This window comes from Halomonas sp. GFAJ-1 (assembly GCF_000236625.2).
In the GTDB taxonomy this organism is placed as follows: domain Bacteria; phylum Pseudomonadota; class Gammaproteobacteria; order Pseudomonadales; family Halomonadaceae; genus Vreelandella.
The window spans coordinates 1-190,955 of the sequence record NZ_AHBC01000002.1; the positions used below are offsets into that span (position 1 = coordinate 1).

Sequence of the window (190,955 nt, forward strand, 5' to 3'; positions counted from 1 at the left end):
GAGTTAGTTAGTCCAGCTAAAAACAATTTACTTGTGTTATGTGGCTCTATAAAAGAGATCTCTAAAAATCTTGAAGAAAAAGAGGAGAAAATAAATAATGTGGCTCAAGAGATAAATATAAGACTATTGCATAAGGTTGCATTTATCATAACTGGCGAGCACTTTAAAATTCCCAGAGTGAAAAAAATAGTCAGAGTCCCTGGCTATGCGTGCTATTTCATCGTTGATGGTTATTTTAGGGACTCATCGCTTTTGCGGTCATTGGGCTTGACAATGAGAGAAAATGTACGAGTAGTATATGATAAAGATATAAAAAGTAAGATTTTACACTTATACCGCGGTCTTGTTGAAGAAGTTAGTGTTTTCGATGAGAAATCTGTTGAAATCCGTGTAAAGAAAGATAACGTGGGCAAGGTTATTGGAAAAGACCATAGAAGAATAAAAATGGTTGCTGCCCTTTGTTCATGCCAAATTAATATTATTAGCGATTAACCTGGAGTAAGAAAATGACGGATATTTTTTATAGCATATTCACAAATAAAGTTGATGAACTTGGCGGTCGTGTAGTCAAATTGTTAGGAAGTGTCGATGGTAACGGGGATCTATCGACCTTAGATAAGGGTTCCTCGCGTCTTAGCATAGTATTTGCGGGGCAGTATAGCGCAGGAAAGTCTTCTTTAATAAAGATGCTAACGAGCAATGACAGTGTAAAAATTGGCGCAGGTGTAACAACCGACTCTGTTGCAGAGTACAGATACAACTCTCTATCAATCTGGGATACACCAGGTATTTTAGCAGGGCAATGTGAAGACCACGATGTAAAAGCACTTGATGCAATTGATAGAGCAGATCTCATTGCTTATGTAATCACCAATGAGCTTTTTGATGATGTCGTGGGCGCTTCTTTCCGGAACCTTTGTTTCGAAAAAGGTCGAGCTAATGAGTTGATGATAATCATTAACAAATTTGAAAGCGATGCGGCCAACAAAGCAACAAAGATTTCTGGAATAACGAAGGTTTTAGAACCAAAAATACCAGAAGATTTTCCTATTGTTTTTACGGATGCAGAGTCCTACTTTGATGCTTTAGATGAAGAGGATGAAGAAGAACGCAAAGAGCTAATAGCGATCTCAAATCGTGATGGATTTATTAAAGAAATTGATAGCTTTGTTGCTAGAAAAGGAATTTATTCAAGACTTACCACGCCACTTCAAACATATCAAAATAAATTGCAAGATAGAGTTGACAGCTTGACTATTGACAACCCTTTGAGTAGAGGTGTTGTTAGTGTTTTGAGTCAATATAAGCGAATTTTCAACAACAATAAGCGTGATTATCAAAAGAAAGTACGGGCAATCCTTGACGATTTTGATGTTCGCGTTATAGAAAATGGCAATCAACTTGCTGACTCCATTGGTAATGACTCTGACGAATTTCAAAAAACTCAAGATCAAGCAATATATGAGTGTGAAAAACTTACAGATTCTGCAATGGAAAGCATTAAAGAAGTTTCTATTGAAATCGTTGAAGACTTGGAAAAAGAGCTAGCAGATCTTACTACAACACCAGCTGCCATCAAAGTTATGGAGGCTCTAAGAGAAGCTAAAGAGTTTGACCTAAGGTCAGGCGAAAGTGATTTAAGTGGTTTTTCAAGTAATGACCCATTAGTGCTAAGCAATGCGCTTACAAAAGGCCTTTTAACTTCAGCAGAAAAAGGGTTCTCTGTTGTTTCTAAGAGTGCAATAAGTGCATCTGGTAAGTCTGGTTTAGGGGGAGTCTCGGGTAGCCAACTTCACGACATAGTAAAAGGCGTTGGGAAGCTGTTCAACTATAAGTTTGGTCCATGGGAAGCCGTGAAAATTGCCGATAAGATCGGCAAAGGAGCAAAGTTTCTTGGCCCAGCAATGGCAGTCGTAGGTGTTGGTATGCAAATCCTTGATGATTATCAGAAAGCTGAGCATGAGAAAAAAATCTTGCAAATTAGGCGTGATATTCGGAAAGGGTTTCGTGAGTATGCAAAAAGTACAAAAGATGTGTTTGATGAACAGGTTTTAACCTTTATTGCCTCTGCTTTTTTAGAACCGATCAGTGAAATCGATAAATCTTTAGGCGAAATTAGAAGTCAGGCCGAAAATAGTACGGAGCTATCTGAAGAAATCACATCACTGTTAAATGAGGTCAAAGCCCTCAGGTATGAAATCCAGGACGCCTATGAATCATGAAGAGCTGCCTCATGGAGTTTTTCATACCTGCTTCCGTGATGTCGGCGGTAAGTAACTTTACTGTGTTCAATCGGCAAGGAGACTAGATGCAGCGCGACCAACTCCAGTAGGGGCTTCAGTACGCCTTCTTCACTGACATGCATCGGATTGTATTCTGGTACGACGCCCCGGGCCATTTGCCGATGCACTGCCCGAACTGTCACTCAACAGTGTGCAGATACTCAATATGGCGCGGTAGTCGACCCTGGGCGTAAAAACGCGCCTGGAGCTGGATGAGCTAGAGGCGCCGATGCTGCTCTACTTCCCTCGCGCTGAACTCGCGTTCGAGGAGGACTGGCTGTTGGATACCTTTCGCCGCTACAACGAAAGCACCCTGGCGGAGATGCGCACCGACTACTTCATTCCGCTCACTACCAAGCTCGCCAGCTACGTGGAAAAGCTAGAGCAAGACAAAGAGGCCAGCACTTCCGCCGCCGAAGCGAAAGCGATTGAGAAAGAGCTAAGCAAGCTTTATAAACAACAAGCTGAAATCAACACCTTCGACGATAAGCTCCACCACTACGCCGACCAACGCATCTCGCTGGATCTGGATGACGGCGTGAAGGTGAATTACGGGAAGTTTGGGGGTTTGTTGGCGGAAGTGAAGACCGTGACGGGCGAAAAGGCAGGCTAATAATACCTTTGCCGAAAATTAAGGAATTGCAAGGATGGCATTGAAGGCATATCGCGGGAGACAATTTGATCACACACATGAAAACAAGGCATTCGACCGACTGTACGATGCTCTTAGCATGCATTGTCTGTCCACCAATCAAGATTGGCGCTTGTTAGCCAATTTTTACGTTGGTGGCCGGGAACTAGATGCGCTGGTCATAAAGCCCAACGCGCTGATCATTATTGATTTCAAGGCGTTCAGTGGAACCCTGGCGTTTTCTGAAAGCGGGCCATGGGTGATGACTAATGAGTCCGGCCATAGCGTGGAAGTTAAAGGCGGTGCCAGCGTTAACCCACTACGCCAGCTTACGATCAATAAACATGCCCTGATCGACTTTCTTAGTCGCAACATGGCTGATCTCAATACCGCTTGTAACTGGCGGCATACTGCAGCATTGGTCGTTTTTGAGGGAGCGGTAGAGTTTGATGCAGGCCACCTACCCGGTGGCATCAAACCTTGGTTTCATATCACTGATGAACGTCAGCTTGTGAGAGATCTGGACGCCATCGTTAGCAAGGAAATTTCGCTTCCTCCGACAGGTATCGAGCGAATGATCAAGCAGCTGGGTATTGAGCACTATGAACCAGCTGGCGTACCCGACGTGAGACTATTGGGTGAAAGGCTGGAAAATACGAGCACAAACGCTGCTTTCACACATAAACAAAGCGTGCTCCTACAGCAGTTACGTCACTGGTTACAGAATGCGACCGGTTTATTCCGTTTAGCTGGCATGGCTTCAACGGGGAAGCGCTTTCTATTTCCCCACGTAGTAGAGGAAATTGGCGCTGCTGGATACGAAGTGCTGCTTCTTACTCCCAGTGCGCGGTTATCCGGTACTTATCATCATCCGCAGGCACAACCCACATCCATATATACTTGGCTATATAGCCGTGAACCAGATAATTTTGAGATCATAAATGACCGCAAAATCGGTGTTCACAAAATAAAACAAGGCTTATTGTCGCCACGCCAGATTCCTGTTCTTGTTGATGCACACCTGCTGAGTGACGAAGAATTCAGCACAACCGACAGGCGTTATGGTTCTGGTCATTTGATTCAGGATTTTCTGTCAGTAATAGAGTCGTATAAAGCCCCATTTGTGGTCATCGGCGACCCATACCAGACTCCGCGTGGCTCGCAGCAACGTAGCCTGATGAGTGATAGCTTGTTGGAATATCGGCAGTTGTCTGTAGTGGGGGAGCTATTGTCTGAACAGGTTGTGCCTGATCCGCAAGATGCGTTGAGTCAGTTTCAATCCCACTTAGTCAGCCGCGTGATCAACACCCGGTTCAACTCTCTGCCCCGTGTTGTCGGAAAGCGATTGCAGATCCAGCATGAGGGCAACAAGGCTAACTGGGAGCCAGATGTCAGTAATGTGTGCGCGGAATCCATACTGCTTTGTGCTACTCATGAACAAAGCCGTAAAATCAACGCTGCTGTTAAAACCAGAATTTTGGGCCACACAAGTCCATTACGACTGGGTATCAGGGATCGGGTCGATTTCTACAACCGTACACCGATCATTGCTGCTGATTCTGAAACTTGGGCGAGCTCTGAACTGCGCTGGATAAGTGCTGGTGAAATAGCGCTTATTGATGGTGTCGATGAGGGTATTGAAACACATAGTGTGCAGTTACGCGGAAGAAGCAAGCCTACCGACCTGCGCTTCCAGCTTGCTCACTGTCGTTTACCCGGTGTCGGTGAGGTAACGTTCCGTTATCTGATAGATTTCTACGAAGCAGAGCGTCCTGAGCTGACCACAGACCAAGTGCTTGCATTACAGGTACTGGCCCGTCAGCTTGCCAAACCATTGCTAGCTGAACAGAAGGCAAGGCTGCCAGATAAGAAAGATCCGGCCTACGCGGAAGCCCGTGCAAGCTATGACCGTTACGAATACAAGGTTCTCCAAGCCCAGGGTTACGCGACTGCTGCTCTGATTCGCCCTGCGCATGTCATGACGCTGCATAGAGCTCAGGGGCGACATTGGCCCTGTGTGTGGGTGAACGCATCCCGCAGCTCTTCGGGTGGGAAACCTAACAATGCTGACTATTTTCGTTGGCTATACACTGCCTCTACCATCGCTGAAGAACAGCTGGTCGTTCGACAGATGCCTGCGCTCACACCCTTGATTTACGCCACTGTTAGCCGAGCCCATGATCTCCGAGTAGGGCCGTTTGCCGTCAATGCAGGACTGTTCTACGACTCTGCTCGGCAGCCGAAAGAGCAAGAAGCATTTATTGTTCCACCCCCAGGATTTAGCGATATCGAGTTATTGCCACTGCTGCTGGCTTTGCGCGAGCGCCTGGAGAAATCAGCATGGCGCATTGGAGAGTGGAACGAGTATCCATTTCAGGTGGTAGTTAAATTCATTGAGCGCGATCAGCAAGCTAATGTCGCCGTACGCCTTCACTACGACAAGAAGAAAACTATCACCACAAAGGTCTTCATCTGTGGTAATCCAGAAGATCAAACAATCATTGATAAGCTGATTGTTGAGCCATTTAAAGCCCAAAGTCCTGCTCTGCAAGACGCCTTTGATGCAGTTTTAGAAAAACTGACGCTTCATGGTTTCAGCCTTGCTCATGCCAGCGAAAGTGCTTATCTCCTTCAACTGGTATTTGTAGGAGGCGAAGACGCTGTAGATGTACATATCAATGCAGATAAACGAGGTATGGTTAGCTCCATACGAATTAGCCGAGCAACTTCAGAAAAAGCGATCACTCGCTTTACCAATGCTATGGAGGCCCTAGCATGAGTATCTTTGACGATATCAGGGAGCTCAAATCAAACAATAATTTAGAGGGAGCCTGGCAGGCTGGCTATCAGGTGTTACAGCAAGATAAGAACAATGAATTTTTGAAAACATCGCTATTCTGGGTGATCTATGCGGCACTAAAATTGAAAGCAGAGCCTATCAAATCACGTGAAAACAATACTCCACGACCATCTGAACAACAGGCGATCGATCTGTGGGCGTCACGCATATCTGACTTGGAGCTTACCCTGCCGAGCGATAACATTGATTTCAGGTTATGGAATCTTTTCAACAAGATCGGAAAGTTTTGTGAACCTATTTGCTCCTTTATATTGATGTCTGGGAGTAAGCTATTTAATGCTGACGACCATAAGCCCTTTGTTACCGACAAAGGCGAATCACCCAGCACCGTTCAGAAGCTGGCTAGAATGGTTGCTGCATGCTACCTGCTTAACAGTGAAGGAAGCACATTGTCAGCGCCTCGGATCGTAGCGTTTCTCAAATATGCTGAAGAGGTCGCGGACGATTCGCCTGCAGGAAAGGTCTGGCTAGCGTACGACAAGGCCAAAGTCTATTTGCAGGCCGATGAACTGCAAAGGGCGAGAGACGCATATCTGACAGTTCTTCAACGTAAGCGCAATGAGTCATGGGCCTGGTTTGGCCTAGCGAAGACTTATGAAGATGAGCCTTATGTTGCAATCAAACTTCTGGCAAATGGATTATCTTCTGCCCATGACCCGAAATTCAGTATCCAGGGCCTGGTTCAGATCGCCGAGCGATTCCATGAGATCGGAGAGAACGAGAACGCATCTAAGGCACTGAGTAAGCTGTTGGAGATATACAGCCAGAATGGATGGACGCCCCGGGATAATATCTTGGAGTTGACCTCATCCCCCTGGTTCGATGCCTCAGTTGATTACAGTGACTTTGATGCAATTACTCGTAGCTTATCGACAGGCGCTGAGCAATACACTATTGCCAAGCCACAGCGTTATGCCGGCATTCTGCGAAATGTCCATGCCTCTTTAAAAGGCGCGAATATTTACGTATCCCGTGATATGACACTTTCTGCGAGAAAAGGCGTTTTTCCCAAGCGTAATTTTCCCGAGCCAGGCACGCCCCTTGAGGTGCTCTGCGATTTATCCTCAGATAAACCCGAGGTAGTGTCAGTGAACATTGGCGACCATTTTGAATCCCCTGATATTCGTTTATTTGACGGCACACTAAGCGTTACCGATAGAGGGTTTGGCTTTGTGAATGGCGATATATTTGTTCATGCATCTCTGGCATCTACACAAACAGATAACTGCCAAGCGAAGGGCGTTGCAGTAGCCGCTTTTGATAAAGCGAAAAATAAGTATGGCTGGAGAGCTATCAGTCTCCACTCTAAAGATGGCTAGCGTCAAGATCCGGAAAAAAATCACACGCATCTAAGATCAAGTCGTTTTGAAAGCTTTATGCGCGCTAGGTGACATGGATAAAGCTATCCGGCAACAATACAAGCGCAACAAGGATCAGGCATGGCCAAATACGAAGTAAAACAGACCGCAGTAAGCCAAGTTTTGGCGGATGTGCGCAGCGACAAGATTGCCATCCCGGAGCTGCAACGGCCATTCGTGTGGAAAACATCCCAGGTACGCGACCTGATGGATTCTTTATATAACGGCTATCCGGTGGGCTACCTGATCACTTGGCAGTCAGTAGGCGCCAAGCTGAAAGGCGGCGACGTGGCGGCTCATCAACAGATTTTGATTGACGGCCAGCAGCGGGTAACAGCACTGCGTGCAGCGGTGGCGGGGCAGCCGGTGGTGGGCAAGCGCTACCAGAAAAAGCGCATTGCCATCGCGTTCAACCCGTTGAACGAGGAGTTTGCTACACGCACCCCGGCAATCAGTAATAGCAGCCAGTGGATTCACGATATTAGCGAGTTTTTCTCGGGCACTAGCCAGCTGACCTTTCTACGTCACTATTTTGACAAGAACCCCGGTGTCGATGAGGGGCAGGTCGAGGCTGCGGTAGCGAAGCTCGCAGGTATTGAACACGCCCAGGTCGGTGTGATCTCTCTTAACGATGATTTGGATGTGGAAACGGTCGCTGAGATATTTGTGCGTATCAACGCCAAGGGCGTTCCACTTTCCAGCGCCGACTTCGTCATGAGCAAGATCGCCACCTATGGCGATGAAGGGCGCAACCTGCGTAAGCTGATTGATTATTTTTGCCATCTCACTGTGTCCGGTCACGCCTTCGACGACATCCGCGCTAACGATGAAGAATTTGCCGCCTCGCCACACTTGGACAAGATCCAGTGGCTCAAGCGCCAGTCAGATGAGTTGTTTCAACCAGAATACACCGATGTGATCCGCATTGCAGGGCTGGTGGGCTTCAGCCGTGGCAAGGCCGGAGCGATTGTCAGCGAGCTTTCCGGTCTCGATCCAGAAACTCGCAAGATTGACGAAAGCCGCATCCCCGCTGCTTATGCGCGGTTTTCCGACGCGCTGGATCAATTGGTGCGCAAGACTCACCTTGAACGCTTTGTGATGATGATTAAGTCGGCGGGCTTTATCGACGCTAGCATGATTGGCTCGAAGAACGCACTGAACTTCGCCTACGCGCTGTATTTGCGGCTGCGCAACGACGACCAGCTGAGCGAGGGCGAGCGGGCGCGTATCGTCAAACGTTGGTTCGTGATGACACTACTCACCGGCCGTGCGGTGGGTAGTTTCGAATCAACCTGGGAAACCGACCTGCGCCGGATTAGCGAACACGGCGCTGATGGCTACCTGCGCATTCTGGAAGAATCAGAGCTTGGCGATGGCTTCTGGAAAGTGGCCTTGTTGCAGGAACTGGTATCACCTAGCAAGCGTAGTCCAGCGTTCCAAATTTACTTAGCAGCGCTAGTTAGCAAGGGTGTCCGCGGGTTTTTGTCGAAGTCGATAAATGTTGCTCAGATGATCGAAGGGCATGGTGATATGCATCATATTGTTCCTAAGAATTATTTGATTAAGAATGGCTTCCCAAAACAGGGTGACTACAACCAAGTAGCCAACTTTGCGCTGACGGAAACACCCATCAATATCGCTATTAAAGACTATCCCCCGCAAACCTATATGGCCAAGGTGAAGGCACAATGTGACACCGGTGAGCTAACGTTAGGTGAAATCACTCATCAGGCAGACCTTCAAGCTAACCTGAGAGAGAACGCTATCCCGGACTTTCTGGACACCGTCACTGCTTACAACTACCGAGATTTTCTCGCGGCGCGTCGCAAGCTAATGGCGCAGATGATCCGTCATTACTATGAGGCGTTGTGAACTCCTAGCGCACAATATATTGCGCCGAGCTAATTATTCTCTTTAGTGCAATATTGGGTTACTTATGCGTCAACAATGATTCACTAATCTCCAGTAATAACATGACAACCGTTGAACCAACCATGCTCGAAAAACCCAACCTATTTTCGTTTGCCACAACAGAGCTATCGCAGGATGCCTTCATCGCATGGTTATTGGCATGGGCAGATACCCAGTATGCGTCAGCAGACCCCCAGCTCCATGCGTGTGCGAGAGAGCTGATCGCTGCTTTTTTCGCAAAGCATAGCAAACCGTTGCCGCAGTTTACCGAGGTTAGTGTAACGCGCCAGAGTAAGCATATTGATGTGTTGTGCGTGCTTGATGGTAACTACGCCATCGTCATTGAGGATAAAACGCATACGGAGGCGCACTCCAACCAGCTGGCTAAGTACCTTACCGATATTCAGGGCAGGGGTTACCAGCCTGAGAATATCTTGGCGTTATACTTCAAAACGGGTGATCAGAGCTGCTACAAAGCGATTTATCGCAATGGGTTTCAGCCGTTCTCGCGACGTGATGTGTTAGCTGTGCTTGAAGCAGGATCTGGGACAAGTAACGCTATTTTTCATGATTATTTAGCGTGGCTTCAGCATTGGGACACACGGGTAGAAGCTTATCGGGCACGGCCATTCGGGGAATGGGATGGGTACGCCTGGATAGGATTCTACAAAGCACTCAAGGAGCAGCTTGGCGAAGGTAACTGGGGCTATGTGCCCAACCAGTCAGGTGGTTTTTTAGGATTTTGGTGCGGCTTTGAGGATATTTTGCATATTCAGCTCGTTGATAACCAAGAGCTGCGCTTTCGTATTGACGTACCAGAGGCCCTAAAAAGAGCGGCGCTGCGGCGTCATTGGCATCATAAGATCGTGACGCACTCTGAAACATTTGGCCTTAGAACCAAGAAGCCCCCTCGATTTGGCCACGGGCACTCAATGGTTGTCGCCACTCTCGATAGCGAAGACTACCGTCAGGCAGATCACAACGGCCAGTTAGATATGCAAGCCACTGTGGATGTTGTTCGCCGTGCTATCGCACTGGTGAAAAGCGTAACGAGCGAGCCTTCGGAGTAAGGTTGTCTGTCTTGGCTTGCGGTTGTGCGGCACTGAGTTAAGTGTGAATGTTTATGGGAGTTAGCGTATGAATCACACGCTTACCGCATTGTTACATGAAGCGGGGCTTAGCCCCCTGGGTGCGCTTCAGCCGCTCAGCGGTGGTGATAGTGCCGCGACGTATCGGCTACAGACCCGTGAGGGGGATGTGGTGGTAAAGAACGACCACCCCGCTCGGCTAGCCGGTGAGGCCGACGGCTTAAAGGCGCTCGCTAATGCTAATAGCGGCTTGGTGTTGCCGACGGTGATTGCCCAGCAGGGTGAATGGCTGGTGATGGAGGCATTGGAAACAGTACCGCACCGCCATAGCGATGAGGCGGCACTGGGTGAGGGACTACGTAAGCTGCATGAGATGACAGGGGACGAGCACGGCTGGCCCCGCGATAACGCCTGTGGGAAAACACCCCAGCCTAATGCGCCCATGCAGGATGGCCGCGCTTTTCAGCGAGAGCGGCGTTTACTCCCCCTCATCAACGCGTGTTATTCCAACAGGCTGTTAGATAGCGGTTTACGACACCGCCTTGAATCGTTGGCCCATGGGTTAGAACGCTGGCTGCCGGATGTGTCGCCGAGTTTGGTACATGGTGATTTGTGGTCAGGCAATGTGCTGTTCACGCCCCAAGGCCCCGCGATCATTGACCCCGCCGTTTATCGACACTTCCCAGAGGTGGATCTGGCGATGTTGACGCTGTTCGGCTCGCCCAGTTCGGCTTTCTTTGAGGCGTACTGGAACGGCAGCGCCCCCGATGATTGGCCCAGGCGAGAGGCGCTTTTTCAGCTGTATCCGCTACTGAACCATCTGCTTTTGTTTGGAGAAAGCTACCGAACCCCGGTTGAACGTGCGGTATCCCGGCTGGAAGCGTACTGAGCAAGGTGTTGCCACTGGCTCGGCGCTTTTCCTACGACGCGTGATAGAATCCAGCCATTCTCTTATGTTTTATTAATGATTGATCACCCGCACAGGTGCGAAGCGCCCAATAGCTCGTCGATTTGTGCGGTACAGGCACGGAGGCTAGATGCAGCTCGACCAACTCCAGCAGGGCTTACAACACGCCTTCTTCACCGACCGCCATCGGATTGTGTTCTGGTACGACGCCCCTGGCCATTTTGCGGATTCGCTCAGCGAGCTTGCGTTAGAAGGCGTTCAAGTGATCAACATGGCGGGGGAGTCCACCCTAGGCGTGAAGCTACGCCTGGAGCTGGAAGAGCCTGAGACGCCGACGTTGCTCTACTTTCCCACTGCCGAGCCAGCCCCAGAAGAGGACTGGCTGCTGGATATCAAGCTGTACTCTGGCCGCTTCTACGCCGACCGTGTCTCGATGATTTTCAACGAGCTGGGCCTAACCCGCCATGTACTGCGCGAGCACTTGGCGCAGCGGCAGGCGTTCTTAGCCAGTCGTAAGCGAATCGAAGCGTTGAAGCGCTTGGTTACGCTCTCACTTAGTGAAGATGAGCTGGATCTAGCGATGCTGGCCGTAGTGGTGGGGGCCACGTCCCTCGACGTCGCCACGCTGCTGTTCCATCTGGCTGAAGAAGCGGTGGCTAACGAGTTGGGTTTAGAGGCTACCCCAGCGGCGTTGGTCGAAGCGGAAAAGTACGCCCTGGTGCCTGCGCTGGTGCGCGCCCTGCAGGCCGAGGTGGGTTACCCCGCCAGTCAAGCAGAGCTTAGCGGTGACGCGCCGCTGAACTTCGGCCAGCTGATGCTGCGTTTATTGATTACCGGCTACTGCGAAAGCATTTCTGATATTCCCGACTGGGCGCGTCAGGTCGCCATTCCCTCGGTCAATGCCCGCGCGACGTCACGGGCGCTACTCACCCGCTGGCGGGATAGCTCGCGGTTTTACCCTGCGTTCGATGTGATTTCCGGGTGGGTAGCGGATGCCCAGCGTATTGATGACAAGCTGCAGGATGTGCCGCTTGAGCAGCTCAGCCATGTAGCGACGTTTGAGGTGGTGGAGAAGCAGATCATTGTCGATCTCTGCCAGGCGATTCCCACGGCGGACGCCCCCGATCTGAAGCTATTCGACAGCATCATTGTGGTGCGCTTGGATGGCTACTGGGCATCGCGGCATAAAAACGATGCCCGCCGCGAGCGCTATCGGCAGTTGTACGCCGCGCTTACCGCCGCTATTGCGCTGTTTAGCCTGCGTCACCAGCATGCCAAAGGCTTTCATTACGAGAGCGTTGAGGCGCTTTATCACGCGTACCAAACCGATCTCTACCGTTTTGATACCGCCTATCGCCATTACGCGGTGGCGTCGGATGCCACCGGCGTGGAGCTGCTAAAAAACCTGGACGCCGCCGTAGAGCGCTGTTACGACGAGTGGTTCCTGGGCCAGCTCACCCGTAACTGGAGCGAGCGCGTAGAAGCCGAACAGCGGCTCACCCACTGGAAGCTGCCGAACATTCCCAGCCAGCAACACTTCTACCGCGACTGGGTGCAGCCCCAGCTAGGTGCTAGCCGCCAAAAGCGTGTGGTGGTGGTGATTAGCGATGCCTTCCGCTATGAAGCGGCGGAAGAGCTGCGTGAGCGCATTAATGCCAAGCGCTACAGCGAAGCGACGTTAAAAAGCCAGTTGGGTGTGGTGCCCAGCTACACCACCCTGGGGATGGCCTCGCTGTTACCGCACCGGGAACTCAGCTATCAGCCGGGCAGCGATACGGTGTTGGTGAACGGCCAATCTACCCAAGGCACGGCGAACCGCAGCAAGCTACTCAAAGCCGCGCTAGGCGGGGAGGCGTTAGCCGTCACCGCCGACGAGGTAAAAGGCTGGAGCCGTGAAGAGGGGCGCGAAAAGATCAAAGGCGTGCAGCTGATGTACGTGTACCACAACGTGGTAGATGCCCGTGGAGATGCCGCCAACACCGAAAGCGAGACGTTCGCATCGGTGGAAGATGCCATTGATGAACTGGATCAGCTGACCCGTAAAATTCTCATGCACCTGAACACCAGCACGGTGCTGGTCACCGCCGACCATGGTTTCCTGTTCCAGCGTAGCGCCTTGGATGCTACCGACCGCACGGCGCTGTCAGAAAAGCCAACATCGGCCTTCAAAAGCAAAAAGCGCTATGTGCTGGGTGAATCGCTGCCCGATAACCCCAGTGTGTGGCACGGCCATACCCGCGATACCGCAGGCACCACCTGTGACACCCAGTTCTGGATACCCAAAGGCGCGCACCGTTTTCATTTTGTGGGCGGGGCGCGTTTTGTACATGGGGGCATTATGCCCCAGGAAATTGTGGTGCCGGTGCTTACTGTTCAGCAGCTTCGGGGCGAGAAGGTGGAAAAGCGCACCAGTCGCAAGGTGGAAGTCATTTCACCCAAGGCATCGCTGAAGATGGTCAATAACATTCAGCGTTTTGAGCTGCTGCAAACCGAAGCGGTCAGCGAGCGCCTCCGCCCAGTCACGCTGTCGGTGGCGATTTACGCGGGCAGCGAGGTGGTTTCCAGTGAAGAGGTCGTGACCTTCGATAGCGCAAGCGACAATATGACCGAGCGCATGAAGTCGGTGCGCCTCTCGCTATCAGGCACGTCATTCGACCGCAAGAATGACTACTTCCTGGTGTTGCGGGATAAAGACCTAGGCACCGAACGGGAGCGCTACCGGGTAGTAATTGATCTCGCGTTTACAGACGATTTTTTCTAGGCCAGTCATCAGCGGGAACGCTTTTATGTTTGTGCATTGTGCTTTTAACGTCGTTCAGGAGTGACCGCCCACATGGATTTTGATTCAACTTCCGCCACGCAAGTGACTGACGCCCTCCAGGATGCCGATCTGGATACGCTGCTCAACACGCACTTTGCGGGCCGCGTGGTGCGTAAGGATCTCACTCAACGCGTGAAAGAGGGCGCAAACGTGCCTGTTTACGTGCTGGAGTACCTGTTGGGTATGTACTGCGCCTCAGACGATGCGGAGGTGATCGCTACGGGATTGGAAAACGTTAAAGCGATTCTGACGGATAACTACGTTCGCCCGGATGAAGCGGAGAAAGTGAAATCCATCGTGCGCGAGCGCGGCAGCTTCAAGGTGATTGATCGTGTCACGGTGCGCCTGAACGAGAAAAAAGACCGCTATGAAGCGGCGTTCAGTAACTTAGGCATCAAAGATGCCGAGATCTCCGCAGGCATTGTTAAAGAGCACGAGAAACTGCTGGTAGGCGGTATTTGGGTGATTGCCACGCTCAGCTATTTTCATGAAGAGGGTCAGTCATCGTCACCGTTTGGCGTCAGCCTGCTCAAGCCAATTCAGATGCCCCACATGAATATGGACGAGCTGTTTGAAGGGCGGCGTGGCTTTACCAATACCCAGTGGCGAGAGGTGCTGATTCGCTCGATTGGCATGGAGCCTGCCGAGCTAGATGAGAGCGTACAGTGGCACCTGCTGGCCCGGATGATTCCGTTTGTTGAGAACAACTACAACGTCTGCGAGCTAGGGCCACGGGGCACAGGCAAAAGTCATATCTATAAAGAGTGCTCACCCAACAGCATTTTGGTCTCTGGCGGGCAAACCACGGTGGCCAACCTGTTCTACAACATGAGCTCGCGTCGCATTGGCCTGGTAGGCATGTGGGATTTGGTGGCCTTCGATGAAGTGGCCGGTATCTCGTTCAAGGATAAGGATGGGGTGCAGATCATGAAGGATTACATGGCCTCTGGTTCTTTTGCCCGTGGGCGCGAACAGATGGAAGCCTCAGCCTCGATGGTGTTTGTGGGCAACATCAACCAAAGCGTGGAGTCGCTGGTAAAAACCAGCCACCTATTGACACCATTCCCCGATGCCATGATTGATGCCGCCTTCTTTGATCGCTTCCATGCCTATATTCCCGGCTGGGAAATCCCCAAGATGCGGCCCTCGTTTTTTACTCAGCGCTATGGGTTTATTGTTGATTACCTCGCTGAATTCTTCCGTGAGATGCGCAAACGCAACTTCGCCGATGCTATTGATCGCTACTTCTCGTTGGGTGACAACCTCAACCAACGTGACGTGATTGCGGTGCGTAAAACCGTGTCGGGCCTGCTGAAACTGATGTTCCCCCATGGGGAATACATGAAAGACGATGTACGCGATTGCCTGGAATACGCCATGCAGGTACGCCGCCGCGTGAAGGAGCAGCTGAAAAAGATTGGTGGCATGGAGTTTTACGATGTTCATTTCAGCTACATCGACAAAGAGACCTTGGAAGAGCACTTTGTGTCTGTGAAAGAGCAGGGCGGTGGCGGCCTGATTCCAGAAGGCCAGGGCAAGCCAGGCGTGGTGCATACCATTGGCCTCAGCGATAAAGGCATGCCGGGGGTTTACCGCATCGAAATGCAGGTCACGGCGGGCAGCGGCAAGCTGGCCATGTCAGGGCTCTGGAACTCCACCGCCGCCAAAGAGCAGGTCAAAATGGCCTTTGATTACTTCAAGGCCAACGCCAGCCGCATTAGCGGTGCCCGTAAGGTGCTAGAGCACGACTTTCACCTCCATGTGGTCGATCTGCAAAATAGCGGCGTTTTGCGTGACCTTTCGCTCGCCAGCTTGGTCGCGTTCTCTTCAGGCCTGGTAGGTAAACCTACTCAGAGCCAAATGGTCGTGCTGGGTGATATGAGCCTGGGAGGCAGCCTAAAGCCCGTCGCAAGCCTAGCGGAATGCCTGCAGGTTGCTTTTGATGCCGGTGGCAAGCGCGTCACCCTGCCCATGAGCAGCGCCATAGATATTCCCACCATCCCCGGAGAGCTGTTCACCAAGTTCCAAACTAGCTTCTATGCCGAACCGATTGATGCAGTGGTCAAAGCGCTTGGGGTGGGTTAAGGTTAATGAGTCTATTGCGATGATGCATTCATGCTCTCGCACGCATTACAGGAGGCACTTAGATGGAAAAATCTAATGAGCTCAGTGATGTAAAAGCAAACGGCGACCCTCTGCAGCGGCTTAAGGGCTCGGTTGGCAAATATGAGAAGCCATTTGAGCCTGTAGGCATTGAGGACTGGGAGGCTATGCAGATGGAAGAGCCTATTCCAGCCACCCGCACAGGTGATGAGCATCCGCCGAGATAGACACGCATTGCACATGCCATGTTAGTGAGCACATGGTCGGTAGGCGAGGAGCATAGCCATGAAAGTGACTGAAAAAGTAGAAGTCGAAGCCGTCACCGATGTGGTGTGCGATGTATGCCTAACCACGACACGGGTAGCAGACGACAACCTTGAGTACGCCACCCTCAAAGCCCATTGGGGCTATGGCGCTCAACATGACGGCGAGCGTTATGAAGTTCACCTGTGCGAAAGCTGTTTTTTCAGCACGTTGGCTTACTTCAAACAAGAACGCCGTGTGCAAAATTTGTTCAGCGAAGATAGCGACAGAGAGCAGGCCTTCAATACAGATGACCGCCTGGGGCTAGTGGCGACGGATGACTATTTTGGTGATCATAAATCTTGATAAGTGGTTTTGCTTCGCCTTTGGACTGAGTACAGAGGGCTGCTTAAGGCAGATTTCGACCCTGAGCGGACGTTCCCGAAACTATATATTTGCGGAGCCCTAAGCTCACAATGCGCGTTTTTCAGGTGCCGGCTGTAATATGAGTGCTCATATTTCTGGAGTATAATACTGTAAGTTTAGGTAAAAATGGTTTATGAAAAGGTGTTCTATGTTTATACGCAATTTTGAGAGAATGGTGATAATATTAACACGCATTCGCATGAATAAAATTGTTAGGCGCACATGAAATTTAGCGATCTTCTCGGCCAAGGGTACGACGAAAGAACCGAAATCATATATGCCAATCCAATTCGTGTTTATCTTCCGGAAACTCCGCTCAAGGTAATTGAGCAGGTCTACTGTCACCACGGCAGAAAAGACGAGTTTCAGAGACAGTACGGAGAGCTTAATCTATCTGCCATAGCTTGGACCTCTATCACGTTGCCTGCCTCAGAAATAATTAAGGCTACTATCTACGAAGGTTTTATGCGTTGGTTCCGAAATGTTGAGTCCCGTACCTTGGAGTTTGCAGAGCGTGGCTGGCAGTGCATCGATAAGCGGAAAGACGTAATTTCGCATTGGTCAAGGTATCAAACATGGTCGCGTCCACCTGTGTTCATCCAAGGGCTTACGCCGGGAGTTATCGGGGGACTGCACCTGATGGAAGGCCATACTAGAGTTGGCCTGCTAAGGGGCTTGGTAAAAGACGGAGTGCTTAGTCCGTTATCAAGGCATAAAGTCTTTGTTGGGCGTGTAGATGCGCCTAACAAAAAATTGCATCAGACAAGCCGCTGAATGCGGCGTTATACGTTTCTGGAGATACAATGAGAGTTCTGGCTATCATTTCAAATGTTTTCTTGCTTATAGTGGTAGTACTACTCATCGTGGATAGTGGATGGCCATATGAATTAATTTATCAGTTAATGTTGCTTGTATTCTTTGCGGCCCCAATAATCAGTATTTTTGCTCTTGTTCAGTCAAATCTTGCTAAATCAGAAAGTTGGCTGGGCCTATTTATGCAACGGAAAAAGTTAGAAGAAAAAGAAAAGTTACGAAATTTACAAAAATAGATAAATAAAACTGTATAACAATCGTAAGCAGTTCAGCCCTGCAGGCTCTGACGTCGCTTATCTCCGTTGCTGTTGTAAGCATTACCAGAGAGCAAAACATCAATCAACGTCCCTCAAAGACCGCTTCTGGCCGAGTAACGACGGCCCGAAATAGGCCGTCGTTCAGCCTCATCAAACTTCAGTCTGTTCTGCCATTTCTAACGCGTCATCTACCTCTATCCCTAGATACCTGACAGTGCTTTCCAGCTTCGTGTGACCCAGGAGCAGTTGCACTGCCCTTAGGTTTTTCGTGCGACGGTATATCAACGACGCTTTAGTGCGGCGCATCGTGTGCGTGCCATACACTGACGCATCTAAACCTATTTCGGTGACCCATGCTTTCACGATACGGGCATATTGGCGTGTTGAAAGATGCTTTGCGCTATTGATGCGGCTGGGAAACAAGAAGTCTTCGTTTCTAAGTTGAGCAAGCTGTATCCAGTCCATGATAGCAATACGCGTTTGCTCGGTTATTTCGAACTGGACAGGTCGATGCGTTTTTTGCTGCATCACGATGGCTCGTGGGGATATGCACGCACCATGGGCTATATCCCGGACTCGTAAATTGACAAGGTCGCAGCCCCGTAATTTGCTATCAATGGCTAAATTGAAGAGGGCAAGGTCTCTCGTCTTTTTGGCAAGCTGTAGGCGCACACGTATAGCCCAAATATCTCGAAGGCGCAGAGGCGACTTCTGACCAACTAACTTGCCTTTATTCCAAGGTGTAGGTGTACAGGAGATTTCAGTCACAACGTTCATGGCATGTTCCTCCATCAGGTGGAGGTCAAAGAATGGCTCAATTCATGCTCGTCATGTGCTAAGGATAATTTACAATCGGTGCTCGACCCAAAGCGGTTATTCCAGGAAACGCAGCAGACGCGCGATTTTTGGAGATACAACCTAATGGAAATTGATGATTTTGAATATTATAGACTTTTACAGGCTGCATTTGCCGGATAAACGTGCCGGAACGTTTTTTCAATCATAAGATGGGAAGTCTAATACACTGTTAGGCGTTTAAAATGGATAGATGCGAGAAACGAATAGAGGCGGCGTTCCTTGTCCAGTGCTCGTCACAGGCTGCGTACGATTGGTTATTTTCCCGCAGGTACACTGGTGATCAGGGGCCGCCTAGGCTTTTCGAAGCCCCTGAGATTCTGGAGTACTTGTTGGTTCGCCGTAAGGATCCATTCATTGACTTGGCTATTGCACGCTTCGGCCACTCCCTACCAATGATTCGAAGGGTGTTCAGGCGAGGTAACGTGGGAACACGGTGTGCTGCTCTAGCGAATCTACATGTTGGGCCACGTACTCGTATGAATCGAATTAATGAGGGTTGGCTCCAGGAAGACGAGCTTAGGAAGCTTATTCGGAGTGGCTCAGAAGCAGAACTTGAAGCGTTGATTAAAAACAGATTTCTAAACGATGATGCGCTCGAATGTCTGCTTGAACGAAAAGAGGAATTTGCGGATATATCCGAAGAGCAATATATTAAGATGCTCATTTGGTTAGGGAAAAATCCTCGTATGTCGGCTGAATACGACCACAGGATTCTTGACGGCTGGGCGGAGTCTAGTCATGCAAGAGTATTCTCGTTGGCTTGGGAGCTTGCGCGACATTTAGCTACAACAAAGACAAATGCCCGGGTGCTGTATGAACTTCTGAAGAACACCGCGTTACCCGTTGGCTATGACAATCCTGAAGAAGTCTTGGAGCGATGGAGAATTGAGCAGGAACCCAAGAACGGACGCAGGTCACTGGCATATTCATACTTCCTTAGAACGCGTCTTGCTGATGTTCTAAAGGCCGATGATAAACTTCTTTCCTCCAACGACCCATCGGAAAGAGAGTCGTTCTACCGAAGATTCTACCCTTGGCAGTACAAGGACTGGCCCACGTTTATAGAGCGAGATGGCGGGCTTGCTTTCGATGCGATGGCTGAAAATAACGAATTGTGGCGTAACGCGGAGAGTCGGGAAGTATTACGCGATTTAGCTTGGAAAGTTCCCGATCCTCATTCATCTATGAGGGCTCCGAATACCTACAATGCTGTCGAAGAGCGTAAACTTAGGGAACATCCAGAATGGTTTGCAGATGAGGATTCGGAGTACAGCAATGCTCCGGATGCGATAGTCCGGCGTGTTGAGAAAAAAATGGATAAGCTTGTAGATGCTGTCGAACCATTTTTGGGCAAGGATAATTATATCAATACCGTGGCGCAAGATATTGTAGAAAAAGTGGAGCGCTTGTCGAAACGCATAGAGGATGCAGACACTGATAGTCAAAATGAAATTAGGCATGAACTCCATAGCTTGCGAGATGAACTGCATGAAACTAGAGCAATAACTCAACCGGCACCATGTAGGTATACACGTGCGCCTGTTTGGCCATGGATCATTATCATTGGCCTTTTAATATTACTATTGCTGAAGTGAAATATGCCTAACACCTATGAGCCTTCTCTCTGTCAATAGGCCGTAGGAGTTTTATTAGCCGCGCAAGCAGCCAATATCAAGCCCCTGAGCCAGTGATCCTACTTCATCTGTCATCATTGGCTGTAAGTGGCTTACAGCAAACACCTATTGAGGCACACTTATTGCGGTGGTTCACCAAAGGCTTCTGGCATGTAGGTCAATTCCACAGTAGTGGCGATGAGTGCTAGTGTAAAAGTTCATTGAGTCTTCTCCTGTTAGGTTTGGCCACCTTTTCAGCTTAACCAAACGGGCTGAGCTGGGGGAGAAGGATAAATGAGTATCAATCCCATCAACAATGGCAGCAAAAAGCGCCGCTCCTTCGTTACCTGCTTTTTGCTTCTGGTTTTGGGCGGCGTTAAATCAGTGTTACCTAAAATACCGCTTTTGGCCGGACAACGACGGCTAAGGATAGGCCGTCGTTTATCCATATCAAACCTCTGTCTGTTCTGCCATTTCCAACGCATCATCTACCTCTATCCCTAGATATCTAACGGTGCTTTCCAGCTTCGTGTGACCCAAGAGCAGCTGCACTGCCCTTAAGTTTTTAGTGCGACGGTATATCAGCGACGCTTTGGTGCGGCGCATCGTATGCGTGCCATAGATTGAAGCATCTAAACCTATTTCGGTGACCCAGGCTTTCACGATACGGGCATATTGGCGCGTGGACAGATGCTTTGCGCTATTGATTCGGCTGGGAAACAAGAAGTCCTCGCTCCTGAGCTGAGCAAGCTGTATCCAGTCGATAATAGCGATCCGAGTTTGCTCGGTAATTTCGAACTGGACAGGTCGATGCGTTTTTTGCTGCATCACGATGGCTCGTGGGGATATGCACGCACCATGAGCAATATCTCGTACACGTAAATTGACGAGGTCGCAGCCTCGTAATTTGCTATCGATGGCTAGGTTGAAGAGGGCAAGGTCTCTCGTCTTTTTGGCCAGCTGCAGGCGCACACGTATAGCCCAGATATCACGAAGGCGCAGAGGCGCCTTCTGCCCAACCAACTTGCCTTTATTCCAAGGTGTAAATGAGATTTCAGTCGGAACGTTCATGGCATGATCCTCCATCAGGTGGAGGTCAAAGAATGGCTCAATTAACGCTCGTCATGTGCTAAGGTTAATTTACAGTCAGGGTTCGACCCAAAGCGGCCCTCTCGGCAACTGGTTCAGTTGTGTTATGCAGCCTATTCATATCCATTTGCATTTAATTTCAATGGAATAGAACATAAATGATAGGCGGCATAACCTAAATGAACGCTCCCCCGTGTTCATTTAGGTTATGTAGAGGGTGTATAAACACCGATACGTGGGTACCTGATAATCTCAGAGGGTAATTATGGCAAAGGTAGGAATAGTTCTCGTCACGGCCCTTTTTATCGCAGGCTGCGCTTCGCAGATCATGGAATCTTACGTTGGAAAAGACATTCGTGAAGCTGCCCTAGATTACGGCCCACCTTCAAATGCCATCGATATGGGTGATAACGAAAGAGCTTTTCAGTGGGTAATGAATTCAAGTTTCACAACCCCCGTTACTACCACCACTACAGGGAGCGTAACATCGTATGGTCCGGGCTCTTGGATTAATACAAACACCACAGTAACAGGCGGGGAGACAGTCAATTCATCCTGCATCTACACGCTAATGGCTCGCTGGAATGAGCGCTCAGAAAGCTGGATTGTAACTGGTTTCAGAAAGCCTCGGTTTACCTGCGAATGACCACTTAACAAGGCAATCAAATTCGTTCTGGCCTTTGGCTTCTACCGAGTGCCTTTATCAGAGCGCAGCTTATTGTTGCCGTATGTGCTACTAGAAACCGCAAAAGCAAAGATGAAAGAAAGCCACGCACAGTGGCTAGGCGCGCTAGGAGGCAAAGCAAGGTGTAAAGAAGAAACACAAAAAAATCTGCCAAATAACATGCAGTCTCAATGGTGTGTAGCGACTTGTGCGCATTGCACGCACGACCTAGCTTCACGATGCATGAATAAACAATTCGCCTAGATCTCACCCTTTCGTTGAAAGCAGTGACAAATTTCAATTTCTTAATATGCCGAATGAAAGCTACGTTGAGGTGAATAGGGAGCTGTAATCGACCCAAAGCGGCCCTTCCGGCGAAAGCTGCATGCTGATTCAGCCGTGTTATGCAGCCGGCACGATAATCTATGTTATGCTGCCTATTTATAATTAATTTATTTTAATTTCAATGGGGTAGATCGTGAATGATGGGCTGTATAACCTGAATGAACTCGGCGGTGCGTTCATTCAGGTTATGTAGAGGGATGTATAATAACTGTTGCGTGTCGGTAACGAGGTAATTTTATGGCCCTTTTGGCCGAAGAAATTGTTGAGGAATGGCTGAATAGGCAGGGTTACTTCACTATCCGTGGAATCCGTCTTGGCGTCAACGAGATTGATTTGGTCGCCGTAAAGTTCAGATCAGGGGAAAGCCCAGTTTGTCGCCATGTTGAGGTACAGGCGTCAATGAGACCGGTAAGCTACATCTCCAAGGTGCCCAAAGCTGCACGAAAAACAGGCCGAGCTGCGAATAGCGCAGCACGTTCACAGGAAGAACTTGTTGAAGGTGTTGCCGAATGGGTGGAGGGAAAGTTCCATGCCACCAAGAAGCGCTCACTTATGGCAACTCTGTGGAGCGGGGAGTGGTCGTCGGAGCTGGTTATAAATAACGTCAAATCTGAGCAGGAAGTAGCGCTTATCGCAGAGCATGGAGTAATTATACACCGGCTTCCTAAGATTGTTCGGGAGCTTCAAGTCAATGATTTCCCAATCAAAAGTGCTGCTGGAACAGATTTTATAGACCTCTTGCAAATGGGGGCCAACACAAAACAAGATGCTCTACCGTACGCTCCTTCGTCACGCCGGTAAGCTCTGCGTTATAAGTCATTGAGGTTCTGAGTGAGTAATGAAATTCGGGCGATAATTCAGAAGGCTGAAGAAACGCTCCAAACTGCTAGGTTTGGCTACGAGGATCTCACGTCGAGAAATCGCTACCGGAGGTATTCGGGCATCCGAAACTTGGTCGTTTTTGGCCGTTCAGTGACTTTCGTAATTCAGAACCTTAAAACGCCTGTTGGTTCTGATCGGTTTGATGCTTGGTATCAACCGATACAGGAAAAAATGAAGTCTGATGTTCTGATGAAGTATTTCGTCACGCTGAGAAACGAAATACTCAAACAGGGAAAACTGCCGGTCAGCACATCTGCCTCAGTCAACTTCTCATCTTCTGACATGGTAAAGTTGGGAACACCTCCCCCAGGAGCCAGTGGATTTTTCATTGGAGATCAAACTGGCGGTAGTGGGTGGGAAATCGAATTGCCGGATGGGACAAAGGAAAAGTATTACGATGAACTCCCCGAAAGCATGGCTAAGGTTCAGCAGCACTTCAGCGAATTGCCGGTTCCAGATGATGACGATTTGAAGAAAAAGTCTATCGAGGAGCTTTGCGAATACTATCTTAAAGAACTTGAAGGGGTCCTAGACGAGGCTCGGAAAGTCTTCTTGGGTGAGGATACTCAAAGGGCCGGAGGGAAGAGGCTTCCTCCTTATTTGAGAGTAGTGAAATGACTTATAACCAGTGCAGGCACGGCGACGCCCACTACATTGCGCCTTCGGCTCCATTCCGTGGGCGCGCATGCTGCAAGCGTTAGCCTTTATGGAGAGTTATGAGTAAGCCTTTAATTTACCTAGATCAAAATATCATCGGCTTGCAGTTGCAGGGCATTATCAACCTGAGTAAGCGAGATGATGTAACTTGGGTTTACTCAAAAGAGCACTTTGCAGAGATTCTACGCTCTAATAAATCTGAGAAATATTTAGGTGTTCTCGATGCTATAGATGCAAAATTATTAGACCTTGTTCTTGACGATAACTGGAAAATTACTGGTGAAGCTAGGTTAATTGAGAACGGAACCCCATATGAACATTATGATAGCTACATTGAAGCAACCGGTGATGTAGATTTCGATGACTCCATTTTCGACCCATTCCAGGTATGGGTTAACGGTGGTGGAGACGAAGGTCCATTAAAGGACCTCTCTGAAAAATTCGCACAGCAAATCTTAAGGCTCACTTCTGACTTGCCTTTTGATACTACAGAAATGACTGACCAAGTTAAGCAGATAAAGCCCGAATTTGATTCCATGATCGATGAGATGATATCAAATGGAAATGATATCCATAAGACTAGGGCGGCTTTCGGAGATCAGAAAGGCTCCATCGGTAGTATATCAGGCGAGAAACAGATTGAGAAAATTTGGGAAATAATATCCCCAACGATGCACGGGGCAGATATTAGTTGTGATCAATTTTTTGGCTTTGATCCCATCGATAAACAAGGTTGCGGCATTTGGCCAATTTATCTCGGAATAATTGGATGCAATTCGGTGCTTGATATATTAGGTTTTCAAGCAGAGAAAAAATGCAGAAAACTAAACAAAATTCATAACGTAAGAAGTGATGCTGGTCATATAGCGATGGGCGCATATTGCTCAGCAATCATGTCTGAGGATAAGCGTTTAGTTAAAAGAGCAAAAGCCATCTATGAATATAAGGAAATAGGAACTTCTCCTATTCTGGTCATACGAGAGGCTAACAAACCAATCCAGCCGACCGCTGACGCGTCGGCTGATTGAAGCGTTCGTCAGCTTTGAGAGCGTGGTGTCAACGATGAGTGAAATTCCTGGATTTAGGGACGTGGGGCCACATGAGCCATTGTCCGTCGAGGCCACTTGGGACGAGTTCGTATCGATCTCAGGCGGGAAACGAATCTCGGATGATCTCCCGAAATCTCCCGATTTTGATAACGCCGATTATCTGTTCGAGCAAGATGCTGTAGTACTTGAGTTGAAGGAAATCGAGACCGAGTTCCTACGTTCTAAATCTGCCAAGCGCGGGTTCGAGGATCTCTTAACGCGGCTTACTGCAGAAGATCCTTCATGGCGGCCGCTTTTGTTAGGAGGTGATGGACAATATCCAGCGTGGTTTCATCAAGGGTTCGTTCGCCTTGCAAGGCCCGCCATTCTACGGGTACTCAAAAAGGCCAATAGGCAAATTCGGGAAACGAAAGAGAAGTTTCGGATCAACAGTCCCAACGGAGTGCTCATATTCGTCAATGATGGGTTCACTGGTTTGGCGCCAGGCCTCGTTCACGCTCTCGCCTGTGACGCATTGGTGCACTCCTATTCCTCAATTGATTGTTTCCTTTATGTCACCGTCAATCGCTATGTTGAGGTCACGCAGTCGAATGAGCCAAAGATAATTTGGAATCCGTCCTACAGTGATCGGGCGCCTAATGAACTCGTAACCTTTATCGACACCCTTGGGCGGCGCTGGTTCGATTTCTTAGAGAACAAAATCGGGCCGTACACGTCCCGCTATGAAGGCGGCGATCGGTCGATACTTCATGGCTCCAAGGCTATCGTCATCCCGGGTGAGGAAGACAGGTGAGCGGTCCTGCGCCGCCGAACAACAAACTGTACCTGACGTCTCCGCCTCCGCTGTGCTATGGCGGAGCCGCAGGTGAGCTTGAGCGTTAAATTCTATAAACCCACAGATCAGAAAGAGTTGGATATCCGTATGAGCAAGGAGATACTGGAGGAGCAGCGAAGATTTTTCGAGTTTGTTAAGAGCTATGAACATATCAATGAAGAGGGCCGTCTTGACTTAGAAGCTTTCTGTGTAAACCTCTCAACGTGTTTCAATTGCGATGGGGTTCTCGATCAATCGCCTCAGCCCAGAGAAATCTTTGATTTGCTCATTGACATACTGGAAACCAAAGCTACCGGGAAGGAGATGTCCTTATGGTTGCAGAGGCAAAACCTGATCGATTGGTCCCCCGAAGTTGCTCAGGTATATCCGGATGGCTATAGAACCTATATTCATGTAGCTGGCTTAATTCACGCAGCATACACGTGGATATATCACATTGGGCACTCCTTGATGGGGATCTCTGAGCCCGAATCGCCAAAAAAATATTTTGAATGGATCCCACGTGAATGGGTTTTCGTTCATGCGTTTATAAATGGATTTCACATCAAGTTTTCTGAGTTTCAAAAAGAAATCGATAGGAGCTCAGTCGGTGAAAGAGGGTATTCATTATTCGAGTCACTACACAAGTCGATATCTAACGACCTTTCCTTTGAAGAAGCGTCTCAGGAGATAAAGGAAAGAGACGTAGCGCATCGCGAAACGATAAAAAGAATCGAGATAGCTATTGATTCAGGCTTTAATCTTGAGGCGATTACCTTGCAAGAGTGCTTGATTAGTAATTGCCTTTTCAATTACTTGGAAAGTCTTGGTATTAAGGCTAAAGGTTTTTCATTTCAAAAGCTCTTAAAAAAGAGTAAGGACTGCTTCAACGATAGTTCGGACCTGTTTAATGAGGTTGATTCTTGGAGAATTAAAAGGAATAACGCAATACATGGGTTCGTTGAGTCAACCTTAGGGTCATTTTCTGAATCTCAAGAAAAATTTGACCTCTTTGCCAGAGGGACCGCCTTGGAAGGTGATGCTCTCTCCAAAAGAGTTTGTGAGTGGTATCTTGAAGAGTCTGTAAACTTCATACCAGCCGAGTTTCCTAAAAGTGGAAGAAATCTCAATTAAGGTGATATTTAACAAGTTACGGAAGGCGGACGCGTAAGATGTGCCCCTTCGTTTTGGCGTTATATCAGGCAAAGCTGAAAGGCCGCTCCTGGCCGATAGTTGACGTTGAAAAGCTGTTTGTTGGTGCCAAAATCTAAAATTTGCTTGTTTTGAAAGAAGTAAGCACGTGTAGCGACCTATGAGCAGGTTAGAGAGAGTTTCGGCACACAGTTTGTATATTTCCTAGTAGTGTTCAAAAGCTGTAGGAACGAACAAGGAACGCTAGCGAGCTAAGCGGTAGATCAGAGAAATGTTTTCGCTGAGATGTGTAGTGAATTGTCCATGAGTAACGTCCATCAATGAGAGCGCCGTTATCGCTACCCCAGCTATGGGAAAGCACCAAATACGTATCTTGGCCACAAAGCCACAGTAACCCCATTGTGCGTGTGCCGCGCCCATCGGGGAAACCCGAAACCAAGTCGATTTCCCGCTTAGCCAATGAGTACGACACCTTTGAGCGGTGCATTGCTTATCGAGACCAGCGGGGCAGAGAGGTTTGGGGCGCACGTCGTTGGAAAGAGCTGTTGTTAGTAGATGCACGCTCCGTCGCGCGTCATCGTGAAGAGCCGGCAGGCCCGATCACGGGCGTTTACCACTACGAACGCCCCACTGGAACAACACTCTGGGTTGCCGCCTGGTATGAGCTGATGCCCGACGGCTCACGCAAAAAACGCAGTGCGCAGTTCAGTTACGGTACGTCACGCACTCGCTATGCGACCTCAGAAGAGGCGATGCAGGCGGCGATTAAACGGCGGCAAGAGGAAGAAGCACGCTGGTACTGTGTAGTGGGTCAACGTGATCAACGGCGCGTGAATCAATGATGTAAAATCCCATCTTCAAGGAGTTCCAATGGCTTTTCGCTTCCAGCGCCGCATTTCCCTTGCGCCCGGCGTGCGATTGAATATCAGCAAGCGTGGCGTGGGGCTCTCTGTCGGCCCACGCGGTGCGAGTGTGAGCATGGGGCCACGAGGTGCGCATGCACATGCCGGACTTCCTGGGACAGGGCTGGCCTATCGAACGAAGATTTCCCGTTCTTCCCAGGCCTCACGACAAAGGCAGTTGGGAACATCCTCGACCCATGCAACGCTGGAAGAGCGCATCAGGCAAGGCGAGTCGCTGGGGCTACGGCTATCGGTTAATCAAGACGGCAACGTCCGCTACCTATTTGAAGATGGCTCCCCCCTCAACGACAAGGACGTGCGCTGGCTACGTCGCCATGCAAACGACGATATCCGTGCACAGCTCAAAACACTCTGCGATGAATTAAACGCGGATATTATTCGCCTAGGCCGGCTGCACCTCGATACACTTTCCCCTCAATCCCGTGGCTACGCACCACGCCATTTTGCTGAGCGTCCACCTAAACCGCCTAAGTCTGTGTCTCTTCCATGGTGGAAAGCGCTGTGGCCATCGGTACGCCGTCAACATGAGGCCGATAACGCACGTCATCAGGCCCAGTTTAATGATGACTACCGTGCCTGGGAGCATCGCAAAGCCGATTTTGAGGCTGCTGAGTTTGCTCGGCAGCAGCGCGAAGAGCAGGGCGTGTTCAGACAACGTGATGATATGACACTCACGCTTCAGGAACGCCTGGAGGAGATCGACTGGCCCCGGGAGACGGTGATTGACTTTGATCTAGGCAGCGACGACACCACGATAGCACTGGATATTGACCTGCCATCTGACGATGAGATGCCGGATCGAGAATGGACGATGCCTGCTAAGGCACTCAAGCTTACCCCAAAATCGCTCAGTGCCACACGACAACGGACGCTATACCGCGACCATGTGGATGGCATTACCTTTCGTGTTCTGGGGGCCGTATTTGTGCGGTTGCCGCACGTTCAAGAAGCGCGAGTGTCTGGGTATCGACAGGTCGTTGATCCCGCCACCGGCGGTACGCGGGATCAGTACCTTTACAGCATCAAGGTCACCCGAGAACAGTGGAACCGTATTCACTTCGATCAGTTGGAACAGGTCGACCCGGTGGCGGCAGTAGAAGCGTTTACGCTGCGTCGTGACATGACCAAAACAGGCATTTTTCGAGATATTGAGCCGTTTAAGCTCATCTAATTTCTAGCTTAGGCATAAGCCCAAGGCTTTTGTGTTGTTTGACCAGGTGTGCTCATTCGATGGTAGTGACAACGGTTAGGCGTGAGCGGCGCTGACATTACAGCCTTTGATCATTGAGAAGGCGCGATGAGCTTTATAGGCCAATATTTTTTAGAAAAATTTATGCTTTATGGTGGATAGCTGCTATACGTTTGATAAGGATATCTTAGCAGGTGGTTGCCATGAAATTGCTTGTCCGCCCAAGACCGTTCATTAACGAGTCACTTGAGAGCTACATGCTCCGTCTATCGCAAGAAAATTTCTTCGAATACTATCAGCAGCTTAGTCGAGCGATAAAAGACTGGCTGCAACTGCATGATCATGAAGCGGCAGGGGCGTTCCCAGAAGAGTTGAGCCGTTTGAATGTTTATCACGCGGCTCAGAGTAGTAGTCGACGCATCAGGGCGCTCAAGCTAGTGGAGTCGCTAACAGATAATGAAAAACTTCCGCTACTGCACTTGGCAGTCATGCATTCCAGCGAGAAATTTTGTTCACGCTACAGTAGCGTGTTTTATGCAGGTAGCCATGTACCCCGAGCGTTAGTTCGCCAAAAGGGGATACCTGTCTGCCCTGATTGCCTCACTGAAGCCAACTACATTCGGCAAGAATGGCACTGGATGCCCTACGAAGCTTGTATTAATCATGGCAAACAGATGTTACATGAGTGTCCAAAATGCGAAGAGAAATTAAATTACACCCATTCTGAATGTTTGCATACTTGCCGCTGCGGATTTGATCTTCGAAATGCTGACACGGAGCCAGCAGACGAATGGCAGCTTATCGCTAGCCGCCTCGTAGTAGGTGAGCCTTCGCCTTCAAACCACCCTCTACTCGACATCCGTTCAGTCAGTTTGCGCCTAGCATGTCTGTTGTGGTACCAGCTGTATGCATATAAAACGTTAGATGCTAGTAATCAGGTTCCCACTCTTACGATTGAGCGGGCTATCGAGTATTTCACGCATTGGCCTGAAGTGTTTACACAGGAACTAGAGCAGCAAGCGGCGCTTTCAGGCGAGAAATTAGTATGTGATTATAATAAAACCTCATTTCGTGATGTTTTTGGCAACATTGTCGGCATTTCGCGTCTGCTGTTGAAGGCTTATCCAGAAAGCGATTTCGTCTTGACGCCATTGGAGAATTTTTTAGCACGATTGGTTGATCAGAATCCGCAATCACGTGTGCCAAACGTCGCAGATCTGCTCATCAGTATGCCGGAAGCCGCGATTTTGCTTGGCACGTCGTATGAGCAAGCATACCGTCTATATGAAGAAGGGTATCTCAAATGCGCGGTCAAATTTAAATCACATGAAAAGCTAGTGAACGGTATAGGAGTATTTTACTTAAGAGAAATCATGGAGTTGCGTCAGTCACGAATACCGGTTGAGGCAAGCAGCTATAATAATTATTTACCAGCGTGGTAACGTCATGTCGTTAAGTACGTTGTTGGAATTGGATGAGCCAAACCGCTCAGAAGCAATTCGTAAAGCTTTCGCTCCCTACACGCAGCCGCTAGAGGTTTCTGAAGATGTTAACGCTGCTATTCTGGTGTTGCTTAACTTATCGCATAAGCGTCAAGACGCTCCCGATTTGTTGAATAAAAAAAGAGCAATTGAAACACTCAAAGATTGGCAGTATATCGAAAGTTGTGCTCAAGAAGTACAGTGGCTGCACTCACATAATCTAAAGCATCCTGATACACGTGTCGCACATCAGAGATTGTTAGTAAAAGCTGAGAAGCCCTCGGACAGTATTGTTTCTTCATATAATAGCGTGAGTCGTTTGGGCTGGTCACACAACTCAGCAGCTGTGAATAAAGCAAAGCTTTTTGGAGCTAATTTTATATTTAAGGGTGTAGTTTACTGTTTGGCCGCTATTTTTTTAGATAATAACAAGCAATGGCGGAAAGAATTCATGAATCTTGGTATGTCTGATGGTCAATGGACTTACCTTCAGTCGCTTTTTGATAATTATTTCACTAAAAATTTATCACCCTCTTATGTGGAAAGGCATTCGGTGCAAGTTACCTTTCTTTATCAAGGAAAGGATGTCAGTATTACACCTGTCACATCACATTCATTACTGGCCGACATTCAAATTGCTCGGCGTAATAAATGTGGAGATTTTGCAACAATAAAACATTGGCACTCTTCAAGTGTTGGAGATTTAGCATCCTCGCTTGGAGGTAATATCTCTGCTCTTAGTTATCCCCCTCGACTATTAGCCTGTAGCCAAAATAAAGAAAATGAAAATTCTTCTGGAGTCTTTTTTGTAGACTTCCATCACAGTTCTTTAAGAAGCAAATCGTTTATCCTGGCATGTACTGAAATTGTTGAAAGTAAAAGCTTGTTGACCGGAAAGAAGAGGCGAGATCATAGGCGTTCTGCTATTAAGTTGCTGAGGCAGTCTTTATCTGAATGGCTATCCCCAGTTAGCTATTGGCGAAATGTAGGAGGAGAAGCGCTTTCAGAACGGCAGAACAATTCAGCATGCCTTTTGATTTCTGCTCCTGACGAGGATTTACTTGAAATCCTACCTGAGATTAATAAAGAATTACACAGTATTTTGGTGAGGTATCCCCAAACGCAAAGCTTTGCTTATCATCCAGAGCTATTAATTCCTTTCAAGGCTCAGCTTAAGTCCTTATTGATTGGGATGAAAATAAAAGAAGACGAAGCTATGGCTGAAGAGCCATATTATTACCTTCACTTAAAAAACCTACATGTATTCGATGCACAGGCGTTATCTTGTCCCTATCTAGTGGGTTTGCCTTCACTGCTGGCAGTATGGGGAACCGTCTATAACTACCAGCTACGTTTACGAAGCATCCTTAAACGGAACATTGCCTTTGAAGGAGTTGCTTGGTTTTTGCGGCAGTATGAGTCCTCCTCGGGTGCCAAGATACCTGCCCCGTATCTGGCACCAACGAAGCCAGGTGAGGCTCCCAAGCGGCCAGGTCTTATTGATATGCGCTTTTGCGATTTACGCATGGATTTAGTTATTCGCTATCGACTAGAGGATGGGCACGATACCCCGCTTGGAAATGACGAATTGCCTATGCTGCAGTCTGCACTCCCCGGGAGGTTCGCTGGGGGGACTATGCAGCCTCCGCCACTTTATGAAGCCTTACAGTGGTGCCAACTACATGGAGATGCGAACAGTTTATTGGCAGCCATATCGCTTCTGCCGGACGAGGGTCGTTGGGTTGTCGACTCAGAAAAACAGGTGCAAAGCATCGACAGCTTGGTGGCATGGTTGTCCAAGCATCCCCATCATTTACCTGCTATGAGTGGCTATCAGTTGTTTGAAGAACCTTGCTATCGGTCTGGTTCACACAGGGAGCTCCATGCTTATGCTGAGCCTTTGGTAGGTCTAACAGAGACGTTGTCACCGGCAAGCGTCAGGCTCAATGGTAAAGCTGACTTTCTTAAAAACGCTTTTTGGAGGTTGAAAAGCCAGAACCTTACTATGCTGATGAAAAAAGCATAGGCAGGTCGGCATGATGAACTCTTTCAGGCATCTTAGCTATGAGCGCTCTCTCAATCCGGGTAAGGCGGTTTTTTATTACCGGACAGATTCGAGCGAATTTGAGCCGTTGCAAGCGGAAGTGACGCGGTTTCGTGGCCCCAAGGCAACGTTTAGCGATGGCTATATGGCATCCGGGACTGCGCGTGCTAAAGAAACGAGCGATTTGGGCTTTTCTAATCCTATAATGCTCGAAACGTGTTATGTACCACCGCTAGTCGATACGTTGTATTGTCGTTTTTCTTTACGCATCATTGCAAACAGCTTAGAGCCAAATATCTGTGATAATGCAGAAGCGACAAAAGCATTAAAAGAATTCTCTGATACTTATAGAAACTTGGGCGGATACCAAGAGCTAGCAACTCGATATGCTAAAAATATTCTTTCAGCTGAATGGCTTTGGAAAAATAAAGTTGCAAGAGGGATAGCTGTGGAGGTTTCTACGTCTAATTTAAAAAACTATTGTATTAAAGATGCACAGTATAAAGAGTGGGGATCCTCTTGGGAAGGAGATGAGCTTAAATCATTAGAAGGGCTTGCAGTTGAGTTTGAAGAGGCACTTTCTTGCCCACAAAAATTTCTTTTTGCTGATGTAGCTGCCAAAATAAAAACAGAATTTTGCCAAGAAATTTTCCCCAGTCAATTATTTGTTGAGAAAGATGATAGAGGCAACGGAAGTGCGTCTAGGCAGTTTATGAAAAGCACGATGAACGATGGTCGTCAAGCAGTTAGCTTTGGTGCTTATAAAGTCGGAGCAGCAATTCAAAAAATTGATGACTGGTGGCTAGATGAAGGGGCTGAATACCCTTTGAGAGTGAGTGAATACGGTGCAGATCGTAGTCGGGTTTTAGCTATGCGTGAACCAGTTACGAAGAAAGATTTTTACTCGCTGTTAAACGAAATTACAAATATCACGGAGGAAATGATTAAAACCAGGCAGGCCAGCCCTAATGCACACTACGTGATGTCAGTGCTAGTGAAGGGGGGGATGTTCCAAAAAGGAATAAAGAAGGGTGAAAAATGAGATACTTTTTTTGCATAAAATATCTAATGCCTTCAGGCAATCACGCATTTTTAGCAGGGAGGTGTATTGCTTGCTTACATGGGTTTATAAGCGGCCCTAAAATAACGAATTCCGGCATTGGTGTTTCGTTTCCATCATGGGCTACGGGCACAGTTGGTGATTCAATCGCTTTCGTGAGTAAAGATATTAATGCTTTGTCTTATTTATCATCAGCGCGCTGTTTTAAGAATATGGCGGACGAAGGGTTTATTGACGTTAGTGATATTAAAATGGTTCCAGAGAAATTAGAAGAAGTTAGGTTTATTAGAAATCAGCATATTGCTAAATCTTTTCCGGGAGAAATTAAGAGACGGCTCATCCGCAGCAAAAACCGGGCTGAAAAACGTGGCGAGACGTTCATGCCTAGCAGTGCCGTATCAGATCGCTTCGTTGATCAATGCCACGTAATTCCAATTGATAGCCGATCGTCAGGCCAGCGCTTCCCACTGTATGTGCAGCTTGAAGCACTTGGCGAAGAAAGCAAGTATAATAACTACAATAGTTACGGGCTTGCTACACAGTATACATACTCGGGTTCGGTGCCAAACCTTAAGCAGATTACCTAAATATTTTCAGAATATATATTATTATACTTATCAATTACTTGCCTGAATTACGCTAAAAAGTGTGTTTTTATCATTTTGTACTTATCTCGTTGATGTCTATATTTAAACTGCTAGCTAGGTCTAGTGAACCGCCGAATAGGCAGCTGAAAAAAGCACGTAGAGGAAGCAAGGGCAGAGGTGCCCGTGAACCGCCGAATAGGCAGCTGAAAAATGATTGAACGGTGCGCATATGCATCTGAGTGCGTGAACCGCCGAATAGGCAGCTGATATTAGGACTGGAAGCCAGCAACGGTAATGATACACACCGCCGCAAGGCAGCAATGGTTCTAAACCCTCCAAGATTTCTTGGAGGGTTTTTTTTATAGGGTCGGATAGTACCCAGTGCACATGAGGACGAGCGTATTGCCTGACATGCCATTGATTTAATGAACTCTTATAAATCAAGCGCTGCATTTCGTTAGCAGTCAAATATTGGTCAGTCGTTGCGGGCGCACTTTCGTACACCTAAACTACAAATATATAGTTTAGGTGTATACTTATGAATCAGATGACAGCTCGGCAGCGACTGGATGATTGGGATAAAATCGGGAGAAATATATTTACACTGAGTGACTTAGCAAAGATCTTTCATGAAGATAAACCAAAAACCCTTCAGGAAGGAATCAACCGATTGCGTAAGCACGGGATACTCGAAGGCGTTACCCGAGGTATCTATTGCTATGCTCATTCGCGCACTCCCGACACCTATCGGCTGGAGAAAATCGCTCGTGCTATGCGCCGTGGCGAGTACAGCTACGTGTCACTGGAGTCCGCCCTTTCAGAGTATGGGGCCATCTCACAAATCCCGGTCGATCGTCTAACAATTATGACAACGGGACGCAAAGGAACGCACCGCACCCCTTATGGAACTATTGAGTTCACTCATACGAGTAGACGCATCATTGAGCTGCTGCCGCGCATGCTTGATATTGGGCGGCCGCTCAAGATGGCGACCCTTGATGCTGCCTGGGCAGATCTCAAACGTGTGGGGCGAAATACGTATTTAGTAGATGTAGAGGTGATTCATGGTCAGGGGTGAGCCTGAGGATTTTGCCAAGCTAGTTGATAATGAGCATGAACCTTACATTTGAATCGGTACGAGGCCAAACCGAGCCATTTGCAGCGTCGGTTGGCGAAAAAGCAGAAAGGCTTACCTTATCGGGAAAAGGGGGCCTATGTTTATTGCGTAAACATTGACCCCCAAAAACACATCCCTATGCCAAATTTGAAGAGAATATGAACATGGCGTGGGGCCTGATCAGCCATATAACCAGTGACCCTTTTGAGACATTCAAAGCCTGAATTCAACGAAAGGCATTGGGTATCCCATCTTAGCGGAATGCTCAGCAGTTTTGATCCTGTGCTGCGGCCAAGAGCTGTTTATCATGATGTTTTTTTATAACGTCATTTTGCTACCGAAGCAAACGATCGTTTTACTTTATGTCATTTAAAAGTGGAAAACTTATGTCATTTTGCGGTGGAATTCTTGGTGTAAGTGACTGTTTTTTCGTATTGGTTATGTCAAGTTGAAGTGGAAACGACAATTTCTTGTCGTTTTCAATACTAGTTGGCATAATTCTCAAATAACTGGCATGAGCTACCTTTTATATAATTAAACTACATAAAAGGGTGGAGCCATGTACCGCCGCAAGCTCCGTCACTCCCGCGTCAAAAATCTCTATGAGTTCGCTAGTGCCAAGAACGGCAATGTCCTAACCGTCGAATCGACTTTGGAATTCGATGCCTGCTTTCACTTTGAATATTCGAATGATATTCAGTCTTTTGAAGCCCAGCCTATAGGGTTTCACTACAACTACGAAGCCAAAACCCTCCCCTATACCCCAGATTTTCGTTTAATTAATGTGTCAGGCGTTGCTACTTTCGTCGAAATCAAGCCTGCTAGCTTTTTTTAAAACCTGAAATTATGCAACGTTTTGCCGCTAAAAGAGATGCTGCTAAAAGTCAAGGTTTCAACTTGATACTAGTGTCTGACCGCCAAATACATGTAAACCCACTTTTGTATAACCTAAAGTTACTGCATAGATATTCAGGCTTATCGCTAATCAATGATTTCCATCACTCTATTTTGAAGATAATAGAGAAATTTCGAAAAGTAAAAGTGGGTTATTTGTTAGAAAGAATATCAGCTGAAGAGGGCTCGATAATGCGTGCGATTATAAGCCTCCTTCAGTTACGCTTGGTTAAAGCAAATTTTACCATTGAAAAAATTGGCAGAAATACAACTATATGGTGCTGATGACTTCGTAAAGTGTCATGGTTGCAGTCACCTCGCCAAGATGAGCTCATTGTTCGCATAGAAACTAGCCGTCTATTGAGTGAAATAGATATTCGACTAATCGAGCTTTTTTGTTGAATATTGCGGTAGGCTTCGATAATGCTCAGTTGTTTGAGAAAACAGAGTTCCTTGCTTACCATGATCCTTTAACATGTTTACCTAATCGGCGATCTCTGCTTGAAACAATGGAGCGTTTGATTAAACGTGACACGGCTTTTTCAGTCTTAATAATAGATATTGATAATTTTCAGTCTATCAACGATGGCTTAGGTTATCGGATAGGTGATGCGTTACTTAAAAAGGTAGCCGCCTTGTTTCGACATCACTTTGACTCAGCGGTGCTACTGTCGAGAGCAGCAAAAATGGCTGAAGGCGACGGGCAATGCGTTGACCGTTGCTGTGAATGTGTCGGTTCGCCAGCTTTCTGGGTCGCACTTTCTTACCACGGTAGATAATGTGCTGCGAACAACAGGTATCAGTCCCCAGCATTTAGAGTTAGAAATCACAGAAAGCATGATGATAGAAGATGCCCAGCATATCCATCAGCTGATTGCACAGATCCGCACCCGAGGTATTAAAGTAGCGTTGGATGACTTTGGGACAGGCTACTCATCATTAAGCTCTTTGCAGCAGCTACCCATAGATAAATTGAAAATTGATCGCTCGTTTGTCTTCGGTGTGGATAGTAAAGAAGAAGATCGCTTGCTCGTCGAAATGATTATTAACCTAGGCAAACTGTTGGGCTATACCGTTATTGCGGAAGGTGTTGAAACAATTGAACAACAGCATGTTTTACAGTCTCTAGGGTGCGATATGGTGCAAGGCTATTACTACTCTCGGCCTTTAGGAGGCGATGCGTGGCAGGCGTATTTGCTTGCGCATTAGCACTATGGCCGTGTGAACCTGTTGTCGCAATGTGACAGTAGCTGCCACAGAGGCTTGCCACTTCGCGCTTGCGCGCTGCAACATCAGCAGAGGTGGCGCGGCGTTGGGCTAGCCGCTAGCGTTGCTTTTTTATGAGCGCTTGCATAATGGCAAGTGTTTCATCGCTGACATGGTGTTCCATGCCCTCTGCGTCAATGCGTGCCGTGCTGTCGGTGACGCCTAACGCGCGTAAAAAATGTAGCACAATATCATGCCGTGTCCGTGATGTTTTCGCCATCTGTTCGCCTGTTTCAGTAAGAAACAGAGAGCGATAGGGTTTGTTGGTCACTAGGCCCAGGTCATTCAAACGCCGAATCATCTTAGACACCGTGGCTTGGCTAACCGCCATGCGCGTAGCGATATCTGCTGCTCTTGCCTCTCCCCGATGCTTTATTAGGTCACCAATAAGTTCAACATAGTCCTCGATCAGTTCTGTCTCATGTGCATTGCGCACTGCTTCATATTGCCGGGCGTGCTGCTCCACTGGAGGGAGTGCATCGCCGCTAAGATCTGCGGAAGGGGGGTGTCGTTGTGTGTGATCACTCATTGAAAAATACTATTAAGGTTAATGGAAACGTTAATTGGTGATGGTAGCGTATTTTTGAGGATAATTGTTAGCCAAGGCTAAACTGTTTGCATAAAGCTTTTTTAATGCGCTACAGTAATTAACATCGAATACTATCACAATGGAGAAAGCCGATGAGCAAGTTACATGTAGGGGTGTTGCTTGGGGCATCATTAGCCTGGGGAACCGCGAATGCTGAGGTAGCTGATCTGTATGAGGCGCCCATCAATGTGGCTGTGACGTTCTCTGTACTAGGTGACCTCGTTAAGCAAGTGGCAGGGGATGACGCTCATGTCTCCGTGCTGACCCCGGTGAATGCTGAAGTTCATGAGTGGGAGTTAACGCCGGATAATTTTGCCGCGCTTGAAGAGGCGGACTTGGTTTTTTATAACGGTTATCAGCTTGAGCAGTGGATGCGACAAGTCGAAGCGACGGTTAGCGATAATGTGCCCATTATCGCCGTGGCAGAAGCTTCCGACTACCCAACGCAGTCAATCATCACTGGTGAAATGGAAGGTGACGTTGATCCCCATCTTTGGATGGATCCCCGTGCTGCTGCGGCTTATGTAAATGTTATCGCAAGCTCAATGGGAGAATTACTTCCCCACCAGGCTGAGGCCATTCTAGAGCGTGCACTCTCTTTAGAAGAGCAGCTACACGATTTGCATGTTGAGCTGCAAGAGACGCTTGAGGCTATTCCTGATGAGCATCGGCTGCTGCTGTCCAGCGAAGCGGCGTTTCTCTACTTTGCAGACGCCTACAACTTTGACCACGATGGCATTTGGGGCACTAACGCTGAAACCGAAGGGTCTCCCAGGCAGTTAATGCGCATAATTGATATTATAGAAGAGCGCCAGCCACCCGCTCTATTCTGGGAGAGCACCATTTCAGATCGTCACGTCACCAGCATTGCACGCGATACCGGGGTGCAAGTTGCTGGCCCCCTTTATGTCGACTCCCTGAGTGAGCCAACGGGTGAAGCTGCTGATTACTTCGCGATGCTACGCCATAATGCTGCGCTGCTACGCCACTATTTAGCTGCCGAGTAAATGTTTATGACGCCCCCGCTTGATCCTGCTGCAGCGGCGATTGATATTACGGCCCTGTATGCCGCCTACCATCGCCAGCCAGTGCTGGAAAACATTAACCTTTCGTTTCCAGCTGGGAAATGGACGGCGATTGTGGGGCCGAATGGGGCAGGAAAATCGACGCTGTTCCACGTGCTTACGGGCAGTATGAAACCGCTGCGTGGCCGCGTGGATGCATTTGGTGAGCCCATTGCCATTCAACGAAAGGCGGGGAATATCGCTTACATGGCCCAGCGAGAAGCGATTGAGTGGGATTTTCCTATTTCGGTATGGGAAACCGTGATGGGCGGCCGTTACGGGCATATGCGTCGCGATGCTCTTTGGCGGCGGCTGCTTCCTGCACGTTGGTATGCGCCTAGCCATCAGCAAGTAGTTCGCAAGGCATTAGAAGATGTTGATATGTTGGCATTGGCTGATCAGCCTATCGGAGCGCTTTCAGGTGGGCAAAAAAAGCGGGTGCTGTTAGCCCGCACCTTGGCTCAGCAGGCAAAAATCCTGCTACTAGATGAGCCGCTGGCAGGCGTAGATCCCCCTAGCGAGCAGCTTATTTTGAATGTTTTAAAGCGTGAGCGGGAAGCAGGCCGTACGGTTGTGATGGTGACCCATGATATGCCCGGTGCGCGCCGCTATGTCGATCATGTTGTGTTGATTAACCGGATTGTGCGCGGTGTGGGTTCACCCGAAGAGATGCTGAGTGATGCTAGATTAGCTGAGTTGGCGGTTAGTTCAATTGAGCAATCGAGTAACGATCAAGCGCTTCGTCCCACTGCTTGCTCAGCCGCGCAGGAATAAGGCATGATCGAGATATTACTAACCTTAGAGACCTTTAGCGATGCGTTGGTAAGTGGTCTAATTGCTGCACTGATGCTCTTGGTCAATCTACTTCCCGAGAGTATATCGAAAGCGTTTCAATACGCGTTCATGCAGCGGGCGCTGCTGACCTCTATTATGGTGGGTGCCATTTGCGGGATGCTCTCTTGCTATGTGGTGCTCAAACGCTGGTCGTTGCTAGGCGATGCAATTTCCCACGCCGTTTTACCTGGTGTTGCTATAGCGTACCTATTGGGGCTGCCTTTTTTTATTGGTGCCTTTGTCACAGGGGCTTTAACATCGCTAGGTATCGGTGCGATTGAGCGCCACACGCGAATAAAATCTGATGCGGCGATGGGCATTATGTTTACGGGTGCATTTGCCCTGGGCATTGTGCTGATTAGTAAGATCGCATCGAGCACCCACTTAATGCATATCCTGTTCGGGAATGTGCTCGGCGTGCAGCAGTCTGCGCTGTTATTAACACTAGCCGCCAGCGTAGTGGCGTTAATCGTTGTGTGGCTCGCCTTTAGGCCGTTAATGCTGTACGCATTTGACCCTACTCAAGCCCAGGCCCTTGGCTTTAATACCGGCATCATTCATTACGGTTTGATACTGTTGCTGACGTTGACCATTGTAGCGAGTCTGGAAACCGTTGGGATTATCCTTGTTGTTGCGATGCTGATTACGCCGGGTGCCACCGCCCATCTTCTAACAGACCGCTTTAAAACCATGCTGCTACTTTCGATGGGCGTAGGGGTGGGGTCGGCAGTGCTGGGCTTATACCTCTCGTTCGCGTTTGATGTAGCGTCTGGCGGCACTATCGTACTGGTGGCAACCAGCTGTTTCTTTATGGCGCTACTCTTTTCACCCAAGCACGGTGTGCTCATGCGGAAGTGGCGCCATCGCCAAGTGGATGTTTAGTACTTAGCCTGAGCTGCTTTACGCCTGGGCTTAAGGGTGAGTGGTTTGACTCGCTGATAACCAATCGAGTATCAGGTGGTGATAATCAACGATGCCAATGACGTGATGATTGGTATCTACCACTGGGGCTAGCGATAATCCAAACTGTTCAAATAAGCGCGCGCAGTAGCGTATGTTCATCTCTGGACGCACGCTAACCACAGGCTTTGTCATTATTTCATATAAATTGACACGCTCGGGTGGACGGCTTGGGGAAAGTACTTTTTTAGCGATGTCCGACGGTAAAACAATGCCGAGTTCGTCTTGTTCGTTGCGCCGATTGATAATAATCACCGAGGCTTGGCGCTGGCGTAGCAGTGCCAAACCCTCGGCAACGGTTACGAAGCCATCAACCGCAATAAATCGACTATGCATCGCATCGCGCGCAGTGCGCTCAGTTAGGGAGGGCATGGCTAGGGAAGACGTTTCAGTTGCCATTGTAAATTCCTTACGCGTTATAAAGGCTGAGTTAACGACTTTGACAGTGATTTGATTTGATGCTTAACGCCAACGGCATCTTCAACATCGATTTGAAACGCAATGCCGGTGCCCGGCGTTTCATCAAATTCGCCAACCCGTTGAATAGCTTCCAATATATGTCGACTGATATGCTCTTCGGCTAAAAAAAGCAGCACATCTCGCTGGGCAGTTATCTCCATACCAAAAATGCCCCGCGCTTTTTTCAGCCCTTCGCCTCGGGCATTGTTGATCACGGTAGCACCTGTAGCGCCAGCGTCACGGGCGGCCTGCAGAATATTGTCGCTTAATTCATCTTCAACCATCGCTACAATCAATTTAAAGCGCATTGCTGTCTCCTTTACTTTCTTGAGTGCTATTCCCTGGCGTATTTGCGGCAGGCCGTTTTCTGTTGTCTTGCCATTGGGCTATCTGGGCATAGCCCATTACCGTAATGATAGGGAATAAGCAGGCAAGAGCGATCATCCCAAAGCCGTCCATTAACGCGCTACGGCCCGGGATTGATGAGGCTAACCCCAGCCCAAGCGCCGCGATAATAGGCACAGTAATGGTCGATGTGGTAACACCGCCTGAGTCAAATGCAAGCGGTATAATAGAGCGTGGTGAGCGAAGTGTTTGCAGGATCACCAAGCAGTAAGCCACCAGCACGAACCATTGTAGCGGCCAGCCCATGACAATTCGCCAGGCACCCAAGGTAATACCAAACGCCATGCCTAGAGCCACAGCAATGCGTAACATTAATGGATTGATAGTTCCGCCTGATATTTCACCTGCTTTAATGGAAACAGCAATGAGCGATGGTTCTGCAATCGTTGTGCTGGCACCGATCGCAAACGCGAATAGATAGACCCAGTAGTAATCGCTCCAGTGGCGCTGGGCGCCCTCTGCAACAGCAGGTAGGAAGCTAGCCTCGGTTAACTGACTTGCCATTAACTCACCCATGGGGAAAAGCGCTTGTTCTAACCCCACCAAAAAAAGCGATAGCCCTACCCAGACCATTAGAAAGCCTGCTAGTACCTGGGGAAGGCGCTTAACGGGTTTACGAATAACAAGATACTGAAAGCCAAAGATAATGGCAGCTATCGGCAAAATATCGCGCAGTGTTTCCCAAAACGTAAGGAGTAAACTCATGAGGCGCCTTCCATAAAGCTCAAGCCAAAAATGCCAAATAGCAGTACAAAAATAATTGGCATCACCGAAGCAAAGGCGATAAGACCAAAGCCGTCAAGCATTGGGTTTCGCCCCTTAATTGAGGATGCCAAACCTACGCCTAGCGCGGTCACTAACGGTACGGTAATAGTAGACGTCGTAACGCCACCGGAGTCATAGGCGATACCTACTAGTTCGCTGGGTGCCACTAGCGTTAGCAGCATCACAATGACATAGCCCGCTATAATCATCAGGTGCAGTGGCCAGCCTTTAAAAATTCTTAACACCCCCACAACAACGGCTGTTCCCACGGAGGCCGCGACCACCATGCGAAGCGTAAAGGCAAAAGAGGTTTGCGCGCTGGGTGTATCAGCAATTAAGCCGCTTTGTGACACGACTTCCCCAGCCCGCGCGGCGACTGCAATAAGCGCAGGCTCTGCCACGGTTGAGCCAAAGCCCAAAGCAAAAGCAAACACCAATAGCCACGCTACGGAGCCTTTTTGCACAAATGCGCGTGCTAAATTTTCACCTAGTGGAAAGAGGCCAAGCTCAAGCCCTTTGATGAAAAGGGCTAGCCCTACGACAACAAAAACAAGCCCTAAAAAGAGATCAAGTAGCGCTAGCGTGTCGGGCAAGGGCTGCCGAATCACTATCAGCTGAAAAAAGCCCATGACTAATACGACAGGCGCCAGATCGCGTAGGCTATCTCTCAGTTGGTGTGAGAAAGAGAGTAAGAAATTCATCAGGGATCCATGAGGTTTTTGTCTTAAGTAGCGTTATTTAGGTAGTTTACTCAGAGCGTTATGTCGTTGTCTTGATCCTGCTCATGATTAAATCGTGTTGATTGGGTTATTGATAACTACAATCTAGTGGGGCAGCAATCGCACAGGGGGGTAACGCGCCGCTTGCCTGGCTCTTTTACGTGCGTCCTCGATACTACATTCCAATGCAGGGAGCCGGTTAATGTCCGCACATTCCAGCGATGTGATTGAAAATCGTACGTTTGACGAAATAAAAGTGGGTGACAGGGCGTTCTTGGAAAAGCGCTTGACCATGGATGATATCAAACTGTTTGCCATTATGTCGGGAGATATCAACCCGTCGCATGTGGACGATGACTACGCGAAAAGAAGCCGTTTTCAAGAAGTGGTCGCCCACGGGATGTGGGGCGGTGCGCTTATCTCCACCGTGCTGGGCACTGAGTTGCCTGGGCCAGGCACTATATATTTAGGCCAAACGCTGCGCTTTAGAGCGCCTGTTCGCTTGGGTGATGTGCTTCATGTGGCGGTTAGGGTAACAAACAAGCAGTCACGTAACCATCACGTAATATTTGCCTGTGAATGTCGAAATCAGCATGGCGACATTGTGATTGAGGGTGAAGCGGAGGTGCTTGCGCCTACTCAAAAAATCCGTCGCCCCCGGGCAGAGCTTCCGGCCATCCGACTTTCTGAACGTGGGCGGCTTCATGAAATACTTACCGCCGCCGATCACCCTGACCCATTGCGTATGGCCGTGGTTCATCCTGTGGATGAAAGCTCTATAAGAGGGGCGGTGGAGTCTGCCGCGCAGCGGTTAATCGTGCCTGTGCTGGTTGGCCCTAGAGCTAAAATTGAGGCAGCGGCAAACGCGGCCGAGGTTGATATTAGCGCGTTCGAGCTAATCGATACCCCTCATAGCCATGCCGCCGCAGCCAAAGCGGTGGCGTTGGCACAGGATGGCCAAGTAGATGCGCTAATGAAAGGGTCTCTGCCTACTAGCGAACTCCTTCACGAGGTAGTTAAGCGTGAAGGAGGACTGCGCACCGAGCGCTGCCTGAGCCATGTCATGGCATTTGATGTACCCACTTACCCGCGGCCCTTATTCATTACCGATGCTGCCATTACTATTTACCCTACCTTGGAACAAAAACGCGACATTATCCAAAATGCGGTAGAGCTCGCCCACACGCTGGGTAACGACAATCCCAAAGTGGCGATTCTTTCGGCGGTAGAAACCATTAACCCAAATATTATGTCGACACTCGATGCGGCGGCACTGTGCAAAATGGCGGATAGGGGCCAAATTACAGGCGCGACGCTGGATGGCCCCCTGGCGTTTGATAATGCCATATCGGAAGCGGCAGCCAAAACCAAAGGTATTCATTCTCCTGTGGCAGGGCGGGCAGATATTTTATTAGCGCCGGACTTAGAAGCCGCCAACATGCTAATGAAACAACTAAGCTATCTTGCTGATGCTACGGGGGCTGGGCTTGTGGTCGGCGCCAGGGTGCCGATTGTGTTGACGAGTCGTGCTGATGATGCGTTAACGCGTATGGCTTCCTGTGCATTAGCGCTACTGCTGGCCGACTATCAGCAACAGCAGAGTAACGTATCAAAGGGTGAGTAAGGTTTTATGCAAATAATGGTGATCAATAGTGGCTCCTCAAGCATCAAATTTGGGCTTTACCTAGCGCATAATGAAGCGCCGCTGACCCTTGATGCGCTAACGCTGAAGGTTGAAGGACATTTTTCTGGCATCGGTAGTCGTGGGCGTGAAGCCGTCCACTTAAACGATGCCCAGGGGAACGACCTATCGCTTAATGGTCTGGCGCCATCAACTAGCCACGGGGAAGCGCTGTCATCGTTAATGGCGTGGCTGGAAGCCGATAAAAACGGTTCAATAGCGGTGATTGGTCACCGGGTTGTGCACGGTGGGCGTGACTACCAAGCGCCTATTAAGGTGACAGCAGAGCACCTAGATGTGCTAGGTGGGCTAAATAGTTTGGCGCCGCTGCATCAGCCCCATGGGCTGGCGCCCATCATGCATTTAATGCAGCGCTATCCAGAGGTGGCCCAAATTGCTTGTTTCGACACGGCGTTTCATGCTGAGCAGCCTAACGTTGCGCGACATTTTGCCTTGCCGCGTGAGCTTACTCAAAAAGGGCTGATTCGGTACGGTTTCCACGGCCTCTCGTATGACTACATTAGCCGTGTGCTGGATAATTACCTACCTGAGGAGGCGAGTAAAAAGCGCGTAATTGTCGCTCATTTAGGCAATGGGGCTAGCCTATGTGCACTGCAGAATAAGCGCAGCGTGGCATCGACAATGGGATTTACTGCGCTAGAAGGGCTACCCATGGGCACACGCTCAGGCAGCGTCGACCCTGGCTTGGTGTTACATCTTATCCAGCAAGAGGGAATGACGCCTGAAGAAGTCGAAACAATGCTTTATAAGCGTTCAGGGCTGCTCGGTGTTTCGGGTATCAGTGGCGATGTCCGAGAGCTGCTGGAAAGCGATGCACCAGAGGCTGAAGAGGCACTATCGCTTTATGCTTACCGAATCGCCCGGGAAATAGGCAGTCTAGCCGCCGCCTTGGGTGGGCTGGATCAGCTTATTTTCACCGCTGGCGTTGGTGAAAACGCCGCCTATGTTCGCGAGCAGGTGGTGAGGCAGTGTGCTTGGCTGGGGATAGCATTGGATAGTGATGCAAATGACAGCAATGCACATTGCATTTCGCCAGCGGACAGCCCGGTAGGTGCTTGGGTAATTCCCACCGATGAGGCGCGGATGATGGCATGGTACTGCGCGCAGTTTATGCGTCAGTATTCAACACAGTCGACTGCCCAAGAGGAGTAGTGAGCCATCCAGCGTTTGCCAGCCCCACCAGGCAAGCGCAATCCCGCCCGCTGCAAACGAGGCCACTAAAAGCAGAGCAGCTAACGTTGCGGTGCTTTTCATGGGGTCACCTGTGTGTGAGTCGGACGGGCAAGGGGCTTTTCGCTAATAAACCAGTGTAAAGCAGCGGCGACCAGTGAGAGTATAATCGCAATTTGCCATACGGTATTGTAATGCCCCGTGAGGTCGTACATATAACCGCCCAACCAAACGCCCATAAATGAACCTAATTGGTGAAACAGGAACACAATACCACCCAGCATTGATAAATGGCGGACGCCAAACACTGAGGCCACAATCCCATTGGTGAGTGGAACGGTTGAGAGCCACAGTAGCCCCATCGCGATGCCGAATAGATAAGCACTGGTGGAACTTAAGGGCAGTACAATAAACGCCGCAATAATCGCGCCACGAACGAGATAAAGCCAGCTAAGAAGGCGCGGTTTAGACCATATACCGCCTAACCAGCCCGCCATGTATGTGCCGACTATATTAAACAGGCCTACCAGTGCGAGTACCGTCGTACCTATTTGTATCGAAAGGCCGTTATCAAAAAGATAGCCGGGAAGGTGAACCGCGATAAACACAACCTGAAAGCCACACACAAAAAAGCCTAGGCAGAGTAGCCAAAAGCCTTTCTGACCAGCGGCTTCGTTAAGCGCCCCGCGCAAGCTTAAATCACCTAAAGATTTAGGCGTGGGGCTATCCTTTAGCATTGCACCCAATGGAATCATAAAGGCTGCGATGGCGCCCATGGCTAATAGTGCCGCGGCCCAACCTAGCCACTCAATGAGCCCTAATGTTCCGGGCAGCATGGCAAATTGGCCAAATGACCCCGCCGCGCTCACGAGCCCCATGGCCATACTGCGTTTTTCGGGTGCTACCGCACGACCTACTGCCCCCAGAATAACTGAAAACGTTGTTCCCGAAAGGCCAAGGCCGATAAGCAAGCCCGCGCTTAACGTCATGCCCAGCGCACTGGTGGAAAGGCTCATAAAGCACAGGCCAAGCACGTAGAGAATACCGCCAACCACAATAATTCTTGCTGCACCAAAGCGATCAGCAAGCGCGCCCGTAAAAGGCTGGGAAAGCCCCCAGATGAGGTTCTGTACGGCTAGCGCAAAAGCAAACACTCCCCGACCCCAGCCAAAATCACTGCTCATGGGCTCAATAAAAAGCCCGAATCCATGGCGAAGCCCCATGGCGGTGGAGATAACGAAGCTTGCCAGCAGAATGAAAAGCAGTGTTTTTTGCTTTGAAGTCGCCATATTGGGTCTCGTTATTTTTGGCTTAGGTTCAATCGCCCATCGGTGAGCATATTTGAACGGCTGTTAGCTGACTTACCATCGCATGGGTTGCTAAGGTTTAGAAGCTACCAAATAGTGTGCCTAGGGTGATAACGCTCACCAGTGCCGCGATAGGTAGCACAATGGTTACCATGGCCAAGTTACCGTACGATTGGCGGTGCGTTAAGCCACAAATGGCCAGAAGGGTAATAACCGCGCCAGAGTGGGGGAGGGTGTCCATCCCCCCTGCAGAAAGCGTTGCTACTCGGTGCATTAGTTCTGGGCTGATACCCGCCTGTTCGGCCATGGCTAGGTACTCGCTGCCTAGGGTTTCTAGGGCAATAGAGAGCCCGCCCGAAGAGGAACCAGTGATGCCTGCCAGCACGCTCATAGCCAGGGCTTCGGAAACCAACGGGTTACCCGGAGAGACATTTAGCACTGCATCGCGAATGATCACAAAGCCTGCCAGGCTTGCAATGACCGCTCCGTAACCCACTTCAGAAGCGGTATTGAAGATAGGCAATAATGAGCCAAAACAGCCTTTATTAATTGTCTCTTTAAGATTTTCCCAGCGGCGCCAGTGACTAATAATCAGCCAGGCAGACGCGCTCAGCAAAGCGATCAAAATCGCCCAAAGTCCTGTTTGCCGGCTAGGCGTAACATCTTCGAACGTGTCGCTAATGTAGCTGAGATCCATCGCGGGAAAAACGCCGTAGGTGAACAGGGCGTTTAAGCCAATCACCATTACCAGCGGTATTAACGCCACCAACAACGGCATTGAAGCCATTTCGGCGGTGTCCTCGGCTGGGTTGGCCTCGCGCTCGGTATGCTTGCCGTAACCTTCGTTGTTTGCTGCTGCTTTTTTGACGCGCGACTGCAGGTAGTAAATCCCAAGGCTCAGCATAATAAGGCCAGCAATGATGCCTAAGCCGGGAGCCGCAAAGCTATTAGTCCCAAAATAGGGAATAGGAATCGCGTTTTGAATGGCTGGCGTACCTGGCAACGCCGTCATGGTGAACGTAAAGGAGCCAAGGGCGATAGAAGCAGGTATCAGCCGCTTAGGCACATTGGCTTGGCGAAACAGCTCGCGGCTAATGGGATAAATCGCAAATGCCACCACAAATAGTGATACGCCGCCATACGTAAGCACAGCGCAGGCAATGACCACGGTTAGTACTACATGATGAGTGCCTAAACGTTTAACGATGCCATTTGAGATTGATTGAGCGGCACCTGAGTCTGCCATCAATTGGCCAAAGAGTGCTCCGAGCAAAAATAGCGGAAAAAACTGAATAACGTAGTTGCCCAGTGCCTTCATGAACGTATCAGTGTAGATGGGCAGCAAAAAAGCGGCATCTCCCGATAGCAGTACCGCCAAGGAGGCCATAAGCGGTGCCAGGAGCAGAACTGATATGCCTCGGTAGGCGAGAAACATCAGTGATAATAGGGAAATAATAATTGCAAGCATGCCCATGCTGGCTCCTGATAGGTTTTCTAAAAAAATCTAAATTAGTGGCTATTGAATAATAGGCGGAAGGTGGAATATTAGGTGTCATGTTGCAAAGCAGCAATGGTGGTTAGACTAAAGTCCAATATTTTAGGCGAGGGCGTTATCTCTTTGCAGCGACTGTAAAGGACGTGTGTTTCCTTGTTCTCACTCTATGTTTAGCCTGCTTATCTAGCTGTGTTCTGGTAATATTTGCCACCTTTTGCGTTAACGACCTTCCAATAGCTCTGGGTATTTCCATGAATGCAGTAATTATTGCAGTGCTGGTGATGGTGACACTGTCGCTTTTACGCGTGTCTGTTGTATTTGCGCTGGTAGTTGGCGCGTTAGTTGGGGGAGTAATAGGTGGTTTGTCGCTTGATGAAACGCTTAGCGCCTTTAACGATGGCGTCGGTGGCGGTGCTCAAGTAGCGCTAGCCTATGCAACGCTGGGGGCATTTGCCGTGGCGATTTCTCGCTCGGGGTTACCCGACATGTTAGCTAACCAACTCATAACGATGTTGGGCAAAGAAGCTTCAGTGGTTCACCAGGCGCGGGTAAAAATGCTGCTGTTAGTAGCGGTGCTGCTGGTGGCTATTTCGTCGCAGAACGCGATTCCGGTGCATATTGCATTTATTCCGGTCCTCATTCCTCCGCTACTTACTGTAATGAACAGACTTCAGCTTGACCGTCGCGCTGTCGCCTGTGCGCTCACCTTTGGTTTAACGGCGCCCTATATGCTGCTACCCGTCGGTTTTGGCGCCATTTTTTTGAACGATATTTTGCTGGCTAATCTCAACAGCGCTGGTGAGCCGCTAGGTTTAGAAATCACCCGAGGCATGGTACCAATGGCGATGGCGATACCCGTGGGTGGTATGGCTCTGGGGCTGTTGGTGGCGCTGTTGTTTAGCTACCGTCACCAGCGCAACTACGCCAATAAAGCGCTGGTAGCCAGCACCCATCAGCAGGCACCGACACCGGCCAAACCCCATGCGCTGGGGCTGATTATGTCGGGTGTCGCTATTGTGGCGGCGCTGGGTTTACAGCTTTATACAGGCTCAATGATTGTTGGTGGGCTAGTGGGTATCGGCTTGCTCTCGTTAGGCGGTATTTTTAAGTGGCGTGAGGCGGATGACCTGTTCACTAGCGGTATGCGGATGATGGCGCTGATCGGTTTTATTATGATTTCAGCGGCTGGCTTTGCCGAAGTAATGAAAACCACCGGCGATATCGAGTCTCTGGTAGAGGGTGCTTTCGAGCTGTTTGGCGATAACCGTGGGCTAGCTGCCTTGGTGATGCTGCTGGTAGGCCTTTTTATCACGCTGGGTATTGGTTCTTCGTTTTCTACTATTCCGATTATTGCGGCTATTTTCGTGCCACTGGCTGTCCAGTTTGGTTTCTCGCCCATGGCGACCGTAGTGCTGGTGGGTACCGCTGCAGCATTGGGGGATGCCGGCTCGCCTGCCTCGGATTCCACCTTAGGGCCAACGTCGGGCTTAAACGTCGATGGCCAGCACGACCACATGTGGGACAGCGTGGTGCCGACTTTTTTGCACTATAATATTCCGCTGATCGCGTTTGGCTGGCTGGCCGCCATGTCGTTATAAATGAGAGTGATATTTACCGCGTTAGCTGCGGTGAATCGTGAAATACGTAGTGGAAAATAAATAGTGGAAAGGGCAGCGATGAGCTGCCTTTTTTTGTAGTGTGCCAGAAGCTATCGTTGCTACTGTTTGGGTAAGTGCGTTTCAAAAGCACTTAGCAGGCCGCGTAGCAGAGAAAGCTCTTTACGGCTGGGCTGGGCGCGAGCGAATAGCGCTTGCAGCTGCTCTTCTGTGCGGGCATGGGGCTGGGTAAGAAAGCCACTTTGTTGCATCAAGCGGCCAAGGTGCTCCTGAAAGTATATAAACTGCTCGCGACTTGGAGGGGTGGCCTCTAGTGGGCGTTGGTAGGCAAAGTCGCTACTGTCTCGCTTACGCCAAGCACGGTGTGCTTCATAGGCTAAAATTTGTACCGCTTGAGAAAGGTTTAAGATGCCGTACTCTGGGTTAGCCGGAATACTGACCTGGTGCGTGCAGCAACGGATCTCGTCGTTGGTAAGTCCTGAGCGTTCGCGTCCAAACACCAATGCAACCGGTGCATGCGCAGCGTTTTCAATCACGTGCTGGGCCATTTCATCAGGTTCATCGTAATGTGGTAGCGGTAAACTACGTAGCCTTGCGCTGGCGCCGACGATTTGAACGCAGTCGATCACCGCCTCCTCAAGCGAGCCGACACAACGGGCATTTTCCAGGACATCCGTGGCGCCTGCCGCAAGGCGCGTTGCTTCTTCATCGGGAAAAGCCCGTGGATTGACCAGAACTAGCTCGGTTAACCCCATGGTTTTCATCGCTCGGGCAGTGGCGCCAATATTTCCAGGATGAAAGGTTTGCACCAGCACGATGCGGATATTAGAAAGCACGGTAATAAAGACCTAGAAGCTGCCAAAGAAAGGCTCTGATGGTAGCACGCTTTGACGCTTGAGCAGAGGCGAGGAGGTGTTGGCCTTTCCGGCTTGTTAAAATAAAAGAACCCCGCACTTGGCGGGGTTCTTTACGACGTTGATCGTCAGAGCGATAGGCTCAGGGGTGCATGTCGGGTAGCAGCAGTGCATTACTGCACCGCCGCCCCCTAAGAACCGTACGTGCGAGTTTCCCCGCATACGGCTCAAGCCTTTATAAGCCTCTCAAGTGAAAGGCCGGCGACACTGTTCTCCTGTTGAGCGTGCCACTGACGATGACAGTTAGGATGCAGCAACACCAAGTTACTCAGCTCGTTACCCCCACCCTTATGCCGTTCCACCACATGGTGAATATTCCACCCGGTTTCCCAGGTGATAACACTACGGCACATCGGGCAGCGTTTGCCTTGCCGAGTCCAGAGCGTTTGCAGTTTCTTACGACCTTTCGTCGACGCTTTCCAAGAACGTTCCAACCTGTCCTCGAAATATTGCTCGTCTCTAGGGTCATAAGGGTTCGCTTCCGCCCTTATCTTAGTATGGCGCACAATCGGGATATCCTTACTGCTCAACAACCTTACAGGCTTGCCGGGTAATAAGGTACTTTGGAAAACCCAGTTCTCGCTTTTGACGGAATGAAAATACTTCTTTTTCACCCAGCGCTTTTGACGATTACCGTGACGCCGACAGCTCCAGCGCCACAAGAGTTTCCAAACACGGTAGTCCACATAGCCAAACGTTTCCTTAGCCACTACGTGACGATGATAATTCGCCCATCCCAGTAGTACGGGATTAAGCTGGCGAATCAAGATGTCCTGTCGCGACATGCAGTTGCGTCTGACGATGGCCTTGAGTTTTCTCAGGTGTCGCTGCAGGTTCTGACGGCTAGGCTTAATCAACAGCTTGCCGTTGTACTTCCGCAGATTCTGCCCAAGAAAATCAAATCCTTCTGTAATGTGCGTCACCACTGTCTTGCTGGCCGACAACGTTAACCCCCGCTCTGCCATAAAGGCAGAAACGATGGGCAACACATCATTTTCTAACAGCTCTTTTGAGATGCCCGTAATGATGAAATCATCGGCGTAACGCACATAATTAACTTTGGTCTTGTAGCTGGCTTTGGTGTTTTTCTTCCCAAAGTGGGATTCCAACACTTTTTCCAGCCCATCAAGCGCCAAGTTGGCTAATACCGGAGAGATGATCCCGCCCTGGGGCGTTCCTGCCTCTGTCGGATACAGTTGTTTGGACTCCATGAATCCCGATTTCAGCCACTTTTTGAGCACTTGCTTGTCCATCGGGACATTAGCCAGCAGCCAATCGTGACTGATATTGTCAAAGCACCCCTTGATATCTCCCTCCAGCACCCATTCAGCAGAGTGCTTACGACTCAAATTGACAAAGCATTGCTCTATCGCATCAGCCGTTGAGCGCCAGGGGCGAAATCCATAGCTATTACGATCAGCGACCGTTTCCGACACGGGTTCAAGCGCCAGCAAATACAGTGCTTGCATAGCTCGATCCCGCATCGTAGGTATCCCTAGGGGGCGGCGTGAGCCGTCCGTTTTGGGAATATAAACACGCCTTAATGGGGCAGGGCGATAACCCTTCCTTTTCAGCCTGCTTAACGCTAACCACTTCGCTTGTGGAGTGCTCCACAGTTCACCATCAACACCGGGCGTTTTCTTGCCCCGGTTTTCAGTAACACGTCTAACGGCCGATGCTCTGGCCGCAAACGAGTGGGTCAGTAGTCGTTGCAAGGCTTTCACCTTACGCCAACGTTTTTCCCGAGTCGCCTTCGCGATCCGCACCTGTAGCCCTCTCACCTGCCTATTGACGACAGACCAATCAATGGTATGCCAGCTTTCGGGCGGGTGGGAGAACGCAGGTACTTTCTTAAAGCTCGTACTCATCTTGCTGTCCTCCGAATGCCGATACGACGACCCTCGGAGAACAAATACATTAATCCCTTGCGGGAGTGTATTTGCTCCCGCAAGGGTAGGGTAGGAACGCTAATTTGCTGCGCCTACCTATATCGTAATATCAGCATGACAGAACGCTTTACAGCGCTATCACACGATTAAAGACCAGTTGGAAGTGGGCCCCGTTTCCGGTAGAGGAACCTTTAACCCCTTATCCACCCCGTTACAGGATGGTATTCGCTTTTTCCAACCTCCCAAGCCTGCACCTCCCACAGCGTTGATTGCTCTTCGCCTGCCCGAAGGGCGGAGATACAGGGTTTCCGAGTTCCGTGTCGATGACACGAGTCACTTAGGTTCTGCCAATACACCGAAGGCTGAGTGGCAACGTATCCCCAGATGTAAGAGGGATAGCCAGCCTTCTACCTTTTGGTCAGAGCGCATCAGTAGCTTGCGCTCCTTGCGGCTGACGGTGCTTGTAAGCAGTTCACATAAGTTAACCGTATGACCCAGTCTAGCCTCTCAACCGCTTGCTACTAGCGGCATCCTTGATCCACCTCACGGTGAGAACAAGCCCTAATTGGGGAGTACATTGTCAGGAAGCTTCGAACCCCGCCGTTACCAGCGACGCACTATCCCTAGACTACCGTTGGTTGCACAACGGGTTCCACTCGACCGCAATGAACAAGTTACTTTTGCTCAAGGCAGCGCGGAACAATCATCAGACACAGCTTCACACCGGCAGGCGCTTAGCTTTCTTTTAAACGTAGATATCCCCGTTGCATCGCAGCTTGAAATTTAAAGCTGCTTCAACGTGTATCCTTCATAGGAGGGGTACAGGCTTAAGCCAATACTCGCGACCGGATACTCCCTTAAGGAGCGCCGATACCCGAGCTGGTGTTCAGCCCGGATATCGGGTTTATAGAGGCTATTTTCTGCTGGAAAGTGAGGCACTTACTGTATTAAAGTAAGTGCTCTCACCGGGGACGTAACCCAGCCAGGCTAGCTACCTGCGCGACTCTCGTCGCATCACATCATGCCGCCCATACCACCCATTCCGCCCATGCCACCCATATCAGGCGCGGCATCTTTCTCTTCCGGGTCTTCAGCGATCATGCACTCGGTGGTGATCATAAGACCTGCAACAGAACCAGCGGACTGCAGCGCAGTACGGGTAACTTTTGCCGGATCTAGAACGCCCATTTCGAACAGGTCGCCAAACTCGCCAGTTTGTGCGTTGTAACCAAAGTTGCCGGTTTCGTCTTTCACACGGTTGATAACCACTGCGGGTTCTTCACCAGCGTTAGAAACGATTTGACGCAGCGGTGACTGCATAGCGCGTAGGGCCATGTTGATACCGTGGTTCTGGTCTTCGTTTTCGCCAGTCAGGCCTTGTACTTTGGCCATAACGCGAACCAGTGCAGTACCGCCGCCAGGTACAACACCTTCTTCAACGGCTGCACGCGTAGAGTGCAGCGCGTCTTCGACGCGGGCTTTCTTCTCTTTCATTTCTACTTCGGTGGCAGCTCCGACGCGGATAACAGCAACACCGCCTGCCAGTTTGGCAACGCGCTCTTGCAGCTTCTCTTTGTCGTAGTCAGAAGAGGTTTCTTCGATTTGCGCGCGGATCTGGTTAACGCGTGCTTCGATATCGCCTTCTGCACCAGCGCCATCAATGATGGTGGTGTTCTCTTTAGACATAGTCATACGCTTAGCGGTACCCAGATGATCCAGGTTCGCTTGCTCAAGCGTCAGGCCTACTTCTTCGGAGATAACCGTGCCGTTAGTCAGGATGGCGATATCCTGCAGCATGGATTTGCGACGGTCGCCAAAGCCCGGTGCTTTAGCAGCGGCCACTTTAACGATACCGCGCATGTTGTTCACAACCAGCGTTGCCAGGGCTTCGCCTTCAATATCTTCAGCGATGATAGCCAGCGGCTTGCCTTGTTTAGCAACCGCTTCTAGTACAGGCAGTAGCTCGCGGATGTTGGAGATCTTTTTATCCACTATCAGGATGTAAGGATCTTCCAGTTCAACCGTCATGGTATCCTGGTTGGTAACGAAGTAGGGCGAGAGGTAGCCGCGATCAAACTGCATGCCTTCAACGACTTCCAGCTCGTCTTCAAAGCCACGGCCTTCATCAACAGTGATGACGCCTTCTTTACCGACTTTTTCCATCGCTTCAGCGATGATTTCACCGATGCGCTTGTCACCGTTAGCAGAGATAGTGCCTACCTGGGCAATCGACTTGGTGTCGGTGCAAGGTACAGACATCGCCTTGATTTCTTTAACGGCAGCGGCAACGGCTTGATCAATACCGCGCTTAAGATCCATCGGGTTCATGCCCGCGGTTACGCCTTTCAGGCCTTCCGCAATAATGGCCTGAGCCAGAACGGTAGCGGTGGTGGTGCCGTCACCCGCAGCGTCAGAAGTCTGTGAAGCAACTTCTTTTACCATCTGTGCGCCCATGTTTTCGAACTTGTCTTTCAGCTCGATCTCTTTGGCAACAGAAACACCGTCTTTAGTAACGGTCGGAGAGCCAAACGACTTTTCCAGTACTACGTTACGGCCTTTTGGGCCCAGGGTGACTTTTACTGCATTTGCCAGTACGTCAACACCACGCGCCATGCGTTTGCGGGCATCATCTGAGAACTTAACTTGTTTAGCTGACATATTCGCTACTTCCTAAATTGAATATAAAATGTGAAAGTAAATAATCGAGGCGCTTAGCGGCAGCAATGCTTAGCCTTCGACGACCGCTAAAATATCGGCTTCGCTCATGATCAGAACTTCTTCGCCGTCGATCTTCTGCTTCTCAACGCCATAACCGTCTTTAAAAATAACGGTATCGCCAACTTTAACGTCTAGCGGGCGTACATCGCCGCTTTCAAGAATACGGCCGTTACCAACCGCCAGGATTTCGCCGCGCGTAGGTTTTTCCTGCGCGTTACCCGGTAGCACGATGCCGCCAGCGGTTTTCTGCTCTTCTTCTTTGCGGCGGATTACGACGCGATCGTGCAAAGGACGGATATTCATGCTCACGTTCTCCTGAGTATCGTCAAGCCTGTTGAGGCTATTAGCTTAAAATGAACTCTCGTGGACAAGTTGGCCGCGAGAAGTGAAGGCACGTTGCCTTCATGTTAATGGCGAGAGCATATGCTTTCGCCGAATTTGTCTGCTGCCTCAAAAGTGGGGGCTACCCAGAACCTTTCAAGGGGGCGACAAGAAAAAATTTGCGTATTAGCAATTTTCTTGCCTAATAAGCACTTAGTGCCGTCGAGAAGCGTCGTCCCGGCTAATGAAGTCGCCTTCAAGTGGTGCGTCCGGGCGCTCTGACTCTTGATCATGGCGTTGGCTTTGCCGCTGGTTAGAAGCGTTAGCTTGATACTGCTGTTTATGCACCGTTTTAAGCCCTAGCCAAGCAAGCCCTTTTAACATGAGTTGGCGAGCATTAGGCAATAGACAAGCGAGACCTAAGGCATCTGAAAGAAAACCGGGGGCCATCAGTAGTGCACCACCAAAAATTAGTGCCGCACCGGTGAGTAGCTCATTTGAAGGGATTTCACCTGCCTGCATTCGCTGACGTGCTCTGGCAAAGGTTGACACTCCCTCTTTACGAATAAGATGCAGTCCCACAAAACCGGTAACAATCACTAGCAGCAGCGTCGTCAGTAAGCCAATTTGACTACCAACGGAAAAAAGCAGCACAAAGTCGAGTAAGGTAAATAGCGATATAAAAAAGAGGATGGGCATAATGCGCTCCATAACAGGCGTAATCGCTGGATATGGTGGCAGAAATACACAAAACAAGCAGCTTTTAACAGCTTGGCTATGGGCAAGGGATTTTTAAGTACTCGATTTTTGGTGCAGCTTCTTCTATGCTGCAGTGCACAATTTTTTTATAGCAGTCACCCTAGAGGGCTGTTCTGAGTGAGGCATGTGTGTAGGTAGCTGTAAAAGTAGCTAGGACTAATTTTACAGCTAAGTTGTTACGCCAGTGCTTTAGAGTATCTTGTTGAAGGAGAGTGACATGCAGTTGACCGATAAAGTTATTGCTATTACTGGCGGTGCGCGCGGCTTGGGTTTTGCTACCGCTCAGCGGCTAGGCGCTCAGGGCGCGCGTTTGGCGCTACTCGATATGAGTGCTGAAGCGCTTGATGAGGCAGTCTCGTCGCTTTCGTCCCAGCATATTGATGCGCAGGCATTTGTGGTCAATGTTGCCGATGAAGCGTCGGTTCAAACGGCCTTCGCTGACATTGCGACTCGTATGGGTCCCGTGAGTGGTTGCGTTAATAATGCAGGTGTCACTGACGATGCACTGCTTATCAAAGCTAAAGATGGCAAGGTTGAGAAGCGGATGTCGTTGTCATCATGGCAAAAGGTGCTGGATGTTAATTTAACCGGGGTCTTCCTTTGTGGTCGTGAGGCAGCGACACAAATGGTAGAAGCAGGACATCAAGGCGTTATTGTCAATATTTCCAGTATTTCCCGGGCGGGTAACATGGGGCAAAGTAATTACGCCGCTGCGAAGGCAGGCATTCATGCGCTGACGGTAACTTGGGGTAAGGAGCTTGCCCGCTATGGCATTCGTGCGGGTACCGTGGCGCCCGGTTTTATTGCCACCGATATGACAGCCTCAATGCGTCCCGATATGCTGGAGAGAATTTCAGCCAGCGTGCCGCTAAAGCAGTTAGGTGAGCCAGATAATATTGCCCAGAGCGTTGCTTTTATTTTTGAGAATGATTACTTCACGGCGCGCATTATTGAGTGTGATGGCGGTCTGCGGATTTAATTGAATGGCAACCGTAATAAAACGCATTGGCAGGTCCTTGCCAATGCGTTTTGAGAAGAAGCAAAAGGAGCAAATAGCCTTAGAAATTGAAATAGTCGCGGTTAACTTCCCGCTGGAAGTACATCTCCAGACGCAGCGTCATTGCCCAGCGAGGGTCGTAGTTTACCTCACGCTGAAAGTGTAGCTCCGGGATGACATCGGCAAACAAGATGCCCTTATGCACGTCTCGGCGGTAACGGGTTTGGAGGTAATAATTGGTCATTCTAGGGTTGGACGCACTTTCACCAAGAGCGATAGCGGAGTAGCGCATGGCGCTGCGATTATTTAAGCGCTGATTGAGCTCTGCAATCTCACTGAACTCAAGGGTATCCTCCTCCTCGCGCCACTGGACAGTGGTGACAAAGCGTAAATGGCGGTTGTCGGAAAGTGGGCGGCCGATATCCCATCGCGTGCGCGCTGAGTAACCTTCATTGTTAAACCACGATAGACGGTTAGAGGATTCAAGCTGCCAGGAGCCCTCGCCTATACCCCACAATCTCTCGCTGGTAAAGCGTACATAGGGGTCAAGTGGAATCCGTAGGCGAACGCCCGCGCCAATTCGATTGCTCCAGTTCTCACGCTTGTCTCGTCTCTCTAGCCAGTCTAAGCCAAGCGTGGATGAGCGTCGGTCTCGCTGGTCATTATATAACCGTCCTGAGCCTTGATCAGCCAACGTGCCTTGTGACTCTTCTGGGTCGCTCTCAATGATTAAGCGCAACCGCTCTTCGGTAGTGGGTAAGTCGATTCGATAACGTATGCTGACATCACCGCTGGTGCCTTCACCCTCCATCCAATCAATTTCCTGACCAAGCCGAAGGTAGGATTCATTATTAACAGAGTTTGATTCATCGCCGCCAAAAAAGGAGTCAATATTGCGTGATGTGTTATCCACCCAATTTCCCACGCGCGCACGAAAAGGCTCTACCTGCTCTTCCGCCCACTCGGGTAAGTCGCTGTCAGCTTCGTCGCCATAGGCATTGGTTTCACCATGAGCATTTGTCGCTAATACAGTGAATAAGCCAAGCCAGCAGTAAGTTATTATTTTTTGCATCGAGCGGTCTCAATAGTAGCGTGAATTGGTGACTTGACTTAAAAGTGAAGCCTATTGTGCTTTATGGGTTTCAATCTCTTTTGCCCATTCCAGAACTCGCTTGCGTTGTCTGCGGCCATTGAGTCGGACTGTGTCCACGCTGGCTGGCGTAAGCTGGCGGTTTGGTTCTGTGTCTAGATCAAGGATGAAGCTGCGTAAAGCACCTACCGGCATGTCTTCAGAGCCATAAATAGCAATGACACGTATGTCGAGTTGGATATTGTGCCCATGCAGCACTTCATCATCGATTTTCCAGTGCTGTTTAACTTGGTTCACGATGTTTCCGAATGACTGAATATGCAGATAGTCGCCGGAGGCAAGCGGGCCTTGGTGGGTGCGATAGTTGACGTCTTGATCCTCGTCGCTCTGCTGCTGATACTCCACTACGTCGAGTGAGTATCGACCCTGTTGGGTGTGAAGCACAGCCACTACATGTTGAATATAGATAGCTTCATTGCTCATGTTACTGATTAAGCAAAGGGCTTCAGTACCAATTCCTTTACCCCGATTAATAATGATTCGAGGGCGCCGTTGGCGAGCATAGCCGTTATAGAGTAATTGGGCATAAAATAACCATACAAACAGCGTGCAAACACTTGCAACGGCGGATATTGCTTGGGCGTTGTCGTCAAGCCATTCCATTGGATGAGATCCTTCTCAATACATTGGTAAAAAGCATGACTATTAACTTAGCCTAAAAGTGAGACTCAGTCAGTAGCTTAGAAAAATTAAGAAGAGGCAAAAGTGAGAAGCAAAAAAAATTCGGTCAGCCGATGGCTACCGAATTGATTTAAAGCTTAAATTGGTGCGGATGGGGAGACTCGAACTCCCACACCTTACGGCACTAGAACCTAAATCTAGCGTGTCTACCAATTCCACCACATCCGCTGAATACGAGACGTATATTAACAGCTTCTTTGTTAATGTCAACACTTTGAGTATTGTGGTCTCTCACTAGTGACGTGGGTGGGGTATGCATCTGATGCGATGGCTACATAACAAGCTTAATAGGAGAGCGGTCAAATCAAGCCAATGGCTTCGCGTTGGGCTGCCAGGCTATTGTGCTTTTTGCCTAGCTCCTGGAGCTGCCGGCAGAGGTTGGTGCTGGGAGTGCTTTAACGACCTCCCGTGGAACAGTGCTGGGTGTCTGCAATGTAAAGAACCACTGAGCAGCACACCGTTACACAAGCTCCAGGCCGTATGCGGTCACTGTTTAACGAATCCGCCTGCTTTTAGGGCCACAACAGCCGAGTTGCTATATCAGGGGCCTGTCATAGAGTTGCTCCACGATTTTAAATTTAATGCCTCTCCCCGTGCAGGAAATCTACTAGTGGAGCTGATGCTAGCTAACACGCCAACTTCGTTAGGTAGTGTACTGCTGCCAGTGCCGATGTTTCCTGCTCGTGCTCGAGAGCGGGGTTTCAACCAAGCGCATTGGCTAGCCAGCCAACTGGGGCGTCGGTTGGCGCTGCCCGTTGCTAGCGCCTCAAGTATTAAACATTTGCCTTCACAGCGCTCATTAAATCGCCGCCAGCGAATGGCAAATATGGTGGGTGCCTTTAGCGTCGCAACATCACTCCCATCTCATGTGACGATTATTGATGATGTGATAACAACGGGGGCCACTGGGCACGCGTTGGCGATTGCTGCGCTGAAGGCTGGTGCTGAGCGAGTAGATATATGGAGCGCTGCCCGTACGCCATTGGATAAGAGTTGATAGAATGAGGCTTTCTTTCCAAGGAGCGGTCTATGTCGCATACATTTAACGCACTATCGCCAGACCTCGTGATGTCAGCCGCCGAGTCCATAGGAGTTTGGCCTGCTGGCGAGCCGTTTGCGCTTAATAGCTACGAAAATCGTGTGTTAATGTTTCGCGATGATGAGGGTGGTCGCTGGATAGTTAAGTTCTATCGTCCTGGTCGTTGGAGTAACGAAGCGATTCAAGAAGAGCACGATTTCTTGCAGGAGCTATATCAGGCTAATGTGCCAGTTGTTGCTCCATGGAGAGACAGCCAAGGCCGCTCACTGCATGAGTTTCAAGAGTTTCGGTTTGCCTTGTTCCCTCAATGCGCAGGTCAAGCGCCTGAATTAGATAATCCTTCGCATCTTTTTGCTTTGGGTGAAGCGCTTGGCAGCCTTCATAAAGTGGCGAGTAAAAAAGCGTTTCAATACCGTCGTGAGTTGCATTTTGAGCGCGATATTGTTGAAGCGGAAGCGCACGTATTAGCAAGCGAGTGGCTTAATAAACACCAGCGGCGTGCCTACCAGCAGGTAATCCAAAAAATTCTTCGTCAGCTAGGTGGAGGGACTGTTGAGGCCGCGCCGATGATACGCACTCATGGCGATTGTCATTTAGGGAATGTGCTGGGTAGGGACGGGGTGTTTACGCTAGTTGATCTTGACGACTGCATTATGGCGCCGGCTATCCAAGATATTTGGATGTTGTTACCGGTGAGTGACCCCAATAGCTGGCGCGCGCAATTAAGCGAACTTGTTGAGGGTTACGAAGAGACGCTGCCGTTTCCGCATAAACAAATGTCGCTGATTGAACCGTTAAGAGCTTATCGTTTGATTCGCCATACTGCATGGTTGGTCTCCCGCTGGGACGACCCTGCATTTCCCCGCGCATTTCCCTGGTTGGCAGAAAGCGGTTATTGGGATCAACACATTCGACAGCTTGAACAGCAGTGTTTGCAGCTAGAGAAGCCTATTTGGCTGGCCTAGGCACGTCATTTATAGGTGCGCTAGGTCAGCAGCTGTTAGGTTATTCTGCCGCTGTTGAATTGGCGTTGCTGCCTTCGCTGGGAGCTGGGCGGTCAGCAGGTATAGGGTTGGCGACGCCTTCGCCATTAGCCTGTCGGCGAGCAGCGTTAATCTCTGCTGATGGATTGTCTTGCGCAGAAATGCTGACGCTTTCATCAAGCGTTAAAATGAATGCATCACCTGGGTTAAGGGTGCACGCTGTGTCGTCGCACGCTAGCCCGTACTGGCCGTCTTCCGAGTAGGCGCTGGCTTTGAAGGTGCCTGAGTAAATAGCGCTTTCGGCATCATCGGTTTCAATACAGGTAGCATCTTGGGTAGTAATCCGGATGCGGTTACCGCTTAACTGTGCATTCGCTACCAGAATGCAGTACTCGGGTAGCTCATGAGTGGCGCTATTTACAGGCGCGGGGTGCAACAAAATATCTGCTTTACGAGCTTGGTCTTCGCTCAGGCGGAGGTTTTCAATGACTTCAACACCAATACTAGCGCCACTAGGCAGAGTCAGAGAGGCATCAGCTGCTTGAAGAGGCGCAGCTAATGCTGAACCAATTAGGGTAGTTAACCAAAAAGACGTTGATTTAAATGACATGTAGAGTGCTCTCAGATTTGACGCTGCGGTTAAAGCAAAAATAGTGATTAATCATAGCACAGCTCAAATAGACACGAACGGGGGAGCGCGGCACTCTGCCACAGTGGTGCTAGGTACGTTAAAATAAGCCAAGACGCGGCTTTTAGTTGTACAAAGGTTATTTTAAGGTATATTTTTGTATATGAGTGGCGTGAAAACGTATTACGCGGCTTGTAAGTATTTGTTTAAAAATATTTGTTTACGAGCATTAGGTTGCAACTAATAGTTTGTGCGCATCATGACTCACAAGCGCGACAACAGCGCTTAAAAGAGAGTACGCACAGTTTGTATGAGGCTTAACATGACTGACGACATCGCCCAAAACTACCGCCAGATTATTACTGCTATAGGAGAGAATCCAGAGCGTGAAGGGCTACGTGATACGCCCAAGCGGGCGGCAAAAGCCATGCAGTTTTTAACAGCAGGGTACCGGCAGTCGCTCGAAGAAATAGTGAATGGCGCAGTGTTTGAATCTCAGACCGATGAAATGGTACTGGTGAAAGATATCGAACTCTACTCGATGTGTGAGCATCACCTGCTGCCATTTATTGGTAAATGTCATATCGCTTACTTACCCAACGGCAAAGTGCTTGGGCTTTCTAAATTTGCTCGGATTGTTGATATGTTTGCAAGGCGTATGCAAATTCAGGAAAACCTTACCCGTGAAATTGCAGAAACCGTGCAGCAAGTTACTCATGCCAGAGGGGTTGCCGTGGTCATTGAGGCGCGCCACTTATGCATGATGATGCGAGGCGTTGAGAAGCAAAATTCAAGCATGACATCGTCGGTAATGCTGGGCGGCTTTCGTGCTAATCAGGCTACCCGCCAAGAGTTTTTAACGCTGATTAGTTGAGTGGGCTGTTATGCAGTGCTCACCCCAGGCTTCTGTGCCTTTTTTTGGAGCTAGCGTCTGCGTTGTTGCCAAACACTTGGTCAAATGTGCTTTTTCGTCTTAGCATGAAGGGGTTTATGAGCCTGCGAGGCCATCATTTGGTCAGGAGTCTGTCATGGAAGCGCTGAAAGAGACACAGCTGTATTGCCCTTTTGCCTATATCGACGGCAGCTGGGTGGCCGCAGACAGCGGTGAGCAGATCAACGTTATTAATCCGGCAACCGGCGAACCGGTTGGCGATATCCCGCGATTAGGCAAAGCTGAAACAGAACGCGCCATTGATGCGGCGGACACCGCATTGCCCGCCTGGCGAGCATTAACCGCTCAGGAGCGTGCTGACCTATTACTCAAGTGGCATGATTTAATGCTTGAGCACCAGCATGATTTGGCACTGCTAATGACCTATGAGCAGGGCAAACCTGTAAAAGAATCAGAAGGCGAGATTGCATACGCCGCGAGTTTTTTGCGCTGGTTTGCCGAAGAAGCGAGGCGTGTTTATGGTGAAACCATCCCTGCAGCTAAGGCTAATCAGCGGATCGTGGTCACCAAGCAGCCGGTAGGCGTAGTGGGTGCTATTACACCGTGGAACTTCCCGGCGGCGATGATAACGCGTAAGGCTGGAGCTGCTCTGGCCGCAGGTTGTACTATCGTGGTCAAGCCTGCCAGCCAAACACCATTTTCGGCTACCGCGCTGGCGCTGCTTGCTGAGCGAGCAGGTATACCACGTGGTGTTTTCAACGTTGTGCCGGGTAATGCGTCTGAAATAGCCAAAGCACTGACGCAGTCGCCTAAAGTGCGCAAAATTACCTTTACGGGTTCCACTGAGGTCGGGCGTAAGCTGATGGCTCAGGCAGCTGAGCATGTTCAAAAAATATCGCTAGAGCTGGGCGGTAACGCACCGTTTATTGTTTTTGAAGATGCTGATCTTGATGCTGCGGTTGAAGGTGCAATGTCGGCTAAGTTTCGCAACGCCGGCCAAACCTGTGTGTGTACGAACCGTTTTCTAGTTCAGTCCAGCGTGATTAACGCTTTCTGCGAAAAGCTTGCGGTGGCGATGAACAGTGAGCTTCGAGTAGGGGATGGCACTAAATCCGGTGTTAATATCGGTCCGTTGATTGACGAAAATGCGGTAAAAAAAGTCAGTGAACACGTACAGGATGCGGTTGATAAGGGCGCAGAGCTGTTGCTGGGCGGTCATCCACACCCGTTAGGTGGCAACTTTTTCACCCCCACACTGATAAGCTTTGCGACCGATACAATGAAAGTGGCTCATGAAGAAACCTTCGGTCCGCTAGCAGCCGTGTTTCCGTTTGATGACGAAGAGACCGCCATCGAAATGGCTAACGACACTGAGTATGGCTTAGCGTCCTACTTTTATTCGCGCGACCTAGCGCGGGTATGGCGCGTTGCTGAGGCGCTTGAGTATGGCATGGTGGGTATTAACACTGGGCTTATTTCCAATGCAGCAGCGCCGTTTGGTGGGGTAAAAGCCTCTGGCCTTGGCCGCGAAGGCGGGCACCAGGGCTTAGAAGAGTATTTGGAAACTAAATACCTCTGTATTGATCTAGGCTAACTGCTCTCGTCAGGTCATTTTAAGATGAAAATAAAAAACCCCCATTGGCGCCGTGCCAACGGGGGTTTTCGTTTTACAAGAAAGGATGGTACTTAGTGGCGGAAGTGGCGCATACCGGTAAATACCATCGCAATGCCCGCTTCGTTAGCGGCATCAATCACTTCCTGGTCACGCATTGAGCCACCGGGCTGAATAACGGCGGTAATGCCTGCTTCAGCGGCGGCGTCGATACCGTCGCGGAAGGGAAAGAATGCGTCAGAAGCCATGACTGAGCCAGGAACCGAGAGCCCTTCATCGGCTGCTTTAATACCGGCAATTTTAGCTGAGTAAACCCGGCTCATTTGGCCAGCGCCAACGCCAACAGTTTGTCCAGCTTTTGCATACACAATGGCGTTGGATTTAACGAATTTAGCCACTCGCCAAGCAAACGCTAGGTCACGTAGCTCCTGTTCAGAGGGCGCACGTTCGCTGACGACGGTTAACTCTTCACGGGTCACCATGCCCTGATCGCGTTCCTGCACCAGCAGGCCGCCATTAACGCGTTTAAAATCAAATGCCGGCTGCTGTTCACCGGGCCAGTGAGCGCTAACATCCAAAAGGCGCACATTCTGTTTTTCCGCCACAATGGCAGCTGCCTCATTGCTAACGCCGGGTGCAATAATCACTTCTACAAACTGACGGTCGATAATGGCTCGTGCGGTCGCAGCGTCTAGCGCCACATTGAAGGCGATGATGCCGCCAAACGCGCTGGTGGGGTCGGTAGCAAACGCCTTGTCGTAGGCTTCCAAGGTGCTTGCACCAATGGCTACGCCACAGGGGTTGGCATGTTTGACGATAACGCAGGCCGTTTCATCAAACGCTTTTACGCACTCAAAGGCGGCATCGGTATCAGCCACATTATTAAAAGAGAGCGGCTTGCCTTGCAGTGTTTTTGCAGTGGCAACGCTTGGTTCGCTTGCGGTCGGGTCAACGTAAAATGCCGCTTGCTGGTGGGGGTTTTCCCCGTAGCGCATATCCTGCTTTTTATGTAACTGCAGATTGAAAGTGCGAGCGAAGGAAGCGTCTTCGCTGCGTACTTTGCGGCCTAGATAGTCGGCGATGGCACCGTCATAACCTGCCGTATGTTCAAACGCCTTAACGGCAAGATCAAAGCGGGTTTCAGCGCTTACCTGGCCATTGTGGTGAGAAAGTTCACCTAGAACGCGTGCATAGTCATCCGCGTTCACCACAATCGTCGTGAAGGCATGGTTTTTTGCGCAGGCGCGCACCATTGTGGGTCCGCCAATATCGATGTTTTCGATAGCGTCTTCTAACGTGCAGTCAGGGTTGGCTACGGTGGCGGCAAAGGGGTATAGGTTAACCACGACCATATCGATTGGCGTAATATCGTTCTCTGCCATCACAGCGTCGTCTTGGCCGCGGCGAGCAAGAATGCCGCCGTGAATTTTGGGGTGTAGCGTCTTAACCCGGCCATCCATAATTTCGGGAAAGCCGGTGTGCTCAGACACTTCTTTTACCGGGATACTGTTTTCTTGCAGCAGGCGAAACGTGCCACCCGTAGAAAGTAGCTCTACACCGTTTTGGCTCAAGCCACGGGCAAATTCAACAATGCCGGTTTTGTCAGATACGCTTAGGAGTGCGCGGCGAACGGGAGTTACATTGTTACCAGCTTTAAGAGTGCTATCAGCCATGAGAGTGCTCGTGTGCAGGGTCGAAAGTTAAAAACTAATAACGCCCCGTATTAGGGGGCGTCACCTTCAATGAGTCCGTACTGTTTCAGCTTCTTGCGCAGCGTGCCGCGATTTAAGCCCAGTACATCGGCAGCGCGGGTCTGGTTGCCATCGGTATGTTCCATAACACAGGCAAGAAGTGGCGCCTCTACTTCGGCCATCACCATGGCATACAGGTCAGTTGCCTGACTGCCATCGAGATGCTCGAAGTAACGACGCATAGCGGTTTCAACCGCCTCTCTTAGCGGTTGAGGCGGCGTTGTGGTAGCAGGGTCCGCCAGCGTGCCGGAGAGCTGTGGAGAAAATTCGCTGGAAAGCAGGTCGCGTTCGGTCATGCAGCATGGCTTCCTTTGGCTAGCAGACGCTCTGCAGCGTCATGCGTCATGGCATTGTTAATCCACTCAAACTGCGAATCAGGCGAGCTAAGCGCATTAAATTGTTGTTTTAGCATGCGGCGTTGATGGTCAGAAAAGCGCTGATCATCATTGACGTACCAGCCAACATGCTTACGTGCGATGCGAACACCCATGGTCTCGCCGTAAAATGTGTGCAGGGCGCCCACGTGTTCGGCAAGCACTTGGCAGCGCTCGGTCAAGCTAGGGGAGGCGAGCCGCTCGCCGTGGGTCAAATAGTGATTAATTTCTTGAAATATCCACGGATTGCCCTGGGCGCCGCGACCTATCATGACCGCATCGGCTCCGGTATAGCAGAGCACGTCATGGGCTTTTTCTGGGCTGGTAATGTCGCCATTGGCGAATACGGGTATAGAAAGGCGCGACTTAATGTCCGCTATCGTGTCGTACTCTGCCCAACCAGTATAGCGCTGCTCCCGGTGGCGTCCATGTACCGCTAACGCTTGAATGCCTGCTGACTCTGCCAGTTGAGCGATGCGCAGGCCATTATTTGATTCAGCGCACCAGCCCGTGCGGATTTTAAGCGTCACTGGAATATCTACTGCAGCGACTACCGCTTCTAGTATCTCTGCCACCAGCGCTTCATCTCGCATCAGGGCAGAACCCGCTGCTTTGTTGCAGACCTTTTTTGCTGGGCAGCCCATGTTGATATCAATCACCTGCGCGCCTAGTTCAGCGTTGAGTCGCGCCGCATGGGCAAGCATGTCAGCATCGCCGCCGGCAATCTGCACCACACGCGGGGCTGGTTCGCCCTGGTGATCCATACGCAGCTGAGACTTACGGGTATGCCACAGCGATGGGTCGGCGGTGACCATCTCGCCCACTACCCAACCAGCACCAAGCCGCCGGCAAAGCTGTCGAAAGGGACGGTCGGTAACGCCTGCCATGGGCGCCAGTATTACCTGATTAGGCATCTGGTAAGGCCCAATCTTCGGGGGGTGAGTCGTCAGTAGAGTCATAGTGCTGCGTTGTGGGCCTGCATGAAATCGACGGGTAGGCGTTTCAAGGGGGCGTATGATACGCCTACTCGGCGATGGGGTGAAGGCCGAAAGCGCGATTAAGCCGGTCGCATCCCAGATAAGCGTACCCAGCCTTCACGAATAATCGGCTCTTCCATGATGAGTCCTTGAGCTTGGTAGGCTTCTAGCACGTCGTTGGCTTGGTTAGCTAAAATGCCGGATAGGGCAAGATGCCCGCCTGGGGCAACGTGGCCAGCAATCATTGGAGATAGCTCAACTAGAGGGCCTGCCAGTATGTTAGCAGTAACAACGGGATAGGGGCCGTCCGTTAACTGTTCGGGGTAGTAAAGCGCTAGTTGCTGATCATTGATGTGGTTGCGTTCGGCATTATCCCGGCTCGCTTGAAGTGCCTGGGGGTCGATGTCAGTGGCATCGGCATGGACGGCGCCTAATTTTAGCGCTGCAATCGCAAGTATTCCTGAGCCGCAGCCCACATCCAGTACCCTTTTATCGTGTAGCTGTCCGGCAACGGCTAGGCTGTCCAGCCATTCCAGGCAGAGTGCTGTGGTGGGGTGAGTGCCGGTGCCGAAGGCGAGTCCGGGATCTAGAATCAGGTTGACGGCGTCGGCTTCTGGCGGCTCATGCCAGCTAGGGACAATCCAGAGTCGCTCACCCATTTTCAATGGAGTGAAGTCATCCATCCACTCTCTTTCCCAGTCCCGGTCAGCAAGCAGCTCATATTCGATCATGGGGCAGGGGTCGCTGGGCAATTGCTCTGCCCATGCTGCCTCAATTCGCCCTAACATTTCGTGAATGCCTTCTAGATCGTCGTATAGGCCGGTTAATATTGTGTCCTGCCACAGCGGTGTTGTGCCTCTTTCAGGCTCGAAAACAGGGTTGTCATGGGCATCTTGTAGGCCGATGGCGGTGGCGCCTTCTGCTAGCAGTAGCTCTTCGAGCAGGTCCGCTTGCTCGGGGGCGACGTGAGCTTTGAGTTGAAGCCAGGGCATGGGGATCTCCGCTGCATGGAATAGCAATTCGTTGAGAAATGTTAGAACGTTATAAACAGCAACGGGGTGGCTTTAGCCACCCCGCTTAGCAGTACGTACCTAGTGCTACCGGCCTAGATGTTGCCAGTGTCTTGGGTTGTGTTAGCTGCTGAGCTTCTTCTCAAGGTAGTGGATGTTGACACCGCCTTGGCGGAAGTAGCTGTCACGGACGAGGTCTTTCTGCAGGTCGATGTTGGTTTTAATACCTTCGACCAATAGTTCGTCGAGTGCATTACGCATCCGCGTTAAGGCGATTTCGCGATCTTCTCCCCATGTGATCAGCTTGCCGATCAGTGAATCATAGTGAGGAGGTACGGTGTAGCCGGTGTAGATGTGCGAGTCCATTCGAACGCCAAGACCGCCGGGAGAGTGATACAGCGTTACTTTACCCGGTGAAGGCATAAAGGTGCGCGAGTCTTCAGCATTAATCCGACACTCAAAGGAGTGACCGGAAAGCTTCACATCTTCCTGGCGGATTGAAAGTGGCAAGCCAGAAGCAATACGCAGCTGCTCTTTGACGATATCCACGCCGGTCACCATCTCGGTCACCGGGTGCTCTACCTGAACGCGAGTGTTCATCTCAATGAAGAAATACTCGCCACCTTCGTATAAGAATTCAAAGGTGCCTGCGCCGCGGTAATTAATCTTGATACACGCTTGGCGGCACGCTTCAAGCACCTGGGCGCGGGCTTCAGGATCAAGTCCGGGCGCTGGGGCTTCTTCCAATACTTTTTGGTGACGACGCTGTAGCGAGCAGTCGCGGTCATAAAGATGAATCGCGTTACCCTGGCCATCAGCAAGCACTTGAACTTCAACATGGCGCGGCTTTTCAAGGAATTTTTCCATGTAGACCGTGCCGTCGCCAAAGGCGGCGTGTGCTTCTGTGCGGGTTACCGTAATGGCTGATAGCAAATGGCCTTCGGTATGCACTACGCGCATGCCGCGACCGCCGCCACCCGAAGCTGCTTTGATGATTACCGGATAGCCAATTCTACGTGCCGTGGCTAAATTGGTGGCGTCATCGTCGCCTAGGGGACCGTCTGAGCCGGGCACTGTGGGAACGCCGGCTTCTTTCATCGACTGAATAGCGCTAACTTTGTCACCCATGAGGCGGATCGTTTCAGCGCGCGGGCCAATAAAGGTAAAGCCAGAGCGTTCTACCTGTTCAGCAAAGTTGGCATTTTCCGAGAGAAAGCCATAGCCCGGGTGAATGGCGGTTGAATCGGTGACTTCTGCAGCGCTAATCAACGCCGGAATATTCAAATAAGATTGCGCTGAGGGAGCGGGGCCAATACACACTGCTTCATCAGCAAGCCGGACGTGCATTAATTCACGGTCAGCTTTTGAGTGTACCGCAACGGTTTTGATCCCTAGCTCTTTACAAGCCCGAAGAATACGTAGGGCAATCTCGCCGCGGTTCGCGATAAGTACCTTGTCCAGCATGGGAGAATCCACCCGTGTTGATATGAAAGATTAAGCGATGACGATCATAGGTTGATCGAATTCCACCGGTTCGCCGTCTTCCACAAGGATGGCCTCAATCACACCATCGCGGTCAGCTTCGATTTGGTTCATCATTTTCATCGCTTCAATGATACATACCGTATCACCTTGCTTCACAGTGTCGCCTACTTCTACAAAGGCTTTTGCACCCGGGGCCGGGCTACGGTAGAAGGTGCCCACCATGGGTGAATGAACAGCTTCACCGCGATAGCTGGATTCCTGGGGCTCAGCCGCTACTGGCGCAGCGCTGGCGGTGGGTGCCTGTTGGTAGGGGGATTGCTGGGCGTATTGGGGCATTGGCTGGGGCTGCCAAGTTGCCCCGTTCGGGTGGCGGCTGATGCGAACGGACTCTTCGCCTTCCTGAATTTCAATCTCGCTGATGTTGGACTCTTCGAGTAACTCAATCAATTTCTTAACTTTACGAATATCCATATAGTAGCCCCAATCGGTGTTAAAGGTTTCTACAGGATAGGCAAGCAAAAAGAGTTGCCCATACCGTGGCGCCTGAGAGAGCGCAGTAAACCAGAATTAAAAATGAAGAGAACGCTGCACGATGGTGAACGTTACCCGTTGCTCAGCCGTAAAAGATGCGTTTTTTAGCTAATATGGGTGCGGAGTTTGCCGAAAAAGTGCGAGCATGTCCAGTGGTGGTCTAGATATGCTCGTTCTTAGGAAATTAAACAACTGTTTGACGACAATCGCGACACAACGGCATAAAAGGGGCGGTTAAAGGGCTAGTTTTCGTACTCACCCCTGCTGCCAACGCTTAAACGACTCTAGGTGTTGTGCAAGTTGTTCAGCATTGACTTCACCTTGAATGCGCGCATCGCGAATTTCCTCTCCTTCAGCAAAAAATAGCAAGCTAGGTGGGCCAAAAAGGTTGAAGCTGTTAAGCAACTCTCGGCTTTGAGCATCCGTGTTGGTCACATCGACCGCTACAAGTTGAAAATCGTTCAATGCGGCGCTTACGTCTGGGTGGGGGTAAACCTCGCGCTCCATCAGTTTGCAGGATATACACCAGTCTGCAGTGAAGTGGACAAAGGCCGGGCGCTGGTTACGCTCTGCTTGGGCAACGGCCATCTCTAGGTCGCTCAGGGAGTCGACTGTTTGAAATGAGTGTGCCTGAGACGTGGCCTCAGATTGTCCGCCTGAAACCGTCAGTGGGCGAAGCGGGTTGCTGCCACCTTGGGCCGCGCCAAACACCAGCGCAACGCCCCAAGCAAGCAGCATAAGGCCTAAGGTTTGGCGTGCCCGAGACCAGCCAAGGGGTTGGTTAATGTTGAGTGCGCCCAGCGCTAGTGCGCTGCCAATGGCCAGCCCTGCCCAGAGTAGCAGTGCAACAGAGGGTGCCACTAACCGCTCAATCATCCAGATAGCGACACCCAGCATCAGCAGCCCAAAGGCGATTTTTACGCCGTTCATCCAGGCGCCGGTGCGGGGCAGCAAGGTGGTGCCAAAGGTGCCTACCAGCAGGAGAGGAACCCCCATGCCCATGCCAAGCGCAAATAAAACGGCGCCCCCCATCAGCGCATCGCCGGTAGTAGAAATAAACACCAGTGCGCCCGCTAAAGGTGCGGTTACACAGGGAGAAACCACCAGCACCGATAGTGCACCTGCCAACGCTAATCCCGCAGGCCCACTCTGTTGTGCGCGGGCTTGCCAAGCATCTACCCGGCTGGCTAAGCGGGGGGAAACGCGTAAATTAAAGGCACCAAACATAGCCAGTGCAAATAGCGTAAACAGCAGTGCGAACGTGATCAGTACGGGCGCGGACTGCAAGTGGGCTTGAAGATTAAGCCCCGCGCCGAATAACCCCATCAAGATGCCTACCACGGCATAGGTAGACGCCATGCCCAGTACATAGCTGGCGGACAGGGCGAAGGCACGGGGTTTAGTGGGATTTTGGCCCACCACAATGGATGACAAAATAGGGATCATTGGCAGGACGCAGGGAGTAAAGGTAAGCCCAATGCCGGCGAGGAAAAAGAGGCCAAGCGCAAGTGGTAGGCTAGCCTCGCTAATCAGAGCGCTAAAACGACTGTCCTGACTCTGTGGAGCACTGAAGCTGGTGTTGTCGTTAGCAGTGCGCTGCTCCCCGGAGGGGGTTGTTTGTGACGTGGGGTCTGTCTCCCAGTCAGCAAACCTAGGAGGTGGCGACGTTTCGTTCGCTCCAAGGGTTATGCGTTCAGGCGGGTAGCATAGGCCTGCGTCTGCACAGCCTTGAAAGGTAAGCTCAATATCAATGGGGCCGCTATAGGGCGCTGAAAACGGAGCCTCAAATACCAAGTTGTCGCGAAAGATATACACGTCACCCATGAACTCATCATTGGTAAAGGTGCCGTCGGGTATTAGGGGCTCTTCTAAGTCAACGCTACTATTTAGGCTGGTAACTGCCAGTTGGTGGCGATAGAGGTAGTACTCATCAGCAATATCTACGCCAATAAAAAGCGACTCACCGTCATGCCAGGCAGTGGGTTGAAATGCCTCTAAGACAGGTAAAAAGTCACTCTGGTTGCTGGAAGAGGAAAACCACTGCGCCTGAGCCAGCACAGGGAGCCAGCAGAGCAAAAAAAACAGGCTAAAACGTTTGATGGGTAACACGATATATCCTTGCGCAGTCTTTACGGGGTATCTGAGACGCAGCATATCGCACCTCTCAGCGCCAGCGTAGCCGCTGCGGTGTCGTGACGCGGTACTTCACACTGAGTTAATCCACGAATGCATTGTTTTAAATACAAAAAAGACCTAAACGCAAAAAGGCTGCCCCGAGGGCAGCCTTTTTGCGTAACTAACCCAACCGTTAGGCTTTGTGGTAGGCCGCTGCGGCTTTTTCAATCGCTTTGCGTGCAGCCTCAACGCCTTCCCAAGACTCAACTTTAACCCACTTGCCTTTTTCGAGGTCTTTGTAGTTCTCGAAGAAGTGTGCAATCTGCTGGCGCAGCAGCTCAGGAAGGTCTGTGACCTCTTGAACGTCATCGTACAGCGTGCTGAGTTTCGGGTGCGGTACACAGACGAGCTTGGCGTCTTCACCCGCTTCATCGGTCATGTTCAAGATGCCGATGGGGCGCGCACGAATAATGCTGCCAGGCGCAACTGGGTGAGGAGTGACGACCAGTGCATCCAGCGCGTCGCCATCGTCAGCCAAGGTGTGGGGAATAAAGCCGTAGTTGGCCGGGTAGAACATAGGGGTGGCCATGAAACGGTCAACGAGAAGGGCGCCCATGTCTTTATCAATTTCATATTTAATCGGCGCATGGTTGGCAGGAATTTCAATTGCCACGTAAATGTCGTTGGGCAGATCTTTTCCGGCGGGGATATTATCGAAGTTCATCGTTGGTTCCTTGGCTTATGTAGAGCAGTGACTAAGCAGTAAGTGCGTTGGTGCATTGCATTAATTGCGAAGAATTATACGAAGATGACTGCTGGATTACCAATGCGACATAGGTGTGTGCAATCGACTAATTTTATAAGCACCCTAAATGTGCCTGTTTTTATAGGGATAGCGACGTTTGGTGGGCATCGTTTCACGCCGCCAGCGTGTATCATAGGCCCTGGGTGTTTCCCATCAAGAGGCAAGCCTAGGAGGACGAGTTGGCGCACGCCCAGTTGCTAATCAGTTATGGACAAGCCTTTGTCGCTCCGGATGGGCGACAGCACCGCAGCTCTATGTCGGTACGTTTGCCTGAACAACCCCTCCTGAACGTTAAAGGCGGCTGCGCGGTGATTAGTGACTCAATCTCGCGTAACACCATGGCAAAGCAAGCCGGGGATCTCAGTGTACGTGGCTTTCTAGCCGACTATTACTCCACCCCAGACCATTGGGATACCAAAACCTCTGCTACGCGTGTGCTACGAGCGTTAAATGGCTGGTTCTACAGCCAAAGCCAGCATGTAAAAGAGGGCAGTTTTGTTTCTTCGCTATCTGCTATCGTGTTTCGAGGGCGCGAAGCGGAGCTATTTCACATGGGCGATACGCTGGTGTTCCGGCTGCGTGGCGCTGAGTTTGAGCAACTGACCCGTGACCACGTAACGGATATAGGCGGTTATCGCTACCCTTCACGGGCGCTGGGGATGGATGGCAGTGTAGATATTGATTACACCCAGCTGGCACTGAAGCAGGGGGACCTGTTTGTATTTACCACTCAAGGCGTTAGGGGGACGCTGCTGCCTTCTGACTATGTCCGCCTAATTCGCCAGGATGCGAGTGATTTAGACGCTGCCTGCGAACGTCTCGCCAGCGAAGCGAAACAGCGTGCTCAGGAGCGAGGGTATGGTGGAGATCAATTCTGCTTTCAGCTGCTACGGATTGATGAGTTGCCAGAGGAGGCTGATGATCACCCTAGCTTAATTTACGGTGATTTACCCATACCGCCGGAGCTATCGGTAGGCGAGCGGCTTGATGGTTTTGAAGTGCAAGCCGTGCTCTCGCGTAACGCCCAATCTAGAGTGTATCGTGTGCGTGATATTCAATCAGAGCGCGACATGGTGATGAAAGCGCCAAGTCCAGAGCTTTCCTTGCGCAATGCCTATCTGGAGCATTTTTTACTTCAACAATGGGTGGTTGAACGGGTCAAGTCACCCTTCGTGGTGAAGGTGGTTGAACCCTCTCGCCCACGCCGCTATCTCTACTATCTAATGCAGTATGTAGAAAGCGAAACGCTGCGCCAGTGGTCTGAGCGTCATCCTCAGGCGAGCCTAATACAGCGGTTAGATATCGCCAATCAGCTGGGGAAAGCAGTGCAGGCACTGCACCATCGGGACATTATTCATCAGCAAATCACCCCTGATAATATTTTGATCGATACCCACGGCAAACTGGTGTTGGCTGATTTTAGTGCTTGCCACATGCGCGAAGTCGATGGGCATCGCAATTCAGGTGAGCTACTGCGCCAAATTGGCTTTAATGAACACACGGCCCCGGAGTATGCTCTGGGTGATAGCGTAGGGCGGCGCAGCGACCAATATTCGTTGGCCTCCACCGTTTACTGGCTGTTAACTGGCGCGTTGCCTTATGTTTTGACACCCAACCGTCTGCGTAGCCATACGGATCTTGAAGAGCTGAGCTACCGTAGCGCGCGCACGACGAACCCTGAGATAACCCACGACCTTGACGAAGCCCTGCGCAGGGCATTGGATCCACAGCGATCACTGCGGTTTAGGCGAATGTCAGAGTTTCTTCATGCGTTACGCGTGCCGTTAGGGCGGCAACCAGCGAAACAGGAAGCGCGCCAAGAACCGCGGCGGTTTTGGCAAGGCGTGGCGGGTATTCTGCTGCTACTGCTCGTGCTGTCTTGGTTGCTAAGGTAAGTTACTTTAAAAAAGCGCTAAGCATACATAAGTATAAAAAAGGGGCGATGCTTTTACGGCACCGCCCCTTTTATATTGCTCGTCACAAATTGCTCGTCACAAACCAAAAGCGCTTAAAGAGTGAAAGGAGGCAGTTTTTGCTCGACCTTCGCAAGCTTCAACTTAGCGACTTTTGGTAGGCCATTTTCAAAGGGTGGGAAGTCTTCCCCTTGAATCAGTGGTGATAGGTAGTCGCGGCACGCTTTAGTGATCTCAAAGCCATTTTCGCTGATGTAGTCTCGCGGCATGAATTTCTCTTGATTGGCGATTTGCGCCAAGGGAGCAGAGATCACATCCCACTGGTAAGGCTCTTGGGAGATGCGACGAATGGCCGGCATCATAGAGTTTTTACCTGCTAGCGCCAGGGTGACGGCTTCGCGGCCCACCGCATACGCCTGCTCGACATCAGTCTTAGAGGCTAGGTGGCGCGCCGCACGCTGCAGGTAGTCGGCAACCGCCCAGTGGTATTTATAGCCCAAGTCCTGCTTGATCATACCGGCTAACGTTGGTGCAACACCGCCAAGTTGACGGTGGCCAAAGGCATCGGTATTGCCGGCATCGGCAAGGAAAGTGCCGTCTTCGTAACGAGCGCCTTCCGATACCACAATCACGCAGTAACCATACTTGGTGACACTCTCTTCTACCCGCGCCATAACAGCACTTCGGTTGAACGCAATCTCCGGGAAGATAATCAGGTGGGGCGGCTCGCCTTCACCTTCTCCCGCCAAGCCGCCAGCGGCAGCAATCCAGCCTGCGTGCCGCCCCATGACTTCCAGTACAAAAATTTTGGTGGACGTTGCACACATAGAAGCGACATCCAGTGATGCTTCCTGTGTAGAGGTGGCGATGTACTTAGCAACGCTACCAAAACCCGGGCTGTTATCAGTAATGGGCAGGTCGTTATCCACTGTTTTAGGAACGTGAATAGCGGTGAGGGGGTAACCCAGCTTTTCAGACAGCTGCGAAACTTTTAAGCACGTATCCGCGCTATCGCCACCGCCATTATAAAAAAAGTAACGAATATCGTGGGCTTTAAAGACTTCAATTAAGCGTTCGTACTGGGCGCGGTGTGTATCAATGTCTTTGAGTTTGTAGCGGCATGAACCAAAAGCACCGCCCGGCGTGTGGCGCAGAGCAGCAATAGCTTCATCGCTCTCCTGGGACACGTCGATGAGATCTTCCGTCAAGGCACCGATAATGCCGTTATGACCGGCGTACACCTTACCAATTTGCTCGGGGGCTTGCCGACATGCTTGGATAACGCCGCAGGCGCTGGCATTGATGACGGCGGTAACGCCACCGGATTGGGCGTAAAAGGCATTATGCTGAGCCATGGAAACGTCTCATCTCCTAAAAACAGATAGTTGGAACACGCTCTAGAACGTGCTTGATGACTAAAATAATTAAATATGCCCAGGAAAAATGCCGTGGCATTCCCTGGGAAATTTATAGCAAACGGCGAAAGTTTAGCGTAAAGCGGCAGGGGCTGCATTAGGCTGGCTACTCGCCGATGTCCAGCTCTTGCTCCTGTTGGGCGAGCTGCCAACCGCCTAAATCTTTATAGCGGTTAACCATCGCGCAAAAGAGCTCCGCGGTGCGTTCAGTATCGTAACGAGCAGAGTGAGCCGCTTTATTATCGAAATCGATACCCGCAGCGCGACATGCCCGGGCAAGCACGGTTTGGCCGTACACGAAGCCAGCGAGCGTTGCCGTATCAAAGCTTGAGAACGGATGAAACGGGTTTCGCTTTACATCACAGCGATTAGCCGCCGCATTTAAAAAGCTATGATCAAATGCCGCGTTATGCCCCACCAAGATGGCACGTGAACAGCCGTGGGCTTTAATGGCTTTGCGAATAGGGCGAAAAAGCTCCCCTAGCGCCTCTGACTCCGTGAGCGCCACTTGGCGTCGCAGTGGGTCGTCCAGGTTGATGCCGGTAAAATCTAACGCAGACTGTTCAACGTTCGCCCCTTCGAAAGGGTGAATATGATAAGCGTAGGTGGCATCGGGTAATAAGTTACCCTCTGGGTCCATGGTGAGCGTAACGGCTGCAATCTCAAGTACGGCGTCGTTTTGGGCATTAAAACCACCCGTTTCTAAATCAATGACAACCGGCAGGTAACTGCGAAAACGTTGGGCCATTAATTCGCGGGCAATTGCCTCGCTCATGCAGCTCTCCTTAGTAAAGCGAGTAATCGGTCAGGGTGTGCAGCAAGCCACCGCAATGAATGGTGTGATTCTAGCAGCTTTATCCCCAAGGCGTCGTTGACGGTATTCGCTGAGCATTGAGAGCGCTATACTAATAGAGTGTGGTAACAGGTTTTTGTTAGCACATGGCGTGCCGCGCTATATATTTTGGTGAACTGCTTTCCCTACACAAGGAGTAAAGAATGTCCGATGTCAAAAAGGTTGTGCTGGCGTATTCAGGCGGCCTGGACACATCCGTAATCGTTAAGTGGTTGCAAGAGACCTACAACTGCGAAGTAGTGACCTTTACAGCCGACATCGGTCAGGGCGAAGAAGTTGAACCCGCCCGTGCGAAAGCGGAAGCGCTGGGCGTTAAAGAGATCTACATAGAAGACCTTCGTGAAGAGTTCGTGCGGGACTATGTCTTCCCTATGTTCCGCGCTAATACTATTTATGAAGGTGAGTACCTGCTGGGTACCTCCATCGCCCGCCCGCTGATTGCCAAGCGCTTAATCGAAATTGCCAATGAAACCGGTGCCGATGCTATTTCCCATGGCGCGACGGGCAAAGGCAACGACCAAGTGCGTTTTGAGCTGGGCGGTTACGCGCTGAAACCGGGTGTTAAAGTTATTGCACCGTGGCGCGAGTGGGATCTCACTTCTCGCGAGAAGCTGATGGCCTACTGCGAAGAACGCAACATTCCGGTCGATTTTTCTAATAAAAAGAAAAAATCGCCGTACTCCATGGATGCCAACCTGCTGCACATCTCCTACGAGGGCGGCATTTTGGAAGATCCGTGGGCAGAAGCAGAAGAAGATATGTGGCGCTGGAGCGTTTCTCCAGAAGCCGCGCCGGAGCAGCCCACCTATGTGGAGCTTACCTTCGAGAAAGGTGACATTGTTGCCATCGATGGTGAGCCATTGAAAGCGCATGAAGTGCTCGAAAAACTTAACAAGCTTGGCGGTGACAACGGAATTGGCCGTTTAGACATTGTTGAAAACCGCTATGTGGGCATGAAGTCTCGCGGCTGCTACGAAACGCCAGGGGGCACGATTATGCTGCGCGCCCACCGTGCGATTGAGTCGCTGACTCTCGATCGCGAAGAAGCGCATCTGAAAGATCAACTGATGCCTAAATACGCAGAAGTCATCTACAACGGTTACTGGTGGAGCCCAGAGCGTCGCATGCTGCAAGCGGCTATCGACGAGACTCAGAAGAACGTTTGTGGCGTTGTGCGTATGAAGCTCTACAAAGGCAACGCCATTGTGGTGGGCCGTAAGTCCGAGCAGTCGCTGTTTGATGAGTCTATCGCGACGTTTGAAGATGATGCGGGTGCTTACAATCAAAAAGACGCGGAAGGCTTTATCAAGCTGAATGCGCTGCGTTTACGTATTGCCGCTGGTAAAGGGCGTCAGCAGAGTTAACAATGCGTTAAGCGGCCAGCGCCAAGCTGGCCGTTTTTATTGCAGGGGAACTACCTATGCTTAAAAAACTACTTTCAGGCCTTTTTGGGGGCGGTGGCCAAGGCGCTGAAGAGAGCAGCGCAAACGCTGCCGAGCCAGTAGAGTACAAAGAGTATTTAATTGTCTCCCAGCCTGATAACCAAAGCGGGCAATACCGGGTTAGTGGCTGGATTCGCAGGCTAGATAGCGCGGGCGTTACTCAAGAGCATCGATTTGAGCGTTCAGATATGCTTCCCGGTCGTGAAGCCTGCGACGCGATGATGATCACTAAAGCGCAGCGCTATATTGATGAAGTAGGCGAGGCAATGTTTGCCCCCGATCCTCGGCAAAAAGAGCAAAACTGATTAGCCAAGCCATACCCTCGCTTAAATAACCCATAGAGCCACTCATTAAACCAAGGAGCGGCGAATGCGTGTTGTATATCAAGCCTCGCCATGGCGCTCCTTAATAGATAAAGATGGCCAGCTAAACAGGTCGGCTATCACGGCGCCGTTAGACGACATTTTTTCCAGACTCTTTGCGCCACACCTTACGTTGGCGGATTCCCATGCCTGTCAACTGCCACTCGTTGAGGCGCTGGTGCGCTATGACATTCCCGCATGGCGCATTAGTCAGATTATTGGCGACCATAATGCGTGGCTTTACCGTCAGGCAATAGCGCTATCGCTCAATGAAATGCATGCCCAGGGGTGGGGAGAGCCTCCCGTTGATTACTGCGTGGTAATGTTAGGGTCAGCTGCCCGGTATGAAAGCCTCCTCAGCCCAGACCAGGATAATGCGTTAATCATTGATGACTATCCGGATGCCCGCCATGTGGAAATCGATGGCTACTTTCAAGCCCTGGGTGAGCGCTTCACCCAGCGTCTTGATGAGGCGGGGATACCTCTGTGTCGAGGGCATATAATGGCTCGCTGGCCGATGTGGCGAAAACGGATCAGCGAGTGGCGCTTGCAACTGGAGATATGGAGCGCTGATCGGCGTGTTAAACGCGTTCAGCAAACCAATATTTTGCTTGATTTTACGCCAGTGGCAGGCAACTCAGCCCTTGCTGAGCAGTTGGCGGAGAGTGTTGCTAAAACGCTTCCCCAAGCATCGCTGTTTATGGATGAAATGTCGGTATTGCTTGATGAGCTGCCGGTTGCTTTAGACCGTTTCGGACGCGTTGCGGCTAGCCCAAGCTCGGAGGCACCCCACCGTCATGCCATTAATCTTAAACGGCAGGGATTACTTCCATTGATCAGCGCTGTGCGCTTGCTCAGCGTAAGGCATCGGCGGCAGGAAATAGGCACCCGGGAGCGCTTGGTCGCGCTTAGCCATGCAACTGATACCTTGAGTTTAGAGCAATCAGACTTGCTGATAGCAGCTTTTGAGCGTTTTCAACAGTGCCTGCTGGATCAGCAGCGTTATGACATATCACGCGGCCAGGCTGCAGATGGCTGGGTTGATCTTCGCCGCTTACGTGAGGATGAGAAGTTGCTGTTGAAGTTTGATCTCCAGCAGGTCAAACGACTTGTTGCCTTAGCCAAAAATACTTCTTTTAGCTGATGGTGCGTTTCTTTATCGAGCCTGACCTAGCCAGTATGGCAATCTACTAACGCGCGTGCTTTTGCTGCTGCTTGAATCATGATGTTGTCTGGAAAGTCTAGCGGTGAGAGTTGTTTTTCTGCGGACTCTACATCATCAAGTAACTGACCCAATGAGCCAGAGCGCTTATTTATCGCTTCTTCTATAGTCTTACCTAGCTTTATTTCTCTTGAAACCACTTCTTCGCTTACGTCGAGAATAGTAGGCATCAGCGAAAACAGCCCGGTGATAAAGCCTTCTTGATCATCAATATTTCGGTGGTCGGCCATGATTTCACAAGCAAAAGCACGAGTTAGCCCCTTTATAAGATTTAACTTACTAGCAGGACTGTTAGCAGCAAGCATAACGATGGCAACGAGGGTGCGTAATTCTCGAAGCCCAATAATTTGTAGACAGTCAATTAGTTTTGTTTGAATCTGTCGCGTACCCTTAGCTGCCGAGTTAGCGCGCTTGAAAATTGCGTGTAGAAGATAAGGGTCTCTCGCTATTAAAGAGCTAATATCGGAGAGTTTTACATTGTCACGATATAAAATAGCCAGAAGTTGCAGCTGATTCGCCTGAGAAGCAGAACGTCGCGCCAAACTAGAGACTTGACTCTTTGGTCGTTCGTAAAAATAGCCTTGGAAGAGAGAAAAACCTAACAGCTTACAATAGTCAAAATCTTCCTGTGTTTCTACTCTCTCTGCCAGCAGTGTAAACCCATCCTCAATTAGCTTTTTAACCAGTTTCTCAGGAATTTTGTTGGAAATATCGAATTTGATAATATCGCAAAAGGGTAAAAAGGCTTGATTCTGGCTATCCAGGACAAAGTCATCTAAGGCAAGCTTGTAGCCCAGCTGTTTAAGATTTTTTAAAGCATATAGTACTTCTTTAGTGGCCGGTGTATTTTCCAAAATTTCAATTACGACACGCTGGCTAGGTAGGCCTGTAAGGTCTGGATTTATTAACCAGCCTTCTGAAGCGTTGATAAATAAGCTTCTTGGGCCGCATAAATCATCTAGTCCAATTTCGTAAACGGCTACAGCGCAGGCTCGAGCGGTAGCTTGTACATCGTCAATGACGGTGGCAGACTCAATGGAATTATTAGCACGGTAAAGGAGCTCATCGGCTATGTGATGGAGCTGTGCATCCACGATAGGCTGGATGGCGATCGTATATTTTGAAAGTGAGTCTGAATGGTTAGAAGTAAGATTTTTGCTCATTCACGGATCCATGGAATGCGTCTTTAGGCTACTGCGTAAGTCCAGAGCAAAGAATAACTTAATTTAAGTAAGTAAAGCCAGCAGAGATTAGTAATTTACTAGGCTATAGCTAGTCATTAACTGGGGCGGCGGGTAATTCCAGTGTTAAACAAGCACCGCCTAGCTGTTTAGCGTCCTCAACCCAGAGCCGCCCGCCAAGATGAGCGATAATACCTCGGCTAATGGGTAAGCCTAAGCCACTACCTTTGGGCCTACCTTTCGGGAGTTCGCCATCTCGTTGTATTTGGTGGAATTTCTCAAATACTCGCTCTCGCTCCTCGATGCCAATACCCGGGCCATTATCCTCAACGCTTAAGCGGAAATGTCGGCGGTGGTGGTAGAGTGCCAAGCGTACCTTGGGATGTTGGCGGTCGGCGAATTTACCCGCATTATCTAACAGGTTAATAATCACCTGTTCTAACCGGTCGTGGTCGCCAATCACTATTGCGGGGTCGGCCTCAATCGAAACGTCTAAAACGATGCCGTGCTCTTCATGCAGATGGGCAATTGCATTAATGCTGTGGCGGGCCAGCGCCGCTAAATCAAGAGGCTCTGGGTTCAGTGTTAAGCGACCGCTCTCAAGGCGAGCCAAGTCTAATATCTCTTCAATCAAGCGGGATAACCGCTGGCTCTCGTGAACGATAACACCAAGAAAATGCTTGCGCTTCTCGTCGGGCAGTTGGTCACTATCGCGTAAGATTTCAGCAAAAGCGCGGATAGACGTTAACGGTGTTCGCAGCTCGTGGCTGACCATGGCTACAAATTCATCTTTTAACCGGTCCAGTTCGCGCAGCCGCTCGTTAGCGCTGCGCAGCTCTTCGCCAATTTGCGCTAACTCTTGGGATTTCTGTTCCAGTCGCCGGTTGTACTCAATGGTTTGAGAAGTGGTGTCGAGAATCCTCAGAACAGATTCGATATCCAACGCTTCACCGCGTACCACTGAGTTGATCAAAACCCGTGCTGATGCACTGCCAAGAGCCCCTGCAAGGGCCTGCTCTGCCCGGGTAATTAACTCGGGCGGGGCAGTCTCATCAGGCGCAAAGAGGAGTTTGTTGCCGCTGTGGCGGAATACTCGCTGGGTGGTTTGCTCGCCTAAATAGCGAACCAGTAACTCTTTTAACGCCCCTTGAGTGGTTTGCCCACGCCACAGCGAGGTGGTTTGTAAATTGGGGTGCATCGCCTCAGTGAATAGCGCTGCTTGGGTCTGTTCTAAGGGGGAGGGGCGGGTAAATAGAGAAACACCCACCAGAAGCCCCACGTTGGCGAGCATGCTCCACAGCAACGAGTGGCTGTAAATATCCCAGTTTTCCAGCCCAAACAGGCTGTAAGGTATAAGCCAGGCAATGCCCCATGGCCCTTCGGTTAATAGCGTAGCGCTTAGCCAGCCTGACTGAGCAAAGCCTGGCAGCAAAAGGGTGTAACACCACACGAGAAAACCGGCGATTAAACCAAGAGTAGCCCCTTGGCGCGTGGCGCCACGCCAGTAAAGGCCTATCAATAACGCAGGGGCAAACTGAGCCGCACCTGCAAATGACACTAGACCAATAGTGACTAAGCTGTAGGAGTCGCCGATCAGTGCATGGTAGAGATACCCAAGCAGCAGAATAAGCACGATGGCGATACGTCGAATACCCAGTAGCCAGCCGGCAAGTTCCCCTTTGGTGCTCAAATGAAGTCGCTTGGAGCGCAAGAGCAACGGCATAACCAGCTGGTTGCTCACCATGGTTGAGAGCGCAATGGTTTCGACAATTACCATGCCTGTGGCTGCAGAAAGTCCGCCGATAAAAACAAGCAGTGGCAAGCCTTCTAACCCTGCTGAAAGGGGCAGGGTGAGTACAAAACTGTCAGGGTCCCCTGCGCTTACGCCCAGCAGAAGACCTGCGAGGGCGATGGGGATCACGAATAGGTTAATTAGCAGCATATAAAGCGGGAATAGCCAGCTTGCCCGGGCCAAGTGTTGCTCATCGACATTCTCTACTACCAATACCTGGAACTGGCGCGGCAGTGTTAAGAAAGCTAGAAAGGCGAGAGCTAGCATGCCGACCCAGCCGGTTGCTCCCCCCGGCACGCTATCTAAACTCATGCTGTTCATCAGGGCAGGGGTGGCAGCCACTTCAGCAAATAGTGCCGCCGGTCCTTCAAACATGACGAAAACCACAAATATCCCAACGGCCATAAACGCCACCAGTTTCACCAGGGACTCTAAAGCGATAGCGGCCACCATGCCTTCATGGCGCTCGCTGGCATCCAAGTGGCGGGTGCCGAATAGAATAATAAAAACGGCCAATACCAACGCGACCCAAAGAGATTTATCCATCCAAAACCGTTCATCGACCAGGGTGGTGTCGGCGGTGTGAGGATAGTTGATCAATACCGCATGGCTAACGGTGATGGCTTTTAACTGCAAGGCAATGTAAGGCGTAATGCTAATTAGCGCCATTAGCGCTACCAGGGCGCCGAGCGTGGTGTTTTTACCGTAGCGGGCGCTGATAAAGTCGGCAATGGAGGTGATTCGCTGCCGTGCCGCTATGCGAACCATTTTGCGAATGACCGAGGGGGCCAACAGCATTGCCAGGGTAGGGCCAAGGTAGATCAGTAAAAAGCTGGGGCCATGTTCCGCCGCTCGGCCTACGCTGCCGTAGAACGTCCAGGCCGTACAGTACACAGCAATAGAGAGCGCATAAACCGTGGGCGAGCCAATCAGTGAGCGGCCCTGTTCGGCGCGCCGATCGCCCCAGGCGGCTACCACAAACAGTAGCGCCAAATAGCCAAACGCGGTGCCGAGAATAATAGGGTCTGTACGCATGGTTAGCGTCCCGCGCGATGTTCCATTAGCCAAGCGGTTAAACCGATGACCACCGCCCAGGCGATAAACAGATAAAGCGGTAGCCAGCCCACGTTAAACGAGGGCAAGCGGTCCACTATGATGATGAGTGGTGGGCAGAACAGCAGCAGGGTAACGGCAACTAAAGCCATTAAACGCTCTACTTTACGCGAGTGGGCACCGGTAGGTTTCATGAGGCACTAGCATCCTGTCGGTCAAACGCATTGGCTTGCAGCGTTAGCAGCTGCTCCAGCGTATCAATGCCGCGGGCTTCCAAGCGTGGTAGCAGCGCTAGCCATAGCTCGGCGGTGACCCTGGCATCACCTAATGCAGTGTGGCGGGTACCGGGTGGGAAAGCTAGGTCGTAACGCTTGGCAAGGCTATCCAGGTCGTGCCCGTCTAGCGCTTCGTCTAGCGCCCGAGAGATGAGTAAAGTGTCGATCACCGGGTTATCAAACGCGACTCCTTTATGGCTAATGGCTAAAAGGTCAAAGGCAGCGTTATGGGCCAGTAGCACAGCCTCCCCGATGTAGTCGCGAAAATGGGTAAGTACAATATCCAGCGGCGGCGCGCCGGCGACATCGGCATCTGTGAGGCCGTGAATAGCGGTACTCGCTGGAGGAATAGGCCGTTTGGGATCCACCTTTTGGTCAAACACATCGCTGGCTAGCAGACGTGCGTTGACCACTCGGCAGGCCCCAAGGCTGATTACCGTATCGCCACGGCGTAGTTCAAGCCCGGTAGTTTCAGTATCAAAGGCAACCACGTCTAAGCTGCGAAGCGAGCGGTTGGCCAATGCTTCATCGGGAGGGGGCAGATCAGCGATACCAAAGTCGTGAAACTCAGGTCGCGGTGGGGCAGGCTCTCGTGGGGCACCTACCCGCTCAATGGCGGGGAGAGGCATCCGCAGCCGAGCATGTAAGCCATCATCATCGGCTAGGCTCCAGATATCGCTCGCGTGTTGGCGCAGTACATCGGCCACTTTGGGTGTTAGCGGTAGGCTGGCGATAGGTTGATGTTGCCATGCGGCGAGTTCATGTTCGGGTAACGCTTTGCCTTGCCAAATAAGGTCTAGATAGACCCGCTTATTGCCCAAGCATATTTCACCCTCAAAGCCGCTGTCGGGGAGGTGAGCACTTAGCTGCTTTACCAGTGAATCAAACAGGGCGATGAGTGCCGGGGCATCCCCTTTAAACCAGGCGGGCATGCCTACTGGCGTGATTAGTCGATGCTCTGGGTCTAAGCGTTCATCTAAGGCTTGCCAGAAGTCGTTCGACCACATCGGGGTTAATCGCTCGCCCTGATGCTGTAAATCATCCAGCAGTTGGCCAATTTTGGCCACGTTGTCACCTAGCGTAGTGCCCTCTTCGTGAATAACCCGCTCGAAGCGCTGGCGCAGCAGTGACGTATCTGTATCGTTTTGATGGCGTAGTTGAGTCAGGGCATCAGCGGCACTGGTGAGGCTGGCGGTGTGCTGGCGTAGCGGCGTTAGCATGCTGGCTAGCTCTGCGCGTACGCCCATTTCGCTGGACCACGACGCCGTGGCATCGCTAAAGGTCAGCAGAGTTTCACCGTCGCTACCGGGTACGCGTCGCAGAATTACTTTTAGCCAGCGATTATCACAGGGGGTGAGCAATTCTCTAGGCGAGCCATCGCTGGGCAACTGGCTAAGTGCATTCTGTAGGCTGCCTACGGGCAGCAGGGCTTCCAGCCGTTTGCCTAAGCCTAGTCCTGTGTTGCCTTCAAAAAAGTCTTCGGCTGCTTGGTTAAATAGCATCAGTCGACGATGGTGGTCACACAGTAGCAGCGGCGTTTCAAGAACCTGTAGAAGAGTTTCAAGTTCCTGGCGAATGCGCGCCGCGCTTCTTGCACCTTCAGCATGGGCAGTGGCAAGGCGGCTGCGGTCAATACGCCAACTTTCACGCACGCGGCGTAGGTCGGGGGCTAGCGCTTTAAGCCAACCTTCTGGCGGGTGCTCATCCCGGGCGTCGGGGTTGGCGACTAAGCGGGCCAGCTGCACTTGAAGGTGACGAAGTGGGGTAAATAGCATGCGTTCCAGGAGTAAACCCACCAGAAAAATCGTGGCGCCGCCGGAAAAGCTGCCCAGCCACAACGCCAGCCGTGTTAAGCCCGTCGGTGCAAGTTGAGCATCTAGCCAAGCGGCAAAAATAGCGCCGCCAAGCAGGCTAATGCCGCTGAGAATAAGCCATAAGCCAATCAGGCGTTGGCGTTTAGGCAGCCCGCCTTTTGTCATGGCTGCTCCTCAGTTAACAGGGCTTTAACTTTTTCAACTAAAGATTGAGTTGAGAAGGGTTTGGTAATGTAGTCGTCGGCGCCCAGGGCCATGCCCTTTTCGCGTTCTACATCACGCCCGTGGGCGGTAAGCATAATAATCGGCAATTGGGCAGTGGCTTCTTGACCACGCAGACGCTCCAGTACATCAAAGCCGCTCATGCCCGGCAGGCTAATGTCTAGTAGCAAGAGATCAGGTGAGGCGCTGTTTACCTGCTCCAACGCCTGTTCACCATCTTCGGCGGTGACGACTTCAAAACCTGCTTGCTCCATTAGAAACTCTAACGACAGCAAAATGTTGGGTTCGTCATCGACCACAAGCACTTTGGCCATGTATCTCTCCCTGATCATATTGTAGTGGGTTATCCAAGGAGTTTAGGTAGGCTCAGCGGCGGGGCCAAGACGACCTTCGACGTGTGCGCCCCAAAATGGGGCTAATCATGCTTTATCCAGCTTGACGCTTAGGGCCAAATGGACCAAGCCAAAGCCATACTTGAGAAACAACCAGCAGCGGTAAAAGCCATAGCGGTGCTCCTGTTGTTTTAACGAGTAGCTGAAAAATAATAAAACCAGTAACACCCCCTATAATACCGATATAAGCAAGCCCTGATGGGCGTGAAGTGGTGCCGCGTTTAGTAAAGCGAAACAGGTAGCCTGTGGCCGCCCCAAGGAGCAATGCGCACAATAACAACAGAAGTAGGGTCGGCATGTGATTCTCATGGGCTAGGTATTTTATCGTTTAGATTAGCCTTTATGAGCTGCTGGCGGCTCTACAACTTTGTATTTACAAAACGTTGTATTTACACAACTTTGTATTTGTACAACTTTGGGATTAATTAAAAGAAGAGATGGGCTTCTTCATAGACTTACACGTTTGATGATACCACTATAGTCAGGTGGCAATGAGCTAACGAATATTGTCAACAATAACGAGAAACTACCAAAGGAGCTGCGCCCATGAGTGCTATTGTCCTGCTGGTGGTAGGCCTTGCGGCAATGGCCTTAGGGTATTTTGTATACTCTAAGTTCATTGCAGAAAAGATCTACCAGTTAGATCCTGACTTTAAAACCCCTGCCCATGAGTTTGAAGATGGCGTTGATTACGTACCCACCAATCGGTTTGTGCTGTGGGGCCACCACTTTACATCGGTAGCCGGTGCGGCGCCTATTGTTGGGCCTGCTATTGCGGTTATCTGGGGCTGGGCACCCGCTTTTTTATGGGTGGTACTGGGTACCATTTTCTTTGCTGGGATACATGATTTTGGTGCCATTTGGGCCAGTGTTCGCAATAAAGCCAAGTCGGTGGGTGCGCTAACCGGCGACGTTGTAGGTAAGCGGGCACGAAGCATCTTTATGATCGTGATTTTCCTAGTACTGCTGATGGTCAACGCTGTGTTTGCCGTGGTCATCGCTGGATTAATGATGAACTTCTCTAGCGCAGTGGTGCCGGTGTGGGGAGCTATTATTGTTGCCCTGATTATTGGCCAATTGATTTATCGCCGCATTCTTAGCCTACCGGTGGTTTCCATTATTGGTGTGGCGGCGCTTTATCTATTAATCGGCATTGGGCCCTCGGTTCCTGTTCAGATGCCTGCAGAAGTTGCCGGCATGTCAGGTAATGCGGTGTGGATTCTGATTCTATTTGGCTACGCGGCTATTGCGTCGCTGCTGCCCGTGTGGATGCTTCTTCAGCCGCGAGATTACATCAATGGTCTGCAGCTGTTTATTGGCTTGATTATCCTTTACGGTGCGTTGGTACTGTTGAACCCAACGCTAGTAGCTCCCGCCTTTAACAGCGATGTTCCGGCAGGTACGCCATCGTTGATTCCCTTGCTATTCGTGACCATTGCCTGCGGCGCTATCTCTGGGTTCCATGGATTGGTTTCCTCGGGAACAACGTCTAAACAGCTTAATAGAGAGACCGATGCTCGCTTTGTCGGCTACTTCGGGGCGGTTGGTGAAGGCATGTTAGCGCTGGCGGCTATTCTTGCAGCCACGGCAGGTTTCGCCACATTAGGTGATTGGCAGGCGATGTACAGTGCCTTCGGCCAGGGCGGTGTAAATGCCTTTGTTGAAGGGGGTGCCTTTATCATTCATAACGGTATTGGCCTGCCTGAAGCAACGGCGGCGACGCTGTTAACCGTCATGGCTGCGCTGTTCGCAGGTACTACCATGGATACTGGCCTGCGCTTGCAGCGCTATATTTTCCAAGAGTGGGGCGATATTTATAATCAGCAGTGGATGAAAAAACCTGCCATTGCCACCGGTCTAGCAGTAGGTAGCTGTTTACTGCTAGCGTTTGGTGCTGGTGGCGCCGACGGCTCTGGCGGCCTGATCATTTGGCCTCTGTTTGGTACCACTAACCAGCTATTGGCGGGACTAACGCTGTTGGTTATCACCGTGATGCTGGTGCGTATGAGACGCCCAATGTGGTACACGCTGGCGCCGCTCTGCTTCCTGCTGGTAATGACCATTCTGGCACTGCTTATCCAGCTGCGTACCTTCTGGAATCAGGGCAATATGTTCCTACTGGTGCTGGATGTCGTGGTATTGATTGCAGCCATTATGGTGGCAATGGAGTGTGCGTCTGCACTGAAACGCTCGCGTGCGGACATGGCGGCGCAGAGTGACTAACCAAGTCGTAAATTGAGCTAATCAGTTAACAGAGAGGTAACGTTATGCACGATGACCCATCATCTGGGTCGTCGTCGCGTCGCGATAAATTACGGGCTTGGCTAGACCAAGCCCGTTTTTTTACCGAAGAGGTTTATAGCGCTCGCTATCGGGGTGCTATTGCTCGGGCACGGCGTGACGAAGATGACCTATTCATGCTGCTGGTATTCTCTGAAATGATGGGGCTTGAAAACCCCGCTGGCTACTACACCCTTGAGCTACAGCCGCTGCTGCTGGAACGCTTCCACGACTGGCACAAACGGATGGGGATGGAGCACTCGCCCTTGGATCATTTCCGCTGTTGTTGAGAGCGACCAGCTAAGCAACCAGTATACTGAGCTACCTATTTTGGGGATTACTATGCAAGCAGTACTGAACCGTCGCCTGCTCTGGGTAGGTGGCAAAGGCGGCGTGGGTAAAACCACCGTCGCCGCTTCCTTAGCAGTGCTTGCTGCTAGACGTGGAAAACGGGTACTAGTGGTATCCACCGATCCAGCGCATAGCCTGGGCGATGTGTTTGATCGCGCACTGTCGGATATACCGCGCCGTTTATTGCCCAATTTGGATGCCATGGAGATCGATCCTGACATCGAAGTAGAGGCGCATCTGGCCCGTGTGGTTAAACAAATGCGCCGTTATGCTGCGCCCGAAATGATGCAGGAGCTAGAGCGCCAAATGCGCCTTACCCGACAGTCGCCAGGCACCCAGGAGGCTGCTTTGCTTGAGCGGTTAGCGCGGCTGATGGTGGATGATAGTGCGCCTTATGACCTAATTATTTTCGATACCGCCCCCACTGGGCATACCCTTCGCCTGTTAACGCTGCCGGAGGCGATGGCAGCCTGGACAGACGGGCTGTTGGCGCATAACCGCAAGTCGGCAGAGCTGGGTAAGGTGCTTGAGCATTTAACGCCCAAGCGGGGCCGCGATGTTGCAACACCCTTTGACGACCCAACGGTAGACCCGTTAGACGATCTGGACGAGCGCACCCGGGATGTCGCCAAAACGCTAATTGATCGGCGGCGCCTATTCCATCAAGCCAGAAGGCGTATTGAAGATTCTAAGGCGTGTAGCTTTTTATTTGTGATGACACCTGAGCGGCTGCCGATTTTAGAAACTGATCGTGCCGTGAAAGCCCTTGAAGAGGTGCACATACCGGTTGCTGGCGTACTGATCAATCGCCTGATACCTATAGAAGCAGACGGTGACTTCCTTCAGGCGCGCCGGGAGCAGGAAGCCACCTACCTTACGCGTATTGATGAACTATTTGAGCGTTTACCACGCCCGACGTTGCCTTGGTTGCCTACCGATGTGCAAGGAATTGAAGTGTTAGAGATGTTGGCGCAAAAGCTTGAGCAACAGGGATTTTAATGCGGGTACTTTTATTATCGGCCTACGAGGCGGTGAGTCACCGCTATTGGGCACAAAGTTTAATGACTGCGCTTGATGAGTTTTCTTGGACGTTACTAACCCTGCCTCCCCGTCACTTTTCGTGGCGGATTCGCGGCAATCCGCTGAGCTGGTGGCTGAAGGAGCATGAAACCCTGAGCCAGTCCTATGATGTCGTGCTGGCAACCTCGATGGTGGACTTTGCTACGCTCGTAGGGTTGTTTCCCCAGTTAGGGCAGGCTAGAAAAATTGTGTATTTTCACGAAAACCAGTTTGCCTACCCAGTGTCCAGTGAGCAGATGCCTCAGGTAGAGGCCAAAATGGTCAACCTCTATGCGGCGCTGGCAGCGGATACGATAGTCTTTAACACAGCCTATAATCGGGATTCATTTTTTGATGGTGCGCGCCAGTTTCTAAAAAAGATGCCGGAGAATCTGCCTGCTGCCAAGCCATTGGAGCAGATGCGTCAGCGGTCAAAGGTGCTGCCGGTACCCATAGCCTCGGTAGATAATGCCCCCCAAGTGAATGCGAACCCGCGGCGTGTCATGTGGAATCATCGCTGGGAGTACGATAAAAATCCTGAGGATTTTTTTGGCGTTCTGTTCACGCTAAGCGAGCAGCAGGTGCCGTTTGAGCTAGCGGTGCTTGGTCAACGCTTCCGAGATGTGCCGCCCATTTTTGCAGAGGCTGAACAGCGCCTTGCCAAGCAAACGATTTGTTGGGGGCCGCAGCCAGAGCCAGAATACCGTGCACTCCTTAATGGCGGCGGCATCGTGGTCTCAACCACTTGGCATGAGTTCCAAGGATTGGCGATTATGGAAGCCGCCCAGCGAGGAGCGCTGCCCCTGGTGCCAAATAGGCTCTGCTTTCCCGCGCTTTACCCCGAAAAGTACCGCTATGACGGGACGACCGAAGGGCTCTATCACCGGCTATACGCTTGGCTAATGGAACCCGATAGCCAGCCGCCGTTGCTGGATACTTACCCGTGGCAATGGCCGCAGTGGCGGGGGGCTTATCGCAACCTCCTTATAGGTGAAAGCGAATAGCCAAAAGTGCTTAGTCGATTAATCCAGAGAGGCTAGTCGGCGGGTTGGCCAGTGTACCACCGCTGTATGGCGGCGCATTTTTTGGGCAAGTTTTGGGTGTTCCCGCTGTATCACACGTTCTGCGAAGTCTGACAGAAAGCGGGACTTCATTTCTGCTCGTGCGCGATCTACACCGCTGTGCTGGTAAGGGGTTGAGGCGAGCAGCATGAAACCGTCGTCGGGAATTCGTCCGGCGCGCATGTTAGCCTCAATGATCGCGGCGGCGATACCTATCGGTTCGGCTAGATCAGGCCCATAGGGGCCGATAATCAGTGCGGTGTTCGGTAGGTGAAGAAAGTCAAAGCCACGGCCTACACAAATCACCCATTCACGGTGCTCAATATCTAAATCTCGCTCTACGCCCTGTAGCTCGCTAACGTGGGCCACGTTGCCTGCTAGTAGGGGCAGTAAGTCTCGCTGTATCTCCCAGGGCATATCGGGACAGAGACTGGCAAGTTGAGTACTTAAGGCCTCTGGCGCTAGGCCGATCAAGTCACGACTGTCCAATACCTCGCCATGCTGGCCGTGGAGGATCAAAGCGTCGCTGTCGGTTTCAAACCCGCATACCAGTGGGTACACCTGCTGGTGATCATCACCAAATAACTGCCCGGCCTGCTTGGCTATGGCATAGGCATGTGCTTTGGCTGCTTCAGTGTCACAGTCAAATCCGGCGCAGCCACGTTCTTGATGCCCGCTGGAAAAGTGATAGGTAATCAACATCAATGTGGCATGCCCGGCTTTAGCAGCATCGAGTACTGAGTCGGTTAATAGCTCCCCTAAATACGGCCAGCCTAAATCAAAAATACCGCCTAAGTTTCTGAACGGGGTAATAATGCCCAGCGGTGTGCGGGTTGCATGGGGAATATGAATGCGTCCATCCATACACTTCATAACCACAATAGACGTGGGGTGCTGTGCCATATAGCGCTGCCGCGACAGCCAGGCGCCAGGGCTGCAGTAGTGCTCGGCATGCTGTTTGGAAAGGTTTAACAGCGCATCAATACGCTCAGCGATAGGCTGGTTATGGAGCAGTGTGGCAGGCGTGGGCATCAGCATCCTCATGTTGTTAGCCTGGTGTTTAACCAAGCTCGGTTTTTTCTTTATAGTCGCACAGATCTTCGATAATGCAGCTACCACAGCGCGGCTTACGCGCAATGCAGGTATAGCGGCCGTGGAGAATCAGCCAGTGATGGGCATCCTGTTTAAATGCCTTGGGTATGTGCCTTAGCAGTTTCTGCTCAACCTCTACGACATCTTTACCCTTGGCAATGCCCGTACGGTTGGATACTCGAAAAATATGCGTATCCACGGCAATGGTGGGCTGCCCAAAAGCCGTATTAAGAATCACGTTCGCCGTTTTTCGCCCAACGCCGGGTAAGGCCTCCAGTTCTTTGCGTGTTTTCGGTACCTCGCTACCGTGCTGATTAACCAGCAAGTGGCAGGTTTTCATCAGATTTTCGGCTTTGGTGTTAAAAAGCCCAATGGTTTTAATGTGGCGCTTTAGCTCATCAATGCCAAGGTCAATGATGGCTTGCGGGGTGTTGGCCACTGGGTAAAGTTTAGCGGTAGCTTTGTTCACCCCAACGTCTGTAGCCTGTGCGGAGAGCAGCACGGCGGCCAGCAGTTCAAAAGGCGTGCTCCAGTTTAGCTCGGTCGTGGGGTGTGGGTTTTCCGCCTGTAGGCGTGCAAAAATTTCATGACGCTTTTGGGCATTCATGGAGTCTTCTCTTGGTTATTAAAGGCTACTTTATTTGATTGTGCCGGTCACCCTTACCCGACGATCGCTACGTGGCGTAACCGTGGCTGGGCGTGCTCGCGTGGCGCTACGTTGATCGAGCGCATTTTTTAGCGCTATCAATAGGCCCGCAACAAAAAAAGCACCTGGCGGCAGGATGAAAAACAAAAACTGATAATTATCCACCAAGGTTAGCTGCCAATTAGTGGCAGCAGGGCCAAACAGTAACGCCATGCCGCTGAATAGCGTTCCTTGGCCAAGCAGTTCACGTATCGCCCCGAGCACGATCAGTACCGCGCCAAAGCCTAGCCCCATCATAAAGCCATCGACGAAGGCAGGCAGCACTGGCTGGCGCGAGGCGAAGGCGTCTGCGCGACCTAATATGGCGCAGTTGGTAACAATCAGCGGAATGAAAATCCCCAGCACTTGGTAAAGCGGGTACGCATAGGCGGCCATCAATAGCTCTGCACAGGTAACGAAAGCGGCAATAATCATAACAAACGCCGGTAGCCGTACCGCACTGGGTACCTGATGGCGGAGGAGTGAAATTGTCGTGCTAGCGCCGACCATCACCAGCAGCGTCGCAATGGCTAACCCGAGGGCATTGACCACGCTGCCGCTAACAGCCAGCAACGGGCAAAGCCCCAGCAGCTGAACCAGTGCAGGGTTATTAGACCACAGCCCTTCACGGGTGAGTTGGCGCCATTGGCTCATGGCGTTGGCTCCTCAAAGGTGATGGGGAGATTGGACTCTGTTGTATATAAAAGCGCCTGATGTACCGCATTAATCACGGCGCGGGGGGTAATGGTTGCACCGGTAAAAGCATCAAACTGTCCGCCATCTTTGTGTACCGCCCAGCTTCCCGGCGGCAGGCTGGTTAAGCTCAGCCCGTCAAAGTGAGTTATCCAGTCGCTGCGCTGGCGCTCGATATCATCGCCGAGCCCTGGCGTCTCCTGGTGCTGGGTAACCCGTACACCGGTTATTTTGCGCTGTTGGTCAATGCCGACTAGCAGCCTGATTTCACCGTTATAGCCTTGGCGCGTCACCACCGGCAGAATAAGTGCGCTTCCATCGCCGCTATGAATTTGCCAGCCTTGCGTCTCACTGCGATGCCCAAGCTGCGAAGGGTTGGGTAGCTCAAATACGCCATTTAAAACATCTTGAATAGGCGTGTCAGCCAGCGCAGGGGGCAGTACTTGCTGCAGCTGGCGGTGTTGATGGGCGAGCTGGTGGGTGGCAATTCTCTCGGCGGTTAGCGCGCGGGTAAGTGCGACACTGCCCGCGGTGACTAGTGCAAAGGCCCCTAGGGCAAAGGCGCCGCGTAGCATCGCTTGGCGAGGCGTCATAGTGGCTCCTTGGGCGCTGAGTGAGTTGCTGTATTGGCATGGCCGCTTGGACGCGGCACGGTGTAGATATCTAATAGCGGTACACAGAGATTCATTAGTAGTACCGCAAACGCCACTGCGTCGGGGTAGCCGCCGAAGGTGCGAATAATCATCACGAGGGCACCAATGCCCGCTCCATAAATCAGTTTGCCACGTTGGCTGGTGGCCGCTGAGACCGGGTCAGTGGCGATAAAAAACGCCCCAAATAGCGTGGCGCCCGTTAATAGGTGAAACAGCGGCGAGGCAAAGTGGCTTGGGTCGCTGGCATAAAACAGCGTCGCTAGCAGCATCATGCTACCCAGCATGGCGATGGGGATATGCCAGCTGATAATACGCTTGGCAATTAGCACTAGCCCGCCGATTAACCAAGCAAACGCCACGTTGCGCCAAGCGCTAAGCGTGCCTTCGGGAAGCGGCTGGCTGGCCCAGAACTCGCTGGCAAGCACCGCCTCACCTTTGTGCTTGAAGGCGTCAAGCGGCGTGGCTCCGCTCAACGCATCAAGCGTTGCTGGTGGCAGGGAGCCAATAATTTGCGCCCATAGCGTTTGGTTGAATAGCGACTCGGCCGTGAGTGCTTGGGGCGGCGACCACAGCGTCATGTAAGTAGGCAACGACACTAGTAGTAAGGCATAGCCCACCATGGCCGGATTGAATGGGTTGTGGCCCAAACCGCCATACAGCTGCTTAGCGACCACAACTGCGGCCATTACGCCCACCGCGATGAGCCACCAGGGGCTAGCGGGCGGTAGAGAAGCGCCTAACAGTACGCCGGTAAGCAGCGCACTGGAATCCCGCAGCGCTGGCCTTACTGGGCGCTGGCGTAGGGCTACTATCAGTGCTTCAGCACCAAGGGCAAATAACCCGGCTAGTAGCACGTTACTGATCACGCCCAGTCCGAAGTAGAACGTCATGGCCGCTATGCCCGGCAGGGTTGCCACGATGACCCACCGCATAAGGTGGGCGGTTGATGGGGCAGCGCCTACCTGGGCGGCGTGCATCATGCTCATGGGGTGTCCTTTTGGATGGCGTTCTCGCGCGCGCTGGCGAGGCGCGCTTCCGCCGCCTTGAGGTTTTCTTGGGCGGTTGCAAGCTGGGTTTCTAAATCATCAAAGCGCTGCTTAGGATCTTGTTCGGCGGCCCTGGCTAGCACTTTTTCAGCTTTTTTAACCGCAGCTTTGGCAGCGGTTTGGGCAATTCGCAGGCTACGTAGATCTACCTCTGGCGTGGCGTGATCACCTGCAGTGCTCGTCGAAGGCTTTTGCGTTTGAGCCAGCCTTGCCTGGCGGCGGGCCTGTTTTTCAGCATCTTCCCGGGCTAGGCGTGCTTGACGGAATTCAAAGCGATGCTTGGCGTGGTCGGACTTGGCTGTTTCTATCTGTTTCATGCGGATGCGCTGCTTTGCTAAACGATAATCCTTAACCAACGGAATAAAACTTGGGCACACAAAGCTGCAGGCGCCGCACTCAATACAGTCAAACAGGTTAAGTGTTTCCAGCGTGCTATCGTTTTCGGCCCGGGCATACCAGTGCAACTGCTGGGGGAGTAGTTGGGCGGGGCACACACTTTCGCAGGCACTGCAGCGAATGCAGGGCGACTCAATAGGCGCTGGTGGTAGCTCTGCCAGGGTAGCGGCAATCAGGCAGTTGGTGGTTTTCGTCACCGGCGTGTCTAACGTGGCAAGGGGGGTGCCCATCATAGGACCGCCAACAATAACCTGATGGAGTTGCCCGGGCATTAAACCAACGCCGTCGAGCAAACTGGCCACCGATGTACCTAGCCGTACCCAGTAATTCCCTGGGGTACTAACCGCTTCGCCGGTCAGGGTAACAATACGCTCAACCAATGGTTTGCCGTCGCGCACGGCGTGAAGTGCTGCCAGCAGGGTGCCAGGATTATGGCATAGCGTGCCCACATCGGCAGGTAAACCACCGCTGGGCACGTCACGATTAAGCACTTTTTTGATTAACTGGCGTTCACCTCCGCTGGGGTAGCGGGTCTCGATGACCTTCAGCACGATGGCTGCCGGATGCTGTGCCTGGGGGAGCGCGTGCTCTAAGGCACTAATGGCCTCGGGTTTGTTATCTTCAATCCCGATAACGATGGTTTGCACACCACAGAGTCTGGCAATTAGCTGGGCGCCTTCCAGTACATCCGCGGGGTAGCTGCGCAGGGTAAGGTCGTCAGCGGTGATATAGGGTTCGCACTCGGCGGCGTTAACCACCAGTGTGTCTATCGCGTGATGCTCTGCGACCTGGGCTTTAATGTAAGTGGGAAAGCCCGCCCCCCCTAGGCCGGTTAGCCCGCTGCTATCTAGCCTCTCGAGTAGTGTGGCCGGTGAGGCTGCCCGCCAATCAAGCGGTGGTAGCCTTTGCCAGTTGTCTAACCCATCCGACTCAATGGTAATCGCGGTGTTGCTAATCTGGGTGACGGTGCCGCTTACGCTGGCGTGAAGAGGGGCGGAAATCATACCATCGCGCTGGGCGATCAAGCTGCCCACCTTCACGCTGTCTCCCATCGCAACGCAGGGCGTCGCAGCGTTCCCTGCATGCTGTTTTAAAGGCAGCGTTACCTGGGCCGGCAGCGCTGCAACCTGCAACTTAGATTGATTCGAGCGGGCTTTACGCTCGGGCGGGTAAATGCCGCCTGGAAACTCAAAGGCGGGCATGCTCACTCCTGGCGTGGGGGCGGTCACTGGCAATGATTCCAGAAGCGCTTACTAACGGCTGCCACTGGGTGAGCGGTTTACTTCTGGGCAGCATATCAATGCAATCCACGGGGCAGGGGGCTACACATAAGTCGCAGCCGGTGCACTCATCTTCAATCACGGTATGCATCTGCTTGGCGGCCCCAATAATGGCATCAACCGGGCATGCCTGAATGCACTTAGTACAGCCAATGCACTCCGCTTCGCGTATAAACGCGACGGTATCGTCGGTGGCAGCGTCACCATCTAAAGGCGCTGGCTCTCGGCCCAATAGGTCAGCCAATGCGTGAATAGTGGCGTCGCCGCCGGGTGGGCACTTGTTGAGGGCATCGCCTTGGTTAATGGCTTCAGCGTAGGGGCGGCAGCCAGGGTAGCCGCACTGGCCGCATTGGGTTTGCGGAAGCAGCGCATTAATTTGCTCAACCAGCGGGTTCGCTTCGCTTTTAAAACGTTCGCTGGCCATGCCCAGCAGTGCTCCAAAGATAATACCTAGCCCTGTCAGCACGCCTATGGCGCTGACAATGCCCCACCATGAAAATGTATCGCCCATGGGTTACCCCTGCACCAAGCCAGAAAAACCAAGAAACGCTAGCGACATAAGGCTTGCGGTAATCATCGCGATGGCTGCCCCCTTAAAGGGCATGGGTACATCGGCGCTGGCCAAGCGCTCGCGCATCGCGGCAAACAGTACCAGGATCAGCGAGAACCCTAGCGCTGCGCCTAGGCCATAGAGTGTCGTGTGGAAAAAGCTCAGCTCGCGGTTAAGTGATAGTAGCGCTACCCCGAGTACGGCACAGTTGGTGGTAATTAGCGGCAGAAAAATCCCCAACACCTGATGCAACAGGGGGCTAAGCTGGCGCACCATTATTTCGGTGAACTGTACGACGGCAGCAATCACTACAATAAAGCTAATGGTACGCAGATAGGTAATATCAAAGGGCACCAGTAAACCGTGATACACCACGTAGCTGGCCGCGGAGGCAAGCGTAAGTACAAAGGTTGTGGCCAGAGACATGCCCATGGCTGATTCCAGCTTATTGGAAACGCCCATGAAAGGGCACAGCCCTAAAAACTGTACCAGTACGAAATTATTGACCAGCGCGGTGCTGACCAAAATGATAAAGAGTTCACTCATGGCGGGGTATTGTGCGTAGAAATAGTCTCTTTGACTAGCGGTGGTGCATAAAGTCGCACCTGATGTCGGCCCGCTTTTTTCGCCTCATAAAGGGCTTGGTCGGCGGTGCTCATAAGTGCCGTAGGTGTAAAGTGCTCATTGATCTCCAGCGCACTGATACCAATACTAAAGGTAAGGTGAGGGGCAACCGGTGAAAAGTTATGCGGGTAATTAAGCGCATCAATTTCCGCATTAATAGCGTTGGCTAACCGGTGCGCCTGGTCGGCGGGCATCTCTGCGAGAACAGAGAACTCTTCGCCGCCGGTTCGGGCAATCAAAACGTCATTATTCTCGGCAAACGCTTGAAGTGTTGCGCCCACGGTGGCAAGGCAGTGGTCGCCCTTGGGATGGCCGTAATGGTCGTTAAATAATTTAAAATGGTCAATATCGAGCATCATCACCGCAACCGGGGTGTGATGGGCTATTGCTTGCTCTACAGCGCGCTGTAACTCTTGATCAAAAAGGCGACGGTTAGGTAATCCCGTTAAAGGGTCGTGGGTGGAGAGAATACTTAATTTTTCATTGAGCTGCCGTTGGCGGGTGAACTGTTGCTCAAACGTACGTGCAAGTAGGCCTATTTCGTCATTGCGATTGGTAAGCTTATCGTGATTTATTTCTTGTGTTCCTACTTGCTGAGTGAATTGGGTTAATAACCTCAGTGGTTTAAGAACGATTTTCTCAAGCAGTAAAAGTACTATGACAATGACAGCTATCATCAAGCCTGCTGTCCATAGCAGTACGTAACGAAAGGTGGCTAAACTGGTTAAATAGCTAGTTCGGTCAAGCTCTACTCCAACAGCTAAGGAGGCGGGAGCAGTTGAGCCTGAAATGGGGAGGTAGCGTTCGGCAACTACAGTGTTACCTGAGAAGCTAAAAGTGTCATTTAGAGGCGCTGCCTGGTTACTGACGCTAAGATTGATTGATAACCCAGTATAATCCTCCAAAAATCTCAGCCATTCATTATTTAGCGTACGTGTCTTAAACAGCCATCCTGGCGATATGCCACTTTTATCGGTAAGCAAAATGGGGCTAGAGGCTACGGCGGCGAGAGGATTATCAGGATATATATTAGTTTGATCAGTTCTGTTTTCTTTGATGGCAGCTTGCATGCTGTTAACCCACGGAGCCATCCAGCTACAGATATCTGCGGGAGTATGGCATGTTTGATAGCTGCCTGTTGCCGGGTTTATTCCTGCAAGAAAATGAACATCGCCATTGCGAGTGAAAAACGCCATTAGCTGATAGCGCATATTCTCAAACATTTCTTGGCTAAAGTTGACGTCTGCGTAGCGCGGGTAATTGCCCTGGACAAACTGATAGGTATCATCCCAATGAGCCCAGTCTCGCACTTGGGCGTGTAGCTGCTGTTGATCCAGTTGAAAGCTACGCTCAACGCGATCAAGCTCCCTTTTTATCGTTGCACGCTCTTCTTCCTGCAGGGCTGGAAATATAAGCCATATGCTAATTGCTGCTAGCGCAGTGATTGCGCCGATCAATAATCCGCTAAGTGCAGCAAAGAAACGAAAACGCAATGAGCGCGGAGTACGCGGATTCATGAAGCAAACTCACTAAGGTTGATATATTAGTACGACAGCATAAAAAAGGGCTAAGATTATGAACTTAGCCCTTCTGTCTGGGTATCTAATTACGTTACACGTTGACCAGGCTCTGCGCCAGAGTCGGGAGAGAGCAGATAAATACCCTCGTTGTTAGCAGAAGCCAGTACCATGCCTTCTGAAACGCCAAAGCGCATTTTACGCGGCGCCAAGTTAGCCACCATCACCGTTAAGCGGCCCTCTAGCGCTTCTGGCGAGTAAGCTGATCGAATGCCTGAAAAGACATTGCGGGTTTCGCCGCCCAAATCCAGGGTTAGCTGCAAGAGTTTATCTGCACCTTCAACGTATTGCGCTTTAGCGATACGAGCAATGCGTAGGTCTACTTTCGCAAAGTCCTCAAAGCTGATTTCTGCAGCAATAGGGTCTTCTGCCAAGGGCCCTTTGGGGGTGTTCTTCAGCTTCTGCTCTTCCACTAAATCCTCCTTAGAGGCCTCAATCATGGCGTCGATTTTGTCACGCTCAACCCGCGTCATTAGGGGCTTGAACTTATTGATCGGATGATTAATCAACACATCACCACGGCTTTCCCAATCCAGGGAGTCAAGCTTGAGGAACTCGCGGGCTTGTTCAGCCATTACAGGTACTACCGGAGCGAGGTAGACCATTAACTGGCGGAACAGGTTGATGCCCACGGAGCAGATCTCTAGCACCTCGCTATCGCGGCCATCCTGTTTTGCCAGTGCCCAGGGTTCTTTTTCAGCAATATAGGTATTGGCCTCATCTGCCAATTCCATGATTTTGCGCATGGCTCGGCTAAATTCTCGGGCTTCGAAATCGCCCGCAATGTCTTCGCCGGCGGCAATAAAGCGCGCCACCATCTGGGGCTCGGCACAGTGTTCTGCTAGGGTACCGTTCCCAATTTTTTTCACAAAGCCTGCGCAGCGGCTGGCGATGTTAACGACCTTACCAACGAGATCAGAATTCACCCGTGCGGCGAAATCTTCCAGATTGAGGTCTAAATCGTCGACTTTGGAGGTTAGCTTCGCTGCAAAATAGTAGCGCAAGTATTCTGGGTTAAGGTGCTCGGCATAAGTAGCGGCTTTAATAAAAGTGCCGCGTGACTTGGACATCTTGGCGCCATCGACGGTTAAAAAGCCGTGGCAATTAACCGCCGTAGGGGTGCGCAGGTCGGCGCCATGGAGCATGGCGGGCCAGAACAGGGCATGGAAGTAGACAATGTCTTTACCAATAAAGTGATAGATCTCGGCGCTGGAGTCTTTTTGCCAGAAACTATCGAAATCAATTCCTTCGCGGTCGCAAAGGTTTTTAAAGCTAGCCAGGTAACCAATAGGGGCATCAAGCCACACGTAGAAGTATTTGCCTGGCGCGTCGGGGATTTCAAAGCCGAAATAAGGTGCATCTCGGGAGATATCCCACTCGTTAAACCCGGATTCGAACCACTCCATAAGCTTATTGCGAATTTGTGATTGAACGTGACCGTCGTTAATCCACGCCTGAAGAAACTCAGCAAAGTCAGGTAGCTTAAAAAAGTAGTGGGTAGAGCTGCGTACCTCTGGAGTCGCCCCTGAGATAGCTGAAACCGGGTTAATCAAGTCGGCGGGCGTGTAGGTTGCACCACACTTTTCGCAGTTATCTCCGTACTGGTCGTCGGCGCCGCACTTTGGGCAGGTGCCTTTAATAAAGCGGTCCGCTAGGAACAAGCCTTTTTGAGGGTCAAACATCTGCTCAATATCGCGAGTGGCAATATGGCCTTTATCGCGCAGGCGTGTGTAAATCAGTTCACTAAAATAACGGTTTTCGTTGGAATGGGTGGAGTGGTAGTTATCAAACCCAACACCAAAGCGGGAAAAGTCTTCTTGGTGATCTTGGGAGACGCGGGCGATCAATGCCTCTGGCGTGATGCCTTCCTGCTCAGCGCGCAGCATAATGGCGGTGCCATGGGCATCATCGGCGCAAACGTAGTAGCACTGCTGGCCACGACTTTTTTGAAAACGCACCCAAATATCCGTCTGGATGTACTCAAGCAGGTGACCGAGGTGAATCGCTCCATTCGCATAGGGGAGCGCGCTGGTCACCAGAATGTTGCGCGGGGCAGTGTTGGACATGGTGAATGATGCTTCCGGTTAGGCCATAACAAATAAAGACGGCGAAGGATAAATGCGCTTCGCCGGTAACGTAACTTCGTGCGTTAGAACTGTTGATCGTTAATAGCTGTTGCTAAAAACTAACAAGGTTTCTTAACGCTAATACAGCGCTTGCTCTTCTTGCACCACTTCGCGCAGCACGTTCAAAAACAGCTTGTCGGCGTCTGAGTGCTCTGCGGGGTCTTCAGGAATGTGTACGCTGGTGGTGTCGGATATCTCGTTAGCAATGCGAGCCATCGCTGAAGCGCTATTGCCTTCTGCCAGCTCCTTGCGAGCAATGGTCAGCGACTGTTCAAGAATTTTTGGGTCTTGTAGCAGTTTGCGTATAAAGCCATGCAGCTCGTTGATGATGCGTGTTTTTTGAATTTCTGATGCGGACATTAGGACTCTCCTTAAGACCGCGCTTGGTGAAACTGCCAAGCGGAACAATTATTGCCTTGACCATAGCACTTTTTCGGCGGCCGAGCATGTTCTGCTCGGCGCCAGCGTGGGAAAAATTCAACAGCGTTTAAAGGGTTAAACGGCCCGCTTTATGTTTAACAGGGTTGGCGTACTGTTCGAGCCAGTAGGGGCGTAGCGCTTCAGGTACACTGGCTAAACGCTCCTTAAAACGTTCTCTGTCCTGCCGTGAAATGGCTTTGCGGGCGACCAGTTCTGGCGCCTCACCCAGTGCTTCTAAGGCAAGGTAATGGCTTGGGAATAAGCGGTAGCCGCCAATCACCTGGCGGTCGATTTCTGCCGCCACTTCCCCAGGCGTGGCCATATCGGCGCTGACTGGACTGCCAAATTTGAGTTGGACACGCCCCTTGGAGCCGGTAATTCCCGCCACAATTGAGCGAATATCTTCAAATTCACTTTTAGCGTAGCTGCCCTGGGTGGCCACGTCATGTAGCTCTTGGGCTTTTTGCAGGTCGCAAGGGTCGTACTCATAGCTTATGGAGACCGGGACCAGCTTTAATTCCGCAATGGCTTCGCCAAATTCCATATCACGCTCGGCGTGGCGTCTGGCCATAATGAGCATTTTGATAATAGCGGCGTCGGTATGATCTATGCCGTTTTTGGCACGCCCTTCACGCTGAGCCATCCATATGGAGTGCTGGTCGACCGTAATGGAGTGGCGTATGTAGGCAGAAAGCTGCTGATAGGCCGCCAGCATGGCGCGCTTGCCACGGGCACTGCGCGGCACAATAAAGCTCTTATTTAGACGCATAAGGTCCGTGACATAAGGCTTTTTCAGCAGGTTGTCACCAATCGCGATACGCACGGTATCGCGATTGGCCTGATAGAGCGCGTAATTGACAAATGCAGGGTCCAGCGAAATATCACGGTGGTTGCCGATAAATAAATAGGCGCTGTGATCGTCGAGTTTATCAAGCCCAGCGACGTCAAACGCATCCGTGGTGGTGCGAATCATGCGCTCCATATAATGGGCAATACGCATTTGGAAGCCGCGCACGGTGGTAACGCCTTTCACCTCGCGGCGCACGGCATAGCTTGCCAGGCCGCGTGCGAGAGGAGGTGCCCATTTGGCTAGGCGCGGCAGCCGGAATTGCGTTAGCGCATCGAGTAGCTCGCTGTCGTGGGAGAGGCGCGCAAGAACGTCTTTCACCTCATGATCCATGTAGGGCCGAATGTCGGCCCAAGGGTCATTGGCGGGGTCAGCATTGGGTGCGTTATTGTGTTGAGTCATGCGATCCGTTGGGTGTTAAGCAGAAGTAAGTCGATGTTCAGCGCCAGCAAAAGTAGCCATTAGGCTTCTTGCTGCGCGGCAGGTTCCCGCTGTGTTTCACCTCCGAGCCACTCCAATAAACGGGTGACGTCGTCGGATAGCGCCTGTGCCATTAAAATAAAGTCGGTTTCCAGGCGTGCCAGGGCGTCGTCGCCATCATCGGCATGGTCAGCCTCCTCGATTAGCGCGTCGCCAAAACGCAGCGATTTAAGTGCTAAATCGTCGTGGAGTACAAAGCTTAAGCGACCCTCCAGGCTAATAGCGAGTTTACTTGCTTGGCGACCACTTTCGAGCAGTTGTTGAATCTCGTCGCTGTCTAAGTCTACTTGCCTTGCCCGCAAAACGCCGTCATCGCCTTTGGCTTTCAGCTCCACTTGATCGCCCAGCTTAAGATCCGATGGGCGGCTGGCAGGGTCGCCAAGCCATGTGGTCATGGCACGGATGGGCAGCGTTTGGGAGGAGATTGGCGTGGCCTTTAAACTGCCAAGGGTTTCACGGAGTAGGTCTAAGATATCTTCTGCGCGGGTACGTGAGCTGGCATTAATACCGATCAGGTGGCGGCGGGTATCCCACCACACGTCGACTTTCTGGCTGCGTACAAAAGCACGCGGCAGTAATGCTTCTGTAACTTGCTCTTTTAACGCGGTTTTTTCTTTGCGCGTGACTTTGCGACCTTCGCTGGCCTCAATATCCGCGACTTTTTCGTCGACTTCTTCTTTAACCACTGAAGCCGGCAGTAAACGCTCCTGACGCAGCGCTGAGATCAGCCGATGCCCCTGGATTTCATGCAGTAATTGTCCTCCGCTTAAGCGGCCTGCGGGCGCTGTCCAGCCAAGGCGCCGTGCATCGGCATTTCCAAGAGGCTTGGCTGCATGGGTATCGAGTGCGCTTGCTAATGCTGAACTGTCTAGCTCAGGGGCGCCATGAAGGCGATATAAATGCAGGTGCTTAAACCACATGTCACCAATCCTATTAAAAAGGTGGCACATTATGTCGAAAGCAGACCTTTCCTGCTAGCACCTCGGGGGAATGTCGTGTTGTTGCGTACGTTTTAAACTTGTGTTTGATTGATGATTGTTTTTACCAACTCGCTCAACCACACACAGTTATTGAAAAACAGTTATCGAAAAGGAGGCTCTATGTCAGGGGCAATTACACAGGTAGGTATGCGGGTCCGCGGCTATCACTTAGACGGCTATGGCCACGTAAATAACGCGCGCTACCTTGAGTTCATGGAAGAGGGGCGCTGGGCCTTTTTTGATGAGCACCCGCGACTGATCAAGCAACTTCACCAATCAGGATATGCATTTGTGGTGGTTAATTTAAATATTGATTACCGCGCGGCGGCGGTGCAGAACGATGATCTTCATGTTTTGACGGGTATTGTCGAGGTAGGTGAGCGCAGTGCGCTTTGCCACCACCACATCCTACGTAAAGATGGCGCGCTTGTCGCTCAAGCGGATCTCACCTTTGTGCTACTTGATATGAAAGCCAACAAAGCCGCGGCCATTAAAGGTGACGTGCGTGACGTGCTTGAAGGTCTCGTAGTGACAAAAGAAGCGTTTACAGCACAATAATCGAAGGCGATGCCCCTGACTGCCCTTGGTGCTTATGCAGTGGTATGATGGCAGAGTATCTGCGCGCCGCCCTGTTGTACTGCTTTTTTTGGCACTACCGGGGGCGGCATTTTTAAGCGCTTTCAACTCTCGCAGTGCCAATGCAGTGCAAAGGATCTGACTTTCATGGGTGACATCGCCAGAGAAATCTTGCCCGTCAATATTGAAGACGAGCTCAAACAGTCGTACCTCGACTATGCGATGAGTGTCATTATCGGTCGTGCGCTCCCCGACGTGCGCGACGGCCTCAAGCCTGTTCACCGGCGTGTGCTTTTTGCCATGCATGAACTGGGCAATGACTGGAATAAACCGTACAAGAAGTCGGCGCGTGTCGTCGGCGATGTCATCGGTAAATACCACCCGCACGGTGACAGTGCGGTATATGACACCATCGTACGTATGGCCCAGCACTTCTCCATGCGCCACGTGCTGGTCGATGGCCAAGGTAACTTTGGCTCCATCGATGGGGACAGCGCCGCCGCTATGCGTTACACCGAGGTGCGCATGGCGCGCCTCGCCCACGAGCTTTTGGCCGATCTGGAAAAAGATACGGTCGATTGGGTAGACAACTACGACGGCACCGAACGTATTCCCGCCGTCATGCCGACAAAAGTGCCCAATCTGCTGATTAATGGGTCATCGGGCATCGCGGTGGGCATGGCCACCAATATCCCGCCGCATAACATGCGGGAGGTGATTGATGGGTGCTTGGCGTTAATCGACGACTATACGCTCACCGTCGATGACCTAATGCAGTACATTCCTGGGCCGGATTTCCCCACCGGCGGCATTATTAATGGCCGTGCGGGCATTTTAGATGCTTACCGCACAGGGCGAGGGCGCATTTACGTGCGAGCCTGCCACACCATTGAGCATCATGATAAGAGTGGTCGTGACCACATCATTATTTCTGAGCTGCCGTATCAGGTGAATAAAGCGCGGTTGATTGAAAAAATCGCCGAGCTGGTGAAAGAGAAAAAGATTGAGGGTATTGCCGAGCTACGCGATGAGTCGGATAAAGATGGCCTGCGTGTGGTGATTGAAGTTAAGCGCGGCGAGTCTGGCGAGGTAGTGGTTAATAACCTGTTTGCTCAAACACAGCTGCAAAACGTGTTTGGTATCAATATGGTGGCGCTTGAAAACGGTCAGCCTCGCACGCTCAATCTTAAAGAGATGCTCGAAGCGTTCATTCGTCATCGCCGTGAAGTGGTTACCCGCCGCACGCTGTATGAGCTGAAGAAAGCCCGTGAGCGCGGCCATTTGTTAGAAGGCTTGGCCGTTGCCATCTCTAACATTGATGAAGTTATTGAACTGATCAAGGCGTCGCCCAACGCGGCAGAAGCTCGCGAAAAGCTGCTGGCTAAAATTTGGCAGCCAGGCCAAGTCACCGCCATGCTGGAACGTGCTGGTGCTACCTCTTGCAAGCCGGAAGACCTTGATGAAGGGTTTGGCCTTAACCCATCAGCAACCGAGTACCGCCTGTCGCATGCCCAGGCGCAGGCAATTCTTGAACTTCGTTTGCACCGCTTAACCGGCCTTGAAACTGAAAAGCTGCTCAGCGAATACCTGACGATTCTAGAGAAAATTGCTGAGTTCACGGCAATTTTGGCGTCACCTGACCGGCTAATGGAAGTTATTCGTGAAGAGCTGCACGCAGTGCGTGAGCAGTATGGTGATGACCGCCGCACGGAAATTCAGGCTAGCCACTTAGATCTCTCTATCGAAGATCTGATCGCCGAAGAGGATATGGTAGTAACCGTCTCTCGCTCTGGCTACGCCAAGACCCAGCCGTTGTCAGACTATCAAGCGCAGCGCCGGGGTGGTCGCGGTAAGTCAGCCACCTCCATGAAAGACGAAGATGTCATTGAGCATTTGCTGGTGGCGTCTACCCACGATACCGTGTTGCTATTCTCAAACCGTGGCAAAGTGTACTGGCTAAAAGTGTACGAAATGCCTAACGCTAGCCGTGGCTCGCGGGGCAAGCCACTGGTCAACATGCTGCCGCTGGAAGAGGGTGAGGCGGTTAACGCGATTCTGCCGGTGCGCGATTACGACCCTGAGCACTACATCTTCTTTGCCACGGCCAATGGCACCGTTAAACGTACCAGTCTTGAGCAATTCTCTCGTCCGCGTAGCGTCGGTTTGATTGCCATTGACCTAGAAGAGAGTGATCGCTTGGTAGGGGCCGCCATTACCTCCGGCGCCGACCACGCCATGCTGCTCTCCTCAAACGGCAAGGCAATACGCTTTGAGGAAGGCAACGTGCGGGCCATGGGCCGCACCGCACGCGGCGTTCGTGGTATGCGCTTAGCGAAGAATGCCGAAGTCATCAGCCTTATCATTCCCAAGAGTCAGCAGATCGACGCTGAAGCGGATGCAGAGGCCGATGTGGAGCAGCAGGTGGAGCCGCAGGAGCAGATCCAGTCGGAAGGTCAGATTTACATTATGACCGCTAGTGAGAACGGCTACGGCAAGCGCACACGCTTAGAAGAGTTCCCGCTGCGTGGCCGTGGGGGGCAAGGCGTTATCGCCATGCAAACCAGCGAACGTAATGGGTCGCTAGTGGCTGCTATGCAGGTGTACGACAGCGATGAAATGATGCTGATTACCGACCGTGGCACCTTGGTGCGTACCCGCGTCGAAGAAGTCTCCACGACCTCGCGCAACACCCAGGGCGTGATGCTGATTCGTTTAGGCAAAGAAGAGAAGCTGGTGAAAACCGTTCGTGTTGATGAGCCCGGGGAAAGCGACTTTGAAGCGCTTGAAGAGGGTGAGTCAAACATAGCTGAAGATGGCGCACAGGAACCGGGAACCGATGACACGTCATTATAACTTTTGTGCAGGGCCTGCGGCCCTGCCTGCTGCCGTACTTGAGCGTGCACGCAACGAACTGCTGGATTATCACGGGCGTGGCCTGTCGGTAATGGAAATGAGTCATCGTAGCGATGAATTTGTGGCCATTGCCGAGCGCGCAGAAGCCGATCTGCGAGAGTTGCTGAATATTCCCAGTAACTACAAAGTGCTGTTTCTGCAAGGCGGTGCCAGTATGCAATTTGCTATGCTGCCCATGAACTTGTTAAGCGCGGGCGGCAGTGCCAACTTTATCCAGACCGGTATTTGGGGTAAAAAAGCACTTAGCGAAGCAAAGCACTTAGGCTATCGCTGCCATTTAGCGGGTAGCAGCGAAGCGAATGGCAATACAGCAGTGCCTGCTTTAGATACGCTGTCTTTAAGCAGTGACGCGGCCTATCTGCACTATACGTCGAACGAAACAATTGGCGGGTTAGAGTTTGATTATACGCCGGTGGCACAGCGTGCCGATGGCACGGTGATACCGCTTGTGTGCGATATGTCGTCGAACATTCTTTCTGGCCCGATTAACGTGGCTGATTTTGGCGTTATCTATGCGGGTGCCCAAAAGAATATTGGCCCTGCGGGGTTAACGCTGGTTATCGTGCGCGATGATTTGCTAGGTAAAGCAGTGCCCGGCGCGCCTTCGTTATTTGATTATCAGCAGCTTGCAGAAGCGGGCTCTATGGTAAATACGCCGCCAACCTATGCTTGGTACTTGTCGGGGTTAGTATTCCAGTGGCTTAAAGATGAGATGGGTGGCCTTAACGCAATGGATACCCTTAATCAGCGTAAAGCGGACAAGCTTTACGCGGCGATTGATGCCAGCGCGTTTTATAGCAACCCTATTGCTCTTCGTAACCGCTCTCGCATGAACGTGCCCTTTGTGTTGGCAGATGCCGCATTGGATAAAGCGTTTCTAGAAGAAGCGGACGAAGCGGGGCTGTTGAATCTGAAAGGCCACCGCAGTGTAGGCGGTATGCGTGCCAGTTTATACAATGCCGTGCCTGAAGAAGCAGTTGATGCGTTAATCGCCTTTATGGCGGATTTTGAACAACGAAGGGGCTAACCATCATGTCCGATACGCCGATTGTTTTGGACGAATTACGTCAACGTATCGACCAGTTAGATGGCGATATATTGCGCTTGATTAGCGAGCGGGCGAGCTGTGCGCAGCAGGTAGCCCACGTTAAGCTAGCCGAAGATAAAGATGCCGTGTTTTATCGCCCTGAGCGAGAAGCGCAGGTATTACGCCGTATCATGGCGCTTAATTCAGGCCCGCTTGATGCTGAGGAAATGGCGCGGTTATTTCGTGAAATCATGTCGGCGTGTCTTGCCCTTGAGCAGCCTGTTAAAGTTGCCTACCTCGGCCCTGAGGGCACCTTTACGCAGCAAGCAGCGTTAAAGCACTTTGGCGAAAGTGCGGTTAGCCTGCCAATGGCGGCCATTGACGAAGTTTTCCGTGAAGTAGAAGCGGGCGCCGTCAACTACGGCGTGGTACCGGTTGAGAATTCAACCGAGGGTGTTGTAAACCATACCCTCGATACGTTTATGGATTCCTCGATCAAGATTTGCGGTGAAGTGGTGTTACGTATTCATCACCACTTATTGATCAGCGAGACGACCCGCAAGGATAAGGTCTCCAGAATTTACTCTCACCCGCAGTCGTTTGGTCAATGCCGTAAGTGGCTAGATGCCCACTATCCCCACGCTGAAAGGGTGCCGGTGTCATCAAATGCGGAAGCCGCTAAGCTGGTGAAAACCGAATGGCATAGCGCCGCGATTGCTGGTGATATGGCCGCTAAGCTCTATGGGCTTGAGCGTATTGCCGACAAGATAGAAGACCGTCCTGATAACTCGACACGCTTCTTGATCATTGGCAACCAAGATGTGCCGATGTCCGGTGAGGACAAAACGTCAATTGTTGTTGCCATGCGCAACCAGCCAGGGGCCTTGCACGATTTGTTAGAGCCCTTCCACCGCCACAAAATTGATTTAACGCGTATTGAGACGCGCCCTTCACGTACAGGCGCTTGGAACTACGTGTTCTTCATCGATTTCAAAGGCCATCGTGACGAACCTCAAGTGGCTGCGGTTCTGGAAGAAGTTAAGCTGCGCGCCTCTGAACTACGGGTGCTGGGCTCTTACCCCCAGGGCGTGCTGTGACAAAGCGGGTGTTAAAGAGTAGCCATCAGGTGATGTGTCATGAGCCTCGGCTACTGATTGTTGGGCTTGGTCTTATCGGTGGCTCTTTGGCGGCGGCGCTTCGCGCCTCAGGATTTAACGGCCAGATTGTAGCCTGTGACCCTAACGCAAGCGAAGTCGCTCTCGGGGTAGAGTTGGGGCTGATTGACGCCGGAGGCACGCAGCTTGCCAAGCTCCTTGAAGGCGTTTCCATGGTGGTGCTGGCCGTACCGGTGCTGGCCATGGAGAGTGTTATGCAGACGCTATCAGCAGGACTCTCTGCGGCGGCGGATAACGTGGCGATCACCGATGTTGGCAGCACTAAAGCAACCATTCGTGAATGTGCTGAGCGAGTATTTGGCGGTGTGCCGAGCAATATGGTGCTAGGGCACCCAATAGCGGGTTCTGAAAAAAGCGGTGTAGCAGCGGCTAACCCATCACTTTACGTTAACCATAAAGTGATTCTTACCCCTGAACCTGATGTTAATGCCGATGCATTGGCGCGGGTAGAAGCTTTATGGCAAGCCTGTGGCGCACAAGTCCTGCAGATGAGCGTTGAGCGACACGATCAGGTGCTGGCGCGCACCAGCCATTTGCCGCATTTGCTGGCATTTTCCTTGGTAGACACCTTGGCCCGCCAAGATGAGCGACTAGATATTTTTCGCTACGCAGCGGGTGGCTTTCGCGACTTTACCCGCATTGCTGGCAGCGATCCGGCCATGTGGCGGGACATATTTATTGCTAACCGTGACGCGGTGTTGTCCTCATTAGATGATTTTGAAGCGGGCTTGGCGCGGCTAAGGCAGGCCGTTGAACGTGGCGACAGCGATGCGCTGATTGCCACGTTTGATCGCGCTAGCCATGCGCGACACTATTTTGACACCTTACTTAATAAAACTAGTTATCAGGCGGAATATCACATGCAACCACAGGGTAAGGTTACCTATCGGGTGAGTCCCGGTGGCCAAGCGCAAGGCCGCTTGCGCGTGCCGGGCGATAAATCCATGTCTCACCGCTCTATTATGCTTGGTGCATTAGCCGAAGGTGTGACCGAAGTTAAGGGCTTTTTAGAAGGTGAAGATAGCTTGGCGACCCTTCAAGCGTTTCGTGAGATGGGCGTGGCTATCGAGGGACCGCACCAAGGGCGGGTTACCATTCACGGAGTAGGCTTGCATGGGCTTAAAGCCCCTTCAGGCCCGATTTACGTGGGTAACTCCGGTACGGCTATGCGCTTGTTCGCAGGCTTGCTGGCAGGCCAGGCATTTGATAGCGAACTAACAGGCGATGAGTCTCTAACCAAGCGCCCGATGGGGCGTGTGGCAGACCCGCTGCGCTTAATGGGCGCCACTATTGATACGGCAGAGGGTGGGCGCCCGCCGCTTAACATCAAAGGCGGTGCGCCGCTTAAAGGTATTTTCTACGATATGCCAATGGCCAGTGCCCAGGTGAAGTCCTGCCTGCTGTTGGCGGGTTTATACGCTGAAGGTGAAACCAAAGTGCGTGAGCCGGCACCCACCCGTGACCATACCGAGCGCATGCTTAATGGCTTTGGCTATACGGTTTCCCGCGAAGGAGATACCTGCTGGTTGCAGGGCGGTGGCAAGCTGACTGCCAGCCCCATTGATGTGCCATCGGATATCTCGTCAGCAACGTTCTTTTTGGTGGCGGCTGCGATTACTCCCGGGGCTGATATTACCCTTGAGCACGTAGGGATAAACCCAACGCGTGTTGGCGTGATTAATATTCTAACGCTGATGGGCGCTGATTTGACGCTTGAAAATGAGCGTGAAGTGGGTGGGGAGCCCGTGGCGGATATTCGCATTCGCTATACGCCTTTAAAAGGCATTGATATACCGGTTGATCAAGTGCCGTTAGCCATTGATGAGTTTCCGGCGCTGTTTATCGCTGCTGCTAACGCCCAGGGCACCACGCGCCTGCGGGGCGCTGAAGAGCTACGGGTTAAAGAATCGGATCGCATTCAGGCGATGGCCGATGGTCTGGCCGTTTTGGGTGTCGAGCACTACGTTGTAGAGGATGGCATCGACATCCTAGGCAACGGTAATGATCAAGTGCCCAGCTACGGCGGCGGACGGATCGACAGTTTGGGTGATCACCGTATCGCCATGTCGTTTGCCATCGCATCACTACGGGCTAGCGATGAGATCATCATCGATGATTGCGCCAACGTGGCGACGTCGTTCCCTGATTTTGTCGCATTAGCGCAGCGCATTGGTATGAATGTTAGTGTGGAGGGCAGTAATGACGCTTAATGTACCCGTGCTGACCATTGATGGCCCCGGTGGGGCGGGCAAGGGTACTATTAGCAGCCTAATGGCCGAACGCTTGGGATGGCACTTGCTCGACAGTGGTGCGCTTTACCGGCTCACTGCCCAGGCGGCAGTGAAACACGGCGTTGCCCTGGATGATGAGGCAGCGCTTGCCAAGCTTGCAGTGCAGTTAGATGTTGCTTTTCCTGTAGAAGAGGGCCAACCCCGCACGCTGCTGGAAGGAGAAGACGTTACCCGTGCTATTCGCACTGAGCAGGCGGGTGAGCGTGCCTCTCAAGTGGCGGTGTTGCCCTTAGTGCGTGAGGCGCTTTTCCAGCGCCAGCGCGACTTCTGTCAGTCGCCAGGGCTAGTCGCAGATGGCCGGGACATGGGAACCGTAGTGTTTCCAGAGGCGCCCCTAAAGATTTTTCTAACGGCAAGCGCGGAAGAGCGAGCCCATCGGCGGTATCAACAGTTGCAGGAAGCCGGGGTGGATGCTAGTCTTTCGAGTCTTTTAAAGGAGATTCAGGCACGCGATGCACGCGATACGCAGCGCAGTGTGGCCCCTCTCAAGCTGGCAGATGATGCCATTACGCTTGACACCACACGCCTGAGCATACCGGAAGTGGTTGAACGGTTGACCGTTTTGCTAGCCCAGCGTGGCATGGCAAACGGCATTTGATTCTCCCTTGCGGCGTTTTTGGATAGGTGTCACGACGTGGCAGGGCGGCAGTTCATATGATCGTTCATATCAGTGAGCCCGGTCAGGTCTAACCAGCGCTAACACCTCCAAAAGCTGAATGACATTAGGCCCGTACTCGCTGGTGGTGCGGAGAAGGCATTTATGCCTCAACAACGTTGATCACGTAGGAAAACCATGAGCGAAAGCTTTGCTGAACTGTTTGAACAGTCTCTTAACGACATCAATATGGAGCCAGGCGCTATTGTCGCGGCTCAAGTTGTCGACATCGATGGTGACTGGGTTACCGTCAACGCTGGTCTAAAATCTGAAGGTCAGATTCCGGCGTCACAATTCCGCGATGAAAACGGTGAACTGAACATCGCTATCGGCGACGACGTTCACGTTGCATTGGAAGCCGTTGAAGATGGCTTCGGTGAGACGCGTCTGTCCCGTGAGAAAGCCAAGCGCGCAGAAGCTTGGAAGGTTCTGGAAGCTGCCTTCGAGAAAGACGAAGTCATCAAAGGCGTGATCAACGGCAAAGTCAAAGGCGGCTTCACCGTCGAAGTTGATTCTATTCGTGCCTTCTTGCCGGGTTCTCTGGTTGACGTTCGCCCGGTTCGCGACACTGCGCACCTGGAAAACAAAGAGCTGGACTTTAAAGTCATCAAGCTTGATCCGAAGCGCAACAACGTCGTTGTATCGCGTCGTGCCGTGCTTGAAGCAGAGAACAGTGCCGAGCGCGAAGCGCTGCTGGCAACTCTGCAGGAAGGTCAGCAGATTAAAGGTATCGTTAAGAACCTGACTGACTACGGTGCCTTCGTTGACCTAGGCGGTGTTGATGGCCTGTTGCACATCACCGATATGGCGTGGAAGCGCATCAAGCATCCGTCTGAAATCGTTGCTGTTGGCGACGAGATCAACGTTAAAGTGCTGAAATTTGATCGTGAGCGTAACCGCGTTTCACTAGGTCTGAAGCAGCTTGGCGAAGATCCGTGGGTCAACATCAAGCAGCGCTATCCGGAGAACACCAAAGTTCAAGCCGTGGTCACTAACCTGACCGATTACGGCTGCTTTGCAGAGCTGGAAGAAGGCGTTGAAGGTCTGGTTCACGTTTCTGAAATGGACTGGACTAACAAAAACATCCATCCGTCTAAAGTTGTTCAAGTGGGCGACGATGTTGACGTTATGGTTCTGGATATCGATGAAGAGCGTCGTCGTATTTCTCTGGGTATTAAGCAGTGCACTGCTAACCCATGGGAAACCTTCAACGCTGAATACAACAAGGGCGACCGCGTTTCGGGTACCATCAAGTCAATCACCGACTTTGGTATCTTTATCGGCCTTGAAGGCGGTATCGATGGTCTGGTTCACCTGTCCGATATCTCCTGGACAGAAACTGGCGAAGAAGCAGTACGCAACTTCAAGAAAGGCGACGAAGCTGAAGCCGTCATCCTTTCTATCGATCCAGAGCGCGAGCGTATTTCTTTAGGTATTAAGCAAATGGATTCTGATCCGGTTGCTGAATATCTGTCTGTTAACGACAAGGGCAGCATTGTGACTGGCCGTATCGTTGAAGTTGACGCTAAAGAAGCTCACGTTGAACTGGCGACAGATGTTATCGCTATTTTGAAGGCGTCTGAGATCAGTGCTGATCGTGTGGAAGATGCGCGTAACGTATTGAACGAAGGCGACAGCGTTGAAGCGCGTATTGTTAACGTCGATCGTAAGAGTCGTCAGATCAATCTGTCGATTAAGGCGAAAGAGCAAGACGATACTCGTCAGAACCTGAAGAAACTGCGTGATCAAGAGCCCGAATCAGCAGGTGGTCCGACCACTATCGGTGACCTTATCAAGCAGCAGATGGGTCAAGACTAATTCATTAGTTCTTGCCTATGAAAGCGCCGCCCATTAGGGCGGCGCTTTTTTTATGGCTTATGCAGTGTTGAGTAACGGTAGTTCATTGCGCCTGTAGTAACTATTTTTTACTTGTTAATTTTAAAGTGCTGAACTTTTAAGCTTTACCTAAGTCTGTAAAATTGATTAGTAAATATCACAAAATCATCTAGACTAGTTGTCAATTAGCACTTTTACGGCAATAATGTGTCAGCATCCTGAATTAATGGGTATTGAGCTTGCCCGCTCTATGCCTCATGCGGTTAAATTTACGCTACGTTAAACCCTGGCTACAAAGGAACTCCTATGTCACTTTTAAATGAATATATCCAGAAAGAGCAGCAGCTGAAACAACTCCAGGAAGACCTTCAACGCCTGGAGGGTGATCAACGCTTAAAAAGCGAGCTGGAGTTTAAAGCTAAGCTTGAGGCATTGATGAATGAATTTGGTAAACGTCCTGCCGATGTGATTGCCCTATTAGATCCAGCATCAGATCAGCGCAGTGCTAAAGCGCCTACTGCGTCATCACGTCGTAAGCGTCGTCTGAAGATTTATAAAAACCCGCATAGCGGTGAAGTGATTGAGACCCGTGGCGGTAATCATAAAGGCCTGCGTAATTGGAAAAACGAGCATGGCGATGAAGCCGTTGAGTCTTGGCTGGTACGCATGGAAGACTAAGCAGTTTAATCCGGCATTTCTTAACAGAAGTGCCGGTTTTTTTTGAACGACGTTAAATTTAACGTCGTGTTTAATAGGTAGGCTGCGCTTGCTAGGATAATAGCGGAGTTTGCAGTTCTAAATGATTTGGATGCCACAGTACCCTAGGTGCTTCCCCACTGACATGAAACTGCTTTTGATCCCTCATTAGCTGTATCAGAGTTGATGTCATTGCTTGCGATAACTCTGAAAAATCCTCAAAACATGTTTTGGCATAGTAGTGGGATGGCATAGCGACTCGACGATAAGCGACGGGTAAAGCTAAGTGATTAGCTTGGGTGTTGCTCTCCAGATAAAGCCCAATATCGGTTCGTATCTGGTGGACGCTGGGTTTATCTTCAAGTGCCTCTACCTTCTCAGATAAAAGGTCTGGAAGCGAGATAGCCGGGGTGGCGGGCTCTAAATGAGCCTGGAAGCACTCCAGTTGATTAGCATGGTACTTGGTAACCCCTAGCCCGTGAATTAGCTCTGGCGTACTGTAAAGGCGCATGAGAACAGTTTGTTTGGGTTGGCTCCTCACGATAGTGGTTTTAAAATGTCGCTCAGGAAGAGACAAGTGACGAACGCCACTGAGTGCATAGCGATAGTTGCGCGGCGTGAGCTGGTAACGACGATGGAAGGCCCGCGAAAAAGAGGAGTGGTTGAGATAGCCGCAGCGTAATGCAATTTGCGCTATATTCTGTGGAGTGAGCGAGAGTAAAACAGCTGCGCGCTCAAGACGCCTTTTTTCCCGGTAAGCGCTAGGCGATACATCAAAGCATTGCCGGAACTGGCGGCGTATTTGAGAAGATGAGTAACCAAGGTGGTTAGCAAGGTCTTCGATACCCAGTGTTTTATCGAGTGTATCCTGCAGCCAGATCTCAGCTCGTGTCATTGCGTTGAACATTATCTGGCCTCCTTTGCGTGTAATTTACAGGTGAGATTTTGTTAGCCTGTAAAGCACCTTCTTGGTGCTAAGTGATCGTAATAAGCAGGCAAGCAATCAATAGAGCCAACTTCCTATGTGCTAGCGTTGCGAGTCTATGAAGAACCTTAAGTTAATGCTAATGCGGTAGCCCTCTCTTTATGCTTCTAAGAAGTGGCAAAGGCAAGTTTGCTCTATCGGTTTACGCGTTTGTGCACAGTTCTGTCATAAAAGTCTGCTGAATAGACGTATCGACCCTTTCATGTAAGGTGAAAATGAAATACTAATGAAATATCACAAGGTTGAAAAACAGCTGGACGAGCGTGAAAAGCTCCGTAAATTCCGCGAGCTAGATGATGCTTTTGCGCAAGCACTGCGTCAGTTGGATGATCCTAATAACAGTATGGATATCCCCACAGGGCCACCCGTGAGGTCGTTGGCAGATCTTGAGGCTGACGACCAAGCAGCACTCGCTGAAAACCGCGATCACGTGTTTAACGAACGCTTTAAGGCATTAATAAGTGAATATGGACTATCTGAGCGTGAGCTAAGCGAACTGATCCAGACGCTACTCACCTATGAACGGTGGGAGCTGCAAACAGTGCCTGCCCTGGAGAGTTAGCGGTAGCGGTAGATACGCAAGCTGGGTAAAAAGGCTTCATGCTCTAATTTTTCATCGCGTCGCTTAGCCCTGGTGCGCTGGGTGGGTGGCTCAAGCGGTGGCATTTTTATGTGCGGAAGTTGCTGATTATGGTTAGGTACAATAAGCGGTAGGGCGACGTTCATTGCACGCCTTGTGTGGCCATCTTCTAAAGGTTCGGTGAAAAATAGGTTGGCCCGCATCAAGGGGGCCTGAGACTGCACCTGGGCGAGTGGCTCGTCGCTGGGGATACCAGCCAACTTACGCAGCTGAATGCGGACATGAGCAGCGCCTGTATCCAACTGTAGGAGTTTTTGCTCAGCTTCTCGGACGGTTAATTTTTTTATTGAGCGCCCGCTGCTATACCAAGCAAAGCGCACCCGTGATACCGGTGCTGGGGCTATGGGAATGTGCCGCCAGCACTGCTTAAGGTGCAGCCGTGCTAAACCGCCCTTACGCAGCACCTTATCAACGTCAGGGTGGCGCTGGGGTAAGCGATGTTTTGCTTGGCTAAGGGTTTTCGGGTGTGCCTGTTTAATGCGTTGTAGCAGTTCGCTGATCTGCGCTTTAGCACGGTTAACCGCATTAAATTTTTCGAGTAAGGTGTCATCCGCAGCGATGAGCGCAATGTAATTACGTGTTTCGCGCCCATCTTGGCCTTGCTGATGCCACATATCGAGCAGCGCTTGGCGCAGCCAGGACGTGTTCTCATGGAATGGCTGAAAGTGCCATGTCGCCGCCTGCTGCTGCTCATAATACGTTGCTGCCTGATCAATAGTGACCATCAAGTCATCGAAACGAGCATCAAGCTCATGAAGTAAGTGATAAACAGGCAGGACATTATCGTTCATGGCAGCAAACTCTGAGCTAGGAGAGCGGGGCGTCTTTATCCGCTTGGGCGAGCAGTGTGTCTAGATCGGCTTCGTCCATGGCGGATTCGCCCGAAATACGGTGGGACTCTTCAGCCCAGGCGCCTAAGTCAAGCAACTGGCAGCGCTTGCTGCAAAAAGGGCGATAGGCGCTCTCGGGGCTCCAGGTGACACGCTTGCTGCACTGCGGGCAAGCGACCTCAAGCGGTGCATCGTTGGCGGGCGTTGGCATAAAGCTCTCCTTGAGCTACTGGTGTTCGTTTCGGTAACGCTGATCAAGCTGCTTTACTTGTTGCATCATCGAAGCATGATCCCCGCTGTTGTCAATAACGTCATCTGCCTTCGCGAGGCGCGCTTCACGGGGTAGCTGGGCGGCGAGAATAGCATGCACCTGAGCCTCACTCACGCCATCTCGTTCATGGGTTCGAGAAAGCTGTATGTCAACAGGCACATCCACCACAATGGTGCGGTTTACTAGCCTGTCTTGGCCTGACTCAAATAGTAGCGGCGAGACAAGCAAGACATAGGGCGAGTGGTGGTGCAAGCGCTCAAGGTGTACCAGGATACGCTCACGCACGCGAGGGTGGGTTACCGACTCCAGCCATTGGCGCTCGGCTGGGGCTTCAAACACAATACTGCGCAGGGCCGCCCGATTCAGCGTGCCGTCCGCTTGCAGCACGCTCTCTCCAAAACGTTCGGCAATCGAAGTAAGCGCTGGTTCGCCGGGCATCACTACTTCTCTTGCGACATCGTCGGCATCCACCCAGCCTATTCCCAGCGCGCCAAACGCCCGAGCAACGGTAGACTTACCCGAGCCGATACCGCCTGTTAATCCAACGATCATGGCTGCTCCTTAGTAGTGGCGCTGTAAATAATAATAATGCGCATAGATAATAAACTAGCCGCAGCCACCGTGACGAAATAGCGGTTTAACTAGTTCTTCAAGTAATTCTTCAAGTAGTGGTTCAAGTGGCTGTGCCAATAGCTTAAGCGCTAATAAAGCAACGATGTATAGAGCGCCATCAGCTCATTGCCCGCTAGCAGACAAATCCACCCCGCCAGGGCTAAAAAAGGGCCAAAAGGTAGTGGCTGGCCGCGTAAATGAGGGGAGCGTGCTTGTGCCGCTAAGCCAACAAGAGCGCCAATACCTGCTGATAACACCAACAGCAGCGGCAGCATGGGCCAGCCGACCCAGGCACCTAACGCCGCTAGCAGCTTGAAGTCGCCAAACCCCATGCCTTCTTTGCCGGTCATTAGTTTAAACAGCCAGTAAAAGCTCCACAGTATTAGGTAGCCCGCCATAGCGCCAATAACGGCACTGGGCAACATAATAGGCTGGAAGAGCAGTTGATAGAGCAAGCCAGCCCAAAGCAGCGGCAGGGTTAAAATATCTGGCAGCAGATACGTGCGAAAATCGATCACGGCTAAAGCAAGCAGCGTTAAACAGGCCGCATAAATAAACAGAGCGCTTGCCGTTGCACCGTAAAGCGCTACGACAGCAACTGCTAATAGCCCACCCATAAGCTCTACCAGCGGATACTGCGCACTAATGGGGGTCTGGCAGTGGGCACACTTGCCGCGTCGTTTTAACCAGCCGAGCAAAGGCAGGTTGTCGTGCCAGGCAATGGGGTGCTCGCAGCGTGGGCACATCGACCCCGGCGTTGCGAGATTAAACCGGGGTGAGGTTTCTGCGGGAAGCTCAAGCGCGGCCCGGGCTTCATTGCGCCAGCTACGCATCAGCATCACCGGCAGGCGAGTGATCACAACATTTAAAAAACTGCCAAAGCAAAGCCCGATAAGTAGCGCGAAGAGGTACAAGAGTGTTGGCGGAAAGCCCATAAAGCTCCTAATGATTTAACCGATAAATGGCGAATAAAAGCGAGGTGTGCACTTAAAGGGCGGTGCCGATCTCAAAAATTGGCAGGTACATGGATACGACTACGCCACCGACTAACGTACCCAGCACAACAATAATAACGGGCTCCATGAGCGAGGTTAGCGCATCCACTTTGTTTTCGACTTCTTCTTCGTAATAGTCAGCAACACGGTTAAGCATGGCATCTAAAGAGCCGGCTTCTTCCCCGATACTGACCATCTGAACCGCGAGGGCGGGGAATCGGTTGGTCATACGCATGGCAAAATGGAGCTGTTGGCCGGTAGTCACATCTTGGCGTACTTCGTTAATCGCTTTGCTATACACGCGGTTGTCTGCAGCCCCTGCGGCGGTTTCAAGCCCTTCCACCAGCGGCACGCCTGAGGCGAACGTCGTGGCCAGGGTGCGGGTGAACCGGGAAACGGCAGATTTGTTCATAATATCGCCTATCACAGGAAGTCTCAGCATCAAGCCATCTAGTCGATAGGCTAGGGCGTAAGAGCGCCTTGCGGCGGCTTTAAGAAGCATGACGCCACCCACTAGCATACCTAGTGCATAGAGCCAATATCGCTGCGCTAATTCGGATAAATTCACCGTGAACTGGGTAAGTGCGGGTAGCTCGGCGCCAAATCCCTGGAACATGCTTTCAAATTCTGGCACGACTTTAATCAGTAGCAGCATGGTAACAGCGACACCAATGGCCATGACGGCGGTGGGGTACCAAAGGGCTTTTTTAACCCGGTTTTTAAGTGATTCTACTTTCTCTTTATAGCTGGCAATACGCTCCAGCATTTGATCCAGTGCGCCCGCTTGTTCGCCAGCATCCACGAGGTTTACAAACAGCCGGTCAAACTGCTTAGGGTGTTTGGCCATTGCGCTTGAGAGGCTATCGCCCGAGGAAACGTCTTCCATGATTTGCTGGGTAAGCGCCACCATAGCAGGCTTTTTAAGGCTTTCAGACACTGCCTGGAGCGCTTGTAGAATGGGGATGCCTGCACGCACCATGGTGGCCATCTGTCGGGCAAAGACCATAATATCGACGTTGGTAACTTTGCCACGCCCACTAAAACTGCTGCGTTTTTGGATTTTAGTGGCGATAATACGTTGTTTAGCCAGTTGCTCAACAATATCAGTTTTTGTACGGCCAATGAGCTCCCCGCGCATCGGCCTATCCTGTGGGCCTGTGCCTGCCCATTTCCAGCGATAAAGTGGCGCCCGCTTTGTTTGGCGTGCTTTTACTTTAGCCATGTCGCTGCTTACTCCTTACTAATTCGGTTAACTTCTTCAAGACTGGTGCTGCCATCTAAAACCCGGCTTAAGCAGCTTTGGTGGAGGCTTGTATGACCCTCTTTGCGCGCTAATTGCTCGATCTCGATGGAGTTACCATCGCGCATAATAAGTTGGCGCATGTCATCAGACACCGGCAATACCTCATAAACACCGATCCGTCCTTTGTAGCCCTGAGTACATTGCTTACAGCCTTTGGCTTGGTAAATAGTGGCGTTGCGGATGTCAAGCTGGCTAAACCCTGCCTTACGTAGTGCCTCAGCGGGAATTTCCGCAGGGGTTTTACATAGATTACAAAGCCTGCGAGCTAAGCGCTGAGCGATAATTAAGCTCACCGAGCTGGCAATGTTGTAGGAGGCGACGCCCATATTAGCCAAACGAGTAAGGGTTTCTGCTGCCGAGTTAGTGTGAACGGTTGAGAGCACCAGGTGGCCGGTTTGCGCCGCTTTTACCGCTATTTCAGCGGTTTCGAGATCGCGTATTTCACCTACCATGACCACATCCGGGTCTTGACGTAAAAATGCCCGAAGGGCGCTGGCAAAGTTTAAGCCAATCTTGGGCAGCACGTTGACTTGGTTAATTCCCGATACCTTGATTTCCACCGGGTCTTCGGCGGTACAAATATTGCGCTCAATTTGGTTGAGCATATTAATGCCGGTATACAGCGTGACGGTTTTACCGCTGCCGGTGGGGCCGGTGACCAAAATCATCCCTTGGGGCTTTTTAAGTGCGCTTTCATACGCCGCCTGCTGCGCCGGGTTAAAGCCGAGCTGATCAATGCCAAGCTGAGCCGATGCCGGGTCTAGAATACGCAGCACCACCTTTTCACCGTAGACCGTGGGCAGTGAGTTCACCCTAAAATCAATTGAGCGGCTTCGCGACAGCTGTAATTTAATACCGCCATCTTGTGGCAAGCGGCGCTCCGAAATATCCAGTCGCGACATTATTTTTAGCCGCGCTGCAATGCGGTGGCGTAGTGCGAACGGTGGGCGGGCTATTTCAAGCAGCATGCCGTCTATACGAAAACGCACCCTATAGAGTGTTTCATAAGGCTCGAAGTGAATATCCGAAGCGCCGCGGCTAATCGCGTCCAGCAGTATTTTATTGACGAATTTTACGACCGGCGCGTCTTCACTATCTTGGTCGGGCGCATCGAGAGTGACCTCTTCACCATCAGCGTTGTGCACAACGTTCAGTGCGTTAATCGCGTCGTCAACGTTCTCTAGCTCATCGAGCATACTCCGCTCGTTTTGCGCTAGGTATTGAATGAGGGTAGTTTTTAGCTGGTCTGCCGGGGCTAGCACGCCATCCACACTTAAGCCGGTGGCAAACTGCAGCTCATCAAGCTGGGTCAAGGTCGCTGGATAAGGCACCGCAACGGTTAAGCGGTGACCGTGGCGTGCGAGAGGCAGAATATCCAGCTTTTCGAGAATTTTGACCGGGTAATCATTAGCCGGTGGCAACGCATTAATCCGGACTGAGTCAAGATCAATCACCGGTAGCCCGTACTCCCAGGCCGCGGCCAAGGCGGCGGCATCGGCATCCACCAGCCCGCTTTCCACTACGTGCTGTAATAGCGAAATATCCAGCTCTGCAGCGGTAGACTCAGCAACAGCCGCCTGGGCATCGGTTAATGAGCCGTGTTTCACCAGCCGTTCAGCAATACCACGCAGGCCGCCGTTTAAGGCTGCATGGCTAAGGGTAGATTCGGGGGCGGGTTGACGCATGGGCATCTCGACGGCGTGATAAATGTAGCGCCCTTTTTACCATAGATGCTTAATTCTAGGTACTTCTAGGCTTATATACGCAACTCTTGACTGTCATCAAAAAGGGTGACAAAACCGTCATTCGTGTATGATGTACCTAGTTGCCATGGCGACGGCGGTAAGCTAATGTAACGCAATACTTAGCTAGGCAATGTTAGTGGCAGTAAAGCTAACAAGTGGCCACCTATAAAATGATGATTCAATATCGCAAGGGAATTATATGATGCAAACAAACCAAATTAATCGACCTCGCAGCTTAAAACAGCAGGGTTTCACCCTCATCGAATTGCTGATCGTGGTGGCGATTATCGGTATTTTGGCGGCGGTGGGTGTACCGCAGTATGGTAATTATTTAAATCGCGCTGAAGCAAGTGCTTGTGCTGGAGAGCTAAACTCATTCCGCTCCCTTTCTGTTGCAGAGTCTTCCGCTGGCGCTGATTTCGAAGATGGTCCCGCGGATAACTTTTCTTTTGAGGCTTGTGAGATTGACGGAACGACACAAGAAAATCTATTCGAAAGTTTTGCTGGAACATTCGAAGAACCGGACGAAAACAACACTATTTTCCCATTAACAGTAACTACACAAAATCGTAACCAAAACGTCTTTGTGCTAGCGACTGGCTCCATTACAGTCAATGATCCTACAGTCAATGATCCAGATGCGTAATATCTAGTTTTTGCTCTTAGCAAGCCGCCCAGCAGGGCGGCTTTTGTATTAGGTGACGCGCATGAAAAAATATAAACACAAACATGCTGATGGTTTCACCCTTATCGAGCTTCTTATTGTGGTGGCCATTGTCGCTATCTTGGCAGGCGTTAGCCTACCCACTTTTCTTGCCTACCTCGACCGCTCTGCCTTTGGTGCCTGCCAGCAGGAGTTAAGCACCTTTAAAACTCAAGTGCTGGCAACAGATAACCTTGACGATGCCTTAAGGCCCTTTAATTTTGGCGCCTGCCAAGTGGGCGGTGCTGGCCAACCAGCGCAAGCAGCAGTGGCCGATGCCTTTCGGGGCGTGTTCGAAGAGGGCAGCGCCGCACTGACTTTAGATACTCAACGCCCAGGGGTTCAGGCGCAAATTACTGCCCAGGGTGTTATTGAGCGTATAACGTCGCCATAAGGCTTAAAGCATTCCTCCCCAAATACCCTACCTTCCATACTGCCTGCGCATTTGCGCTCTACACTCAAAGCTCCTGCCACCAAGGAGTAAGTTATGAAATCAATTAATATTGGCGCCAGTTTACTGGTAAGCGCACTGCTGTGGCACTCTGCGGTTGTGGCCCAGCCCGCCCATGCGCCTGCCCACGGCGCTCGAGACAACGCGTCCCAATCAGAGCGCCACCGTGGCAGCGATAGCGGCCGCCATGAAAGCCGCCAACGCCATTCTCATCAAGAGGGCTACGTTGACCTGCCGCGCATAAACGAGCGTGAGCTGTTGCGCTTGCTGCGCCGCCACGATGCCCCCCGTGCGGAACCATTGCCCCCTGGCATCAAGCGCAATTTAGAGCGAGGTAAACCGTTGCCACCCGGTATTGCCAAGCGCTTTGACGGCCCCATTGCCCATGAGCTGCCCCGTTACCCGGGTTACGAATGGGAGCGTGTAGGCGCTGATGTGGTATTAATCGAGGCCGCGACCCGGGTAGTGGTCGATGTGCTGGTGGATGCGCTGCGCTAAGCTGTTAATAGCGCTTTGTGGTGTCATGGTAATGCCATTGCCCACCGCTTATGCTGAGGGGTGACAAACAACCCTAAGGAGCGGACATGGCGGCTTACACCCTAGAGGCACGGCTGGCGCTGGCAATTGAGATTGCCCAAGAGGCCGGGAAGATGATACTGACTGCCCGTGAGCAGCAAGGCTTTAGCCAGCGGCTTAAAGCGGGCGTTGAGCTGGTGACCGACGTGGATGTCGCGGTGGATAAGCTGATTAGCCATCGTCTAGAGGAGCACTTCCCCGGCGAGGCGCGGCTAAGCGAAGAATTAAACCCGGAGCGTGCGCTGCAAACGCCTGCTGAGCATCTATGGGTGGTGGACCCGATTGATGGCACGGTTAACTTTGCCCAGGGCCTGCGCCACGTGGCGGTCTCTATTGGCTGGTTGGAGCAGGGGGTGGGTAAAGTAGGCGTTATACATGCGCCTTTCTTAGGTGAAACCTTTAGTGCTGCAGAGGGAATGGGCGCATTTTGTAATAAACAGCCGATTAAACCCAGCGGCGCTGAATCGCTTGACAGCACGTTAGTAGCCACCGGCTTCCCCTATCAAAAAGAAGCCCGTAAAAAACTCTTACCCCGCTTAGCGGCGGTGTTAGCTAGTTGCCAGGATGTTCGCCGCAATGGTGCTGCTGCGCTGGATTTATGCGATGTGGCGTGCGGGCGTTTAGATGCCTACTACGAAAGCGTATCGCCTTGGGATTTTGTGGCGGGGTGGGTTATTGCCCGTGAAGCAGGCGCGCGGGTAGGGCATTTAACAGAGGTGCCTGAGGGCGTGCCAGACGATCTTTACCCGGAGCAGCTGCTAGTCACAACACCCAAGGTTTACGAGGCCATGGCCGCCTTACTAAAAGCAGCTGACCAAGCTTAACGGCAAGCGATTGAAAAGAAAGCGCAAAAAGAGCTTTTCATTTGGCGTATAAAAAGCTAGTATACGCACCGTCTTGAGGCAAACGTAAGCAGTTACCAGCGTTGCTAATAAAGGCATCGGAGTGTGGCGCAGCTTGGTAGCGCGTTGCAATGGGGTTGCAAAGGTCGCAGGTTCGAATCCTGTCACTCCGACCAAAGAATTTATAAAACGGTCACTTAGCTTACGCGGTGGCCGTTTTTTTCGTGCCTAGGATGGGTGGATGTCTTTGAATTGGGCGTTTGCATTCTACTCCTCGCCTGTTGGGCGAGGAGTATGATTCGGTAAGACGTGCTTCAGCGTGTTTCCACTTGAAGTGAGAGCTGGCCAGGCAGCCCCAGTGGATCTTCAGCGTAGGTCTGTAAGTTGCTTTCAGCAGGCAGTGTGATGTTCAGCATAAGCTGGCTAGCACTGCCTTCAAGCAACTCGACCATACCCATCATGACGGATTGAGCTTCAGGGCCGAACATCATGCCAAAGCCTTTTGCCTGCGTCCGTGCTTGTTCAATAAGTTGCGCCTCTGAAATGCCTTCCATCGTCGCGCCTAATGTAACAAGTCTGCTGAGAAGGCCTTCATCATTCAGCGTTAATGCAAGATCACCCCCTAGCAGTGTAGCGGCATCGAGCAGGCGAGTATCCCGCAAAGCGTCCATAGGTGTGGCACTCTTGGGTAGCACGACAGGCAAGTCATAATTAAAGCTCAGGCCCATTGCATCGCGTATCGTTATACGGCTATCTCCGCCCAGCACGCTGTGGCTCTCTTGCTCGTCCCAGCGTCCTGCAAAGTGAGCATCAAGGACAAGTTTGCCACTGCCATCGGTCAATACATTACTGATCATGCGCATTTCGGTACGTTCAGAGGGAGGGGCAAGGGCAATCATACGATTAAGATCAAGTTCAAGTGCTTCTATCCAAACACCACCTTCACCGTCCTTAAAATCACCATCGACCCTTAGGCGGTCTAATGTGGCAACAAGAACGTCGCTCTCAATAGCCATGTTTTCCAGCAACATGGCACCCAAGTGCTCTTCTTGTTCACCTTGCATTCCGCGAAGGTCTTCGAAGCGCACTCGGTCAATAATGAATGAGCCACTGCCCAGGTCTCCTAAGTCCTCTCCCTGCATGGCAACACCGCTAAATTCGAGCATGCCTAGTGCATCCGCTGAGATTGCTTTGCCACGCACTTCAGCAATTTCTAGACGCCCGGGAGCCTGGTGAATGCCAAGGTCATATAGCATGTCGCTGGCCAGCTCAGAATCAAGATCCAGGGTAAAGTTATCAATGCTAAGGCTTGCTATATTCAATGGCGCTTGCTGCATTGCCTCATCATTGAAAACCGCCATGCCAGGCTCGCCAAAGACCGCGCTATCCATACTCAATAGCAGTAGCTCTGTGAGGCTATCTTCGACCCTTATGCCTTCCACGCGAACTTCGTCAGGGTTGTCGTAGTTACCGATGACGATATAGCGTTCGATCTTAAGACGCTCTCCTTCAGGAGAATCATACACAATGTCCTCAGCGGTAAAGCGATCACGCAGCATTGCTTTAGAAACATCACCAATACTCAGTTCGCCATCGGCGAATAGGGCGGTAAGTTCAGTCTCAAGGCGTTCGGTACTTGCGAAACTTGGGCCAGCAACCAGTAGGCTAAAAGTGGCCATACCGACACAGGTATGTTTAATAAGAAATGACATTTGACAGCCTCTTGATGGATAAAGCTGTAGGCTTAGCAATATTGCCGCATTAGGCTTACAGCGCGCTTATTGTGTTTAATACATTATCAGATAAACGCGCTATCATATTAGCAAAAATAAATTTTAATTAATTGTTATCTTGGTGTGGAGTAGGTCTTTGTTGCCATCGGTTAGCATGGCAGGCTGTGGAGCCAAGCAGCGCATAAGGCTTAAGAGTACTTCGAATGACGTTAGGGGAATAGGTTGGGAGAGTATTCTAAATACGTAGGTAGCTCGGTGGGCTGTGGCGAATGCAGAATAGAAAAAGCCCTGCTGATAGCAGGGCTCTGGGGGGGGCGTCTATCAACTGCTTTGGGCTTTATGATCGGCCAATGCGGTGGCAACCGCCTCTTCCCATTGGCCTTCGGTGATTCCCCAGTGCTCCATTTGTGCTTGGTCGGCAGGCCCTTCGGCGGCGGCATTAAGTTCTTCTGGGGTGTTGCTCTCAAAGCAGTGCTTGGCAAACGCCTTGGTTTTGCCGTCCCTTAGCTGGTCAATCATTTCCATGCTGGTTCTCCTTTTCCACGGTGAGCGCTCGGTGCTGCTCATGACGTCCATCAGTGTAGCGGGTTAACGGCGACTCTGCCTGGTGGGTTTCACCTCTGCCCATAGGCGGTTTTATCTTACAGCGTGGCATCAACGATGATTTTTAATGCGATGCCTGCCAATAGCAGCATAATTAAGTTATCGAATAGGTGATGAGGCAGGCGTTTACCAAGCTTAGCCCCTAAGGGCATCGCCACTAGTATGACCAGTAACGCAGCCAAGCTATATACGCTGCGTTCTAAGGTTAAAATACCCGCGCTTAATAGGGCGGGTATTTKCACGCAGGTGATTGCCACGAAGAAAACGGAAATAGAGCCGATGAACACTTGGCGCTCTAACCGCATGGCGTTGAGAAAGGTCACTGATGCAGGTGCTGACATGCCCGCAGCGCCTTGTAACACCCCGGCTAATAGGCCCACTGGCAAAACGATGCGCTTAGCCAGCGAAAAAGGCATTACCATTTTACGCCTAGCTAGCTTAATGGCCAGATACATTACAATAGCGCCTGCGACTCCAAGCGAGAGCAGGGTGGGCGAAAGCACTACTAGTCCCCAAGTGCCGATGATAATGCCCAGCCCACCGGCGATTGAAAACGCGGCTAAAAACCTTAGTGGTAAAAGATGACGTCGGTACTGCCATACCTGCAGCGCGTTACTGAACAGATTGGGCGCCACTAGTACCGCAATGGCCAGCTTTACATCATAGAGCATCGTCAGGACAGGAATGACGATGACAGGCACACCAGAACCAATAGCGCCTTTAATAACCCCTGCCGCGAGCAGCGTTAGCAGAGCAATAATCACGTGTGCATTCCTTTAAAGGCAGGCGGAGCGTTGGCGCAAGCCTGCCGGTGTTTATACGCTATACGTTGCGCTGTTTATTTGAGGAGGGCTATTTAAGTACATAGCAGGGCGTGTAGGGCTGGCCATCTAGCTTCATCCGGCCTTGGGCTACAAACGAGGTGAGTAGCTCGTCTAATCGCTGCATTAGTTCCGGTTCGGCGGTTAGCTCAAAGGGGCCGTGGGCCTCAATAGCACGAATGCCGTCTTCTTTAACATTGCCTGCCACAATGCCCGAGAACGCCCGCCGCAAATTGGCAGCTAGCTCATGAGTTGGCTGCTGGCGGTGCAGAGCTAGCGCGCGCATCGCTTCATGGGTGGGGGTAAAAGGTGCCTGAAACTCCCTGGCGATCGTCAAGCGCCAGTTGTAGTAAAACGCATCTTGATGCTTACGGCGGAAATCGGCAATTTCATCAATTCCGTCACGCATTTTACGTGCCACCGCCGTGGGGTCGCCGATAATAATGGTATAGTAGCGGCGGATATCTTCACCCAGGGTGTAAACCAAAAACTCGTCGATTTTCTGAAAGTAGGCCGCCGAATTGGCGGGACCGGTGAAAATAAGCGGGAAGGGGGTGTCCGCGTTGGTGGGGTGAAGCAAAATGCCCAGCAAATACAGAATCTCTTCTGCGGTGCCTACGCCGCCGGGAAAAACAATAATGCCATGACCAAGGCGTACGAAGGCTTCCAGCCGCTTCTCGATATCCGGCATCACAACGAGTTCATTAACGATGGGATTGGGTGCTTCCGCGGCGATAATACCCGGTTCTGAAATGCCCAAATAACGGCCATCTTTCCGACGCTGCTTAGCGTGAGCGACGTTAGCACCTTTCATAGGGCCCTTCATGGCGCCAGGGCCGCAGCCGGTGCAGATATCTAAATCGCGAAGCCCTAAGTGGTAGCCCACATCTTTAGAGTATTCGTACTCTTCCCTGGAAATGGAGTGGCCGCCCCAGCACACCACAAGGCTAGGGTCGCGGCCGGGCTTTAACGTGCCAGCCTTGCGCAAAATGTGAAACACCGCGTTGGTGGTGCCTTCGCCAGTATTAAGGTCAAAGCGATTGTGGTGCTGGATTTCATTATAGACGTAGACGATATCGCGAATAACGGACGATAAGTGTTCGCGAATACCGCGGATCATACGGCCATCTACAAAAGCTTCAGCGGGCGCGTTAGTTAATTTCAGCCGAATGCCTCGGTCTTGCTGTAGCACCTCAATATCGAAGTCTTTGTAAGCTTCTAAAATGGCTAAGCTATCGTCGGTGGGACTGCCGCAGTTAAGCACCGCCAGAGCGCAGCGCCGGAGCAAATCGTGCAAACCGCTTTTAGAGGTGCTTTTAAGACGATTGACTTCATGCTGAGAGAGAACTTCAAGACTCCCTTCAGGAGATATGATGCTGGAGATCGTGGCGCGGGGCACTGGCTGGTGCGTCATTATGATGGCTTTCCCTGATGTTGGTGATCACAATGTGCATACTATCACGCTGTTACAGACGGTTCAGTAGCGCTCGTGGTGCGCTCAGTAGGTAGCCGAGTTGTGCTACTCTATGGTCTCGTTAAGAGCAGACGATGACTCAATAAGATGGCGCTTCATTATGTTTAATGCCGTGTATTTTCGGACATTTATTACGTTGGTGGAAACCGGAAGTTTCACACGGACGGCGCGCCGTTTGGAAATGACTCAGCCAGGGGTTAGCCAGCATATTCGCAAGCTGGAAATTTACCTTAATAAAACACTGCTGGAACGAAAGGGCAGGAGTTTTACGCTCACTGAGACGGGCCGACGCGTCTACGACTATGCGCTAAAGCTGTTTGCTGAACATGAGCAGTTCCGCCACGGTCTAGATGACGACTCCTTAGATAGCGGTGATTGCCGTATTGCATCGCCTGGGAGTGTGGGGCTGATGTTTTACCCTTACATTCTCGGTCAGCAGCAGATGCATCCTAACTTGACCGTTAACTATAGCTTTGCGTTTAACCACGAAATTGTTAATGACCTGCTAGAAGGGCGCTACGATATTGGTATCGTTACTGAGCAGGTCAACCACCCGGATCTCACCTGCACCCTTTGGCATAAAGAGCCGCTTTGCTTAGTTGTGCCGGCTGATTTTGCGGGCAGCACCCTTTCTGATTTGATGGGGATAGGCTTTCTCAATTACTACGACGGCATTAACCACGCCAATGCGTTGCTGAAGGCTAATTACCCTGACGAGTTTCGCTCCATGACGCACTTCCGCCACCAGGGGTTTACCAATGAAGTCAGCATGGTGCTGGATGCTGTGGCGCGGGGGTTGGGCTTTACCGTTGTTTCCCGCTTAGTGCTAGAAACGTCCCCTTGGCAGCGTCAGGTGAAGGCATTAGCGTTGCCACATGCCATCAGCGAAGTGCTTTACCTGCTGCATCGCCAAGACTCGGTGCTACCCAAGCGGTATGAAAAATTGCTGAACGGTTTTCACGACCAGCGTATGCAAGAAAAAACGCCTCTGGCGCCGGATTAGCGGTGCCAGAGGCGTTAAGCTTACGTTTTGTCTCTCACGCTTTACATCTCACGTTTTAACATCGCCATGATATTACTGGCGATACTCATCAATGCTAGGGCACGAGCAAATTAACTGGCGGTCACCAAACACGTTGTCTACGCGGTTAACGGAGGGCCAGTATTTAGATGCGGCGACTGCCTGCGTGGGGAAGGCGCCTAGCTTTCGGTCGTAGGGTCGCTGCCAGTTACTATCCATCACGTCTGCCTGTGTGTGTGGAGCATTCACCAGCGGATTATTATCCAGCGGCCAGTCGCCTCGCTCTACTGCAGCGATCTCCTCACGAATCGCGATCATGGCATCGCAGAAACGATCTATTTCGTACAGTGACTCCGACTCTGTTGGCTCGATCATCAGCGTGCCCGGAACCGGGAACGACATGGTGGGCGCGTGGAAGCCGTAGTCCATTAGGCGTTTGGCGATATCCTCTTCGCTAATGCCTGAAGCGCTCTTGAGGGGGCGAATGTCGATAATGCATTCATGCGCCACCGTGCCATTTTGGCCGCGGTAGAGAATCGGGTAGGCCTCTTCCAGCCGCTTGGCAATATAGTTGGCATTTAAGATGGCAAGCTCAGTAGCTTCCCGCAAGCCACGGGCGCCCATCATTTTAATGTAGGCCCAAGAGATGGGTAGGATGGACGCACTGCCAAACGCCGCAGCAGAGACGGCGCCGCTTTCCGGGTTGACCCCATTAATAGGCGTCACCACGTGGTTAGATACAAAAGGCGCCAGGTGTGCTTTCACACCAATGGGACCCATGCCGGGGCCACCGCCGCCGTGGGGAATACAGAACGTTTTATGCAGGTTGAGATGCGATACATCACCACCAAAATCACCGGGGCGAGTAAGGCCAACCTGGGCGTTCATGTTGGCGCCGTCAACGTATACCTGGCCGCCGTGTTTGTGGACTACCTCGCATACGCTGCGCACGTGAGATTCAAACACCCCATGAGTCGAGGGGTAAGTAATCATCACCGCAGAGAGGCGTTCGCTGTACTGCTCGGCTTTGTTGGTTAAGTCGGCGAGATCGATGTTGCCGTTTTGATCGCACTCGACCACGACAACTTCCATGCTAAGCATGGCCGCAGAGGCAGGGTTAGTACCGTGGGCGGAGCTTGGAATCAAACACACATCGCGGTGAGCTTCGCCTTGGGCAGCTTGATAGCGACGGATGGCGAGCAGGCCAGCGTATTCGCCTTGTGCGCCTGAGTTTGGTTGCATGGAGATGTGGTCGTAACCGGTCACTTCTACCAGGAAAGCGGCAAGTTCATCAATCATTTGATGATAGCCCGCGACCTGGTCACGGGGGGCAAATGGGTGAAGATGCGCAAACGCAGGCCAGGATACAGGTATCATCTCGCTGGTAGCATTGAGTTTCATAGTGCATGAACCCAGCGGGATCATGGCGTGAGCCAGCGAGAGGTCCTTGTTCTCAAGACGTTTTAGGTAGCGCAGCATCTCAGTTTCACTGCGATAACGTTTGAACGTCGGGTGCTCTAAAAAGTTGCTTTGGCGCTGGTACGCGGCCGGAATGCCGCTGATGCCATCCTTCACCACCTTCTCGTCTAGCGCGGCCACGGAAAGGCTATGCTCGTCGCCGAGCAACACATCAAACAGGGCTGCTACATCGTGGGCAGTCGTCGTCTCATCCAGACTAATGCCGACATCGCCGTTAGCGAAATAGTGCAGGTTGATGTCGTGGGTCATGGCACGGCCATGAATTTTGCCCGCATCCACTTGGGTCAAGCGCAGCGTATCGAACCAGCTGTCGTGAGCTAGCATAACGCCTGCCTGCTTGAGACCTTCTGCTAGCAGGGTGGTTAAGCGATTTACGCGGCCCGCAATTTTGCGTAACCCTTCTGCACCGTGATAGGTCGCGTAGAAGCCCGCGATGTTGGCCAGCAGCGCTTGGGCGGTACAAATGTTGGATGTCGCTTTCTCGCGACGGATGTGCTGTTCGCGGGTTTGCATCGCCATGCGCAGCGCTGTGTTGCCCCGGCTATCTTTCGATACGCCGATAATTCGACCAGGAATCGAGCGTTTTAGCTTGTCTGATGTCGCAAAAAAAGCGGCGTGGGGGCCACCAAAGCCCATGGGAACGCCAAAGCGCTGGGAGCTACCCACCACAATATCGGCACCCATGGCACCCGGCTCTTTAAGCAGTACTAGGCTCAATAGGTCAGTAGCTACACAGGTCATAATGCCGCGCGCTTGGGCAGCTTCTAGCATGGGGCCCAGGTCGGTAACCTCTCCGCTGGCCGAGGGATATTGAACTAGCGCACCAAAAACGTCGTGTTCGGCTAGTGAGGCGGCTGGCCCACTGATGAGTTCAAAGCCAAAGAATTCGGCACGGGTTTTAACGACGTCCAGCGTTTGTGGAAAGAGGTCGTCTGCCACAAAAAAGGCGTTGGACTTGCTCTTTTTGTTGCTGCGTTTACAAAGCGCCATGGCTTCGGCGGCGGCAGTCGCTTCATCCAGCAGGGATGCGTTAGCAAGCTCCATGCCGGTTAAATCCATAATAACTTGCTGGAAGTTAAGCAGACCTTCTAAACGGCCTTGGGAAATTTCCGGCTGATAGGGGGTGTAGGCGGTATACCAGCCTGGGTTTTCCAACACATTACGCTGAATAACCGCGGGCATGTGCGTGCCATAGTAGCCTTGGCCAATATAGCTTTTAGCCACCCGATTTTGGCGTGCTAGCTGGCTTAGATAGTCAAGGGCTTCTGCTTCACTGCGAGGGTCATCCAGTGCAAGTTCGCGACCAAGGCGAATATCGCTGGGCACGGTTTGCTCAATAAGGTCTTCCATGCGCTGCATATTAAGCGCTTCTAACATGCTAGCGACATCGTCGGGGCTGGGCCCGTTATGACGTTTGATAAAAGCATCGTGGTCGGCCAGTTCGGCCAAGCGGCGTGATTCAAAAGACATGGGTAGCTTCCGGACGTTATGAGAAAACCGAGCAGGGGTATTCAACCAAGGCTATTCGGTAATAAGCCTGCCCCAGCCTTAATGAGCAGGCTTAATGGTGATTAATCGTCTGCGTTAATTGTCGCTTGGTAGGCGTTTGCGTCTAACAAGTCGTCAAGGGCTTGACCAGTTACGCGCACCTTCATCATCCAGCCGCCTTCATAGGGCGCATCGTTGACTGTTTCAGGCGCATCTTCAAGGGCGTCGTTGATCTCGATAACTTCGCCATCGACCGGTGAGTAAAGGTCGGAGGCGGCTTTAACCGACTCAATAACCCCAAACTCTTTGCCTTTGCTGAGTTCTTGGCCTACCTCGGGTAGCTCCACAAAAACCACATCACCCAGCGCTTCTTGAGCGTGGTCAGTGATGCCGATTGTCACGGTGCCGTCTTGGTGATCAAGCACCCATTCGTGACTTTTAGCGTAACGAAGATTAGCAGGAAGATTGCTCATGGTGATTCCCTATACGAAACGGTTGTCTGGACGAGAGCATACTAGCGTTTGTGAGCCGCCTTGGCGACCGTAGGCCGTGCTAGCAGAGGTCAATTTTTGCTTATGGTACCGTGTTTCTTATCGGAAACAAATTTCTTGAGAAGGACATGGTTAAGCTGCGGGAAAACGAGCGGCGGCGCAAGGTTAGGAAGGGAATGCACACTGGCTATAATTGCTGATGGAGATACTTTCTCTGCCTAAAGACGATATCACCATGGATATTTCCTGGGTAAATGGTGTAAAACATGCAGATCATGCGCTCTATACGGCCAACGCCGTGCAATAACAAAGCGTTTGATGACTGACATCCGGTTCATAAGACGGGCAGACAGTTGCCTGACACCCATAATAATTGAGCTAACGACAGGGTAAGGAGATACGCGTGGAGACATTAACTAGCCTCCTAGGGGCAATTAACGGTGTAGTTTGGGGGCCGTTAATGCTGATTTTGCTGTTAGGGGTAGGTATTTACCTACAGATTGGTTTGAAACTCATGCCGATTCGTAAGCTAGGCGTTGGCTTCAAGCTGATGTGGCAAGGGCGGGACCCTAAGCCTAAAAAAGCCGCGCCTGGTGAGAAAGCGCCTGAAAAAGCCAGCGATCATGGCGAAATTTCACCTTTCAATGCGCTAATGACGGCGCTATCCGCCACTATTGGCACGGGTAATATTGCAGGGGTGGCCACGGCCATTGCCTTAGGTGGCCCGGGCGCTGTGTTTTGGATGTGGATTACGGCGTTAGTCGGTATGGCGACAAAGTTTGCCGAAGCTGTACTGGCGGTTCGCTACCGTGAAACCGACAGTACCGGCCACCATGTGGGCGGCCCCATGTTCTATATCAAGAACGGCCTGGGTAAAAAGTGGCTTTGGCTAGGTGGGTTATTCGCCTTTTTTGGTGCGGTTGCGGCGTTTGGTATCGGCAATACCGTACAGTCTAACTCTGTGGCTGACGCCATGGATGCAAGCTTTGGTGTGCCGCACTGGCTTACGGGCATCATCATTATGGTGCTTGCCGGGGCGGTTATCCTGGGGGGCATCAAGCGCATTGCAAAAGTGGCCGGCAAGCTTGTGCCGATCATGGGTATTGCATACGTGATTGCGGGTTTGCTGGTGCTAATGGTTAACGCTAGCCAAATTGGTGATGCGTTTGGGCTGATTTTCTACTATGCCTTCAATCCTATTGCCGCTGCTGGTGGTTTTGCAGGGGCAGCCGTCATGGCCGCTATCCGCTTTGGTGTGGCACGGGGTATTTTCTCTAACGAAGCGGGCCTGGGTAGCGCACCTATAGCTCACGCGGCGGCTAAGACCAAAAACCCAGTGCGCCAAGGTTTGATCGCAATGCTGGGTACGTTTATCGATACCATTATTGTTTGTACGATCACGGCCCTGGTCATCTTGACGTCTACCGTGTGGATTGAGGGGGAAGCAGGTGCATCGCTGACCGCGCTTTCATTTGATGCGGCGCTACCAGGTTTTGGTAACCAGATTGTCGCGGTGGCGTTGGCTGTCTTTGCGTTTACCACTATTCTTGGCTGGTCTTTCTATGGCGAGAAGTGCTGCCAGTTCCTGTTCGGTACACGTTCTATTATGCTATACCGCGTGTTATTCGTATTAGCCATTCCGCTGGGCGCTATCGCGCAGTTGGGCTTTATCTGGCTAATGGCCGATACATTTAATGCCTTGATGGCTATCCCGAACTTGATCGCCCTGGCACTGCTATCGCCTGTGGTCTTTAAGCTCACCAAGGATTACTTTGCCGGTAAAGAAGTGCTGCCTGGTGAAGCGCTGGATCATGATAAATAGCGTTTAGCGCGTCATACGGATGTAATGACTCGCTATGCTGTATAAACAGCTATAGAGCCGGGAAGCCAACTACTGGCTTCCCGTTTCTTTTTTCGACCGAGGAAACCCCATGACTAACCTTAACCATACGCCGCTCCATGCGTTGCACACCAAGCTTGGCGCTAAAATGGCGCCCTTTGCTGGCTATGATATGCCGGTGCAGTATCCGTTAGGCGTTAAGAAAGAGCATGAGCATACTCGCCAGCGGTGTGGCTTGTTTGATGTTTCTCACATGGGGCAGATTCTGGTATCCGGTAAAGATGTTGCGAAAGCGTTAGAGACGTTAATACCGGCGGATTTGGTAGGGTTGAAGAAAGGCGAGCAGCGCTATGGGCTTTTCACCAGCACTGACGGCGGCATTATTGATGACTTGATGGCGGTCAATGCAGGAGACCACTTTTATCTTGTGGTTAACGCCGCCTGTAAAGACCAGGACATTGCCCATTTGCGTACCAATTTAGGCGCCACCCATGAGATCGAAGTGCTCGATCGGGGGCTGTTGGCGTTACAAGGGCCAGAAGCTCGCGATGTGATGGCGCGTCTCTGCCCAGAAGCCTGTGAGCTGACATTTATGCAGCATGGCCGGTTCACCTTGGCGGGGCAGGACGTATGGATCAGCCGCAGTGGTTATACCGGTGAAGATGGCTTTGAAATTTCCGTCTCCCGTGAGGGGTGTGAAGCACTTGCCGAACAGTTGCTTGCAGAGCCTGAGGTTGAAGCCATTGGTTTAGGCGCGCGTGATTCACTGCGTTTAGAAGCGGGATTGTGCCTCTATGGGCATGATATGGGTCTTGAGACGACCCCAGTAGAAGCCGGGCTTATTTGGGCCATTGGCAAGCCGCGGCGTCACGGAGGCGAGCGTTCTGCTGGCTTCCCGGGCGCCGATTTAATTCTCCATCAGGTGGATGCTAAAGACCATGTGCGTAAGCGGGTCGGTTTGGTGGCAGAAGGGCGCGCGCCGGTGCGTGAAGGAAGCGTGTTAGTAGATGAAGCGGGTAACGAGATTGGCGTGGTCACGTCGGGAGGCTTTGGGCCAAGCGTAGGCAAGCCAGTGGCACTTGGATACGTAAAGCGTGAATGGGAAGCGGCTGAAAGCGTTGTTTATGCGCTGGTGCGCGGCAAGCAGCTCCCCATGGTGGTGACTGCGCCCCCCTTTATTAAGCCTGGTTACTATCGCGGATAAAGTAAGCGGTTAGCTGCTAATATAGCGTAAAAAAGCCCCTGACATTCAGGGGCTTTTTCGTCACAGCGACTATTGTAGGGCTACCTTAATACTTGGCGCGGGTCGATAGGTTTGCCACCTTGGCGGAGGTCGAACAGTAGGTCATAGCGCTGGGTCGAGCTGCTTTGTCCGATTTCACAAAGTGGATCACCCGTGCTGACCTGTTGTCCGACTCGGACAAGAATGCGTGCGCATAAGGCATAGACCGTTTGAAGATTATCCGCATGGTGAACGATCACCACGTCACCGAGTTGCCGCATGCCGTCGGCGAAGCGTACCTCGCCCGGGGCCACTGCTTTAGCGTTTGCGCCTTCTTGGGTGGCTAGCAGCATCGGTTGTAGCGTGCCACGGCTATCTGCACCAAAGCGCCGAACGATACGGTAGTCCTCTAATGGCCATGGCCAGCGGCGTGCCGAGGCGGGCAAGCTGGCGCTTGGCGCTGGTGTCGATGGAGCAGCTGCTGGGCGGCTAGCACTGCTGCTTCCGCTGCTTGCACTACTACCAAGGGGCACGCTGACGATTTGACCAACCCGCAGCGCCGTTGCCGGGGTGCTGGGGTTGGCGCTCTGTAAGCGCCCAGAGGTAGTACCAAAATGACGTGCGATACTGGAGTAGGTATCGCCTGCTCGGATTTGGTAGCGGTAGGGGCCGCCTGAAGGAGCGCGCTCTTGCTGAGTAGGTATCAGCAGGCGCTGCCCCGCGCTTAAATTCTGTGCAGACACACCGGGGTTAAAACGTTCAAGACGTTCCAGTGGGACGCTGGCCCTTGCGGCTAGCTGTCCTAACGTATCGCCACGCTGTACTTCAATCCAATTGCCACTGATTTGGCTCGAGCTGCTGGGCGTAGGAACACGCTCGGTAGACGTGCCAGACCCGGCACAGCCCGCTAGCCCAGTGGCAAGTAAACAAATCACCATCCAGTGAGTTAATCGTGATCGGTTTGGTTGCCAAGCAAGGTATCTTTTTCCTGCCAGAGTGAATTGATCCATGCGTGGAAGCGTTCCTTGTGCTGCGGTTCTTGGTGATAGTTGGCATCAAGCATCCAATGGGGAACAGCCAGTTGCCTTGCTTCAAGGGTAATGGGGGCTTCTTTACCGCATAGAAACCCCCAAAAAGTGGGTGATGGGTTTTGGTAGCTAATAGTTACATCAAGAATACCATCCAATTGGTCGCCTAGCAGACTAATCACCTGGGCAATGCCGCCCGCTTTCGGCCTTAACAAATGCCGGAAAGGGCTGTTTTGGGCATCCCGTTTAGCCACTGTGAAACGCGTGCCCTCAACAAAATTAAGTATTGTAATAGGTGCGTTACGCGCCTGCTGACATATACGCTCTGTTGCTTCACGGTCGATAGTGGCGAGCTTAGGGTCTTTGGCAATCTGTTCGCGGCTGAAGCGACGCATAAAAGGAAACTCCAGCGCCCAAAATGCTAGCCCGACGATTGGGATCCATATTAATTGATGTTTTAAGAAGAAGCGTGGCAACGGTATTCGGCGGTGCAGCGCCATAAAAAGGATAAAAATATCGGTCCAGCTTCGATGGTTTGAAACTACCAGCCACCATTGATCGGTACTCAGGGTTTCAGGCGTATTAATAGTCAGGTTGGGTTTTAGCCAGCGCCGCATCCACCAGAGGTTAAGGCCTATCCAGTTTTGAGCGACAGCACAGAGCTTATTAAGTAGCCACTGTTTGCGATGACGGCCAGGCGTGATTACCTTGGCAAGCGTCAGCAGAATAAGAGGCACACCCCAAAAAAGCGTGCTAACTATCAGCAGTAAGACGCTGACAACTCCTTTCACAATAGGCATACCGCATTTCCTCGATACAAATTCTTCTGTTCAGCGCTCTGCACGTGAGTACGCCTTTAGACTGAATGCTAAAGGATCAAAGCGATGCTGCCCAGCTTAGCTGTTCACTATTGCACGGTTAGGGTGTTTTTATGGGACGTGCTAATGCTAGCAGCGTGCTTTAAAACGTTTCAGCTAGGCAAGGTGCTTTTACACTTTCGACAAGCACATTACGCAAAGCGTAAGCGGCGACTGATAACTCCTGCTGGGTGATTATACCTACCCGGCAAGCAATGCTTGGGCTATTTAAAGGAACGCAGCGGGCGCCTAGCGCCTGCATCTGTCTAATGCACATAGAGGGGACGGCACTAACCCCCAAGCCTTCGGCTACCATTCTACCTACCGTTGAGAGTTGGTGGCTTTCAAACGCTACGGGTAAATCAATTTTACGTTTGCCCAGTTCTAGTTCCAGCAAGCGACGAACCATCGACGGGCGCTGAAGGGTGATGAAGTCATCCTGTAAAAGCGTTGCCCATGAAAGGCTGCTAGCGTGTAAGGGAAATGTCGGCGGCACCACCGCCACAAACTCATCTTCAAATAGGGGTGTAAACGTTAGGCTGCCTGTTCCCTCTGGTGAGAAAGCTATGCCTATTTCGACTTGGCGGGAGCGCACCATGTCGATCACCTCTTCGTTAATCACATCGTGAACGGTGATGTTGATTTTGGGGTATTGTTGACGAAATTTAACCAGCGCGCCGGGCAGTAAGTTGCAGGCAAAAGATGGCATGGCGGCAACACTCAAACGGCCCAATTGAAGTGTAAATCGCTGGCGCAAGCGCTCCTCGGTGTTATCCCACTGCGCTAGCAGGTGTTTAGCAAGGGGGAGTAACGACTCTCCTTCAGGGGTCAGCCGCACGCTACGGGTGCTTCGGATGAGTAATTTACCGCCAAGCGAATCCTCTAACCCTTTGATAGCGAGGCTCAATGCTGGTTGTGAAAGGTGCAGGCGCTCACATGCATGGGTAAAGCTCAGGGTTTGGGCGACCGCGAGAAAGGCGCGCAGTTGTTTGGCAGTCATGTAGACTCTTTTATAAGTTTTTAAAATAAATTGATAAGAAAAACAAACTTAACAAATATATCATCAAGTACAACACTGGCACTATCCCGTAAGCAGCATCGTTAGGATCTGCTCAACGCACCACCGACAATAATGAGAGGCATAACAATGGCAGGATTCGATAAGCGAGTGTCTTCCTACGAGGAAGCAATGGAAGGTATCAAAGATGGGATGACGGTGATTGCAGGTGGCTTCGGCCTGTGTGGCATCCCCGAAAACCTGATTGCTGAGATTAAGCGCCGGGGGGTTAAAGACCTTTCTGTTGTGTCCAACAACTGTGGGGTTGATGGCTTTGGCCTGGGTCTGCTGCTTGAAGATCGCCAGATCAGTAAGATTTTTGCCTCTTATGTGGGTGAGAACGCAATGTTTGAGCAGCAGATGCTCAATAATGAAATCGATGTAGTACTTACGCCCCAAGGTACCCTGGCAGAAAAAATGCGTGCAGGCGGTGCCGGTATTCCCGCTTTCTATACCGCGACAGGTTACGGTACGCCGATTGGTGACGGTAAAGAGGTACGCGAGTTCAACGGTCGTCACTACATTTTAGAAGAGGCGATCACGGGAGACTTCGCAATTGTAAAAGGGTGGAAAGCCGACCGATATGGCAACGTGATGTATCGCCATACTGCGCAGAACTTCAACCCAATGGCTGCGACTGCCGGAAAAATCACCGTAGTGGAAGTTGAGGAAATTGTTGAGCCGGGTGAGCTGGAGCCAAGCCAAATCCACACGCCGGGTATTTATGTGGATCGCATTATTCAAGGCTCTTTCGAGAAGCGTATTGAGAAGCGTACGGTGCGCAGTTAATCGCGACACGCTTTTTAATTGCGACATAGCTTAATGCAATTACTCAACTCGATGACTCTCACGTTATTCACTACGAGGTAAGTACCATGGCTTTAACACGTGAACAGATGGCCCAACGCGTTGCTCGCGAGCTTGAAGATGGCTTCTACGTTAATTTAGGTATCGGCATTCCCACTCTGGTTGCCAACTACGTACCTGAAGGTATTGATGTCATGCTGCAGTCTGAAAATGGCTTGCTGGGCATGGGACGCTTTCCGACGGAGGAAGAAGTAGACTCGGATATGATTAATGCCGGTAAGCAGACGGTAACCGCTAGACCCGGTGCGGCAATTTTTTCTTCGGCTGAATCGTTTGCCATGATCCGCGGTGGTCATGTCGATTTAACGGTGCTTGGCGCCTTTGAAGTCGACCAGGAAGGCAACATTGCCTCTTGGATGGTGCCTGGTAAATTGATCAAAGGCATGGGTGGCGCTATGGATTTGGTCGCAGGCGCCGAAAATATTATCTGTACAATGACCCATGCGTCTAAACATGGCGAATCTAAACTGCTGGAGAAGTGTACGCTGCCATTAACCGGTGCAGGTTGTATCAATCGCGTTCTGACAGATCTCGCCTATCTTGAAATTAAAGACGGTGCATTCATTTTGAAAGAGCGTGCGCCGGGTGTAAGCGTTGAAGAGATCATTGAGAAAACCGCTGGAAAGCTCATTGTTCCAGATAACGTTCCTGAAATGACCTTTGATGAGTAATTTTGCTTACGTTGGCTGATTAAATTGGCGTGGGCACGCTTGTCGGGCTCACGCCATTTCACAGCGAGTATGAAAAGGCAGCAATATCTCAGCAATTCGCTCGTGGTCATCGTCCAGATGCTTTTGAATTAAGGCGAGGCCGCCAAGACTAAGCCGGTGTTCATCGCCGTTGTCAAACGCAATTTTCTGAGGCATAGCGGGATAAAAGCGATGTTGCAGCATTGATGAGACGGGGAATACGCCATTTTGCTGACTTTCGATACTTGGCATGCCAGCCGTTGCGAGTTGGGCATCGAGTGCTTCAAGTGGATTACCCAGAGCTATGCAATCAAAGCCTGCATGATGAAGTCGTGGGCCCATGACCGCTAGCCATGCTGCAAGTGGGTGGGCAGCTTGAAGCTGTTGATACAGTGTCCAGGACGGCATTGGCCAGGGACGCCCACGACAAAACAAGTTATGGCCTTTGCAATCTTCGGGATGGCTTTTTGCTACTAGGCCAGTGAGTGCTTCCCTGGGCGCTTTGCAAAGTGTGCCTAACTGCAGTTCTGCCAATAATAGCCAACTACCATTGTCATTAGGGGCGAGAAGGTGAATGAGCATCCCTTTATCTGCCATGGCGTAATGACCTACTGAACGGTACCCCATATGCGCTAGCTTGCCCGCCAGTATGTTCGCAGCAAAAGGCCCGTGGTTGAGAGTTACCAGCGTCAGGTATTCAGCTGGGGTGTTTAACGGCCACAGCCTAAGTGCCCCTAAATCGGGATGGGTATGAATATAGTCAAGCCACAGCTGTTGAATAAACTCCTCTCGCTGCATGGGGTAACCTCGCCGCCTATAGTTGACCCGTATGGGTTAAGTTCTTGGGCATTCAGTATAGGCAAGCAAGGGTACATTGGGTTCAACGGGTATTAACGGCATTTTTAACGCCAAGTTTAAGAGGCGAGTAGCTGTTTATTGCGCACATAGTGGTCGAATTCCGTAAAACCGCCAATGTGCTGTTGGTCGACAAATATTTGCGGAACTGTGTGAATTGGTTTGCCCGCAGTTTTTGCAATATCTTCTTTGGTAACACCCTCTGTAGGCATATCTACATAGCGATAGCCTTCAATTTTTCCTGTGCTTTCCAGGTGGTCAGCTAACTGCTTTGCGCGGACGCAAAAAGGGCAAGACATGCGACCAAAAATAACCACAAACATGGGTAACGCTCCTTTAAAATAGTAGGCTTTCAGTAAAAAATTACGGCCATTGTGGCGTAGCTGAGACGCTTTCGCCAATAGCACCAAACTACGTCCATCATTGAGGCGCGTTATCGGTGCCATTTGTTCAAGGAGAAGTGATGCAACGGTTGGCTCACCAGGAGTATCAGCACCTAGCGGCACTGGCGCTGGCGTATCGAGATGCGCACCTGCGCTCTATCAAAGAACATAGCCACTATAACCCTCGGTTAGGCGTAGACGCTTTATGCTTTGAACACCTCAACGAGACAGTTCATGGGGCTTCGCTGATGGTGGGAGCCTTGATGACACCTTGTGAGCTTTGGCTGATGGCGGTGCCCGAGCAGTCCATGCTGACGTCGCCGCTACCTGAGACGCTGTTGCTTGACTTACCTTCAGGGCGTTACTTGTTAGACCTGGAGCGGTTGCCTACTGGCTATGAAATCTACAAGCGCAGTGTCTTAGAGGATTTAAGCGATCTCGAAAGTATGCAGGATGCCGCTCGGTTAGCGCAGCAAATGATGTCGCGCTTAATGGCTCAGAGCTAAGTGCCAGAAGGGCAGAGTATGCAGACAGCCTAATGGGCTTCTATACTCGTAACCGTTACATCTAGACGCTTCGGTTGTCGTTATGAATAACCCCGATATCATCAACGTGTTCCGGCTTTTGATGTTCCTCTCTGATTTCTTGTAAATGGCCTAGTGTGACACGAGAGTGTCGACGAGTGCCGAGCGTTAAATTGACTATTTTTATGTCGCGTTTTTCAAGACCTGCTTTTCAACATCTAATTTAACCCAAAAGGAAATGCTAATGAGTTCTCCAGTAGCCGCAACCCCCCGCGTTGCTGTGGTAACCGGTACCACCACAGGCATTGGTGCCGCTGTTGTGAAACATTTTTGTGAGCTGGGCCATCAGGTTCTCGCCGTGGATTTCAATCCAAAAGGCAAGGAAGTGGCCGATGCGGCTGGCGCGGCGTTTTACCAGGCTGACCTAACTGATCCTGATGCGTGTCGTGCTGCTATCGCGGATGCGGTAAAGCGCTTTGGTGGCGTGGATATTTTGGTGAATAATGCGGGTATTCAGCACGTTGCGTCGATTGAAACCTTTCCTGAAGAGAAGTGGCGTCAAATTATTGATCTAATGCTCACGGCGCCTTTCATCCTCACTCAAGCGGCTTGGCCATCAATGCGTGAAAAAGGCTGGGGGCGAATTATTAATATTGCCTCGATTCATGCCCAAGTCGCCTCGCCCGGCAAGTCTGCGTACGTAAGTGCTAAGCATGGCATGATGGGGTTGACCAAAACGGCTGCGCTGGAAGGCGGCGAGCAGGGGATTACTGCCAACGCTATTTGCCCTGCCTATGTGAGAACACCGCTGGTGGATAACCAAATCGCCGATCAAGCCAAGCTGCACGGTATGGGCGAGCAAGAGGTGATTGAAAACATCATGCTAAAAAATGCCGCGGTTAAGCGTTTAATCGAACCAATCGAAGTGGCACAGATGGTAGCGTATCTCGCTTCTGACGCTGCTGGTGCGGTAACCGGTTCAAGCTGGAATATTGACCTAGGCTGGACAGCCCACTAACGCGATTATTTCCCCTGTTAGGGCGCGCCACTTATGCTGAAGCGTTTATAAGAGGGTGGTAACAGGGGAATTTGCTGATGCATAGATGTTTATTGACTGAACTTTAACGTGAGTTAACGGCGAACTGGGCGTTTTTGTAACTTGCGTTGTAAGGTTCGCCGGTGCATGCCCAGCGCGCGGGCAGTCGCTGAAATATTGCCATCGTGCTCTTGAAGCACTTTTTGGATATGTTCCCAGGTAATGCGATTGATAGAGGGCGGGTTATCGGCAAGCTCGATGTTGGGGTCGCCTTCCTGCTGTTCAAACGCATGAATAACGTCGTCCGCGTCAGCGGGTTTACACAAGTAGTTCACTGCGCCTAGCTTGATTGCTTCTACTGCGGTGGCAATGCTCGAATAGCCGGTAAGCACCACAATGCGGCAATGGGGCACGGTGATGAGCAGCTCAGGTAGTAGTTTAAGGCCCGAGCTGTGTTCGAGTTTAAGATCCAATGTTGCCATGGTTGGCACAAATTGCGCCGCTACCGTTAGTGCTTGGTCGGCATCGTGGGCAACCATTACCTCGTAGCCACGTCGGCTGAGCGCTCGGCTCAATACATGGCAAAACATTTCATCGTCATCAATAATTAGAAGGCGTTGCTCGTGCGTCTGCATGATGTCCTCGGTGTTGCTGCGGCTGCCATGCCGCTATTACCTATCTGGGGCGGAGCAGCGTGGAAGCGTTACTTCCGTTAACGTGCCACCTTCAGGGTGATTGTACAGTCTAACGCCGCCGCCAAAGCGGTTAATCGTGGCATGGGTTAAAAACAAGCCAATTCCCATCCCTTTGCTTTTTGTAGAGACGAAGGTATCGCCAAGCTGGTCAGCGATGGACATAGCAATCCCGGGGCCATGATCGCGTATATCGATAATGACGCTCTCTTCCTGCCAATCTAACCGAATGGCAATCTGCTCTGGATTTGCATCGGCGGCATTGTTTAATAAGTTAGTGAGTGCTTGGTCAAGGGTAGCATCCACGGCAAGCCAAGGGCGGCCACGCTTCTCGTTAACATCGAAGTGGTGGCTAACATCGGGCCTGATAACCAGCCAGCGCTGCACTACGCCTGCCAACCACACTTCTGCATCAAGCACTTCAGGTTCAGCCATACGCCGCCGATCCGCATTGGTAACTAAGTGCTGCAAACGCGACTTGCACACATCGACCTGCTGGCGCAACAGCGCAATGTCTTGCTGAAGCACGCTGTCCCTAAGTGCTTCATCTTGCATCTCTTTAAGAAGCACCGCCATGGTGGAGAGTGGGGTGCCTAGTTCGTGTGCAGTGCCTGCGGCTTGGGTAGCCACTGCTAATACCTGCTCGTTGCGCAGAGCAGATTCCCGAGTGAGCGACAAGGCTTTATCCCGGTTGCGAAGCGCATGCGCCATTTTATAAATAAAAAAAGTGACCAGCCCCGCCGATAAGCCAAAGTTGAGCCACATGCCCAGCACGTGAAGGCTGAGTGGGCCATCGCTATTGATGTGGCCTAGCTGCGGAATAGGGTGATAGTAAAACATCAAAAACGTATAACCCGCCATAGAGCAGGCGGCCACTGTCCAGGCATGCCGCCAGGGTAGCGTGGCGGCTGCAATGGTCACTGGCACTAGGTAATAGGTAATAAACGGGTTGGTAGAGCCACCGGAAAAATAAAATAGCAGTGTTAAACCGGCCACATCGGCTAATAAGTGGGAAAGGTATTCAATATGTTTTACCGCCCGGGGCCTGCCAAGACGCCACCAAGTCGCAATATTAAGCACGCCCATAGCAATGACCACGCCGACCACTGCTGTAACGGGTAAATCAAACGCTAAGAATTCGATGCCGACAATAATCGCCAGTAAAAAGCCTGTCCATGTAATGCCTCGGACAATGGTCAATCGAACCAGATTGCGGTTTGGCGTTGACAGTGGCAGGGGAAGGGCGGTGGGCATAACGAGATTATCTACCTGATATTTTAACACTATGAATGACAAATTTGATAAATAGGGTCATGACAAAGGTCATCCACCCGGCTGAAGCTAAAAAGTTAAACAGCAGCATTTTGGGTGGAAGCCAGGCGCTACCTACGATGGCTTCAAGCATAATGTGGAAAAACATTGCCAACAGTAGTGGCAATGCAAGGGTATGAATCCACATATCTGTTCGCCGCTTACGGATATGGTAGCGCCCCAATAAATAGCGCATGGGGCGGTGAGCCCAGCTAATAAGTACCAAGGCGCCAACCACAAACAGCATTGCCACAGTGGGTTCGGTACTGCCTTTGTACATTGAAATAGAGATCGACCAGGCAAGCCCAAGCCACATTAACCCTTCAATGCTGGCGATAATGTCTGCATAGCGACGCACGTTCTGCATAAACAACGAGATCCTTGATCCTACAAAGTGCCGCCATGATACGACACTTGATGAGGGCTGTGGGGCACAACGGTAGATTTATACCCCGCAGTATTGGGTATACTGTGCACTCTCTAATGCTCTGCCCGATTACTCTACAACCAGATAAGCACAGGACTTGCCGTGGACGCTATTACGTTAACCCGCCCTGATGATTGGCACCTTCATTTACGTGATGATGAGGCGCTAAACGCCGTGGTAGGCCATACCGCCGCCCAAATGGGTCGAGCGATTATCATGCCAAACCTCAAGCCCCCCGTGACCACCACCGAGCAGGCCATTGCTTACCGCGAGCGCATCTTGGCAGCGCTACCCCCTGGGAGTCGCTTTGAGCCGCTAATGACGCTCTACTTAACCGATACAACGCCTGTCAGTGAAATTGAAAAAGCGGTTGAAAGTTGTGTAGTGAAAGCCGTTAAGCTCTATCCAGCGGGGGCAACGACTAATTCGGCCTCTGGCGTTACCGATATTGCCCACTGCGATGAGGCAATTGCGATGATGGCCAAGTTGGGTATGCCATTATTGGTTCATGGTGAAGTCACCGATAGTGATATCGATATTTTCGACCGTGAAGCAGCGTTTATAGAGCGGGTAATGAAGCCCCTGCTAGCGAGGCATCCTAGCCTTAAAGTGGTTTTTGAGCACATTACGACCCAGCAGGCTGCGGAGTTTGTTGCCGCTGCGCCCGGCAATATTGCAGCTACCATTACTGCTCACCATTTGCTATTTAACCGTAACAAGATGCTGGCGGGTGGCATTCGCCCCCATTACTACTGCTTGCCGATTTTAAAACGCGAACAGCATCGTCTGGCGTTACTAAAAGCTGCGACCAGTGGAAGCGCTAAGTTTTTCCTGGGTACCGATAGTGCTCCCCATGCCCAAGGTGATAAGGAGTCGAGCTGTGGTTGTGCAGGTGCGTATACGGCGCCTGCCGCGATTGAACTGTATGCAGTCGCGTTTGAAGAGATGCAGGCGCTGGATAAGCTTGAAGCCTTTGCCAGCTTAAATGGTCCGCGTTTTTACGGACTTTCCCCCAATACTGACACCATCACGCTGGAACGCCGTGAATGGCGTTTGCCTGAACGCTTCCCCTACGCCGCAGGGCAGGACATCATTCCGCTTATGGCAGGTGAAACCTTGCCGTGGGCACTTAAAGACGCCTAAAAGCGGCGCCTGGCAAAGCGCGCTATCGAGCAGATGTAGCCCTCTATCTAGCGCTAGCTAGCAACATAAAACGGAGCCATTGGGCTCCGTTTTATGTTGTGTTTTGCGTTGTCGACTAGGTGTTGCCGAGCGTTATAAGCATTTGATCAACCATGCGGGACGAGTGGTCTGCGGCGATATCTAAGAACTGTTCAAAAGAGAGATGGTTGTCGCCGCTGCCAGGTATGTCCGACAGCGCGCGGATAACCACAAACGGGCATCCGTAGAGATGGCAGGTTTGTGCAATCGCGGCACCTTCCATTTCAACCGCCAGCATCGTAGGGAACTGAGCGCGCGTTGTGGCTACGCGTTCCGGATCGGCCATAAAGGCGTCCCCTGTGGCGATTAACCCTTCACGAACGTTTACTTCCCCCAGCGCTGCAATGGCGCCACGTGCTAGATCGCGTAACTGCTTATCAGCCTGATAAGCGGCGGGCATGCCTGGAACTTGTCCTAATTCATAGCCGAACACGACGGCGTCCACATCATGGTGACGAACTTCATCAGAGATGATGACATCGCCGATATTTAGATCGGTAGCGAAGCCGCCTGCCGAGCCGGTGTTAATAACAGCGTCAGGCTGATGACGCTCAAGCAGGATAGCGGTGCCTACGGCTGCGTTGACCTTACCGATGCCTGACTGCAACACCACCACCTCTAACCCATAGCGCGTACCGGTATAGAATACAAAACCGGCGTGTTCATAACGCGCAGCATTTTCAAGCTGGCTGGCTAAAAGGTTAACTTCTTGCGCCATGGCGCCAATAATTCCAATCCGTCGCACGTTAAGGTGCTCCTTGGTTGCTCAGTATCGTCTTAAGGCGGCGTTTCTTTAAGCCCTTATAGAGCTTTGTCGTGGCGCTCAGCGGCTTCTAGGGTGTTTTCAAGCAGGGTAGCAACCGTCATTGGCCCTACGCCGCCGGGCACCGGTGTGATAAAGCTGGCGCGTTCAGCGGCGATGGTAAAGTCGACATCTCCCATCAGTGAGCCATCTTCTTGTCGGTTAATACCTACATCGATAACAATAGCGCCAGGCTTAATCCATTCGCTATTAACGATGCCAGGCTTGCCAACAGCAACCACCAATAGGTCAGCACGACTAACATGCGTTTGCAGGTTCTGAGTAAAACGATGGCAAACCGTCGTGGTGCAGCCCGCGAGCATAAGCTCTAGTGCCATTGGGCGGCCTACAATGTTAGAGGCGCCTACAACGGTGGCATCTAAGCCACGCACCGCAATCCCGCTTTGCGCCAGCATGGTCATAATGCCTTTAGGCGTACAGGGCCGCAGCGACGGCATTCGCTGGGCTAAGCGGCCAATGTTGTAAGGGTGAAAGCCATCAACATCCTTATCAGGACGGATGCGCTCTAAAATGGGTCGTGCATCCATATGGTCTGGCAGAGGTAGTTGAACCAGAATGCCATCAACCGCAGGGTCATCGTTTAGCTGATCGACTAGGGTTTCCAGCGTTTCCTGCGTGGTGTTGGCGGGCAGGGCGTGTTGAAAAGAGAGAATGCCCGCTTGCTCGCAGGCACGGTGCTTGTTGCTGACGTACACGTGAGACGCTGGGTCTTCTCCGACCACTACAACGGCTAGTCCGGGTACTCGAGCGCCGGCTTGCTGGCGTGCGCTGACTTTTTCGGCAACGGCGTGACGGACATTAGCGGCGATGGCTTTGCCATCGATGAGTTGGGCGACCATGTAATGAGATCCCTATGCGAGGTTGAAGAGCAAAGCAGACTGCTAAATACGTGCAGCAACGCGCTTTCTATTAAGGAGCAATTTTCGCATGCTAGGGCGGGAAGGCAAAGCATCTATCGAATCAATCACTTTAGGTGTTGACTTTAAAATTAGAAGTAGTAATATATGCCTCGCTTGAGACGAGATACGCAGCAGCGTCTAAGGTAAGAAATCGGGATGTAGCGCAGTCTGGTAGCGCGCCTGCTTTGGGAGCAGGATGTCGGGGGTTCGAATCCCTCCATCCCGACCACATGCCTAGCGCGGAAGACGGCAGCTTGCTTTTCCAGACTTTGGTTGTGGTCAAGTGCTCATCAGTATTCAGCTAGATAGAATGCTTCATGTGCGCCTATAGCTCAACCGGATAGAGCAACGGCCTTCTAAGCCGTAGGTTGCGGGTTCAAGTCCTGCTGGGCGCGCCATTAATGATATAGATAATTACTTTTAACAAGGTAATTAGATCTAGATTAAAAAATGGTGTACGTGAGCAGTGATCAAAAGTAGTCCTTAAAGTACTTCATCTATGGTGGATGTAGCTCAGTGGTAGAGCCCCGGATTGTGACTCCGGTGGTCGTGGGTTCAATCCCCATCATCCACCCCATTGATGTAACGTACTACTCAGTTTTAGGTTGTGGTGGATGTAGCTCAGTGGTAGAGCCCCGGATTGTGGCTCCGGTGGTCGTGGGTTCGATCCCCATCATCCACCCCATTAACCTATCAACACATTTGCAACTCTTTCATAAATGGCTGAATTCTTTTTGAGCCAACCTTCCCTATAGATCTTAATCCCTTAGCTTAATTACCTTTGTTTTGCATTGTCGCCTTATCCCCCAGCGTCATTCTATCTTGGCATTACCCTTATGCTATTGTCAGTTGTTTCTGTAATAGCCTCTGGCCTGCCCAGCAGATAACCTTGTGCGTACTCAATTCCTAATGATCTTAGCGTGTCCAGTGTTTCCTGAGTTTCGACATGCTCGGCAATAGTATCGATTTCTAATGCTTTTCCCACCGCGTGAATTGCTTGTACCATAGCCTTGTCAATGGGGTCGTGGTGAATGTTGCGTATAAAGCTGCCATCAATTTTTATATAATTCACGGGTAGTTGCTTAAGATAGCTAAACGAAGAAAGCCCTGTACCAAAATCGTCTAATGCGAACTTGCAACCGAGCGCTTTTAGCGATTGGATTAATTCGCTGACTTTTGAAAGCTGCGCAATGGCAGTGCTCTCGGTAATTTCAAAGCATAAGCTTCCTGCTGGTAGGCCCGCTTTACGTACTTGTTGAATCAGTTCATGGCAAAAAGCACTATCTGAAAGTGATTCTCCAGACAAGTTAATGCCCCAGTAGCCGATTTCGTTATCATCTGAGCCGCGGTGTCGATCCGTTAGCCATGCAAGCGTATTGCGAATTACCCAGCGATCAATCCGTGTCATAAAGTGGTAACGTTCGGCGGCAGGTAGAAAACTGCCGGGCGAAATAAGTATGCCGTTTTCCTCGAGACGTAACAGTATTTCTTGGTAGCCAGGTTTTGTCCCACAAACGGCGCTGACTGGCTGAGCAAAAAGTCGGAAGGTGTCATTATCAAGAGCGTTTTGTAACCGTTGAATCCATTGCAGCTCGCCATGGCGCTCTAATAAATGGCGGTCACTGGGTTGATGGCTATGAATGCGGTTTCTTCCGGCTTCTTTGGCGATGTGGCAGGCGGCATCAGCGGCATGAAGGGCATCTGATAAGTGCATAGGGTGTGCAGGTGTGATCGGCACCAGGCCAATGCTAACGCCAATGCCAAACGTGTGGTTTTGCCAAACAAACCTATAGCATTCGATGTCAGTACGCACTGCTTCACAAATATGTGCGGCTTTGTCTAATGGGCAGTCTGGAAGAATAAGCGCAAACTCATCACCGCCAAGGCGAGCAACCGTGTCACTGTTGCGCACGTGGGTTTTTAGTTTTACCGCTACTTGCCTTAACAGTTCGTCGCCCGCTAGGTGGCCGCAGGTGTCATTAACAATCTTGAACTGGTCTAGATCTAAGTAACAGAGAACATGCGAGTGCTCTGGGTGTTCGAGCAGCTTGGTTAACACGGTTTCAAATGCACGGCGGTTGACTAATCCGGTTAGATTATCGTGAGTTGCTTGGTAGTTAAGCTGTTCAGAGAGTTTTTGTGTCAAGCTTACGTCTTGGAAAACAACCACGGCGCCTAATGTGATGCCCCGCCGAGAGCGAATCGGTGCTGCACTGTGTTGGATTGGGTGGCGCTTGCTGTATCGGTGTAATAATTGGCAGTGTTCGCTGTATTGAACGGCTTCGTGCTGGGTGAGCACCTGGCGGGCAGGGTTGTTAATCAGCTGCTCGTTAACGTCATCATATAATTGATAAACTATTTGTATCGGCTGATTAATGGCATCCTCCAATGTCCAGCCGGTGAGCCGTTGTGCTTCTGTATTCATAAAGGTGATGTTGCCGCTTACGTCACAGGTAATCACTCCGTCGCCGATGGATGCCAGTGTTATGCGAGCAAGGTCCCTTTCTCGATTCAGTTGTTCCTGAAGCTGTTTGCGTTCGGTGATATCTCGCACCATGCCTGAACACTCCGAGGCCGAGCCAATGGCGCCTTCGCTTACCTGAATCTCTAAGTAGCGCACCTGCTGCTCTTTTGTGCGTAGTTTAACTTCATGACGTGCGCCGGGGTGGAGGGTGTTATTGGGAAATAGTTTGCTGACGGGTTGGCCAACTAGCTGTTGAGCGTTTACCCCAAATAAAGCTTCTGCGCCGGGGTTTAGGCCGGTTAGAGTGCCGTCAGACTGCCATGTGATCACACCATCGCGTAATTTGCGGAGCATCACTTGCGTATGGCCTACGGCGCGCTCAAGGGCGGCGGAAACCCGGTTGTAGCCAGCGGCAATCTCGCCTACTTCAGTAAATGGGTCGGCGTCTATGCGTTGGTGCATATCACCCTGCCGCTCGTGTTGTCGCATATGCTCAAGGAGCTGGTGAAGCTCATTTTTTGCGCCATGCTCTGCCAAGTTAAGACCCATTTTTTCAGCGTCTTCAGAGACACGCAGGGGTAAAAAGCGCTGTGTTACGCTGAAGAGCAGCCAGGCGATGCCAAAGCTCTATGCACCACAAACCATCACGCCGATCAATTGGATTCCAAATTGGTCTGTTCGGCTTAGCGCGGTGCCTAAAGTACTCATATCGGCAAACCAGGGAAGTGCTAATGTTCCCCAAACGCCCGCCACTAGGTGGGCAGGTATTGCGCCCACTGCATCGTCAATGCGGCGCTTTAGCAGCCACTCGCTCGAAAGAACCATAAGAACGCCGCTGACACTGCCAAGTAAAAATGCGGCTGATAGTGAAAGGACGTGTGCCCCTGCAGTTACTGCCACTAGCCCTGCTATTGCGCCGTTAATCGCGTACATCACATCGGCATAGCGTCGTATGCGCCAGCCCACTAGCATGGCTGATAAGACTCCGCCTACAGCACCCAGTAGGGTATTGGCGAGAATGCCGGGTACTGCACTGCTAAGCGTTAAAGTGCTTCCTCCATTAAAGCCAAACCAGCCTAAAATCATGAACAGGGCACCAAGCATCGCGAGCGGCAGATTTCCTGCAGGAAACGTGGCGGGCGGTTTATCAGGCTGGAAGCGCCCATGCCTTGGGCCAATAACTAATACGGCGGCTAGCGCCACCCACCCACCGACACTGTGAACTACTGTTGCACCTGCGAAATCGACGAAGCCTAGTGCTGCTAGCCATCCAGGTGATCCGCCTAGTAGGCCGCCCCATGCCCAGTGGCCAAATATGGGATAGATAAGCAGAGCGATCCAAAAGGCCGTCCATAGGTAGCCGATAAATGTCATTCGCTCAGCCACAGCCCCCGCCACGATAGTCGCTGCCGTGGCACAAAACATGGCTTGAAAAATAAAGACCGTTATCAGCCAGCTGTTTGCCGATTCAAGATCCCAGCCAAACAATGATGTGCCAATCCAGCCTGAGTGGGAGGCTCCAAACATCATCCCAAAACCAGCAAGCCAAAACACACTGACGGCGATGGCAAAGTCCGCTAAGTTTTTCATGGCGACGTTGATGGCATTTTTAGTTCGTGTTGTGCCAGCTTCAAGGCACAAAAACCCCGCTTGCATAACGAAAACTAATGCGGCTGCCCACAACACCCAAAGCGTATCGATTAACGTAGTGTCAAAACCGTAAGACATTGGCAAACCCTTGTGCAGTATTGGTGCGTATTCAGCACTGCTATGGTGCTACTAGCTGTCAGGCCCGCTTCATCAAGCCCTGATAGACCTTTTCGTTACGCACACTGATAGATGGGTAACCGTGGTGCTGATAGATATTAAGCAATTGTTGTGCCGCGTTTAGTGAAGTCATCCGTATTTGTGTTTTTTGCGACATGAATATCTAAAAATACACTAAAAAACAGTTTTTATGACTGTGTTAAAGCTTGTCAGATAGTGATATTTTTCAACAAGTTACTTGCGCAGCTACCTGGGCTTATATGCGCAATCATTGTTAAGAAAGGAGTGCATCAAAATGGCGCGTCAATCGGTGGTGTTAGGGGCAGGAATGGTAGGCGTCAGCATTGCATGGCACTTACAGCAGCGTGGTCACCAGGTGACACTCGTCGATCGCAGCCAGCCTGGCCGTGAAACCTCCTTTGGTAATGCGGGCATTATTCAGCGGGAAGCAGTTAGGCCTTACCCCTTTCCTCGGGACATGAAGACTATTCTCAGCGTATTGCCGAATAACCGTGTGGATATTCGTTATCGCCCGGCGGGCATGTTTAATGCAGCATCACCTTTGCTTAGCTACTGGCACCACTCATCTTCGCGGCTTTATAAGAAAATTATTCCTGAGTGGGCTTCATTGATTGAGCTCTGCTTAGAGACCCATGGGCCAATGATTGAAGCCGCTGGCGCGGATCATTTAGTTCGCCGTGAAGGGTGGTTGGAAATTTATCGTACGCCTGAAAAGCTTGCCAAACGTGTGAAAGAGGCAGAAGAGGCGCGAGCGCTATATAACGTGCAGTTTGCGGTGTTAGATCGTGCTGCTCTGACTGCGAAAGAGCCGGATTTAAGCAGTGATATTATCGGGGCTATTCATTGGCTCGATCCATGGACAGTTGCCGATCCGGGTGGGCTAGTAGCTGCATACGCTGCTTCGTTTGTTGAGCAAGGCGGACGAATCTTGCAAACCGATATTAATGGTTTCCAGCAAGAAGGAGAGGGTTGGAAAGTCGATACTGCTGCTGAAACGTTAGAAGCCGATGAGGTTGTCGTGGCGCTTGGGCCGTGGGCAGGTGAGTGGATGAAAAAATTGGGTTACCACTTCCCGACCTTTGTTAAGCGTGGTTACCACATGCACTATGCAACGCAAACCAATGCTAAGCTTAATTACTGGCTGATGGACGCAGAGGTGGGCTATTTGCTGGCGCCTATGAACGCGGGCGTGAGGCTGACGACAGGCGCAGAGCTTGATCGACTTGAGTCGCCGGCTCATGAGCAGCAGTTGGGTGCCGCCGAAAAAGTGGCTCGCACCGTTTTTCCGCTTGGCGAGCGGTGCGACGCAGCTGCTTGGAAAGGCGCACGCCCATGCTTGCCGGATATGAAGCCGGTGATTGGCCCAGCACCGCGTCACCCAGGGCTGTGGTTGGCATTTGGCCATGGCCACCAAGGGTTTACGTTGGGGCCAGCCACAGGACAGTTGCTTGCCGATATGATGGAAAATAAGCCAACGGCTATCGATATGGCGCCGTTCCGCGCAGACCGTTTTTAATTAGCACGGCAGAGGGTATTAAAGCTGCCCTAGAAAGCGACCTATCTGATGAGATGTCTGAACCTAGGTGATGAGAAATTTGGTGTGAAGGTCCCGGATTTGCTACGCTTGAAGCGTATTTTTTGAAATGTGAGGTGAAATATGGATGTTGCCGCAAGCAATGCAGTAAGCACCGCTCTGTACATGAACCAAGCGCAAACCGCTGAGCAAGCTCAAATGCAAGTTTTTAGAGAGGCACTTGAGGATCAGGCTAACCAAGTAACAGAGGTTCTGGCATCATCAACTGCGGGTGCTGAGCCGGATCTTGCGCAAGAGGGTAGCCTAGGTACTCAGGTCAATACATTCGCATAGATGTTTTGCAAAGAGCTATCACAAAGAGCTATTGCAAAAAGCTATCGTAAAAAGCCATCAAAAAACTGTCAAAGAGGCCTCGCGTAAGCAGTCGCTTTTCTGGAATGTACCATTTCAAACGTCGGTTATCCGGCGTTTTTTTGTGCATTGTTTTTGCTTGAGATACATGGTCGTCACCTCGTGGTATGCCGTTATGGCCTAGTTGCGTTACCATATACCCACTCAAGCGCCGCTGTTGTACGCGCTTCCCCGGATTGAATATTGCACCATCTTTCAGAGAGCCTAATGTCTGACGCTAACATAGCGCGCGAAGCTGAACTGCGCCGTACCTTTGCTATCATTTCACACCCTGACGCGGGTAAAACAACTATCACTGAAAAGCTGCTGCTGTTTGGGAACGCTATCCAGATGGCTGGCTCGGTGAAGAGTAAGCGCAATGACCGTCATGCTACTTCTGACTGGATGAAGATGGAGCAGGAGCGGGGTATCTCGGTAACCACCTCGGTGATGCAGTTCCCCTATGGTGGGCGTATTGTAAACCTGCTAGATACGCCAGGGCATGAAGACTTCTCCGAAGATACTTACCGCACGCTGACAGCGGTCGATTCAGCGTTAATGGTGATTGATGGCGCAAAAGGGGTTGAGGATCGCACCATCAAGCTGATGGAGGTGTGTCGTCTGCGCACTACGCCTATCCTGACTTTCATCAATAAGATGGATCGTGATATCCGCGACCCCATTGAGGTGATGGATGAAGTAGAAACCGTATTAAACATTCAGTGTGCGCCGATGACCTGGCCGATTGGCATGGGACGGCACTTCAAAGGGGTGTATCACCTCTATAACGACGTTGTTCATCTGTATACCCAAGGTCAGGGTAGTCGCATTCCTGACGATAAGCGTATTGAAGGGTTAGATAACCCTGAAGTGGATGCTGTGTTGGGTGAAGAGCAAGCAGAAGAACTGCGTATGGAGGTTGAGTTAGTACGCGGTGCGTCCCATGAGTTTGACCTTGAGGCTTACCGCCGCGGCGAGTTATCACCCGTTTATTTTGGTACTGCCATGGGGAACTTTGGCGTACGCGAAATGTTGGATGGCTTTGTAGAGCATGCCCCGGCGCCCCAACCCCGCAATACCGATACGCGTGAAGTGACCGCTCACGATGAGCGCTTTACCGGTTTTGTCTTTAAAATTCAGGCCAACATGGACCCGAATCATCGAGACCGCATTGCCTTCTTGCGCGTATGTTCGGGAAAGTATGAAAAAAACATGAAAATGCGCCATGTGCGTATTGGTAAGGATGTGAAAATTGCCGATGCGTTGACCTTTATGGCCTCGGATCGCTCGCAGGTAGAAGAGGCGTGGCCGGGCGATATTATTGGTTTACACAACCATGGCACTATTCAGATCGGCGATACCTTTACGGTGGGTGAAGATATGCGCTTTACCGGCATTCCTCACTTTGCCCCGGAGCTGTTTAAGCGTGTGCGCTTAAAAGACCCATTGAAAATGAAGGCACTGCAGAAGGGACTTCAGCAGCTTTCAGAAGAGGGGGCTACTCAAGTATTTATGCCGATGGACAATAATGACTTAATTTTAGGTGCGGTAGGTACGCTCCAGTTTGACGTGGTCGCCCACCGGTTGAAGGAAGAGTACAAAGTTGACTGCCTGTATGAAGGCGTCAACGTGCAAACGGCGCGCTGGGTATATTGTGAAGATGCCAAGATGCTGGAGGAGTTCAAGCGCAAGGCCAGTACCAATTTGGCAATCGATGGGGGAGGGTATCTTACCTACATTGCGCCAACCCGGGTTAACTTGCAGATGACCCAGGAGCGTTGGCCCGACATCCGCTTCCAGCCGACTCGCGAGCATTAAGCTCACTGCCTATGTTGATAGATGCCCACTGCCACCTCGATTTTGCCGCGTTTGATGATGATCGCCTCGATGTTATCAATGCGGCCAAAGCGGTGGGTGTGGGCCATTTTGTGGTGCCGGGTACCACACGAACTCGCTGGCCCAATGTGCTTAAGCTAGGGGAGCGCTCGGATGTCAGCCTGTGTCTAGGCTTACATCCCTATTTTATCGCCGAGCACCAGGAGCAGGATCTTGATGCTCTGGAGCAACAGATTGCGGAAAATAAGCATTTCGTCGCTGTCGGTGAGTGCGGCATCGACGGGCGTTTTACAAATACCTTAGATGAGCAGTGGCGCTATTTTGATGCCCAGTTGCGGCTCGCCAAACAGTATGCACTGCCGGTGGTAGTACACTGTGTCAAAGCGAACGACACCGTCAGCAAACGGTTGCGCGAGCTTGCGTTGCCTAGGGGTGGTTTGATTCATGCATTTGCGGGGTCTTACCAACAGGCTGATAGGTTTTTGCAGCTTGGCTATACGCTAGGCTTGGGGGGCAGCGTTACCTTTGAGCGTGCCCAGCGACTGCGTCGCGTGGTTAGTCAGTTACCAGACGATGGCTTTGTGCTGGAAACGGATAGCCCTGATATGCCCCTTAGCGGGTATCAGGGCCAACGTAATGAACCTTGTCGAGTGGCAGGCGTTTGTAAAGCCGTCGCATCGCTACGCAACCAAACGGCGGAGGAGGTCGCGGCACTAAGTAGCGCGAATGCAGCGCGACTGTTTGGGCTTGTTAATTATTAAGGCTTAAGTGATTATCAGGCTGTTATGCATTCACGTTAACGGCTAATTGTTCAGGATCTAAGCGCTCAAGAGCATAAGGTAGCGAACAGAGCGTTACAGATTTATCTTGCCAAAAAATAGCAGGCGTATCTTCGATAACTTTAGTGCTCACAACCGCTAACAGCTCCACGTGCTGCTCTTCACTGAACGCGCTGCTCACCACTTCTCCAGCGCGTTTACCGTCAGCATCTATCAAAGCATCACCTGTGCTAGGCAATGTGGTCGCGGGAACTGAGGCGCGCACCATGCGTTTTTTTACCTGGCCACGAAAATGAGCCCGCGCGACGACTTCCTGGCCGGTATAACAGCCCTTTTTAAAGCTGATCCCTCCTAAGGCTTCCCAGTTAAGCATCTGTGGCAAGAAATGATCCTGCTGTGCGTCGGTAAGCCATGCTATGCCATTGCGGATGTCTTCAAGATGCCACGCATTGCGCGATTGGTCGTCATCGCTCAGTTCATGGTGCGAACTATCTTTGAGGCAAAATAGCCAGCGTGCTTGGCCTGGTATACGCAGCACAAGCGTTTCGCCGTTGCTGTTCTGGGTGTCGGGTAGGTCAGGTAGCGTCATACCCGTTGCCTTGGCTAACGGCAGGGCGTCTGCGCTGGCGCCAACAAAGGTAAGCGTAGGCTGGGTGACTAACTCTGTACGGTAAAAAGCGGCGAATTTTTTTAAGTGTGTTGCCAGTATGTCGACTAGCGAAGCGCTCATTATCAAGCGGAAGTGCTCTTCACTTAAGCGTAGTATCTGAGCATTAGCCAGCATTCTACCTTTTGGGGTGCAAAAGCAGGTTAGCGGTGCAAAGTGGCCATTCGCTAAACTGACTTGGGCGCTGGTCTGACCCTGCAGAAATTTCTCTGCATCCGCACCTATCACATCCAGAGCGCCAAGGTGGGTAAGACGTACATTGCGATTTAGCTGGGTCTGGAAAGTGGCGGCCGCCATAAAAACTCCTGATTGCAGGTGGTTGCTAGTATCTGGCTATTAGCTAGCTATGCCTAAGCGGCAATAGTTTCGTGTAGAGCGCATAATGGATGCAGAGTGCTAATGTATGTAGAGCATACAAACTGTATTTTAAGAATGAAACTGAAACGCGACTTAGTTAGGTGAGGGCGCCGTGAGCCAATTGCAAGACAGCTATGGCATACTAGACATTCTTACTGCACCGGTACTGTGCAGCATATTTGTATAGGTTTCGGCAATCGCCTGACCATAGATTCATTTTTCAAAAGGGTGGCGGATGGCTTATCAATCACTAACGTTTAAGGGCGTAACCACCCCTGAACAGGTCAATAAAATCACCACTGCATTAATGATATTAGATGGCGTCGATAGCGCTGAGGTGGGCCGTTATGGCGCTGAGGTAGAAGGACGTGCTAAGCGGGAGACGCTTATTAAAGCCGTTGAAAAACTTAACCTAGGAGTAAAGGTATCGTAATGCATAAGCCCATCACTATTATTAGCGAGCGCAATCGCGTTTTTCGTCAACGGGTTGAGGTCGACGGTTTGGAGGCGCTGTACTCGGATGTGCCACCGGTCGTTGGTGGTGATGGTAGTGCCCCCGACCCCCATGATTACTTCGATATCGCGCTGGGTACCTGTAAAGCGATTACCGTGCAAATGTACGCGAAGCGTAAGCAGTGGCCTCTAGAGGGAATCACCGTGAAGGTGCAGCGCGATGATAGCCAAGAAAGAAAAGGTGTCTACAGCCTGGCCGTCACGTTGATGCTGCACGGGATTGAAGACCCTGAGCAGCGCACCAAGCTGGAAGAGATCAGCCATCGCTGCCCTATCCAGCGACTGATGACCCAGGCGACAGTAGAAATTACGACGCACACCGAGTAACGCTGCATACTGAGTGTTTCACCCTCAGAACGGGAGTAATGATGAGCAAGGAGTTCAGGCTACAGTCAAAATTTAAGCCTGCCGGTGATCAGCCAACGGCAATCCGTAGTTTAATCAGCGGGCTGGAATCGGGACTTGCCCATCAAACCCTGCTGGGGGTAACCGGTTCAGGTAAGACGTTTACCATGGCAAATGTGGTACAGCAGCTGCAGCGGCCTACCATCGTCATGGCGCCTAATAAAACACTTGCTGCCCAGCTCTACGGGGAATTTAAGTCGTTTTTCCCAGACAACGCGGTTGAGTATTTTGTCTCTTATTACGATTACTATCAGCCGGAAGCATACGTTCCCTCTTCCGATACGTTTATCGAGAAAGATGCTTCGATTAATGACCATATCGAACAAATGCGTCTGTCAGCTACTAAAGCCCTGCTGGAGCGTCGTGATGCGTTAATCGTCGTATCGGTTTCAGCTATCTATGGCCTGGGTGACCCCAACCAGTACCTGAAAATGCGCCTGCATTTTTCCCGTGGTGAGCTGATTGATCAGCGGGCTTTTCTGCGCCGCCTAGCTGAGCTGCAATATACCCGCAACGATATGGATTTTCGTCGGGGTACTTACCGAGTACGCGGCGATGTGATTGATATCTTCCCGGCAGACTCAGATGAAGAGGCGGTACGGGTTGAACTATTTGACAGCGAGATTGACACCATTCGCCTGTTTGATCCGTTGACCGGTGCTGTCCGTGGGGAGGTGCCGCGTATGACCATCTACCCAAAATCGCACTACGTTACGCCGCGGGAAACTATTTTGGGGGCCATTGATGCCATCAAGGGCGAGCTCAAAGAACGCCTGGAATGGATGCGCAAGCACGAGCGGCTGGTGGAAGCGCAACGTCTTGAGCAGCGCACCCTTTACGATATTGAGATGATGCTGGAGCTGGGTTATTGCAACGGCATTGAGAACTACTCGCGCTATCTCTCGGGGCGTGCCCCAGGTGAGCCGCCACCGACTTTCTTCGATTACTTGCCCGATGACGCACTGCTGTTTATAGATGAGTCCCACGTTAGCGTGCCCCAGGTAGGCGGTATGTATAAGGGCGACCGTTCACGCAAAGAGACGCTAGTCGAGTATGGCTTCCGGCTCCCCTCAGCGCTGGACAACCGGCCGATGAAGTTTGAGGAGTGGGAAGCGATAAGCCCGCAGACGATTTTTGTCTCAGCCACGCCGGGGAAATATGAAGCAGAGCACGCCAGCCAGATAGTTGAACAGGTGGTGCGGCCAACCGGGCTGTTAGACCCTGAGATAGAAGTTCGCCCGGCAAGCACCCAAGTAGACGACCTGCTTTCTGAAATCGGCTTACGTACCGCCGTTGGCGAGCGTGTGCTTGTGACCACCTTGACCAAGCGTATGTCTGAAGACCTAACCGAATACCTGGATGAGCACGGTATTCGTGTGCGCTATTTGCACTCCGATATCGATACGGTGGAGCGGGTTGAGATTATTCGTGACCTGCGGCTGGGTAAATTTGATGTATTAGTAGGGATTAACCTGCTTCGCGAAGGGTTGGATATACCCGAAGTGTCGCTGGTGGCTATTCTGGATGCGGATAAAGAGGGCTTTTTACGCGCCGAGCGCTCGCTGATTCAAACCATTGGCCGCGCTGCCCGTAACGCCAACGGTAAAGCGATACTCTATGGCGACAGAATCACTGACTCAATGCGCAAAGCGATTGATGAGACCGATCGGCGCCGCGCCAAACAGGTCGAGCACAATGAAAAACATGGCATTACTCCCACTACGGTCACGCGATCGGTAGCCGATATTCTTGAAGCTGCCCAAGCGCCCGGTAAAAAGAGCAGTCGTCGCCGTGGTTCAGAGCGCAAAGTGGCGGAAAATGCCGCCGAGTACGATGTAACCACCATGAGCAAACAAGACCTGCTAGGCGCTATTAGTAAGCTTGAGGACGCCATGTTTGAAGCAGCACAGAACCTCGAGTTTGAAGAGGCGGCGCGTCTACGTGATCAGCTTCATCAAATGAAAGAAAAGCAGCTGGCGCTGGGGTAAACAATGCCGGAAGGTCCTGAAATTCGCCGTGCTGCTGATAAAATTGAAAAGCAGCTGCGTGGTAAAACCTTGGATGATGTGTGGTTTGCATTCCCCGAGCTTGCTAAACAGGCTAGTTCGTTAATCGGCATTCAAGTAAACGCAGTGGATACCTGGGGAAAGGCGATGCTGATTCGCTTTGCAGATCAGCGGGTGCTGTACTCTCATAATCAGCTGTATGGGGTATGGAAGCTCCATTCAGAAGATAAGCCGCCCCCGACCAAACGCTCTCTTCGCGTTCGTTTAACAGCAGAGGGCAGGGCGGCGAGCCTTTATAGCGCATCGGATGTGTCGCTATGGCATGAAAATGCGCTAGATTCACACCCATTTTTAGCGCGTTTAGGTCCTGACCTGTTGAGCCAGCAGGTAACATCAGGTGATGTACAAAAGCGCTTAAATGACCCCCAGTTCCGGCGGAGAAGCTTGGGGGCGCTGTTGTTAGATCAGCGGCTGGTGGCAGGCTTGGGTAATTACCTGCGAACAGAAATTCTATTTTTTTCTAAGCTTCACCCTAAAATGCGACCTGTGGATTTAACGGCTGTTCAGCTCTCGCTACTAGCCGACTCTATTATTGATATCACTCATCGGGCATACCGCCAGGCAGGAGTTACTAACCTTGACGCGTGGGTTGAGCAGGCAATTGCTGCGAAGGAGCCACGCAGGCAGTGGCGTTTTAGCGCCTTTGAGCGTGCAGGGTTATCGTGCCACCGCTGCGGCAGCATTATTGAGCGAATGATGGTTGGGTCACGTCGGCTGTATTTATGCCCCTGCTGTCAGTTGCTTTCCCCTTAAAGTATTTTATACCGTTATCCTGCTGTTTTCTTAAAGCTTAGATCAAAACATTAGCATTTATGGCTCGGAAGCAGCGTTGAGCGGCTGCCGCTCTCTAGGCAATACGGTATACTCCTCCCACACCCAGACGGCCACGTTTGACGCATTAGTCCATAGCAGTAGTGACGACTAACGGCCGCGGAAAAGACGATAACCGAGGAGCTGTTTGACCATGACCGTGATCCGCCAGGACGACGTGATACAAAGCGTTGCCGATGCTCTGCAGTACATCTCTTACTATCATCCGAAAGACTTTATTGATGCCATGGCAGCCGCCTACGAGCGCGAAGAAAATCCCGCTGCTAAAGATGCTATAGCGCAAATTCTGATCAATTCGCGTATGTGTGCCACTGGCCACCGCCCGATTTGCCAAGATACCGGCATTGTAACGGTCTTTGTACATGTTGGTATGAACGTCACTTGGGATGCGGAGCTTAGCCTTGATGATATGATCAATGAGGGCGTTCGTCGCGCCTATAAGCTGCCGGATAACGTTCTGCGTGCCTCAGTGCTAGCCGACCCCGATGGCAAGCGTGAAAATACTAAAGACAACACGCCGGCAATTATCCATTACAAGATCGTACCTGGCGATAAAGTCGATATTCATGTGGCTGCTAAAGGTGGTGGCAGTGAAGCAAAATCTAAATTTGCCATGCTCAATCCTTCCGATAGCGTAGTGGATTGGGTAATGGAACAGCTGCCAAAAATGGGGGCAGGCTGGTGCCCACCGGGTATGCTGGGTATTGGCATCGGTGGTACCGCTGAAAAGGCCATGGAAATTGCCAAGGAAGCGCTGCTGGATCCTATTGATATTCAAGACTTACAAGCCCGTGGCCCAAGTAACCGTGCTGAAGAGTTGCGTCTTGAATTGTTCGATAAAGTGAACAAAAGCGGCATCGGTGCCCAGGGGTTAGGTGGCTTGACCACCGTGCTGGATATTAAAGTCAAAGATTATCCGACCCACGCCGCTAATAAGCCGGTGGCGATAATCCCCAACTGTGCAGCCACCCGTCATGCTCACTTTACGCTAGATGGTTCAGGCCCTGTTGCACTGCCTGCCCCTAAGCTTGAAGACTGGCCGCAAATTACCCGAGAAGCAGGGGATAACGTTAAACGCGTTAACCTAGATACCGTAACGCCTGAAGAAGTTAAAACCTGGCAGCCGGGTGATACGCTTCTTTTAAATGGCAAGTTATTGACTGGGCGTGATGCGGCACATAAGCGCATGGTTGATATGATTGCAAAAGGGGAGCCGCTGCCTGTTGATATGAAAGGCCGGTTTATCTACTACGTAGGCCCCGTTGATCCCATTGGCGATGAAGTGGTTGGCCCAGCAGGCCCTACTACTGCGACGCGAATGGATAAATTTACCAGGACTATGCTGGAAGAGACGGGCTTATTAGGCATGGTAGGTAAAGCTGAACGTGGCCAAATAGCCATTGACGCAATTCGTGACAACGAAGCGGTTTATTTAATGGCGGTGGGCGGCTCGGCTTACTTGGTAGCCCAAGCAATTAAAAAATCTCGTGTGGTCGGCTTTGAAGATCTGGGCATGGAAGCAATCTACGAATTTGAAGTGGAAGACATGCCGGTAACCGTTGCGGTAGACAGTCTTGGTACTTCTGTCCATCAAACCGGGCCAGCCAAATGGAAGGAAATTATTGCTCAGTCGGCTTAATTGCTTGATATCTTTATAAGCAATACGTGAAATAAAGAAGCCCCGTCCTACGCGGGGCTTTTGTGCATTGGCAGTAAATCGATCAAACAAAGGATCCCTACCGGATGGCGAGGAATAGTCAATGACCTCATGGTTATTAGGGACAGGTATTATGCTGATACACCTTTTGGGGATTGTGTCAGCCATCATGGCGTTAATGTCGAGCCGTACCTCTCAAGGTGCTGTTGCGTGGATTATTTCATTGCTTACGTTTCCTTACGTGGCATTACCAGCGTACTGGTTTTTTGGGCGGCCACGGTTTTATGGCTATGTTTCGGCGAGAGGCGCCCGAGATAACGTTCTAAGGCGAGTGTTGGCACGCTACAGGAACAACGTTAAACCCCACGTTGCACAGCCTAAAAATGCCGATATTCAGGCTGTGGAGCAGCTGGCGATGATGCCTTTAACGAGGGGCAACAGTGCAGAACTACTCATTGATGGTGAAGCGACCTTTAAAAGTCTTTTCGATGGCATAGACGATGCTAAAGATTATCTGTTGCTTCAGTTTTTTATCGTTCGTGACGATGAGCTAGGGCGTCGATTGCAGCGGCACTTGACTCAAGCTGCACAGCGGGGTGTACGTGTTTACTTTCTTTATGATGAAGTAGGCAGCCGAAAGCTTAATCAAAGCTATTTTCGAGAGCTCACCAAAGAGGGCATTGACGTAAAAGCCTTTCGTTCTTCGCGAGGTTTCAAGCATCGGTTTCAGCTTAATTTTCGTAACCACCGCAAAATTATGGTGACCGATGGCAAGAAGGGCTGGGTTGGTGGTTTTAATGTTGGGGTAGAGTATTTGGGGCAGGGTGCTCGTCATGGCCCATGGCGGGATACCCACTTAGCCTTGCAAGGGCCGAGTGTTTTGGGCCTGCAAGAAGCTTTTTGGGAAGATTGGCACTGGGCGACCAATGAGGTCATCACGCTTAATTGGCATGCAGAAACCCATCCGCAAGAAGACCACCAAGTTGTTATCGTACCTTCCGGCCCTGCGGATAAACAGGACACTGCAAGCCTGTTAATTCAACAGTTAATTCATAGTGCGAATGAAAGGCTGTGGGTGACTAGCCCCTATTTTGTGCCTGATCAAGGAGTACAAGATGCGCTTCGTTTAGCGGCGATGCGGGGGCTTGATGTCCGTGTGATGATTCCTGAGCGGCCAGATCATCTGCTGGTATTCTTGTCAGCATTCTCATTTCTACCCGATATGTTAAGAGCAGGCGTTAAAATATACCGTTATCTTCCTGGGTTTTTACATCAAAAAGTGATCTTGATTGATGATGAAGCAGCAAGTGTAGGTACCGTGAATCTGGATAACCGCTCATTTCGACTCAATTTTGAAATTACTGCTTTTATCCCCAGTTCAGCATTTGCTGCGGAAGTAAGTAAGATGCTGGAAGAGGACTTTGCTCACTGCCGACGCGTTACCATGGATGAAATAAACCAGCGTCCTATGTGGAAAAAAGTCGTATCAAGGGCTGCTTATTTGACTGCGCCAATTCAGTGATCAACGGAGCGCCGAAAACAGCTGCGAATGGTTGGGCACAAGGAGTTTTGGGTGAATTTAGAAACAAAATGGCTAGAAGACTTTGTCGCGTTGGCAAATACACGTAGTTTTTCTGCATCGGCAAAACAGCGACATGTAACACAGCCAGCTTTTAGCCGCCGTATCCGGGCTTTAGAGCAAGCAATCGGCGTGACGCTGGTTGACCGCACCACAACCCCGATAGGTTTGACGTCGGAGGGTCAACTTTTTTTAATTACCGCCCGAAACTTGGTTGAACAGTTAAATGAGTCACTAGGGCATCTTCGAGGTTTATCTATTGCTAACGAAGCGCTGGATATCGTTGCTGCTCACTCACTAGCGCTGAGCTTTTATCCGCCATGGATATCGCGGTTACAAAAAGGATTAGGCGAGTTGCCTACCCGCTTGGTTGCTATGAATGTGGGGGAGGCCATTCATGTGCTGCGAGAGGGTAATTGTGACCTGATGTTGGCTTACTATGACCCGTTTGCCACCATGCAGTTAGATGCAGAAGTATTCCCCTCGTTTTCAATCGGGAAAGTGAAAATGTTACCCGTCACCCTTCCTGACGAGAATGGCGAGCCGCTTTTTTCGCTGCAGCGTGATAGCTCCATTCCTTATTTAGCCTACACTCAGGGGGCATTTTTAGGCCGCAGTGTCCGAATGCTGCTGAAGAATGACCCGCTGCGTATGAAGCTTCGCACGGTTTACGAAACCGCCATGGCCGAAGGTTTAAAGGGTATGGTGTTACAAGGTGTTGGCACCGCGTGGATCCCGGATTTTTGTATCCGTGAGGAATTAAAAAGTGGTCGACTGGTAAGGGCAGGAGATGAAAGCTGGGATATTCCTCTCGAGATTCGTCTTTACCGCTGCTCATTAGTGCATAAACCAGGCGTTGAGCGGCTATGGCGTCAGATGATGAAGTTGCCAAGGGATTTTCTACAGGCATAGTTAAGCGGCGTCGATGTCTTCTGACGCCGCTAAGCCTAAAAACTACTAAAGTCGGCGGGGAGCCCTAAAAAATTTTGAATAATAAAAAAGTGGTCTTCAAACAAGCTCTCCGGCCTTAAATCCGCCAATGCCACCCAGCGCGCATGGTCCCCCCCGCGAACCGGTTTAAGGCGTGGTAGCTGCTGGTCAGGACGAAGAGCGAAGTAAAATGCTTCTGCTAGCGTGCGTCCCCGCCAACTACGATGCGGCTCGTCAAATAAGCGCTGCCCGCGAAGGGAACCTTTTAAAACGGGTTCGGGCACTTTGAGACGCAGCCGTTCGCGCAACTCCCTTAAGCAAGCATCTAACAGTCGCTCATGGGGGTTAATAAAGCCCCCCGGTAGAGCAAACAAACCTTTACCGGGAGCCGCCGTACGTTTAACCAATAACACGTGCCCCGACTGGACGACCACCGCGTTAACGGTAACAAAAATAGGTGGGTAGGGCGCGTGTGCCCACGCCTGCCGGTATTGGTCGAGTAATTGCTGCTCTTCTAACAGCTGATGGTAGGCGTCGCCTTGGCAAAAGCTGCCCACACGTTTTACCACTCCAGGCGGCAAGTCGTGATATGCACCGGTGCTAAGGTAGTCATCGGTAGAGCCCAGCGAGCGAAACAGACGCTCGCGTATTTGGCTCGCCGAAATGCCTTCTACTAAGGGTACGCTCACTGACTCCCACTGGGGGAAAAGCGATAAATAATAACTAGACTGCCCACGGCTTGCGCCTATTAACCCAATGCGTGGCAAGCGGGCGTTGGCAGGTGCAGCGAGGTCACGAACTTTCCGTTGAACGTCTCTTACCCATACATCGTCATTATAAAGAGCGTCCAGCAGCGGCGTAATTTCTAGGCGCTGGTTATCATCATCATCAAAGCCAGAACGAATCATGGCTTGGCGTTCATCAAAATGCCATGGGTTGCGTAACGAACGAGCCTGCCAAGCGGACCCCACCAACACAATGACCTGTCTCGCCTGTTTAAGCGCTTCTCGGATGATCGCTAAATGCCCCAGGTGGGGAGGCTGGAAGCGTCCGATAAATACCAAGCAATCAAAGTCGTAAGCCATAGCAGATTCAACAGCATCCGAGTTCATAGGGCTTCCTTGATCGTTGATAAATGAGCGCCATTATGGAGTGGGCTGCGAAGTGACGCAATGTGGTCATACCTGCACCCAGCGCTAGGGTTAGGTATGCTTACTATCTCGAGCAGGCGTTAATGATTGACACGGACGCCCCATAAAGTCGTTTAAGGGAATGGATATGTTCAAGCGCACACTTATTTTTTGGTGGAAGGTAGTACAAGACGCAACTTCCTTATGGTTAGAGCGCAACGCATTTAGTTATGCAGGTTCGTTGGCGTTTTACACGCTATTTTCATTAGCGCCCACTGTCATCATTGCGGTAACTGTTATTGGGGTGGTGCTGGGTGAAGACGCTGCCCAAGGGCAAATCGTTGCTCAATTACAGGGAACGTTAGGCGTAGATGCTGCTTCTGCGATTGAGCAGGCGGTGGCGCAGTCGCGCATTGAAGAGTCTGGTTTGCTGCCCACGTTGCTTGGGTTTGCTGCACTAATCGTTGGCGCGACCACCGTCTTTGCGCAAATGCAGTTTTCGCTCAATACCATTTGGGGCGTAACGGCTAAACCCACCTCAAATAGCATGTTTATATTTATCAAAAACCGTTTGCTGTCGCTGACAGTGGTGCTCTCAATTGGCTTCATTCTGCTTGTCTCTTTGGTGCTTGGGGTAGTAATAAGGGGAATGCTGCAAGCGACCGATCACCTCCTTCCTTATGCCAGCTTATTTACCACATCGCTTGAGTCGTTAATTTCATTGGCAGTCGTTGTGCTGCTTTTTGCGACGATTTTTAAGGTATTGCCGGATGTGGTTTTGAGTTGGCAAGATGTGTTTATTGGGGCAGTAGTGACAGCTGTGCTCTTTACAATAGGGCGCAACATCATCGCCGTGTATCTAGCCTACACGGCTACTGCGTCTACGTATGGCGCCGCAGGCTCAGTGGTGATGATATTGCTATGGGTCTACTACAGCTCGTTAATTCTACTGTTTGGTGCTGCCTTTACACGCTCGCTGCTATTGCGTCGTGGCCGCCCATTGGTTCCTCGTAACAGCGCAGTTCTGGTTAAACGCGAGTTAATTTAAACAGGAGCTACATCATGGAAAAACGTTGTGTTCGTGCTTATGTGACAGGAAAGGTTCAGGGCGTGTGGTATCGAAATAGCACGCAAGCGCAGGCGCTTAAGCTGGGCATTACAGGCTACGCTAAAAACTTGCCAGATGGTCGTGTGGAGGTGGCAATGTGTGGAGAAACCGACGCTGTGACTGCGCTTGGCGAGTGGCTATGGCAAGGGCCAGATGGAGCGCGGGTCACCCATGTTACGTTTGAAGTGTTGGATGACTACCACGCTCCTGATCATTTCTCGACGTATTAATGGGCGCTTACTTTGCGCTTGTTTGCCACGCCGTAATGTTGTCTGCCGTTAACGCCACAATGTTTTGACGGGCTTCAGGGGTAATCCAAGCGTTATGGGGCGTAACAATCAGGTTCAGCGGCTCCGCATTCGCCAGCGCTTCTAACAGCGCATGGCCCTCGCGAGGCGGTTCTGTAGGCAATACATCCACTGCCAGCCCACCAATCTGGCCATTGCGTAACGCTTCTAGGGCGGCGGCTTCATCGATAACGCCACCTCGCGCGCAGTTGATAAGCAGTAGCGAAGACTTCGCTTTTGCCAGCCGCTCTTGATTGATGAGATGGTGGGTAGCCTCATTGAGGGGGCAGTGTAGGCTTATGATATCTGCCCTGGGTAACAGTTCATCGAGAGACGGTCGCTGGTCGGCAGCCTCGTTTCCCGGCCGTGCGGAAAACGTCACCTGCATACCAAATGCTTCTGCTAAGCGTGCTACTTCCGAGCCAAGTTCACCTTGACCAACCATCACTAACTGCTTGCCTGCTAGCTGTAGGGTTGAGTGCTCTTGTAAACAAAAAAAGTCACTTTGTTGCCACTTCCCGGCAGCAATATCCGCCTGGTAGCGTGGCAGACGATTTGCCAATGTCAGCATTAGCATTAGCGTATGCTGTGAAACGCTGGCGGTTCCATAAGCGGTAACATTTTTAACGTCAATATTTTGTGCTTTAGCTGTTTCTAGATCGATATTGTTAAGCCCGGTTGCTAGCACGCAAATAAGCCGTAATTTGGGCAGCTGTGTTAACGTCTGCGCATCTAATTTCACCTTGTTGACGATAGCAACTTCGGCGTCTGCAAGACGTTCAAGCGCTTGTTCTGAGGTGCTTTTACCGTACACTTCAAGATGGCTAACAACTGTTTGAATTGCGGTTAAATCAATATCGGGCCCTAAGCTTTGGGCATCCAGCATGACCGCATGGGGCATTTTATTTTCTCCATTAACTGCCAGTAGGCGCTTGGCCTTGCCCGGCAGGGGGCACAAAAGGGTATAATGTGTCGCTCTATCAACCGCAGTCTTGGAATTTATCCCGACAGGCCACATATTTACAGCCTGTTAACGTCATTTTTATCAAAACGTTAGCCTGTGAAAAACCAGTCTGTTGGAGTTGAGCTTTTCAGGAGTCATCAACATGCCCATCTATGAGTACGAGTGCAAGGCCTGCGGCCATCGCATGGAAAAATTACAGAAAATCAGTGCGGACCCACTCAAAGAGTGTCCTGCCTGCCAGCGCAACGGACTTGAACGCTTAGTTTCAGCGGCAGGTTTTCGCTTAGCGGGCGGCGGTTGGTACGAAACTGATTTTAAGACAGGCAGTAAGAAGAATTTGGTCGCTGATGGCCAAACCGCTTCCAGCGCTACGGGTTCAAAAACTGAATCCCCCAGCGCACCAACGAATAAAGGCGCCGCTGCTTAGCTGCGGCTGTCAGGGGCGTAACGCCCCGCGACAATCTCATTGCCACGTAACAGAACAGGATTAGACATGCGCAGCCATTATTGCGGCCAGCTTAACGAAACTTTGGTGGATCAAACGGTCACCGTATGTGGTTGGGTGCACCGTCGCCGTGATCACGGTGGGGTCATTTTTCTCGACATGCGCGATCGCGATGGCATCGCTCAGTTCGTTGTAGACCCTGATACCGCCGAGGCGTTTGCCCATGCCGACCGCGTCCGCAGCGAATACGTCTTGCGTATTACCGGGCGTGTCCGGCTGCGTCCAGAAGGTACTCAAAACCCCAATATGCCCACGGGTATGATTGAGGTACTGGCCAAAGAAGTAGAAGTGCTCAATACCGCTGCTACACCACCTTTCCAGCTTGATGAGCATGGCAAGGTAGGCGAAGAAGTGCGTCTTAAGCATCGCTATATTGACCTTCGTCGCCCTGACATGATCGAGAAACTGCGTCTGCGTTCGCGTATTTCCCATAACGTTCGCGCGTATCTTGAGAATCAAGGCTTTCTTGATATTGAAACCCCAGTACTCACTCGCGCTACGCCAGAGGGTGCTCGCGACTACCTGGTGCCCAGCCGTACTCACGCCGGCAGCTTCTTTGCGCTACCGCAGTCGCCACAGCTGTTTAAGCAGCTGTTAATGGTGGCCGGATTTGATCGCTACTATCAGATCGCCAAATGCTTCCGCGACGAAGATCTGCGTGCTGACCGTCAGCCTGAGTTCACTCAGATTGATATCGAGGCGTCCTTCGTCGAAGAAAATGACATCATGAACATTACTGAAGTCATGATTCGTCAATTATTCCAAGAAGTGCTAAGCGTGGAGTTGCCAGCGTTCCCGCGCATGACGTGGCAAGAAGCCATGAACCGTTTTGGTTCGGACAAGCCTGACCTGCGTATCCCCCTTGAGCTGACCGACGTTGATGACTTGATGCAACAGGTCGACTTTAAGGTGTTCTCAGGCCCGGCCAGTGCTGAAGATGGTCGCGTAGCAGCACTTAAAGTACCTGGCGGCGCCAAACTTTCCCGTAAAGAGATCGATGAATACACTAACTTTGTCGGCATCTACGGTGCAAAAGGCCTTGCTTGGATTAAGGTTAACGAGCGCGCCAAAGGCCTTGAAGGTCTGCAGTCGCCCATCGTTAAGTTTATGGAAAATGTGGTCGAAGCGTTATTAGACCGTGTGGGTGCAGAGGATGGCGATATCATCTTCTTCGGTGCTGACAAAGCGCGTATTGTTAATGAAGCGATTGGCGCACTGCGTGTCAAACTAGGCGCTGATCTTGAACTTTATACCCAAGCCTGGGCACCGCTGTGGGTCGTTGACTTCCCGATGTTTGAAGCCGACGATAATGGCCGCCTGAGCCCGCTTCACCACCCCTTCACGGCGCCATCTTGCTCGCCGGAAGCGCTGAAGGAAGACCCAGCAAAAGCGCTTTCCCGTGCTTATGATATGGTGCTCAATGGCACTGAGTTGGGTGGTGGTTCAATCCGTATTCACGACCAGGCTATGCAGAGCACTGTGTTCGAGATTCTTGGCATTGGTAAAGAAGAAGCACAAGAGAAATTTGGCTTCTTGCTGGATGCTCTGCAGTATGGCGCTCCGCCCCATGGCGGCTTAGCCTTCGGTTTAGATCGTCTGGTAATGCTCATGGCGGGTGCTAAGACAATCCGTGAAGTGATAGCCTTCCCGAAAACGCAAAGCGCAGGCTGCTTAATGACTGATGCGCCGGGCGAAGTTAGCCTCGACCAGTTAAAAGAGCTGAATATTCGCCTGCGCCAAAAGGCCAAAGCTGACGCTACTGAATAGCATTCCAGTACGCTAAGCTTTATCCAACACCGACGCCCTGCGTCGGTGTTTTTGTTAGCGACGTTTTTGTGAGCGATATTTTATTGCCAGCACAGTTGAGCACGTTAAATGAATGGAATCGAAGCAGCCCCCACTATTAGGATTTTAGGTATTGATCCCGGTTCGCGCATCACCGGCTATGGGGTGATTGACCTTGTTGGTGTCACGCCAAAATACGTCGCAAGTGGCTGTATCCGTACCGCAGAAGGGGCCTTAGAGCAGCGTTTGGCGCAAATTTATGCAGGCGTAGCCGAGGTCATTGGCTTGCATCGTCCTAATGCGGTGGCCGTTGAGCGTGTTTTTATGGCTAAAAATGCCGATTCAGCGCTTAAATTAGGGCAGGCCCGAGGCGCGGCGTTGGTGTGTATCGCCAACCACGGTTTAAGTATCGGCGAGTACGCTGCACGACAAATTAAACAGGCGGTTACCGGACAAGGTGGGGCTGATAAAGGCCAAGTGCAACACATGGTAACCGCCATACTTAAACTCTCCGCCACGCCACAAGCCGACGCAGCGGATGGGTTAGCTATTGCGCTCACCCATGCCTATGCAGGCAGTGGGCTGAGCACAACGCGCTCGTCACGAGGGCGCAGCAGGTCCTCCTCAGGACGCTGGCGACTCTAACCGCTGCTGGTCATCTGTACAGGGTGGCTTTATAGTAAACAGCTGTTTTGAATGTTGCGAGTAACCTTATGATTGGTCGTTTGAGCGGTTCTCTGCTGGAAAAGCAACCCCCGTGGATTGTGGTCGACGTTCACGGTGTTGGCTATGAGTTAGAGACCTCAATGAATACCCTAGTAGCACTGCCTGCTCCCGGGGAGAGCGTTTCACTCTATACCCACCTTACTATTCGCGATGATGCTCATCTTCTTTACGGCTTTGCCCGAGAACACGAGCGCGCCCTGTTTCGCGCCCTGATCAAGGTTAATGGCGTTGGCCCTAAGCTAGCGTTAGCTATCCTCTCTGGGATGGACGAAGAGGCTTTTATGCGCTGTGTTAGAGACGATGATAGTAAAGCGCTGACCAAACTCCCTGGGGTGGGCAAAAAAACCGCAGAACGCTTGATCATTGAAATGCGCGACCGCTTCCCCGAATGGGAAAATGGCAGTCATGCACCTCTAGCGCTGGAAGCGACAAGTGGCCGCCCAGCCCCTCGGGATAGCTTTGCAGATGCTGAAGCTGCGCTGGTTAGCCTGGGTTATAAGCTAACAGAGGCATCTAAAATGTTGGCTGATATTAATCCTAATCAATCAACAGAAGCGCTGATCAAAGCGGCTCTAACGAATCGTATGAACGGGTAAGTGTCCTTGTTCATTTATGGTTAACGACACTGCGTGCGGTTAAGCAAGCCATCAAAAAAAGAGCCTCTATGTTAGAACACGACCGGTTAATCGCTGCTGAACCCGAACAGGGGGAAGTGCGAATTGACCACGCTATTCGCCCCAAGCGACTTAAAGAGTACATCGGCCAGCCTCGGGTGCGAGAGCAGCTAGAGATATTTATTGGCGCGGCCAGGCTTCGCGAGGAAAGCCTGGATCACACGCTGGTATTTGGCCCTCCTGGGCTTGGCAAAACGACGCTTGCCAATATCATTGCCACGGAAATGGGGGTGGGGCTTAAATCAACCTCTGGTCCAGTGCTTGAACGGGCAGGTGACCTAGCGGCGATGTTAACCAACCTTGAGCCAGGCGATGTGCTGTTCATTGATGAGATCCACCGCTTATCGCCTGTGGTTGAGGAAGTGCTTTATCCCGCAATGGAAGACTTTCAACTCGACATCATGATTGGTGAAGGGCCTGCAGCTCGCTCTATTAAGCTCGACCTGCCCCCTTTTACGCTAGTGGGCGCAACAACACGTGCGGGGCTATTAACGTCACCGCTGCGTGACCGCTTTGGTATCGTCCAGCGCCTTGAGTTTTATAATTTAGAAGAGCTCACTGAAATTGTTTCTCGGTCGGCACGCCTTCTTCGGGTAGAAACTAGCCAGGAAGGCGCCGTGGAAATTGCCCGCCGGTCACGGGGGACGCCGCGTATCGCCAATCGCCTTCTACGGCGTGTGCGGGATTACGCGGACATCAAAGGTAACGGGGTAGTGGATGCTAGCTTGGCGGATGCTGCGCTGAACATGCTTAATGTCGACCATCATGGGCTTGATCACATGGATCGTCGCTTGTTACTGGCAATGATCGACAAATTTGATGGCGGCCCTGTGGGGGTGGATTCACTATCCGCAGCGATAGGGGAAGAGCGCGATACCATCGAAGACGTTATAGAGCCTTACCTCATTCAGCAGGGCCTTATGATGCGAACACCAAGAGGGCGTATGGTGACCCGCCAAGCGTGGCTGCATTTTGATAGGGTTCCCCATGAACACTCTGTCAACGTGGAAGGAGAGCGACGTCCATGAGCCATGGCTTTACTATGCCAATACGCGTTTACATGGAAGATACTGACGCTGGCGGGATTGTCTACTACGTTAACTATCTGAAGTTTATGGAGCGTGCGCGTAGTGACTGGCTGAGAGAATTAGGAATAAATCAGCAAATGCTGCTAGACGAAGGAACACAGCTAGTGGTATACCGCTTGGCCTGTCACTATGCCAAGCCAGCTCGCTTAGATGACCAGCTGGTGGTAAGTGCCTCAGTGGAAACTATCGGGCGATGCCGTATGACGTTTGAACAGCAGGTTCGACGTAATGAGGAACTCTTGTGCGCTGCGACAGTCGAGATAGCCTGCTTGAGTGCTAAGACGTTGAAGCCTAAGAAATGGCCCGCCACGCTTAGTCTGCTAGGCGAGGCCTAACGATTTTAAGCGCTTGATTTATAGTGCGGCTAACGAATGCTGAGTTCTTTGCAACGCTTGGCGGATATCACCGCGAATATCACCACAGTCGGATAAGCCGACGCTAATTGATTGATGAGGGCAACTGTGAACGATAACACCATGTCCATTCCCCACTTGATAATGAGTGCCAGTACGGTTGTTCAACTGGTGATGCTGCTACTAGTAGTGGGGTCAATCCTCTCGTGGGTGGTGATTTTCCAGCGCAGCATTGCGCTGCGTAAAGCAAAGCAAGAGTACAACCAATTTGAAGAGTCGTTCTGGTCTGGTGTCGACCTGAACGAGCTTTACCGAGAAATTCCAGCCGACGATCCGCGCCATGGTGCTGAGCATGTCTTTCAAGCAGGGTTTCGCGAGTTCAATCGGCTAATGCCTAAAACCCGCAATGCTGACTCAGTATTGGATGGTGTTCAGCGTAGCATGCGCGTTGCATGGTCCCGTGAAGAAGACCGCTTAACCCAACATTTGGTTTTCCTGGCCACCGTCGCTTCAGCTAGCCCCTATATTGGCCTATTTGGCACCGTGTGGGGCATCATGGGTTCCTTCCAAGCGCTCTCCATGACACAGCAAGCCACCTTAGCAACGGTTGCGCCATGGATTGCAGAGGCCTTGATTGCGACAGCCATGGGGCTTTTTGCTGCTATCCCGGCGGTAATTTTTTATAACCGCCTGTCAAATGATGCGGCTCGTTTACTGGGCAAATATGAAGACTTTGCCGAAGAGTTTCACGCTATCTTGCACCGTAATCTGCAAGGCCGTGACGGCAAGCCTAACGCCAGTTAAGGGAGTCTGCCATGCAAGGTCCATTCAACCGTAGCGGCAAAAGCAAGCCGATGGGGGAAATCAACGTCGTCCCCTTTATCGACGTTATGTTGGTATTGCTGGTGATATTTATGATCACCACCCCGTTGCTCACCCAAGGGGTAGACGTAGACTTGCCGCAAGTCACTTCTGAGCCAATCGAAACCCAAGAGGATAGCGACCCGATCATCATCTCTGTTGATCGTGAGGGTAACTATTTTGTTACCTTGGGCGAAGACACATCCGTCGTCTCTCTTGATCAAATGGCTGAGCGGATTATCGCTATTTTAGAACGCCGTCCTGGCACACCGGTCATGGTGCGCGGTGACCGTAACGTTCCTTATGGCCAAATTGTTCTGCTCATGAGTACGTTACAGCGCTCTGGCGTCGCTAATGTGGGGCTGCTTTCCGAGCCACCACAAGATGGGTAAAGGTAACGCACAGATGGCTGCCGATACTCATCGAGACCCCCAAGACGTTGGCTACACGCTACCGGTCATTTTGGCTATTGCGGTGCATTTGATGGTAGTCGTATTTAGCTTGATCAGTTTGCCAACATCGACAGCAGAGCCCGACTCTTCTTCTATTGTGCAGGCGACGCTTGTCAGTACAGAAACATTCACGGATCAGGCACAGCAGATTACGGAGCAGCAGGCGGCGCTGAGCAGAGCCGCAGCAGAGGCAGAGGCAGAGGAGGCTGAGCCAGAACCGGAGCCGGAACCTTCAACGGAACCCTCCCAAGAGGCTGCTCAACAGCAAGCAGCTGAGGAGGCAGCCCAGCGCGAGGCTCGGCAAGCCGAAGAGCAGCGTGCACTAGAAGAGGCCCAAGCCCAGGCTGAAGAAGAGGCTCAGCGGCGTGCTGAAGAGGCTCAACGTTTAGCACAAGAGCAGGAAGCCGAGGCGCAAGCGCGTGAGGAGGCTCAGCGCCAACGAGAAGCAGATGAGCAGCGTGTGCGTGAAGAGGCTGAGGCACAGCGCCAACGTGAAGCTGAAGAGCAGCGCGCCCGTGAAGAGGCTGAGGCACAGCGCCAACGTGAAGCTGAAGAGCAGCGCGCTCGTGAAGAGGCTGAGGCACAACGCCAGCGCGAAGCCGAGGCTCAGCGGGCTCGCGAAGAGGAGGCCCGGCGTGAACGTGAAGCCGAAGAGCGCCGTGCGGCAGAAGCAGCCGAAGCTGCTATGCAGCGTCAATTAGCCGGTGAAGCAGAGGCCGCAGCCAATGCTCAGCAAGCTCAGCAGGCTGCTAATAGCTTCATCAACATTGTTAGGCGTGCGGTAGAGCAGGCTTGGATAATACCGCCAGGTGCAAGTAATGCGATGAGTGCTACGATTCAAGTAAGGCTTGGGCCATCAGGTGAACTGTTGGCAACTTCTATTGTTACTTCAAGTGGCGATAGCACGTTTGACAGGTCTGCGATGCAGGCCGTCGAACAAGCTGCACCTTTCGGCGAGTTACGAGAATTGCCCGCCGATCAGCAGCGTAATTTACGCCAATTTAATCTGCGATTTACCCCGGGGGATGTTCGCTGATGCAAACCTTTAGCAAAGTGTGGCTGTTTTGCGTATTGCTGTTTGTCAGCAGTGCAGTACATGCAAATCTTACGATCGAAATAACGCGTGGGAGTGATCAAGCGCTCCCCATTGGCGTGGTGCCTTTTGCTGGCGGTGACGATATGCCAGAAGACATTGCCCAAATTATTCACGATAACCTAGAACGAAGCGGGTTCTTCTCACCGCTTGAGCGTAGCGCAATGTTTGACCGCCCAAGCCAAGCCAGCGAGGTTGAATTCGGCACATGGCGTTCGCTGGATGTACGCTACCTGGTGGTTGGGCGCGCCCAGCAAACCGGTAGCGGCTACCAGCTACAGTTCGATTTAATGGATATCAGTGGTCAACGCCGCATAATTAGTGAAACGGTTACCGCCGACGCAAACGACCTACGCGGTGCAGCTCACTACATTAGCGACCAGATTTTCGAGGCAATCACCGATATCCGAGGCGCTTTCTCAACGCGCATTGCTTATGTTACGGCTCAGGGGCTTGGTGACAATATGCAGTTCGGCCTTTATGTGGCTGATGCTGATGGTCGTAATAGCAAACAAGTGCTTACCTCTGATCAGCCGATCATGTCACCTTCATGGTCGCCAGATGGCAGAAAGCTTGCCTATGTATCTTTTGAAACCGAGCGCCCTGCTATATATATCCAAGATGTAGCCACCGGGCAGCGGGTGCAAGCCACCTCATTTGAGGGCATCAACGGAGCACCTACCTGGTCGCCCGATGGCCGACGTATAGCCATGTCGCTCTCTAAAGATGGCCAGCCAGAAATTTATATTCTGGACGTTGCTAATCGCTCTGTTGAGCGTATTACCCAAAGCAGCAGCATTGATACTGAGCCTGCTTGGGCGCCCGATGGCCGCAGCCTTATCTTCACTTCTGACCGCAGTGGCGGCCCGCAGATCTATCGCCACGTATTAGGCAGCGGAGAAACAAATCGCGTTACGTTTACGGGCAATTACAACGCCCGTGCTCGTTACTCGCCAGACGGTGAACAGATATTTTTAATTCACCGCTCAAGCCGTGGTTACCAAGTCGCACGCCAGGAACTCGATGGAGGTCGCTTAGTTGTATTAAGTGAATCTACAAGAGATGAATCTCCTAGTGTTGCTCCGAACGGGACCATGGTAATCTTCGCTACCCAACAGGGTAACAATGGGGTGCTGAGTGCTGTATCGGCCGATGGTCGCTCGTCATTTAGATTACCCGCAGCACAAGGTGATGTCCGCGATCCCGCGTGGTCACCTTTCTTAAATTGATCTTGAACCGCATTTGTTTTCTGTTTTTCAGGCAAGGAGTCTGATTATGCAACTTAAACCGTTGGCTCGCTCATTGGCAGTAGCGTTATCTATCGTAGTTATCGCTGGCTGTTCCAGCACCGGCGGGACTCAAGATGGTGACTCATACGGCAGCCAAGATGGCAGCAGCATGGGCTCTACCACGGGTGTTGGCACTAGTGGCCAATACGGCTCCACGTCAGGCTCTGGTGCAGGTGCCGGTCAGCAAGCTGACTCGCGTATCCCTGAGGTACGCACCATTTACTTCGACTTCGACCGCGATACCATCAAGGGCGAATACGAGTCAGTGGTAATGGCGCATGCTCGCTACCTGCGCGCTAATCCAAATGCACAAGTTGTACTACACGGCCATACTGATGAGCGTGGCACGCGTGAATACAACATGGCACTGGGTGAGCGTCGCGCAGGAGCCGTTCAGCGCTTCCTGAATATTCAAGGTGTATCACCTTCACAAATGAGCGTGGTTAGCTATGGTGAAGAGCGCCCAGCTGCAAGCGGACAAACTGAAAGCGCGTACTCACAGAATCGCCGCGTTGTGTTCAATTATTGATGGCGTTGGCGTGCTAAAGACACGCCAATAGCGTACTACCTACGGAGTCATCATGAATCACAGTCTCAAACGCTATTTTGAGAGGCTGTGCGGTGCGGGAGCCTTAGTGCTCCCGCTGTCCGTATTGCCCCTGATCGCTGTTGCTCAGCAGCCGCTTGTTCAAGATCTCTCCTCGGGCTCTTCCAGCGGTTTTTATCATCAGACCCAACGCCAAGAAGCCTCAGGCGGAAACTTGGTGCTTTTTAACCAAGTTCAAGAGCACCAGCAGGAAATTCAACAGCTGCGTGGCCAAATTGAAGAACTGCGCCATCAGCTGGAACAGTTACGTCGCCAATCTCAGCAGCAGTATTTAGATATTGAAGACCGCTTAATGAGTAGTGGCCCCAGTCAAATTGAGCAATCTACTCCGCAGGTCGAGCCTGAAGCAGCGGAGCAGGTGGTTAACGCGCCTTCGGCACGCAACGTCAGTGAAGATGTCCAGGCGGACTACCAAGCGGCATTTGCTCATGTGCAAGCAAGACGCTTTAGCGACGCCATTGCTGCTTTTGAAGCATTTGTGGCTGACCATCCCGACAGTAGCCTGACCGCCAATGGCCACTATTGGCTGGGTGAGCTTTATGCCGCTGAAGGCGAACTAAGTTCAGCGGATGAAGCCTTTAGCCGTGTAATAGAGCAGTACAGCAGTAGCAGCAAAGTACCCGATGCACTTTACAAACTGGGGCTTGTAAAAGCACGCCAGGGCGAGGCTGAACGCAGCAGAGAACTGCTTGAGCAAGTGCGCGATGACTATCCGCAAAGTAGTGCTGCCGGTCTCGCGAATGATTTTCTCCGTCAGTCTGCTGGATAACCCTGTTTAATTTTTTTCGCTTCAAGGAAACCTCATGAGCTGCAAAATCGACTATCAACCAACGGCCAACCTGTTAGAAAATCGCGTCGTGTTGGTAACCGGTGCGGGTGACGGTATTGGCCGCGCTGCGGCGCTAAGCTATGCCCGCCATGGGGCAACGGTTGTGCTATTAGGGCGTACCATCGCAAAACTTGAAAGCGTTTACGATGAAATTGAAGCTGCAGGAGGGCCACAACCAGCCATTTTTCCGCTGAACTTTGAGGGCGCGACGCTCAAAGACTTCCATGACATGGCTGAAACGCTGGATAAGGAGTTTGGACGCTTAGATGGGCTGCTTCACAACGCCGGGTTGCTGGGAAGGATTACGCCCTTTGAGCAGTATAATCCCGAGCTGTGGGAGCAGGTGATGCAGGTAAATATCAATGGGCCTATTTGGATGACGCAAGCCCTATTACCATTGCTGCAACAATCCAAAGATGCATCGGTTATCTTCACTTCATCAAGCGTAGGTCGTAAAGGGCGTGCTTATTGGGGAGCGTATTCGGTTTCTAAGTTCGCCACTGAGGGATTTGCTGAAGTGTTGGCCGATGAGCTGGAAAATCAGGCAAATGTACGCGTTAATACCCTTAATCCGGGTGCAACGCGCACTCAAATGCGCCGCTCCGCGTTTCCGGGTGAAGATGCCACGACGCTGCGTACACCAGAAGAAATCATGCCAACTTACCTTTGGTTAATGGGCCCAGATAGCACCGGCGTTAGTGGCCAAAAACTAGATGCCCAACCGCCTCGCGTTTAACAACATCAGAGGCGGGGTTAGCAAGGTGCTCTAAACGTTATTGCTTACTTATTGATTAGCAGTGTGATGAAACGCGTTTAGAGCATCAACCAAATCTTCACACGTTTCAAACCAGATATCAGCGGGCCACTGTTGATAGTTATCCTCCTCACTAATGTAGCCATAGCCAACCGCGACGGCCGTCATTCCCGCCGCTTTAGCTGCGTCTATATCACGCACGTGGTCACCGACATACCAGCACGCTTGTGGGGCTACGCCAAGACGGTGCGCTGCTTCCCAAAGTGGTTCAGGGGCGGGCTTCTTCACGCTAAGGTCATCAGCGCAGAGTAGTGCGCCTGGCTTTAATGCTAGAGCATCAAGTAAGGGCAGGGTATAGCGTCTAGGTTTATTAGTAACAATTCCCCATAAACGCGCTTGTGCGTGCCAGCGGGTTAGCCACTGATCCAGCGGTTTGAAGACCTGACTATGCACCGCCACGGCTTGTTCGTAGGCATCCAGTAGATACTCTCGCGCTGTATCGTGCGCCTGGCTACCACTTTCAAGACCAATCGCCAGTGTCACCAGCGCACTCCCGCCATTGGATACCTGCCCACGAATTTGTTCATATGCCAGCGGCGCTAGCCCATGGTGCTGCCTTAAGGCATTCGTTGCTTGTGCTAAATCTGGCGCCGTATCCACTAACGTGCCATCCAAATCGAACAGCACGGCCTCAGGCACTGCAGTTGGAAGTGTCGATGGCATTTATTGGCTCACTTTGCGGCAATACATCATGTAGTTAACTGATACATCATTGGCTACTAGTCGATAACGCCGGGTTAATGGGTTGTAGGTAAGCCCTGTTTGTTCCCGTACCTCAAGCCCTGATATCCGTGACCAAGCGGCCATTTCAGAGGGGCGAATAAATTTTGCGTAATCATGGGTACCGCGAGGTAATAATCTCAGCAGATACTCAGCGCCCAGAATCGCAAAGGCATAAGATTTAGGGGTACGGTTTAAGGTGGAGAAGAATACGTACCCCCCAGGGCGTACTAATTGGCTACAAGCACGAATGACAGAAGCGGGGTCTGGAACGTGTTCTAGCATTTCCATGCAGGTAATGATGTCAAATTGGCCTGGCTGTTCATCAGCTAAGGCTTCAACGCTAATGTTGCGGTAGTCAATTTCCACGCCGCTTGCCTCAGCATGTAAACGTGCGACGCCTAACGGGGCTTCACCTAGATCGATTCCGGTAACCTTGGCGCCACGATGCGCCATTGACTCGCTTAATATGCCGCCGCCGCAGCCGACATCGAGCACACGTTTTCCAGCCAGGCCAGAACGGGCATCAATAAAATCAAGTCGTAAGGGATTAATGTCGTGCAGAGGCTTGAATTCGCTCTGCGGATCCCACCAACGGCTCGCGAGCGCTTCAAATTTAGCAACTTCCGCTGCATCGACGTTGCCTTGATAGCGATGAGCAGTGCTATCCTGAGGTGACGCTTGCATATTTTGCACTCCTTAGCCTAAAGGGGATTTGTCTGTCAGCATATGCCAGGATGCTATCGCCTTCGCTTGTTGGCATATCAAGTAGCAAGGTGGCATCCGGCCATTCGTTCAGTATTATGTCATTCTAACCACTCCGGGGGCGGAACGCATGAAAAGGAACTTTGCATGATCCATAACAGCCTATTTTCCCGAATATTATCCTGTCGGGGAGCGTGAGCGATGCGTGTATTACTCCATGGTAGTGAACTAAGTGCTGCAACAGCCGCCGCCGCGTTAGCCTGGGTTGGCCATCACGTCGACTGGCTGCTGCATGAAGAGGCTCAGTGGGCCGCGCTTTCAAAAGAAGACTGGTTGCGTCGCGAACCCGAGCTTATGACACATATTGAGCAAGCTTTCTCCAGCGGCACGCTGCGAATTATCGAAACGCTTGAACAAGCCAACACTCCCGATGTGATATGGCTTGCGTTATCGCCTGGGCAGCGTCAATCAGCTAATACGTTACTTCAGCACCCCATGTTTGAGTCGCATAGTGGCGCTGTATTAATTAATAACTCGACCTTCCCGGTCGGTGAAACCGAGCGACTCCATGCCGTCATGGGCGCTCAGCACAGCAGCGTTGCGCTGCCTGACACCCTTGAAGAGGGCCGAGCTTGGGCATCATTTACCCGCCCAGTACGATGGCTGTTGGGCTGTGATGACGCCATGGGGGAACAAGTAGCCCGGGAGTTACTGCGTGCTTTTAATCGACGCAGCGAAGTATTTCAGAGGATGCCTTGCCGGGCAGCCGAACTAACCAAGCTTGCTATTAATGGCATGTTAGCGACACGCATAAGCTATATGAATGAAATTGCGGGCCTAGCAGATACGCTTGGCGTTGATGTGGAGCACGTTCGTCAAGGAATGGGCGCAGATACCCGCATCGGGTTTGAGTATTTGTACCCAGGCTGTGGTTTCGGTGGGCCTAATTTCTCCCGTGATTTGATGCGCCTAGCAGATGTTCAGTCGGCAAGTGGTAGATATTCAGCGCTGCTTGAGCAGGTAATGGATATTAACGAACAGAAAAAAGAGACGCTGTTCAGAAAACTATGGACTGCCTTTGAAGGCAATTTGGCGGGTAAAACGATCGCCATTTGGGGAGCTGCTTTTAAACCTGGTACTGCGCGTATTGATCATGCACCGGTACTAACTCTGCTTGAAGCTCTTTGGGCACAGGGTGTTAAGGTAAGGCTGCATGACCCCGCGGCTATCCCGGCTTTGTATGCGGCAGTGGGCGAACGTGACGATTTAACCACCTTCGAAGGGGATCCTTATGAAGCCTGTGAGAGCGCTGATGCACTGATGCTCGTCACAGAGTGGAAATCCTATTGGAACCCTGACTGGCATCGTTTAGCCTCATTACTAAGCGCTAAGTTAGTGCTCGATGGGCGTAATATCTACGACCCAGCCTTCGTAGCAAGCTGTGGCTTACGCTATAGAGGGATCGGGCGACGTGCCGACCCGACCACTTTTGAGGAATAACCATGCCTAATAGCTCTTCGTCCCAGCGCATTGTTCCCGATGTGGATCAAAGTTTGACCGCGCGACACTTGCGTCACCGCAGGGGGCCAAGGCTATGGCCATTGTGGCTGGTTATGATAGTGATCATTATTGCGTTGGGTGCAGCTGCCGTCAGCCTTTGGTACGAGCGTGAGCGCTTGTTAAGTGAGTTTAACCGCGTAAGCGGTGAAGTCTCTAACCTTCACGCTAGGCTAGACTCGGGTGACACGGACACCCAGGATACGATAACCTTTGTACAAGCACAGGTGGCAACGCTGTTCCAAGAACAGGAGCAGCTAGCAATGGTAGTGACTAATACGCGTGAAGAGCTCTATGGCTTGTTAACGGCTAATGAAGAACTTGTTTCAAACGATGCAGTGAGTTCGCTTTCGCAGTCACTTGAACAGTTTCGGGAACAGGCAAGCCTTCGTGATGGACAGCTAGCAGCTATTCGTGCGTCCCTAGATGCGCTGGAGCAGTCGGGCACTTCAGGTCGGCAAAACTTACTTGAAGAGGTCTCTCATCTGGAAGAGAACACAGCACAGCGCTTAGCAGCACTTGAGCGCCAGCTGGCGAGCGAAAGCGATGAACTAGAAGCTGAGTTTGCTCGCTGGCGTGAAGCAACTGATCAGCAGTTAAGTACGCTTTCCTCAACCATTGAGAATTTAAGCACTGCGGAGTCGCCGGCAGCGACCCAGGCATCTCTGGAAGAACTAGAGCAGCAGTGGTCACAGCGGATAATTACTTTAGAAAGCGACATTCGGCAAGTACGCCAAGCACAGCTTGCTTTTAGTGCGCAGATGGAAATGCTCCGGTAGAAAATGCCTACCGAATTGCTGATTTAGTTAGGGATGAAAGGTATGGGAAAACAACGGCGATGGCCTGTGGCCAAAAAGGCAGCTTGCTTAGTGATACTGCCACTCTTCACGTTGAGTCCCACCACATGGGCACTAAACGCAGCGATCAGTGGGGTGAGTAGCCCAGTTGAGAACAATATTGATGCTTATTTACAAAGTATTGATGAAGAACAGTACACCGATGTGCGCCTAAGCGGTGAAATTAGGCAGCGTACCCTTGAAGCCATGCGCGTTTTTGGTTACTACGAACCTGATATTACCGTTGAGCTGAACCAAACACCGATCTCGGTGCGTATTGAGCCCGGGCCCCAGGTAAAAATTGAAGTGCTTTCGATTAACGTTGAAGGCGATGCGCAGAACGACCCACCTTTTCAGGCCGCCCTAGATAATTTTCCATTGCGGGAAGGTGATGCCTTACGACATGCGCCATGGGATAGGCTGCGTAATCAGTTTTCGGGCCTAGCCATTGAGCGAGGCTATTTTGATTGGTCGTTTGCTGATCGCAGAATGGAAGTCAGACCTTACCTTGAAAGCGCTCGTCTCTACATGGATTTTAATAGCGGGCCTCGTTATCAATTTGGTGAGACGTCTATTGCCGGTAGTCACATCGAGCCTGAGCGTCTGCGTCAAATGCAGACATTTGAAACCGGCGCTCCTTACTTGGCTGAATCCCTAGCCCGCTATAACCAGCGTCTAGCGGAGACAGGGTGGTTTAGTTCCGTCAGCGTACGTCCCCGGCTAGAAACCGCTCAAGAGCTTACTATCGCGCCCTTTTCTGGCGGTGCTTCTTGGTGGAACGAAGCGACTGCGTCTCAGCCCCAGCGGCCTCGCCTCTCCAGTGCGGCATTAGCCAGCGCCTTGAGCCTCAACCGTCGCGATGAAGACGATACGCGCCTGCCCATTGATGTGAGCGTTGAACCCGCTGATCGCCATCAGTTTGAGGTCGGTATCGGCTTCGCGACGGATGTAGGGCCTCGGTTGCGCTTTGGCTGGCAACAGCCCTGGATTAATCGCTTCGGCCATAGCCTCAATCATGACCTCTATATTTCCGCACCTGAGCAGCGCTTCACGGGTGTCTACAATATCCCTCTGGAAGACCCCATACGCGATAACTATCGCCTTCAATACGGTGTGCGTAACCGAGACGATGGGGATACCCAATCGCTCGAGGGTACGGTTGAAGTAGCGCGACGCTGGGAGTTTGAAAATCGTTGGGTACAAACGCTGTACTTTCGTACCACGTATGAAGACTTCACCCAGGGCGGCATTTCAGATGATGTTTGGTTGTTTTACCCTGGCATCCAGTGGTCTCGAACACGGACTCAGCCCCAACGATTTCCGCTATGGGGCGACCGTCAGCAGCTTTCCATCGAATATTCTGATACCACATGGGGGTCCAGCGCTCACTTTGCCCGGCTGACGGGAGATACAGAGTGGATTCGCACCATTGGAAATGACAACCGATTCTCAGCACGCTTGAGTATCGGTGCTATAGAAACCGATGACTTTGATAAGCTGCCTCCCTCACTACGCTTCTTTGCTGGTGGTGACCGTAGCGTTCGGGGTTACTCTTTTGAGAGTTTATCGCCCAAAAACGAAGAAGGCCGTTTGCGTGGCGGGCAACAATTACTTACGTCAACGCTTGAGTATCAGCGGCGAGTGACAGGAGAGTGGTGGGGAGCAACCTTTGTGGACAGTGGTGACGCCTTCGATAACTGGGGGCCAGAAGATCTCAAAACCGGTGCTGGTGTAGGGGTGCGTTGGATATCACCCGTGGGCCCCATTCGCTTTGATGTCGCTCATCCCTTTGACAATGATGACGACTGGCGTGTGCACTTTTCCATTGGACCGGAATTCTAGGAGAGTATTTTGGCTAAGGTTGAAACACGGGGCCCTGCAAAGCGTCAGTTGCTCTCGCCTAAACGTCGCTTATGGTTAGCGGCGTGGAGCTTTATTCGCTTATTTATCGTTGTGCCCCTTTGGTTATTGGGTCTCGTAGCGCTGCTGCTGGGGGTTGCACTCTCACCTTGGGGCACCGGGCAGCTGTTTTCACAAGGCGAGCAACACGGTTATTTCACCTTTGAACAACAAGAAGGAGCGCTGCTGGATCGATTCACGCTCCAGGGCTTCCAGCTTGCTATCGGTGATACACGCATCCAAATTGATGACTTCGAGCTAGCCTGGGCGGATGACTGTGTCCTTTCGGGACGCTTGTGCTTAGAGACGCTGCGCCTTAAAGGGGCCGATATCCAGCTAAGCAGTGGCGCAGATACTTCGGACGAGGCTGATGATTACTCCTCCGGGCAAGCTCGCATTCAATTGCCATTTCCTATTGAACTGCGTTCCATTGAGATCAGTGACGTTCAAATTCAACTTGAGGATGGCACCCGGCTTAACTGGGATACATTTACCACTTCTGCCGTGGCGGAAGGAAATCAGCTGGCTATTGCACCTACAGCGCTGATACGGCCAACGCTTTATCTGCCTCCATCGCCTGGCGTGCAGCTTACCCAGGGCATCGAAACACCTCTGATGGCTGAAGGTATCGATGGCGCTATCGTTGCTGCACGCCCTATAGGCAATGGCACTTCCGCC

The 190,955-nt window shown here is 51.4% G+C and carries 175 protein-coding genes, 6 tRNA genes and 2 pseudogenes; 105 read left to right on the forward strand and 78 right to left on the reverse strand.

From position 1 onward, the window contains the following. The 13 genes from MOY_RS17235 to MOY_RS00335 form a co-directional block, all read left to right on the forward strand. Positions 1-492 (forward strand): hypothetical protein (locus MOY_RS17235; RefSeq protein ID WP_009095208.1); only part of this gene is annotated, 492 nt, incomplete at its 5' end. 14 nt (positions 493-506) lie between these two features. Next, complete coding sequence (locus MOY_RS00275; RefSeq protein ID WP_009095210.1) at positions 507-2,222, forward strand: LeoA/HP0731 family dynamin-like GTPase; 1,716 nt, start codon at positions 507-509, stop codon at positions 2,220-2,222. A gap of 289 nt (positions 2,223-2,511) precedes the next feature. Beyond that, a complete protein-coding gene (locus MOY_RS00280; protein ID WP_009095212.1) occupies positions 2,512-2,895 on the forward strand; it encodes a hypothetical protein in 384 nt (127 codons plus the stop codon). A 34-nt stretch (positions 2,896-2,929) separates the two neighbouring features. Further along, a complete protein-coding gene (locus MOY_RS00285) occupies positions 2,930-5,692 on the forward strand; it encodes an NERD domain-containing protein (protein ID WP_035539645.1) in 2,763 nt (920 codons plus the stop codon). Next, the gene (locus tag MOY_RS00290) at positions 5,689-7,092 is read left to right on the forward strand and encodes a tetratricopeptide repeat protein (RefSeq protein WP_009095216.1); all 1,404 of its coding nucleotides are present in this window, start codon (positions 5,689-5,691) and stop codon (positions 7,090-7,092) included. The genes MOY_RS00285 and MOY_RS00290 overlap by 4 nt, the downstream gene beginning before the upstream one ends. Before the next feature lie 120 nt (positions 7,093-7,212). Continuing rightward, the gene (locus MOY_RS00295) at positions 7,213-9,003 is read left to right on the forward strand and encodes a GmrSD restriction endonuclease domain-containing protein (RefSeq protein WP_009095218.1); all 1,791 of its coding nucleotides are present in this window, start codon (positions 7,213-7,215) and stop codon (positions 9,001-9,003) included. A 101-nt stretch (positions 9,004-9,104) separates the two neighbouring features. Next, positions 9,105-10,112 carry a PD-(D/E)XK nuclease family protein gene (locus MOY_RS00300; RefSeq protein WP_035539647.1) on the forward strand — a complete coding sequence of 336 codons (1,008 nt, stop codon included), beginning with the start codon at positions 9,105-9,107 and terminating at the stop codon, positions 10,110-10,112. Positions 10,113-10,179: 67 nt separating this feature from the next. After that, complete coding sequence (locus tag MOY_RS00305) at positions 10,180-11,019, forward strand: fructosamine kinase family protein (protein ID WP_009095226.1); 840 nt, start codon at positions 10,180-10,182, stop codon at positions 11,017-11,019. A 148-nt stretch (positions 11,020-11,167) separates the two neighbouring features. Then, positions 11,168-13,798 (forward strand): BREX-1 system phosphatase PglZ type A, encoded by a 2,631-nt coding sequence (gene pglZ, locus MOY_RS00310; RefSeq protein WP_009095227.1) that lies wholly within the window; start codon positions 11,168-11,170, stop codon positions 13,796-13,798. A gap of 72 nt (positions 13,799-13,870) precedes the next feature. Continuing rightward, positions 13,871-15,943 (forward strand): protease Lon-related BREX system protein BrxL, encoded by a 2,073-nt coding sequence (gene brxL, locus MOY_RS00315; RefSeq protein WP_009095228.1) that lies wholly within the window; start codon positions 13,871-13,873, stop codon positions 15,941-15,943. Between the two features lie 62 nt (positions 15,944-16,005). Then, complete coding sequence (locus MOY_RS00320; protein ID WP_009095230.1) at positions 16,006-16,188, forward strand: hypothetical protein; 183 nt, start codon at positions 16,006-16,008, stop codon at positions 16,186-16,188. A gap of 58 nt (positions 16,189-16,246) precedes the next feature. Continuing rightward, entirely contained in the window at positions 16,247-16,570 is a 324-nt protein-coding gene (locus tag MOY_RS00325) for a hypothetical protein (protein ID WP_009095231.1), read from the forward strand. An 863-nt stretch (positions 16,571-17,433) separates the two neighbouring features. After that, positions 17,434-17,679 (forward strand): hypothetical protein, encoded by a 246-nt coding sequence (locus MOY_RS00335; protein WP_009095233.1) that lies wholly within the window; start codon positions 17,434-17,436, stop codon positions 17,677-17,679. A 171-nt stretch (positions 17,680-17,850) separates the two neighbouring features. Here the strand turns inward: MOY_RS00335 and MOY_RS00340 are convergent, their stop codons facing one another. Next, positions 17,851-18,477, reverse strand: a complete 627-nt coding sequence (locus MOY_RS00340) for a tyrosine-type recombinase/integrase (protein WP_009095234.1) — start codon at positions 18,475-18,477, stop codon at positions 17,851-17,853. 557 nt (positions 18,478-19,034) lie between these two features. Here MOY_RS00340 and MOY_RS00350 point away from each other — a divergent pair. Next, entirely contained in the window at positions 19,035-20,153 is a 1,119-nt protein-coding gene (locus MOY_RS00350) for a hypothetical protein (protein WP_139029264.1), read from the forward strand. Between the two features lie 468 nt (positions 20,154-20,621). Here the strand turns inward: MOY_RS00350 and MOY_RS00355 are convergent, their stop codons facing one another. Then, positions 20,622-21,242: a tyrosine-type recombinase/integrase gene (locus MOY_RS00355; protein WP_009095237.1), complete on the reverse strand. Its 621-nt coding sequence runs from the start codon at positions 21,240-21,242 to the stop codon at positions 20,622-20,624. Positions 21,243-22,506: 1,264 nt separating this feature from the next. On the opposite strand from MOY_RS00355, the gene MOY_RS00360 reads away from it, so the two are divergent. The 15 genes from MOY_RS00360 (at position 22,507) to MOY_RS00425 (ending at position 37,327) form a co-directional block, all read left to right on the forward strand. Next, complete coding sequence (locus MOY_RS00360) at positions 22,507-23,070, forward strand: hypothetical protein (RefSeq protein WP_009095238.1); 564 nt, start codon at positions 22,507-22,509, stop codon at positions 23,068-23,070. Positions 23,071-23,100: 30 nt separating this feature from the next. Beyond that, positions 23,101-23,769, forward strand: coding sequence for a hypothetical protein (locus MOY_RS00365; protein WP_009095239.1), 669 nt, complete (start codon positions 23,101-23,103; stop codon positions 23,767-23,769). Between the two features lie 98 nt (positions 23,770-23,867). Then, complete coding sequence (locus MOY_RS00370; protein ID WP_009095240.1) at positions 23,868-24,836, forward strand: hypothetical protein; 969 nt, start codon at positions 23,868-23,870, stop codon at positions 24,834-24,836. Positions 24,837-24,870: 34 nt separating this feature from the next. After that, positions 24,871-25,650, forward strand: a complete 780-nt coding sequence (locus MOY_RS00375; RefSeq protein WP_009095244.1) for a hypothetical protein — start codon at positions 24,871-24,873, stop codon at positions 25,648-25,650. 72 nt (positions 25,651-25,722) lie between these two features. Then, positions 25,723-26,805 carry a hypothetical protein gene (locus MOY_RS00380; RefSeq protein ID WP_009095250.1) on the forward strand — a complete coding sequence of 361 codons (1,083 nt, stop codon included), beginning with the start codon at positions 25,723-25,725 and terminating at the stop codon, positions 26,803-26,805. Between the two features lie 338 nt (positions 26,806-27,143). Further along, positions 27,144-27,665, forward strand: coding sequence for a hypothetical protein (locus MOY_RS00385; RefSeq protein ID WP_009095252.1), 522 nt, complete (start codon positions 27,144-27,146; stop codon positions 27,663-27,665). A 28-nt stretch (positions 27,666-27,693) separates the two neighbouring features. Next, the gene (locus tag MOY_RS00390) at positions 27,694-28,917 is read left to right on the forward strand and encodes a DUF4236 domain-containing protein (RefSeq protein ID WP_009095254.1); all 1,224 of its coding nucleotides are present in this window, start codon (positions 27,694-27,696) and stop codon (positions 28,915-28,917) included. A 221-nt stretch (positions 28,918-29,138) separates the two neighbouring features. Continuing rightward, on the forward strand, positions 29,139-30,377 hold the full coding sequence (locus tag MOY_RS00395; RefSeq protein ID WP_009095256.1) for a TniQ family protein: 1,239 nt from the start codon (positions 29,139-29,141) through the stop codon (positions 30,375-30,377). 4 nt (positions 30,378-30,381) lie between these two features. Beyond that, positions 30,382-32,442 carry a hypothetical protein gene (locus MOY_RS00400; protein WP_009095258.1) on the forward strand — a complete coding sequence of 687 codons (2,061 nt, stop codon included), beginning with the start codon at positions 30,382-30,384 and terminating at the stop codon, positions 32,440-32,442. A gap of 10 nt (positions 32,443-32,452) precedes the next feature. Further along, a complete protein-coding gene (gene csy3 / locus MOY_RS00405; protein WP_009095260.1) occupies positions 32,453-33,502 on the forward strand; it encodes a type I-F CRISPR-associated protein Csy3 in 1,050 nt (349 codons plus the stop codon). Further along, positions 33,499-34,107 (forward strand): type I-F CRISPR-associated endoribonuclease Cas6/Csy4, encoded by a 609-nt coding sequence (gene cas6f / locus MOY_RS00410; protein ID WP_035539652.1) that lies wholly within the window; start codon positions 33,499-33,501, stop codon positions 34,105-34,107. The genes csy3 and cas6f overlap by 4 nt, the downstream gene beginning before the upstream one ends. 538 nt (positions 34,108-34,645) lie before the next feature. Continuing rightward, entirely contained in the window at positions 34,646-35,185 is a 540-nt protein-coding gene (gene abiEi / locus MOY_RS00415) for a type IV toxin-antitoxin system AbiEi family antitoxin (protein ID WP_009095264.1), read from the forward strand. Positions 35,186-35,783: 598 nt separating this feature from the next. Beyond that, positions 35,784-36,059: a TnsA endonuclease N-terminal domain family protein gene (locus MOY_RS16600; RefSeq protein ID WP_009095267.1), complete on the forward strand. Its 276-nt coding sequence runs from the start codon at positions 35,784-35,786 to the stop codon at positions 36,057-36,059. Between the two features lie 454 nt (positions 36,060-36,513). Continuing rightward, positions 36,514-36,897, forward strand: a complete 384-nt coding sequence (locus MOY_RS16780) for a GGDEF domain-containing protein (RefSeq protein ID WP_082429655.1) — start codon at positions 36,514-36,516, stop codon at positions 36,895-36,897. Then, positions 36,848-37,327, forward strand: a complete 480-nt coding sequence (locus MOY_RS00425; protein ID WP_235803662.1) for an EAL domain-containing protein — start codon at positions 36,848-36,850, stop codon at positions 37,325-37,327. Before MOY_RS16780 ends, MOY_RS00425 begins: the two co-directional genes overlap by 50 nt. A gap of 115 nt (positions 37,328-37,442) precedes the next feature. On the opposite strand, the gene mntR is transcribed toward MOY_RS00425, so the two are convergent. Beyond that, positions 37,443-37,913 carry a manganese-binding transcriptional regulator MntR gene (gene mntR, locus MOY_RS00430; protein WP_035539654.1) on the reverse strand — a complete coding sequence of 157 codons (471 nt, stop codon included), beginning with the start codon at positions 37,911-37,913 and terminating at the stop codon, positions 37,443-37,445. A 152-nt stretch (positions 37,914-38,065) separates the two neighbouring features. On the opposite strand from mntR, the gene MOY_RS00435 reads away from it, so the two are divergent. The 3 genes from MOY_RS00435 to MOY_RS00445 are packed head-to-tail and all read left to right on the forward strand — an operon-like array spanning position 38,066 to position 40,753. Beyond that, positions 38,066-38,980, forward strand: coding sequence for a metal ABC transporter substrate-binding protein (locus MOY_RS00435; RefSeq protein ID WP_009095275.1), 915 nt, complete (start codon positions 38,066-38,068; stop codon positions 38,978-38,980). Next, positions 38,981-39,811: a metal ABC transporter ATP-binding protein gene (locus MOY_RS00440; RefSeq protein WP_009095279.1), complete on the forward strand. Its 831-nt coding sequence runs from the start codon at positions 38,981-38,983 to the stop codon at positions 39,809-39,811. It abuts the gene before it with no gap. 3 nt (positions 39,812-39,814) lie between these two features. After that, the gene (locus MOY_RS00445) at positions 39,815-40,753 is read left to right on the forward strand and encodes a metal ABC transporter permease (protein WP_009095281.1); all 939 of its coding nucleotides are present in this window, start codon (positions 39,815-39,817) and stop codon (positions 40,751-40,753) included. Positions 40,754-40,783: 30 nt separating this feature from the next. Here MOY_RS00445 and MOY_RS00450 read toward each other — a convergent pair whose 3' ends face one another. The 4 genes from MOY_RS00450 to MOY_RS00465 are packed head-to-tail and all read right to left on the reverse strand — an operon-like array spanning position 40,784 to position 43,161. Further along, positions 40,784-41,230 (reverse strand): CBS domain-containing protein, encoded by a 447-nt coding sequence (locus MOY_RS00450; RefSeq protein ID WP_009095283.1) that lies wholly within the window; start codon positions 41,228-41,230, stop codon positions 40,784-40,786. A 17-nt stretch (positions 41,231-41,247) separates the two neighbouring features. Beyond that, on the reverse strand, positions 41,248-41,598 hold the full coding sequence (locus MOY_RS00455) for a P-II family nitrogen regulator (protein ID WP_009095287.1): 351 nt from the start codon (positions 41,596-41,598) through the stop codon (positions 41,248-41,250). After that, the gene (gene umpB, locus MOY_RS00460; RefSeq protein WP_009095291.1) at positions 41,588-42,400 is read right to left on the reverse strand and encodes a Na,Li,K/H(+) antiporter subunit UmpB; all 813 of its coding nucleotides are present in this window, start codon (positions 42,398-42,400) and stop codon (positions 41,588-41,590) included. The genes MOY_RS00455 and umpB overlap by 11 nt, the downstream gene beginning before the upstream one ends. After that, positions 42,397-43,161: a DUF1538 domain-containing protein gene (locus MOY_RS00465; RefSeq protein ID WP_009095294.1), complete on the reverse strand. Its 765-nt coding sequence runs from the start codon at positions 43,159-43,161 to the stop codon at positions 42,397-42,399. The genes umpB and MOY_RS00465 overlap by 4 nt, the downstream gene beginning before the upstream one ends. A 220-nt stretch (positions 43,162-43,381) precedes the next feature. Between MOY_RS00465 and MOY_RS00470 the strand changes: the two genes are divergently transcribed. Both MOY_RS00470 and MOY_RS00475 read left to right on the forward strand, forming a co-directional pair. Next, a complete protein-coding gene (locus tag MOY_RS00470; RefSeq protein WP_009095296.1) occupies positions 43,382-44,803 on the forward strand; it encodes a bifunctional enoyl-CoA hydratase/phosphate acetyltransferase in 1,422 nt (473 codons plus the stop codon). A 6-nt stretch (positions 44,804-44,809) separates the two neighbouring features. Beyond that, positions 44,810-46,033, forward strand: a complete 1,224-nt coding sequence (locus MOY_RS00475) for an acetate/propionate family kinase (RefSeq protein WP_009095298.1) — start codon at positions 44,810-44,812, stop codon at positions 46,031-46,033. Here the strand turns inward: MOY_RS00475 and MOY_RS17650 are convergent. From MOY_RS17650 to MOY_RS00485, 3 genes are all read right to left on the reverse strand, one after another. Continuing rightward, entirely contained in the window at positions 46,004-46,135 is a 132-nt protein-coding gene (locus MOY_RS17650; RefSeq protein WP_257790893.1) for a hypothetical protein, read from the reverse strand. The two genes, MOY_RS00475 and MOY_RS17650, sit on opposite strands and share 30 nt — an antisense overlap. Then, positions 46,132-47,340, reverse strand: a complete 1,209-nt coding sequence (locus tag MOY_RS00480) for an MFS transporter (protein ID WP_009095300.1) — start codon at positions 47,338-47,340, stop codon at positions 46,132-46,134. Before MOY_RS00480 ends, MOY_RS17650 begins: the two co-directional genes overlap by 4 nt. 97 nt (positions 47,341-47,437) lie before the next feature. After that, positions 47,438-48,832, reverse strand: a complete 1,395-nt coding sequence (locus MOY_RS00485; RefSeq protein WP_009095302.1) for a GntP family permease — start codon at positions 48,830-48,832, stop codon at positions 47,438-47,440. Positions 48,833-49,104: 272 nt separating this feature from the next. On the opposite strand from MOY_RS00485, the gene MOY_RS00490 reads away from it, so the two are divergent. Beyond that, positions 49,105-50,451, forward strand: coding sequence for a Na+/H+ antiporter family protein (locus MOY_RS00490; protein ID WP_009095304.1), 1,347 nt, complete (start codon positions 49,105-49,107; stop codon positions 50,449-50,451). A gap of 119 nt (positions 50,452-50,570) precedes the next feature. On the opposite strand, the gene MOY_RS00495 is transcribed toward MOY_RS00490, so the two are convergent. The 5 genes from MOY_RS00495 to MOY_RS00515 form a co-directional block, all read right to left on the reverse strand. Further along, positions 50,571-51,305, reverse strand: a complete 735-nt coding sequence (locus MOY_RS00495; RefSeq protein WP_009095306.1) for an RNA methyltransferase — start codon at positions 51,303-51,305, stop codon at positions 50,571-50,573. 245 nt (positions 51,306-51,550) lie between these two features. After that, positions 51,551-53,251 carry a group II intron reverse transcriptase/maturase gene (gene ltrA, locus MOY_RS00500; RefSeq protein WP_009095308.1) on the reverse strand — a complete coding sequence of 567 codons (1,701 nt, stop codon included), beginning with the start codon at positions 53,249-53,251 and terminating at the stop codon, positions 51,551-51,553. 1,035 nt (positions 53,252-54,286) lie between these two features. Next, positions 54,287-55,930 carry a chaperonin GroEL gene (gene groL / locus MOY_RS00505; RefSeq protein WP_009095310.1) on the reverse strand — a complete coding sequence of 548 codons (1,644 nt, stop codon included), beginning with the start codon at positions 55,928-55,930 and terminating at the stop codon, positions 54,287-54,289. A 69-nt stretch (positions 55,931-55,999) separates the two neighbouring features. Continuing rightward, positions 56,000-56,293 (reverse strand): co-chaperone GroES, encoded by a 294-nt coding sequence (locus tag MOY_RS00510; protein WP_009095313.1) that lies wholly within the window; start codon positions 56,291-56,293, stop codon positions 56,000-56,002. 231 nt (positions 56,294-56,524) lie between these two features. After that, positions 56,525-57,010, reverse strand: a complete 486-nt coding sequence (locus tag MOY_RS00515; RefSeq protein ID WP_009095315.1) for an FxsA family protein — start codon at positions 57,008-57,010, stop codon at positions 56,525-56,527. 277 nt (positions 57,011-57,287) lie between these two features. Between MOY_RS00515 and MOY_RS00520 the strand changes: the two genes are divergently transcribed. Next, on the forward strand, positions 57,288-58,049 hold the full coding sequence (locus tag MOY_RS00520) for an SDR family oxidoreductase (RefSeq protein ID WP_009095317.1): 762 nt from the start codon (positions 57,288-57,290) through the stop codon (positions 58,047-58,049). A gap of 79 nt (positions 58,050-58,128) precedes the next feature. Here the strand turns inward: MOY_RS00520 and MOY_RS00525 are convergent, their stop codons facing one another. From MOY_RS00525 to MOY_RS00535, 3 genes are all read right to left on the reverse strand, one after another. Further along, positions 58,129-59,139: a hypothetical protein gene (locus MOY_RS00525; protein ID WP_009095319.1), complete on the reverse strand. Its 1,011-nt coding sequence runs from the start codon at positions 59,137-59,139 to the stop codon at positions 58,129-58,131. 51 nt (positions 59,140-59,190) lie between these two features. Next, complete coding sequence (locus MOY_RS00530) at positions 59,191-59,820, reverse strand: hypothetical protein (RefSeq protein ID WP_009095321.1); 630 nt, start codon at positions 59,818-59,820, stop codon at positions 59,191-59,193. A 161-nt stretch (positions 59,821-59,981) separates the two neighbouring features. Beyond that, positions 59,982-60,066: transfer RNA gene (locus tag MOY_RS00535), tRNA-Leu, on the reverse strand. Between the two features lie 94 nt (positions 60,067-60,160). Here MOY_RS00535 and MOY_RS17450 point away from each other — a divergent pair. From MOY_RS17450 to MOY_RS00545, 3 genes and pseudogenes are all read left to right on the forward strand, one after another. Then, positions 60,161-60,382, forward strand: a pseudogene (locus MOY_RS17450) (double zinc ribbon domain-containing protein); the annotation flags it as partial. A gap of 135 nt (positions 60,383-60,517) precedes the next feature. Next, on the forward strand, positions 60,518-60,895 hold the full coding sequence (locus MOY_RS00540; protein ID WP_443134857.1) for a ComF family protein: 378 nt from the start codon (positions 60,518-60,520) through the stop codon (positions 60,893-60,895). Between the two features lie 32 nt (positions 60,896-60,927). Further along, the gene (locus tag MOY_RS00545; protein ID WP_009095332.1) at positions 60,928-61,902 is read left to right on the forward strand and encodes a serine/threonine protein kinase; all 975 of its coding nucleotides are present in this window, start codon (positions 60,928-60,930) and stop codon (positions 61,900-61,902) included. Between the two features lie 40 nt (positions 61,903-61,942). Here MOY_RS00545 and MOY_RS00550 read toward each other — a convergent pair whose 3' ends face one another. Then, positions 61,943-62,530, reverse strand: coding sequence for a hypothetical protein (locus tag MOY_RS00550; RefSeq protein WP_009095334.1), 588 nt, complete (start codon positions 62,528-62,530; stop codon positions 61,943-61,945). 340 nt (positions 62,531-62,870) lie between these two features. On the opposite strand from MOY_RS00550, the gene folE reads away from it, so the two are divergent. Next, the gene (folE, locus tag MOY_RS00555; RefSeq protein ID WP_009095336.1) at positions 62,871-63,422 is read left to right on the forward strand and encodes a GTP cyclohydrolase I FolE; all 552 of its coding nucleotides are present in this window, start codon (positions 62,871-62,873) and stop codon (positions 63,420-63,422) included. Positions 63,423-63,576: 154 nt separating this feature from the next. Further along, entirely contained in the window at positions 63,577-65,034 is a 1,458-nt protein-coding gene (locus MOY_RS00560; protein ID WP_009095338.1) for an NAD-dependent succinate-semialdehyde dehydrogenase, read from the forward strand. A gap of 92 nt (positions 65,035-65,126) precedes the next feature. Here the strand turns inward: MOY_RS00560 and purH are convergent, their stop codons facing one another. The 8 genes from purH to ppa all read right to left on the reverse strand — a co-directional run bounded on the left by purH (position 65,127) and on the right by ppa (position 74,019). Further along, a complete protein-coding gene (gene purH / locus MOY_RS00565) occupies positions 65,127-66,725 on the reverse strand; it encodes a bifunctional phosphoribosylaminoimidazolecarboxamide formyltransferase/IMP cyclohydrolase (protein WP_009095340.1) in 1,599 nt (532 codons plus the stop codon). Positions 66,726-66,775: 50 nt separating this feature from the next. Continuing rightward, positions 66,776-67,099, reverse strand: a complete 324-nt coding sequence (gene fis / locus MOY_RS00570; protein ID WP_009095342.1) for a DNA-binding transcriptional regulator Fis — start codon at positions 67,097-67,099, stop codon at positions 66,776-66,778. Beyond that, positions 67,096-68,136 (reverse strand): tRNA dihydrouridine synthase DusB, encoded by a 1,041-nt coding sequence (gene dusB / locus MOY_RS00575; RefSeq protein ID WP_082429656.1) that lies wholly within the window; start codon positions 68,134-68,136, stop codon positions 67,096-67,098. The genes fis and dusB overlap by 4 nt, the downstream gene beginning before the upstream one ends. A 98-nt stretch (positions 68,137-68,234) precedes the next feature. Beyond that, positions 68,235-69,146: a 50S ribosomal protein L11 methyltransferase gene (prmA, locus tag MOY_RS00580; RefSeq protein ID WP_009095347.1), complete on the reverse strand. Its 912-nt coding sequence runs from the start codon at positions 69,144-69,146 to the stop codon at positions 68,235-68,237. A gap of 141 nt (positions 69,147-69,287) precedes the next feature. Continuing rightward, the gene (accC, locus tag MOY_RS00585) at positions 69,288-70,628 is read right to left on the reverse strand and encodes an acetyl-CoA carboxylase biotin carboxylase subunit (protein ID WP_009095348.1); all 1,341 of its coding nucleotides are present in this window, start codon (positions 70,626-70,628) and stop codon (positions 69,288-69,290) included. A 30-nt stretch (positions 70,629-70,658) separates the two neighbouring features. Further along, a complete protein-coding gene (gene accB / locus MOY_RS00590) occupies positions 70,659-71,120 on the reverse strand; it encodes an acetyl-CoA carboxylase biotin carboxyl carrier protein (RefSeq protein WP_035539692.1) in 462 nt (153 codons plus the stop codon). Between the two features lie 315 nt (positions 71,121-71,435). Continuing rightward, positions 71,436-73,289 carry a protein-disulfide reductase DsbD gene (gene dsbD, locus MOY_RS00595; protein ID WP_009095355.1) on the reverse strand — a complete coding sequence of 618 codons (1,854 nt, stop codon included), beginning with the start codon at positions 73,287-73,289 and terminating at the stop codon, positions 71,436-71,438. 199 nt (positions 73,290-73,488) lie between these two features. Further along, on the reverse strand, positions 73,489-74,019 hold the full coding sequence (gene ppa, locus MOY_RS00600; protein ID WP_009095357.1) for an inorganic diphosphatase: 531 nt from the start codon (positions 74,017-74,019) through the stop codon (positions 73,489-73,491). A 260-nt stretch (positions 74,020-74,279) separates the two neighbouring features. Between ppa and MOY_RS00605 the strand changes: the two genes are divergently transcribed. Further along, on the forward strand, positions 74,280-75,995 hold the full coding sequence (locus tag MOY_RS00605; protein ID WP_009095359.1) for a bifunctional protein-serine/threonine kinase/phosphatase: 1,716 nt from the start codon (positions 74,280-74,282) through the stop codon (positions 75,993-75,995). 113 nt (positions 75,996-76,108) lie between these two features. Here MOY_RS00605 and MOY_RS00610 read toward each other — a convergent pair whose 3' ends face one another. Together MOY_RS00610 and rnt are read right to left on the reverse strand one after the other, a co-directional pair. Further along, positions 76,109-77,368 carry a 6-phosphofructokinase gene (locus MOY_RS00610; RefSeq protein ID WP_009095362.1) on the reverse strand — a complete coding sequence of 420 codons (1,260 nt, stop codon included), beginning with the start codon at positions 77,366-77,368 and terminating at the stop codon, positions 76,109-76,111. A gap of 166 nt (positions 77,369-77,534) precedes the next feature. Next, a complete protein-coding gene (gene rnt, locus MOY_RS00615) occupies positions 77,535-78,203 on the reverse strand; it encodes a ribonuclease T (RefSeq protein WP_009095364.1) in 669 nt (222 codons plus the stop codon). A 221-nt stretch (positions 78,204-78,424) separates the two neighbouring features. Between rnt and MOY_RS00620 the strand changes: the two genes are divergently transcribed. From MOY_RS00620 to MOY_RS00630, 3 genes are all read left to right on the forward strand, one after another. Continuing rightward, positions 78,425-79,645: an argininosuccinate synthase gene (locus tag MOY_RS00620; RefSeq protein WP_009095366.1), complete on the forward strand. Its 1,221-nt coding sequence runs from the start codon at positions 78,425-78,427 to the stop codon at positions 79,643-79,645. Between the two features lie 56 nt (positions 79,646-79,701). Further along, positions 79,702-80,028, forward strand: coding sequence for an HlyU family transcriptional regulator (locus MOY_RS00625; protein ID WP_009095368.1), 327 nt, complete (start codon positions 79,702-79,704; stop codon positions 80,026-80,028). 64 nt (positions 80,029-80,092) lie between these two features. Beyond that, complete coding sequence (locus MOY_RS00630) at positions 80,093-81,229, forward strand: DUF294 nucleotidyltransferase-like domain-containing protein (protein WP_009095370.1); 1,137 nt, start codon at positions 80,093-80,095, stop codon at positions 81,227-81,229. Positions 81,230-81,255: 26 nt separating this feature from the next. On the opposite strand, the gene MOY_RS00635 is transcribed toward MOY_RS00630, so the two are convergent. The 6 genes from MOY_RS00635 to MOY_RS00660 all read right to left on the reverse strand — a co-directional run bounded on the left by MOY_RS00635 (position 81,256) and on the right by MOY_RS00660 (position 88,334). Further along, positions 81,256-82,470 carry an EAL and HDOD domain-containing protein gene (locus MOY_RS00635; RefSeq protein ID WP_009095372.1) on the reverse strand — a complete coding sequence of 405 codons (1,215 nt, stop codon included), beginning with the start codon at positions 82,468-82,470 and terminating at the stop codon, positions 81,256-81,258. Positions 82,471-82,579: 109 nt separating this feature from the next. Further along, entirely contained in the window at positions 82,580-85,315 is a 2,736-nt protein-coding gene (locus tag MOY_RS00640; RefSeq protein WP_009095375.1) for a sensor histidine kinase, read from the reverse strand. A gap of 2 nt (positions 85,316-85,317) precedes the next feature. Continuing rightward, positions 85,318-85,527, reverse strand: a complete 210-nt coding sequence (locus tag MOY_RS00645) for a hypothetical protein (RefSeq protein WP_009095377.1) — start codon at positions 85,525-85,527, stop codon at positions 85,318-85,320. Then, on the reverse strand, positions 85,524-87,587 hold the full coding sequence (locus MOY_RS00650; protein WP_009095379.1) for a 3'-5' exonuclease: 2,064 nt from the start codon (positions 87,585-87,587) through the stop codon (positions 85,524-85,526). The genes MOY_RS00645 and MOY_RS00650 overlap by 4 nt, the downstream gene beginning before the upstream one ends. Beyond that, on the reverse strand, positions 87,584-87,958 hold the full coding sequence (locus MOY_RS00655; RefSeq protein WP_009095381.1) for a response regulator transcription factor: 375 nt from the start codon (positions 87,956-87,958) through the stop codon (positions 87,584-87,586). The genes MOY_RS00650 and MOY_RS00655 overlap by 4 nt, the downstream gene beginning before the upstream one ends. 112 nt (positions 87,959-88,070) lie before the next feature. Beyond that, the gene (locus tag MOY_RS00660) at positions 88,071-88,334 is read right to left on the reverse strand and encodes a hypothetical protein (RefSeq protein ID WP_009095393.1); all 264 of its coding nucleotides are present in this window, start codon (positions 88,332-88,334) and stop codon (positions 88,071-88,073) included. Positions 88,335-88,582: 248 nt separating this feature from the next. On the opposite strand from MOY_RS00660, the gene MOY_RS00665 reads away from it, so the two are divergent. The 4 genes from MOY_RS00665 to MOY_RS00680 are packed head-to-tail and all read left to right on the forward strand — an operon-like array spanning position 88,583 to position 92,730. After that, positions 88,583-90,259: a carbon starvation CstA family protein gene (locus MOY_RS00665; RefSeq protein ID WP_009095395.1), complete on the forward strand. Its 1,677-nt coding sequence runs from the start codon at positions 88,583-88,585 to the stop codon at positions 90,257-90,259. A 44-nt stretch (positions 90,260-90,303) separates the two neighbouring features. After that, the gene (locus MOY_RS00670; protein ID WP_009095396.1) at positions 90,304-90,606 is read left to right on the forward strand and encodes a cory-CC-star protein; all 303 of its coding nucleotides are present in this window, start codon (positions 90,304-90,306) and stop codon (positions 90,604-90,606) included. Between the two features lie 52 nt (positions 90,607-90,658). Next, complete coding sequence (locus MOY_RS00675; RefSeq protein ID WP_009095398.1) at positions 90,659-91,666, forward strand: ArsA family ATPase; 1,008 nt, start codon at positions 90,659-90,661, stop codon at positions 91,664-91,666. After that, on the forward strand, positions 91,666-92,730 hold the full coding sequence (locus MOY_RS00680) for a tRNA-queuosine alpha-mannosyltransferase domain-containing protein (RefSeq protein WP_009095400.1): 1,065 nt from the start codon (positions 91,666-91,668) through the stop codon (positions 92,728-92,730). The genes MOY_RS00675 and MOY_RS00680 overlap by 1 nt, the downstream gene beginning before the upstream one ends. Before the next feature lie 18 nt (positions 92,731-92,748). Here the strand turns inward: MOY_RS00680 and MOY_RS00685 are convergent, their stop codons facing one another. From MOY_RS00685 to MOY_RS00745, 13 genes are all read right to left on the reverse strand, one after another. Further along, complete coding sequence (locus tag MOY_RS00685; protein WP_009095401.1) at positions 92,749-93,819, reverse strand: hypothetical protein; 1,071 nt, start codon at positions 93,817-93,819, stop codon at positions 92,749-92,751. A gap of 28 nt (positions 93,820-93,847) precedes the next feature. Continuing rightward, entirely contained in the window at positions 93,848-94,486 is a 639-nt protein-coding gene (gene nth, locus MOY_RS00690; protein WP_009095403.1) for an endonuclease III, read from the reverse strand. A gap of 30 nt (positions 94,487-94,516) precedes the next feature. Continuing rightward, the gene (locus MOY_RS00695; RefSeq protein WP_009095405.1) at positions 94,517-95,218 is read right to left on the reverse strand and encodes an electron transport complex subunit E; all 702 of its coding nucleotides are present in this window, start codon (positions 95,216-95,218) and stop codon (positions 94,517-94,519) included. Then, complete coding sequence (rsxG, locus tag MOY_RS00700) at positions 95,215-95,850, reverse strand: electron transport complex subunit RsxG (RefSeq protein ID WP_009095406.1); 636 nt, start codon at positions 95,848-95,850, stop codon at positions 95,215-95,217. The genes MOY_RS00695 and rsxG overlap by 4 nt, the downstream gene beginning before the upstream one ends. Beyond that, a complete protein-coding gene (locus MOY_RS00705) occupies positions 95,847-96,896 on the reverse strand; it encodes an RnfABCDGE type electron transport complex subunit D (protein WP_009095408.1) in 1,050 nt (349 codons plus the stop codon). Before MOY_RS00705 ends, rsxG begins: the two co-directional genes overlap by 4 nt. Continuing rightward, a complete protein-coding gene (rsxC, locus tag MOY_RS00710; protein ID WP_009095411.1) occupies positions 96,893-98,554 on the reverse strand; it encodes an electron transport complex subunit RsxC in 1,662 nt (553 codons plus the stop codon). The genes MOY_RS00705 and rsxC overlap by 4 nt, the downstream gene beginning before the upstream one ends. Then, a complete protein-coding gene (rsxB, locus tag MOY_RS00715) occupies positions 98,541-99,143 on the reverse strand; it encodes an electron transport complex subunit RsxB (RefSeq protein WP_009095413.1) in 603 nt (200 codons plus the stop codon). Before rsxB ends, rsxC begins: the two co-directional genes overlap by 14 nt. A 3-nt stretch (positions 99,144-99,146) precedes the next feature. Next, a complete protein-coding gene (gene rsxA, locus MOY_RS00720) occupies positions 99,147-99,728 on the reverse strand; it encodes an electron transport complex subunit RsxA (protein ID WP_009095414.1) in 582 nt (193 codons plus the stop codon). Next, the gene (locus MOY_RS00725; RefSeq protein ID WP_009095415.1) at positions 99,725-101,323 is read right to left on the reverse strand and encodes a sensor domain-containing diguanylate cyclase; all 1,599 of its coding nucleotides are present in this window, start codon (positions 101,321-101,323) and stop codon (positions 99,725-99,727) included. Before MOY_RS00725 ends, rsxA begins: the two co-directional genes overlap by 4 nt. 89 nt (positions 101,324-101,412) lie before the next feature. After that, the gene (gene metG, locus MOY_RS00730; protein WP_009095416.1) at positions 101,413-103,449 is read right to left on the reverse strand and encodes a methionine--tRNA ligase; all 2,037 of its coding nucleotides are present in this window, start codon (positions 103,447-103,449) and stop codon (positions 101,413-101,415) included. A 138-nt stretch (positions 103,450-103,587) separates the two neighbouring features. After that, positions 103,588-103,869: a hypothetical protein gene (locus tag MOY_RS00735; protein WP_009095417.1), complete on the reverse strand. Its 282-nt coding sequence runs from the start codon at positions 103,867-103,869 to the stop codon at positions 103,588-103,590. Between the two features lie 127 nt (positions 103,870-103,996). Further along, on the reverse strand, positions 103,997-105,178 hold the full coding sequence (locus tag MOY_RS00740) for a 1-acyl-sn-glycerol-3-phosphate acyltransferase (RefSeq protein WP_009095418.1): 1,182 nt from the start codon (positions 105,176-105,178) through the stop codon (positions 103,997-103,999). Positions 105,179-105,237: 59 nt separating this feature from the next. Continuing rightward, entirely contained in the window at positions 105,238-106,176 is a 939-nt protein-coding gene (locus MOY_RS00745) for a recombination-associated protein RdgC (protein WP_009095419.1), read from the reverse strand. A gap of 180 nt (positions 106,177-106,356) precedes the next feature. Between MOY_RS00745 and MOY_RS00750 the strand changes: the two genes are divergently transcribed. The 8 genes from MOY_RS00750 to MOY_RS00785 all read left to right on the forward strand — a co-directional run bounded on the left by MOY_RS00750 (position 106,357) and on the right by MOY_RS00785 (position 117,387). Next, entirely contained in the window at positions 106,357-106,794 is a 438-nt protein-coding gene (locus MOY_RS00750) for an acyl-CoA thioesterase (protein WP_009095422.1), read from the forward strand. Between the two features lie 165 nt (positions 106,795-106,959). Next, entirely contained in the window at positions 106,960-109,665 is a 2,706-nt protein-coding gene (gyrA, locus tag MOY_RS00755; RefSeq protein ID WP_009095424.1) for a DNA gyrase subunit A, read from the forward strand. Then, the gene (gene serC / locus MOY_RS00760; protein WP_009095426.1) at positions 109,649-110,752 is read left to right on the forward strand and encodes a 3-phosphoserine/phosphohydroxythreonine transaminase; all 1,104 of its coding nucleotides are present in this window, start codon (positions 109,649-109,651) and stop codon (positions 110,750-110,752) included. The genes gyrA and serC overlap by 17 nt, the downstream gene beginning before the upstream one ends. Positions 110,753-110,757: 5 nt before the next feature. Next, entirely contained in the window at positions 110,758-111,849 is a 1,092-nt protein-coding gene (pheA, locus tag MOY_RS00765) for a prephenate dehydratase (RefSeq protein WP_009095428.1), read from the forward strand. Positions 111,850-111,881: 32 nt separating this feature from the next. Further along, on the forward strand, positions 111,882-114,137 hold the full coding sequence (locus MOY_RS00770) for a bifunctional prephenate dehydrogenase/3-phosphoshikimate 1-carboxyvinyltransferase (RefSeq protein ID WP_009095430.1): 2,256 nt from the start codon (positions 111,882-111,884) through the stop codon (positions 114,135-114,137). Next, positions 114,127-114,816: a (d)CMP kinase gene (gene cmk, locus MOY_RS00775; protein ID WP_009095431.1), complete on the forward strand. Its 690-nt coding sequence runs from the start codon at positions 114,127-114,129 to the stop codon at positions 114,814-114,816. The genes MOY_RS00770 and cmk overlap by 11 nt, the downstream gene beginning before the upstream one ends. A 195-nt stretch (positions 114,817-115,011) precedes the next feature. Then, entirely contained in the window at positions 115,012-116,691 is a 1,680-nt protein-coding gene (rpsA, locus tag MOY_RS00780; RefSeq protein ID WP_009095433.1) for a 30S ribosomal protein S1, read from the forward strand. Between the two features lie 324 nt (positions 116,692-117,015). Continuing rightward, complete coding sequence (locus MOY_RS00785; protein WP_009095438.1) at positions 117,016-117,387, forward strand: histone-like nucleoid-structuring protein, MvaT/MvaU family; 372 nt, start codon at positions 117,016-117,018, stop codon at positions 117,385-117,387. A 91-nt stretch (positions 117,388-117,478) separates the two neighbouring features. On the opposite strand, the gene MOY_RS00790 is transcribed toward MOY_RS00785, so the two are convergent. Then, a complete protein-coding gene (locus MOY_RS00790) occupies positions 117,479-118,312 on the reverse strand; it encodes a helix-turn-helix transcriptional regulator (RefSeq protein WP_009095448.1) in 834 nt (277 codons plus the stop codon). A gap of 304 nt (positions 118,313-118,616) precedes the next feature. Between MOY_RS00790 and MOY_RS00795 the strand changes: the two genes are divergently transcribed. Next, entirely contained in the window at positions 118,617-118,952 is a 336-nt protein-coding gene (locus tag MOY_RS00795) for a hypothetical protein (RefSeq protein WP_009095451.1), read from the forward strand. Here MOY_RS00795 and MOY_RS00800 read toward each other — a convergent pair. The 6 genes from MOY_RS00800 to pilB form a co-directional block, all read right to left on the reverse strand. After that, positions 118,949-119,821 carry a hypothetical protein gene (locus tag MOY_RS00800; RefSeq protein WP_009095452.1) on the reverse strand — a complete coding sequence of 291 codons (873 nt, stop codon included), beginning with the start codon at positions 119,819-119,821 and terminating at the stop codon, positions 118,949-118,951. The two genes, MOY_RS00795 and MOY_RS00800, sit on opposite strands and share 4 nt — an antisense overlap. Before the next feature lie 16 nt (positions 119,822-119,837). Continuing rightward, positions 119,838-120,071: a DNA gyrase inhibitor YacG gene (yacG, locus tag MOY_RS00805; protein ID WP_009095454.1), complete on the reverse strand. Its 234-nt coding sequence runs from the start codon at positions 120,069-120,071 to the stop codon at positions 119,838-119,840. A gap of 15 nt (positions 120,072-120,086) precedes the next feature. Continuing rightward, on the reverse strand, positions 120,087-120,683 hold the full coding sequence (gene coaE / locus MOY_RS00810; protein ID WP_009095456.1) for a dephospho-CoA kinase: 597 nt from the start codon (positions 120,681-120,683) through the stop codon (positions 120,087-120,089). 149 nt (positions 120,684-120,832) lie between these two features. Beyond that, positions 120,833-121,678, reverse strand: a complete 846-nt coding sequence (locus MOY_RS00815) for a prepilin peptidase (protein WP_009095458.1) — start codon at positions 121,676-121,678, stop codon at positions 120,833-120,835. A 52-nt stretch (positions 121,679-121,730) separates the two neighbouring features. Further along, a complete protein-coding gene (locus MOY_RS00820) occupies positions 121,731-122,960 on the reverse strand; it encodes a type II secretion system F family protein (protein ID WP_009095460.1) in 1,230 nt (409 codons plus the stop codon). 8 nt (positions 122,961-122,968) lie between these two features. Next, complete coding sequence (gene pilB / locus MOY_RS00825; RefSeq protein ID WP_009095462.1) at positions 122,969-124,726, reverse strand: type IV-A pilus assembly ATPase PilB; 1,758 nt, start codon at positions 124,724-124,726, stop codon at positions 122,969-122,971. Between the two features lie 259 nt (positions 124,727-124,985). Between pilB and MOY_RS17700 the strand changes: the two genes are divergently transcribed. The 5 genes from MOY_RS17700 (at position 124,986) to MOY_RS00850 (ending at position 127,534) form a co-directional block, all read left to right on the forward strand. After that, the gene (locus MOY_RS17700) at positions 124,986-125,432 is read left to right on the forward strand and encodes a pilin (RefSeq protein ID WP_269467275.1); all 447 of its coding nucleotides are present in this window, start codon (positions 124,986-124,988) and stop codon (positions 125,430-125,432) included. Between the two features lie 61 nt (positions 125,433-125,493). Beyond that, positions 125,494-125,883 (forward strand): type IV pilin protein, encoded by a 390-nt coding sequence (locus MOY_RS00835; RefSeq protein ID WP_009095467.1) that lies wholly within the window; start codon positions 125,494-125,496, stop codon positions 125,881-125,883. Between the two features lie 93 nt (positions 125,884-125,976). Next, complete coding sequence (locus tag MOY_RS00840) at positions 125,977-126,438, forward strand: anti-virulence regulator CigR family protein (RefSeq protein WP_009095468.1); 462 nt, start codon at positions 125,977-125,979, stop codon at positions 126,436-126,438. An 86-nt stretch (positions 126,439-126,524) separates the two neighbouring features. After that, positions 126,525-127,340: an inositol monophosphatase family protein gene (locus tag MOY_RS00845; protein WP_009095471.1), complete on the forward strand. Its 816-nt coding sequence runs from the start codon at positions 126,525-126,527 to the stop codon at positions 127,338-127,340. 117 nt (positions 127,341-127,457) lie between these two features. Further along, positions 127,458-127,534, forward strand: a tRNA-Pro gene (locus MOY_RS00850). A 138-nt stretch (positions 127,535-127,672) separates the two neighbouring features. Here the strand turns inward: MOY_RS00850 and MOY_RS00855 are convergent. The 4 genes from MOY_RS00855 to ppnN form a co-directional block, all read right to left on the reverse strand. Continuing rightward, positions 127,673-129,070, reverse strand: coding sequence for a hypothetical protein (locus MOY_RS00855; protein WP_009095474.1), 1,398 nt, complete (start codon positions 129,068-129,070; stop codon positions 127,673-127,675). Between the two features lie 342 nt (positions 129,071-129,412). Next, complete coding sequence (locus MOY_RS00860) at positions 129,413-129,616, reverse strand: hypothetical protein (RefSeq protein WP_009095476.1); 204 nt, start codon at positions 129,614-129,616, stop codon at positions 129,413-129,415. Between the two features lie 116 nt (positions 129,617-129,732). Continuing rightward, entirely contained in the window at positions 129,733-130,458 is a 726-nt protein-coding gene (locus MOY_RS00865) for a sulfite exporter TauE/SafE family protein (protein WP_009095478.1), read from the reverse strand. 88 nt (positions 130,459-130,546) lie between these two features. After that, complete coding sequence (ppnN, locus tag MOY_RS00870) at positions 130,547-131,929, reverse strand: nucleotide 5'-monophosphate nucleosidase PpnN (RefSeq protein ID WP_009095480.1); 1,383 nt, start codon at positions 131,927-131,929, stop codon at positions 130,547-130,549. Positions 131,930-132,089: 160 nt separating this feature from the next. On the opposite strand from ppnN, the gene MOY_RS00875 reads away from it, so the two are divergent. Then, on the forward strand, positions 132,090-132,992 hold the full coding sequence (locus MOY_RS00875) for a LysR family transcriptional regulator (protein ID WP_009095481.1): 903 nt from the start codon (positions 132,090-132,092) through the stop codon (positions 132,990-132,992). A 72-nt stretch (positions 132,993-133,064) separates the two neighbouring features. On the opposite strand, the gene gcvP is transcribed toward MOY_RS00875, so the two are convergent. Both gcvP and gcvH read right to left on the reverse strand, forming a co-directional pair. Beyond that, positions 133,065-135,959 carry an aminomethyl-transferring glycine dehydrogenase gene (gene gcvP / locus MOY_RS00880; protein ID WP_009095483.1) on the reverse strand — a complete coding sequence of 965 codons (2,895 nt, stop codon included), beginning with the start codon at positions 135,957-135,959 and terminating at the stop codon, positions 133,065-133,067. Between the two features lie 101 nt (positions 135,960-136,060). After that, positions 136,061-136,450 carry a glycine cleavage system protein GcvH gene (gcvH, locus tag MOY_RS00885; protein WP_009095484.1) on the reverse strand — a complete coding sequence of 130 codons (390 nt, stop codon included), beginning with the start codon at positions 136,448-136,450 and terminating at the stop codon, positions 136,061-136,063. Positions 136,451-136,871: 421 nt separating this feature from the next. On the opposite strand from gcvH, the gene MOY_RS00890 reads away from it, so the two are divergent. Continuing rightward, positions 136,872-138,290: an alanine/glycine:cation symporter family protein gene (locus MOY_RS00890; RefSeq protein WP_009095486.1), complete on the forward strand. Its 1,419-nt coding sequence runs from the start codon at positions 136,872-136,874 to the stop codon at positions 138,288-138,290. A 109-nt stretch (positions 138,291-138,399) separates the two neighbouring features. Then, complete coding sequence (gcvT, locus tag MOY_RS00895) at positions 138,400-139,512, forward strand: glycine cleavage system aminomethyltransferase GcvT (protein WP_009095488.1); 1,113 nt, start codon at positions 138,400-138,402, stop codon at positions 139,510-139,512. A gap of 80 nt (positions 139,513-139,592) precedes the next feature. Here the strand turns inward: gcvT and MOY_RS00900 are convergent, their stop codons facing one another. The 3 genes from MOY_RS00900 to MOY_RS00910 form a co-directional block, all read right to left on the reverse strand. Beyond that, complete coding sequence (locus MOY_RS00900) at positions 139,593-140,468, reverse strand: LysM peptidoglycan-binding domain-containing protein (RefSeq protein ID WP_009095490.1); 876 nt, start codon at positions 140,466-140,468, stop codon at positions 139,593-139,595. A gap of 8 nt (positions 140,469-140,476) precedes the next feature. Then, positions 140,477-141,358: an acyltransferase gene (locus tag MOY_RS00905; RefSeq protein ID WP_009095492.1), complete on the reverse strand. Its 882-nt coding sequence runs from the start codon at positions 141,356-141,358 to the stop codon at positions 140,477-140,479. 160 nt (positions 141,359-141,518) lie between these two features. Further along, on the reverse strand, positions 141,519-142,415 hold the full coding sequence (locus tag MOY_RS00910) for a LysR family transcriptional regulator (protein ID WP_009095494.1): 897 nt from the start codon (positions 142,413-142,415) through the stop codon (positions 141,519-141,521). A gap of 147 nt (positions 142,416-142,562) precedes the next feature. Here MOY_RS00910 and MOY_RS00915 point away from each other — a divergent pair, with 147 nt between their 5' ends. Together MOY_RS00915 and MOY_RS00920 are read left to right on the forward strand one after the other, a co-directional pair. Continuing rightward, positions 142,563-143,261, forward strand: coding sequence for a CoA transferase subunit A (locus tag MOY_RS00915; RefSeq protein ID WP_009095496.1), 699 nt, complete (start codon positions 142,563-142,565; stop codon positions 143,259-143,261). 86 nt (positions 143,262-143,347) lie between these two features. Further along, on the forward strand, positions 143,348-144,010 hold the full coding sequence (locus MOY_RS00920; protein ID WP_009095498.1) for a CoA transferase subunit B: 663 nt from the start codon (positions 143,348-143,350) through the stop codon (positions 144,008-144,010). A 48-nt stretch (positions 144,011-144,058) separates the two neighbouring features. Here MOY_RS00920 and MOY_RS00925 read toward each other — a convergent pair whose 3' ends face one another. Both MOY_RS00925 and MOY_RS00930 read right to left on the reverse strand, forming a co-directional pair. Beyond that, a complete protein-coding gene (locus tag MOY_RS00925; protein ID WP_009095501.1) occupies positions 144,059-144,826 on the reverse strand; it encodes a DUF1338 family protein in 768 nt (255 codons plus the stop codon). Between the two features lie 116 nt (positions 144,827-144,942). Next, positions 144,943-145,206, reverse strand: coding sequence for a GrxA family glutaredoxin (locus MOY_RS00930; RefSeq protein WP_035539697.1), 264 nt, complete (start codon positions 145,204-145,206; stop codon positions 144,943-144,945). A gap of 140 nt (positions 145,207-145,346) precedes the next feature. On the opposite strand from MOY_RS00930, the gene hybE reads away from it, so the two are divergent. Both hybE and MOY_RS00940 read left to right on the forward strand, forming a co-directional pair. Beyond that, the gene (gene hybE, locus MOY_RS00935; RefSeq protein WP_009095505.1) at positions 145,347-145,772 is read left to right on the forward strand and encodes a [NiFe]-hydrogenase assembly chaperone HybE; all 426 of its coding nucleotides are present in this window, start codon (positions 145,347-145,349) and stop codon (positions 145,770-145,772) included. Between the two features lie 262 nt (positions 145,773-146,034). Beyond that, complete coding sequence (locus MOY_RS00940) at positions 146,035-146,808, forward strand: 3-hydroxybutyrate dehydrogenase (protein WP_009095507.1); 774 nt, start codon at positions 146,035-146,037, stop codon at positions 146,806-146,808. A 113-nt stretch (positions 146,809-146,921) separates the two neighbouring features. Here the strand turns inward: MOY_RS00940 and MOY_RS00945 are convergent, their stop codons facing one another. Genes MOY_RS00945 through MOY_RS00955 form a run of 3 tightly spaced genes read right to left on the reverse strand, consistent with a single transcriptional unit; the run spans position 146,922 to position 149,196 of the window. Beyond that, on the reverse strand, positions 146,922-147,461 hold the full coding sequence (locus tag MOY_RS00945; protein ID WP_009095509.1) for a response regulator transcription factor: 540 nt from the start codon (positions 147,459-147,461) through the stop codon (positions 146,922-146,924). 36 nt (positions 147,462-147,497) lie between these two features. Next, complete coding sequence (locus MOY_RS00950) at positions 147,498-148,772, reverse strand: ATP-binding protein (RefSeq protein WP_009095510.1); 1,275 nt, start codon at positions 148,770-148,772, stop codon at positions 147,498-147,500. Between the two features lie 7 nt (positions 148,773-148,779). Further along, entirely contained in the window at positions 148,780-149,196 is a 417-nt protein-coding gene (locus MOY_RS00955) for a hypothetical protein (RefSeq protein ID WP_009095511.1), read from the reverse strand. 162 nt (positions 149,197-149,358) lie between these two features. Here MOY_RS00955 and pyrC point away from each other — a divergent pair, with 162 nt between their 5' ends. Beyond that, positions 149,359-150,399, forward strand: coding sequence for a dihydroorotase (pyrC, locus tag MOY_RS00960; RefSeq protein ID WP_009095512.1), 1,041 nt, complete (start codon positions 149,359-149,361; stop codon positions 150,397-150,399). A gap of 115 nt (positions 150,400-150,514) precedes the next feature. On the opposite strand, the gene mtnN is transcribed toward pyrC, so the two are convergent. Then, positions 150,515-151,222, reverse strand: a complete 708-nt coding sequence (gene mtnN, locus MOY_RS00965; RefSeq protein ID WP_009095513.1) for a 5'-methylthioadenosine/S-adenosylhomocysteine nucleosidase — start codon at positions 151,220-151,222, stop codon at positions 150,515-150,517. A 56-nt stretch (positions 151,223-151,278) separates the two neighbouring features. Continuing rightward, positions 151,279-152,139 (reverse strand): bifunctional methylenetetrahydrofolate dehydrogenase/methenyltetrahydrofolate cyclohydrolase FolD, encoded by an 861-nt coding sequence (folD, locus tag MOY_RS00970; RefSeq protein WP_009095514.1) that lies wholly within the window; start codon positions 152,137-152,139, stop codon positions 151,279-151,281. 212 nt (positions 152,140-152,351) lie between these two features. Between folD and MOY_RS00975 the strand changes: the two genes are divergently transcribed. From MOY_RS00975 to MOY_RS00990, 4 genes are all read left to right on the forward strand, one after another. After that, positions 152,352-152,428: transfer RNA gene (locus MOY_RS00975), tRNA-Pro, on the forward strand. Between the two features lie 92 nt (positions 152,429-152,520). Then, positions 152,521-152,597: transfer RNA gene (locus MOY_RS00980), tRNA-Arg, on the forward strand. Positions 152,598-152,701: 104 nt separating this feature from the next. Further along, positions 152,702-152,776, forward strand: a tRNA-His gene (locus tag MOY_RS00985). Between the two features lie 33 nt (positions 152,777-152,809). Beyond that, positions 152,810-152,884, forward strand: a tRNA-His gene (locus tag MOY_RS00990). 132 nt (positions 152,885-153,016) lie between these two features. Here MOY_RS00990 and MOY_RS17460 read toward each other — a convergent pair. Together MOY_RS17460 and MOY_RS17465 are read right to left on the reverse strand one after the other, a co-directional pair. Then, positions 153,017-155,125 (reverse strand): EAL domain-containing protein, encoded by a 2,109-nt coding sequence (locus MOY_RS17460; RefSeq protein WP_235803661.1) that lies wholly within the window; start codon positions 155,123-155,125, stop codon positions 153,017-153,019. 165 nt (positions 155,126-155,290) lie between these two features. Then, positions 155,291-156,391, reverse strand: a complete 1,101-nt coding sequence (locus MOY_RS17465; protein ID WP_009095516.1) for an ammonium transporter — start codon at positions 156,389-156,391, stop codon at positions 155,291-155,293. 334 nt (positions 156,392-156,725) lie between these two features. Between MOY_RS17465 and MOY_RS01000 the strand changes: the two genes are divergently transcribed. The 4 genes from MOY_RS01000 to MOY_RS01020 all read left to right on the forward strand — a co-directional run bounded on the left by MOY_RS01000 (position 156,726) and on the right by MOY_RS01020 (position 160,972). After that, positions 156,726-157,967: an NAD(P)/FAD-dependent oxidoreductase gene (locus MOY_RS01000; protein ID WP_009095517.1), complete on the forward strand. Its 1,242-nt coding sequence runs from the start codon at positions 156,726-156,728 to the stop codon at positions 157,965-157,967. 141 nt (positions 157,968-158,108) lie between these two features. Further along, positions 158,109-158,318, forward strand: coding sequence for a hypothetical protein (locus MOY_RS01005; RefSeq protein ID WP_009095518.1), 210 nt, complete (start codon positions 158,109-158,111; stop codon positions 158,316-158,318). Between the two features lie 285 nt (positions 158,319-158,603). After that, a complete protein-coding gene (locus tag MOY_RS01015) occupies positions 158,604-160,193 on the forward strand; it encodes a peptide chain release factor 3 (protein WP_009095520.1) in 1,590 nt (529 codons plus the stop codon). Between the two features lie 11 nt (positions 160,194-160,204). Further along, positions 160,205-160,972, forward strand: coding sequence for a TatD family hydrolase (locus MOY_RS01020; RefSeq protein WP_009095522.1), 768 nt, complete (start codon positions 160,205-160,207; stop codon positions 160,970-160,972). A 22-nt stretch (positions 160,973-160,994) separates the two neighbouring features. Here MOY_RS01020 and ygfZ read toward each other — a convergent pair whose 3' ends face one another. Next, complete coding sequence (gene ygfZ / locus MOY_RS01025) at positions 160,995-161,954, reverse strand: CAF17-like 4Fe-4S cluster assembly/insertion protein YgfZ (RefSeq protein WP_009095524.1); 960 nt, start codon at positions 161,952-161,954, stop codon at positions 160,995-160,997. Positions 161,955-162,249: 295 nt separating this feature from the next. Between ygfZ and MOY_RS01030 the strand changes: the two genes are divergently transcribed. The 7 genes from MOY_RS01030 (at position 162,250) to MOY_RS01060 (ending at position 169,977) form a co-directional block, all read left to right on the forward strand. Then, on the forward strand, positions 162,250-162,447 hold the full coding sequence (locus MOY_RS01030) for a hypothetical protein (RefSeq protein WP_009095527.1): 198 nt from the start codon (positions 162,250-162,252) through the stop codon (positions 162,445-162,447). After that, positions 162,447-162,854, forward strand: coding sequence for an OsmC family protein (locus MOY_RS01035; RefSeq protein ID WP_009095529.1), 408 nt, complete (start codon positions 162,447-162,449; stop codon positions 162,852-162,854). The genes MOY_RS01030 and MOY_RS01035 overlap by 1 nt, the downstream gene beginning before the upstream one ends. Positions 162,855-162,895: 41 nt before the next feature. Next, positions 162,896-164,920, forward strand: a complete 2,025-nt coding sequence (gene uvrB, locus MOY_RS01040; RefSeq protein ID WP_009095531.1) for an excinuclease ABC subunit UvrB — start codon at positions 162,896-162,898, stop codon at positions 164,918-164,920. A gap of 3 nt (positions 164,921-164,923) precedes the next feature. Then, complete coding sequence (gene nei, locus MOY_RS01045) at positions 164,924-165,751, forward strand: endonuclease VIII (protein WP_009095533.1); 828 nt, start codon at positions 164,924-164,926, stop codon at positions 165,749-165,751. Positions 165,752-165,962: 211 nt separating this feature from the next. After that, positions 165,963-167,468 carry a fumarate hydratase gene (locus MOY_RS01050; RefSeq protein ID WP_009095536.1) on the forward strand — a complete coding sequence of 502 codons (1,506 nt, stop codon included), beginning with the start codon at positions 165,963-165,965 and terminating at the stop codon, positions 167,466-167,468. A gap of 121 nt (positions 167,469-167,589) precedes the next feature. Beyond that, entirely contained in the window at positions 167,590-169,008 is a 1,419-nt protein-coding gene (cls, locus tag MOY_RS01055) for a cardiolipin synthase (RefSeq protein WP_009095538.1), read from the forward strand. A 51-nt stretch (positions 169,009-169,059) separates the two neighbouring features. Next, a complete protein-coding gene (locus MOY_RS01060; protein WP_009095540.1) occupies positions 169,060-169,977 on the forward strand; it encodes a LysR substrate-binding domain-containing protein in 918 nt (305 codons plus the stop codon). A 35-nt stretch (positions 169,978-170,012) separates the two neighbouring features. Here MOY_RS01060 and MOY_RS01065 read toward each other — a convergent pair whose 3' ends face one another. Next, complete coding sequence (locus MOY_RS01065) at positions 170,013-171,107, reverse strand: bifunctional nicotinamide-nucleotide adenylyltransferase/Nudix hydroxylase (RefSeq protein WP_009095542.1); 1,095 nt, start codon at positions 171,105-171,107, stop codon at positions 170,013-170,015. Between the two features lie 166 nt (positions 171,108-171,273). Here MOY_RS01065 and MOY_RS01070 point away from each other — a divergent pair, with 166 nt between their 5' ends. Next, positions 171,274-172,173 carry a YihY/virulence factor BrkB family protein gene (locus tag MOY_RS01070; RefSeq protein WP_009095544.1) on the forward strand — a complete coding sequence of 300 codons (900 nt, stop codon included), beginning with the start codon at positions 171,274-171,276 and terminating at the stop codon, positions 172,171-172,173. Between the two features lie 14 nt (positions 172,174-172,187). Beyond that, a complete protein-coding gene (locus tag MOY_RS01075) occupies positions 172,188-172,463 on the forward strand; it encodes an acylphosphatase (protein WP_009095547.1) in 276 nt (91 codons plus the stop codon). Positions 172,464-172,470: 7 nt separating this feature from the next. Here MOY_RS01075 and MOY_RS01080 read toward each other — a convergent pair whose 3' ends face one another. Beyond that, positions 172,471-173,421, reverse strand: a complete 951-nt coding sequence (locus tag MOY_RS01080; protein ID WP_009095549.1) for a D-2-hydroxyacid dehydrogenase — start codon at positions 173,419-173,421, stop codon at positions 172,471-172,473. Between the two features lie 205 nt (positions 173,422-173,626). Between MOY_RS01080 and MOY_RS01085 the strand changes: the two genes are divergently transcribed. From MOY_RS01085 to MOY_RS01145, 13 genes are all read left to right on the forward strand, one after another. Next, positions 173,627-173,911 (forward strand): FmdB family zinc ribbon protein, encoded by a 285-nt coding sequence (locus tag MOY_RS01085; protein ID WP_009095550.1) that lies wholly within the window; start codon positions 173,627-173,629, stop codon positions 173,909-173,911. A 66-nt stretch (positions 173,912-173,977) separates the two neighbouring features. Then, positions 173,978-175,756, forward strand: a complete 1,779-nt coding sequence (gene aspS / locus MOY_RS01090) for an aspartate--tRNA ligase (protein ID WP_009095553.1) — start codon at positions 173,978-173,980, stop codon at positions 175,754-175,756. A 108-nt stretch (positions 175,757-175,864) separates the two neighbouring features. Beyond that, positions 175,865-176,419, forward strand: a complete 555-nt coding sequence (gene ruvC, locus MOY_RS01095; protein WP_009095555.1) for a crossover junction endodeoxyribonuclease RuvC — start codon at positions 175,865-175,867, stop codon at positions 176,417-176,419. Between the two features lie 68 nt (positions 176,420-176,487). Next, entirely contained in the window at positions 176,488-177,096 is a 609-nt protein-coding gene (gene ruvA / locus MOY_RS01100; RefSeq protein WP_009095556.1) for a Holliday junction branch migration protein RuvA, read from the forward strand. A gap of 68 nt (positions 177,097-177,164) precedes the next feature. Continuing rightward, the gene (ruvB, locus tag MOY_RS01105) at positions 177,165-178,202 is read left to right on the forward strand and encodes a Holliday junction branch migration DNA helicase RuvB (protein ID WP_009095559.1); all 1,038 of its coding nucleotides are present in this window, start codon (positions 177,165-177,167) and stop codon (positions 178,200-178,202) included. Further along, the gene (gene ybgC / locus MOY_RS01110; RefSeq protein ID WP_009095561.1) at positions 178,199-178,597 is read left to right on the forward strand and encodes a tol-pal system-associated acyl-CoA thioesterase; all 399 of its coding nucleotides are present in this window, start codon (positions 178,199-178,201) and stop codon (positions 178,595-178,597) included. The genes ruvB and ybgC overlap by 4 nt, the downstream gene beginning before the upstream one ends. Positions 178,598-178,723: 126 nt before the next feature. Beyond that, positions 178,724-179,419 carry a protein TolQ gene (tolQ, locus tag MOY_RS01115; protein ID WP_009095563.1) on the forward strand — a complete coding sequence of 232 codons (696 nt, stop codon included), beginning with the start codon at positions 178,724-178,726 and terminating at the stop codon, positions 179,417-179,419. An 11-nt stretch (positions 179,420-179,430) separates the two neighbouring features. Further along, a complete protein-coding gene (gene tolR, locus MOY_RS01120) occupies positions 179,431-179,868 on the forward strand; it encodes a protein TolR (protein ID WP_009095565.1) in 438 nt (145 codons plus the stop codon). Between the two features lie 13 nt (positions 179,869-179,881). After that, positions 179,882-180,964 carry a cell envelope integrity protein TolA gene (tolA, locus tag MOY_RS01125; protein ID WP_035539699.1) on the forward strand — a complete coding sequence of 361 codons (1,083 nt, stop codon included), beginning with the start codon at positions 179,882-179,884 and terminating at the stop codon, positions 180,962-180,964. Continuing rightward, on the forward strand, positions 180,964-182,250 hold the full coding sequence (gene tolB, locus MOY_RS01130; RefSeq protein WP_009095568.1) for a Tol-Pal system beta propeller repeat protein TolB: 1,287 nt from the start codon (positions 180,964-180,966) through the stop codon (positions 182,248-182,250). Before tolA ends, tolB begins: the two co-directional genes overlap by 1 nt. A gap of 46 nt (positions 182,251-182,296) precedes the next feature. Continuing rightward, a complete protein-coding gene (pal, locus tag MOY_RS01135) occupies positions 182,297-182,839 on the forward strand; it encodes a peptidoglycan-associated lipoprotein Pal (RefSeq protein ID WP_009095570.1) in 543 nt (180 codons plus the stop codon). A gap of 52 nt (positions 182,840-182,891) precedes the next feature. Then, positions 182,892-183,686 (forward strand): tol-pal system protein YbgF, encoded by a 795-nt coding sequence (ybgF, locus tag MOY_RS01140; RefSeq protein ID WP_009095572.1) that lies wholly within the window; start codon positions 182,892-182,894, stop codon positions 183,684-183,686. A gap of 34 nt (positions 183,687-183,720) precedes the next feature. Next, positions 183,721-184,482 (forward strand): YciK family oxidoreductase, encoded by a 762-nt coding sequence (locus MOY_RS01145; protein ID WP_009095574.1) that lies wholly within the window; start codon positions 183,721-183,723, stop codon positions 184,480-184,482. A gap of 48 nt (positions 184,483-184,530) precedes the next feature. Here the strand turns inward: MOY_RS01145 and MOY_RS01150 are convergent, their stop codons facing one another. Both MOY_RS01150 and ubiG read right to left on the reverse strand, forming a co-directional pair. Beyond that, a complete protein-coding gene (locus tag MOY_RS01150) occupies positions 184,531-185,223 on the reverse strand; it encodes an HAD-IA family hydrolase (protein WP_009095577.1) in 693 nt (230 codons plus the stop codon). Beyond that, positions 185,224-185,967, reverse strand: a complete 744-nt coding sequence (gene ubiG, locus MOY_RS01155) for a bifunctional 2-polyprenyl-6-hydroxyphenol methylase/3-demethylubiquinol 3-O-methyltransferase UbiG (RefSeq protein ID WP_009095579.1) — start codon at positions 185,965-185,967, stop codon at positions 185,224-185,226. Between the two features lie 219 nt (positions 185,968-186,186). On the opposite strand from ubiG, the gene MOY_RS01160 reads away from it, so the two are divergent. The 4 genes and pseudogenes from MOY_RS01160 to MOY_RS01175 form a co-directional block, all read left to right on the forward strand. Next, a complete protein-coding gene (locus MOY_RS01160; protein ID WP_009095581.1) occupies positions 186,187-187,485 on the forward strand; it encodes a nucleotide sugar dehydrogenase in 1,299 nt (432 codons plus the stop codon). 2 nt (positions 187,486-187,487) lie between these two features. Next, entirely contained in the window at positions 187,488-188,321 is an 834-nt protein-coding gene (locus MOY_RS01165) for a hypothetical protein (RefSeq protein ID WP_009095583.1), read from the forward strand. A gap of 42 nt (positions 188,322-188,363) precedes the next feature. Then, the gene (gene tamA / locus MOY_RS01170) at positions 188,364-190,220 is read left to right on the forward strand and encodes an autotransporter assembly complex protein TamA (RefSeq protein WP_009095585.1); all 1,857 of its coding nucleotides are present in this window, start codon (positions 188,364-188,366) and stop codon (positions 190,218-190,220) included. A 9-nt stretch (positions 190,221-190,229) separates the two neighbouring features. Further along, positions 190,230-190,955, forward strand: a pseudogene (locus MOY_RS01175) (translocation/assembly module TamB domain-containing protein); the annotation flags it as partial.

Coding starts and splice junctions, on each gene's coding strand:
- MOY_RS00630 (WP_009095370.1), top strand. CDS start 80,093: ATGCGTGTTGTATATCAAGCCTCGCCATGGCGCTCCTTAATAGATAAA.
- pglZ (WP_009095227.1), top strand. CDS start 11,168: ATGCAGCTCGACCAACTCCAGCAGGGCTTACAACACGCCTTCTTCACC.
- MOY_RS00525 (WP_009095319.1), bottom strand. CDS start 59,139: ATGCAAAAAATAATAACTTACTGCTGGCTTGGCTTATTCACTGTATTA.
- MOY_RS00735 (WP_009095417.1), bottom strand. CDS start 103,869: ATGTCCGCATCAGAAATTCAAAAAACACGCATCATCAACGAGCTGCAT.
- MOY_RS00390 (WP_009095254.1), top strand. CDS start 27,694: ATGGCTTTTCGCTTCCAGCGCCGCATTTCCCTTGCGCCCGGCGTGCGA.
- MOY_RS00785 (WP_009095438.1), top strand. CDS start 117,016: ATGTCACTTTTAAATGAATATATCCAGAAAGAGCAGCAGCTGAAACAA.
- MOY_RS01080 (WP_009095549.1), bottom strand. CDS start 173,421: ATGCCCCATGCGGTCATGCTGGATGCCCAAAGCTTAGGGCCCGATATT.
- MOY_RS17460 (WP_235803661.1), bottom strand. CDS start 155,125: ATGCACCAACGCATAGACGCCGACCCATTTACTGAAGTAGGCGAGATT.
- ybgF (WP_009095572.1), top strand. CDS start 182,892: ATGAATCACAGTCTCAAACGCTATTTTGAGAGGCTGTGCGGTGCGGGA.
- gcvT (WP_009095488.1), top strand. CDS start 138,400: ATGACTAACCTTAACCATACGCCGCTCCATGCGTTGCACACCAAGCTT.
- MOY_RS01000 (WP_009095517.1), top strand. CDS start 156,726: ATGGCGCGTCAATCGGTGGTGTTAGGGGCAGGAATGGTAGGCGTCAGC.
- MOY_RS00515 (WP_009095315.1), bottom strand. CDS start 57,010: ATGCCCATCCTCTTTTTTATATCGCTATTTACCTTACTCGACTTTGTG.
- MOY_RS00560 (WP_009095338.1), top strand. CDS start 63,577: ATGGAAGCGCTGAAAGAGACACAGCTGTATTGCCCTTTTGCCTATATC.
- MOY_RS00840 (WP_009095468.1), top strand. CDS start 125,977: ATGAAATCAATTAATATTGGCGCCAGTTTACTGGTAAGCGCACTGCTG.
- pheA (WP_009095428.1), top strand. CDS start 110,758: ATGTCCGATACGCCGATTGTTTTGGACGAATTACGTCAACGTATCGAC.
- MOY_RS01085 (WP_009095550.1), top strand. CDS start 173,627: ATGCCCATCTATGAGTACGAGTGCAAGGCCTGCGGCCATCGCATGGAA.
- MOY_RS00300 (WP_035539647.1), top strand. CDS start 9,105: ATGACAACCGTTGAACCAACCATGCTCGAAAAACCCAACCTATTTTCG.
- MOY_RS01065 (WP_009095542.1), bottom strand. CDS start 171,107: ATGAACTCGGATGCTGTTGAATCTGCTATGGCTTACGACTTTGATTGC.
- MOY_RS00545 (WP_009095332.1), top strand. CDS start 60,928: ATGTCGCATACATTTAACGCACTATCGCCAGACCTCGTGATGTCAGCC.
- ruvA (WP_009095556.1), top strand. CDS start 176,488: ATGATTGGTCGTTTGAGCGGTTCTCTGCTGGAAAAGCAACCCCCGTGG.
- fis (WP_009095342.1), bottom strand. CDS start 67,099: ATGACCGAACGCGACCTGCTTTCCAGCGAATTTTCTCCACAGCTCTCC.
- nth (WP_009095403.1), bottom strand. CDS start 94,486: ATGAATGCCCAAAAGCGTCATGAAATTTTTGCACGCCTACAGGCGGAA.
- MOY_RS00770 (WP_009095430.1), top strand. CDS start 111,882: ATGTGTCATGAGCCTCGGCTACTGATTGTTGGGCTTGGTCTTATCGGT.
- MOY_RS00485 (WP_009095302.1), bottom strand. CDS start 48,832: ATGGGCATGCTTGCAATTATTATTTCCCTATTATCACTGATGTTTCTC.
- MOY_RS00915 (WP_009095496.1), top strand. CDS start 142,563: ATGGCAGGATTCGATAAGCGAGTGTCTTCCTACGAGGAAGCAATGGAA.
- MOY_RS00455 (WP_009095287.1), bottom strand. CDS start 41,598: ATGCGCTTTAAATTGATTGTAGCGATGGTTGAAGATGAATTAAGCGAC.
- dusB (WP_082429656.1), bottom strand. CDS start 68,136: ATGACTCTACTGACGACTCACCCCCCGAAGATTGGGCCTTACCAGATG.
- MOY_RS00635 (WP_009095372.1), bottom strand. CDS start 82,470: ATGAGCAAAAATCTTACTTCTAACCATTCAGACTCACTTTCAAAATAT.
- MOY_RS00395 (WP_009095256.1), top strand. CDS start 29,139: ATGAAATTGCTTGTCCGCCCAAGACCGTTCATTAACGAGTCACTTGAG.
- yacG (WP_009095454.1), bottom strand. CDS start 120,071: ATGCCAACGCCCGCCAACGATGCACCGCTTGAGGTCGCTTGCCCGCAG.
- MOY_RS00945 (WP_009095509.1), bottom strand. CDS start 147,461: ATGCAGACGCACGAGCAACGCCTTCTAATTATTGATGACGATGAAATG.
- folE (WP_009095336.1), top strand. CDS start 62,871: ATGACTGACGACATCGCCCAAAACTACCGCCAGATTATTACTGCTATA.
- MOY_RS00530 (WP_009095321.1), bottom strand. CDS start 59,820: ATGGAATGGCTTGACGACAACGCCCAAGCAATATCCGCCGTTGCAAGT.
- cls (WP_009095538.1), top strand. CDS start 167,590: ATGACCTCATGGTTATTAGGGACAGGTATTATGCTGATACACCTTTTG.
- prmA (WP_009095347.1), bottom strand. CDS start 69,146: ATGCCCTGGCTTCAACTCAAAGCTCACGTCGCCCCCGAGCAAGCGGAC.
- rnt (WP_009095364.1), bottom strand. CDS start 78,203: ATGAGCGAGGCAATTGCCCGCGAATTAATGGCCCAACGTTTTCGCAGT.
- cas6f (WP_035539652.1), top strand. CDS start 33,499: ATGAGATACTTTTTTTGCATAAAATATCTAATGCCTTCAGGCAATCAC.
- MOY_RS01150 (WP_009095577.1), bottom strand. CDS start 185,223: ATGCCATCGACACTTCCAACTGCAGTGCCTGAGGCCGTGCTGTTCGAT.
- rsxB (WP_009095413.1), bottom strand. CDS start 99,143: ATGGGCGATACATTTTCATGGTGGGGCATTGTCAGCGCCATAGGCGTG.
- MOY_RS00950 (WP_009095510.1), bottom strand. CDS start 148,772: ATGCCCACCGCCCTTCCCCTGCCACTGTCAACGCCAAACCGCAATCTG.
- MOY_RS00940 (WP_009095507.1), top strand. CDS start 146,035: ATGAGTTCTCCAGTAGCCGCAACCCCCCGCGTTGCTGTGGTAACCGGT.
- MOY_RS00400 (WP_009095258.1), top strand. CDS start 30,382: ATGTCGTTAAGTACGTTGTTGGAATTGGATGAGCCAAACCGCTCAGAA.
- MOY_RS00360 (WP_009095238.1), top strand. CDS start 22,507: ATGGCCCTTTTGGCCGAAGAAATTGTTGAGGAATGGCTGAATAGGCAG.
- MOY_RS00355 (WP_009095237.1), bottom strand. CDS start 21,242: ATGAACGTTCCGACTGAAATCTCATTTACACCTTGGAATAAAGGCAAG.
- MOY_RS17700 (WP_269467275.1), top strand. CDS start 124,986: ATGATGCAAACAAACCAAATTAATCGACCTCGCAGCTTAAAACAGCAG.
- MOY_RS00905 (WP_009095492.1), bottom strand. CDS start 141,358: ATGCCTATTGTGAAAGGAGTTGTCAGCGTCTTACTGCTGATAGTTAGC.
- MOY_RS00845 (WP_009095471.1), top strand. CDS start 126,525: ATGGCGGCTTACACCCTAGAGGCACGGCTGGCGCTGGCAATTGAGATT.
- brxL (WP_009095228.1), top strand. CDS start 13,871: ATGGATTTTGATTCAACTTCCGCCACGCAAGTGACTGACGCCCTCCAG.
- ygfZ (WP_009095524.1), bottom strand. CDS start 161,954: ATGGCGGCCGCCACTTTCCAGACCCAGCTAAATCGCAATGTACGTCTT.
- gcvH (WP_009095484.1), bottom strand. CDS start 136,450: ATGAGCAATCTTCCTGCTAATCTTCGTTACGCTAAAAGTCACGAATGG.
- MOY_RS00860 (WP_009095476.1), bottom strand. CDS start 129,616: ATGGAAATGATTGACCAGCTAAGGGACGGCAAAACCAAGGCGTTTGCC.
- MOY_RS00740 (WP_009095418.1), bottom strand. CDS start 105,178: ATGACTCAACACAATAACGCACCCAATGCTGACCCCGCCAATGACCCT.
- MOY_RS00285 (WP_035539645.1), top strand. CDS start 2,930: ATGGCATTGAAGGCATATCGCGGGAGACAATTTGATCACACACATGAA.
- MOY_RS00920 (WP_009095498.1), top strand. CDS start 143,348: ATGGCTTTAACACGTGAACAGATGGCCCAACGCGTTGCTCGCGAGCTT.
- MOY_RS00465 (WP_009095294.1), bottom strand. CDS start 43,161: ATGAATTTCTTACTCTCTTTCTCACACCAACTGAGAGATAGCCTACGC.
- pal (WP_009095570.1), top strand. CDS start 182,297: ATGCAACTTAAACCGTTGGCTCGCTCATTGGCAGTAGCGTTATCTATC.
- gcvP (WP_009095483.1), bottom strand. CDS start 135,959: ATGTCTTTTGAATCACGCCGCTTGGCCGAACTGGCCGACCACGATGCT.
- accB (WP_035539692.1), bottom strand. CDS start 71,120: ATGGATATTCGTAAAGTTAAGAAATTGATTGAGTTACTCGAAGAGTCC.
- MOY_RS01005 (WP_009095518.1), top strand. CDS start 158,109: ATGGATGTTGCCGCAAGCAATGCAGTAAGCACCGCTCTGTACATGAAC.
- MOY_RS00435 (WP_009095275.1), top strand. CDS start 38,066: ATGAGCAAGTTACATGTAGGGGTGTTGCTTGGGGCATCATTAGCCTGG.
- csy3 (WP_009095260.1), top strand. CDS start 32,453: ATGATGAACTCTTTCAGGCATCTTAGCTATGAGCGCTCTCTCAATCCG.
- MOY_RS00335 (WP_009095233.1), top strand. CDS start 17,434: ATGAGAGTTCTGGCTATCATTTCAAATGTTTTCTTGCTTATAGTGGTA.
- MOY_RS01165 (WP_009095583.1), top strand. CDS start 187,488: ATGCCTAATAGCTCTTCGTCCCAGCGCATTGTTCCCGATGTGGATCAA.
- MOY_RS00835 (WP_009095467.1), top strand. CDS start 125,494: ATGAAAAAATATAAACACAAACATGCTGATGGTTTCACCCTTATCGAG.
- MOY_RS00540 (WP_443134857.1), top strand. CDS start 60,518: ATGCTAGCTAACACGCCAACTTCGTTAGGTAGTGTACTGCTGCCAGTG.
- MOY_RS00625 (WP_009095368.1), top strand. CDS start 79,702: ATGCTTAAAAAACTACTTTCAGGCCTTTTTGGGGGCGGTGGCCAAGGC.
- tolA (WP_035539699.1), top strand. CDS start 179,882: ATGGCTGCCGATACTCATCGAGACCCCCAAGACGTTGGCTACACGCTA.
- MOY_RS00955 (WP_009095511.1), bottom strand. CDS start 149,196: ATGCAGAACGTGCGTCGCTATGCAGACATTATCGCCAGCATTGAAGGG.
- tamA (WP_009095585.1), top strand. CDS start 188,364: ATGGGAAAACAACGGCGATGGCCTGTGGCCAAAAAGGCAGCTTGCTTA.
- MOY_RS00610 (WP_009095362.1), bottom strand. CDS start 77,368: ATGGCTCAGCATAATGCCTTTTACGCCCAATCCGGTGGCGTTACCGCC.
- MOY_RS00800 (WP_009095452.1), bottom strand. CDS start 119,821: ATGAACGATAATGTCCTGCCTGTTTATCACTTACTTCATGAGCTTGAT.
- pilB (WP_009095462.1), bottom strand. CDS start 124,726: ATGCGTCAACCCGCCCCCGAATCTACCCTTAGCCATGCAGCCTTAAAC.
- ppa (WP_009095357.1), bottom strand. CDS start 74,019: ATGAACTTCGATAATATCCCCGCCGGAAAAGATCTGCCCAACGACATT.
- MOY_RS00385 (WP_009095252.1), top strand. CDS start 27,144: ATGAGAGCGCCGTTATCGCTACCCCAGCTATGGGAAAGCACCAAATAC.
- MOY_RS00510 (WP_009095313.1), bottom strand. CDS start 56,293: ATGAATATCCGTCCTTTGCACGATCGCGTCGTAATCCGCCGCAAAGAA.
- MOY_RS00450 (WP_009095283.1), bottom strand. CDS start 41,230: ATGGCAACTGAAACGTCTTCCCTAGCCATGCCCTCCCTAACTGAGCGC.
- MOY_RS00650 (WP_009095379.1), bottom strand. CDS start 87,587: ATGACAAAAGGCGGGCTGCCTAAACGCCAACGCCTGATTGGCTTATGG.
- MOY_RS00665 (WP_009095395.1), top strand. CDS start 88,583: ATGAGTGCTATTGTCCTGCTGGTGGTAGGCCTTGCGGCAATGGCCTTA.
- MOY_RS01070 (WP_009095544.1), top strand. CDS start 171,274: ATGTTCAAGCGCACACTTATTTTTTGGTGGAAGGTAGTACAAGACGCA.
- MOY_RS00875 (WP_009095481.1), top strand. CDS start 132,090: ATGTTTAATGCCGTGTATTTTCGGACATTTATTACGTTGGTGGAAACC.
- MOY_RS00685 (WP_009095401.1), bottom strand. CDS start 93,819: ATGCCCACGCCTGCCACACTGCTCCATAACCAGCCTATCGCTGAGCGT.
- MOY_RS00470 (WP_009095296.1), top strand. CDS start 43,382: ATGTCCGCACATTCCAGCGATGTGATTGAAAATCGTACGTTTGACGAA.
- MOY_RS16600 (WP_009095267.1), top strand. CDS start 35,784: ATGTACCGCCGCAAGCTCCGTCACTCCCGCGTCAAAAATCTCTATGAG.
- MOY_RS00705 (WP_009095408.1), bottom strand. CDS start 96,896: ATGAGCATGATGCACGCCGCCCAGGTAGGCGCTGCCCCATCAACCGCC.
- rpsA (WP_009095433.1), top strand. CDS start 115,012: ATGAGCGAAAGCTTTGCTGAACTGTTTGAACAGTCTCTTAACGACATC.
- abiEi (WP_009095264.1), top strand. CDS start 34,646: ATGAATCAGATGACAGCTCGGCAGCGACTGGATGATTGGGATAAAATC.
- MOY_RS01050 (WP_009095536.1), top strand. CDS start 165,963: ATGACCGTGATCCGCCAGGACGACGTGATACAAAGCGTTGCCGATGCT.
- MOY_RS00745 (WP_009095419.1), bottom strand. CDS start 106,176: ATGTGGTTTAAGCACCTGCATTTATATCGCCTTCATGGCGCCCCTGAG.
- uvrB (WP_009095531.1), top strand. CDS start 162,896: ATGAGCAAGGAGTTCAGGCTACAGTCAAAATTTAAGCCTGCCGGTGAT.
- MOY_RS00655 (WP_009095381.1), bottom strand. CDS start 87,958: ATGGCCAAAGTGCTTGTGGTCGATGACGAACCCAACATTTTGCTGTCG.
- MOY_RS01075 (WP_009095547.1), top strand. CDS start 172,188: ATGGAAAAACGTTGTGTTCGTGCTTATGTGACAGGAAAGGTTCAGGGC.
- MOY_RS00550 (WP_009095334.1), bottom strand. CDS start 62,530: ATGTCATTTAAATCAACGTCTTTTTGGTTAACTACCCTAATTGGTTCA.
- folD (WP_009095514.1), bottom strand. CDS start 152,139: ATGGTCGCCCAACTCATCGATGGCAAAGCCATCGCCGCTAATGTCCGT.
- MOY_RS01030 (WP_009095527.1), top strand. CDS start 162,250: ATGGCTTATCAATCACTAACGTTTAAGGGCGTAACCACCCCTGAACAG.
- MOY_RS01020 (WP_009095522.1), top strand. CDS start 160,205: ATGTTGATAGATGCCCACTGCCACCTCGATTTTGCCGCGTTTGATGAT.
- MOY_RS00925 (WP_009095501.1), bottom strand. CDS start 144,826: ATGCAGCGAGAGGAGTTTATTCAACAGCTGTGGCTTGACTATATTCAT.
- MOY_RS00900 (WP_009095490.1), bottom strand. CDS start 140,468: ATGGTGATTTGTTTACTTGCCACTGGGCTAGCGGGCTGTGCCGGGTCT.
- MOY_RS00930 (WP_035539697.1), bottom strand. CDS start 145,206: ATGTTTGTGGTTATTTTTGGTCGCATGTCTTGCCCTTTTTGCGTCCGC.
- hybE (WP_009095505.1), top strand. CDS start 145,347: ATGCAACGGTTGGCTCACCAGGAGTATCAGCACCTAGCGGCACTGGCG.
- nei (WP_009095533.1), top strand. CDS start 164,924: ATGCCGGAAGGTCCTGAAATTCGCCGTGCTGCTGATAAAATTGAAAAG.
- aspS (WP_009095553.1), top strand. CDS start 173,978: ATGCGCAGCCATTATTGCGGCCAGCTTAACGAAACTTTGGTGGATCAA.
- MOY_RS00375 (WP_009095244.1), top strand. CDS start 24,871: ATGAGTGAAATTCCTGGATTTAGGGACGTGGGGCCACATGAGCCATTG.
- MOY_RS00295 (WP_009095218.1), top strand. CDS start 7,213: ATGGCCAAATACGAAGTAAAACAGACCGCAGTAAGCCAAGTTTTGGCG.
- MOY_RS01145 (WP_009095574.1), top strand. CDS start 183,721: ATGAGCTGCAAAATCGACTATCAACCAACGGCCAACCTGTTAGAAAAT.
- MOY_RS01015 (WP_009095520.1), top strand. CDS start 158,604: ATGTCTGACGCTAACATAGCGCGCGAAGCTGAACTGCGCCGTACCTTT.
- rsxG (WP_009095406.1), bottom strand. CDS start 95,850: ATGACGCCTCGCCAAGCGATGCTACGCGGCGCCTTTGCCCTAGGGGCC.
- tolR (WP_009095565.1), top strand. CDS start 179,431: ATGCAAGGTCCATTCAACCGTAGCGGCAAAAGCAAGCCGATGGGGGAA.
- MOY_RS00340 (WP_009095234.1), bottom strand. CDS start 18,477: ATGAACGTTGTGACTGAAATCTCCTGTACACCTACACCTTGGAATAAA.
- MOY_RS00320 (WP_009095230.1), top strand. CDS start 16,006: ATGGAAAAATCTAATGAGCTCAGTGATGTAAAAGCAAACGGCGACCCT.
- purH (WP_009095340.1), bottom strand. CDS start 66,725: ATGGCTGATAGCACTCTTAAAGCTGGTAACAATGTAACTCCCGTTCGC.
- MOY_RS00910 (WP_009095494.1), bottom strand. CDS start 142,415: ATGACTGCCAAACAACTGCGCGCCTTTCTCGCGGTCGCCCAAACCCTG.
- ppnN (WP_009095480.1), bottom strand. CDS start 131,929: ATGACGCACCAGCCAGTGCCCCGCGCCACGATCTCCAGCATCATATCT.
- MOY_RS00820 (WP_009095460.1), bottom strand. CDS start 122,960: ATGGCTAAAGTAAAAGCACGCCAAACAAAGCGGGCGCCACTTTATCGC.
- ybgC (WP_009095561.1), top strand. CDS start 178,199: ATGAGCCATGGCTTTACTATGCCAATACGCGTTTACATGGAAGATACT.
- MOY_RS00640 (WP_009095375.1), bottom strand. CDS start 85,315: ATGCGTACAGACCCTATTATTCTCGGCACCGCGTTTGGCTATTTGGCG.
- ltrA (WP_009095308.1), bottom strand. CDS start 53,251: ATGAGTACGAGCTTTAAGAAAGTACCTGCGTTCTCCCACCCGCCCGAA.
- MOY_RS00675 (WP_009095398.1), top strand. CDS start 90,659: ATGCAAGCAGTACTGAACCGTCGCCTGCTCTGGGTAGGTGGCAAAGGC.
- MOY_RS00815 (WP_009095458.1), bottom strand. CDS start 121,678: ATGGGCTTTCCGCCAACACTCTTGTACCTCTTCGCGCTACTTATCGGG.
- MOY_RS00370 (WP_009095240.1), top strand. CDS start 23,868: ATGAGTAAGCCTTTAATTTACCTAGATCAAAATATCATCGGCTTGCAG.
- MOY_RS00325 (WP_009095231.1), top strand. CDS start 16,247: ATGAAAGTGACTGAAAAAGTAGAAGTCGAAGCCGTCACCGATGTGGTG.
- MOY_RS17465 (WP_009095516.1), bottom strand. CDS start 156,391: ATGTCTTACGGTTTTGACACTACGTTAATCGATACGCTTTGGGTGTTG.
- MOY_RS00520 (WP_009095317.1), top strand. CDS start 57,288: ATGCAGTTGACCGATAAAGTTATTGCTATTACTGGCGGTGCGCGCGGC.
- MOY_RS00750 (WP_009095422.1), top strand. CDS start 106,357: ATGTCAGGGGCAATTACACAGGTAGGTATGCGGGTCCGCGGCTATCAC.
- MOY_RS00645 (WP_009095377.1), bottom strand. CDS start 85,527: ATGAAACCTACCGGTGCCCACTCGCGTAAAGTAGAGCGTTTAATGGCT.
- gyrA (WP_009095424.1), top strand. CDS start 106,960: ATGGGTGACATCGCCAGAGAAATCTTGCCCGTCAATATTGAAGACGAG.
- cmk (WP_009095431.1), top strand. CDS start 114,127: ATGACGCTTAATGTACCCGTGCTGACCATTGATGGCCCCGGTGGGGCG.
- ubiG (WP_009095579.1), bottom strand. CDS start 185,967: ATGCAAGCGTCACCTCAGGATAGCACTGCTCATCGCTATCAAGGCAAC.
- rsxC (WP_009095411.1), bottom strand. CDS start 98,554: ATGCCCGCCTTTGAGTTTCCAGGCGGCATTTACCCGCCCGAGCGTAAA.
- MOY_RS17650 (WP_257790893.1), bottom strand. CDS start 46,135: ATGAAAAGCACCGCAACGTTAGCTGCTCTGCTTTTAGTGGCCTCGTTT.
- MOY_RS00280 (WP_009095212.1), top strand. CDS start 2,512: ATGCTGCTCTACTTCCCTCGCGCTGAACTCGCGTTCGAGGAGGACTGG.
- serC (WP_009095426.1), top strand. CDS start 109,649: ATGACACGTCATTATAACTTTTGTGCAGGGCCTGCGGCCCTGCCTGCT.
- MOY_RS01160 (WP_009095581.1), top strand. CDS start 186,187: ATGCGTGTATTACTCCATGGTAGTGAACTAAGTGCTGCAACAGCCGCC.
- MOY_RS00670 (WP_009095396.1), top strand. CDS start 90,304: ATGCACGATGACCCATCATCTGGGTCGTCGTCGCGTCGCGATAAATTA.
- rsxA (WP_009095414.1), bottom strand. CDS start 99,728: ATGAGTGAACTCTTTATCATTTTGGTCAGCACCGCGCTGGTCAATAAT.
- MOY_RS00445 (WP_009095281.1), top strand. CDS start 39,815: ATGATCGAGATATTACTAACCTTAGAGACCTTTAGCGATGCGTTGGTA.
- tolB (WP_009095568.1), top strand. CDS start 180,964: ATGCAAACCTTTAGCAAAGTGTGGCTGTTTTGCGTATTGCTGTTTGTC.
- ruvC (WP_009095555.1), top strand. CDS start 175,865: ATGAATGGAATCGAAGCAGCCCCCACTATTAGGATTTTAGGTATTGAT.
- MOY_RS00490 (WP_009095304.1), top strand. CDS start 49,105: ATGAATGCAGTAATTATTGCAGTGCTGGTGATGGTGACACTGTCGCTT.
- accC (WP_009095348.1), bottom strand. CDS start 70,628: ATGCTGGACAAGGTACTTATCGCGAACCGCGGCGAGATTGCCCTACGT.
- MOY_RS00440 (WP_009095279.1), top strand. CDS start 38,981: ATGTTTATGACGCCCCCGCTTGATCCTGCTGCAGCGGCGATTGATATT.
- MOY_RS00305 (WP_009095226.1), top strand. CDS start 10,180: ATGAATCACACGCTTACCGCATTGTTACATGAAGCGGGGCTTAGCCCC.
- coaE (WP_009095456.1), bottom strand. CDS start 120,683: ATGATCGTTGGATTAACAGGCGGTATCGGCTCGGGTAAGTCTACCGTT.
- MOY_RS00480 (WP_009095300.1), bottom strand. CDS start 47,340: ATGGCGACTTCAAAGCAAAAAACACTGCTTTTCATTCTGCTGGCAAGC.
- MOY_RS00790 (WP_009095448.1), bottom strand. CDS start 118,312: ATGTTCAACGCAATGACACGAGCTGAGATCTGGCTGCAGGATACACTC.
- MOY_RS00680 (WP_009095400.1), top strand. CDS start 91,666: ATGCGGGTACTTTTATTATCGGCCTACGAGGCGGTGAGTCACCGCTAT.
- MOY_RS00695 (WP_009095405.1), bottom strand. CDS start 95,218: ATGAGCCAATGGCGCCAACTCACCCGTGAAGGGCTGTGGTCTAATAAC.
- MOY_RS01035 (WP_009095529.1), top strand. CDS start 162,447: ATGCATAAGCCCATCACTATTATTAGCGAGCGCAATCGCGTTTTTCGT.
- MOY_RS00725 (WP_009095415.1), bottom strand. CDS start 101,323: ATGAATCCGCGTACTCCGCGCTCATTGCGTTTTCGTTTCTTTGCTGCA.
- ruvB (WP_009095559.1), top strand. CDS start 177,165: ATGTTAGAACACGACCGGTTAATCGCTGCTGAACCCGAACAGGGGGAA.
- MOY_RS00660 (WP_009095393.1), bottom strand. CDS start 88,334: ATGCCGACCCTACTTCTGTTGTTATTGTGCGCATTGCTCCTTGGGGCG.
- MOY_RS00475 (WP_009095298.1), top strand. CDS start 44,810: ATGCAAATAATGGTGATCAATAGTGGCTCCTCAAGCATCAAATTTGGG.
- groL (WP_009095310.1), bottom strand. CDS start 55,930: ATGTCAGCTAAACAAGTTAAGTTCTCAGATGATGCCCGCAAACGCATG.
- umpB (WP_009095291.1), bottom strand. CDS start 42,400: ATGAGTTTACTCCTTACGTTTTGGGAAACACTGCGCGATATTTTGCCG.
- mntR (WP_035539654.1), bottom strand. CDS start 37,913: ATGAGTGATCACACACAACGACACCCCCCTTCCGCAGATCTTAGCGGC.
- MOY_RS00275 (WP_009095210.1), top strand. CDS start 507: ATGACGGATATTTTTTATAGCATATTCACAAATAAAGTTGATGAACTT.
- MOY_RS00620 (WP_009095366.1), top strand. CDS start 78,425: ATGTCCGATGTCAAAAAGGTTGTGCTGGCGTATTCAGGCGGCCTGGAC.
- MOY_RS00795 (WP_009095451.1), top strand. CDS start 118,617: ATGAAATATCACAAGGTTGAAAAACAGCTGGACGAGCGTGAAAAGCTC.
- MOY_RS00290 (WP_009095216.1), top strand. CDS start 5,689: ATGAGTATCTTTGACGATATCAGGGAGCTCAAATCAAACAATAATTTA.
- MOY_RS00350 (WP_139029264.1), top strand. CDS start 19,035: ATGAATCGAATTAATGAGGGTTGGCTCCAGGAAGACGAGCTTAGGAAG.
- metG (WP_009095416.1), bottom strand. CDS start 103,449: ATGTCCAACACTGCCCCGCGCAACATTCTGGTGACCAGCGCGCTCCCC.
- MOY_RS00855 (WP_009095474.1), bottom strand. CDS start 129,070: ATGTCATTTCTTATTAAACATACCTGTGTCGGTATGGCCACTTTTAGC.